Here is a 189235-nt window from a genome sequence, read left to right on the forward strand (position 1 = left end):
TATTGGGAATAATTGACATCCTTCTCCATCAGCTGCCCCCCTGTTTGACCTTCCGTCTGATATAATCCGAAGGTGTTGACAATATAGGCTTCGCCGGTTTTTCCGATTCGGACCGCTTCCACCATGTCGTTAAAGGTTTTTGTGTCGATCGTGGCCCTGAGTATCCATTTCTTCCCGCCGCTCTCCCGCAGCAACGCCATGACAAAATGGGGAACTTGTCGGTATCCCAGGAATACATCGCTGATATACACGCCCTTTTCCATGACACGACGGAACCAGTCGGTTTGTTTGTAATTTTTTTTCTCCAGCGCGAAGGGACCCCGGTATGCGACATGATCCCCCGCTTCATTGACCACGCCAAGGTCGATAAATGCCTTGGATTCTTGTCCCAATCGCTGAAAAATGTCCGCCAACACGCCCGGACGGCAAAGATCTTCATAATGATAGGTTTGAAGAATAAAGAGCAGATCGCTTCTTCTTTCCCGAAGAAAGGTATCAATCATTCGGCCGTGATCCGATACAATGCGGCGCATACTTTGTTTGGTGTTGCTTTCCAGGGAGGCGTTAAAATAAAAGTAGCCGATGACCAGCGTGAGCGCGAAAGGGATCGCCGGACACACGATCATGCATGCGAGGATGAGCCGCTTCATGGCGGCGTAAGGATTTTGCATCGTGGCGGTTTTCAATGGTTTTGACTCCAAATGATTTGGTTATCCGCAATGTTACGATCGCAACCCGGCGGTATCATTGCTCAGACAGGGCTTGCGTCGGTTTACCGGATCGAACCCGGTGAATGACCTCTTTAAGTTGTTCGATGCTATGGCCGCCTTTTTCGACATAGACCACGATATCTTGATGCAGGTTCACCTTTTTCCGCTCTTCGGGAAGGGTATGAATGACAACCGGAATCGGCGGAATGCGGCTGTTGAGCCTCTCCATCAGTGCTTCCGACTCCATGTCCGGCAAATCCGGATCGATCAGCAACAGATCCACCGGGGTCTGCCCGAATGTCCAGCGCAGAAGATCCTGAGCGCTGTCCGCCATGATGACGATGAAGCCTTCCGCGGCCAATTCGCGTTTCAAAAACCCCCGGACATGGGGGTTTCGATCCGCAATCAAAATCGTAAATTCCTTTTTCACTGGTGGTTTAACTTTCCAATGGTAACGGTCTGTAAATCGATGCTTAATAGATATTCGCCGCTGTCGTCCTGTTGTCGTTGCCTTTAGTCATTGGCAAGGAACATGCCAGAAGAATGAGCTTTTCTGGTGTGTTCAAACTAATTGAAAAAACACAAAGTAACGCATACTAAGGTGCCTGATGCGCGCATCGGAAAAGGGCATCGGTGTCGGGTTGTTTTACAGAATGGCAAAATAAAGCGATGATAGGCCTGAAAAAATCAAGCCAAATTGCGATAGGGCACGGCGCGCCGTGCCCCTACAGGGATTCGGCTTTTCCGGAAGTCCTCAAAAATTAAGGTTGACATAAAGCCGCTCTTTGCAATAGGTTGCCTGGGATTATCTTATAAAATAAGGATAATATGAGGTAGGTTGCCCGGTGCTGCGCCCGGAAGGTCGCTTCCGATCATGACACAATGACCGGAGAGCACGCTTGATAAATGGTAAAAGGGGAGGTTATGGATCTTTTCTTTTCATCCGTCCTGCTGATTCTTGCCGGCGGCGTTTTTGCACTCTATTTTTGGCGGCAATTTCACTTGATGAAGACGGTTGGCGTGGCTGCCGTCAGCATCGGATGTGCCCTTGGGGTGATGGATGCCGGCGCCAAACTGTTTGATCAGCAGACATCTTCAGCTTCATTTGTATACTTGCATTCGTTTTCACTTTCTTTTCAAATCGACAAATTGTCGGCCTTTTTTTTGGTCGCCATTTTCGGGGTATGCCTTCTGGCCACGATTTACAGCTTTCATTATCTGAATAATTCACAAAAAACGCTTCGAATCGCCGTCAATTATTTCTTTTTCAGTTTGCTGATCGCTTCGATGGCCCTGGTGGTCTGTGCCGCCAATCTGATCACGTTCATGCTCTCTTGGGAGATCATGTCCCTATCTTCCTATTTTCTGGTTATTTACGATCATCATGCAAGTGAAAACCGGAAGGCGGGCCTTCTCTATTTTGTGTTCTCCCAAGTGGGCGCCATGTTTATTCTTGCGGCTTTCGGCATCATGTACGGCTATAGCGGCGGGTTCGGATTTGATGTGGGCGCCGCCCTGCCGGACACGGTCAAATTGGTAGTGCTCATTCTTGCCTTTATCGGGTTCGGGTCCAAAGCGGGCGTTTTTCCCTTTCATGTCTGGCTGCCCCATGCGCATCCCGCTGCCCCGAGCCATATTTCTGCCGTCATGTCCGGCGTGATGATCAAAACCGGTATTTACGGCATATTGCGGTTGTATGTGTCGATGAATCTGCATACACCGCTTTTCGGCGAAATCGTATTGGTGGCCGGAATGGTGTCCGGCATTCTCGGGGTGGTGTATGCCCTGGGCCAGCACGACATCAAGCGGCTACTGGCGTATCACAGTGTTGAAAACATCGGCATTATTCTGATCGGCATCGGCATTGGCATGATCGGGGTGTCCTTTAACCAACCGTTTATGGCTGTACTGGGATTTTCCGGCGGACTGCTGCATGTCCTGAATCATTCCATTTTTAAATCGCTGTTGTTCATGGGCGCAGGCGTTGTGCTTCAGAAAACCGGCACGCGATCCATTGACGCGCTGGGCGGACTCTTGAAAAAAATGAAAATTACCGGGGCGACCTTTCTGGTCGGTTCCCTCGCGATTTCCGGTTTGCCGCCGTTTAACGGGTTTGTCAGTGAATTTTTAATTTATATCGGGGGGTTCAGAGGGATTGCGCTGAGCAGTACCGCTTTTGTGCTGAGCCTGATGGCCATTATCAGCCTGGCGGTTATCGGCGGGCTTGCGCTGGCCTGTTTTTCAAAGGTGGTGGGCGTTGTGTTTCAAGGTGAGCCGAGAACCGCGGCAGCACAAGACGTGAATGAAAAAGGGCCTGCGATGTTGGGTGCCATGATTGTGCTGGCCGTTGCCTGTGTTGTAATCGGTGTGTTGCCCCGGGGATTTATTCAAATGGCCACACAGGGCGTTTCCGCCCTGAATCTGGGCTATGGTCCCATACCGATTGAACCCTTCTCGCTGATGGCCGGGAATATCACGCTGGGAGCCAGTGTGTTTTTGGCGCTCCTGGTGCTGGTGATGTTTCTGCGACGCCTTCTCTATAACGGAAAGACCATCGGCAGTGCCGGTACCTGGGGGTGCGGGTTTACCCAGCCCACGCCCAGAATGCAGTACACCGGAAGTTCTTATGCCGCCTCTATTCTCGAATTTTTTAAACCCGTGGCACCGTTGCACGAGCATCATTCAGCGATTTCAGGGCTGTTTCCGAAGAAAACGCATTATCACGGCCAAATCGGGGATATCGCCGAGTTGCACATGGACACGCTGGTGGTTCGCCCGGTTCGGTCATTATTTGATAAGCTCAGGTGGATTCAGCATGGGGATATTCACCTGTATATAGGCTACATATTGCTGGCCATGGTGGTGTTGTTGTTTTTTGTATAGAGGGTAAGAAAATTTCAAAAATAGGATATATTATGATCGAATCCATCCTTCTTTGGCTTTTCGCCATGCTGATTGCGCCGTTTTTTCACGCGGTCACTCTCAAGGTCAAGGCATTTTTCGGCGGAAAGAAGGGACCACCGTTGCTGATCAATTATTATACGCTGATCAAGCTGTTCAAAAAGGGCTCGGTGTACAGTACCAGCACGAGCTATATCTTCAAGCTCGGCCCCATGGTGTCTCTTTGTACGGCGGCTGTGGTATTGATGTTTTTGCCCATTGCCGGGCGGCCGCCGATTTTTTCGTTTAACGGCGACATTATTTTCCTTTTATACCTGATGGGATTGGGCCGCTTTTTTACGATCGCAGCGGCCATGGACACCGCCTCACCCTTCGAGGGCATGGGCGCGGCCAGGGAAGCCTATTTTCCCATTATCTGCGAAGCCTCCCTTTTCATGATGCTGATCCTGTTTTATCTGCTGACGGGCGAGTTGCAGTTGTCCGCCTATTTTTCCGGTACGCACCCCTTTGAACTGTGGCAGAAGGCGGGGTCTCCGCTGCTTTTTGTGGTGCCGTCCCTTTTCATTGTGCTGCTCACGGAAAACTCCCGCGTGCCGGTGGATGATCCGGCTACGCATCTGGAATTGACCATGATTCACGAGGTTATGGTGCTGGATCACAGCGGGCCGGATTTTGCGTTTATCGAACTGGGGTCTTTTTTCAAGCTGTTTTTCTACGCATCCCTGGTCGGCCGGCTGGCCTTTCCGTTTGAGCTGGCGCATCCGGCACTGACCATCGTTTTTTTCATCATTGCGTTGTTACCCGTTTACATGGTGGTCGGCGTTACCGAATCGGTCATGGCCCGATACCGGATGGACAAGGTTCCCAGGTTTGTCCTGACCTCGTTTGCTCTGACTTTTTTTGCGACCGCTATTATCCTGGAGTTTATTCAATGATCAATTTGGTGGATACGATTTTATCCCTGGTGCTGCTTTCGGTGCTTTTTTCTTTTGCCTCCAGCCGATTGCCCGTGCTGATCAGAGTCATTGCCTTTCAGGGGGTCGTTGTATCCCTGCTGCCGTTGGTGATGGGGCACGGCATGAGTGGCGGTGAGACGGTGTTTACAGTGTTTACCATGAGCATTCGGGGGATTATCATTCCTCTGTGCATTTATATGGCGATTAAAAAAGTGGCCATTCAGCGGGAGGTCGATCCGGTGATCGGGTATCATGCCTCCATGATTGCGGGGCTTTTGCTGATTGTGTCCGCCACCGTTATCAGCAGGCGCTTTGATGTGCCGTATGCGCATAGCAGTGAATTGCTGTTGCCCACGGCCATTTGCCTTTTGGTGGCGGGAATGTTTCTGCTGATGGCCAGAAGAAACGCCATTGCCATGGTGCTCGGATACATCATGATGGAAAACGGAATTTACCTGGTGGGAACCATGTTTTCAATGCGCACTCGCCATATTGTTGAATTCGGCATTCTTCTGGACGTGCTTGCCGGCGTCATGATCATGGCCGTTATTTTTCAGAATATCAAACAGACCTTTGATGACGTGAATACCGCGTTGCTCAGAACATTAAAGGAATAGGTGATCGGGTCATGGTGGATTTTGTTATCATAGCGCCGTTTCTGACGGGTATTTTGGCTTTTTTTTTGCCAAAGACATTCGGGCGGATACTGCTGGTGATTACCGGGGTGATTCATTTGGTACTTTCCGTTTTGTTATGGATTTACCGGCCCGCGTCGTTTTACCCGGAATATTTTGCGATTACGCCGGAGGGGTTGCTGTCTCTTCTGGTAATCTCGCTGCTATTTTTCCTGATCTCCATTTATACGACGTCTTTTTTAAAGGCCTCCCATATTATTTCCGAGAACATCTTTATCGGCTCAATGCTGCTCTTTTTATCCACGATGACCATGGTAACCCTGTCCGATCACATTATGGTTATGTGGATTGCTATTGAAGCAACGACCCTGGCCAGCGCGCCGCTGATTTACACGCACAGAACCGAGGCTTCCCTGGAAGCGACCTGGAAATATGTCCTGATCTGCTCAGTGGGCATTGCCATGGCGCTTCTGGGCTCCGTGCTCATCACCCTTGCCATGGATGTGGGCAATGTCCATGTGCCGGTGTCCTTTTCCGCGCTGACCGTGGCGGCCAAACAGCTCGACCCCCGGTGGCTGAAAGCCGGCTTTGTGTTTATTCTGGTGGGCTATGGAACCAAAATGGGACTTGCGCCCATGCACACTTGGCTGCCGGATGCGCACAGCGAAGCACCGAGCCCGGCTTCTGCGCTCTTATCCGGCGTGCTGCTGAACTGCGCGTACTTAGGGATTTTCAAGACCAACAAAATCATGGTTGCCGCGGGTCTCGGGGAGTTTTCCGGGATGATACTCATGGTTTTCGGTCTCATGAGCATACTGGCGGCCGCCACCTTCATTTTAAAACAAACCGAATATAAACGTTTGTTGGCCTATTCGAGTATCGAAAATATGGGCATTATCGCCTTTGGCACCGGCGTGGGGGGCCTGGGCGCGCACGGCGCCCTGATTTGCCTGATTCATCACAGTCTGATCAAGTCGTCCCTGTTTTTGACCTCCGGAAATATTCTGCTCGGCTACGGCAGTCGGCTGATCGAGCACACGGGCAACCTCGTTAACCGCATGCCCAAGACATTTGTGGCGTTTTTCGGCGGGTTTGCCGGTATATCCGGGTTTCCGCCGTTCGGCATTTTTATCGGGGAACTGCTCATCATTGTGGCGGCGTTTCGCGCCGACCGTTATGTCGGCGCCGGGATATTCATTGCCAGCCTGTGCGTGGTGTTTGCCGGGTTTGCGAACCAGGCCATGAAAATTTCCTTTGACGATTCAACCGCCAGGATTCATCTGAGGGAAAAAGCGAGCATGGTCTGGCCGCAATACGTCCTGTTGCTAACCTCCTTGGTGCTGTGTTTCTGGATGCCGGAGCCCTTGTACGAGACAATTACCCTTGCCGTGAAGGGGCTGGGGGGAGGATTTTAATGGAAACGCCCTTTTTAGAGATTTCAAACGGCCGTGCGGTTCAAAGAAATGCCATTCCGCATCTTCATTTTGATGCCTTTTATTCGGAAACGTTAAGCATTGTCGAAAACGGCGGCAAAGTCGTTCACTATTTTGCCTATCAGGACGGCGATATCCTGAAGCTTCTCGCGGTGTTGCGGACCGATAAGCTCCTCGTCGCCGGGTGTGATGCGCCTGCCTCCTATCCGTCGTTAAGCATTCAATGTGAGCCCTTTCATCTGTTTGAGCGGGAGATTGCCGAGCAGTACGGCATTGTTCCGGAATTTCATCCCTGGCTCAAAATGGTGCGGTATCATCCCAATTGCCGAAATGTCGCCGATGTGTTCGGAAACAATTACGAAGCGGATATTCCGGGCAATTACGACTATTACGCGGTCGAAGGCGAAGAAATTCACGAGGTGGCCGTGGGACCGGTGCATGCGGGTGTTATCGAACCCGGACATTTTCGATTTAACTGCATCGGCGAGCGAGTGCTGAACCTGGAAATTCAACTGGGGTATCAGCACCGCGGGGTTGAGTCCCTGCTGGTCAATGTGCCCTTCAAACGGCTGCCCATTATCGCTGAAGGCATTGCTGGCGATACGGCCATCGGCCACAGCCTGTGCCTGGCGCAAGCCTTTGAAGCGCTTTCCGGCGCGATACCGGATGCCGGCGCGCGCATCATTCGCACCATCGCTCTGGAGCTTGAGCGCATCGCCAATCATGTGGGGGATCTGGGCGCTTTGAGCGGGGATGTGGCTTTTTTGCCGCCCGCGAATTATTGCGGCAGAATGCGCGGCGATTTTCTCAACTTGACCTTATGGATCTGCGGAAACCGGTTCGGTAAGGGACTGGTTCGGCCGGGCGGCGTCTTGTTTCCCCTGGCTGCCGCGGATCGAAATACGCTCCTGGGGCGGCTCGATGAACTGCAACCTCAGGTGGCCCATGTGATGGAACTTCTTTTTAACACGCCCAGCGCGCGGGGCCGGTTTGAAGGCTGCGGTGTGGTCGGTAAGGAAGATGCGGAGAAACTGGGCCTTGTGGGACCGGCCGGTCGGGCCAGCGGCATCGCCTATGATGTGCGGCGCTGCTTTCCAACGGAGCATTACGGCAAGCTACAGATTCCGGAAAACGCAAAATCCACGGGGGATGTGTGGGCCAGGGCCAGAATTCGGGCGAATGAAGTACTTCAATCCATCCGCATCATTCAGTCCCTGTTGAAAGACCCGATCGACACCACCTGCGCTGCAAATGCGATGCCGTCCCCGTTTTCAGCCTCTTTTGTGGTAACGTTAAACGAGGCCTGGCGGGGAGAGGTTTCCCATTGCGTGCTGACCGACGCGGAAGGGAAACTGCTTCGATACAAGGTCAAGGACCCGTCTTTTCACAACTGGAACGGGCTGTCCATGGCATTACGCAATACGGGAATCTCAGATTTTCCCCTGAACAACAAGAGTTTCAACCTGTCCTATTGCGGGTTTGATCTCTGAATTACCTTTAACTATCAGCTACCAGCTATCAGCTACCAGCTATCAGCTACCAGCTATCAGCTTAAATCTAATAAGAGTGAACGCATCATGCTCAACACGCTGAAAAACCGATTTGAACAAGGATATCGTACTTCCCGCTATCCAAAAGAGAAAATCGAACTGGCGCCGCGCTATCGCGGCATGCCGCAGATTCACCCGGATGCTTCGGCGGAACTGGCGGTTCGGTGCGCTGAAGCCTGTCCGCAAAATGCCATTGACGCCGAACGGAAGATCATCGATATGGGCCGTTGTGTATTCTGCGGTACCTGCGAGCGTATCTCCGAAGGCAAGTTTATCTCTTTTTCACGGAATTTCGAGCTGGCCGTTAGCGAAAAGGCGCATCTGATGACGGATGGCGCTTTGCCGGATCTGGCCTGCCACGCCAGACAGCACTTCAAGAAGTTATTCGGTAGATCGCTTCAACTTCGGCAGGTTTCTGCTGCGGGCTGCAATGCCTGCGAGGCGGACCTGAACGTGTTGGCCACGCCGTTCTTCGATTTGGCGCGGTTCGGCATCAATTTTGTGGCCTCGCCCCGTCACGCCGACGGCATCGTGGTCACCGGCCCCATCTCCAGGAACATGAAAACCGCACTGCTTCAGACCTATGAGGCGGTGCCGAATCCCAAGGTCGTAATTGCCGTTGGAAGCTGTGCGCTGACCGGCGGCCCGTTCCGGGGAAGTCCAGAGGTCACCGAAGGCCTGGACACCCTGCTGCCCGTGGATCTTTTCATTCCCGGCTGCCCGCCGCATCCCATGACGAACCTGCATGCGTTACTGACGTTTTTTAAGTGACACAGATGGGTCTGTTGTCGAATCGTCCGTTCGGCAGAAGACCTTCGGCTTGCGATAATCCGTCCAAGGGCACAAGGATTTTTTGATACATGATTTGTTTCCTTTAAAAATACGTTGCCTCAAACAGGATGTTTGCGTCTTTTAGCCGTGCATAATCCATCTTAAGTCGCTCATTGGCGATATGACGGGTCGTTCTATCATCGACATCGCTCTCGTTTATCGGGCAAACCGCATAAACTTTTGTGACGGTGTCCGATTTCTCTTGTGCGCGTCGCGTCGATGTGAAATCCGCCATGAGCAGACACCTGTCCGTTTCGATGTCGATGTCGTCGGTAGCTTCCGATTGGTTTACTTGTTTGATCAAATTCCGGTAAACTTTAATTTGAAGTTTAACGGTTTGGCCTGATTTGGCGCGGTTGATAAAATTGTCCAGTCTCTCCTTCGAACCGTTGGTCAGGTCTTCACTCAACATGGTTATCCCTCCTTTTTTTTATGGAGAAACGCCCCTTGCCGGGGCCAGCTTCATGGTGCCATGCACTACCACCTTACCATAGTTTGGGTGAGCATAAAACAAGCCAATTTATAAGCACCTTTAATCAAAGGAGGTTTTGTTTTTTCAGAATTTTTTTCGTTTGAATCATCGTCCGTATTATTTTTACTGTGGAAAAGGATAAGTCGGTTGATACGAGTGCCATTGTATCCGCCTCAATTCACCATGCGATTGCGGCCCTGCCATTCCTTTTCACGCAATTTGAATTTTTGAATTTTTCCCGTTGCTGTTTGGGGTAAATCCCCGAACTCCACGGCTTTGGGCGCCTTGAAACGCGCGAGGTTCTGCCGGCAGAAATCGATAATCTCCTTTTCGTCTATCACGCGGCCCTCCTTTGGTTTGACAAAGGCCTTTGGCACTTCCCCCCATTTGTCGTCCGGAATCGGTATGACGGCCACTTCCAGGACATTCGGATGCCGGTAGATAACGTTTTCCAGCTCAACGGTGGAGATGTTTTCGCCGCCGCTGATAATGATATCTTTTTCGCGATCCATGATCTGAACGTATCCATCCGGATGAATAACGGCCAGATCCCCGCTGTGAAACCATCCACCCCGAAAGGCGGTGGCCGTGGCTTGCGGATCCTTGTAATAGCCGAGCATCACATTGTTGCCGCGCATGACGATCTCGCCGAGGGTCTTGCCGTCATAGGGGACGGATTTCCCGGTGGCGCGATCAATGACGTCCATGTGCATGGCGACCACATAGGGAACCCCCTGACGTGCCTTGATGTTGGCCCTTTCAGGGGCGGACAGGGTGTTCCATTTGGTCTGCCAGGCGCAGATGCTATGGGGTCCGAAAACCTCGGTGCTGCCGTAGGTTTGCGTAATATTGACGCCGAGCTTTTCCATTTCTTCAATAACGGTCGGGGAAGGTGGTGCGCCGGCCGTCATGATCTCAAGCTGGCGGCGCATGGTTACATTTTTTGCCTCCGGATAATTGGCCATGCCGATCAGAACGGTTGGGGCAGCACAGAGATGGGAGACCCCCTCTTTTTCAATCAGACGGTAAATCTCTTTCGGTACGACCTTGCGCAGACATACATGGGTGGCCCCCACCGCCGTAACCGCCCAGGTAAAGCACCATCCGTTGCAGTGAAACATGGGAAGGGTCCAGAGATACACCGACTCGGCGTTCATTCCGGTCTCCACCACTTCGCCGATGGCGTTCAGATAGGCGCCGCGGTGGTGGTACATGACCCCTTTGGGGAATCCGGTGGTGCCACTGGTATAGTTGATGGTCGCCACCTGATATTCATCCTCCACCTCACATGCCATGGGGGCATCAGACCCGGTCTTCAAAAACGCCTCATATTCCATTCCCGTGAGGGGCCTTTCTTCGGATACATCGCAGATATTGACAAAGGCCTTGATTTTTTTCAGTTCCGGCACAATCGGTTGAATCAGATCGGCCAACTCGTTGTCAACAAACAGGACCTTGGCATCCGAGTGAGTGAGAATATAAGACAATTCCCGGGAGGACAGGCGGGTATTGAGGCTCACGAGCGCCGCCCCTATCATGGGTACCGCGTAATGGGCTTCAAGCATGGGTGGGGTATTGGGACATAGAAACGCCACCTTATCCCCCTTTGCAACACCGATTTTCTTCAGTGCGCCGGCCAGCCGGTTGACCCTGGCATGCAACTCGCTATAGGAATAGCGCAACTCGTTATAAACCACCGCATCCTTGTCCCCGTATACCTTTGCGGAACGATTCAAAAACTTTACGGGTGAAAGCACATCAAAAAAGACACTGTTGTTATCCATTTTGTTTCTCCTTGTCTTCCCTGATCATGGGTTGCATGAGGGATGCTTTCCCGCAATAGGGGGGTAACGAACCTTTTGTATGGTTCTTGTTGTCCGGCCCGATACAGCAGGTAGAGAATGCCGGTGATAACTTTCCAGACGGTTGCATCTAATATATTCTATCAATTTCTTATCAACATTCGTGCCAAACGCCTTGAAACGGTTTTAACGATTTGTTTTTATTTTATTTATAATAAAAACTGGCGGATAGGGGGGGCGATAAGGTGTCCGGCATTAATAGGGTGTTTCGTTCCCATGATCAGCGGAAAAAGAGGATTACTATTTGAAAATAAATGTAAATTTTTATTTGGGGCTATTCGTTCTCGATTTGGGTATTTTCAATTCCATATTGTTTGGTTTTTTTGAAGAGGGTCCTTCGGTCAATGCCCAGGGCGGAAGCTGCTTTGCCGCGGTGCCATTGATACCGCTCTAAGGCACTAAGAATGTAATTTTTTTCAAAGTCACGGATGACGTTACGAATATTTCCGATTTTCCTTGGCGGGCTTTCAGCAAGGATTTCCGGTTCATCCCCGTCGGCTGCTGAAGGCTGAAGCATGCCGAATTGTTTCAGGGTCACATAGCGATGCAGCGTATTTTGAAGTTCCCGGACATTTCCCGGCCAGTCATATTGTTGAATGGCGTCCAGAATTTTTCCGGTGATGGGCGGCAGTCTTTCGGTTTCTCCATACATCTTCATGAAATGTTCGACCAGCAGCGGCAAATCTTCCTTACGGTCCCTTAGCGGCGGCAGGGTGATGGGAATAATATGGATGCGGTAGAAGAAATCTTCGCGCATCAGGCCGGTTTTTACCTGTTCTTGAAGATTCCTGTTCGTGGCGGCGACAATGCGAATATCGGATTTTTTTTCTTTAGCGCTGCCTACCGGGGTATAGCCTCCGCCTTCAATGGCGCGCAACAATTTTACCTGCATGTTCCGGCCCAGCTCGCCCAATTCATCCAGAAAGAGGGTGCCGCCGTCTGCCAGGTCCAGGTACCCTTGTTTGTCCCGGTCTGCGCCGGTGAAAGCCCCCTTCCTGTGCCCGAAAAATTCGCTTTCGATGAGGTTTTCCGCGATGGCACCGCAATGAACGACCACAAAAGGACCGTGTTTTCGATCGCTTAGATCGTGAATCGCCCGGGCTGCCAGCTCCTTGCCCGTACCGGACTCCCCGTAGAGGATAACACCGGCATCCGTGGCGGCGGCGTTGATGATCTGGTCGTAGACCCCCTGCATCGCCGTGCTTTTTCCGATGATGTTCATGAATTTGTATCGTTCTTTCATGCTCGATTTCAGCAGCAGGTTTTCTTTTTGTAGGTATTCTTTTCGCTTGATCAGGGTTTCTTCCGTCTGTTTTTGCTTCGTAATATCGATAATGGTCGCCTGCATTCTGGTGACGGAACCATCCGTGTCGAACATGGGGGAGCTGAGTATATAAAACCATCGCCCGTCCGCTGGGTTTTTGATCTCCTGCCGAACGGTTTCCCCCTTAAAGACCGCTTCATTGCCGCACCATTGACAGGCCTGGTCCAATCCGAAAATATCCCTGTGGCAGAGACCGCCCGTTTTATCCTGCCCGATGTAATCAATGAGCGCCTTATTCATGAATTCGATTCGAAACTCACGCGTGCAGGTGTAGATATACCCGTCCAGGGCATCGATGATGGCGCTGAGCCTCGTTTCACTATCGCGCAGCGCCTGTTCGGCCCGTTTGCGGGAGGTGATATCGATAAAGGAGGCAATACTTCGATTGGGCCCGGGCAGCATTCCGACACTGATCCACACGTCGATCTTTTCTCCCTTTCGGTTGATCAGTTTGCATTCATATTCATCCGGAACCCTTCCAGGCCCTTTTCTGCGCTCAACGTGATATCCCTTCATTCGCTCAAGGTCTTCCTTGGAAATAAAGGCTGTCCATTTCATACGGCCTTCGATTTCCGCGCGGGTGTAGCCGGTCAACTGCTCATACTTTGGATTGGCCAATGAAATGGTCATATCCTCTTCGATGATAATGGAAGCGGCTCCGGATTTTTCAAAGGCGCTGCGGTAGGTTGCCTCCCGGTTCTGCAATGTCGTTTCCGCTTGTTTTTGTGCAGTTATGTCCATGCTTGTGCCTCAAAGCAGTTTGACGGAACCTCGGGTATTCCGAGGAATTATTCTGACAGTTTTGGATGAGGCGCGTCAACTTGTTTGTTTTCAAGAGCGTTGATAGGGTTACAAAGTTGTTTGCTACGAAGGAAATCCAAGGGTGCATGATGATCTTCATATTTTTCCATGGCGAGATCACCTGAAAAAATTGTGGAACGAAGGCGTCATGCCGCGACGATGAACCAGGCTATTAATTTTAAAATTATAATTAATATAAATGGTTGGATAGCCTAAAGACACTATCCTGATAAGTTCTTAATGCAGATTCGGGACAGGCTATGGTAGGGTTAAAAAAGGGCGAATTACAAACCAAAGCGCAGCAAGTCGCTGCGGTATGAAATAAGCCGCCTTGTGAGCACCTTTCCGATGATCGCCTATAAACAATAACATTGGATGGTGTTTATGCTGTATGGGTAAGTTTTTCATTCGAGGGATCGATCTGTAATTTCACGAATGATGTGACTGCAAAGGAGGAATGCTCATGAAAAAGCTAAATAGTGTTTTTTCTGTGGTTGTATTCGTTATCACGATCTCTGTATTTCCGTTTAATATGACGTCGGCTCAGACTGGATGGTACATGGGTATGTTTGGCGGGGTTACAGTGAGTCCTGAAGTGTCTCAGGGGTATGATTATTACGATTACTATTACAATGACCGTTATGATATAGACGTTGATGAAACATGGGTTATTGGCTTTAAATTTGGTTACACCCCACCTCGACTCAGATTTGCCTCCTTTGAGTTTGAATACAGTTACTTCAATCCTGATGTGGATGGAACTGTATGGCCCTTTGACAGTTGGGATTATGTCCAAATTGAAGGGGATACAACCTTTCATAATGTTATGTTTAATGGAATAGCGAAATTTCCGGAAGGAAAAATTCACCCTTACCTTGGCGTAGGTATCGGTTTTTCGTATATTGATACTTCGGTTTCGACCTCATCAATCGGACGTTTCGATAGTAATGATGATACTGTTTTTGCCTGGCAAATATTGGGCGGAGTCGAAATCGATTTAATCAATAACTTGTCTCTGGATATCGGCTATCGTTTTTTTGCTGCGGAATCTGATTTGGACGATGACTATTATGATTACTACTATGAATATGACAGAAAGGATTTTGATTGGGAGACAAGCATCATAACTTTTGGTTTTAATTATAAATTTTAATTTCAAAACTGTTATTTAAACCCGTTACCAGAAACATGCACGCTTTTGCGTATATATTCGCCGAAGATGAAAGATGGCTGTTATGCATCCCAGCATCCGGCTTTGCGCTCGGGTGCGTTATGTCGCTTGTGATACAAGAAAGCGAATCTGTGTAAAGCACTTTTCCATATGGGCGGCGATGTCCGTGATAGTTTCGGCATAGAGGGGTAGGGCACTCTTTTTCTCACGGAGAGCTGCAGCGATCGCTTTTCCACAACGATACCCGCTGTCGATCGCCGTGCTGATTCCCTCGCCGTTCAGGTAGATGAAATTGGCCGCTTCGCCCGTGAGCAACACCTGCTCCCGGCCCAGGTCAGGCGGTGCGAGCAGCATCTGGCACGACTCATCCCGCCACCAATCTCCCAGGCGAACCTCAAACTGCCGAGAAAGAAAATGCTTGAACGCCACCATGGATTCTCGAAGCTTCCGCCCCTTGAACCCGCCGACGCAGAGCAATAAATAGTCGCCCTTCTGATGCACGCAAGTCAGGGTATCGCCGACTTCCGGAAGAAAAAACACCGTGAAGGCCCCTTTTTTTAAGGACCCAAGCGATTCCAGCTTGAAGTAACTTTGTAATACGCCAACCGATTGGGCGGCCCGTTGCTTGGCGGATTCAGGATTCAGCAGGCGACGGACAGTGGAATTCCAGCCATCGGCGCCCACGAGATACTTGCAATGATAGGTTGCGAGTTCACCTTCTGCGGATTGTGCTACCTGAACCCGAATATGCTGCGAGGTTTTTTCAAAGCCTTTAACGTATGCCTGATCGCGGTACTCGGCCGCGGAAAGATCGAGTAGCCACTTATCGAAAAGGTTACGCCAGATGTTCACATACTTTTGGGGAAAGGACTTGCCGTCCTTGCCGATTTCCCAGAGGTAAGGCCGATACCCTTTCTCGGCATTCCATTCCCTGACGTCACCGGCTTCCATATCGGCTGGCGCGCATGTCACGGAGGCGGGTGCTTCGGCGTTGAAATAGCGCTTGAGGAGTTCCTGGGTCTGCCCGAACAAGATGCCGGAACAACACTTGTAACGGGGCAATGCTTTTTTTTCCAGAACCAGAACATCGACCCCTTCATCTCGTAGTGCTTTGGCGCAGCTTGCCCCTGCCGGGCCGGATCCAACCACAATCACTTCTCGTTCTCTCATGGGTTACTCCTCAATATGGAATGTGTATGACATAAACGCAGCGGTCTTCCGAAATCTTGAAAACATAGTTATATATGTTATTGTGTTTTTTTCTGGCACCATCCTATTTTTATGTCAAGCAGAAAGCAAAGAAACATTGAAATTACTTTGAACGAGTTGCATTCATTTCAGAGTGTATCATAATTAAAAAAATGGGCCAGATGGTCCGAGCGACCCCGCTGTTCAGAATGGGAAAGCCTGATGGCATCGCGGAAGGCGTGTTGTTTTTTTCTTCCAGCGCCTCTGACTTCATTACCGGACAAATACTGAGTGTGAACGGCGGGCATTTGATGTGCACCTATCTTAACGTTATTACGACAATTTCAGAAGAAGTTCCTACCCGCATGGGCGGGCCCCAGGTGCCGGTGCCGGAGCTGACATAGAGCTGAAAATCACCGTCCCGGTGCAGTCCGTAATCATAGCCGTTATAGATGGCTCGGGTCAGAAAATTGAACGGAAACAACTGGCCGTGATGGGCGTGGCCGGAGAGCTGAAGATCGATTCCTGTTTCCTTGGCGAGCGTCATGCGCGTGTCCGGGCGCCAGTAGGTTTTTGTTTGCTGAGAGCCACGGTCAGTATGGAATTCGGCGATATTGGTCGGGGTGTGGTACATGAGAATGCTCGGCTTGTCGGCATCATAGCCTCCGGCCGATGATAAAAGGCGTCGGGTGTGGTTTCTGATACGGTAATCCGGGTAACTGATGCCGAGGATTTGTAGGCCGTCCAGATCCACGACCTCGTTGTTAAGAACTCGAATATGCGTTTGCCGCAGGATGGAAAGCGGTTTTAGCAAGCCCAGGTACCCTTCATGGTTGCCGGTAACGAAATAGACGCCTTTGGATGCGGTTAGGCTGTTAAGCGCGCTGATGTCGTTTTTCAAATCGTTGCCCATGCCGTCAAAAAGATCACCGGTAATGAGAATCAGATCCGGATGAAGGCGGTTCACCTGATCGGCCACGCGCTGCATGAACCGGGCGCTGTTGATGGCGCCGAGGTGGACATCCGAGAGTTGCACAATTTTCTTGTTTTGCCAGGCATCGGGAAGGTTCTTGATGGTGATATCGATGGGTTTGATCTCAGGGTGCTGGGCGCGCCATATGCCGTGAAGGGACACGAGGACCGCGATACTGAACCCGAAAAGGCAGAGGGCGCGCATATTCGGAACCGAGGAGAAAAAAAGCTTGCCGAGGCCGAAGACCAGCCAACACAGGCCTGCTGCCAGGAGAAGATAAATGAAAAGCCCCAGCCAGGTTGCTGACAAAATGTAGAAGATACGGGTGATGCCGCTTGGATAGAACCGCAACAGCATGGCGGCGGGCATAAAGCTGACGGACATAAAAAACATAAGCCGGGTGATGCTTTTTTGGGTGAATGGAGCCGATATCGAGAAAAATTTAATGATCGAAAGGTTCAACAGGTAATGAAAGATACAAACTACGGCTGTGAATTGTAACGCAAAGAAAAAAAATCTCATCATAAACTCTCTTTAACCGCCGATTGCTGACAGTCGGCTTCCGAAAAATCCGGTGTAAAGTTACATCATTCGTTCGATCTCTCCGGCCTTTTTATCCAGGCGTTTGGGAGAAATCGGGATAACGGTTTTCAGTTCCTGGGCAAAGACCGACACCTTGAACTCTTCGAGCATCCAGAAGTATTCTTCAACGGCGGCACGCTTTTTTTCCGATGTGCCCGGCGTGAGGGATTCAAGCATTTGAGTCAGCCGGCTCCGGTAGGGCTGAACCTGATTCATGCGCAGGCGGTCCCGTTCTGGGTTTTCAACGGCACGGATCGCGCGAATGCCCAGTGCGCGAATATACCGCGGCAGATGGCGCAGCCGTTCGTTAGTATAGAGCAGAAGCAGGTTCTCCGGCGCCAGATGGGCCAACTCGGTTCTGATTTCCGTTGCGATCGGCGCCAAATGCCTTGTGGATTCGATGGCGAAAAGGCGCTCCCGAGTGTCGCAAACCGCATCGAGCACCGGCAAAAAGACATCCAGGCGTTCTTGCGCGATGGCGACGATCCGGGCGGAAGCTGCTGCCGCATGGGTTTCAAATGCTTCCCGTGTTCGAATGTCGCGGGAAAATAACTCGAGCGTGATGCTCTCGATGAGCTGGGCCTGAATTTTTTTTTCTCCGCCGAAGCGTGCTGCTTTGGGAATCCATGCCTTGGGCAGTGCGATCATTTTTTTTAATAGTTTCAGATCATTTGACAGGTGCAGCGTGGTGAGCAGGTACACCCCGGACCGGTGGATTTTGGCGGCCTCGGTTTGATTGAGAAAGAGGCGAAGATGGACCTGCCGCCCCCCGGATTCATCGGGCACGAGGGCCGGGTAGGCGACCCACCGCCCGCCTTTTTTGCCCGTGAGGGCAATACGTTCCGGCAGATCATCAAAATCCCACTGCGTGATGCCTGTTTTCTCCCATTCTTTTTTGATGTCTTCAAAACCTTCCAGCGGCTTCTCCGCGAGAAAGTGATGGTTCAAAAGAGAAGGGTTCCGGCCCGCGGCAATTTCCTTTCCGTCGGGGGCTGTAATGGCGATGCGCATTTTCAGATGATCCGGCAGCAGGTCTTCGGCCCAGGCCGTGACGGGAATGTCCACGCCGAAACGCTGGTGAATGAATTCTCCCAAAGAGGAGAGAAGTCCTTCTTTTTTTTTCTCCATTTCTTGCGCGATGATATCGATGGTTTCGGAGACCGGTACCAGTTGCCTGCGGTAAATTTTCGGCAGGCTTTTAATGAGGGCACTCAATTTTTCCTTTAAAAGCCCCGGGACCAGCCACTCCAGCGTATCCTTTGATACTGCGCCGGCGGCGGCGGCCGGAATGCGAATGGTGACCCCGTCGGTTTGACTGCCCGGTTCAAAGCGGTAATCAAAGGGAAAGGCGGTGTTTTGAAGTTGGAGCTTGTCCGGATAGCGGGCCAGCTCTTCGCGGTCGGGCGCATATCGAAGCAGATCTTCTTCTTTCATGTGAAGAAAATCATCGCCTTTTTCCCGAATCCGGCGTTCCAGCGTGCGCATATCATATACGCCGCTGATTCGGGACTTGTAGAAATGAAAGAGATCCGCTTCGCTGATGAGCAGATCGCGCCGCCGGACCTTGTGCTCAATCGTTTGAACGGTGTCGATCAGCGCCTGGTTGTGGCGCATAAAGGGCAGGGGACGGCGCACGTCGCCCGCCACCAGCGCGCTCTGAATAAAGATATCGGAGGCCTCTTCCGGGCGAATGCGGCCGTAAAGAATGTTTCTGGCCGGTTCAATGATGAGGCCGAAGAGACTCACCTGCTCGGAGGCGATCACGTTTCCGCGGCTGCGTTCCCAGTGAGGGTCGAAGTAGGTGTGCTTGCATCGGTCCTTGCCGATGGGTTCGAGCCAGGCAGGATCGATGTGGGCCGCCATGCGGGCAAAAAGGCGGCTGGTTTCTACCATCTCCGCGGCGACGATCCATTGCCGGGACTGGTTGAAGAGACCTGAGCCGGGAAAGAGCATAGCCTGCCGGTCTTTAGCGGCTTGATAGATGTTGCCTTCCTTTTTCGCGGCGATATTGGACAGAAAGCCGCTTAAAATGGCTTTATGTATTCTTTCATAGGTCTCGCTGTATTCGCGGTTGCCAGCTTTGTCCGCGGAAGCGGGCTTTTCGGCCGAGGCAAGGCGCGCCGGCAAATTCGATTCCGCCAAAATGGCTTGAAGCTGGCCGTGAATATCCCGCCATTCGCGCATTCGCTTGAAAGATAAGAAGCATGAGCTACAGAATTTCATGATCTGCCGCATTTTTTTATTTTGATTCCAGGCCGCCTGATAGGCGTTCCAGATATTGAGCAGCGTGACGAAATCCGAGGACGGGTCTTTAAACCGGGCATGGGCCCGGTCCGCTTCGGCCGCTTTTTCAGCGGGCCGTTCCCTGGGGTCCTGAATGCTTAATGCCGCGGCGATGATGCATACTTCTGGCAGGCACCCCTGGCTGACCGCCTCGATCAGCATACAGGAGAGCCTGGGATCGATGGGCATGGCGGCCATGACTTGGCCCTTTTCCGTGAGGATAAAGGGGGATGCCGCCTGTTTTTTGCCTTTTGAGGGGCCGGCCTGGGAGATGGCGCCCAGTTCGAAAAGCAGGTTGAATCCGTCCTGAATGCTCGGGCCCGGCGGCATGTCCAGAAACGGAAACTCGGAAATATTGCCCAGATTTAAGGCGATCATTCTTAAAATGACTTCTGCCAGATTGGCGCGAAGAATCTCCGGCCGGGTGAACCGGGGCCGCTCCAGATAATCTTCTTCCGGAAAAAGGCGAACGCAAATGCCGTTGGCGACGCGTCCGCACCGGCCCATGCGCTGATCCGCGCTGCTTTGTGAGATCGATGTGACGGGCAGGGCGGTGGTGCGCGATCTGGGGTTGTATTGGGAAATGCGGGCCAGCCCCGTGTCCACCACATATTTGATGCCGGGAATGGTGAGCGAAGTCTCTGCGATATTGGTGGCGACGATGATTTTTCGTCCCACCGGCGTTGCAAATACCCGATGCTGGTCCGCAGCGGAGAGGCGCGCAAACAAGGGAAGCACGGTCACGTTCCGGTAATTTCTGCCTTCAATGAGTTCGATGGTTTCCCGAATGTCCCCTTCCGTGGGCATGAAAACGAGAATATCCCCGAATCTGCTTTCCGCAATGAGCCGGTCTACCGCAAAAGCCGCTTTTTCCATATGGCTCAGTTCATCGTCGGTGGCCCCCGGCGCATAGCGGATTTCAACGGGGTACATGCGGCCCGAAACTTCGATGATCGGCGCGTTATCAAACGCGCGCGAGAATTTTTCCGTATCAATGGTGGCCGATGTAATGATCAGCTTCAGGTCCGTGCGCTTATGGAGCAGTGTTTTGAGAATGCCGAGCAGAAAATCGATATTGAGGCTGCGCTCGTGGGCCTCGTCGATAATCAGGGTGTCATAGGTGTGCAGATCGGGATCCCCTTGAGTTTCGGCCAGCAGCATGCCGTCGGTCATGATTTTAATGTAGGCATTCGGCCCGGTTTTGTCGGTGAAGCGAATCTTGTACCCGACCGATCGGCCGGCCGGTTCGCCGAGCTCTTCGGCAATACGCTCGGCCACCGTAATGGCCGCGATGCGCCGGGGCTGGGTGCAGCCGATCAACCCGTCGATGCCGCGGCCGGCGGCAAGACAGAATTTGGGAATCTGGGTTGTTTTTCCGGAACCGGTCTCCCCCGAGATAATCACCACGGCATGCGCGCGAATGGCGGCGATGATCTCTTCTTTTTTGGCAGTGATCGGCAGGTCGGCAAATTCGGAGATGGCGGGCCTGGCCGCGATTCGCTCGCGGCGTTTGGCCGCGGACGCATTGACGCGCCGCATGAGCTGCACCAGCCGTTGCTGAAGCGCCGGGGAGGCATCCCCTTTTCGTGCATCCTGCTTGAGGCGATTGATTTCGCGCTTAAAGCCGAGCCGATCCCGTGCGCAGGCTTTCCGAATGGTTGATTCGATGCGACCGATGGTGCGACTGTATTCAGGAGCGGATGACGCCATTATTCCCCGGTTTTCTTTGCAATGGTTTTGGCGGGAATAAGGCCTGTGGCCGCGGCGGATACGATATTTCCGGCCACGCCCGGACCGTCGCCCGCGACATACAGGCCCTTGACGGCAGTCTCAAGGTTGTGGTCGGTTTCAATTTGAGAGGCGAAAAACTTGATTTCCGGCGCGTAAAGCAGGGTTTCATCGTTGGACACGCCGGGGATGACAAGGTTCAGCATGTCAAGGCCCTCAATGAGGTTGGTTAAAATTCGCTCCGGAAGGGCCATGGCGATATCCCCGCAAATCACGTTTTCAAGGGAGGGCTCGATATAGCCTTTTCGAACCCGCTGCCAGGTGCTCCGGCGGCCGCGCTTTAAATCCCCGAAGCGCTGCAAAATGGGCTTTCCACCGCCGATCAGGGACGATAAGTACCCGATGGCTTCTCCATAAGCCTGGTTGTCCGTGACCGGCTCGGTGAGAATCACCTTGGAGAGAAAGGCGAAATTGGTATTGGCCGATTTTCGGTGCCGATACGCATGGCCGTTGACGCAGACAAAATTCTTGTAGTTTTCAAGCGCGACAAACCCGCCGTAATTGGTGCAAAAGGTGCGGGTCTGATCATCGTATTTTTGTGTCTGAATAAAGAAGGTGGGGTCGTAAATAATATTGCAGATATCGCGCATGATATCATTATGCACCTCCACCCGAACACCCACCTCGATGCCCCGGTGTTTGCGGCCGATGCCGAGTTGATCCGCAAGGCGCCGTACCCACTCGGCGCCCACGCGGCCCGGGGCCAGAATGACTCGGGGGCATTGATAGCTCGCCCGGTTCGTTCGAAGGCCGACCGTGGTATTCTTTTTGACCAGAACTGCCAGTGCCTCCTCGCCACAAGCCAGTTCAACGCCTTTTTCCTGAATATAACGGGCCATGGCCTCGATATGGCCAGGCAGGCAATCGCTGCCCATATGCTTTTGCCTGATAAGCAGCAGATCCAGGCCGTTTCGCTTGGCTGTTTTTCGAATTTCCTTGGCCGCCGCCATATCGGTTGGATACACCGGCCCGTCCATGCCGAACCGGTTGAAGATTTCCTCGGTTTCGTTGATGATGGCGCGGGCTGCGTCGGTGGAAAGAAACTGGGTGAGATCGGTTTTGCCGAGTTTGTGAATAAAATTGAGCTTTCCGTCTGAAAAAAGCCCGGCGCCGCCGATACCGCTCAGGATTTGGCAGGGGGAACAGTTGCGGCAGGGTTGTCCCTCGTTGGACGGGCATTTGCGTTTGTCCGGCATTTGGCCCTTTTCCACCAGTAACACCTTGAGATTCGTATGCTCTCCCAGCCAATAGGCGGACATCAAACCGGCCGGCCCGCCACCGACGATGATGACATCATACGCTTTTTTCCCTGAACTTTTTGGTGGTTTCAGCATCCGTTTTTTCCTCATATTCACAACGATATTTAAGCACATGGCGCCCATGTTATCAATGACCCATGACGATGTCACCCAATATGTTTCAAAGTTTTAAGCGCAGCGAGGTATCATCGATAAACTCGATGTGAAAAGAAAGACTGGTGGCCACCTAACGCGAGCGATGCTCGATACCCGTAAGGGCGAAAAATTTTTTGCCCCCCTACAACTGATCAAGGCCCTGATATTAAAAAATCTTTCTCGTTTTTTTGGGCGCACCCAGCCGCCCAGCGGAATGACATTTCCTCATTCTTTTATTGAAAAATTGACAATAAATTACTTGATTTCCAATAAAAATGAGGATAATAATCGTTTCCGAAATTCCGGTGTGATTAACGCAGGTCGGTTTCGTACTGCGGGCTGAACCATTTGTCAAGGTGTCTGCCCAGGAGTCGGAAACCTATTTTGTTTTGCACTTAAAAGGAGGGGGCACGATGGCCAATGGTGTAGTGAAGTGGTTTAGCGATCAAAAGGGGTTTGGGTTTATTGAACAGGACGGCGGAGGACCGGATGTATTTGTTCATCATTCCGGCATTAACGGCAGCGGGTTTAAAACATTGAATGAGGGCGACCGGGTGACATTTGACATAGAGCAGGGCCAGAAAGGACCTGCCGCCGTAAATGTCACGGTTGTTTAACTAAAAATATTAAGCACCTAAAAAAAGGGGCTTGTTGCGCTTCACTTACAACAAGCCCCTTTTTTTATCACCTTACCCGCGATACCCTACACCCCACACTCTAATCTCTATGCGCTATGCTCTACGCTCTATGCTCTAAGCCCTATGCTCCAAGCTCTATGCTCTTTGCTGTAGGCTAACGATAAATCGAACACTTAGTGGCTACGCCAGCAGCTTCCTGAAGCGTTTCGGCAAGGGTCGGATGCCCGTGAACGGTACGGGCGATGTCTTCGAGGCTGGCGCCGAATTCCATGGCCAACACGCACTCGGCAATCATATCCGAAGCCCTCGGGCCGAGAATGTGGGCGCCGATCAACCGGTCCGTCTTTGAATGGGCGATGAGTTTCACAAACCCGTCGGTTTCACCCATGCACCGGGCCCGGCCGCTGCCGGAAAAGGGGAAGGTGCCGATACAATGAGGAATTTTCCGGGCTTTGACCGCCTCTTCGGTGAGACCGACTGAGGCCACTTCCGGCCACGTGTATATAATGGAGGGGATGGTGTCATAATTCACCTCACCGGGCAGCCCCGTCATGATGTCCGCAACCGCGGTCCCTTCGGCGCTCGCCTTGTGCGCCAGCATGGGGCCGGCGATCACATCCCCGATGGCGTACACGGAGGAAATGTTGGTTTGAAATTTTTCGTTGACCGGAATTCGGCCGGTTTTGGCGTCGAAGGCCACGCCGATGTCCTCAAGCCCCAGGTCCCCGGTTAGGGGCATTCTTCCCACAGCGACCAGAACATGATCCCCGCTCAGGGTGTCTTCTTTCGACCCGTCGCTCACGCTCACCTGAATGGACGATTTCAGAACTTTTGCGCCGCTTACCTTGGTCCCGGTCCGAAAAGTGATACCCTGCCGGGTCAAAATGCGCTGAAGCGTGCGGGCCACCTGGCCGTCCAGTGTGCCCGCGATTTGCGGCATCATTTCCACAATGGTGACCTCGGTGCCGAGGCGACGCCAGACCGCCCCCAGCTCAAGGCCGATATAGCCGCCGCCGACAATGATCAAATGCTTTGGAACCGATGGAAAGGACAGCGCATCCGTTGAGTTGACGATTCTGTTTTTATCAAAGGCGAGCCCGGGGACCGCGGAAGGGGCGCTGCCCGTGGCGATCAGAATCCGGTCGGTTTGCAGGGGGGTTATTTTTCCCTTTCCGCTTTTTCTCTGGTTGTCGCTGACTTCCACCCTGTCCTCGGAAACGACGCGGGCTGTGCCATGAATGATGTCGACCTGGTTGCCGGTAAGCAGATTGCGGATATTGTCGGTCAGGCCTTCGACCACGGTCCGCTTACGGGACATCATGACATTTAAATCAATGCCGAGTTTTCCGGTTTTTATCCCCATGTCCGGGAATTTATGTCGGGCAGCGTAATACTGTTCGCTGGCATCCAGCAGGGCTTTGCTTGGAATGCATCCCACGTTGAGGCAAACCCCGCCGAGTCTGGAGCGCTTTTCAATACAGGCTGTTTTCAGTCCCAGCCGGGCGGCTTTGGCTGCAGCGGTGTAACCGCCCGGGCCACTGCCGATAACCACCAGGTCATATCGTTCAGTTTTCGCCATGGTTATACCTCCAGCAATAGTCTTTCCGGTTCTTCGATATCCGATTTTATCCGCTTTAAAAAGCGGACCGCTCCCTGGCCGTCCACGATGCGGTGATCGTAGCTGAGCGCCACATACATCATGGGTCGAATGACGATTGAATCCTCAATTACCACGGGCCGCTTTTCGATCTTGTGCAGCCCGAGAATCCCGCTTTGCGGCAGGTTCAAAATCGGGGTGCTTAACAGGGAGCCGTATACCCCGCCGTTGGTGATGGTAAAGGTGCCGCCTTCCAGATCGGACAGCGCCAGTTGGTTGTTTTTAATCTTAGTGACCGATTCGATAATCTTTTTTTCGAGCTGGGCAAAGGAGAGTGTCTCGGCGTAAGGGATGACCGGCACCACCAGGCCCCGCTCCGAGCCCACGGCAACGCCCATGTGAACATGGTGGTGATAGACGATATCCTCTCCGTCGATAAAGGCGTTTATTTCCGGAAAGGCCTTTAGGGCGGCCGAGCTCGCTTTGATAAAGAAGGACATGAACCCCAGGCGGACCCCGTGCTTGTCATTAAACTCATCTTTATACAGGGTGCGAAGCGCCATAACCCGGGACATATCGATTTCATTGAACGTGGTGAGCATCGCCGTGTTTTGTTTGGCCGCCACCAGCCGCTCTGCGATCCGCTTTCGTATTCGGCTCATGGGTTTTCGTGAGGTTTCCGCCAAAGGGGTTGCCGCGTGTTCGGGTAAGGTGCGTGAAGCCGCATCTCCTGGTCCGGCTGCCTGCTCTATATATAGGATCACATCCCCCTTGGTGATGCGACCGGCCGGACCGGTCCCCTGCACTTTTGATATGTCGATTCTTTTTTCGGCAACCAGATGCCGCACGGCGGGCGATAATAAGGGCGTATCCGCTGCCCGTGTTGTTTTTTCGGGCACTCCTGGTGCCTGAATCGGCTCGGCGGCTGGCGCAGCAGATGGGATTGCCGGCGTGGGTGATGCGGTTTCGGGTGGCTCTTTAGCCGCTTTTGGGGGAGGTTTTTCCGCCGGGGCGCCTTGTGTATCGATGGTGCAGGCGATGGTGCCGATGGCCACGGTTTCTCCCTCGGCTATTTTAATGGAAAGCACGCCCGCTGCAGTTGCAACCACTTCCAACGTGACCTTGTCGGTTTCGATGGCAAAGAGCGGGTCATCCTTTTCAATCTGTGCCCCGTTTTTTTTAAACCATTGGACCAGGGTCGCCTCCTGAACGGATTCTCCGACATGGGGGACTGGAATCTCAACTATCATGCGTGCTCCTTTAAAAGCGTGAAGAGTGGCGCGTTGAAAAGGGCGATTGACACACAGGGATCCCCCTTTTCGAATGCTCGGGGCGCAACTCTCAACGTCCCAAGTTGGTAACGGCTTTCAGAATTGCCGCCTGTTCCTTCCGGTATACGGGCGGCAGGCCCGTCGCCGGGCTGGGTGACGGCTTGCGGCCTATGTAGCCGACTTTGTCATTCACAATGGCTTGGAGTCTGTGACGAATAAAAAACCACGCGCCCATGTTCTCGGGCTCATCCTGCACCCAATGCCGGGAAACGGCGTTGGGGTATTTGGCCAGAATCTTTTTCAGTTCGGCTTCGGGAAACGGATATAACTGTTCGATTCGAATAATGTCGAGGTTATGGTGTGCTGATTTCTCGCGTTCCGCCAGCAGTTCATAGAAAATTTTGCCGCTGCAAAACAGAAGGTGCGTGGCATCGGCTGAAGGCTTCGGATCATCCAGCACCGCTTGAAACCCGCTGTTGCTCATGTCGGAAAACGAAGAGACCACTTTGGGATGGCGCATCAGGCTTTTGGGGGTCAGCACCACCAGGGGTTTTCTGAAGCTCGCCTTGGCCTGTCTGCGCAGCAGATGAAAGTATTGGGCTGGTGTCGTCGGCTGGCAGACCAGAAGGTTCTCGTCCGCGCAAAGTTGCAAAAACCGCTCTGGTCTGGCGCTGGAATGCTCGGGCCCCATGCCTTCCATTCCGTGGGGAAGCAACAGCACCAGGCCGCACAATCGCTGCCACTTTGATTCGCCGCTGGCGATATAAAGATCAACGATAGATTGGGCGTTATTAATGAAGTCTCCGAACTGCGCTTCCCAGAGGGTGAGGCATTCCGGTCTGGCCAACGCGTATCCGTACTCGAAGCCGAGTACGCCGGCTTCAGAGAGCAGGCTGTTAAAGCATGAAAAAGGGGCCTGCGTGTCGGACAGGTGGTTTAGCGGCACGAACTGATTGCCTGAATGAATATCCGTCAGATAGCTATGCCGCTGACTGAAAGTCCCCCGTCGGCAGTCCTGACCGCTGAGCCGAATGGGAACGCCGTCAGTCAGCAGGGAGGCGAACGCGAGCGTTTCGGCAAAGGCCCAATCCACGCCGTCTTTGGCCGCAAGAATATCCTTGCGGCGATCCATCACCCGTTGCAGCTTCGGGTGAACGGCAAAGTCCGGGGGAACCGCATTGACTTTTTCGGAAAGCAAAACGAGTTGCTTCATCTTTACGCCGGTGGGAATCGGCCCATGTGAAAAACGTCCGTGGTAGGTGTCCCAGTTTTCAAAAAACAGGGCCGGTGGCAGCTGGCAAGTTGCTTTTTTAGCACTTTGGTGACCCAGATCCAGGCATTGCGCGATTCCGGAGGTGACGGCATCGATTTCTTCCCGCCGAATGATCCCGTCCTGAAGCAGTTGCGCTTCGTAAATCCGGGCCAGAGGGGAGCGATCCTTGATGCGATCATACATGCCCGGCTGGGTAAAATAGGGCTCATCTCCTTCATTGTGACCGTATCGTCGAAAGCAAACAATGTCCACCACGACGTCCTTTGCAAAGCGCATGCGGTAATCACAGGCAATTCTGATGACGTGCAGCGCCGCTTCGGGATTTTCGCCGTGGACATGGAAAATGGGCACCATGAGCATTTTGGCCACATCCGTCGAATATCGCGTGGAGCGCGCATCCTCGGGCAATGTGGTATAGCCGATCTGGTTATTGATGACGATGTGAAGGGTGCCGCCGGTCCGATACCCCTCTAGTTGGGACATGTTCAGGACTTCGGCTACAACACCTTGACCGGCAAAGGCGGCATCCCCATGCAGCAACAGGGGAATGACCCGATGCTCGGAGGCATCGTCGGTCCGCATTTCCTGGCGCGCACGGGCGCACCCTTGCACCACCGGGTCGACCGTTTCGAGATGGCTCGGGTTGCTAATGAGCGCCACCCGCAAATTTTTTCCGGCGGATGTGACGATGTCGGCGATATACCCCTTGTGGTACTTTACATCGCCGGTGCCCACCGCGTCTGCGGGGTTATAGGTGCCCTCGAACTCGCAGAAGATATCCTCATAGGACTTATGCAGCACATTGGCTTGCACGTTGAGCCGTCCCCGATGGGCCATGCCCAGAATAACTTCTTTGCAACCGTTTTCTGCTGCAAGGGACAGTAGAAAATCAAGAACCGGTATTACCACATCGGCGCCTTCCAGGGAAAACCGCGTTTGTCCCGGATATTGTTTATTTAAAAAGGCTTCAAATTCATTACAGTGGTGAAGCTTTTCCAGAATACGTCGTTTTTCGGCCGCACTGAAATTAGGCCGATTTCGCATCGGCTCCATTTGCGATTGCAGCCATTGGCGTTCGCCTGGATCCTGCAGGTGCATATATTCCACGCCGATGGACCGGCAATAGGTTTCCTTAAGCGCTTTGATGATATCGCGCAACGCAGCTTGCCTTTTTCCCGGAAACAGGTTTGTATAAAAGGATCGCTCCAGGTCATCCGCTGAAAGCCCAAAGGCATCAGGGGATAGCAATGGATGATCGGTGGGGCAGGCAACCAAAGGGTCCAGGCAGGAGAGCAGATGTCCGAGGTCCCGGTAGCGGTAGGTCAGTGCCTCCACTCGCGTTTGTCGAAGTGATTGGTCTTCGGTACAATCCCCTTCTTCCGAAGCGGGCGGGGCGTCGCATGATAAGTCAAATCCCGTAAAAAAAATTTGCCAATCCCGGGGCAGGGCTTCGGGGGTTTTTTTCCATAGTTGATATTGCTTATCAATGAACTCGAGGTTCCAGGTTTCAAATCCGTGCATTGCGGTGCGCCTTTATGAGACTAAGATCTTATCCGGCTATGCCGGAAGTTAAGCGTGTTGAGTTGAAAAATACCGATTGAGATGCTGTCACATGAGTATTTAGGTTAACGGAACGATAATGAATCTGTCAATAGAGTTGATGGCGCTTTTGCAGGGCAATGATAAATCTCTTCGCAGGTCGCAATACCGTGGAGGGTAACCACTTGCGGCAACGCTAAATCGGATTCTTTCCGCAAAAAAGATCGCGTGCTACGATTTCGCAAATTAGAGAGACGATCTGGGAGCCGCGTCTTTCAGCTTTTATCGCTTTATTTTGTAATGCAAACGATACGTTGGCATCTTTCGATGTAAAAACGACTTGATATCCGCGCCACGATGATTCTAAATTGTAAGTATGCTGGAGGAAATTATTATCCCTTTTCACGTCCGGCTGATGATAACCGATTAAATAAAATGGAGGAATTTCAAAATGACAACCCCGCAACATTGTCCCGGTTTTGAAAATTTCAGGCGATTGGCGTCCTTTTCATGCAAATGCCCGCAGTGCAATGAAGAGATCGAAATATTTTCGGATGAATTCGATAAGGAGCGGTATTGTCCGAAATGTAAGAACAAAATCGATTTTACACAGTGTACGCTTACCGGTTCCGGCGGATGATGGTTCTGATGCCAGAGTTGGATCAAATAGAGCTTTTTTAAATGTCGTGAGAAAGAATCCACAGTCGTCTTTTCAAGATTCCTGCCTTGATGGAATCGGGGAAAAGCCTCAAAAGGAGTAATCTATGGAAATGCAGATTTCTTTTTCCAAGCAAGAAAACGAGGCCCTTCCGCTCTTCAGACAAAGACTCAGCAGTGCCGAGTCGATCGAGGATGTAAAGAAGTTTTTTGTCTATACCAGCAAAGAGATTCTCGAAGATATTTTTTCAAATCAACTGGAGGTTAATTATGAGGATGTGGCACTCATGACGGAAGAAGCGCCTTACTACAAAATCAGCGCGGGCCTGAATGCCTCGGAAACCTTTAAATCGGTCTGGAACAACTCGGACCTGCAACATGTGGTGTCCCGATTTGCCAAAACCGCTATGAAGCGCTGCAAGCATCTGGACAAGCACCCGGAAAAGACCGAATCCAAGATCAGAATGTAACCTGTCCGGCGGGCGATAGGCAACGGTCGGCCGTCGGCGGTGGTTAAACGGTATCGGTTGCGGATGCCGGTTCTTGAGCCTCTTCGATGATAGAGGCATCCCTTAGCGGTCAACGTCGGTTTTAGACCAAATGAATGGAGACAGGGCGCCTTTTATCCTATGGAGATGGGCGCCCTGTTTCATTCTGGCGGCTTGATTGCCCGATCTGTCGCCTTAACACCATTTTCACGGAGGCACCAGAAGATGTCGACAAAATGGGTCTATTTATTTGATGAATTAAGTGAGGCCGAAAAAATAGTGGGGAAAAAGCTGGAGGATCTGCGCGGATTGTTGGGGGGGAAAGGCGCGAATCTGGCGGAGATGACGCGGCTCGGCATTCCGGTGCCACCCGGTTTTATCGTCACCACCCACGCCTGCAATGCGTATCTCGATGGTGGGTATCAATTTCCCTCGGGTATGTGGGAACAGGAAAAAAATGCCTTGAAAATACTGGAAACCCGCACCGGCAAAACCTTCGGCGATGCCACCAATCCGTTACTGGTGTCATGCCGTTCCGGCGCTAAATTTTCAATGCCCGGCATGATGGATACGGTGTTGAACATCGGGTTAAACGATGAAATCGCCGTCGGCATGGCCGCCTTGATCGGGGATGAGCGATTTGTCTTTGATAACTATCGCCGGTTGGTGCAGATGTTTGGCAATGTGGTCATGAACCTGCCGGATGAGTTGTTCGAGGACAAAATCGCCGAAGCCAGATTTGCCGCTGGGGTGGCGACGGATGCCGAATTGAGCGCAGAAGCGTTGAAAGGCCTGACCCTTGAATTTAAACTGATTTACCGGCTTCACACCAATCACGACTTTCCGGAGGACCCCTATGAGCAACTGAGAATGGCGACCGAATCGGTTTTTAAAAGCTGGAACGGAAAACGTGCGGTGGATTACCGGAATGCCACCGGGATTTCCCATAATCTGGGCACTGCGGTCAGTATCGTGGCCATGGTTTTTGGAAATATGGGAGAAAACAGCGCTACGGGCGTGGCCATGACCCGGAACAGTTCCACCGGCGAGAAACGAATCGAGGGGGATTACCTGCTGAATGCGCAGGGAGAGGACGTGGTGGCTGGCATTCGGCTGACTCAGGATATCGGTTCCTTAAAAGACAAGATGCCTGAAGTTTGGGGTCAGTTTGAAACGTTGGCCGGCAAGTTGGAAAATTTTTTCCGTGATATGCAGGATATGGAGTTTACCATTGAAAAAGGGAAACTCTGGATGCTGCAAACCCGCAATGGTAAGCGCAGCGCCAAGGCGGCTGTTCGGATCGCGGTGGCAATGGCGGAAGAAGGCTTGATTTCGAGGGAAGAAGCCGTGTTGCGCATTACGCCCGATCAGGTCGATTTTTTTATGCACCCGCAATTTAAGCCGGAAGCCAAAAAGGAAGCCCGGGTGCACAACCTGTTATTGGCCACCGGGCTGAACGTGAGCCCGGGGGCTGCGGTCGGCATGGTGGCCTTTGATGCGAACCTGGCGGAATCCTGGGCGCTAAAAGACAAAAAACCGGTTATCATGGTGCGCCCCGAAACCAAGCCCGATGATGTTCACGGCATGATTGCCGCGCAAGGCATTTTGACCGCGCGAGGCGGCAGGACGAGCCACGCGGCGCTGGTGGCCCGGCAATTTGGAAAACCGGCGGTTGTCGGCGTTTCAGCCCTTGAGATCGATATGGTCAAGCGTCGAATGCAGGTAAAAGACCGAGTGATTAAGGAAGGGGACTGGATATCCATAGACGGCACGGATGGAGCGGTCTATGAGGGGCAACTGGAAGCAAGTATCACGGATATCGAAGATCCCTGGATGATTAAGCTGCTGTCTTGGGCCGATGAATTCCGGCGGCTTCAGGTGTGGACCAATGCCGATTATCCGGCGGATGCTGAACGCGCAAGGAAATACGGCGCCGAAGGCATCGGGCTTTGCCGGACCGAGCACATGTTTTTTGAAGCCCAGAGACTGCCGTATTTAAACCGTATGATTATGGCGGATTTGCCGACAGAACGTCAGGAGGCACTGGATGCCTTGCTGCCTTTTCAGCGGGAAGATTTTGCCGGCCTGTTCCGCGCCATGAACGGCCGCCCGGTGGTGACCCGGCTGATAGACCCGCCGCTGCATGAGTTTTTGCCCGATCATCTGGAATTACTTCGGGATTTAACGGATTTGAAGATCAAAATCAAGCATGCCGGCACCTTGGCGGAAGTGGACGGCCTGCTCAAGCAGATACGGGAAAAAAATGACATTCTGGCCCGGGTGGAGAGTTTGAGAGAAAATAACCCCATGCTCGGCACACGCGGTGTCCGGTTGGGGATTCAAATTCCGGAGCTGACGACCATGCAGGTCAGGGCCATCTTCGAGGCGGCCTGTGAAGTTACCAAAGAGGGGGGAGAGGTGTATCCGGAGGTAATGATTCCGCTGACCTGCCACGTCAATGAACTCAAGGTTCAACAGGCGCTTCTGGAGGTGGAGGCCCGAAAAGTGATGCAAGAGCAGGGGCTTGAGATTAACTACAAATTCGGCACGATGATCGAGATTCCGCGCGCGGCGCTCACCGCGGATCGAATCGCCGAATACGCATCCTTTTTTTCCTTCGGCACCAATGATTTAACACAGACGACCTTCGGCATTTCCCGGGATGACGCTGAAAGCGGATTTCTTATTAAATACATTTCCGACGGTATCTTGGAAGAAAATCCCTTTGCCGTCATCGACGAAGACGGCGTGGGCCAGTTGATGGACATGGCCGTGAAAAAAGGCAGATCCGTTAATCCGGATCTTGAGTGCGGCATTTGCGGTGAACACGGCGGAGACCCCGATTCGATCGCGTTCTGTCACCGGATCGGGTTGACTTATGTATCCTGCTCGCCCTTCCGTGTTCCCATTGCGCGGCTGGCCGCTGCCCATGCCGCGTTACGCGAGCAAACTCCTGAATGATCAAAAGTAGGGATAATACGGCCAATAATGGTATCGATACGGAAAAGGGTAGAAAAAGGGGGGTGGTGTCTGCGTTTCCCTGCTCCGTTTCTCCCAGAGATGAATCTCTTTAATGATAAGATAGGGGTAATGATAATCGATTTCATCGAGTCGCTGGACCCGACGGCCCGTAATCGTACCGGCCAATGTAACCTCTCTGCCTTTTGTATATAAGGCGGCATCCAGGTATCCGTTGTAAAGCGCTAAAAAGCGGCCGCCGGACTCATCGCCGGTAACGGGCGCCTTGCCATAGGTCAACGGCTTTTGCAATATTTCAAGAAGGGTTCCCTCTTTGAGGTTTTTCGTCGTAATGATGACCCCGCCCCAGAGCACGGATTTGTTTTGATAGGCTTCCGGGTCTTGAAAAACGGAATCAAAGCGGATCGTCGAATCGACCTGTTGAAGAACTCCCTTTGAAATGACCGGTGCGCACCCGGCAATCATGATGATTCCCATGAGCGTCATGAGTAAGTTAACCATTGTTTTCATATTGGGGCTCCGTTTAATCGGGATAGTTGTTTCAGTGCCATTACGTTAGGGACACCGAATTTTTTGATATACCGTTTATGTAATGTGCATTTTAGAATTACCGTCAGCATTGTAGGGGCGAACCTGTGTGTTCGCCCTGATTACGAAGGGCGAACACACAGGTTCGCCCCTACGGGGGTTGCGGGCAATAGTCAGCGTTAGGCCCTTTACCAGAAACATGCACGCTTTTGCGTGTATATTCGCCGAAGGTGAAAGATGGCCTTTATGCATCCCAGCATTCCAGCATTCCAGCATCCGGCTTTGCCGGATTAGGCCGTTAACGTGGAAAAAAACAACACGATAAAAAGCATTCATCAAAAAGGCGGTGGCTTGCGCATTGATAACTTCTGTATCATAATATCAGAAACGGCTGCTATTCAAGTTGAAATCAAAACCAATTTTGATTAAAGGAGGGTTTAAATGCGCACTGTCGAGCATCTTAACAAAGTGTCCCTGTTGATTCAGGCCGGGACTTCGCCGGAACGGATGGATATTGCGCCGATACCCCTTGCCTATGACTTTGTTTTCGGTGTCGGCTCCCAAGGCATGACGCCGTTTGAATGCACGTTGGCGAATAAACCGTTGGAAGAAGAGTTCGTGATTCATTTGGAAAAAAAATCCGTCGCTGATTTTTTTGAGCATATTCGCCTGCCGCTTGGCGATCTATTTGACCAACGGCATGAGGCTTATCTGAAAATCAGGATTGCGGACGCTTCGCCCGCGGATGACCGAACGATTGTCAAACAAATGGCCCAACTTGCAGCGCATGGCGGTGGGGGGTGTGACTGCGGATGCGGATGCGGATAAAAACGGCATTATCGTTATAAGCCGCCGTTTCGCGGATGGAACCTATTGTTATAATCGAAGGTACTGATAATGGGCATGCGGAAAGTAGCAGCTGCGGTGTTGGCCCTTTGGTTTGTTCTAATGGGATGCCTCAACAACCGAATAACGAAGAACTATGGGTTTACCTCCCATGAAACCGCCGTTGATCAAAAAGACATGGCTGTTGGTGCAAAATTGATCGGCGCTTTGACAGTTGGCGAAAAAGAGGGGTGGTATGAGATCGGGCACCGCAACTCGCCTTACACCTTGATCATATATGTGATTGCGAGAACGGGGTATTATAAATCAGCGGGCGTAATGGATATCCGGCTTAAGGATAAGCATGCGCGCGATTTCATTTTGCCGGGTGCCGCGACGCACCTTGCCGTTGCACCGTTCGAGGAAGTTCAAGCCTTATATCAAGCAGAAATGACCTTGCCCGATTTGGACTTGCCGCATGAAAAAATCAGTTTGGAGGCAGTGATCGAAATTACCACAAGGGCAAATTCAACTTTCAGGGAAACGGTCCATTTTCAATTTGAACCGATCTATTCCGAGGAGAAATCAAAAGATTTCTGAGCGCAGACAGTCCCCAGCGGCAGGACGATGCATCGGTGTTTCGCAACCGGTTAGAAAAAAGGAGCCCCATCATGAGTCGAAATAAAAGCGATAAAAAGCGTTCGGTTTTCAGTGGGTTGAGTGTGTTGTTAATGGTCGGACTGGCGTTTGCTGCCACTCATTGCGGAAAAGGAGATGCCAATTCTCCGATTTCCCAAGAGCCGCTCCCGTATGCGGAAAATGCCCTTGAACCGTATATATCCGCGGAGACGATGCGCCTTCACTACGGCAAGCATCACGCGGGCTACGTGGCGCGCGCCAATCACCTGCTTCAGACAAGTCCCTTTGGCGGCAAATCCGTCCTGAATATTCTTCGGGAAACCGCCGGAAAAGCGGAATACGCTTCGATTTTCAATAACGTGGCGCAGGCGTGGAACCATTCCTTTTTCTGGAAGTCCATGAAGCCGGGTGGCGGCGGAGCGCCTGCGGGGATATTGCTGGAAAAGATTAATGCGTCTTTTGGCGGTGTGGATGAATTCAAGAAGGCCTTTATCGCGGCTGCTGGCGAGCAATTCGGCAGCGGCTGGGTTTGGCTGGTGCAGGAGGGAAATGCGCTGAAAATAATGGCGACATCCAATGCCGATACGCCCATTGCCCACGGGCGTACCCCGCTGTTTACCGTTGATGTTTGGGAGCACGCCTATTATGTGGATTACCGGAACCGGCGGACGGATTTTGTGCAAGGGGTGCTCGACAACCTGGTGAATTGGGAGTTTGCTGCAGCCCGGCTCGAATCAAACAAGGAATCGCAGTGAGAAATGAAGTTGAAAGGGCAGGGTTCAAGTTCAGTGGCTTTTTGCGAGCGCATCAATAACAAACAGCCCGGCCGCCCAGCCACCGGCTTCGCTGGTTCAGACAAATTATTATTCGAGCACGGCATGGAGCCCTCTTTGGAGAATCAAACCCAGATCATTTTAGACAGCATCGCCGACGGCGTTTTTACGGTGGACCTGGAGTGGAAGATCACGTCCTTTAACCGGGCAGCCGAGAGAATTACCGGTATTCGCAGACAGGCGGCCATCGGGCAATATTGTTGGGAAGTTTTCAGGGCCAGCATCTGTGCGCAGCATTGCTCCCTTCGAAAGACCATGCAAACCGGGCAATCCATCGCCGGCCAGACGCTTTTTATTGCAAATGCTGGCGGATCGAGAGTGCCTGTGAGTATCACCACGGCGCTGTTAAAGGACCCTTCGGGGGAAATCATCGGCGGCGTGGAAACCTTTCGGGATTTAAGCGAAGTGGAAAATCTTCGCAAAGAGTTGACCGGCAGAAAATCTTTTTTTGATATTATTAGCAAAAATAAGGAAATGAAGCGCCTTTTCGGCATGCTGGAAATGATATCCGGCAGTGATACCACGGTGTTGATTGAAGGTGAGAGTGGTTCGGGAAAGGAGTTGTTCGCCAAGGCGATTCATTCCCTCAGTCACCGCAGCACCGGGCCGTTAACCATTATCAATTGCGCAGCCGTGCCGGATACCCTTCTTGAGTCGGAGCTTTTCGGATACAAGGCCGGCGCCTTTACGGATGCGAAAAAGGATAAACCCGGACGTGTGGCGCTGGCGCGCGGAGGCACCCTGTTTCTGGATGAAATTGGTGATTTGTCACCGTTGTTGCAGGTGAAGATGTTACGCCTGTTACAGGAGAAAGTGTATGAGCCCCTCGGCGGCACGCGCTCGGAGAAGGCCGATATTCGAATCGTTGCGGCAACGAACAGAAACCTGACGCAAATGGTTAAGGACGGTTCCTTTCGCCAGGATCTTTTCTACAGAATCAACGTGGCCAGGCTTTCGCTGCCGCCCCTGCGAAGCCGGAAAGAGGATATTCCGCTACTGACCGATCATTTCATTAAAAAATACAATCATCTTAACGGCAGTGAGATTGAGGCGATTTCACCGGCCGCCCTGTCGGTTCTCATGGCGCATGAATTTCCGGGAAATGTGCGAGAGCTTGAAAACATCGTTGAATACGCGTCACTGATCTGCAGGGAAAAGCAACTTGGAATTGTGCATCTCCCCGATTATCTTCGAGAGGCTTCCGAGAGACCCTCCCTTCTGGCCATGGACGAAGGATTTGAAAACACACCGCGCGATTTTCGTGCATTGGAGCGGCAACTCATCTATGAAACGCTTCGGGAATTCAACGGGAATCGCTCCCGAAGCGCTGCCCGGTTGGGAATTCATCCCACAACGCTCTGGAGAAGAATGAAACGGTTGAACATTCATCCGCCGGCCAACCCCGTCTAGTTTTTCATGCGATGGATATTGCACTATTGCAATGCAGCTTAAGTAATGCATTGCATAAATGCAATAGTTTATGAACGCTCGTTAAGTTTCCGGTCTTTATATTCGTCATCATTATAATGAATTCATAAAAAACAAATTACCACCAAGAATGCAAAGAAAAAACCAGTTATGTTTAGTATATAACGTTGGGCTCGTTGTGTTGTCGCGTGTGTTTCAAATTGGCTACGAGTTCATCACTATCAAGAACGGCACGGAATATGCTTTGGAAGATTAAAAGAGGGAATGGGTGCAGCAAAAGAAAAACAAATTTGCTGCGGGGTGGCAACCGGTGATGCCGAACGGTTCACCACAGCACGGATCAAGCGCAAGGGGGAATGATGTTGCAGGCTACCTCCTTCGCCTCAGAGATTCAACGGTGTCATTTTCTCTTCGCTTGATCCATTTTTAACGAAAAAGGAGGGTTTATGCCATGAAATTAGCCGTCAGCGCAGCCGGCAAGACGCTCTCATCCCAGGTTGATCCGCGCTTCGGGCGATGTCCCTATTTTTTGATTGTCGAAACTGATTCGATGGCAATAGCGGCATATCCCAATGAAAATGCGGGGCTTCAAGGGGGTGCGGGCATTCAGGCCGCAGCTTTTGTGGCGGAAAAGGGTGCTAAGGCGGTGCTTACGGGCCGATGTGGCCCCAACGCGGTGCTGGCCCTGGCCGCAGCGGGGATTGATTTGTACGAGGCCGTGGGGGGAATACCGGCTCGGGAAGCCATCGACAAGTTTTTAAGCAAGGAACTAACCCCTTCGGGGGGAAATGCTGCTGAGTTGTTTGATGTCAAATCGTCCCCATTCGGTATGCATCAGGAATTCGGCCGACGGCCCGGAAGCCGGGGCGGGAATGCGAGCCGAAGCCGATCCGGTCAGAGACCGCGATCCTGAGGATATCGGATAAAGATTGCCTTAACCGGCATGGACATCGAATAGGAACCGGTTGAAACGGTTTTAACATGATAGCGGAACGAAAGGAGAACCCATGAAAAAGATAGCCGTGGTTGGATGCGGTGCATACATGGACAGTGGATACGGGTGCCCCGGTGAATGGCGGTGTTTAAAAGCTGCCGCCATGGGAGAGGGCAAATTTGAAGAAGCGGCCAATATCACGGCATTCGTAAAATGCGAGTGCCCGGGCCGAGCGCTCGTGCCCACGGTCGGAATGGCCATCAAAATGTCCGAAATCAAGCCCGACGCGATTTATTTGAGTTCCTGCCTCGTGAATGCACAACCGGGATGCCCCTACACGAGTGCGCAGGAGATGGCCGACATTATCGAGAAAAAAACCGGGATTCCCGTTAAACTGGGAACACACGAATACCCTTAAGCAAAAGGAGAGGTTGCAATGCCGAATAAAGATGGAACAGGGCCCAAAGGCCAAGGCCAGGGAACGGGGAAAGGACAGGGCGGATGTAATTCCCCGCAAAAAGGAAGCGGAAAAGGCGGCGGCGGTCGTGGTGGTGGCCAGGGCGGCGGTGGTCGTGGTGGTGGCGGACAGACCCCCACGAAATAACATGTGATAAACAAATCAGAAAAACCGGAGAAAAAAGGTGACGGAGGGGTATCAACATGGCAAGCACAAGCAGCGGCATTGGTATTGCGGACAGAATGCCGCAAAAAGAGCCGAGTCCTGATGAACTGGCAAGCAGCGCATTGACCGGCATCAAACAAAAATTCATTGTCATGAGTGGCAAGGGGGGGGTTGGAAAAACCAGCGTATCGGTCAACCTTTCCATTGCGCTTGCCAATAAAGGCTTTAAAGTCGGCTTGATGGATGTCGATGTGCATGGACCGGATATTCCCAGAATGCTCGGGTTAACCGGATCACTGGAAATTGACGGCGAACGGAAATTAATACCGAAAAAATTTTCCGAAAACCTGTGCGCCGTCTCGGTGGAATCCTTGCTGGGGGATAAGGATGGCGCCGTCATTTGGCGGGGGCCGATGAAGCATTCCGCTATTCGGCAGTTCATTAGCGAGGTGACCTGGGGGCCGCTCGATTGTCTGATCATCGATTCGCCGCCCGGCACTGGAGACGAACCGCTTACCATTGCGCAACTGATCAAGGACGCCCGTGCGATCATCGTCACTACTCCCCAGGAGGTAGCGCTCGCGGATGTGCGAAAATCGATTAATTTTTGCAAAACGGTGGGAATGGAGGTCTTCGGTCTGATAGAAAATATGAGTGGTTTTGAGTGCCCGCATTGCGGAGAGCCGATAGCGTTTCTTGGCATCGGTGGCGGCGAAAAAACAGCCGCGCATGCCGGGATTCCTTTTTTAGGCCGGATTCCCTTTGATATGCATCTGGTCAAATGCGAAGACGCCGGCGAATCTTATCAAAATAAATTTAAATTTTCAGCGGTTACCAGAGCGTTTGATAAAGTGGTGGCAAAAATCACACGGGAAATTCAACAATCCAACCAAATGCCAAAGGGAGAAAACGCATGACAGTAAAATATCCTGAGATTGGAAACCAGGTGACGGCAAAGATTATTGAGTCCAAAGGCAATTGCACCATCGGTATGAAACCGGGAGATGAATTTGAACTCAGTGTTCATCAATGTGGCGAATTTTGCGGCCTGTTTTATCACCATATTGCGGGTTGGGTTCACATGTTGCAGTTCGGCGGCACGTTTCCGCTTTTTCCGGACCCCGATGTTCAGGTCTGGGAATGCCCGAACACGAATAATCGTGTCAAGGTTGAGTTAAGGCGCACCAAAGCATAGGGGTTACCTGGATGATGATAGACGACACCGGCCTTGAAAAAGGCCGGTTTTGTTGTCTTTTGAAGGGGTGTTCCCGACCTCCTTCGATGGGTATGTGGTTGACAAACGGGGCGTTATGCGGTGTATGATCAACGAGAAGAAGTTAAGTTGACCGAATATGGCCGTCTCTATCGCGATCGGCGCCATTGTCGAACGCCTGATTATCTACATGAAATCATAGGGGGAAAACCATGACAACCGAAAACACGCTGAGCAAATTCAGTGAAAATCAAATCGATAAATGGAGAAAAATAGGAGACCCCTCGTATTCAAAGCGCTTGGGTGTATACCCGGTGATTACCGTAAACATGGCTCCCGGCAGCGGCGGCTCCATCGTCGCGCAGAAGGTGGCAACCTTGCTGGGGTTTGACTACTTCGATCGGGAGTTGCTGGAAGCAGTGGCGCAAAGTGCCGAGGTAACGCCTCGGGTTCTGGAAAAATTGGAAAAAGAGCGGTTTTCCGGATTTCAGGATTTTATCGCCTCTTTGTTGGATGAACATTATATCTGGCCGGGCGTCTATCTGGATCATTTGAGAAATATGGTCAACGCCATCAGCCGCCGTGGGCATGCGGTGATTGTTGGCCGGGGGGCCGCTTATCTTCTGCCGCAAATGAACCGATTGAGCGTGCGGGTGGTAGCGCCCATGGAAGATCGCATTCAAAATGTCATGCGCGACTTTAAGGTGTCTGAGGAAGAGGCCAATAAGCGCATTTTGTATCGTGAAGCCAGGCGAGCGAACTTTATCAAAAAATCGTTTCATTCCGATATCAATGACCCCACGAATTACGACCTGGTTATCAACACGAGTGTCTTTGAAATGAATGCCGCGGCTGAAATCATTTGCGCCGCATGGGCGAAAAAATTCTATGAATAGCGCTACCTTCATCCGGGCCTCCTTCTTTCAAACGGAGGCACTCGCGTTTTTTTGCATCGTTCGGGGTGACAAAAATGTGCATCGACAAAACATAAGAACAATAGTGTGAGTTTTGTCCTTACGGGAAAGCGCGTGCTTCTTCATTTCGGGAAAGGCGTATTTTTCATCGTTCCGTCATCGAATCAAACGGTATATCAAGCAGATAATTCCCACCTCCTTCCGCTCGGAGACACTGCCGATTCTCTTCTTTAATAGCTGGCATCCATTTTGCTTTAAAATTCTGTTAACAGCCCATAACCGCTGTTTTTGACGGGACTTGCTTTTAACAGGGGAGGTTATATGACCATCGGAAACGCCATCGCCTTTATCAATCGAGCGTTGGTGGACAGCGCGTTGCGCGAGCGCCTGAACAGCACATCGAACGCGGCGGAAATTCAGAACCTTCTGCGAGAAGAGACCCTCGTATTCTCAGTCCGCGATTTTGACGAAGCCGTTCACCACCGGTTGACCCAATGCCGGGAAGAAGAAGAGGCGGAGCAGATCAAAGAATTAAAGATGTGGTGGCACCTGCTCTTTCAGAGCTCGGAACCGGCCGCATGTATAACGCCATGCAGCGGCTGCTGCGGGTAGGAATAGAAAGGCGAAAAAATGATGCGAAAACATAATCTAAACTGGCAAACATGGTTGAAAAATGGGGACCAATACCTGAAAGCGGCAACCCCCAAAGGCGCAACGAGCCGTTTTGGTGCGGATATACGATATAATCTACTTTCCATGTCTCTAGAAGGGTTCATTATGGCCATATTGGATTATCACCATCAATTACCTGACAACCATACCTATATGGATCTCATGGCGGGCCTTGAAACATTGATGCCGATTGATGCGGCACTCAAAAAACGTATTTTGCAGTACGAAAATATTCAGTCCATTTGTTCCATCGAAAAATATCATCGCAGCAGTCCGACAGAAGAAAATATCGCCGACCTGAAAGACGCTATTACGGAGATTAGCGTGTTGGCGCATGGAACATGTGAAAATTAGCCCTGTTGCTGCTAAAGCCCGATGGGTATAATCGCGCACGAAAGGGTGATTCCTTCTGCTTCTGGTTGTATCCGAACAGAGGAACAACGACAGCCGGAAGGTAACAGAACGCAGTTTTAAGCCCCTTTTGGGAAAACAACGTTTTGCCGGAAAAATAACCCCCCAACCAGTCCCTCCTAATAAATGCCTAACTTGACGGCATTACGATGCCGATTTAGAAATTCACTCTTGCCGGATTCGACACACTCTTTTTTGATATAACAATGAGGAAGAAGATGAAGAAAAATGGATTCAAGTTCAAGCTTTATTTGGGGGTTGTTTTGATCGTGAGCCTACCGCTATCGGTGGTTGGTTATTTTTCATGTGAAAAAGCCGTAAAACTGATTCGACAAAATACGGAAATTCAGTCCATGCGGACATCTTCAGCGCTTGCGCAGTCCGTGGACCTGGTGTTGGCCGAACAGGGCCGCATTGTAAGAGGGTTGGCGGAAAATTTCAGAAGCTTTGGCGGCATGGATATACGCTTTTACGGCGGTGCCGGCATCGACGAGGTGACCTCCAAACGTGTCAACACCAAAATTCACAACATGCTTCAGGAACTCGGCGGAAATTACGAAAGCATCTATATCGGCGATAAGAATGGCCTTCTGTTTGCCGGCTCGCTCGAAAACGGTGAAACGCCATTTTATGGAGTTGACATCAGCAGCACACAGTTTTTTCCCGCCGCCAAAGAATCGGGCGCTCCGGTTTCAAGTGCCGTATTTGCTTCAAATATAACCTCAAAACCGGTCATGGTGTTTTGCGCCCCCATACTGGACCAGAAGGAGCGATTTGCGGGTGTGATCGGCATGACATTCAAGTTGGATTCCCTGGCAGCGCTGGTGGCGGGAACCAAAAGCGGAGAAACGGGCTACGCGTTTATGGTGAACGCAGAGGGGACGGTGCTTGCCCATCCGCAAACCGATTATATCCTTCAACTGAATATCAAGGAAATAGAAGGGATGGCTGATATTTCAAAAGCCATACTTTCGGGTCACACCGGTGTTGGGCAATATGAGTTCAAAGGGACTAAAAAGGTGGCGGGATATGCGTCGGTTGCAAATATCGCCTGGTCTATCGCGGTTACCCAGGATTTAGACGAATTGATGATTCTCGCCGGCTCGATCCGGAAATTCAACGCACTGATAGGGTCCGCTTTTGTTGTGTTAGCCCTGATGGGCGCGCTGGTTTTTATAAGAAACCTTTGCATGCCGATTGAAAAAGCCGTGAATCATATTCACGCGGGAACCCATCATGTATCGGATGCTGCCCGGCAAGTTTTTTCAGGCTCCTCCACAGTTGCCTCTGCCGCTGCCCAGCAAACGACCACGCTCGATGAGGCGCTCTCGAAGTTGGATGAAGTCTTTGAAACCGTCAAGGAAAATGATGCCAATGCACGCCGGGCTGAAGCACTCGTAACGTTGAGTAAGAATGTGGTCCACGAGGCGTTTGCGACCATGGAGGCGCTGAAGCTCTCGATGGAGGCGATTGAATACTCAGAGAAAGAAACCGCAAAGATCGTTCATGTTATTGATGGCATTGCCTTTCAGACCAATTTGCTGGCACTTAATGCCTCAGTTGAAGCGGCGCGGGCTGGGGAGAGCGGAAGGGGGTTCGCCGTGGTAGCCAAGCATGTCAGGGATTTGGCCCAACAGGCTGCCGGAGCGGCCAAAACATCGGCGTGTTTGATTCAAGAGACCACCATGAAGGTTCAAAGTGGCGCCGAGTTGGCGAAAAATGCACAAGACGCTTTCAGCAACGTGGCAGATCATACGATTCGTTTTGGCGAGGTTATCATCGAAATTTCAAATGCTTCGTCACGGCAGACCATGGCTATTGCGCAAATCAACCAGTCAATTGCGAATCTTGAAGGAATTACACGTAAATACGCCGGCTTTGCGGAGGAATCCGCCTCGGCGACCGAACAGATGCATCAGGAGGCGGAATTGATGGTGGGGGTTGCAGAAGAACTATCCGGTATCATTGGAAATAGTGATACGGTGGGAATCAAAAGGAAGGTTGCCGGTCGCCGAGGGTTCCGAAACGTCTTTCGTTTTCTTCGAAATCCCGCCCGGCAAAACAAAATTGGTTCCGATGATAGCCCCTCGATTAAAAATTCGGGCACGGTCAGCGCCGTATCGGCTTGACAACCGGTCGGCCAGGAAGAAAAGGACATGACTTTTGTGAATGCGGCATGACTTACGATTACTGTAAGCGAATGAGGGCAATCGCACATCGCGAGTTCCTTGACCAAGAAGCAAGGTGCGATTGCAAAACCTACTGAGCGCTAGAAGGTCGCATTCAATGGTTTTTCTTCGGATTGTAGGACGGGGTTTTTGGGAATTGCAATGGTGAAGGTGGTCCCTTTGCCCAGCTCGCTGTCGACCTGACAATTGCCGCCGTGAACCTGGCAGATGTGCTTGACAATGGCCAATCCCAGGCCGGTTCCTCCCAATTTGCGGCTTCGCGCCTTATCCACGCGGTAAAACCGTTCGAAAATTCGAGGCAGGTGTTGACTGGGAATGCCGGGGCCGGCATCGGTAATGTGGATGCGAATCTCATCTTCGGATTGCGCTGCATGGACCTGAACCCGGCTGGCCACCGGACTGTATTTGACGGCGTTATCCAGAAGATTGACGATGGCCTGTTCTATAAGCGTGCCGTCCAAATTTGCGCGAATATCGGGGTCCGCGACCACCTCGAAGACGATTTTCTTCTCCTCGGCTTTGCCTTTAATGATCTGAATCGCGGTGTCGATAATGTCCTTCAACCGTCTGGATTCAACCGAAACAAGATCGATGCCGTCCTTTTGCTCCAATCTGGCCAGCGAGAGCAGATCTTCAATGATGGCGCCCATTCGATCCGCATGTTTTTTAATGATGCCGAGAAACCGGGACTTTTCTTCTTCGGTCTCGGCGGTTCCCTGTAACAGCGTCTCCACAAACCCCTTGATGGCGGTTAACGGTGTTTTGATTTCATGGGATACATTGGCCACAAATTCACGTCGAACAGTGTCCAAATTGCGCAACCGGGTCACATCGTTTAGTACCACCAGGGTGCCGATACGCTGGTTTCCCGCATTGCACAACGGGGTGCATTGTATATTTAGGACTTGTTCCCCCTGCTGGTGCACCACCACATCGCCCTCCTTGTAAATTCCGGTGGCGAGGGCCTCGGTGATAAACGCATAGACATCCCGGTTGCGAATGGCTTCGAGAATATTTCTTCCTTTTAAATCAGCGGTTCTTAGGTTCAGCATGCGGGTCGCAGCACCGTTCATACTTAAAATCCGCTCCTGCATATCCACCGCGATAACCCCTTCCAACATGCTGGTGAGCACCGCTTCGTATTCATTTCGTTGGTTGATGACCGTTTCAATTCTATTTTCCAACTGCATGGCCATTTGGTTGAGCGCATTGGCCAGACCGGCCAGTTCGATCGTGCCGGGCGGATCCAGGCGCTGCTTTAGATCGCCCTGGGAAAAGCGTTCGGCGGCTTTGGTCATTTTCTCAATCGGCAGGCTGATGCGCCTGGAAACGAAAAGTCCCAGCCCAGATGCGGCTACGGCGATAATAAATCCGCCGAGTAACACCTTGATCTGAAGCGATTGAATTTCATGTTCCACGGCCGTGAGCGGCACGGAAGTTCGAATGACGGCCGCGGTGTTATCACCATTCGACACCGGTTGCGCGACATACATCATGTTTTGTTGAAGGGTTTTGCTGTACCGAATGGCGGAGCCGATTTTCCCGGTCAGAGCTTGTTGAATTTCCCTTCGCCCGCCGTGATTTTCCATGTGAACGGGCATTTCATTGGAATCCCCGGCAACGGTGCCGTCCGGAAGAATAACGGTGATGCGAGTGGCAACATTTTTCCCCACCGCCTTGCACAGCCGGTCCACTGCTTCGGCATTGAACGGGGAGATAAGCCCGGAGAGCTGGTATTTCAGAAATTGGCCCTGGGATTGAAGATCATTTTGAATGCGGTTGATGAAAAAATGGTGAAAAGAGCGGGTTACATACCAACCGACCGCGGACAGGGATAAGAGAATCAGCAGCAGATAGGAAGGATAAAGTTGCCAGATTAATCGTCTTTTTTTTTTCATTCCGCTTCCTTGAATCGGTATCCGACGCCCCGGACCGTCTGAATGAGGTCCCCGTAAGCACCCAGCTTTTTGCGAAGGCCGACGATTTGCACATCCACGCTTCGATCCGTTACCGGATAGTCGTTGCCGCGGACCGCATCCACGATTTGCGTCCGGGTTAATACCCAGCCCGGTCTTTTGGCCAGATAATAAAGGACCTGAAACTCGGTATACGTTAAATCCACGGCTTGTCCGTCCAACAGGACTTCACGTCGTCCGGGATGAATGAGCAGCTCGCGAATATGAATAATGTCGTTGACCTCTTCTTTAATCCGTCCCTTGCGGCGCAGCACGGCTTTGACGCGAGCCAGCAGAATTCTGGGCGAAAAGGGCTTGGTGATGTAATCGTCTGCCCCGAGCTCCAAGCCCGTCACCACGTCCGCTTCCTCTCCCTTGGCGGTCAACATGACGATGGGCGTGTTCTTCGTGGCGGGATTGCCTTTAAGTTGCTGCGATACTTCAAGGCCATCGAGCCCGGGTAACATCAGATCCAGCACAATCAGATCAAAGTTGTCCCGGTTGGCAAGCTTCAGCGCCTTTTCCCCGGTTTCGGCACAGGCGGTTTCATAGCCTTCCTTTTCGAGATTGACCCGCACCAGCTCCTGGATGTCTTCTTCATCATCGACGATCAATATTTTTGCTTTTCCCATTATTTACCTTCAACCGTGAAGTGCTTCAAGATGAAATTGCAACGGGAGCATTACCGGATTGTTAACACCTCGCAATTGTAGGGGCAGACCTGCGTGTCTGCCCCAGTGAATTATGGTGCACGCCCCCCGCCAAAACAGGGCGGACACACAGGTCCGCCCCTACGTCGGCCGCAACCCGCCGTCATATTTTCGTGTGCCGGACGATATCTCCCTCGACCATATAGACCACTTCTTCGGCGATATTGGTGGCATGATCCGCCGCTCTTTCCAAATGGCGTGAAATCAGCAGCAGATTAATATAATAACCGACTCTTCCCTGGCGCGTATTCATGGCCGCTTTGATACGGTCATACGCGGTGACCTTTAATTTATCCACCTCATCGTCAAGGGTCAATACGCGATAGGCCAGATCCAGATCCATGTTGACCAATGCATCCAGGCTGGTTTTCAGCATGTAGATGACTTTGCTCATCATGGAAGCATAATCGAAGCGAAAGGTGTTCTCTTTTTGCTGGGCCAGAATTTCAACCCGTTGCGCGATGTTGACCGCTTCATCGCCGATTCTTTCAAGATCGTTGTTGATTTTGATGACCGCCACCAGAAATCGAAGATCCGCCGCCACCGGTTGGTGCAAGGCCAGGGCCTTGAGGCATTCTTCCTCCAGCTCGACCTCCATCTCGTCGATCTCATAATCCGTGGCAATTATTTTTGCGGCTATTTGCGCATCGTAATCAGCGATCGCCCGGTCCGCCATGTGGACCCTGTCCTCCACCACCGCGCCAAGCGCCAGGACCATTTTTTTAATCTGTTCCAGCTCTCTTTGAAAATGTTTTCTCATGTTGTTTTCCTATTCGATGCAACCCGATTGCATGAAACCCTTCTCTTGCCTCAGCTCTGGATACAGCTATTATGTTAGATCCATGTTAGATTCGCGCTTTTGTTTGATTAGGCCCTTTACCAGAAACATGCACGCTTTTACGTGTATATTCGCCGAAGGTGAAAGATGGCTCTTAAGCATCCCAGCATCCCAGCATCCCAGCTTTGCCGGATTAGGGGGGATAAGCGCTCCCAAGAATTGCGACAAGTCATTCGGAAACCGCCAGCTGACGATGACACCTTACAAAGGTCTAATGGGATGCTAATCGTATGCTAACAATTATTTTTTAACGTAACGGCAATGTCGGCCATTGGAAAATCAGTCTTCCGGTTTGCCGGCATGATGATCTTTGCAGCTATTTTCGAACGATAACACAAAGGGCGCTTTTATGTCACCTTTTACTTTGATGCTCACGATTCTTCTGCTATCGATTTTTGGCTACTTCATCGGCAAAAAACGCGCCTTCGCCGTTGCCGAGGGTGTGTCAAAAACAAAAACGCTTCATTCCCGGCCTACTTATTACGGCATGCTGACGGCCCTTTGGTGTGGACTTCCCGCCCTTGCGGTTCTGTGCGGCTGGATGGCGTTTGAATCCGGCATCATCACGCATCTGGTCATTGCCGATTTGCCTCCGGAGATACGAGAATTGCCTGAAAACAGGCGCAATCTCGTCATTAACGATATTCTCAATCTGGTTGACGGCAATATTCTTTCCAAACAGGTGGATGACACCCTGCGAAGCGCCGCGGACCATTATCGAAATCTCAAAGCAACCAGCAATGCCGCGCTGATCGTATGCGCGGTGTGCGTCGGGATGCTGGGCATCGGAATGATCCGCAATCGAATAAAGCCCGCGATGAGAGCAAGAAACCATGTGGAAAAAGTTATCAAGCTACTGCTGATCGCCTGTTCCTGCATCGCCATCTTAACGACCATCGGCATTATCATGTCCGTCCTCTATGAAGCGATTCGATTTTTTCATGTGGTGCCGCTTTCAGACTTTCTTTTCGGACTTCGCTGGAGTCCGCAGATGGCGATTCGGGTCGATCAGGTGGGGTCATCCGGCGCCTTCGGTGCGGTTCCGGTTCTGGTCGGCACGCTGCTTATCTCGGGTATCGCCATGATCGTGGCGGTGCCCATCGGGTTGATGGCCGCCATCTATCTTTCAGAATACGCGGGTAAAAAGCTTCGAACCATTGCGAAACCCCTTATGGAAATTCTGGCCGGCATTCCGACCGTCGTGTACGGCTTTTTTGCCGCACTGACGGTGGCGCCGTTTATTCGAGAAGTAGGCACGTCCATGGGGCTGGAGGTGGCTTCGGAAAGTGCGTTGGCGGCAGGCGCCGTCATGGGCATCATGATCATTCCGTTTGTTTCATCCATTTCCGATGATGTGATCAACGCGGTGCCGCAATCGTTAAGGGACGGGGCTTACGGGCTGGGCGCCACCCAATCCGAGACGATTAAACAGGTGGTGTTGCCGGCGGCGCTGCCAGGGATTGTCGGCGGGATTTTACTGGCTGTTTCCAGAGCCATCGGGGAAACCATGATTGTGGTGATGGCGGCGGGACTTGCGGCCAATATGACGGTAAACCCGTTGAAAACGGTCACCACCGTGACGGTCCAGATTGTCACGCTGTTGGTGGGGGACCAGGAATTTGACAGCCCCAAAACACTGGCGGCCTTTGCGCTTGGGCTGCTGCTGTTTGCTGTCACCTTGGTGCTCAATATTGTGGCCCTGCATGTGGTTAGAAAGTACCGGGAACAATACGAGTGAAATAGAGGAAGCTGGTAGCTGGTAGCTGATAGCTGATAGCTGAAAGCTGATAGCTGACAGCTTTCGGTAAAACAGACGCGGGAATAAAAGCCATGACTCAGGAAAATAAAAAGCCGGTCAGCACTATCGACATTGTCAACCGGAGGCTCCCCAAGCGGTATCGTGCCGAGCGCCGGTTTCGTCTCTACGGGATGATCGCCATTACCGCCAGTTTGGGCTTTTTGTCCTTACTGTTTATCAGTATTATCGGAAAAGGGTATACGGCTTTTCAACAGACGTTCATTCAATTGAATGTTTTCATGGACCCCTCGATGCTGGACCAGACGGCGCTGGCAAATGCGGATTACAACCGGCTGGTGAAACGATCTTTGGAACAGCTTTTCCCCGAAGTTGAAACACGGCAGGATAAACGCAAGCTGTATCGGTTGGTGAGCTCAGGGGCGGCATTTCAGATTCGCTCGAGCATTTTGAAAGATACGGGCCTTATCGGAACCACCCGGACCCTGTGGGTGCCGGCGGATGACAATGTGGACATGGTGGTAAAGGGGCATTTTCGATCCGCGAATGGCAAAGACCATGGCGGACCCTTGAGCGAAAAGGAATTGGAATGGATATCGCGGCTTCAATCCGAAGGGCGCCTTGAAAAACGATTTAACCGGACCTTTTTTACCGGAGGTGATTCCAGAGAACCCGAGCTGGCCGGTATCTGGGGGGCGGTGGTGGGGTCCTTCCTGACGCTGATCGTCACCCTCATCCTTTCCTTTCCCATCGGTGCGGCCGCAGCCGTATACCTGGAAGAATTTGCGCCCAAAAACCAGTGGACGGATCTGATCGAGGTCAATATCAACAATCTGGCCGCCGTGCCCTCCATCGTGTTCGGATTGCTGGGACTGGCCGTTTTTTTGAATTTTTTCGGTCTTCCCCGCTCGGCGCCCATTGTGGGGGGGCTGGTGTTGACGCTCATGACCTTACCCACGATCATTATTGTCGGTCGAGCGGCGCTTCAGGCGGTGCCGCCGTCTATTCGAGAGGCCGCCCTGGGTGTCGGGGCTTCGGGGATGCAGACGGTCATGCACCATGTGTTGCCTTTGGCGCTTCCCGGCATGTTGACCGGAACGATTATCGGGATGGCGCGGGCGCTGGGGGAAACTGCTCCTTTGTTGATGATCGGCATGGTTGCGTTTATTGTGGATATTCCCGGCAGCATCACGGACCCCGCCACTGTGTTGCCCGTTCAAATTTTTTTATGGGCGGATAGCCCTGAGCGGGCTTTTATTGAAAAAACGTCTGCAGCGACCATGGTGTTGCTGGCCTTCTTGATTGTTATGAATTCAGCGGCCGTCATTTTAAGGCGCCGCTTTGAGCGTCGCTGGTAGAAATACAAGTTGAAGGCGAGCGCCGCTAATAAAACAATCATTCGGCGCTAACATTGTTTGAATATTGAAATACGAATATGAACCGACGTTAGCGAACTCGTCGCGGAATATAAACCAAACGCTTAAGGAGGAAAAAAGAAATGTTGAAAAGGAAAATCGGTACGTTTACGGCGGCTCTCTTTATTGCCGGATCACTGGGTCTGGCGCATGCGGAATCGGCGCGGGACTATATCAGCATTGTCGGCTCATCAACGGTATACCCGTTTGCGACCGTCGTGGCCGAACAGTTCGGAAAAACAACCTCATTTAAAACGCCCAAAATCGAATCCACCGGAACGGGCGGCGGCTTTAAACTTTTTTGCGCCGGTATCGGTGTTGAGCACCCCGATATCACCAACGCTTCCCGGGCGATCAAAAAGTCCGAGTGTGAAAGCTGCGAAAAAAACGGCGTAAAAGAAATCGTTGAGGTTAAAATCGGGTATGACGGCATCGTGGTGGCCAATTCCAAGAAAGCACCCGTGATGAAGCTGACCCGAAAAGAAATTTTTCTCGCATTGGCCAAGGATGTGCCCGACGCCAAAACAGAGGGAAAGCTTGTGGCCAACCCGCATAAAACTTGGAAAAGTGTCAACCCCTCTCTGCCGGATGTAGAAATTGAAGTTCTCGGACCGCCGCCGACCTCCGGTACTCGGGATGCGTTTGTGGAACTGGCCATGGAAGAAGGCGGGCAAGCGTTCGGGTGGATTAAGGCATTGAAAAAGTCGGACGAGAAAAAGTTCAAATCCATTTGCCATACGATTCGTGAAGACGGTGCTTATGTTGAAGCCGGTGAAAACGACAACCTGATCGTGCAAAAACTCGACGCCAATCCCGATGCGTTCGGTATCTTCGGCTACAGTTTTCTGGAACAAAACCAGGATAAAATTCAGGGCTCCGTCATCGAAGGCGTTCAACCGAATTTCGATGCGATTGCCTCCGGCAAGTACGCCGTATCCAGGCCCCTGTTTTTCTATGTCAAAAAAGCCCATGTCGATGTCATCCCGGGTATTCGGGAATATCTCAAAGAGTTTACGAGTGAAAAAGCCTGGGGACCGGAAGGGTATTTGAGTGAAAAGGGTTTGATTCCGATGCCGGACGCGGAACGGAAACAATACAGCGACAACGCGAAACACCTCGTCCCGGTCAGCATGAAATAAGGGTGTCAAAGAACCACGGTGTATTTATTCTATCGATGGTTTAGGCATTATGTTTGCTTTGCTTATCCGTCTATGAGGCCAGGATAAAAACGGCCGTAGCGATGAACAAAAACTGAATGCCCCAAAGGGGCTATGTAACATAGCCCAGGGTTGCGGCGCAGGCCGCTACCCTGGGTAAACCACGAACAAACCAATGAACCATCAACCCCAAAGGGGTTGTGTAAACTTGACGAAGGACCGGTGACATTGTACCGTCAAGGGCACGGCAGTTCCGTCTTAAAATTTTTTTAATCAGCGGGTTAAATGGAATCGATTTTGGAAATGAAAGACCGTACGACCATACCGGGGCGGGCAAGCGTCAAGCCGACAGCGGAAAGAGCGGAAGGCGGCATCGCCGTCGGCCGTGATGTACGGGAAACCGTGGGCGAGTGGCAGGTTGAAAATCCGCGCATGGCGTGTCGGAATGTGAATGTTTATTACGCGGAAAAACAAGCGATTAAAAATGTGTCTTTGGATATCGGACGCAATGAAGTGATCGCCATGATCGGGCCTTCAGGCTGCGGGAAGTCCACGTTTATTCGATGCTTGAACAGAATGAACGATACCATTGACGGGTGCCGCGTCACCGGACAGATCACCCTGGACGGAATGGATATCTACGGGGAAAAAGTCGATGTGGTGCCCCTGCGTGCGCAGGTGGGAATGGTGTTCCAGAAACCGAACCCGTTTCCAAAGTCGATTTTCGATAATGTGGCCTATGGCCCGAGAATTCACGGCCTGGCGAAAAACAAGGCGGAGTTGAACGAACTGGTCGAGATTTCCCTGAAAAAAGCAGGGCTCTGGAATGAAGTCAAAGACCAACTAGATCACCCGGGAACCGGGTTGTCCGGCGGCCAGCAACAGCGGTTGTGCATTGCTAGAACCATTGCCGTGAGCCCGGAAGTCATTCTGATGGACGAACCTTGTTCCGCGCTTGACCCGATCGCCACGGCAAAGATCGAAGATTTGATTGACGAGCTAAGAGAACAATTTACCATTGTCATCGTGACGCACTCCATGCAACAAGCCTCCCGCGTTTCCCAGCGAACCGCCTATTTTCACTTGGGCGATCTGATCGAGGTGGGCACGACCATTCAAATATTCACCAAGCCACGGCATCAGCTTACCGAAGATTACATCACCGGGCGGTTCGGATGATTTGGTCGTACTAAACGCTGGAAGCTGGGCGGCTGGGCTGCTTGGCGGCAAACGGCCTTCTCCGATGATACACACTTTATCCCCCCAACACACGCCGCGTATTTTATCCAAAAACGCCGAAATAAATTGTTTGAAACGAGTTAGCCTTGCTTTTGATGGCAGGCGGTAGACCATCGGTTGTTCCGAATCGAACGTTGTTTTTTTAAAGCTTTCGTGTGGGCGCATTACCGGTTTGTTAACACCTCTGGATCAACACGGTATAGGGGCGAACCTGTGCGCGCGCCTATTGCCTTTGTAGGGGCAGACCTGCGTGTCTGCCCCCGTGAATCATAGTGCACGCTCCCCGCCCAACCCAGGGCGGACACACAGGTCCGCCCCTACGTTGACCGCGACGCCATGGATGTTGTTTTCATAAACAAACCGGTAATGGTCCTTTTCGTATTCGCGTTTGGGCACCACTGCAAAAAGAAGATCAAAATAAACCGGCTCATAGAGGACTAATCCTTCTTTAATCTTGCCAAAACAAAACTCGTCCAAAAGTAAAACCGTCTCTCTGATTTCCCATGGCGGTCATAGCTCATATAACCGGCTCAATCGATGGGGGCAGGGCAAAAAAAACAGGAAGAAGGTCATTATCTGGTTGGAAGTATTTATCTATTTAATTTAAAGGAGGAGATTCATGAAAAAGAGGTTGGCACTATTCTTCGCGTTGGCGGCACTTTTGTTGATAGCACCGTTTGCGGGAGCAGCGGATTATAATCAGGAGCTGATCCTTCGGGAGCTTGAATACCTGAAGCAAAAGGTGAAATTCCAGGAAATGGAAATTCAACAACTCAAAGGCGCGACCGGAGATGCACTGGATAAGAAGATAGAGGAAAAAGTCGATACCAAGATCGCAACCGGGGAAAGCGCAAAGGTTTCCCTTGCCAATGAACTGATCGACCAGCTTGAAATAAAGGGGGATTTAAGGGTCCGTTATGAAAGAATGGATCGGGACAATCCTGCCGATGATTACGATGCTCAGAATCGGTGGCGAACCCGGTTTCGCGTGGGCGGTGTTTGGAAAAACAAAACCGAAAACTGGGAGATAGGCGCGGGCTTGGCCACGGGCGGTATCGATGGCACCAGCACCAACGACACCTGGGGGGAAGAATCTCCGTTCGAGACTGGTGACATTCGGCTCGATTATGCCTATGCCAAGCATAAGATGGAGTCATTTTCTTTTATTCTCGGTCAGCAAAAAAATCCATTTGAGACCTCTTGGTTATATTGGGACGGCGATTTGAGACCGACCGGTTTTACCGCCAAATATAAAAGTGATGTTGGTGTGTTTGCCACCTTGGGCGCCTACGGGGTTCGTTTTTATAAAAACGACAAAGACACGGCCATGCTCCTCGGTGGCCAGGTCGGCTATGAAAATATAATTGGAGAAGTCGAATTGTTGGCCGCTGTGGGATACCAGCATTTCGATAGTGAATTCAGTGATGAACAAGCACCCAACCCCGATTATGATTATCAGCTCGGCGATCTTTATGTTGAGGCAACCATTCCGGCCGGTGCGGTCAAATTAACCCCCTATGGGCATATCTGGTGCAATTTCGGAGCGGATGGTGAGGATGGAGAGGGTCAACTGGGCGGTACGCTGAACCCCGGGGATGAGGATCTGGGATGGCTGATCGGGTTGGACGCAAAAATCATGAAGTTGTTCAAGGTTGGATATGCCTATGCGGTTGTCGGCGCGGATTCCCTTTATGGCGGATTGAAAGATTCCGATTTTGGCGCGGGTTTGAGCTCTACAGACTTAAAGGGGCATAAAATCAGCGCTTCTTACAGCATGACGAAAAATATCAGCACCGGCGTTACGGCCTTCTTTTATGAAGCCGATGCAAGGGAAAACCAGAAAGACGTTGATCTTTATCAATGCGATGTCGTCTATAAGTTCTAAAGAAGAACACCATCGGCTTTCCGGCTTGAAAGCGCCGGCGTGAAATAATTCCTCACCGCCCGGTACGTTGAAACCCGAAGGTCATCGTTGAGTGAACATGAGGCGGCGGATTCCACCGGAATAAAAGGGTGGGGACCGTCGCCTTCTTTTTGTGATACAGCAGCGTGTTGACGGCTAAAAACAACAGCGCCCCAACCGATAGGAGGTTGAGGCGCTGTTGTTCGGTTTCGAATGGGAGTATTGCCGGTTGGTTAATGAAAACAACATCCATGGTAACTGTCGCGGGCAACGTACGGGGAAACGTAGGGGCGGACCTGTGTGTCCGCCCTGGTTTGGCGGGGATGCATCATGATTTACGGGGGCAGACACGCAGGTCTGCTCCCTACAGTGGCGACCAAAACGGCAATAGGCGCACGCACAGGTTCGCTCCCTGCACCGTGTAATCCGTGAAGGATGCCCTTAAACGGCGATACTGTGTGAATGGCAAAGGCCCTCATCGTACATCTCCCACGATTGCATAAAGGCGGCTTCGAAAGATCTTTTTTCCATATAGTCCCGGGCATCGCGTCCCATTTGCGTCAGCCGTTTTAAATCGGTAATGAGGGAATGAATGGCCTCTTCCAACGCCGCTTCATCATCACCGGCCACGATGAGGCCCGTAATATTCGGCAGCAGGTTTTCACAGGGGCCGCCCTGGTCCGTTACAATGACCGGAAGTCCGGAGGCTTGTGCTTCCAGCACCACATTGCCGAAGGTGTCCGTTGTGCTGGGAAAAACGAATAAATCACAAGACGCATAGAGTTCGGCCAAAGCGTCGCCCTCCATGTACCCGGTGAAGAGGCACGGATATCCATTCAGGGACGCTTTCATATCTTCCAGATAGGGACCGTCTCCAACAATGACGAGGGACAGGTTTAAATGCCTTTCAGCCAGTGCTTTAAAGGCATTTGCCAGAAGGTGAAGGTTTTTTTCCCTGGAGATGCGCCCGACATATAACAATTTTAAAATGTTCGGGTACTCGAGATGTTGGTTCAAATGCCCGTTTCGCTTGGACGGATGAAAGAAGTTGATATCGATGCCGCGGGGATACAGCTTTATCTTCTCATCTGAAAGGCCTTTATCGACCAACTCCTTACGAGTGCTTTCCGATGGTGCGTAAACCACATCCATCTGGTCATAATACCATAATATGAGCCGCCACATCAGCTCTTCGATCGCATTGTCGCCGGTCAAGATGCGGGCATATTGCGGAATGGCGGTATGATAGGTGCCGATAAAGGGCAAACGCAGGATTTTGGAGATGGCCAATGCGGCCAATCCCACGGGGCCGGGGGTGGCCGAGTGAATATGGGTGAACTGATTTTCATAGCAATAGTCGAGCATTTCGAGAAAGGGGGGATAATAGATTTTTTGATCCGGATATTCGGGCAGCTCATAAACGCCGATCGGTTCGAAATTGCGCAGGCCCAAGCCGCAGGGATGTTTTTGGGATTCACAGGTGATGACGGTGAGGTTTTTTCCGAACTTGATCGCCATCTTAATCTGCTGCTGAAGCGTTTGGGCAACACCGTTGACATCGTAAAAGGTATCGGTGAAATGAACGACATTGGCGGTTTTCCCGCGGACGGCGGCATGATCCGCCGGGGTTCCAAACCGCTGATAAATGTCATCGCTCAATGCCTTGTCTTTGGAAAAAAGGGTATAGGCAACAAAATAGGGGGCCAGCAGCGTGTAGAGGCCGCCGGCGGAACCGATGGTGTGAAACAGGTTAAAGACATTGGCGCCGGAAAGTTGATCGAGAAGAGAATCGCCGAAATGGACCATGACCCGGTTGGCGGCGTCATTGACGAAGTTGAACCATCGCAGTTCTTCTTTTTGGCCATCCCCCGGCAGTGCATCGGCCGGCGCGAGGAGGTCCGGATTATCCTGAATCATGCGCCGGGTTTCATATTTCAGCAGATCGAGCAGGGATTCGGAGACCGGTGCCGTTTCCTTTTTCTGTTTACGGTAATGCCACAGGTAGTAGAGCTTTGACAAAATACCGGCTGACGCTTCGCCCTCTCCGCGCAGGGAACGATCCAGAAATCGCATCAGGATGTCTTTTTCGGCGTAGCGGTGCTGCAGGTTGAATTTGTTGCGATAATACTGGTAGGCGATGCCGTAGAGGTTATGCGACATGGTTTTGGGGGTTGCCGGCTCCGAATGCACGGTGAAGGCGTGTAACTCAACGGTGCTAAAAAGATCGTCGAGTGTTTCCACCCCCGGAATTTGCGTGTGGGTGCGGGCGATATTTAACCCGCTATGGTCATCGGAACCGCCGAAAAGGCGCTTTTGCCAGGGCCGGTTCAATTTCGGTTCAAGATGATGTTTTTCTGATAATTGATCGATATTCTCGGGTTTCAGATTGCCCAGGATGGCGGATAAGCAATCATTTTCACGTTTATTGCGAGAGCCGTTGATTTCAAAATAATTAAACAGGAGAAGCATTTTTTCAAAATGCGCGATGGAGAGTTTCCCGTTGATCGCATAGAGCGGATGGGCCACGATATTTAAAATCCGCTCTAGGTTCAGATATTCGACCAGTTCAAACACATTTTGACGCAGTCGCTGAATTTCGTTGTGCTGCGCTTCCGTGATATTAAGCGCCAGAACATGCAGTTTACAATTATCTTCCGGGAAATAAGTGGTGATTTCTTCGCTGATGAAGGTGTCGGGGAGATGCGCGATTTCAAGAGCGCCTTCGATGCTGTTATGATCTGTGATGGTGACATGCGTCATTCCGCGCGCTTTGGCCGTGTTATATAGAGATGTCGGCTCGGTAAAGCTTTCGGGGCAATTTATTTTTTGAAGAATCCACTGGGAAGGGCGTTTTGAGCTCTTAGAGTGAACATGAAAATCAATTCGCATGCTGTATGGTCTCCTTTTCGGTCTGAATAGACAAGTCTATGCCCGGTAAACGGACTTCAATATATTGTGTTATCAAAAGCACCTTCGTATTTGGCCGGCATTAGGGGTGAAATAAAAAAGGATTAGGTGCGTTTTCCCTGTTTAAAGACACGCAGGCGTTCCGGGCGGGGCGGCATGCGACCGTTAAAAAAATCGCAGGCGCCGTAATAGAGTAGATCCTGAAGCCAATGGCGGTAAAATCGGGGGGATTTGACCCATTTTTTCAATTCCCGAACCGGCGCGAACAACCCGTTCAGAAAGGGACCGGAAAGTGTTGATGGATCGCGAAAACATTCCCAGTCACAGGCCGTGCAGCTTGCCGAAGTATTGATGGCGGTCTGATTCAGCTGTTGAAATTTGCCGAGATTTTCCATACCCCGGTAACCGCAGGGAAAGGTATCGCCCTGTGATGCATTGACGAAGAAAAAGTCGATCCCGCCGCGGCATGAATACGTGTTGCCGAACAGGTCGCCACACTGATTTTCAAGCATATCGAGTGAGCAAAGGGGTGTGAAAATACGAATATCGGCGCGAAAGGCTTGGACCGTCTCTCCAAGCGCTTTAAATAATAGTGCTTTTTCGTAATTTGTAAATCGCACGATGTCGTCCACCGCGGTGGCGGCGTATACGGGAGATAACCCGCTGTCGGTTTCGCTGTTTCCAAGGCTCATCGGGTAGCATGCACTGACAATGGTAAAACCGAGTGAAAGGATAAAACGATAATACCTATGAAAGGCGTTAAGGTAGCGTGTGTAAAATTCGGCCAGATACGCCGCCTCACAATGAAACTGCGTACGGCTAAGCTCCCGCGTGAGATGCCCGCCCAGGTTGCGATTGATGCCGAGGTTTGCGGAAGGGTACAGGCCGCGCGCGTGAAAAATCGGCAACGCCTTTTCCAATCCCCGAATAATGCCCTTAAACCCCCTCATGCCCTCGTGAACTTCGGGTATGAAGGAATCAATACTGATCCAAAAATTTCGCAAGGGGGTTTCCGCAAGGGCATCGGCGACGCGAGCGATTCTTGAGCTGAACTCGGGGGATTGCGAATATTGAAAGATAAAGCCGTTGGTGCCGGTCCGAATACAGGGAATCCCTTGCGCGCCGGCGTAAGAAATCAGCGTTGTCAGCTCTTTGAGACGCAACAGCGGTTCGCCGCCCGTAAAGGAGACCGCCGCAAAACCCTTTTCAGCGGCAGCCCGAAGCATCGGCTTGATCCTTTCGACGGATAAGCTCGATCGGTCAAAGGGTTCGGTGACGCGCATGCCGCATTGAGGGCAACGGGCATTGCATCGATCGGTCAACTGAATCACCAGTTGGCCGGGAAGCCTTTTGTGCCGCAGCATGGATAAGATTCGGGTTGCTTTAATTTTGCCGTGAGCGGTCATTGGAAGAGAAGACATTCTCCTTTGGCGGTTAATCTAAGGCTTGAGAAGGGGTTGAGTTTGTATTCGATTATTCCGATGGCCGATAGTTCGTTCACGGCGGTTTCAAACAGTTGTTTTTCAATTCGGGACAGTTTTTCCAGGTATTCCCTGCGCAGCCATAACCCGGAGAGAATATGTCGTTCACTGCTCATGGTTTTGAACTTGAATAAAATATCGCGCTTGATTTCTTTAATGCTCTTTGCCATTTTCTACCTCTTTTCTTTTTCCGGTGAACGGGATGCGCATCCAAGCCAAACGATATTATTGCCGAAGCAGCATTAGTTGGCCAGTCGAAGCCCCAATCTCGGGAACTCCGGTGCGATTTCGCTGATGCACAGCTTATCGTCGGATTGTTTGGCGGTCTTTTTCATGGCGGCCAATTTGGTGCCGATGTTTTCGACAGAATAGACACCGCGATCCCCGGGGGGCAATACCAAGATGCTCGTGCTCACGGTCAACAGCGGTATTTTCTTCTCCTGGCCTTCCCGATCCCGAGTCAAAATGAATCCATCCCGGACGGCCTCGGGCTCATAAAAGCTTTCAGCGTCATTTTTAAATTGGGCGGCTAACCGCCGAACGCCGGTGATGACCTTTGGGGATACGAGGTTTTTCAGCCCGAGGAAAAAATCGTCTCCGCCGATATGCCCCACCAGCTTACCCGCGAACTCATCGAAGCTACTGAGAAGCTCGGCAAACCGCAGAATCAACCGATCGCCGTGCCGGAACCCGTATTTGTCGTTAAACGCCTTAAAATTATCAAAGTCAAAATGAATACAATAGTATTGGTTCTCAAGGTCGCTGAGTGCCGTGGAGATATATTCGTAGATAATCGTATTGCCGGGAAGTTTTGTCAGCGGGTTCTGATCTCTGGCGATGGAGAGGTTTTTTTCGTTCAGAATCTTCAATAGGGATTGAGCGCTTAAAAAGCCGATGTACTTTAGATCCTCTAAAATAAGCAACCCTTCCAAGGTTTCGTTCTGTGCAAAAATTTTCAACACTTTTTCAATGGAAGTTGTTAAACTCGCAACGGGAAATTTGCTGATAAAGCGGGAAAGGCTTTTCCCGAACGTCGGATTTTCCAGAAGTTGCCGGCCGTAACGGGAATAGGCATAATCCTTGAATGCCGACTCGCGAATGATGCCAAGCGGCTCCCCGTTGTGATTGATGACGGGGAAAAAAGGCGAGTTTTTGTCTTCCCGAAATTTTTCAAAAACGGTGATGATATCCTGATCCTCTTGAATAGGCGGCAGATGACGCATTTCCGTTTTAATCAGGGTTTGATCAATGGTGGTGTCATATCGCCTGTCCGACTGGCTCATCAGCTCGATGGTGTCATATTTTTTTTGTAATTCGGAAATGTCCGTTTGTGGTTTTTGCACGAGATAGCCTTGCACCAGGTCGCACCCGATGCTTCGGCAGCCGTAAAACTCCTGGCGGGTTTGCACGCCTTCAGCCACTACCACCGCTCCCATCAGATGGGCGATTTCGACGATACTGGAGACAAAAAGCCGCTTTTTGGCATCCGTTTCGATGTCCATGATGAAAAAACGGTCGATCTTAATATAGTCCGGCTCAGCGTAATATAACAGTTTCAACCCCGAAAAGCCGCTGCCGCAATCATCCACCGCGATTCTGAACCCCTGGGTTCGATAGGTGCAAAAGGTTGCCGCAGCCTTTTGCCCGTCAGCCAGTTGGTGCTTTTCTGATATTTCAAAACAAAGGCAGGTATGTGGCAGCCCCAGCTTCTCCATCTGTCGAATGGTTTGACCGTTTTTATAATCCGATGAATCAAAAAGACGGTTATCGAGATTATAAAATAATTTGGTGAACCGGCACCACGCGATATCGGCAAATTTATGGATGGCCTTTTCCCTGAGCCGTAAATCTACCTGATGAAGTATATTTTCGTTGAAAGCCCGGTCAAATAAATTCCCGATCGACGTAAAGCCGGCGGCTTCCCAGTTGCGCAAGAGCGCCTCGTATCCGTAGCAGACACCGGAATGAATATTCACGATGGGCTGAAACGCAAAGTCAATGCGTTCTATTCTATCGAGCCAATCGTTGCTGATCGCGTCGTTATTCATACATCCCTTTCCTGCGCCGAATTGGCGCTATCGTGCAGTTATACTTCCTACATGAACCGTGCGGGAAAATATCGGACCAATATTTGGGTTCAATGATGGTTGTGTTAAAAAGAGATTACGCCGGCTTTCTGATTCTGACCGATGGACTCATTCGTTACGGGAATCCCGGGATGACATCAACAACATAAATATTTTGCATAATCTTAATAAAAACCAAACAGAGCCGACATAATTATGGCGTATCAATGAAGAGAGAAAAGGCGCCATGGTGGAAGAAACAGTTAAATGCCCGTCCTGCGGATCCACGGCATATTACCAATACGGCCGGGTAAAGAATGGTAAAAAGAGGCGCTTGTGTCTGAGTTGTAACCGGCAGTATGTCGTTGAAGGGAGGCCGGCAGATATCTTGAGTCGACCTCGATGCCCGGTATGTAATGCACCGATGCATGTTTATAAACGGGAGGCGGCCTTGACGCGATATCGATGTAAGTATTATCCCGAATGTAAAACGTTTGTAAAGATCCAGAATAAAGAGGAATAAGGAGGTATCAATGAGCTACTATGTTCATCATACACCGGGAAGATTGCGAATACGGATTCCCGCGATACGGAACAATCCCCGAAAGGTGGATGCGGTCAAAACGATTTTGGATATTCGCGGAACGGAAAGGGTCGAGGTGAATCCGTTGACCGGAAGCGTCGTTATTACTTATGATGCAGCCGTTATCAACTCGCAAGAGCTGTTTAACGTGTTGCAACATCATGGGTTCTATAGTGAGGGGCGCGCCATCACGCTTGATGCACAAATTCAGCAGGCCAGTCACAAGGCGGCTCGCAAGGTGGGTCGGGCCTTTTTTGGCTGGGCCGTCGGCAGGGTTCTGGAAGACAGTGGACTGGCGTTCATTGCGGCGTTAATTTAGTTCGCATCATCCGAATGCAGGTCCAGGGGTAACGCCTTTTATCCGGAATCGGAGGTGCGGGCAGTATTTCGTTTTTTTTCAAGTCTACCAATCCTTCCTTCAAAGCCTGTTTTTGTTCCGTTTTTTAATCCATACGACAACGCCTTGTTACAGAGGATAATCGCTTCATCATAACGTTTATCTTCTTCCATTGCGATAGCCGCCAATTTAAATGTTTCAATGCGCCCGGGGCGGTCATTTCCGGATTGGCCGATTGCTGTCAGCACGGTGGGAATCATGTCGATGTGCCGGCCCGAGTAGCGGTAGAAGGCCTCTCTGGCGGCTGGTTCGGATCGCATGCGATAATATATGGCAACAATTCGTGTAAGAAGCGCGTCTTGAAGCAACGGGTCGTTTGTCGCCTCAAGCAGCGCGGTCATCATCGTTATGTCTCCGGAAGCCAAGGCGTTTTCAACATTTTCCCGAATCCTCACAATGGAATTTACGTCACCTGCCGGTCGGGATTTTTTTCGTTTTAAAGTGTTTATACCCTTTAATAGAAGATAAAGGAGCCCCCCTAAGCCGCTTACGGAAATCCAAAAAAAACTCATAATAACCTCCAAAAGGATCGCTTTAGCTTACAACGGGTCGATTGCGCCCGTTTTTTCCCATGGAAGCGCAATATCTTCCCGCCCGAAATGGCCGTAGGACGACAGCCTTTGAAAAAAGCCATCCGGATGCCGGGCAGGCAGATGCCTGAGTTCAAATGCCTTCAGAATGCCGGCCGGTCTGAATTCAAAACGCTCCTGAACCAGATCGGTTAGATGTTGATCTGATTCTCGTCCCGTGCCGAAGGTGTTGACCATAATCGATACCGGTGCGGCCAGACCGTTAGCATAGCTCACCGCGACTTCGCAGGATGTCGCCAAACCGGCCGCCACCAGGTTCTTGGCCGCATACCGGGCCGCGTAGGCGCCGATCCTATCCACCCGCATCGGGTCTTTACCACTGAGGGCCTTACCGCTTTGGCGGGCGTACTCGCCGTAGGTGTCAACGGCGTTCTTCCGGCCGGTTAGCCCGGAATGATTTAAAGGACCACCCAAATAAGGGCCGTCGGGGTTGACATTCACCCATGTTTTCTCATCGGGTGTAATCGCCATGGAATGAAACACCGGGGTGACGACCGCATCGAGCAGATCCTGTTTCAGAATTTCCGTATTCGGGTTGCTCAAGTGTCGCGTGTGAATTTCCATCGTGATGCTGTGAATTCGATACGGTATTCGCTGCTTATATTCTACGCCCACTTGAACCTTGCTGTCCGGCATGAGGTAGGGAAGCACCCTTTCTTTTCTAACTGCGCTCAAGCGCTGCGTTAGCCGATTGGCCAGAAATATGGGCAGCGGCATAAGTACGGGACTTTCGTTTGTGGCATATCCGAATACAGTCACCTGGTTTCTGGCCGGGATGTTGTTTATTTCGGAATCCGAAAGGGTGCGTTCGTCAAAACGGCTGCTTTCATCGATCGCCGCGGCCTGCGGCGACGTGAGAATACTGCAGTTTTTCGGGTTGAATTCCGGCTGATCATACCCGATCCGTTTAATGACCTTTCTGGCCACATGCGTCAAATCTACGGTAACGGTGGAAGCAAATCGCGCAGCGATAAAGACGATGGCGCCCGAAACGGCACACTCGCAGCGAACCTTTGAACAGGGTTCAAGCGCGAGAAAATGATCCACCACGGCATCGCTGACCTGATCGCATAGCTTGTCGGGGTGGCCTTCGGTTACGGATTCGGAGGTGAAAACAAAATTATCAATCATAATAGCTCCCCATGGCGTTAAACAGGTGTCTTTGCACCCTCTACTTCAGGTTTTCGAATATGGGATTTCGTTTTTGCCGCTTCATTGAACAACAGGGGTAAAACGGAGGTGCCGGCGATAACGGCCAGATCCATCAGGGCGGGCGCCTTAAGGCCCAGCAACGAGCGAAGCGGCGGAAAGACCATTGTCAGCGCCTGCAAGGCCAGAGAGCCGCCGACCGCGATGCGCAGATAGGGGTTGGCGGCCGTCTTCCTTCGGCCGAACAAGCTGGCATGCTCCGAGCGGCAACTGATCGCGTGCAGCAGTTGTGCGATGGTGAGGCTCTGAAAGGCCAACGAAGCAGCCCCGCTTCCGAGTCCGTATCGCGCAATCCCATAGCCGTATGCGGCCAGGGCCCCGCCGGTGATGGCCGCGGACTCGCGGGTCATTTGAAGGAAATCACCGGCTGAAAAGAGGGGCGCGGCCGTCTGGCGCGGGGGCCGGCTCATTACATCGTCTTCGGCCTCCTCCATCGCAAGGGCCAGCCCGGGAAAGATATCGGAAATAATGTTGATCCATAACAGTTGCATGACGTTTAACGGGAACCCGATGCCCAAGGCCATGGCGGCCGTCATCAGTATGATTTCGCTGATGTTGGTGGACAGAAAAAAGTGAACCGATTTGCGAATATTGACATGAATGGTCCGGCCGTCTTTTAGCGCCAGCGCCAGTGTTTCCAGGTCATCTTCCTCCAGTACCATATCTGCGACATCCCTGGCCACATCGGTGCCTGTTTTGCCCATTGCAATGCCGATATCCGCGGCTTTGAGCGCGGGGCCATCGTTAATGCCGTCTCCGGTCATGGCCACAGTGACGCCGGCTGACTGCAGCGCTTGGACAATCTGCAACTTGTGCGCGGGACTGACCCTTGAATAAACGTGAGCCTTGGTGGCCAGCGCCTTGAGGGTTTCCGGATTTACAGCGGACAGATTCGATGAGTCGAGAATTTCGATAGGCCCGTCAGCGGCCAGATTCAATTGTTCAGCAATGGCAAAGGCGGTCGAGCTTTGATCGCCGGTGATCATGATGGTGTCGATACCGGCGCGATGGAATACCTGAATCAACGGCTGAACCCCCGGTCGAATCGGGTCCGCCATTCCCACCAATCCCAGCCAGACCAAATCTGAATCGTTCTCCACTCCCGTATCATCTGAAAACCGCTTATAAGCAAACCCAAGCACGCGCAGCGCCGCCGAAGCCATCTTTTCATTTTCGGATTCGATCGAGAGCCGCCTTGCGTCCGTCAACGGCTGTACAGCGCCGTTTACAGCCTCGCTGCTGCACATGGCCAAAACTTCCGGCGGGCTTCCCTTGGTGTAACCTATCCGGTCATTTTCAGGCGTTCTGTGCAACGTGCTCATGAAAAGGCGGTTTTCGGATCGGTGATTGATCTCCAATCGGCGATAATCATGATTCATTCGGTGAATGTTAAAGCCGGCATCGATGGCCAGTTGCACCAGGGCTTTTTCAGTGGCGGAGCCGAACAACTCGATTTGTCCCGATGCATTCGTCCCGTTGAGCTTAACCTCATGACATAGGGCGCAGGCTGTAATGAGTTGTAACAGGCCCTCATCGGTCGATGGATCGGCTGATGAGGCATTGCCGGCGGTCAGACGACCGTTGGCGACGTTGTAGCAATGTTCCCCGGCGCAGATGCGCTGAACGGTCATGAGATTACGGGTAATGGTTCCCGTTTTGTCCATACATATGGCTTGAACGGCGCCCAATGTTTCCACCGCATGTAAATGCCGGATCAACACGCGATGCTTGCGCAGTTTTTTAATACCGAGAGCGAAATTGATGGTGGCGGCAGCCGGCAACCCCTCGGGAACGGCGGCCGCCGCCAGGGATATGGCCATTCGCAACATGGTTAGAAAACCATATCCCTGAAGCAAGCCGATGAGAAACACGACGCTGCAGATACCCCCGCACATGAGCACCAGATGGTCCCCCATTTGCCTCAATTGCCGTTCAATCGGCGTTTCCGGCGTTTCCGTCCGGTTGAGCATCATCTGAATATGACCGATTTGAGTGGCTTCGCCGGTTGCAACCACCACGGCGAGGCCTTGCCCGCCGGTGACCAGTGTTCCCATATAAGCCATGTTGGTACGGTCTGCCAGCGCGATATCGGCCGCTGTTAACCGTCCGGCATGCTTATCCACCGGCAGGCTTTCGCCGGTGAGCATGGATTCGTCGATACTTAAATGAGCCGCCGAAAGAATTCTAGCATCCGCGGCGACATAAGCGCCGGGTTTAAAGACGAGTATATCACCAGCCACGACGGATTGGACGGGAAGCGCCCTTGTTTTGCCATCGCGTATCACCTCGGCATGGGGTCGTACCAGGCTTTTGAGCGAATGGATGGTTTTTTCCGCCGCGCTTTCCGTAAAATAGCCGACGACCGCATTGGCGACCACCACCCCCATGATCACAGCCGCATCAAATAGCCCTCCGGTCAATACCGACACCCCGGCCGCAGCGCCCAAAAGATAAACGGGCAGGCTGTTCATCTGATTCAAAAAGATTTGCCAGCCGGATCTCGGTTCGGCTTCAGGCAGCAGATTCGGGCCGTATTCTTTCAGAAGGGAATCGGCGAATCGATCGGACAATCCGAGTTTGTCGGAAGAGTGAAGCGTTTCAAGAATGGATCGGCTTTCCATTAAATGCCATTTTGGATTGTCACCTGTTTCCGGCGGTATCGGCAATGGGGTTGAATTTGTTTTTGGGCGCGCCTGTCTTTGTTTCCCTTTCGAGTTGTCACCCCTTCGAGGTCGAATCACTCGTTGCGAAACAACGGAATTTTCCGAGTCCTGGATATATGTTTGAACGATCTGTTGAATGATTACCGCAACCGAATGGTGATTGTTATTCGAATTGTAAGACACCAGCAGGTTGCCGGTAATACAGCTTGCAGATGCCTTAATAATAGCGGAATCACGGCTTAGCTGATGCTCCAGGTATTGTTTGACGCCCGGTTCGTGTCGAAGACCCGGAATTTTAAAACGGGCGCGACCGCTCACCTTGGTATGGAGGGGTTGAATCGATGGCATGCTAAACATCCGACGGCATTAAATGAAGTTGGAATGATAGAAAAACCTCGAACTGGCGGCGATTGCGCAGCTCTAAAGGCGGCATCCTGCGGCAGCAACTTTTCGAAAAGAGTCGATGATCACATCGGGGTGGTTAGTCGAAAAAAAAATCGATTCAACAAAACAAATTAAGTTTTGGCGGCGCATGGGCGGAATGGGAACCGCATATGGAAACATGACATGATAAGCACGAGCGCAACTTTAACCAAACACAACCCGCAGGGTTTGTTACCTGTCGATATCGATCGTCCGGTTTAATTCGTCGTAGAGCGACTTTGAAAAAAGTCCGAATGCGTACCAGAACGCGGTGTACCAAGGTGGTCGTCTGAAATTACCAATGGCCAATTCCCACACGCCAAAAATCAGGAGAAGGAGAAACAGTGCACCAGGCAAATCCAGCGCACCGTCCGACAGCACATTAATTCCGCAATTTACTTTTCTGATGGGCGCGGCGATGCGTTCGGCAAGCTTTTTGGGTGCCGGCGTGCCGGGGGTAATCAGAAATAATTGGCGTTGGGATGCGATGGAACGCACCGCTTCAATGTTGACCGAGTCGTTCTCTATTACCAAGCAGCCCGTTAGCGCCGAAACCGTTATGGTGGATGATGAAAGCGCTTCTTTAAGCCAATTTTCAACCTTTTCAAAATAGGCTGAATCCCCTCTTTTCGACATAACTTGAAGACGCAACCGTCTTCTCAGGCTGTGTTTAATCGTCGCTTCCGGTAACATGTCAATCCCAATGCACTCGGTTAAAGCCTGTTGTCATCGAAACGGCGTCATTCCGGTGTGCTTTCGTTTGCCTGCAAAATCTCGGATTTGGCTTCAGCCGCCAAATCTTCGAGGGTTTCCTTGGTTTCGGCAATGGTCACCTTGACCCCTTCATAGGCAAGCAGCCCGCCCTTGATGATGGCCTTGGCCAGAGGTTTCAGTATGCTGCCGACTACGGGAATAATAACGGGTGCAAGGAGCACGACACCCGCGCCGATGGCAATGTTGCCTACACTTAATCCGCCGCTGAAAATCTTCATGCTGCACCTCCCTTTAAAATATATCGTGTGAGACACATGGTTTTACCCTATCATTCGTAATCGAAAAAAGTCGATACAAACTTTCATTACTTTACCTACCGGATGAGGGGTTCCCCCGGGTTGGTCGGAGAGAAGCCGTTGGATCATGCGGCATTGGCGTTTGTATGTGTTCGATGGGTCGTTCCGGCAAGGTAATGGTTAAAATTGAAAAACATCGCTGCGCCATCTTTTCCCATATATCGCGCAAGGGTTTTTTGATCGTTTTTAAATAAATCCACAATAATCAGCCCGTCCAATGCATGATTGAACTGTTTGTCCACATTAAAAGCGAGTATCTGGCCGCCGAGATTCAGGTAATGCTTCAGCAGAATCGGAATGCCCTTGTTGTCGATTTCGATATCGGAGATAACGGCGTTGACCTCATGGATGTCACGGCAGAAACTTTCCATATCATCCGCTTGACAGCCTTTCACCCGAACCGGTTTCAAGGCCGGCGGTGATTTTGGCCTCACCATGGCCGCAATATCGCCTGCGTGATGATGCCAGAGCAGGGTTGTGGTTATTAACTGCCGTGAAAAGTCGCTGTAATCGCGGCTGATACTGACCGGTCCGAACAGCATGCGGTATTTCGGGTTTCTGGCGATGAAATGACCGATTCCTTTCCACAACAACAATAACGGAGAATAGGATTTTTGATATTCGGGCCGGACAAAAGACCGGCCCAGCTCAAGCGCCGGTCCGATCTTTTCATAGAAAGCCGTGTGGCTATGAAATAAAGTCGCGGTATACAGGCCGCTTTTACCGTAACGATCGAGAATAATATCGGTACGGCCGAGACGGTAGGCGCCAACCACTTCACGGGTTTGATTATTCCAGATGAAGATATGAAGGTAATGAGAATCAAAAGCGTCCATGTCGATGGCATTCCCGGAGCCCTCGCCTGCCAACCGGAAACTTTGTTCCCGAAGACGGCTGATTTCAATCATCAGGCGGGGTATCTGCTCAAAGGAAGCCTGCCAAACCGTGAACGGACCGCTGGTGATAAGTTGCTGGCGTACCGGAAGCGTGTTTATCTCCGCCAGGAGAACTACCGGATCCATTGGCCCGGCGACCGGCCGGTTGCGGTGCGATGCCTGAGCGGGGTTTGTGTGAGGGGGAGCGGCGCGCCTTTTCCCGGCGTGACTGAGTAAATAGGTTCGCCATCTGAGGTAACCCATCAACCGGTCTTCCGCGCAGATTGCACGAAGATGCGGATAAGGAATCAACTTTCCGATTTTGATCGTTATTTTCCGGTTACGTTTATTTACTAATTCGCGTGGCAGCAGAGCGGTTCTCAGGGCCGGATGAATGAGGCCGAGAAGTTGAAATAATGTTCCGTTTGCGCCATCTATAAAAATCGGCAGAACCGGAGCTTGTGCTTTGTGAATGATCTTGCCGCTGCCCGTATTCCAGGCGGGGTCGGATATTTCGCGCCGGGAAAGGCTCAAATGGGAAACGGTTCCAGACGGAAATACCAGCAGGGCGCCCCCCTGTTGGACCCATTGAATCGCTTTTCGCATGGGGCCGATATTGGTATGCATTGATTTTTCGGAGGGGTTCGGATCCACCGATAATAATAATTCCCGCATTTGGGGAATCCGATCGAGTATGAAATTCGCCATCACCTTGATATCCGGCCTGATGGAAAGCAACAGCGCCGTCAGCATAATGCCTTCTAATGCGCCGAAAGGGTGATTCGCCACAATCACCAGCGGGCCTTTTTTCGGGATAGCGGCCTTTTCCGTTTCATTCACGGAGAATTGAATATCGAGGGCGATTAAAATGCTCTCGAAGAATTCACGAGGGCCTTGGTTGGCATCCAGCGTTTGATACAGATGCCGGCATTGCTGAATGGCTGTCAGCGATACAAACGGTTTTGCGAGAAGATTCAGGACGCGATGTTCGCGTTTGCCGTTTTCTGGCATAAACGACGTCATTGAATGGGGGGATATCGTTTCCGGGAAGAGAAGCAATTGTTTTTCGGCGGATTCCATTTTATTCTCCTATGATAAGGTTTGACGAACCGGCGGCACACCTTTCCGTTCGGGTTGCTTTTCGGGCAAGGGGCTTTTTTTTCCTTGAAACCGATATCGAATTGAATAGGCCCTGATCGTTATTATTTTACTAGCGTTTGATTAATATACCGCAAGATGGAGAACGGTCATAAAAACAGCCGGCAGCACCGATTCCGTTTTCCGGACAAGCATATATTGATTGAAATGAAGAGATGTTGATGCTACGATTCATCATCAAAACCATTCTTATCAGTGCCTTTATCAGAAATATACGGGCACGAACGCGCTTGTTCGTATCTATTCAATAGTGATTGTTGATGTCTGCGTCTTTTGACCTTCCAGCTTTCAGCTTACGGCGTTGCCGGGATCGGAGATGGGGTATGGCAAATCGAAAGAAAAAAAATTTTGTCCTGGATACCAATGTCATTTTACATGACAGCAGTTGCCTTTACCAATTTGATGAACACAATGTCGTGATTCCGATTTCCGTGATTGAGGAATTAGACGGGTTTAAACGGGGCAAAGAGACCATCCATTGCAACGCACGAGAATTTCTTCGCAATCTGGATATGCTATCCGGCGATAAGCTGTTCAACGGCGGTGTCAGCATCGGCTCGGGAAAAGGCAAAGTCAGCATTCATCTGGGGGGTGAGTTTCATGAAAAACTGAAGATGAACTTTTCAGTCGGAAAATCCGACCATCATATTTTGAACACGGCGTATCGGATTGCCGAAAAAACGTCCTTTGAACAAACGGTTTTGGTGACAAAGGATGTCAACCTGAGAATGAAAGCAAAATCCATCGGTCTTAAGGCGGAAGATTATACTACCGATCACGTTAAAAATATTTCCGAAATATACAAAGGTCGTCATGTCCTGGAAGATTTTCCCCTACCCGCCATCGAGCAACTCTACCAGCTTCCGTTTGAAACGCCATTGCCGGAAGCCCTATCCCGTGAGCCGCTGATGCCGAATGAATATCTGATTATGAAAAACGGCAGCGTGTCGGCCCTGGGCGTATTTGATCCGGCTATCGGGAAAATTCGTCGCATTGAAAGTAAACCCTGCTCGGGTGTCAAAGCGCGAAATGCGGAACAGGTTTTTGCATTGGACGCGCTCATGAACCGCAACATTCCGCTGGTCACGCTTACCGGAAAAGCGGGAACCGGTAAAACGCTCGTGGCGCTGGCTGCCGCACTGGAAAGTAAAAAGTTTTACCGTCAGATTTTTCTGGCCCGGCCGGCGGTGCCCCTGAGCAACAAGGATATCGGCTTTCTGCCCGGTGATATCAAGAGCAAACTGGACCCTTATATGCAGCCGCTTTTTGATAACCTGTCCGTCATCGAAAACCGGCCTTGCGGGGACAGCAATCGGAAGATGCAGGTCAAGGAACTCCTGGATTCCGAAAAAATTATCATCACGCCGCTTTCTTACATTCGCGGCCGGAGCATCGTGAAAGTCTTTTTCATTGTGGATGAGGCGCAGAACCTGACCCCCCATGAGGTCAAAACGATCATTACCCGGGCCGGGGAGGGGACCAAGATTGTTTTGACGGGAGATATTTTCCAGATCGATCACCCGTATCTGGACAGTCAGTCAAACGGGCTGAGCTACCTCATCGAGCGAATGAAAGGACAAAAGCTCTATGCCCACGTCAATTTGGAAAAAGGGGAGCGCTCCGAGCTTTCCGAACTCGCCATTTCGTTGCTGTAGATTCGACAAGTAAAATATTCAAGAAACCGAATGACTTTCAGACCCTTTACCAGAAACATGCACGCTTTTGCGTGTATATTCGCCGAAGGTGAAAAATGGCTTTTATGCATCCGGGCATCCCAGCATCCCAGCATCCGGCTTTGCCGGATTAGGTGCTTATCACCGATAAGGTGCGGCTCGGTAACATTTTATGGGCCGGCTAACAATGACCTAACAATTGAAGGGTAGACTGAAACAGAATCGATCGCATGACGGGAGAATGTGGCGAGTGCCCCATAACGTGATCGTCACCTGTTTTTTATGGAAAGGCGTGTGAGGCCAATATGTTGTCCTTAAATTATGATATCGGTGAGTTTATCAGAGCGCTGGGAAGCAGGGATCGTCATGAAGCGATCTGGCTGGCCCATCAAGAGGCCTTGTCGGTGGAGCGATTGCTTCTAAAACCGATGTTGACGATCAATCTCAAAAAACAACAAATGGAAAAATACTCGATGGATCTTAAAAATCTAATTGCCTCCATCCGATACCTTTCCGTTCCTAAAAAAGTGTATGGCGCCGGATGGTTTGAGCTTTTGAATCGGCAGTTTCAACGTGGTGAGTTGCCTTCTGATCACTGGCGGCGCGAATCTTATACGCAAAAAAAACGGCCTTACCCAATTTTAACCGATTTTTAATCCGCGCCCAATCGCAATCTCCCAATATACATTCGGTCGTATTTAGGCCGATATCGTTGATCCATAACAGGGGAGAATGCGTATGGGGTATAGCCGTGCCGGGATTTTCCAACTTCCCGGGCCGAATCGGTCCGGGCGACTAAGCACCCATGATCCGGAAAGAATTCGGCATCTCTTGTCCGTGCCGGCGCCGGGTCATTCATTGTTTGCAATGCACCTGCCTTTTGCCGGTAACGATACCACCGCCGGGATTGAAAACGAGATTCAAACCGCGGTTATCGGCACGGCCGATTCAGCGGACTTGCCACTGGCCATCAAAGCCTCCAGTTACTATAAGAATCTTCTTCGGCGAACCGCATCGGGCGATTGCTCCAAAAAGTTGATTGAAGGCCTTACCGATTATCTGGAAGACGATCGGGTGAGCGTTTGGGAAAATAGTTGGGTCCGATTCGCGCTGAACCTGCTGAACGATTATGCGCGTCGAGTGTTAAACCGCGATCTGGCGGCGGATAAAACCGTTACCGACGGCCCGCCGCGGGGGGATTGCCACCGATTTTTGATGGATCGGGGTGAGCCGGGAGCGTTGCGAATACCGGTAAGTTATCTACTGAAATTGGCCCTGGCCGATGCCATTGGTGGTGAGAAGACCGACGGGATGGTTCGAGCGTCCGGGGAGCTGGCCATGGAGCATTTCTCCAATGACAACACGAGCCCGGAAACATGCTCGTTTTATCCGGTGCCGACGCGTTATGGGGCCGGATTGGGCATGGGTGTCGTGAAGGAAACGGCCAAGCGCTTTTTGCTCTGCCAGCTTTTGACCGAGTATGCCAATCAAAAATTCCGGTTGACGCAGACCGGACAGCGAACCGTGGTTTATTTTGCGCCCAACCCGCCGTACCGTCAGCGATTATTGAACAATTTGATACCGGACGCTTTTTATCGGGAGCTATTCATGAGTCCCTGCTTGTCCGGGTGGCGTTGCGGCGAGGACAAATACCGTTATATGGTCAAATGCCATCAGGTGCTTTCCCGAAGCCAGCTAAACGCCCTTCATAAGTTAAAAGATGCCAATATCATCGTGAATAACCTTGTGGTGTTGCCCAACACCTCCAATGTGAGTCTGGCCAATAACGGCACGCATATCAGCCTGGGCAGCCGGAAACTGACCCGGCTGCTGAAGGACCCCGGTTCGGGGTTCGGTCCCGCGGACGAAAAGTATCTGGGGGATCTCGTCATTAAGATCATGGAGCATTTTTTGCCGCTTTTTGTCGGCACCTACAGCGCGGCGCCGTATCGGTTCGATTTTCAGGATTTTCACCCCGAAAAGATGCTCGGGTTTTTGCCCCACGAGCTGGATTATACGCATTTGCGAATGCTCTGGCGCCGGTGGAAGAAAAAGGCTTCGCTGAAACTTTTCGGTCATCCGGTCACGCCCTTTGGACCGGAGTGGCTGGATCGGTTGCTGAGTCGTGTTTGCGGGCTCAAAGGCGATACGGTATGCGATTTGAGGTTGCTCGATTATTTCGTGTCCGTCCTGAGCACCGATGAGAATCCGGCCCTGAACGGGGAATTGAACAATGAAGTGGGGCTCAAACAGGATTTGGCGAATATGGGGGTTTTTGACACCGAGATGCCGTTATACCTGCTGTATCGGCTGCGGCAATGCCGGCAAATGGGGTTTTCCGGTTTTGAGGGCCGTTACTACAGTTTGTTTGAAAGCCTGACCGGGGACATGAGTCGCGCAGTGGAGCTTCAGACCTTGTTGACGGCGCTGGCGTATAAATACATACTGGCCGGAACGGTTTCACATGAAGATATTCCCGACAGCCCCACCATTGAAAGCGAACGGCGGCAATTTTTTTTCGGTGCGGCCATCGGTATTCCCACTTTTTATGTCCACAAGAAGACGCAGAACCGGTTTCTGCTCAAAATTCTTCGCCATGCCCGCCATACACGCGCAAGCCGCCGCTATCCGGACTATGTGCGCGTGCATCATTCGGCATACCAAATGGCGTTGATTCACATGCTGAAAGAAGATGCTTCGGATTTGCTCGAGCTATTCCATGCGGCGCCTCTGGTTGAAGACCTTGAAAATCGATTGCTGCACGCAGACGAATGTTCCGCGGCCGGGAAAATGACGAGGCGCATTCTTTCGGACTTCGGGGTATCCGATCCGCTGAAGGTCGATGCCCTGGCGTTTAACACGCGGTCCGAAACCATCTTCCGTGAGCAATTGCTTCGAAAGCATGTGAATGAGGCCTTTGATTTGCTGCTGGATGATGTCCGGGTGCTTGACTCGTTTGATTCATGGCGCCACGGCGCATACAACAAATCATTACTGAGCATACTGGCAGCCGGAAATGCCGGCGATTTTGTTCAAGCCGGCCGCAGGGATTTCCACGCCGGAGAGATTCAACTTGAAACCGTTCAAAAGCTGATTCACTTGTGTTTGCTGACCATCGATCATGACCGCCGGCAAAGTGAGAAAGTGATTAACCTATGAGACACCAGTACATTGCCCGCGATTCCGCGGCCGTAGTGACCGAAAGACTGATTGCCGATCAATGGGTGGGGGTGTTGTATGCTTCGGTCAGGGAACAGAGCCCGTTTCTATTCAAGTTGCTGACATCGGCAAGAATGTCGGCGCTGCTCGGATGCCTCCAATTTGATTCCGTTCATACCTCCGCGCGAAAAATGATTCGCCGGCTTGGCGTCGATCCGCTGGAGTGTCTTGCCCCCATGAATCAGCTGAATTCGCCCCGCAAGGTATTTGAACGCAAAATTTGCTACTGGCGATGCCGCCCCTTGCCGCTGCAGGAATCCGACATTGTCGCGCCGGCGGATTCCAGAATGCTGGTGGGATCATTTCGCAGCGAGTCCCAAGTCTTTGTCAAAGAAAAATTCTTTGATTTTGAACAACTGCTGGGAGCGAACAAAGTATCGTGGCTTTCCGCCTTTCATCACGGCGGCTATGCCGTCTTTCGGTTAACGCCTGAAAAGTATCATTATTCCCATACGCCGGTCTCAGGACGCGTCATTGATTTTTATGACATCAGCGGCGCCTATCATTCATGCAATCCAAGCGCCGTGGTAGAGATGGCGCAGCCCTATTCAAAGAACAAACGGGTCGTGACCATCATCGACACGGATGTGGCCGGCGGTACCGGGGTCGGGCTGGTGGCCATGATTGAAGTGGTGGCGTTGATGATCGGCGATATTCTTCAGTGCTATAGCGAAGCACGGTATGATGAGCCCGTGGGCATCACCCCGGGAATGTTTTTGAAAAAAGGGCAACCCAAGGGGCTCTTTCGGCCGGGCAGCTCGGTGGTTATTTTGATATTTCAGGAACATCGGATTGAGTTTTGTGAAGATATTCTTCTGAACTTGCATCGAACCGATGTCGTCAGCCGGTTTTCGGCCGGTTTCGGCCAAACCCTCGTGGAAACGGAAGTCAATGTCCGGTCCAAAATCGCCTATGGGAGCGCTGCGCCATGTTAAACGAAATCGTCGTCATCACCCTGATCCTTTTACTGTCAGCGTTGTTGTGGTGGAGCTTTACCTTTTTGTCTCGTGAGGGGTGGCAATTTATCGCGTCGGTGCCGGTTAAAAAGCGGGGCGAAGGCCAATGGCAAGGGCTGAATTTCACCTATTATGGCTTTTTCAATGCGATGGCCGTGACGCTGGCTTCGGCAATGGGGATCATTCTGCTGGCCGCCTGCGGGATACCCACCCTTACCGTCATCGGCGTCATCATCAGTATTCTGGCGCTTTGCGTGCCTGCCGCCCGCCTGGTTGCCGGGTGGGTGGAAAAAAAACGGTATACTTTCAGTATCGGCGGGGCTTCATTTGTGGGGTTGCTGGGAGCCCCCTGGATCATTTTGCTTTTTCGAGCGGGTAGTAAAGGACCGGAAGGCTCGGCGCTGCAACCGATCGTGGTGCTTTCCGCCATTGTCGTGGCCTATGCCCTCGGTGAAGGCGTGGGCCGGCTGGCGTGTATCAGTTTCGGCTGTTGCTACGGCAAACCGATCGACACCCTTCATCCGGCCCTACGCCGTCTGTTTTATCGAATCGGGGTTTCTTTTTACTGCCCCACCCGAAAGGCGGTTTACGCCGATCACCTGGCGGGGGTTCGTCTCGTTCCGATTCAGGCGATAACCTCGGTCATCAACTGCCTGGCGGCCGTTGCGGGGATGTATTTGTTTTTGACCGGCAGGTTCGCAGCCGCCTTTCTGGTGTCGATGATGCTGACGCAACTTTGGCGGGTTGCTTCTGAATTTTTGCGTGCGGATTATCGCGGAAATGGCCGGTTGTCCGCCTATCAATGGATGGCCCTGAGCGCCATTCCCTATTCGCTGTTGATCAGCCGCTTATTTACCATGACCGGAAGCCGTGTTCCCGATGTGGCCGCCGGGTTTCAGGCGCTCTGGCATCCCGCAGTGTTGATCAATTTACAGCTCTTATGGATCTTGGTGTTTATTTATTTTGGAAAAAGCCGCGTGACCGAATCTTCACTAAGCTTTCACGTTGTGCGGGATCGTGTTTGAACGCAGCGATCGCAGGCGTTCAAAAGGGTTTTCAGGCGTGAATGTAAGCCGGGAAATATGGCGAGTCGTCGCAGTATTGCAGCGCGAAGGCTGGGGGATTTGCAGCAAAGGATCATGGCGCCCGTCAACATCATCAATAGACCGCCCGGCAAAGGGGTGATAAACAGAATCAGGCCAAAGCCGGTCAGACCCCAGCCGGCAAGAAGTCCGATAAATTTAGGAACAGATTGTAGCCAGCAACGCTGTGTGTCGGTTTGCTTTTTCATTTTCAAATTGTCTTGTCCTTCTCTAAAACCATTTTTTTTCCCACGCGGTTAGGCGTGGGAACGGGGACAAGGTCAGCGCGTCTCTTTTGCTACTTCACTTCTGCTGGTGGATCGGCCGTCATCCGGAAGGTTAATCGTTCGGGTAATTGGCGACGGACGGTTCAGGCATGCGACAGTCCACCTCCGTGCCGAAAAAAAGCCCCACCGATTTGATAAATACGCTCAGAACAAACCGGCCCGGACCGAAACACTCATCAATCGAGGCATCATATTTATGTTCCGGCTCCCATAATGCTTCTGCACGTCAGTTTGACCTGATGCTCGACTTCCAGAACCAGAAATCGAAGATTTCCCCAAATCGTTTCTGAATGGTTCAATCGGTTCATGTTCCTATGGAAAGATTGGCGGTATCGCTCTCTTTGGAGAGGTGCTTCCATGAGATCTTCATTTCAAGCCGGCTCTTGTCTTTTTTTTTCTTGGCGCTGATCTTGAATTTGAGCAGCATTTGAGGACTCAGTTCCAGCGTTTCATTATCCGAGCTAAGAATGATTTGACCGGACTCAAATCCCTGGTTCAACGAGTCCAAAAAACTGCAAATGGTGCGGACATCCTGTATGGATTCATAATCGAAACTGCCGTCTTCCGTCATGGTTGCCTCCCGTCCGTGTGGGGTTTACAATGATTCGGCCAGGCACCCTTCAGCCGTCCAGGCGCTGCCGGTATTCGGTAATGACGCGGGGGCGATCCATTCCCGCGCGGATAAGGCCTTTTCGAATGGTCACCTCTTCCCAAACCGGTTGGCACCCGATTTCCCGGTTGGCTTTCATCGGATCACGCAAGACCGGTTCGCGCACTTTTTCGCCCATGTGCGTGTCGTCCCCCATGAAAATGAGCAGGTTGCGGGTTGATGCCCCGGCCCGGCAATTTTTACGGTGAATGACGTCGGGGTCACTTCCTTTGGAATTTTGCTCGGAATCACGGCGGCCCATTCACGAAGGGGGTTTGTGGTGATCACTTTCATGGGCGTGTCATTCCCCGGACCTTTCGGGAGAATCATGAGGCGGCGCCTTGTCGGGCATTTGGGCATGTTCCGTCTTGATTCTCACGGTGAAATTCTTGCCTTTGGGCTTAATTTTCAATTCGAGCAGTTCCAGCCGCTCAAACGGGTTGGCAATATCAGCGCCGGAAAGGGTGTGGCGGGTGGTGAACTCGTTGCCCAAGCGGCACAGAAAGTCCGCCAATGCCTGCGTATTCAGTTCTCTTTTTAGTTTATTTTTTATTTTTTCCATAATAGTGATGCCGTTTTGAACAGGGTTGAATGAATTTTCTCGTTTTATCTCAGGTGAATGTGAAGATAGCGTTAGCGGTTGATTAGAAATTGAGTGCCGGTTTCAAGCCGTTTTCAGTTTGGTCAAGGTCAATGCGAGTGAAATAAAAGTTGCGTTGCGCCTCAAAAATATCGGATTGAATCAGAATAGGGAGCGCGACGAGCCGAGTTCATGGGGTAACCGGGATGGAAAGGAAGTCACCAACAGCCGATGCCGGGTAACACAAGTGAACATGAAGAGAAAATCGATGACGGAAAAAATCCCGAACGGTTTCAGTAAACGAAATCTGTTGGCCTTAACGGTTGTATTGTCTGTATTTGGCTGTATTGGCGGGGCGATGAGTCTACCCTTTTTGTTCGAGTCGCCGACGATGTACTATAAATTCGGCGTGAATAAACTATTGCTGCGTTCGGCCAAGATGGTCGGTTTGGCGGCCGCTGTTCTGCTGTTGCTGCAATTGCCCCTGGCCGGCCGGCTGAAGTGGCTGGACCGCATTTTTTCCCTTCCCGGCTTGTATCGCCTTCACCGGTTAAACGCGTATGTTATCGGGGTGCTGGTGGTGAGCCATCCCGTGCTGGTGCTGGCGCCTGAAGGCAGGTGGCTTCTTCCCTTTGAGCTTCGCTATTGGCCTGAATGGGTGGGCGCCGCTCTCCTGACAATGATTATCGCGCAGCTCGCATTGGGCCGCTGGCATGGTCGAATTTTTCGCGCTTACCACAACTGGCGCGGGATTCATTTGAACTTGGGCATTCTCATTCTCATCCTGCTAATGGTTCATATTCTGTTTGTCAGTGAAACCTTTGAATCGGTGGGTCCTCCCCGCAACCTGGTATTCGGGGCGGCTATCGGTTCGATCGTGCTTTGGGTATGGATTCGAATGAGTCGGCTGCGGTGGGGGGAAAAGCGGTTTCTGGTTACCCGAGTCGAGATGGCGGGCTTAAATGCCTATTGCATTGATCTTAAGCCGGAAAGACCACCCCATTTCCGCTATGTACCGGGGCAATTTGCCTTTATCTCGTTAATCTCCGCGCATATTTCCAGGGAGTACCATCCGTTTACGATAGCGTCCACGCCATCGCGTCCCGGCACGGTGCAATTGATCATTCGGTGTTGCGGAGATTGGACCCATCGAATCAATACCGTTCAAAAAGGAGACCGTGCTTTTATTCAAGGGCCTTTCGGGCGATTCAGTCACCTAATGATTCCGTCGTGGCGGGAGGTGATTATGATTGCCGGCGGCATCGGCATTACGCCCATGATGAGCATGTTGCAGTTTATGACCGATCAGGGGGATTCGCGGCCGATTACCCTGATATGGAGCAACCGGACACGGGCGCATTTGTTCGGTGTGAATGAACTGACGGCCATGCGGGAAAAATTGACAAGCTTTCATTGGGTTCCTATTTTTACGCGAGAATCGGAAAATGATGGTCGGCCTGGGCGGTTAGACCGAAACGCCCTGGAAACCCTTCTTTCTGCATGCCGTCGGGATGCCGCCATTTTTCTGTGCGGCCCGCCTCTGATGGTGAAGCAGGTTCGAAAGGATTTACGCCGGATCGGGTTTGCGGCAAAATCGATCCACTTTGAGGCATTTAATTTCTGATCCGCCCGTTACGGCGGCCTTTTCATTATTGATACTTTGAATTCAAACAGGAGGCCGAACTATGAAAAGAGCAGCATCTTTAATTTTGGGGATTTTCTTTCTTTTGATACTGGGGAGCAACAGTTTTGCGGCGGCGCCCGAATGGAAGATTGATTCGGATCATTCAGGAATTTATTTTGGTGTCAGTCATATTTATTCAACGGTCAAAGGACACTTCAATGCGTTTGAAGGGGTTGTTGCATTCGACCCCGCGAATCTTAAAGAAAGCCGATTTGATTTTAAAGTAAAGGTCAAAAGTATTGATACGAATAACAGTAAACGGGACGGGCATCTGCAATCCGCAGATTTTTTTGATGCCGGAAAATACCCCGAAATGACCTTCAAGAGCACCGCCATTGCGCATGCCGGAGGCGATCAATATACGGTTGAAGGGACGATGACCGTCAAAGATGTCAGCCAAAAGATCACCCTGCCGTTTACTTTTTTCGGCGCCAAGCAGCACCCGTTCGACCCCAAGTTGGAAGTGGCCGGGTTCGAAGCCCGCATGGACATTGACCGATTGGCCTACCATGTGGGATACGGCAAGTTTTATCAAATGGGCGTGGTGGGCAAGGATGTGAAAGTATTGATCAGCATAGAGGCGACCCGGAATAAGTAGGGTGCCTGCCGTCCGGTTTCAGCGAGGTCCAAGGGCCTTCCATAGTTCGGCGGCCGGCCGCCCCAACCATCAAAATAGAAGAAAAGGAGTTTTTATGAGCGACGTTCGTATGACCGCCGAAGTTCGAACCGATTATGACTGCGAGGCAACCGGACTGCCGGCCCAGCGTTGGGGTGAAGCCGTCTTTAAAATAGGGGATGAGGAGCTGATCTTTGAAGTCAGCGTTGAAAAAGATGTGATCGTTTCCATTATGACCGATGAGGAAACGACGTGGAAGGGTACGTTGGCAGGGCTGAAACGGATGATCAAAAATGCGATAAAACCGGCCTGATGGCGTGGCCTTCCGGTTAAACGGCCGGGAGGCTTTGCGGCAGCGGTCCTTTTGCCGTTCAGCCGCCCGGGCGTCCCGGTTATTGTCCCGAAGCGGAACCGGGTTGGAAAATTTTTACAAAATTCCCATAGCCCTCTTTTTCAAGATCCGCGGTTGGAACAAAGCGAAGCGCGGCCGAGTTGATGCAATAGCGAAGCCCCGTGGGCGCAGGACCATCGTCAAAAACATGCCCGAGGTGAGAATCCGCGAGTTTGCTGCGCACTTCCGTTCTTGCCATAAAAAAGCCTTTGTCTGTTTTTTCTATGATATTCTCCGGAACCAGCGGCCGGGTGAAACTCGGCCACCCGGTTCCGGAATCAAACTTGTCCATCGAGCTGAAAAGCGGCTCGCCGGAAATAATATCGACATAGATACCGGCCCGGTGGTTGTTCCAGTATGGATTCTGAAAAGGCGTTTCGGTTCCGTTTTGCCGGGTTACCTCATATTGAATGGGTGTCAATCGTCGGCGCAGTGACTCATCATCCGGACGATGATACCCTATGTCGGTCCAATTGTTTTCATTCTTGCTCGTTTTTTTCGGATCTTTTATTTCGGAAGACGCGGCTGCCGTCATTTTTCCCCCCTCCTGTTCCTTCTCAGGTTCTTTTTCTGTCCATGTTGTGGTAATAAACTGATCCCGGCCGGAACCGGATCGATACCATTTGTAGCGAATCGGATTTTTCTTATAGTAATCCTGGTGATAATCTTCAGCCGGGTAGAAAGTGTTTAAGGGAAGAATTTCGGTTGCGACGGGTTTGTCAAAACGCCCCGAGGCTTCCAACTGTTGCTTGGACATCTCGGCGATATGCTGTTGCGTTTCATCGGCGTAAAAAATAACGCTGCGGTATTGCGAGCCCCGGTCCACGAATGAACCGCCTGCGTCCGTGGGATCGATATACCGCCAGAAATAATCCAGTAATTGTTCATAAGTGATCTTGGTCGAATCATAGTGGACCTTCACGGCTTCCACATGACCGGTGCCGCCCGCCGAGACCTCTTCATAGGTGGGGGTCATCGTCTTTCCGCCGGCATATCCGGAAATCACTTCAATCACCCCTTCCGCTTTTTCAAAATCAGCCTCCACACACCAGAAGCAGCCCCCGGCAAAAACAGCCGTGTTAACTTGCTCCGGAGATGTCTTCATCTTTTTTTCCATACTTTTTCCCATGCCCCTGACCGGGTAAAACCCGAAAAAGGCAGCCATCGTGACCATTAATGTGATGATAAGGGTTTTCATATCATACCTCCCTGAACCGGTGTTACCGGTGAGTTATGCCGTTTCATTAAATTCGAGCCCAATTAATCTTGAATATAGGCACTCCAGATGAATTTGCCATAGAAAGCGGTCAAAGATTAGACCTTTTATCAGAAACAAGCACGCTTTTGCGTGTATATTCGCCGAAGGTGAAAAATGGCTTTTGTGCATTCCAGCATTCTAGCATCCGGCTTTGCCGGATTAGGTGAAGACGGGAGGGAAGGGATGAAACAATATTTGAAACATCGGACGTGGTTGCATGCAATTTCATGGATGTGATATGTCGAGATTGAAAAGCGCTCCTGCCAAACGGCCGGCGATGAAAACCGATTCGCTTCAATCTATGAATTTTTCTTTCGAGTGATTTATGCTGAATTATTTGCTTGTCGGGACGGTATTGGGGGTTTCGGCCGGTTTTTCACCCGGACCGCTTCTGGCGCTTGTGATTTCCGAAACCCTCAGGCATGATGTAGCGGCCGGCATCAAGGTGGCGATAGCACCCATCGTCACGGATTTGCCGATTATCTTGGTTTCCGTGTTCATATTGGCGAAGCTTTCCGACCATCGCATGATTTTCGGCCTGATTTCCTTTTTCGGAGGCATGTTGCTTGTGTATATGGGGTATGAGTGTTTTTGGGTGAAATCCGTCGATTTGAGGTTGGATACCCGAAAGCCGAATTCGCTAAGGCGGGGAATCATGGTCAACGTGTTAAGTCCATACCCTTATCTTTTTTGGATCAGTGTCGGTGCGCCGACCACTATTAAGGCCCTGAATGAGAGTCCTGCTGCCGCAATGTCTTTTAATATCGGGTTTTATGCGCTCCTGGTTGGATCGAAGGTCGTACTGGCGATATTGGTCGGTAAATCAAGGTCGTTTCTGAAGGGGAAACTTTATTTGGGAATCATGCGGGGGTTGGGCCTCGTATTGATTGTGTTTGCCTTGTTTCTGATTCGGGATGGGATGAAAAGCTTCGGTGTTTTTTAACACCGCGAACGGAGGCCATCCATAATCAGACCCCGTTTGATTATACCCATGGAGGATACAATGGTGAACCCCATCAGACAACGGGCGATAGACGGATTACAACCCGGAGATACCTTTACGATCGAGCGTACCTTTACCCGGGCGGAAACAAATGCTTTCGGTGATATTACCCGGGATTATAATCCGGTTCATTATGATAGCCGATGGGCTGAGGGAAAGGGGTTTAACGACCTTATCTGCCATGGGTTGCTGGTCGGATCCATGATTTGCGAATTCGGCGGTCAGGTGGGATGGCTTGCCACTGGCATGAATTTCAAATTTTTTCGCCCAGTCTACTTTGGCGATACGATTACCTGCAGTATTGTTATTACCAAGATAGCTGCCTCCGGTAGGGCTGAAGCGAAAGCACTTTTCAGCAACAACGCAGGGGACCAGGTAGGCCAAGTGCATATGACCGGCCGCTTGCCACTTGATTCGGATCGTGATCTGCTGAAACAAATGATATTCGAAGGGGACCCGACGAATAAGCTAAATGATGATGCAGCGTAACCATGCTGAGAAAAAAGCTGCCGGCATGGTTTCGAGGGCACATAAATCAACCCTGGATTATGTCATCGGCATCATGCTTGACAAGATATCCTTGCTTAGTTTAAGTGTATTTAAACCAACAGACCGGACAATTTTAAACATGCCCATTATGCAGTTAACCGGGCGGGGATATTCCTGAAATCAGCCGCTGCGCCCCAAACCGGCAAAGCCGGAACCCGGGCGGCTTGGCGGCCAATGACCTTCTCCAGTTATGCGCGCTTTTTGGTGCATGTTTCTGATAATGGGTCTATCGCAATCGGGTTTGACAGAGTGATTTCGTGGTGTGAGAAAGCACGGATAGTGTGCTTTGTGCCGCTTAACTTTAAACCAAAACACGAGGGGAAAAATGAAAAAACAGTTACTTTTTGCTACGCTAATGTGCCTGATGCTATCTGTTGGTTCCGTGAAAGCTGAAACGCTCGATGCCGGGGCGATTATGGAGAAAATGTTAAGCGTGGTCGACGGCCGAAGTGGGGTGTCCCATAAGATCAACATTATTATAAAGGACAAGGATGTCGTCGTCGGCCAAATGATGGCCGGGGCTGCGGCGAAAAAGATTCAAGATGGCAACCGGCTGCTTATCGTTTTGCTGGAGCCAAAGGAGGTTAAGGGCGTCAGTTATCTGCTTCATAAATTCAATGCTTCCGAGATTGAGCAATGGAGTTATTTCCCCTACATAGGAAGGGTGCGCCAAATTTCAGGCGCCTCGGTTTATGACAGCTTTCTGGGCACGGATTTTAATTTTTCGGATTTAGGCTATTCGCATCGAAACGGTGTGCATAAATTGCTGGGCGAAGAAACACTTGACGGGGCGTTGACCTATAAAATCGAGACGATATCCCAGGCAAAACCGGTTTTCTATTCACGGATTGTTTCGTGGGTGGCCAAAGACTCCTTTTTACCCCTTCGCCAGGATTATTATGATGCGGCCGGACGGTTATGGAAGCGGCAGCTTTATGAAAACATAACGAATATCAATAATTTTGCCGTTCCGCTCTTAATCCGGATGCTGGATTTGCAGCGCAACACCAGTACGGAGTTCAATATGAGCGAGATCAATACGGACAGCACACTTGTTAATGACGAAATGTTCACGCCTGAACAGCTTAAATATTCTTTGGTATGCCCGGTGTGGGAAAAAGTTTGCTATCCGGTTGAAACCGACAAATAGAGAGGTCCTTCTTGAAGGCAGGTTCTTTGCGAAGATACGTAAAGAACCTGCCGGCGGCGGGCAAAGAAATTAGGCTCTTTCAACCCTTTACCAGAAACATGCACGCTTTTACGTGTATATTCGCTGAGGGTGAAAGATGGCTTTCATGCATCCCAGCATTCCAGCATCCGGCTTTGCCGGATTAGGATAATACCATTTCGCGATAAAAGATGTTTGCCGTGCTGATCATATCCCAGCAGATGCGGTTATGACGCTTTTCATCCGTAAGAACAACCGTGTGGTAAAAAACCGGCGTGCCGTCGGGTAACCCCAGCAGCTCGGCCATATCGTCGGTACAGAGAAAGGGCAGCAGCGATTCTCTCATTTTGAGCGAATTGGACTCCAGCCATTCGGTAACACCAATAATGATGTCGCGAGGCGGGGTTGCTTCTTCGAGATTGGAAGCGGCCAGCCATTTTTCAGGAAGATAGAAGGTCATCAGCGCTTTGAATTTTAGCTTGCCGGTAAAAATAATCCGGCAGTATAATTTATAAAGGGATTGTTGCGCGGCAGCTTCCGTTAAATTCATCAGGCTTGCGAGCCGGGGATTTGGTTTTATCCAGTCTTTTGAAATAAATTCAAGATCCGCGGTTTTTACTTCCGGGATGGTTCTTTTGGAACTGATGAGCGTTGCAAGATCAAAAAACTGCAAGTCAAGGTTTTTGGGGACAACCGTACCCCATCCTTGTTTTCTGATCAGGAGTCCTTCCATTTCAAGAAGATCGAGGCTCTTTCGAACGCTCGTCTGGGACATGCCATGTTGCCGCGCCAATTCCACTAAGGTGTCAATTTTGGTTCCCTCTTGAATTTCACCCCTGATGATATCTTGCTTAAGCTTGTGATACAGACGAAAAAAGAGCGGAATGTTTTGACCTAAGGCCACTTGAATTGTCTCCTTGACAGCAGTGCGAGTCTGAATACCATTTGTCACCCCATTAAACGCCCCTTTCGGCCAAAAAACAATCAACATAAAAGGGCTTTGTTTTGAGGGCCAAGATTTCATGGCAATAACGAAAAGACGTCAGCAGCACGATTCCATCGCAACTGCTATTAATACATAATTTTTTTTTGACATATCTATAAATGGATGTCAATGTAAATTATGCTTAATTAATTAACCAACAGACCAAGATATTCTTTGCTGAAATAATTCGTTATGGGGTATCTATCCAAATGACACCACTAAAAGTTTGATTGCTTCCGTGCCATTGTTTTGATGGAATTAAATAAATAAAACAAATCGTTGCAATATAAAAAATAGGGGCGCTCATCTTGGCGACACGACCCAACGGAGTGCGCCTTTTAGACCCTTTACCGGAAACATGCACGCTTTTGCGTGTATATTCGCCGAAGGTGAAAGATGGCTTTTATGCATCCCAGCATCCCAGCATTCCAGCATCCGGCTTTGCCGGATTAGATAACATGATAAAACATGTTTATAGGTAATTTTTTCTTGACAGGGCCCGGAATGTTTGTCAATGTGCAGTACGGTTTGCCCAAAAACCAACAGACATCACCTCTTACCAGTTGTAGTAGGCACATCAAAGATCAGATTGAATTCAAAAGGAACGGGCGGTGTGTCTATGCCAAAAATATGCGAGCTCGATAGTTGAGCCTGAAGCGGTAAGGATGACCTCCGAACCGGGTGTCGCGGATATAGTGGAATCCCGGGGCATTTATACGACAAAAACGACAAATGGCCTGAGACGGTGTACGGGCTTTTCCTGCATCGGGCCATGAATACTCGGGAAAACGGCGATGCACCGGCCAGAGCACGAAAACGAACGACTTCATAGGGAACGTGACATTTTAAAACAAGCAGTGGCATGATCTTGACGGCTACGCGTTGATTGCGGATACCCGCAATGTTTCGGTTTGTATTGGCGGCGTGCCGAGTATTTTAAGTTTCTTGCAGATGACGAACCGAAAAACGATTGAAGTTTTAGAAAGAGAGGTGATTGAAGAAGACACCGCGGGTCTCAGGAGCCGTTAAGGGCGATTATGGCTGCTTTTACGATCGAATTGCGATTTACCCGAAGCTCGGGCGGGTAAAGTGGGTTTTCGTGTCAATATTCTTTTTTTGAATTCAATGACGCGGTCCACGCGGGCGCCCCCACATAGCAAGGGATAAATAGAAAAAGGAAACGGATATGCTCGGGAAGAACTATCGAAAAAATCAATGGTGGGTTCCATTTCAAATAATGATTTGTCTGATGATGTTTTTACCCCCGGTCGGTAAAGCGCAGGAATCGTTGCCGCCGGATTTGGAGAACGCCAAACTATTTTTGAACCAAAATATAAATTTCAGAGAGAAATTTTATGACGCTGCAGCGATCAACGGAAGCGCGTGGTTGGTTGGTTATTACGGCACCATTTTGCACGTCACCGAGAATATGACGCAATTTGAAAGGCAGGACAGCGGCACCAAAGAGCCGCTGTTAAGCGTCAGCTTTGCGGATGGGAACAACGGGGTCATCGTAGGGACAAGGGGACTTATTCTTAAAACGGCCGACGGCGGCAAAACCTGGACTAAAATTAAGACTGAATTTGATAAACACCTTTTTGCCGTGGCATTTGGCGATGTCAATAACGGCTGGGCCGTGGGTGAATTCGGCACGATTTTACATACGGCCGATGGCGGCAATTCGTGGCAAGCGCAGTCGCTGGAAGGAATAGATGTCACCCTTTACGGTTGTTATTTTCTTGATGCCATGAAAGGCGTTGTGGTCGGAGAATTTGAAGTCATATTGTCCACCGTTGACGGTGGCGTCACCTGGCAGACGATACAGATGAACGACACGGATGGCGTCGCCCTGTGTGATGTGCTGTTCAAGACACCGGAAGAGGGAATTGCCGTGGGACAAAACGGTGTGTTGTTACAAACGCAGGATGGCGGCGTAAGCTGGGAGCGGACCAAGCTGCCGATTTCGGATAACCTGCTGGGTATCGGCGTGATGGATGATACGATATTTGTGGTCGGGCTTCGAGGGGTCATGCTGGAAAAGGCAGCGAGCGGCGAGTTTGAACTGAATAAGACGCTGGGCATATCGGGTTGGCTTCAATGTGTCGTGGGTTCCAAAAAAGGGCCTGCGCTCATCGCCGGGGATCACGGTCGTATCCTCTGGTCGGGGGGCGGAGAGGCGAAAAGAAAATGGATCATCCTGAACTAACCTGCCGATTGGCGAATGAGGCGGCATCATGTCGCCCGGAAACTAATTTTCTCATTCCGGCTAATTTGCAATGTAACGAAATGGAGTGCGGTTTTCAATGAAAACGTTTTCTGAAATCATTATCAGACATCGCTTGTTTATTTTATTGGTACTGGCGGCTATTACAGGATTTTTCGCCTACCATCTTAAGGAGTTGAAAGTCAGGACCGAGTTTGACGATTTGCTGCCGGCCAACCATCCCTATGTTGCCTTGCATAAGTCCGTTCGGAGCATCTTCGGCGGCGCCAATCAGGTGACGGTTGTGGTGAAAGTCAAAGACGGGGATGTGTTCAACGTTGAAACCTTATCGAAAATTCAACGGTTGACAAGAGCCGCTCAGCTACTGCCGTCCGTCAACAACTACCAGATCATCTCGCTTGCCAGTCGAAAGGTAAAGGATATTCGGGCGATTCCCGGCGGGGTTCAGGTGGGAAGCATTATGTTGTTTCCCGATGTGCCGCAGGATCAAGCCGAATTAGATGCCTTAAGGCGGAATGTCGCGAGCAATGACTTTATTTACGGCTCCATGGTGTCCCTTGATTTCAAGGCGGCGTCCTTATCCATCGATTTTCTGGAAGTGGACCTGGATTACAACGAGATTTTTAATGCGATCAAACAAATGTGCGATGCGGAGCGGGATGAGAAGCACAGCATTCATATGATCGGAACGCCCATTTTGTATGGGTGGGTGTATAAAAGTTTTCCGGATATCTTGCGAATTTTTCTCTTGACCGGCGTGGTCACGGTTCTGTTGCTGTTCTTTTTTGCAAGAGGCAACTACCGGGGCGTGTTGTTGCCGGTGATAACCGCGGCGGTGTGCGGTATATGGGGGGCCGGACTGGCCGGTATGCTCGGTTACGCCATTGATCCGCTTCTTTTTGTCATTCCCTTTCTGATAAGCGCGGATGCCATTCGCCACGGCTTTCAGGTCACCATGCGCTTTATCGAAGAGCAGATGAAGACCGGAAAGCGAAAAGAGGCGGCGGTGGTAACGATACGGTCGCTTCTTATGCCCTGTTCGGTGTCACTCATCACGGATGTGGCCGGTGCGATTTTTTTGGTTTACAGTCCGATGCCCTTATTACAAAAGCTTTCGATCGTCGCTTCCTTTTGGATCGGCAGCATTTTGATCGGGGTCCTCGTGTTGGGGCCCATTTTGCTTTCCTATTTTCCCGTCAGCCAGAAAGCGACGGAAAAGTACAAGAAGAGTCTTGAATCGCCGGGGTTTATCAACGGTGTCTTCGACAAGATCATGCTGATTTTTGCAAAACTGCCCCATTACAAGAAAACCTCGGTCGCTGTTATTGTGGTACTTTTTGCGATTTTGGTGGTGACCACGAATTTGGGATTAAAGGTTCAAATCGGCGACATTCGGCCGGGGAGCCCGATTTTATGGCAGGATTCCGAATATAACAAAGACTTTGCAGAGGTCAATGCGTCTTTCATGGCGTCCGAGCCATTGACCGTCGTTGTCCAAGGGAAAAAGAACGATGCGATTAAAAGCTCGGTCGTGGCGCATCTGATGTACGACTTTCAGCGGCATATGGAAAAAGACCCGTCCGTGGGGTATTCGGTTTCCGCTGTGGATGTGGCGCGCAAGATCAACATGGTCATGTACGGCGACAACCCGAAATATGAATTTATTCCGAGCACCTGGGATGAGATCGGGTATTTGTATTATACCTATATTTCACAGGGCGAGCCGGGCGATTTCCAGCGCTTCGGGGACATTCATTACAAGGATGCCAGTATTCAGGTGTTGTGCCTGGATCATAAGGGCGATACCATCAGCCGAATCCTGGACAGGGCGAAAACGTTTATTGACGCGAATCCCATAGAGGAAGCGGAAATCAAGCTGGCAGCCGGCCTTCTGGGAATTCTGGGTGCGGCAAACCAAGAAATCTACATGGCGCAATTGATTACCGTCATTCTGGCCTTTGTGTTTGTGTTTTTCTTCAGCTGGATCAGTTTTAGAAGCATTTTTGCCGCTTTTTTATTGCTGACCCCGCTCGTTTTTTCAAATTTTCTTACTTTTGCGTTTATGTATCTCAATAAAATCGGGTTGAATGTGAATACGCTTCCGGTAGCCTGCTTGGGCGTCGGGCTTGGCGTCGACTACGGGATTTATATTGTCAGCCGGATTAAGGAAGAATATGCGGTCCTCGGCGATGTGGAGGCTGCGGTTGAAAGTGCGTTGATGACCAGCGGCCGGTCCGTTTTGGCCACCGCGATTACAATCGTGATGAGTGTGGTGCTGTGGGCGTGGGCGCCGCTGCGTTTTTTGGCGGAAATGGGTATTTTACTCGCCTTCTGGATGGGTGTTGTGGCCATCGTCGCCTTGATCACCATACCGATTTTTGTTGTCTGGTTTAAGCCTAAATTTATAACAAAACAAGCGCTTGCTCACTGAATTATAAATAACAACGAATCGGGGGCATGCGCAATGCATGCCCCCGAAAAGAAGTAATAGTGCCCCGATGGAATTGCATTGCCTTCGAAATCGATGCGATTTCAAGGGATGATATAGCGCGACATGCCCAAAGTGATCTATTCATTGAAGAAAAACAACCAAAACTAAAGGGGGAGGAATGAACAGAAAAAATCACATGTTAAGCTTGAGAAGGGTTTTTGTGACCGTTGCCATCCTGTCGGGATTTATTCTGCTCGGGGCGATCAGCGGTGGAGCGTATGAAATCAGTGAGTCGCTGCAGGTAAACGGGTTTCTCGAGAATCAAACCGGGTTCAGGACGCAGGATCATTCCCAGGGGTTTGCCGAAGAGGGCGATCTTTCGATCATGCGAACCACGGCGCAGGTGGAAGGAAAGGGCCGGCTGACTGAAAATTTGACTTACAGCGTCAAAGTCCGCGCCTGGTGGGAGGGAATGTATGAGTTCGACAACAACATCGACCAGCGGCCGGATGAGTATGATGAGGACATCAAAGACATTGATTTCGGAAAGTATGTTCTTTCCGGCGAATACGGCCGATGGAATTTTCAGATCGGCAGCCAGGAACTGGTTTGGGGGGAGACGGATTTATTCCGAATGGCGGACGTGATCAATCCGGTGGATTTCAGTTGGCATTTTCTCTATACGAACCTGGATGCCGACGGCTACAGGCAACCCTTGCGCATGGCGGTATTGGGCTACGATACCGGCTGGAACCAGGTGGCCTTTCAGTTTGTGGTGATTCCGGAAGAATTTCGTCCGATCAAATTGGCGGCGGAAGGGGCGACCTGGTCGCATCCGGTTTTCAACGGGCTTTCTCTGGCCACCTTGGGCACTACCGGGTCTCCGACCTACAATCTGGCCAATATTTTGATGCGCGAGGGGGACGATACTTCCGATTTCGATAACTGCGCGGCCGGCGGTCGAATCAGGGGAATGATCGGGGATGCGGACCTGAGCATGTTCTATTTTTATTCTCGTGTTCAGGAGCCGACCATCGAGTTTGACGAGCATGGCGCCATGGCCGCGGGGGCGCTTGCGCAAGGTGTTTTACTGCCCGGATACAGCGTCGCCAAAATACAGCAGTTGGCATCCAGAGCCTTCATGGAAGTAAAATACCCCAAATATCATACGCTGGGTGTTACCGCGAACTATTTCGAACCGCATCTGAACATGGTGTTCAGGGTTGAAGCGGCGTACGATATTGACCATCCCTATATCGACCAGCAACTGACGTTCCTGGGGGAAGCGGTCGGCCTGGTGCCGACGGTGATCAAAAGAGATGTGTTCGCCTACATGGTCGGCTTTGACAAAGAGTTTGCCTTTAAATGGATGCGTGGCAGAAACCTCAATATGTTCGGTCAGATGTTTCAGAAGTACATTATCGATTCGCCGGATACGCTGCTTTATCCATTTATGGACGATACGGACGATCAGACCATGTTCACCTTGATTTTCAATTGCTTTCTCGGCCAGGGAAACAGATGGCAGCCGCAAGTTGTATTCGGCTATGATGTTACCGGTGCCGGCATGGTATGGCCGTCAATCAAATACGCCCCGTCCGACAATTGGTCTGTCGGCCTGAATTACACTTACATAGACGGGAAATTCGACAACGGCATGGGGGGCGGATACTTCAATCCGTATGAGAGAAACGATGAAGTGTATTTGCAAGTTCGGTTGAAATTATAAGCCTGGTCGGTCAATGGATTGTACGGGCAAGAAATAAACCGCGAACAAACAAAAATAAATTTTAAAATGGGGGGTTTGGAATGAGAAAAGCAATTGCGGCGATAGCAGCCTTATTATTCATCGGAGGGGCCTTGGTCCTCACGCCGGCGGCTTTCTGTGAAGAACCGGCTGTCGGAACCAAAATCGGGCCGGATAACTGGAAGCAATACGAAAAATATATTCCGCAATCCTTGAGTGAGCAAATTACAAGAGGACAAATGACTTTTGAAGTCGGCGGCGATGCAACGAAATTCGTGCAACCTTCTTCAGGATATAAAAGAGCGACCGAGCAGAACAAGGGCAAAGCCAAAATCGACGCCAACGGCGCAATGACCGGTTGGGAGGCTGGCCGGCCGTTTCCAGATATCGATCCCAAGGATCCCATGGCCGGCTTTAAGATCGCTTACAACCTGGAGAGACGATATGAAGGGGATGACCAGTCTCTTCAAGCCTATCAGTTGATTAACGTCGACTCCAAAGGTCAGGAGCGTTATGTGACCGGAACTGAGTACGGCTGGATGTGGCTTTCGATTAAAGGACGTGTGGACTGCGAACCGCTGGGGGAGTGGGCTCCAAATCCAAAACAAATCTGGCGCTATAACACACTTGCCATTGATTTTCCTTATGACATCAAAGGTACTTCGCGACTGTTGATCCGGTATCTCGATTCTGCAAAAGACGACGATATCTGGATGTACATTCCCACGATGCGCCGCATTCGTCGTATGTCCGGCGCCCAGCGACAGAACAATTTCGTTGGGACGGTTTGTACCTACGATGACATTCGAACGTTTCAGGGTAGACCCATGGAATACGACTGGAAGCTCATTGGGGAAGATCGCGTGTTGTGCGCGGCATTGGACGGAAAAACCCCGCATCCGAAGAACGAAAAAGGGTTTTGGATTGAACCAAGAAGCATGCGGGACTGCTGGATAGTGGAAGCTGTTCCACGCGACAAAAACTATGTGTATACCAAAAGATTATTCTGGATCGACAAGGAATGTTTTGTTCCCTGGCACGAGAATGTTTTTGACGTTCAGGGCCGCACATGGAAGGTCTGTGAGAATTATAATGCGCCTATTTTTATGGGCGAAAAAGCAGATGGTGAATTGGTCGTCTATGAGCAGTCCTTTATCTGGCTGGATCTGCTGGACAATACCCATACGCTGCTGGAGTACGTCGGATGGGATAAGGATGGGAAACAGACCGGTAAGATAAGCACCGGACAGACAAGAGAATGGTACACGATTGAAAATATCGCCAAACGCGGCCGTCGGAACTAAAGAGAGAAAAACTCTCCATCTTTACACCGTAAAACCGCGAACAGGTCGGCATTAAGCTTTAAATAGCTGCATTCATCGGCTTCTCCGTTTCATAGCGGGGGAGCCGATTTTGCTTCAGGCCGCGGATAAAAGCTTTCTGCGAATCTTTTTTCAAGCTAATCGTGTTAAGTCAAACCGGTAATGCGCCCAATTGACTCCGGTTCGTTTCTCAGCGGCAGGCGGATATTGTGCATTGACAATATGTTAGCCGCAGTGTATGCTTCAACTATTGTAAAAATCATTTTATTTCAAGGAGGAGTAATGTTTAAGCATATCATGGTAACTTTGGACGGTTCCAAAATCGCAGAGGAGAGTATCCCCGTCGCAATCGGCATGAGCAAAAAAATGGAAGCGAAAGTTGTTTTGTTACAGGTTGTCGAAGTTTTTTCTCTTCTGAAAGCGGATAAGGAAGCAGAAGAGAAAGCCCTTAAAAATACCGCACAAGAGTATTTAAATTCAATCAAAAGCAAAATTGAAAAAGAGGGGATTCAAACGGATATTGCCATTCTAACCGGAAAATCCAGTGTGGAAATTTGCAACTACGCCAAACAAAGCGGTGTGGATCTTATCATTATGACCGCTCATGGACGCAGTGGGCTCACGGGATGGGCTGTTGGTTCTGTTTCGGAAAAGGTCGTTCGGCATGCGTGTAAGCCGGTGCTTCTGTTGCGGTCCACTTTAAAGGAAGAGTAATCTCTGACGAAAGCGTTTTTAAAGAAAGTGGGACCTCTCGTAAAAAGGCGGAAGATAACTTTTTACGAGAGGTCTTATTTTTCCGGTTTAAAAACAAACGCTATGTTTGATGGCACCTGTTCGAAGGACAACAGGGAAAAAAATCACAACAATTCTGACAGCCAATAAGCACCAACGATTATCACGGTAATGGCTACTGTCCAAAGTTCATATACCACGCGCCAGGGCTTGGGTTTCCATTTCAATTCCATAAAATAGATGAAAACGAGACGCACCTTGAACGCGGCGATCAATATCACGGCGGTGGCTGCGATTTTTGCTGGATTTGCCTGATGCTCTGCGAGCCACCAGCTCAGGATGGTCACGGCCATCAGGGTCAACCAGACCCTTGTGGCGGGAAGACGAAACACGTTGTTGCTCATGATGAAGCCCTCAATAGGTAAAGCATGGGAAAAAGAACAATCCAGAGCATATCCACCATATGCCAGTAGCTGCCGCTGGATTCAATCCATACGAGGTATTTATTGTCGATCGGCTCACGCCGCGCTTTGAAAAAACACACCAACATCACACCCATTCCGGCCAAAAAATGGATGAAATGAATGGCGGTAAACGCATAATAATAGGTGAAAAAAGGATTGGTCTGCGGTGTAATGCCGGCCTGAATTTTAATCGTATATTCGGTTATTTTTAAAACCGCGAAGCCGAGGCCGACCAACATGGCGAGCATGAGGTTTCGTTTCACAGAATCGCGATGGCCTTCCCGGGCGGCCTCTACGGCAAGAACCATAAACCAACTGCTTGTTAGTAGAATCAGTGTGTTTGCAAGGCCGAAGTTGGCGTTGAGAAGTTGACGAGACTGTTCATACAGTTCGGGATTGCTCAACCGTTCGACACTGAATACAAGGAAAAAAAGGCAGAACAGAAAGACGTCGGCTGTGATGAACGTCCAGATGCCGGGGTCGCCGGGCAATTTGATGCCCTCTGCCTTCACGGGGGTTTGCGTGGACACGTTGACCGTAGCCTGTTGTCTATAAAGTACGGTATCATGCATTGGCCGGTTGCTCCATTTCTATACTCTGCATAGCCTTAACTTCAGGCGATACGGGAATTTTTCCCAGTGCTTCTTGTTCCAGGCGAGGAATGGCCTTAAGGACATAAACGGACATCCAAAAGCACCAGACATACCAGATCACAAATTCGATCCAGTAGTTAAGAATACCGTCGCGAGCAAAAGCGCCAGTTTTGAAAAAGGGCATCAGGCATTCGGTGGCGAATGAAATGCCGACCCAAATGCCGTACCAGGCGAACCATCTGGGAACGAGCGGTTTTTCACGCTTGTCGCTCAGAAAGGCGACGCCCATCGCTACAAGCTGAACCGTTGTGGTGGAATACGCCAGATCAATCAATATCCACGCCATGTCATAGAACGTCATGACGGCCCAATCCGGCAGCTCGGTCGGACGATATACGCAAGAAAGAAAAAAGGACAGGGAAACGAGGACAGGTACCACGGTCAGGCCGGCGCCCCAGACTTGCAGATCAATCAGAACACTGTCTTTGCCGACTATTTTTCCCATGATTCTGCCGATGACCACGCCAAATATCAGATAGGGGATACAAAAGGTCATGCTGACGACCATGCCGGTGCGTACCATATTGGCATTTTCGCGAAAATATCCGGCAATTTCAGCCGGGGGAAGGCTTGCGGAATGAGGTGGCAGGTTATGGCCCATAATCGCCCAGAACACGACAAACACAAACATGAACAGCGGGCCGTTCCAAGCACAGATGCGCCAATAATTGAATTCTTTCAGATTTGACATGATTTGCTCTCCTCCTTGCGGGTTTGATGTTTCCGGTATGGACGCTCTTTACCGGTAACATAAGTGATGATGGTTGTTTATCTTGTAGCTGCGGAAAAAATCAGCTTTGTGTGGCTTCGCGCCTTGGCCGAAAAGAAACGCTTTAAAATCAGCTTTATTTTACATATTGTGCTGATTGTATGGTCTGCTGGTTTTTAAACACTTTCTTCATCTTTTACATTTATTTTTCTTGTTGTCAAGTTTAAAAAACGGTTTAAAAAACGGTGAAATTGTATTTGGGGTGAATAAGATTTATTAGCCTTTGAAAATTATGTATCTTTCGTTTTTTTTATGCCCATCATCACTTTCATTTTGGCCGTTTTGACGGATACCGCCAAAAGGGCGGCGAAAGGTATCAAAAAGACACTTTCTACGAGAAAATGGCGGTAGTTTTCTTTGACATGGTTATACCCATTGCCTTATGATGTGTTGAATGGGCGCAGAACCTTAATCCTGAAAAGATGAGATTCCGTTAAAGGTTGCTGCGCATATGAAATTTTCAGTGGATGAATTCTATTTATATAAGGAGTAGCCGCTTGTGGCGATAGGACAGAATATTCCTCTTTTCTTTCGATTATATCACAAACTCAAGCAGGATATCATTCGGGGTGAAATCCAAAAAGGATCTAAAATCGAAACCATAGAAGAGTTGTCGCAGCGGCATTCCATGTCGCAGACCAGTGTTCGAAAAAGTTTAGAACTTCTTGAAAAAGAGGGACTTTTATTTCGAAAACAGGGATGGGGCTCACTGGTTCCGGAGAATTTGGATTTGCACTTTTTTGACTTGGCGGATCTTATCAGTTCGCGAAAAGCGATTCAGGAAGTTAAATATGCCGATATCCAACTGATTAGTTCGGAATGGATCAACCCGACCCGTCGGTTGATAACGCTTCTGAATTGTAAGGATACTGCTTTGAAGGATAGAATACTCAGATTATATTGCCGGCTTAGTTTTACAGATAAATTAAAGTTTAAGGCACTGATGGTATTCTATTTCACAGAAAAGTGGCTAAAGGAAGGCGGAGTAACCGCTTCTTCGCCGGCTCGTGAAATCATTATTCGCGCTTCGGAATGGCTGGAGTCGGGCACCATAAAAATGAAAGAATCGCTTGTCCCTTTTCTCTGCACGGATGAAATGGCGGAAAATCTGGGACTACCTGACGGCACACCGGTGTTCTATCAAACTGTGGGGTTCTTGGATACTGTTCACAAGACATGTATGAGCTGGGATATGATCAGCACGGCAAACGTTTTTTACCGTGACATGAATTTGAATTAATGGCCCTTAGACCCTGTATCAGAAGCATTCACGCTTTTGCGTGTGTCTTGACCGAAGGTGGTAGGTGCCTTTTTTTGCATCCCGGCATTTCAGCTTCCCAGCAATCCGGCTTCGCCGGGTTAGGTACTGTCCATCAGAGATCAGCCGGTTTTTTAACATGGTAACATTCGCGCAAGGACGGGCAAGGCTGACGTTTCCCCTCCTTTTTTCTCAATCCGCCGTATCGGCCACCTGTGCCGCCATAATAGCCTCGGCTTTCCTGCTTGGCGGCTGTTCTGCTGTTTTCTCTTCCTATAGCGCATCGGCAACGATTCACATGGCCGACAATCTATCCCGCTCCTTTTTAAACTGCGATGATCCGGCCACTGTGGAAACCGCGGCACCGGCATATCTGTTGATGATCGACAGCCTGCTGATTGACCACCCGAATAATGAGTCCTTGCTGCTTGTGGCGGTCAAGCTGTATACGAGCTACACAACCGCATTTGTGAAAGACACGCAACGTGCCAAAAGCCTGAGTCAAAAAGGATTTGATTATGCGCTTCGTGCGGCGTGCAACCGGGACGTGAAGCTGTGCAAGGCGCGGGAAATGTCGTTTGATGGATACACTCAGGCCCTGTCCCAAATGACAAAGGCTGATTTACCGATACTCTATGCACTCGGCGCGGCCTGGGCGAATTATCTGGAGGCCCGCCAAGGCGATTGGCGGATGATTGCGCAAGTGCCGAGGGTTGAGGCGATCATGAAACGGGTGGTCGCGCTGAATGAGTTCTATGAAGACGGTGGGGCGCATCTGTATCTGGGCGTATTTGCGACCTTGGTGCCGCCGGCCTTGGGAGGGCGTCCAGAAATCGGAAAGGCACATTTCGAGCGCGCATTGGCGATATCCGGTAAAAAAAATTTGATGGCCTACGTTCTGTACGCCAGGCATTACGCAAAAATGCTGTTTAACCGATCGCTGCACGACCGGCTGCTAAACGAGGTGCTGTCTTCGAATCCCCGAATGGATGGCTATATATTGAGCAATATGGTTGCGCAGGCCGAAGCACGGGACTTGCTGGCGGCGGCGGATGGCTATTTTTAGTAACTTTTTTTATAAGGAATAATCAAAAAAGATGGCTGAAAACCAAAAAAGAGCGATTCTCTGCCCGAACTGCCGCAAGTTGGTGAGCGCCGATGAGGTTCGATGTCCCTATTGCGGTCAAGCGGGCCCGGGCGCCGTTTGGCGGAATAACCCTCTGATGCGAGGATTTCAATCTTCGGATCAGTTTGTTAAAGTGATTATTTGGGCGAACGTGGGGATGTTTTTTATTTCGATCCTGTTTAATCTGCGACAATTGCAAATTACGTTGAATCCCTTAAGCTTTCTCTCGCCGCACAGTGATATTTTGATTCTTCTGGGGGCGACCGGCACTATTCCCATAGATCAACTTCACCGATGGTGGACGCTTATTACCGCTAATTATCTTCACGGCGGACTGCTCCATATTCTCTTCAACATGATGGCCGTTCGTCAGCTTGCGCCCTTTATCATTCGGGAGTTCGGCATGCATCGCATGTTTATTATTTACACGCTGGGAGGCGGGATAGGATTTTTGATTTCCTACATGGCGCGGGTGCGGCTGACGATCGGTGCTTCCGCCGCCCTTTGCGCCCTAATCGGCGCCGCTTTGTATTACGGCAAGAGCCGTGGTGGTGCTTATGGGCAGGCGGTATATCGCCAGGTTAGCGGCTGGGTGGTGGGTTTATTCTTCTTTGGCCTGCTGGTTCCCGGAATCAATAATTGGGGCCACGGTGGCGGTATTGTGGGGGGGATCGCGCTGGCCTATTTTTTCGGGTATAATGAAAAGCGAAAGGAAACCATTGGGCACAAATACCTGGCTGTTTTGTTAGGGGTGATGACGGCGGCGACGCTGGCCTGGGCCGTGGTGAGCGGCGTGTATTTCCGGTTCGCTATTTAATTGGGCCATAAGCCTGACCAGTAAACATGGCCGGGAGAAAGGCGAATTACAGTTGTCGGAGAATGCCGGTGATTTCCCGTTCGAATTTGATGCCGATGCCTTTTTTATCCTTTCTTGTGATTCTCCCGTTCACTTTGACGGGTTTGCGGCTTTTCGGATGTTCCAGTGTCATAATGATTTCCCTGCCGACCGAAAAAGGTCCGGCCGGTTCGATGAACATTCCCGTAGCGCTGATATTTCTGGTCACGCCGGAGGCTATGCGCTGATTGTCCGAATAAATTACTTCCGTGCAATAATCGATTCTCGGGTAATCCCGATCATCTTTTATCCATTGCTTGATGGCTGCGAGAAGATATTTCTGCTGCGCTTGGGACAATTGTTTGATCACTTCGTTCAGTTGATCCATCGTGCTCTTTCCGCCTGCGTCCGCCGGCGTTTGAAATTCGATCATGGTACCTCCTTTTAACTCATTGCAGCGCTTGCGATGAGTCATATCACCGCTTAGCCCTCGACAATAGAGATGAAATCCATGTTAATAATAGCGGCTTGAATGGGACGGCCCCTGAAGTCGGCGTCATAAACCAGCAACCATTGCTTGCCCGGAAGATTCAGCAGGTCACTGACCCGATCGGTTTGCTGGGCTTCACCCCACAGGTTGATTTTCCCGGTGATTTGACCGATTGAGGATTTTAATTTGATGGTAACGGGGGTATCCTGCCTCAATTCCGGGTTGAAATGTACAAACTGCTCATGGGGGATGACCATGGCGATGTCTTTGACACTGACCATGACAACTTTTCCGGGGATTCCGATAAACACGGTGTTATATAAGGTGACAAACCGGATTTCACTTTTAATGAAGAAATCACTGACCCGGTCCACCATCACCCGGGCGGAATTAAGATTGATGGTTCCTTTGTATTCCCCGCTTCCGGTAATGATGGAAATATTCTTATCGTTTGTAACCGTTCTTCTGTCCGGCATGCCCCGGCGGTTTTCTATCCCGTTTTCCCGGGTATCGGGCTTTCCGATTCGTCGGTTGATTGGACCGGTGCGCCTTTCATCAGGCGGGTTTTGATTGAAACGGAATTCCTCTTCCATATCGAGGCATCTCCTTAATTGGTCATTCGGAAGCATTAACGGCTGCTGATTATGTTACTATTCCAAATGAAAAATAATTTGTCAAATGGTTTCAGCGCATTGCAAATCAATCAGCCTGAAGCGCGCCAGAACGACGCCAAAGCCATCGCAATATCATTTTTGTTTTTTACTTGAATCGGGTGCCAATGTGCGGGAAGGAGCGAACGGTATTGCGATGTGGCATAGCGTTCATCCATCAGCAGCACGGCGCCACGGTCTGTCTCGGATCGAATGACCCTGCCCGCTGCCTGAAGCACCCGGTTAATGCCCGGATAAAGGCTGGCGTATTCAAATCCGGTGCCGGCCAGGCGATTAAAATAGTCGCGGATCAAAGTGTTTTCCAGGGAGATGCCCGGAAGTCCCACCCCGATGATGACCGCGCCGGAGAGTCGTTCGCCTTCCAGGTCGATGCCTTCACCAAAAATGCCGCCCATGACCGCAAAGCCCGCCAATGGGCGGGTATTGTCTTTGGAAAACCTTTCCAGAAAAGCATTTCGATCCGATTCGCTCATGCCGGGTGCCTGAACAATTAATTCGGTTTCAGGGTAGGCGGCGGAAAATGCCTTGCGGGCCATGGTGAGGTACTCGTAGGAAGGGAAAAAAATCAAATGATTGCCGGGTGTTCCGGATATGATCGCATTGATCATGTGAATCAAGTCAGTTAGGCTTTCCTCCCGGCGCCGGTACCGCGTCGTAACGGTAGGCGCCATGAGAAGACAGAAATTGGCGCTGGGGAAAGGGGACGAAAGTGTTATGAAGCGGGCCTCATTGCCGCACCCGAACAGATGTTTGAAGTAATTAGCCGGACTCAGGGTGGCGGAGAAGAAAACAACGGATTGGCAGCGGGCAAGTGCGGCTTTCATTTGCCGGGCGGGGTCCATGCAAAAGAGTTTCAGGCGAAGATCTTTTCCCATGGCCTCCGCGCAAGTTACATAGCAATCATCATAGCCTTCCAATATGTTCAAAAAAGCGCTCACCTCGAGGTAAACATCGAGCAGCTTTTCCCGAAATTCGGTGGCAATGTTCCGGGCCAGCCAGCGCTGTGTCTGGAAATGAAAGGCGGCCAAAAGCCCGGCAATTGTCATGGGCGCGTTTGGTTCCGCAAAGGCGCTGCCAGACGTCTCGCATTTTTTTCTGATCTTGACCAGCGCCGTGTTGATTTGTCCGAGTGTTTTATAGATGCTCGGCAAGTCGTTTTGAATTCGTTTTCTAAGATCAAGGAGGGATTGTTTCAGAATTTGTGCTGAAAACATTTCTCTTGAGCGGTTAACCAGGTTATGGGCTTCATCCACGAGAAAGGTGTAGGTGCCGCCGTTTTCCGCGAAAAACCGGCGCAAGTAAACTCGGGGATCAAAGGCATAATTATAATCGCAGATAATGACATCCGAAAACTGCGTAAGATCAAGCGAAAATTCAAAGGGGCAGATCCGGTACGCTCGGGCAACGTTCTCGACGGTCTTCCGGGTCAGCTGGTCGTGATCGGTGAATATGGCGACGGTGGCATCGCCGACCCGGTCAAAATGCCCCTTGGCATAGGGACATTCCTCTGCATTGCACGCTGATTCCGGACTGAAACATATTTTATCTTTAGCGGTCAGTGTCAGGGCTTTGATCCTCAGGCCCTGTTGTCCCAGAAAAACGATCGCTTTTTCAGCCACGGTTCTGGCTGTCGTGCGCGCGGTGAGATAGAAGAGCTTTTCAGTCAAATGGCTGCCGAGCGCTTTGATGGCAGGATAAAGAACGGCCATGGTTTTGCCGATACCGGTTGGCGCCTGAACCAGAAGTTGCTGTTTGTGCCGTATGGTCTTGAAAACCGCTACCGCCATCTCCCGCTGCCCTGGGCGAAACCCCGAAAAGGGAAACCCGAGGTTTTCGATGCTGTTATCCCGCAGCCTGCGCCAGGAGACCAATTGCATCGCCCATGCCAGATATTTTTCCACCAGCACGTGAAAGAAGCCGGATAAATCGTCAAGGGTAAACCGGCGCCGAATTTCCGCAACGCGGCCGGTGTCGAGCTGATAATACGTGAGCTGAATGTCGATTTGTTCCAGCTTGTTTGCGGTGGCGTAAATATAGGCATAAACCTTGGCTTGCGCCCAGTGCAGCGGCTGATCGCTGCTTTCATACGCGCCCGGGTCATCGGTAGTGGTCTTGATCTCTTCGATCAGAACGAAGTTTTCGGAACCGCTATCCGTCGAGGTGAACGCATTGCCCTTGTAAACCCCATCGATGCGACCGCTGATTTCAAGAAGCAGCGCATCGGTTTCAAGAAGATGGGCAACCGTGAGTTCCGCTTCATAACCGGGGGGACGGGATTTCTGAACTTTCTGATGCGCGCGAATTGCGTCAAGCGTTCGGCTGGCACCGGTAAAGGTCGAACTCAGGTCTCCGGAACGCAGCGTGTGCGCCACCAAGTCACGCACGGCAATTTGTAGTTTTTCCTTCAAATGGGATCTTTTGCTCTTCGACAAGAAAATCTTTGTCTAGAACACCTTTTGAATCGTTTCCCTGGGCGCGTTCAGGCGTTGCTCTTGTTTTGCCTGCTCCTTTTCGAGAAGAGATTGAATATTTCCGTTGAAATAAAAGCCGAAATGAAACTCGGGGGTGCCGATTCGCGTTTTGGTTTCCGATACGATTAGATAATCATCGCTTTGTTGCCAATAATAGGATTGCCCTTTTCCATTCGCCCATTCAATGGTGTGGGGAACGCCGTATTTTTCTTTCAAGGTGGAAAGGAATTCAAATCCCTCCTGCGTGGTCCGGATATAGAAGAAAAGCGGTTTTCCGGTATCCGATGCGAAAATCAGGCGAACAAAATCCAGGGGGGTGTTTTTTTTACGGGCGTACCGGTAGGTCAGCCTTATCGCGTCATATTCCACTCGTCCCCGGGGCAGATAATTGAGTTGGCGGTTCAGGGTGTTGATTTCTGGAAAGTAAGCCGCCAAGAATCCGGAATCGTGCATTTCCAGATTAATTGTTGTTCGGGTTGCATAGGCTTCGGGGCCGAGTTCGCTTTTCAGAGATTCTCGTCGCTCATTTGTGATTCGGGTTTGGTTGTTCATGTTTAAAAAGCTGAGCCCTGCGGATTCCAAGCCGGGCGCCGGCGCTTCGGTTGGCTGTTTGTTTTTAGCCGGCGAGCGCAGAAAGACGACTGTGAGCGCGACAGCGCAAATTCCTATTGCCACGAAAACAAGGCTCAATTTTTTTTTTGACATATTCATTTGTAATTGTCCGAAACAAGTTCAACGGGTTCAGGAGATGAATAGAATTTTAAGATATGCTAAAGATCAAGATCCTGCAAGTATCCTTTTGACCGCGCCCGCATTTCGATGCTTCAAGGCCTTTGGGGCATGGTTATCCCGGTTATTTGGCAGAACCATACCCAATAGCTTATTATTATTCAGGAAAGCTGATTGAGAGCTTATCGTGACCGTCTTCGGACTTAATTTTGATGCCCAGATCAATGCTGCTATCGCGAATGCCCAGCGCCAACGGCATTTTCCCTTTTTCCGCCTCGATATGGGTTATTTCCCGAACAGCCTCAAATATTTTGGCGCCCACCGCTTTTCCGGGGGACGGCAAGGTGGCAGTCCGATAACTGGCCGTTACTTCCACTTGACCGTCTTTGGTGAGGTGAATGGATATTTTATCCACGCCTGCATTGATGCCGTGAAGGGCGCTTAGGGCCAACCATTTGAGCGCGGCGGTTTCCGAATCCGATTCATCCTTGATACGCGCCATTTCACTCAGCGGATCGGTTGTTGCGTAACAATCACAAAGTTCCTGTATCTTTAAGTGGTGATTTCGTTTTTCTTTCATAGAGGGTTCCTCCTTAACGTTGCGGATGCTCACGTACAATGGGCAAAATGCCCGAATCCTGTCAGCGGGGCGACTGCTACAAACGAATTTGCCGTCAAAATATCGTGTCCTCTCATTGAGCCTACTCTAACCATCGAAGAACCTGTTTTCAAGTTGGCGTGGCAAGGCGCGTTGCCGGGTTGACCGGTTACGCCCGTGCTGCCAAACCGAGATAAAATCCCGAGGCAAATCGTTTCTTTCTTGACATAATTGCCTAATTATTTTTAAAATTCCAGCCAATGCCCGTCCGGTAAGGACGGATCGCTGTGTAACGCACCAATTTATATCAACGGGGAGCTGAAGCTTCGAACGAAACAAGACGGCTGTTTCAGGTGGCACTCGAACGAAAAGACGGAAAAACAAATGAAAACCCATGTGGAAAAAATCGGTCGAAACGACCTCTGCCCCTGCGGCAGTGGACTCAAATATAAAAAGTGTTGCCTTGGCAAAAAGGAAATTCCTTTGGAAGTCCTGAAGGAAACCTACCGTCACAAGTACCAGATTCATTTTAAGAGTGAAAAGGATATCATCGGCATTCGTCGGGCCGGAAAACTTGTGGTGGAAACGTTGGCAGCGGTTGAATCGATAATCAGGCCCGGCATTTCAACCGAGGAGATTAACACGCTGGTGCATGAAATGACCATCAAGAACCATGCGATTCCGGCGCCGCTGAATTACCGGGGATTCCCCAAAAGTGTCTGTGTGTCCGTCAATGAAGTGATCTGTCACGGGATTCCCGGGCCGCGCGTGTTGAAAGATGGGGATATCGTCAACGTGGATGTCACGCCTATTTTAGACGGCTATTATGCCGATGCCAGCCGAATGTTTTTTGTGGGAACCCCGGGGCCGGATGCGCAAAAAATTGTTCGGGTCGCCGGAGAGTCCCTGATTCGCGGCATGGCGATGGTGCGGCCCGGAAACACTATTGGGGACATCGGATGGGCGATTCAGCAGTATGCGGAGGGCGAGGGGTGTTCGGTCGTGAGGGAGTTTGTGGGGCATGGGTTGGGCACCGAGTTTCATGAGCCGCCCCAAATTCCACACTTCGGCCGCAGAGGGCACGGCCTGAAATTGCTTCCCGGGATGGTGTTCACCATCGAGCCGATGATCAACCTGGGGAAAAAGGAACTGTTTATTGAGCCGGACGGCTGGACGGCCGTTACCAAGGACCGATCCTTGTCCGCTCAATACGAGCAGACGATTTTGGTAACGGAAAGCGGCTATGAGAGCCTGACGCCGTTTGAACTGTGATGCCTGTTAGCGGATCGGAAGTGACCCATGATAGAAATCGATATTCCCGGATACAAAAAATTGACATTGACCCACTTGGTTCTCGATTTCAACGGGACCCTGGCGTGTGACGGCATCATGATTCCGGGTGTGGCGGAGCGGCTAAACGCCTTGTCTGAGAAATTAAAGATCGTGGTACTCACCGCGGATACCTTCGGGAAGGCGGCCGCCGAGTTGGCGAGTGTGAATTGCAAGCTCACCATTTTGCCCCTGGCCGATCAGGACAAGGGAAAACTGGCGGTGGTGCAACAGCTTGGCAGTGAACAAACCGCCTGTATCGGCAATGGCCGAAATGACAACCTGATGCTCAGGGCCGCCGGGTTGGGCATTGCCGTTATTCTTGAAGAAGGCGTGGCTCAGGTGACGCTTGCTTCGGCTGACGTGGTATGCACCGGCATTCTATCCGCGCTGGATTTGTTAAGCCATCCGCTCCGGCTGGTTGCCACCTTGCGGTCTTAGGGGCTGCCTACCCGCCAATCGCAGACATCTGTCCAGCCACATGCTCTGAGCAATCATTTCCCAGCGAGTGATGCATGGGCTTCAGGCGAACCGCTTTGAAAAAGAGCCCTCTTAGCGCCTCATCCAAAAGGCCCTGCCGCATGGGAGTCTTAATATCCAATTGCAGGTTGGATAGCAGGCAAACCCGAAGGTGACCGTGAGCGGTTAGCCGAAGCCGATTGCATGTGCTGCAAAAATGATGGCTGATGGGACGTATCAGACCGATTTCGCCCGGGGCGTCTTGAAACCGGTATCGAACGGCCGGGCCTTCGAGGTGGTTACTTTCGATCGGTGCCAAGGGGCCAACGGTCTCAAGCTTCCGTTTCATGTCATCCGCAAGCAGTTGTTGGTCGGCGCGGATGGCGGTGTTGCCGATGGGCATGTATTCGATGAACCGAATGTGAAACGGGTATTTTAGTGATAGTTTCGCAAAGTCAACGAGTTCATCATCGTTGATGCCTTTAATGACCACCATGTTGAGCTTGATAGGGGAAAAGCCCATTGCATGAGCGGCCATGATGCCGTCCCAGACGTTGTTGAAAACATCATATCCTGTGATCCGTTTGACTTTATCCCGTTTGAGGCTGTCGAGGCTGATATTGATGCGATGAATGCCGGCGGCCTTTATTTTTTCGATATTGTCCTTTAATAGCACCCCGTTGGTGGTGAGCGAGACGTCTTTTAATGCGTCGATGGCGCACAATTGGTGCAAAAAATCATAGACTCCTTTTCGCGCCAACGGCTCTCCGCCGGTCACCCGGACCTTGGACAGTCCCAGATTCGCGCCGATTCGAACCAGGCGCAGGATTTCCTCATATCGCAGAATATCCTCATGGTTGAGCTTGGGGGTTCTTGCAAACGGATCACAGTACACGCATTTTAAGTTACACTGATCGGTAATCGAAATGCGAATATAGCTTAAGCACCTGCCATATCGGTCTATCAATTTTGACTGGGCTGGAATTTCTTCGGTGGAATTCATACGGCCCGTCTTCCGCTGTGTGTGGGCAATTCCCATATGGATTATGCCAATTGGGATACAAGGCGTTACCTGTATCTTATACATTAATATCATCTCAACGGCAATATGGAAACAGCCATTATTCGCGTGTGGCGTCTATCCGCAGTTGGCGGGTTGCATTGTCGGTGTTATCTCATTGCATGGGAATGTCCCCGCCATCGCTCCTACCGTTCATTATGCAATATTTTCAAACACCGTTCGAACAATTGCTTGCGATCTTCGATGAATCATTTTAAAAAAGGTCGGTAAAGCCGATGGTTTTTTTGCTCCCGGTATTATTATGAGGCGTGTGGATGCTCAGACTCTTAAAATTTTTTCCTCTGGCCGTGTTTCTGCTTTTGGGCGGCATTGCCGTGTTGTTGTGGCAAGAACAAAATGATCATCGCCGCGAGCTTATTTTCAGGCACACGGCGTCTTCCGCCGAGCAGATTCAAATTCGGATGGAGGGTCTGATGCAAGCACGCATGGCTTCCCTTGAATTGTTGGCTTCCCGATGGGTAGAACGGGTTCCGCCCGACTTTAGCCGGAATCGTTTTCTGGATTTTGCTGAAAATTTTTACACCTATTATCCCGGTTTCATGGGGATCAACTGGGCCGATTCTGCAGGCGTGATTCGATGGGTCTACCCCCTGGAAAGCAACCGGGGGGTTATCCTTAAAAATATTCGTGAGCAAATCGATTCTCAACGGCCCGTCACATTTCAAGGTATCCGGGAAAATTTTAAGTACACCGTTACCCCGTGCGGCGAGCTGTGGCGGGGAGGGATCGGTTTTGATACATTCTGGCCGCTGATTCATAACGGAAAGCTGCAAGGCTATCTGAACGGCGTATTCGAGGTGAAACGTATTGCGGAAATTTGTTTTGCTCAGAACCTATTGGCTGATTTTTGCGCACGGATTTACGAAGCCGATCGATTGATTTTCACCAATGAAGACACTACCGACCGGCATTCGAACAAAAATCCGGTGAATGTATTCCGGGAAATCCGTTTTCCAGGAAAAGTCTGGCGATTGGAGTTGATTCCAACGGCTGCCATTTATGCACCGGGGGTGATTGAAAATCTTCCGCTGCTGGTGTTCGGTTTTGCGGTTTCTTTCGGAATTTCACTGTTGCTGCATTTTTTGTTGCTTCGAATGCAACTGTACCGGCAGGCTAGAAATCTGGCGCTTCGTGTGGTTACCGAACGAGAATTGGCCGAAAAAGCATTGCGGGATAATGAGAAAAAGTTAGAAGCGCTGCTTGCCGAATTGTCCGCCAAGAACGAAGAGCTTGAGACGTTTGTGTTCACGGTTTCACACGATTTAAAAACGCCGGTTGTTACCATTGAGGGCTTTATTGGTGCGTTGCGGGAGGATTTTGGAGAGATGATTCCAGCGGACGGCGGGAAATATCTTCAATACATCAGCGATGCATCCCATAAGATAGGCCTTTTGATCAACGATTTGCTGGAGCTTTCGCGCATCGGGCGGATCTCGGAGGCCAAAACGACGTTCCCTTTCTCGGAGATAGTCGGGGAAGCCCTCAAGTCACTGCAGTACCAGATTGAGCAACGAGGTATTCGGATAACGATTGAAAAAAATCTTCCCTTGGTTCATGGTGAGAAAAAACGGCTGGTGCAGGTCTTGGAGAACCTCTTGTCCAATGCGGTGAAGTACATCGGGAACGATAATCCAGCGCCGTGTATCGAGATCGGGGTGACGGCGTGGCAGGGCGGTCCGGCGTTTTTTGTCCGCGATAACGGCATTGGTATAGATAACATGTTTTTTGATAAAATTTTTGGAATCTTTCAGCGCTTGCCGGAAGCGGTCAATACCGGCGCCGGCACCGGTGTGGGGCTGACCATCATCAAGCGGATTGTTGAACGTCACGGCGGTAGGGTCTGGCTTGAATCCGAGGTTGGCAAGGGCACCACGTTTTATTTCACACTGAATCCTAAGGAGACTTGACCCGATGAAATACGAACCCGCAAGTATTTTGCTTGTCGAAGATGAACCGGCGCATGCGGAGCTGACCCAACGCGCCATCCGAAAGGCAGGAAATGCCAACCGGATCGATGTGGTTTCCCATGGCGAGGAGGCGCTTGATTTTCTATTAAACCGGAATAAATATTCGGATAAAGGCGCTTATCCTCTGCCGGGACTTATTTTGCTGGACATCAAGCTTCCCGGCATCGATGGCATCGAGGTGCTGAAAAGAATCAAGAGCGATGCGAACCTGAAACGAATACCGGTGATCATGCTTACCACTTCGGAGCGAGAGGCGGATGTCGCCCGGTCCTATGACCATTACGCCAACAGCTACCTTACCAAACCGGTGGGATTTGTGGAGTTTGAGGAAAAAATCCGAAAAATTGATTTTTATTGGATGATTCTGAATAGACCGCCCGTATTGGAAGAATAATCCCCATTGTCCGCTTGGCAGGACAAAAGGAGGAATTTTGAAGCTAGAATCGTTCACAATCGCTATCATTGAAGACGAAACGCCTCATTTCAACCTTATGCATCGTGCCATTGTCAGGGAATTCCCACACGCTGTCGTGCATCATTTTCTGGACGGCAACAGTTATCTGAACAGACCCGCCGACTTTATTCCCGATCTGATTATCAGCGATTATCTGACGCCGGGAATGGACGGCATTGAGCTGTTGTCCGTTTTAAATCAAAACGCGGATAATATTCCGGTGATTATCACCACTGGTCAGGGAAACGAGATGATTGCCGTAAAGGCGATGAAATTGGGGGCAAAAGATTACCTGGTCAAGTCTGGGACTTTTTTTAACCTGCTGCCCAGTGTGGTCGCCAAGGTGATACGGGAAAATAAACTGGCCGAATCGCTGCGCGAATCAGAAAGACGCCGGCGGGAGTTGGCCTCCCAACTCCTGGCGGCTCAGGAAAATGAGCGCCGACGGATTTCATTGGAAATTCACGACGAAATTGCCCAGAGCCTTTCCGCGCTCAAGCTTCGTTTCAGCATGCTTGCAAACAGGCTGCGCAAAGATCAGCGGCAACTGCAAGGCGAGTTTAACGCCACTTTGAACCTCATCGACAAGATCATTGAGGACACGCGCCGGCTTTCGCGGGATTTGAGTCCTTCCATTATTCAGGGCCTGAAGCTTTCCGGATCGATTCGATGGATGGTTCATGATTTCAATCAACAAACGCAAATTCCCGTTTCGCTGAATATGGTGGACATCGATGAGCTGTTCGGGAAGGAAGATCAGATTGTCATTTACCGGATTTTTCAGGAGGCGCTGAGCAATATTCGCAAGCATGCTCAGGCGAACCAGGTATCGGTGACCGTCACGCACGATGACGGTCATATCGTTATTCGGATAGTGGATGACGGCAGGGGATTTGATGTGGCTGAAACATTGAACCGTCATGTGACCCAACGGGGCTTGGGCCTGGCCGCCCTGGATGAACGGGCTCGAATGTTGGACGGCTCTCTGACGATAAGCTCACAAAAGGGCAAGGGCACTTGTATTATCGTGACGGTGCCCATTCGGACGGCGGTTCCCGAATTCCCTCCGTTAAAAGTGGCACCGCCCGCCGCTGCGCAAAAATCAAAATGACACACCGTTTCTATTCTTGCGGGATTAGACCCTTTTTTAGGCCCTTTCGACCCGTTACCAGAAACATGCACGCTTGTGCGTGTATATTTGCCAAAGGTGAAAGATGGCTTTTATGCATTCCAGCATCCCAGCATCCCAGCATCCGGCTTTGCCGGATCAGGTTATAACCTAATTTCACCTTGCAAAACGCTGCCCGCGTGAATCACCCCCTGATAAGGAGAGTAATTTCTGATGGTCACCTCTCCCCTGAGTGCCACCATCGGCTCAAACCGAACATCCCCCTCCACCTCCAGGAAGTTGCACGCTTTCAACGAAGGAACAAATGTCAGGCGCTGATCAAAATGATCAATTTTGCCGAAAAATCGTTGTGACAGGCGCACCGACGGCGGGCGGGCCACCGCAGGTTCGATAGCAACCCGTTGATCCGGGCTTAGCTTAAAGCAGTCCGAACGAACAACCATCAGATCGCTGGTTTTTTTGACGGGCACAAAGCGAGACCGGGGTACTTTGACGGCTGTGGCCCCTTCAAAAAGCGAAATGGCCGCGCCCATGGCGGTTTCCACCTGATAGACTTCAGGGCTGGTGTCATCCCGCGGGTCAAGGGTTTTGGCATTTAAAATCAACGGCAAATCCAGCCTATTCCGAGTTTTCATTCGCTCTTTGAGAAGCGCCAGGTTGATCCAGATATTGTTGGTGTTAAAAAAGGAATGCCGTTGAATGTCCTTAAAATACTTTAAATCATCCGTTGGGCACTGCGCGATTTCCCTCAGGACCAGTCGACCATTCAGGTGCCTGGCCAAGTGCCCCCCCCTTCTGATCGCTTGCTGTCCGTTCAGCCACTTCCATCATAAAGGGAAACTGTTGCTCGGCAAAATACCCCAGCAAGGCGTGATCAATGGTGGCGCCCAGATTGTCAACATTGGAAATAAAGGCGTGGGTAATTCCCTTTGCCAGAAGCGTTTCCAATGTACCGGAAGTCACCAGCGCGGTAAACACATCCCCATGGCCGGGAGGGTTCCATTCCATCTCCGGGTTTGACAGGCACGAGGCGGGGGAAAGATCTTGCTTTAGAATTTTCGGAAACCTGTGCTGTAAAAACTGATAGGGAAGGGACGATGGCCTCATTCGTTTAAGCATGGCCAGGGTATCGGCATGGGTGTTGAAACTGTTCATGAGTGTGAGCTGAACGCCTTGAAGGCGCGCCTGATTGACGATGATTTCCAGAAAGGTTAGCCCATTTTTGACTTTGATTAATGATTTGGCTTTTTTCAGCCCCATGCTGGTTCCAAGGCCGCCGTTGAGCTTAATCATCACCGTCTTGGGCAACATCTTTTTTCCTGCGGACTTAAACGATTCAAGCTCGTCCGCATGAAAAAGTGCTTCACGGGCCACTGGCTGAATTTCGCTTTCCGGAATCATGCCGGTTTCACCCGCCAAAATCTTATTGTAAAAGCGGCGGAAATCTTCAATTACCAATTGTGGCAACCCTGCAGACTCCATTTTCGTCACAAAACGGGTTAAATTGTCATGCTGTTTGGAATGCGGCATCGGTTCACTCTCCGTTGTTATTTGCTATAGGAATTGTTTTTCGTCCCCGCCCCTATTCCAAACCGGGGTAGGGCAAGGTGTCATTTTGCAAAACAGGTAAACATTCAAGTTGTGGTTGTTTGGTGAGCATAAGGACAAGTGGGAATGAGCTCAATTTGCCCGCATGACTATTGTATTTATACAAATGCGGGCCGGTGAATACAATTGTCACAAGTAGCCATTTTAGGGTAAAACAGATAGGTAATAATATGTAGAGGGTGTTTGTAGAAAAGCGCGAAGGAATTTTCCCCGCAGCTTTCAGTCAAATCAAGCCGTGCTCGTGGTATAGCCCTTGGTGATGGCGTATCGGACCAGATCGGCGGTGCTTTTAAGACTTAGCTTTGTTCGAATATTGAAACGATGGCGCTGGGCTGTTCGCAGGCTGATGAACAGCTTTTCACTGATCTGGCGATCGGAGTTTCCTTCAGCGATCAGCTTTAGAATCTGACGTTCCCGATGCGTCAGCGGGCTGGGCGCGGCCTTATGGTCGCCGCGGCAGATACCGATTATCTCCGTGGGAAATTCCATGGATAATTTGGGTGACAGATAGGTGCGCCCGTTCCGGATTTCTTCGATGGCGCGCAAGAGCTCTTTGGCGGTATCATCTTTCAGTAAATACCCCTGAGCGCCGGCCTCAAGGGCCATAAAGAGAAATTCGCTGCTTTTATGCATACTTAAAAACAAGATTTGGATATCCGGATAGCGGTCCCGAATTTCTTTGGCAGCCTCAAAACCGCGCAGACCGGGCATGCTGATGTCGAGAACCACCATGTCCGGCGTGGTTTTTTTCAATAGCTTAAGCAGTTCCAGCCCGTCACCGGCTTCTGCGATGACCTTTAACCCCTTGGCGGCGTTGATCAGTGTTTTAATGCCTTCTCGCATCATCACATGATCATCTGCGAGCACAATGGCATATTCTTTCATGGGCCAAGCCCTCTTATTGTCAAGATTCTATAGTCTGTCCGTATGGCCGAATAGTATTAAAGCCGGTAGAATTTTGCAAGGTCATTGTTTTTCAGGTCATTGTTTGTCGAATAAAGGGCGTTCTCACTTAAAGATAAGTGGGACAAGATAAGTGGGACTGGCCACTATCTCGGGTGATAATAAGATAAAATCGCATTACAAAGTCCATCAATGGTGTAGGTATCCGCCACGAGTTGCGCGGGCATGCCCAGGGATGCAGCGGTGTCGGCCGTGATGGGGCCGATGGCGGCAATGGTGACCCCGTCGAGCAGATCGGAAAAACGATCCTCGGGCAAAAGCGCCTTGAAATTTTTCGCCGTCGAAGAACTGGTAAAGGTGATCATGTCGATCGAGCCTTCTTCCAGACGTGCTACCAGATCGACTGCATTGTCCAGGTCTTTAAGGGTACGGTATACAGGAACCTCGTCCACCTGCGCGCCCATGCGGGTCAGCTCCACGGGAAGAATGGGCCGCGCCTCCAGCGCTCGGGGAAGCAATATTTTTTTCCCCTGAATATTCTCTTTGGCAAACGCCTCGATAACGGATTCGGCCCGGTAGCTGGATGGCACGATATCGGCGCGAAGACCGTTATTCAGAAGGCATTGCGCCGTAGCGGGTCCGATGACCGCCGTGCCGATATTACCCAGGGCGCGTGCATCCCGGCCGGTTTCAAATAACGTTTGAAAAAAGAATTTAACGCCATTTACGCTGGTAAAAATAAGCCAGTCATAGTCGGCAAGGTGATCCATGGCCTGCAAGAGCGGCGCATTGTCTTCGAGCGGCACGATTTTTATGGTCGGGCATTCCAGGCACTCGGCGCCCGAGTCCGAGAGGCGTTCCACCAGATCGCTGGCCTGCTCCCTGGCGCGGGTCACCACGATGGTTTTACCGAAAAGGGGTCGGTTTTCAAACCAGTTCAGCGTTTCACGCAATCGGACGACCTCACCGATGACGGTAATGGCCGGCGGTTTCAATTTGGCGTTGGCTACCTTTTCAACAATGGTTTCCAGCGTGCCCACAACCGTGACCTGTCGGGAGGTGGTTCCCCAGCGAATGAGCGCCACCGGCGTATCCGCCGGTTTGCCGTGCGCCACGAGCTGGCGAGTGATTTGCGGCAGGTTTTTAACGCCCATGAAAAAGACAATGGTGCCGACCCCCTTGGCAAGGGCCTCCCAGTCGATGCTCGACCCGTTTTTCCCCGGGTTTTCATGCCCGGTCACAAAGGCCAGTGTGGAGGTGAAGTCCCGATGGGTCAGCGGAATACCCGCATACGCCGCAGCGGCAATGGCCGAGGTGACTCCCGGAACCACTTCAAAGGCAATTCCCCGCTCAACCAGTACCTGGGCTTCCTCACCGCCCCTGCCGAATATATAAGGGTCTCCCCCTTTTAGCCGGGCCACCGTTGCGCCGGTCATGGCTTTTTCAACGATGAGCGCATTGATGCTTTCCTGACTTTGGGTGTGATAGCCGCCTTTTTTGCCGACGTAAATTAATTCGGCCGCGGCCGGTGCGTGTTTTAAGAGGGCAGGGGAGGCGAGATAATCATAAATAATGACATCCGCCGCTTGAATGCATTTTAGGCCTCTAACCGAAATAAGATCCGGATCTCCGGGACCCGCACCCACCAGATAGACTTTACCGCTCATTATATTGACTCGTATCGGTTCTTTTTCATGGGTTATAGATGTTGTAAAAAGGACGCCGAAAAATATGCTATCCTCTTTTGCCAAGCGCCTTAAACTGTTCCGGACTTAAGATATCTTTAAGAATGTCATGGGCGCCTCGTGCCACCAATTGCGTGGCAAGGGCGATGCCAAGCGCCTCCGCTTGGTCAATCGGGCCGGATACCTGGTCCCGAAGGATTTTTTTCCCGTCCAATGCGGCCACAAGCCCGTGCAGCCTCAAGACATCTTTTTCGATGTGGCCATGCGCCGCCAGGGGCACCTGGCAGGTACCGCCCAATTGACCCAGAAAGGCCCGTTCCGCCGTAACAACCGCGTGCGTGGGGGCGTGATTCAGAACAGATACCACTGCGGCGCTTGCCGCATCATTTTGTCTGATTTCAAGGCATAAGGCGCCTTGGCCAACCGCCGGAAGCATCAGAGAGGCGTCCAGGTATTCCGTAATTCGGTGAGTAAAGTTAAGGCGTTTCACGCCGGCGGCCGCTACCACGATCGCATCCAGGTCTTCCGTGTCGAGTTTGCGAATGCGGGTGTCCAGATTGCCGCGAATGGGAAGAAGACAAATGTCCGGCCTGGCATGCAGCAGTTGCGCGCCCCGGCGAAGGCTGCTCGTGCCGATTTTTGCGCCCGGCGGCAGTTTGGAAAAGCGTTTTCCGCCTTTGGCAATAAGGACATCCTCTGCCTGTTCACGCTCCGGAATGGCGCCGATGCATAACCCTTCGGCCAGTTGGGAGGGCATGTCTTTCATGCTGTGGACGGCCACATCCACGCTGCCGTCTGAAAGGGCGGCCTCGATTTCCTTGACGAAAAGCGCGCTGCTGCCGATTTGTGCCAGTGGGACATCCTGAATTTTGTCCCCTTTGGTTTTGATGATGGATAATGCCACGCACAGAGAGGGATGTGTTTGGATTAAGGCATCTTTGACCCAGTTTGCCTGCCACAACGCCAGTTGGCTGCCGCGGGTGCCGATTCGAATAGACGCCCCCATCAGTGGCCACAACTCCCGCAGTTGGTGGCGCTGCACCCGCCGCAGGCAGAAGCGCCGGCGGATCGGCTGACGGTTTCTCCGCTTCCCGATTTGCTCATAAAGCCGCAGGCCGACATGAGGCGGTGAACATCTTCACCCTTGCATTTCGGGCAACAAGGCGTTTCGCCGCTAAACACCAGACATTCAAAATCCCGGTTGCAGGCTTCGCAGTGATATTCGTAAATAGGCATTGTTATTTCCTCCCGTCCTAAATTATTTTCGTTTTCTCATGATAATCATCAGGGAATTTAAAGCAACCGTTTACCGGTGGGGAAGGGCTGTCAGCACGCCTGATCCTGTGTAACATCACGGAGGTTATTAATCTCTTCGATATAGCGGGTTGAATCATATCCACGTTCCATTGCGGCCTGAAAGGCTGCCAGCGCGTCTTCGAGCCGGTTTTGTTTCAAATAAAGTTTTCCCAGCCGATGCCTGAATTTGCCTTCATTGGGGGCGATTTCAATGCTTTTTTCACAAAAAAGAGCGCCGATTTCGGGGTTTTCCCCCTTATCTTCATAGAGCAGGCCCAGGGCCGACAGGGCGGCTGCATCGTTGGGGTTAAGTTTGACCGCCTGCCGATAGGCGTTAAACGCGTCCTCGTTTTGGGACAGGACCGAATAATAATCTCCCATCAGCCGAAAGGCAAGGGCTCCCGGTTGAAGCTGAAGCGCTTTTTGTAAATAGGAAAAAGCCTCCGTCGGGTTGTTGATTTCCAGATAGAGCCGTCCCGTTTGAAGCGCCACCTCGTAAACATCGCCACCGAGCCGGTGGGCTTCCAGGAAGTTGCGTAGCGCCACCTCACGGTTGTCCGTGAGAAGATGAACCAGCCCCAGGTTATAGTGTGCCATGAATTCATCCGGAGCCAGTGCCAATGCGCGCTGAAACATCTCTTGCGCCCGGTCAAAATTTCCCAGCAGGCTATGGCAAACCCCGAGGCTGTTGCAGACATTGACGTTTGCCGGTGCCAGAAGCAGCGCTTTTTCGAATTCCGCCATGGCGCCGGGAATATCCCCTTTTTGGAACAGGTGGTCGCCGCTGATATTCAGGCTCACGTCATCGAATAGGACGAGACTGCCGGGTCCGAAAAATGCGGCGTGATCCAATGCTTTATAAGCGTTATCGAGAATTTGGTTTCGTGAATAATCAGCTGTCGGAAATGCGCCGATGCCGCCGGAAACGGTTGCATTCATCGCTGCGGCAAGGCGGCTGTTTAGCACTTGTCCTGTTTCCAAACACGCTTGATCGTTTTTGTCCGGGAAAAAGCTGACAAAAAGGCTCGAATCGATGATACCCCACCAGCCGGTTTCCGCAGCGCATTCGGTATCGATTGCTTCCGCGAGCGCCAGGAGAGCCGTTCCGGCCTTCTCCTCTGCGATCGGATCAAGACGCAACACCAGAATACTGAAAACCTCCTGAGCCGCGAGTCTTTTCAACGAAGCAGTGACGAGCGCCTGCCCCGTAATCAGTTCCGGGAAAGCCGGCTTAAGAGAATCGGGATCGATTCCGGATGGCGCTGTTTTTTCGGGAGCATCCGTGCTGGATAACAAAAACTGACTTTCGGTGCTGATGGGGTGATACATATCAAGGGGTTTGAAGGTCATGGTCTATTTCCTGCCGGGTGTTTGTCCAGGAGTGCCCTCACAGCCATTTCGATCAGAGGGGCCTCGTCTTCCTGAATGGTCCTGGGGTCCAGGAGGACTGTGTCCGCTTCAATGCGGCCGATGATAGGCGGGGTGAATTGTCGCATAAAGCGTTCGATCGCCCGGGCCGAGAGCGTATGGACCGAAATTCCGATGCAAACGGTCGGTAGATTTAACAGCGGCAGGGCGCCGCCGCCTACTTTTGAAAAGAGGTCTAATAATTGTACGGAAAGCCGATCATCCGCGATGGCGTTCAGCGATTCAGCCAGCGCGTGCGCCCTGGCGGTTATCGTTTCAAGGGATAGGGTCAGCATTCGCAATGTGGGAATACCGGGAACGGCCTTTTTTTCATCGCGATATAGGCGCAAGGTGCTTTCCAGGGCTGCAAGGGTCAGCTTGTCAATTCGAAGGGCGCGTGTCAGAGAGTTTTGCCGAATGGCCGCTATCATCGGTTTTTGACCGAGAATAATGCCGGCCTGCGGGCCGCCCAGCAGTTTGTCTCCGCTGAAGGTGATCACATCGGCGCCGGCGGCGACGGATTCCTGAACGGTCGGCTCTTTATGAGGAAGACCGTATCTGGAAAAATCAATGAGTGTGCCGCTGCCCAGATCTTCCATGACCGGCATATGGTGCTTTTTTCCAAGGGCCACAAGGTCTTTCAATGGTACCGATGCGGTAAAGCCGACTACGCAGAAATTGCTGGCGTGAACTTTGAGTAACAATCCGGTTTCCGGTGTGATGGCCGCCTCATAATCCCGCAGATGGGTCCGGTTGGTTGTGCCGACTTCTTTCAGGATCGCGCCGCTTTTTATCATAACATCCGGAATTCTGAAAGCGCCGCCGATTTCTACCAGCTCGCCCCTGGACACGATGGCGTGCTTTCCCCTGGCAAGGGTGTTGAGGCAGAGCAGCACGGCAGCGGCATTGTTGTTCACCACCATGGCGGCTTCTGCGCCGGTGAGCTCACATAACAGATTCTCCACGGCGCTGTATCGCGAGCCCCGGTTCCCGGTTTCGAGATCAAATTCCAGGTTCGAATACCATTTCGAAATTTGTGTCAGATTTTCAATGGCGGCTTCGGCCAAGAGGGAGCGGCCCAAATTGGTATGCACCACAACCCCGGTGGCGTTGATCACGCGACGCAGATTGGGCGTCATGGCGCGTGCGACCAGCTGTTCAACTTGTTGAAGGATACTCATCTCGAATAATGGCTCGGACCCGTGTGCTTCAGAATTTTCTTTGCCCATCAAAATGGCGGATCTGAGGGTTTCAAGGCTTTCGCGAATGGCGCTGGTGATGATGGATTTGGGCGCTCCGGAAAGGGATATCCTTGCCTGAGCCAGCTCAAGCATGCGATCGACGCCGGGGATGGCTCTTAACGCCTCTTGTTGCGGTTTGCTTAAGTGGGGCATGCGATTATCCGACACGAGCAAATGTTTCCGATGTGTTGAGAAAAACGGATGGTGGGATTAAATCCACAATCTCCGGCAGCCGGCTGGCCGAAAGGCCGATTTTTTGCAGCCGTTGGTCCAGGTTGTTGCCGTCCATACGCTCCATCTCAAGCCCGGGATGAAATTTCGTGATGAGCAAATCCGCCAGATACACCATATGCGCTAAATTCGAATAGGTTTCCTCATTTTCCGGTGAATGATGATGTTCGATCACATGAATCAGGGAATTCGGGAAAGACCACTTTTCAGCCAGCATGCGTCCGACTTTCGTATGGTCAATTCCGAGTATTTCCTGCTCGACTTCGATGCTGTTTTTGTTCAGGTCGACCAAATTGCGATAAAAGAGCGGAAAGGCCGATGAGATATACTGATCGAGAACCACCTTTCCGATATCGTGGAGCAGACCGGCCGTGTAGGCGGAGGCTTTTGTGGCCTTTCCGGCGGTGGCTGCCAGAATGGCCGCGACCTGAGCCGTTCCAATGGCATGATAGAACAGTCCTCCCTTGCACAGGGAGTATCCATGCCCCTTAAGATCAAAAAAACCTTTGACCGCCGCTGATACCACTAACTGCACCAAAAGATCCCGGCCCAAAAGAAGAATGGCATGATCCAGGGTGTCAATGGGTTTGCCTCTGGAAAACAATGCGGAGTTGCACAATTGAAGCGTTTTCGCGCTGATCACCTGATCTTTTTTAACTTCATCGGCAATGGCGCCCAGATCGTAATTGTCTTCCTCCACCAGACGCAAAATTTTCAGCGCTACTTGGGGGATGGGGAAAATATGATCAAGCGCTTTGCTGATTTTTTCAGGAGAGGGAACGATCGGTTTTTGATCCGGTTTGTAACGTTCAAGAGCGATGGGCTCGATTTCGGTTTTGAATGTTTGCAGATTCAGACTGATTCGACAGGTAAAAAACCCGCCGGTTTCGGATTTTATAATGGGGATACCGGCCTGTGAGAGTATGGTCTTGACAATTTCTGCGGTTCTGCCGCCGATATCCAGCGACAGATCCTGCGCCATTAGCGGACCCACCAGCGCGCCGCCGGCAATCACCCCCTGCATGCTTTCCAGAGAGGCGCCTTCTCGAAGCAATGCCTGAATAAAGGCCGGCAACCCGGTCGATGCATATTTTTCCGGAAATCGGGCGCCTTCGGTTGAAATTGGTTCGGGAAGCAATAAATGAATGAGTCCGCCCACTTGATTTTTCACATCGAACAAGGCAACGCTAACGCACGTTCCCAACGATGCACTCAGCACCAACGGCTTTGATCTGGAAACAAGGCTTGTTCCGGCTGAGACATGGTATCGATCCATTCCTGATAAGCTTCCCCTGAAAAATATAAATCATTGAATTGAACCCATAGCACCCTAAACAGGATTGTTTCAATAAGAATTTTTTGCTATGAATTTCAAAAAGTTTCGATGATTCAACGATGGGTGCCGGCCGGAATACGGTTGCGCGGCGAAACCAAGAGACGGGGTTAATATGCAAAATCTGTTAGTTACGGGTGGTTGTGGTTTTATCGGGGCGAATTTTATCCGGTATCTGTTATCCGAATCGGATTTTGACGGCCGTATTATCAATGTGGATGCGCTCACTTACGCCGGCAATGCAGAAAACCTGGCAGGAGTGGAGATGGCTTATCCAAAACGCTATGTTTTCGTCAAAGCCGATATTTGCGATCGGGATGCCATGGCCGGGATTTTTGATGAATACCGGATTGACGGGGTGTGTCATTTTGCGGCTGAATCCCATGTGGATCGCTCCATCGATGCGCCAGCCGCCTTTGTTCAGACCAATATCGTCGGAACGTTTATATTGTTGGAACAGGCCCGAAAGCATTTCCGGCGGCTTTCTCGTTTTCATCATGTCAGCACGGACGAAGTCTACGGTTCGTTGTCGGCAGAGGGCTTTTTTACGGAAAAAACCGCTTATCGGCCAAACAGCCCCTATTCGGCCTCCAAGGCCGCATCCGATCATCTGGTGCGCGCCTATGGCCATACCTATGATCTGCCCGTCACGATTTCGAATTGCTCCAATAATTACGGCCCGTACCAATTTCCCGAAAAACTGATTCCCTTGATGATTTTAAACGCCCTTTCGGGAAAGCCGCTTCCGGTATATGGGGACGGGCTGAACATTCGCGACTGGCTTTTTGTCGAGGATCATTGCCGCGCGGTCTGGCTGATTATGAAAGAAGGGTTGCGGGGAGAAACCTACAATGTGGGGGGCGCGTGTGAAAAGAAAAATATCGACGTGGTGCGGATCATTTGTGATTTGTTGGATGAAATGGCGCCTCGGTTGAGGTCTGGGCCGCGAAGAAATCTGGTGACGTTCGTCAAAGACCGCCCCGGACACGACCGCCGGTATGCCATTGATTTTTCAAAACTTCATAAGTCGTTGGGATGGTCGCCGCTCGCCTCCTTTGAATCGCAGATGCAACGGACCATTCTATGGTATCTGAATCATGCGGACTGGGTCGAACGGGTCCAAAGCGGAGAGTATGCCCGCTGGGTGGAAATGCATTACGGAGGGGGCCCCTTGGAAAGGAGTGCATGAAGCAGGCAAAAGATTATATTATTTTCCCGCTGGATGTGGCGACGGTGGCGGAAGCCCGGCATTATGCGGTTGCGTTGAAGTCCTCAGTGGGCATGTTCAAGGTGGGCCTGGAGCTTTTCATTCGATCCGGACCGGAAATCATCAACATGATTCGATCCGAAAGTGATGCCGGCATATTTCTGGATCTAAAGCTTCACGATATTCCCGAGACGGTTCGGCGGGCCATGGCGGTTGTGGCGGATTTAGGTGTGACGATAGCAACGGTTCACTGCGGGGAATCACCGGCCATGCTTGAAGCGGCCGTTGCGGGAAGCGGCGGAAGGGTCGGGGTATTGGGCGTGACCGTGCTGACCAGCGTGTCGGCAGCCAATATTCAATCGGCCGGGTTCAAGGAGGAATTCTCGCGGGATCTATCCAGACTCGTTCTGAAGCGGGCCCTTGCGGCAAAGGCGGCTGGTATGACCGGTATCGTGTGTTCGGGGCTTGAAGTGAAAACCATCAAAGCCATAATTGGCAGGGAGTTTATCTGCGTCACGCCGGGCATACGCATGGCCAGGGAGCTTTCCGGTGCGGACGACCAGCACCGGGTCGCTACACCCGCTGAGGCGGTTCGGAACGGATCGGATTATCTGGTGATTGGGCGCCCCATTCGGGACGCCAAGGATCCGGTGGCTGCGGCCGATCGGATTGCTGAGGAGATCGCCGGCGTTATCTGATTAGAAAGCCCTCCAGAGAATGATGCCGGCAATGGCGGCCGCCAGCAAGATAAGCGCCACCTGTTGTTCGGAATTGAAGTCTTTGAAGGGCATTTCAACCATTAGTCTTTTTTGTCCAACTCGAATGCGTTGTGAAGCGTTCGGACGGCCAGTTCCGCATATTTGAGATCGATGACGCACGAGATTCGGATTTCAGACGTACTGATCATTCGAATGTTGATGTTTTCATCGGCCAGTGCCGAAAACATTTTGGCGGCCACACCGGAATGACTCTTCATTCCCACGCCGGTAATGGAAACCTTTGCGATGTCGTCCGCTGTCCAGACATCCTCGGCATTTATCTCCGCAGCCACGCTGCGCGCCAGCTTTTCGGCTTGTTTGAAATCAGGTTTGGGCACAGTGAAGGTGACATCGGTCAAGCCGCCGATTCGGGTGTTTTGAAGAATCATGTCCACCACGATACCGGCATCGGCAAGGAGCGTGAAAATTTTGGCGCAAATTCCCGGTTGATCGGGCACCTTCCGAATGGTGATGCGTGCTTCGTTCTTGCTGCAGGTGACGCCGATGACCACCGGGCGTTCCATATTTTGTTCTTCATTAACCAGCATGGTTCCTTCCTCCTCGGAAAAAGATGATCTGACGTGGACCGGGACATGGTACTTTTTGGCAAACTCAACGGAACGGATTTGCAGTACCTTGGCGCCCAGGCTTGCCATTTCAAGAATTTCATCATAGCAAATCGTGTCGAGCTTTCTGGCCTTGTCACAGATATTGGGGTCTGTTGTGTAAATGCCGTCAACGTCCGTGTAGATTTCGCATACATCCGCTTTAAGCGCTGCGGCGATGGCAACAGCGGAGGTGTCTGATCCACCCCGGCCCAGGGTCGTGATGTTTCCGGCGGCATCGCACCCCTGAAAACCGGCTACGACCACGATGCATTTTTCATTGAGCAGCTCTCGAATGCGCGAAGCGCCGATTTCGATGATCCTGGCGCTTCCGAAGGAGCAATCGGTGCTGACCTCGGCCTGATGCCCTAAAAGCGATTGCGATCGGTATCCCATGGACAGAAGCGTCATGGCAAGCAAGGCCACGGTTGTCTGTTCTCCGGTGGCCAGCAACACATCCAGTTCTCGTTTTTCCGGAAAATCGGAAATTTGATTGGCCATGTTGATTAATTTGTCCGTAATGCCGGCCATGGCGGAAAGCACCACCACCACGTCATTGCCTTGATCAAAGGTCTTGGCGACCCGTTGGGCGACATTTTTAATCCGATCCAGATCGGCGACGGATGTCCCGCCGTATTTTTGTACAATCAGTCCCATATCCGCTCTCCTCTATCCTAAGTTCCCCGCCGAAAGATACACGCCCGTTTCGCGACCGACATCAATGCGAAAGGTCATTATTTTTGTTGCGCTGCGCAGCCGTTCTTGGTGGAAATGTCGAGCCTCCTTATCACACTCTTTGCCTGAAGTCCATAAGCGCAAATGGAAATTTTGCGTGTCGTATCGCTTTGAATTTCGAAAAAAAGCGAGAGATGATCTTTCGGAAGTTCCGACGCGATCATTTCGGGCCATTCGATCGCAACGAGGTTTTCCGGTTGAATCAGGTCATAAATGCCGATATCTTCCGCCTCACTGGAATCGTTTATGCGATAAAGATCCATATGAAACAGCGCAAGCCGGCCCGAATATTCATGGATGATCGAATAGGTGGGGCTGGTGACATAATCCGCGTCGGGAACACCGATTCCTTTGGCGAGGCCCTGAACAAAGGCTGTTTTACCGCTGCCTAGATCCCCGGTCAGTGCGATGACAAGGCCGCCTGTGATTGCATTGCCGATGCGCCGGCCCAGCGCCCGGGTTTCCGTGACTGATCGGGTGAGCGTCTCCAGTTTCAGACAATCAGTTTCCATGATTCGGAGCGTTATGGCGGGCAGCTGAGGTTTCGGGTTGAGCCAATGCGGCGATTTGATACGGAAGCTGCGCCATCACCTCGCTCGCCAGAAAACCGAACGGCCCCGAGGTTTGGGACAATCGATCGGCCGCCGCACCATGCAGATAAACGCCTGCCAGGGCCGCAAATTGCGGTGCCATGCCCTGCACGATAAGGCCCGCGATAACACCGGTCAGCACATCCCCCATGCCGCCGGAGGCCATGCCGGCGTTGCCGGTGGGGTTGATAAATACGTGGCCATCGGGAAACGCGATTACGGTGCGTGCCCCTTTTAATACGACGCATGTGTGATAGCGAACAGCGAAATTTCGGGCGCATGCCACACGGTCTTTCTGAATGGCTGCCGTGCTGAGGCCGGTCAGGCGTGCCATTTCACCGGGGTGAGGCGTAATGACGGCGGGGACTTTGGTCTTTTGAAGCAGTTGCGGGGTATCAGACAAGCAATTGAGTCCATCCGCATCGATCACCAGGGGGACGGCTGCTTCCGGTAGAAGGCCGTGAACCAGCCGACGGGTGTCCTCGGCGGCGCCGAGACCAGGGCCGATGGCCAGGCATTTTTTCCCGGTCGATAATTCAAGAATCGGCATTAGGGCGGATTCGCCCAGAACGCCGGTTCCGGTTTCGGGCAGCGTGGATGTCATGACTTCCATCAGGTGGGATGACACAGAAGCACAGAGACTGGACGCGATGCCGAGGGTCACGAGCCCCGCGCCTGCTCTCATGGCCGACGTGGCGCTCATAACCGCCGCCCCGGTTTTTCCGGGGCCGCCGGCAATGACCAGCAGATGGCCCGTTGCGCCCTTATGGGCATCGGGGCGACGCTTCGGAATAAGGCCGCCGATAATCTCCCGGGTCAGCAGCTGTTGTTTCGGCGCCACTCGATCAGTGATGTGGGTCGGAATGCCGATATCGACAATCTCCAGTTCGCCGGTCAATTCAGCGCCGGGATAGAGGAAGTGCCCGATCTTGGGATAGGCAAAGGTGGTGGTGAGTTGTGCCTGAACGGCGGCGCCGCAGGGCAGGGCCGTATCACTGCTCAGCCCGGAGGGTATATCCACCGCCACGACCGGCTTGCCGCTGGCATTGATAAATTCGATGATCGCTTGGTAAAAAGGGCGCACTTCGGCCGTCAGTCCGGTTCCGAGAATGGCATCCACCCATAGATTCGTGTGTCGCATTCGGGGCTGTTGTTCGGCAAATGCGCGCATGTCGGGCACTTCGATGACGGGAACCCCTATCGGATTCAGGAGGTGCAAATTTGCCGCTGCGTCTCCTTTAACCTTCGAGCTTTCAGTCAGAAGAAAAACGGTGACAGGTGCGCCTTTTCGGGCGAGATAACGCGCCATCACAAATCCATCGCCGCCGTTGTTGCCGCAGCCCGCCATGATCCCGATGCGCCGGGACGCTAAATCCGGAAACCGGGTGAGCATCGCCCGGACGGCACCGTATCCGGCGTTTTCCATGAGCAGTCTGCCGGGCAGGCCAAAATCACGGATGGTGAGTGAATCCATTTCCCGCATTTCGGAAGCGGTTACGACATACATGGCGAACCTCACAATCCTTTGACAAGGGCCAGCATCTCCTTAACCGCCTGTTCCATCCCCACGAGCGCGGCCCGGGCGATAATACTGTGGCCGATGCTGAATTCGTCGATTTCCGTTAACCCCTTGAATGCGCCGATGGTGTTATAACACAAGCCGTGGCCTGCATTGACACCGAGTTTCAGTCGATGGGCCAGTTTTGCGGCGTCGAGAATTTGGCTAAAAGCCTCATTTTTTTTCCTGGGATGGATGGCCTCGCAAAAGGCGCCGGTATGAATTTCAATCATGGAGGCGTTGATTTGGTGCGCAATCTTAATCTGTGAAGGGGCCGGATCGATGAAGATGCTGACGGGAATGCCGGCGTCCTGAAGGATGTCGACGGCTTCTGCGATGGCGGTTTTGTTAACGATCAGGTCCAGCCCCCCTTCGGTGGTCAGCTCTTCGCGTTTTTCAGGCACCAGGGTGACCAAATCCGGCTTGATACTCATGGCGATGCCGACCATTTCGCTGGTTGCGGCCATTTCAAGAATCATTTTTGTCTGAATCACTTCCCGCAACAACCGGACATCCCTGTCCTGAATATGACGTCGATCTTCCCTCAGATGAACAACGATGCCTTCGGCGCCAGCCAGTTCCGCCAGCACGGCGGCGGCAACGGGGTCCGGATAGCGGGTGCCGCGAGCCTGCCTCAGGGTGGCAATATGATCCACATTGACTGCTAAGTTGGCCATGTTTCTTCTTCCTTTTCTTATTGGCTTTGTTTGATCAGATGCATCAATTCATCGGCTTTTTCTTCCATGATGGCGGCTTGTGCCGCATCATTTTCATGATCATACCCGAACAGATGTAACACCCCGTGAATTAACAGCGCCAGAAACCGATCTTCCATGGGAATATCCGCCGCTTCCGCTTCTCGTTGGGCCGTGTCGGCTGAGATAACCACATCCCCCAAAAGGGTTGGGGTTACCATGGAAAATTCGCCTTCACGCATGGGAAAAGCGATCACATTGGTGGGGCCTGTCCGATTGAGGTATTGCTGATTTAACGCGGCGATTCCCGAGTCGTCCACAATCAGAAGGGACAGCTCACCGTCAGGACAATCCAAGGCGTTTAAGATGACCGTCGCTGCCTTGTGAATCATTTCCGGAGATAGGTTTATCCGATTTTGTTGGTTGTCGATCAGTACTGCCATTTTTCCCTTTCCCGTTGCTCGTGGCGGGATTATCCGGATATTCAATTCGATGATGATGAATGCCGGTGAGGATTTTATTAAAGCATTTAGCGATTTCATGAAGATCACGCAATGTCAATTCACAATTGCCCAATTGCCCGTCCGAAAAAATTTTATTGACCAGATTTTGAACCAGTTTCTGAATTCTGGCGGGTGTCGGGTTTTCAAGCGTTCTGGAGGCGGCTTCCACGACGTCGGCCAGCATCACAAGTCCGGCTTCCCGGGTTTGGGGCCTGGGGCCGGGATATCTGAAATTTTCGATATTGACGGCATCCTCTCCCTTTTGCTGTTTGGCTTTATCGTAGAAAAAGGTGATGAGGCTGTTGCCGTGATGCTGGCGGATCACATCCGTAATGTCATGGCCGAGCCGGTTGGCCCTGGCAATTTCAACCCCCTCTTTGATGTGGGAAATCAAAATGAGCGCACTCATGGAGGGCGCCAGTTTATCATGCCTGTTTTTCCCGCTTCTTTGGTTTTCCACAAAATACAGAGGCTTGTTTATTTTTCCGATATCATGGTAATAGCCGCAGACCTTGGCCTTGAGCGGATTGGCACCGATTTCCGCGGCTGCTGCCTCCACCATGGAGCCGACTACGACACTATGATGGTAAGTGCCAGGGGCCTCAAGCATCAGCCTGCGCAGTATCGGTTGATCCAGGTTGGCCAGTTCAAGCAGGGTGACATCCGTTTTGTATCCAAAGGTCATCTCTACCAGCGGCGCCATGCCGAGGGAGATAATGCCGGTGTTAACCCCTCCCATAAAAGCAAACCCCCATCCCCATAACAAGTTCAGAACGGAAAGATCCGCCCGGTAGATGTGGATGGCCGTGACCAACACGATATTGATAATTCCCAGTTTCATGCCGGCCTTGATAAACACCTTTCGTTCCCGACACTCCCGAATCCAGTGGGCTGCCAGCGCGCTGCTGAGGAAAAAATAAATAAAAAATTCAAACCGGTTTTGAAAAAGAAGGGTCATGCAGGCTGCGGCCAGCAAGCTGAAAATGAGGGACGTGTCGAGTCCGATAAACAGGCAAACCACCATTGCACCGGAGGCAATCGGAATACCGTAGTAAACACAATGCTCCGATAACGCGAACGCGCCGCTTTGCGTTAAGGTGTTGGCCACAATCAGGGATATTTTGCCGAGTAGAAATAAGCTTAATAAAACGCAGGCCATGAAAACCAGATCTTTGGTGTGTTTCTTGTCGGATTTGTGGCCGCTTGTCATATATAACTGATAAATGATCACCAGTAGGCACATTACGACCATGGCGGCGCCAACGCCGCTGGCAACCATTTCTTCCTTTTTCAGGTTGGACTGCATGGCGTTGAACTTCACAAGATGAATCGGCGCCACCCGTTCTCCTTCCCGAATGATCATCTCGCCTGTCTTGATCTGGTAAAGAATCGGTTTTATCGCCGCCATCGCCTGTTTTCTTCGTTCTTCGGTTTCGCTGCGGTTTAGCGTAATATTGGGACCGATCATTTCCTGAATGACATCAACGAGGAGGTTGCGCAACTGATAGGGGTAATCCTTTAAAAGGGGATCCCCGACAATTCGGATCATGGCCTTGGCCTGGTCAAGACCATATATGCCCCTGAGCGTGGTGACCGTATTTTCGGTTTTGTTTTGGACGCTTCTCAGCACGATTCCCTTATCGATTTCTTTCAGTAGAATCTCTTTATTCGAAACCACGCCGTTGTCCAGGATTTCCTTGATAACCCGATTGATGATGTTGGGCATGTCCTCGGAAAATTGTTTTTGAATAAGAAGGGCATACCCCGCTTGACTGACTTTGATGCCGAGCATTGTTTCAAAATCAGCTTTCATGGCCATGGCCTGGTCTTTCGGGCTGGGCGGCGGCGGAGTCGCCAACGGCTCCGGCAGCTCGGATATCTCTTCATTCTGGGGGGGCGCGGATTCGGCCGGTGGTTTGACTTCAAATACCGCCCTTAGTTTGGAAAATGCTTGATTAACGCGGTTTGCCAACGTGGTAACCATGAGCTTGTCATGGTCGTAGACCGCCAAAACGGCCTCTATCGCCTCGTGCCGTTTGACTTCGGTGGCTTCCTTGTCTTCAATAAAGAAGTCTTCGGTTGCTTTGATGTTTCTTTCCGCCACATCGCCCAGTTGGTAGACATGACGCTTAATGGCCAGGCTAGGATACAGGATGAGCGTGAAAAGGCCGGTGAGCAGCATCAGTATGGCGCAACGTATAAATAACTCGCTATTATCCTTAAAAATATTATGCTTTAATGTTATCGCCATATGTGTTTCGAATCATTTAGCGCACAACGGGGTCAGGAATGCGCATGTTCGACCGGATCATTTGACACCGAAGGCAGGCGGTCCACCTGCTTAGCGCGTTGTTTTTCCTCGTCGAGAAGTTCATACGCCCGAATAATTTCCTGAACCAACTTATGCCGGACCACATCTTTTTTAGAAAAAAAGATGAATTGAATGCCTTGGATTCCCTGTAAAATATTTTTGGTTTCAACGAGACCGGACGGCTTTCCGGTCGGCAGGTCGATTTGGGTGATATCTCCGGTAATGACGGCCTTGGATCTGAAGCCGATCCGTGTGAGAAACATTTTCATTTGCTCAGCGGTTGTATTCTGTGCTTCATCCAAGATGATGAAGGAGTCATTCAGTGTTCTGCCGCGCATAAATGCGATCGGCGCCACTTCGATGACCCCCTGTTGCATCAAGTTGGATACCTTTTCAAACCGCATCATATCGTGAAGCGCATCATAGAGAGGTCTTAAATAGGGATCGACCTTGTCGGCCAGACCCCCCGGTAAAAATCCGAGCGATTCACCGGCTTCCACGGCGGGGCGAGTGAGGATAATGCGGTTGACTGCCCCTTTGCTTAACGCCGCGACCGCCATGGCCATGGCCAGATACGTTTTTCCGGTTCCGGCCGGCCCGATGCCGAACACGATGTCATGGCTTCGAATGGCGTCGATATAATTTTTTTGGGCCAGGCTTTTGGGTGTGATGGCGCTTTTTTTTGAGGTAATAAAAACCGTATCGAGAAAAATGTCCCGAAGCGAAATTCGATCGTTCCCGCTTAAAACAGTAACCGCATAATCTATATCCGTAGGATAAAGGAGGTAGCGCTCTTGAAGCAAGCCATAAAGCTGATTCAGCACATTGGCGGCCAAGCGAGCGGGAATCTCATCCCCCTGAATAAATACCATGGTGCCTCTTGCGGTAATGGAGACTCCCGTTGCCTCCGCTACCCGGCGAAGGTGAGTATTGTGCTCGCCGAAAAGCTGCATCGCCAGTTCAGGCTCCGGAAAAGCCAACTGAAGCGGTGTTTCGATTTTGGTAGTGGGTGCATTGTTCATTCAGACATTCTCATATTCTCACCTTGAATTTCCCTCACCTATCATAAATAACCGTCCATATGCAAACGGCAAATGACATTCCTTGTATGGCAGCGGAACCGCATGGTCTATCTGGCCGATTGCTTGCATCCCTTAAAAATACCTTGACTCGGCAGGCGTGCTCTGATAGCGTTCCAAAGTTTTTAACCAGTTGTAATTTCTATTTTTTTTTGGTTTTAAACCGGTAGCGAGTCAGGTCTTGTTCCGAAGGACGGCACCCGCATATTCCGGGCTGTGGAGGACATAGTGAATCTTTTCGATATCATATGTATCGTGATCCTCGGATTTTGTCTTGTAAGGGGCATTTTTCGTGGATTAATTAAGGAAATAACAGCCATCGTCGGGGTGATCGGCGGATTTTACGGCGCCTATACATTCTATCCGAACGTGGGGATTTATTTGAAGCAGTGGATTCCCAATATTGCTTATCTAAACATATTGAGTTTTCTGATTATTTTTTGTGGTGTGCTGATCCTTGTCAATGTGCTGGGGATTATTATCAAATACCTGCTCAATGTGGTGTTTTCGGGGTGGCTCGATCGCATCGGCGGCGCCGGATTTGGACTTGCAAAAGGGCTGTTGATCGTTTGTGTCCTTTTTATTGCCTTGACGACCTTTTTACCGAGGGGAGACTCTCTGATTCAAGATTCCGTTCTTTCCCCTCATGTATCCGCTGCCTCCGAAGTCATGGCTACCGTGATATCCAAGGAGATGAAGCAGGCCTTTGCGATTAAAATAGAGGCGCTTAACAAGGCTTGGAGCAAGAGAAAATAGGTATGGACAAAAAAACCGGTATCGACCAACTGGTTTCCCTTGTGGCGGCGCTCAGAGGGGAAAATGGTTGTCCATGGGATCGAAAGCAAACCGTCCAAAGCATGACGGTCTACCTTTTGGAAGAGACCTATGAATTGGTGGAAGCGATCAACGCCGGTGATCCCGGGGCGATTTGTGAAGAATTAGGGGATGTTCTGTTTCTGATAGTGTTTGTTGCGCATCTTTTCCGGGAGCAGGGGAGTTTCGATATTTCGGATGTCGTATCCCATATTCATGAAAAGATGGTGCGAAGGCATCCTCATGTGTTCGGCGAGAACACGCTTGAAACCGCCGAAGAGGTTAAAAAGCAGTGGAATGAGATTAAAAATAACGAAAAATCGAATTCTTCAAATATGTCTGTACTGGATTCGGTTCCAATCGGCCTACCGGCGCTTATGCGCGCTTATCGGATTTCCGAGCGGGCGGCGGCCAACGGGTTTGACTGGAACAGCTTGACCGGCGTGATGGAAAAGGTGCAAGAAGAGTGGCAGGAGCTGAAAAACGAATTGGCAAAAGAGCCGTTCGCGAATCAAACCGGGAACGCCGTTTCAATGGAATTCGGGGATTTACTGTTTGCATTGGTGAATGTGGCGCGTTTTGCCCGCATTCACCCGGAAACCGCCCTGGCTGATGCCATCATGAAGTTCAAAAAGCGTTTCATGCATATGGAAATGGCTATTCGGGCGGAAGGCAAAACGCTGTCGAATGTACCTCAGCCGGAAAAGGACGCACTCTGGGATAAGGCCAAGGTTTTGATTTTCTAAATATAATCCCCTCGATGAAACTTGATCGATTCCAACCGGGCGGTCAGGGCGACTTCAGATGCGATTCTTTGTAATGCCTCATTCGGCACCGCCATGTTTTCAGCCTCTTTAAGAAGATTGTTGGCATTATTGTGAATCGTGTTCAGCAATGGTGCAATGTCTTTTAACGATTTCGACTGGTTGTTGAGATCGTCGGCATAATCCCTCAATAGATCCAACAGTTGGTTCGTCTGTGTAACGACTTTTTCAATGGGGGACTCAATGCTTAAAAAAGAAGCGGCTTGAATTTCACCCAGTGCGCGCGCGGCGGGATACGTCTCGGTTGTTGCCTTTTCCCCCAAGGCTTTGTTCAGAGAGTCTTTAAAACAAATATCCGTCGTTTTTTGGACGGTTTTGTGGGGCTGAATGGCCTGGTTTTCAGATATCGGGATGATGTTGCTCATTTGAAATGCCTCCTTAGGTTAATTCATCCCATGATTATGCAAAAAAAAGGCCAGCATTAACGCCGGCCTTGAACAAGTATTTATTATATTGAAATATCAGATAAAATAATATTTAAGGCTTTTTGGAAGTCGGACACACCCGGCAATTTTTTCCGATCCTGTATTCCTAATCCGGCAAAGCCGGATGCTTGAATGCTGGAAAGCTGGGATGCATAAAAGCCATCTTTCACCTTCGGCGAATATACACGCAAAAGCGTGCAAGTTTCTGGTAAAGGGCATATGGTAATCGAAAGGGCCTAAACGATATCACTGATAATGGCGCCGATAATCGAGTCGGCAATTTTATCCGGATCGATAGAATACTGATTCGATGCAATAGCTTGCTTGAGTTCCGCAACCCTTTCCTCACGGACATTCGGGCTTTTGGCTACGGCGGTTTTTGCCAATTGCATCTCTTTTGAAGCTTGGGACAAGCTGACTTTGTCGTCTCGGGATACTCCCGCGTTATTGTCCGTAGCCTGATTTTCGCGGATATCGATCCGGTGTTTGTCCGCAGTCTCACTTAACAGCGTCCGGTGCCCGTATTTTTGCGTAATGTTGCTGATATTATTCATTTTCTTACCTCCCGGAGCGGAGGGCTCCTATAATTCCATATTCTTATCCACGGCTTCTTTGGCCAATTGTTCCAGCCGCTTGATCAGAAAACCCGCATTCTCGACTTCCAGCGTGTTCGTTGTTTTTTTATTGTTGCCGTCGATGACATTAAAAACGAACTTGTCATCCCGTTGACCTTTGAAAGAGACGCTTGTCCCGAGCTCACCTTCCAGCTTGTCCACGATTTCCTTATCGACATCATCCTGCGGGCCGGAGCGGGTGATGCGATCAACGATATCGGCAGCGACTTTATCGATAATCGATTGGCGCTTCGCTTCAGCCGAAATATGGATTCTATCTGACGGCTGTTGTTGGTCCAGCGCTTTTTGGCGCTCGATCAGTCGGGTTTGGCTGATCTGTTTGCTATACACTTTCAGTACATTATGTATTTGATGCGCCGGAATTTGCATACACCGTTTCCTTCAAATCAATGCAACCGTTATGACAAGGCCCGTATCAGCCGATTCGTAACAAAGAAAGACGTACTTTTTGAATAGGTTGGCGGCCCGAATGTACTTATGTCTTAAGGGTGATATCGGTTGGCATGAATAAAACCTTTAGAGAAAAATAGCCATTTCTTTAAAAATCTTTGCATGGGCGGCGCAATAGATTCGAATGAAATGCCGATGCGTTGAAAAAGCGATTTCGGGCAAATTTGAAATCGGGAAAAAACCAACGTCGGAGGCATCATCTCCTGCGACCGGATCCCCCGTATAATTGGTGACGAGATAACCGATGAGCAGCACCATGGGATGATGCTCTCCACGACTTGTTGTCACTCCCAGTAACGTATCGATTCGCCCTGTCAGCGATGTTTCCTCCTTAAGCTCCCTGAGCGCAGCCCCTTCCGATGTTTCGCCCAATTCCATAAACCCGCCGGGCAGGCACCATTTTCCGGCTTGCGGCGCAACGCTGCGTTCCACCAGGAGGATCCTGTTCTGATTGTCCACGACCACGGTGCAAGCGGCGGGAAGCGGGTTTTCATAAATCGCTTTGATACAGGTATCGCAAAAGAGACGCTCTGTGCCTTCCCACCACTTTTTAGTGAGGGGGCCGCCGCAATAAGGACAAAACTTTTTTTGAATCATGAGCTATTGAATGTCTCCAGCCGGCCGGTTAATCATCGAAATTGCCGGAAGCCCCCTTGTTGCTGTTAATCAGACGTGCCTTTTGCTTTATTTTTTCCACTGTCCATTGGCCGGGATCTTCGATCCGTTCGGCTTTGGGGCCCGGGTCAAAAGTGCCTGCCCGGCAGATCGCCTCAATGGCGAGCGGTGCGGTGTCTTGCGCATTCAACACATTTACCAGCATGTTATAGACAAACGACTCGACCCGCCGGGTTATGCGCTCCCTTATTTCTTTGGGCTGCCTCAGCAGTTTGCCTTCGAACGGAAGGTTCAGATTTTTATAATTGCCGCCCTTGATGTTTTTCTCACGGGCATATGCCGTCATTTCTTCCCACACCGCTTCAGTAACTCCTTCGCCCTTAACCTTAATGAAGTTGCCGTCCGCATCCAGTATCGCGTTGCCGTAATCGTTCACTTCAACCCCCCATGAGATCATCTGAAGGGCGGTGGCCACGTTGGCTTTCGTGGTTTTGGTTTTGGCGGCGATTTCCCGAAGTCTGTCCGAGCTGTTGCCGGAGGTGCCGTGTTGAGCACCGGACACATTATACGGCGTCAGCGCCTTATGAATTTGCGCGGTCAGTGCTACCTGTATTCCCTGTGCGCTGGCTTCTATGCCGTGCGTGGTCCCATTGTTCAGGGCGATCCAGTTCGGAAAAATATCATGGGCGTTGAGCCCTTGAATCAGAAAGCAAGCTTCCTCGACGGTCGACAAACCTTCTTTCCCTTTTATTTCACCAACTTCTGTCTCAAGACCGGCCCATTTCGGAATAGAGGGGTTCAGCTCGATGCTGGCCAGCAGGTTTTCATCATCGGGCAGGTGTGAGGCGTCAACAGCTATGGAAGTGATGCCGGCATCGAATATGGACGGGATTTCGGTTTTGGCGATTTCGATATCCTTGGCGCCCTTGATGCCGTAATGATCTGCATGAACGGCAACGGGAATGGTGATGCCCAGTTCATTGCACAAGGCATCCACGGTTCTGGCAATGTTCCAGTAATTGATGGCGCAGTAGGCACTTGCGCCCCCCTCGGATTTGGCGATCTCGATAATCATGGCGGCGTTTGCCCGCTGGGCGGCCATCAGTGCGCCCCGGATGACAAAATAATTCCTTCCGTTGGCCGCCATGGCGAGCGCGTTGCCCTTTTTCAGCATGGCAAGATCGATGAATTTGCCGCTCACAATGAGGGCCTTTGAATTGGGAAACAGGGTTTTGACATTGGGCGGACGGCCGACAGTACAGGCCGTATCAAAATCAACGGAAAGAACCGTGTTTGATGTGCTCATGATTCATATCCTCCTTATCAATAATCGACAATTGAATATTCTGGAAGCTCATAGAGTTTTCGAATATTATAACCTAAGGTGTCCGGTAGATAGCGCCCCCAAATTTTAATCGGTATGTCATCAATCTGTTTGGTCGGGCTCATTCCGACCGCAAGCAGGTATTCAATGATGTATTCGATATTGATGGTGATGTTGCCATAGACATTTTGCTGCCGGCGTTGTTTGAAAATCCTGGTTTCGTGCATGGATCGACCAATTTCGGATTCCACTAGCTCTTCGATCGTCGTGAAAATAAGATCCACTTGAACGGTGTTGCTTCCGCTGTATAGAAACCACTCAAAATCCCGCGACAGGTTGTTTGCCGGAAGGCCTCGATAGCGGTACGCATCGCTGGGCGGCCGCGATTTGAACCTTTTGGACATATAATCGAGATCGACCGTGAGTTCAACCACATAATGAACGGCATTATAACTGCCCGTATGAACTTCTTTCTCAATAATGGTCGCTCCGGGTAGCCCGGATATAACAGATTCAAGCTGTTCTTCGGAAATACCGTTCTTGATGAGTTTAAGTCCCAGAACATCTTTAATGGTCATGTTGGCGGCCGGAAGACTGATCCCGTTTCGTTTAAATTCGAGCAGATGCTCCTTTTCCGCTTGTTCAACCAGCTCTTTGGCGTTTTCATTCCCTTTCCCTATTTGTGTTGCTAATCTGGCGGCGGTAAGGCGGACCTTGTCGGCAATATGCAGGGCGGCATACCGGCTTGCTTTTTCGGCAATCCGTTTAACCCGTTTGAATCGGCACATGCCGGTCATATGGCCTTGGTTATCGTAATAGGCCAATGCGGCAAGAGGGGAGCCGACATAGTAAAACTCCGGCAATTTCATATATTCAGAGATAAGGTGCTGTACGCGTGAATTATCGATGTCCGTTGCGTTGCAGATAAAGTCTTTGAGTTCATTTTTGGTCGCGATTCTTTTGAACTGTGTCAGGTTCGTCAGAAACGGATTGAGTTCTTTAATAAAAAGAAGGAGCCGCTCCCAGGCGACAAAACTGTCATAGGTGATGATTCGAGTGATTTGCAGTGGATCTACCGGATCAAGTTCGTTCGACAACCAACGGTTTGTGATTTCAAACAACTTATCTTTATGTAGAAATGCCGATATATACATTCAGCTTCAGGTTCCGGGGTGCGGGCGTTAATTATAAATTTTTCGGCGGCTCGAAACGCACGAAGAGACTTATGGCCAATACAAATGCCATACCGCTCCCTTGCCATCGGCGTCTGCTCTTGATTGAATCGATAAACGTAAGATCATGATAAAGCGTAAGCGCAAATGGAAATCGTCTATCAGAAAACCGGATGGTTCCCTAAACATATAAATTGATCAGGGTGCCGATCATTTGCATCGCGTTCGGTTCTATTCGTTTTCGGGAATTATATAGTTCTGTTTCCTGTTCGAAATCAAGGACATACCGACCGAAACGACAGCCTTTTGAAAACCGGCTGTTCTGAAAATATGCGTCTTGGTCTTCGCGATAGCCAAGGGCGTAATCCGGAGTTTCGATAACCACTATCGGGTAACCGCTATCTACGTAAGGGATTATATTTAAGTTGGATACCATATTCATGTTCCCAACCCCCCCTTTTTCCATCGAGACGGCAGTGGATAACCCAGCATAAAAACGGCTATTTTCCGCCTGTTGATCCTGACCGAACCGAAACAACTTAAATTCGGCGCTCAAGCTCGAAAATGTGAATGGTCCGCTTTGATCAAACTGCCGCCGGTTTGTTGCTTGTTTCAATCCGGCTTATCGAAACGATGTCCCGGATTTTTCTTTATCTTAATTCGAATATTAGTATAACGCTGTTGTGTGTCAAGGAAAAAGGGAAGAAACGGACCGGCAAAAACCACTTGACAAAAAATAAATCAAATCCTACTGTCACAAAACATGTTTAAGCTGCACAACGGCGTGTGGGTGTGGACATTTGATTGAAGGACAAAGGCGTCACTTCCCGATGAGGGGTTGACGCCTTTTTTGTTTTGCAGAAAAAAATGCCTTTAGGAAGCGCGGACGGCTTTTTGACGGTGTGGGGTTTTGCAGGGCAAAAGCCTGTAGCGTAAAGGAGAAAGACATGTGTCGTTTATTTGCCATTACCAGTGATGAGCCATTGTCGCCCATGGTTGCCATCGAATCGATGGAAGTCATGCGGGAAGGACACGACGGCTCCGGCGTGGGGTTGCTGCTCCGCGATTTGGGCGGTCCCTTTGAGGAGATGAAGGACGCACCGATTCTTTCCGGCATTTTCAGTGATACCGGGATAAAGCGACTTGATGCCTATATGATGGATTTAGGCTTTATGACCAAGTTCAGGCTGTCCATCAAGGTTCCAAAGACGCCTCCCCCGGGTACGCCCAAGCGGGATACCTATCTGGTGCGGGCTTATGAGTATCCGGAAGAATGGGAGGGGCTGACCCGGGAAGTGATATCGGACCGGTTGCTCGGCATTCGACTCAAATTGCGGGAGATGGGAGAGGAAAAGGACGATATGATCGTCTACTCCTTCTGGCCGGATGTGATCATGATCAAGGAGATCGGTGATCCGATGCAGGTGGCGCGCTACCTGAATTTTGACCGAAAAGAGCTCAAGGCACGCGTGATTCTGGCGCAAGGCCGTCAAAACACCAATTACGCCATCAACCTCTATGCCTGTCATCCGTTTTTTATTCAGGGCTTCGGGTCTATGACCAACGGCGAGAACACGGCGTTCATTCCCATTCGGGAGTATTTGAAATCCAGGGGATTTCACGGTTACTCGGGATACCAGTCCGATTCCGAGGTGTTTACCCATATTCTGCATTTCATGCAAACCAAACTAGATCTCGGCATCGAATTTTATAAGCATGTGATCACTCCCTTACAGGATGCGGACATCGCCGTACATGCGAATTCGAGCTTTTTAAGGCATCTCAAATACACCTGTCGGCCGCTGATTATCGACGGGCCCAATTGCGTGATCGGCAGCTTGCCGGACAACACCCTTTTCATGGTTCAGGACCGCAAAAAGCTCAGGCCCGGTGTGGTGGGCGGCCGCCCCGGATTGTATGCATTTTCATCAGAAATTTGCGGCCTGGACGCCGCGATTCCGAACCGGGATAAGAGCAAAGACTTTCAGCCCATGTATCTGGACACAGCGCTTGTGCGTCCGGACCGTAAGGAGGTTACCCTATGTACCCAAAGCGCGCCGTTACCCCTTCCACACTGAGTGTAAAGGATTTGCCCTGGCAGGTTCTCTGGGACAAGGACAAGTGCACCCTGTGCGGGCAGTGTACGGCTGTTTGTCCTGTAAACGCGATCGAGCTGGGCGTGTTTCGCAAACGGGAAGTCCTTACCGGCCTTAATATTTCAACGACGCCGGAAAACACCTTTCAAATCTGGTACGGCATTCGACAGAAGACGGACCCGGCCTATAAATGCGTCGGCTGCGCCATGTGCAACCTGGTTTGCCCCAACAACGCCATTACCCCGCTTCGTTCCGATGAAACGGATAAGCTGCGGTTTCATATCGACCGGGGCGGACAACCCAGGAGACGCGGCGGGCGACGCAACAGTGGTGAGAGTTTGTTGGATCGCATCAAATTCATCCGGATTTCCATGCTGACGGACCCGGCGCTGGATGCGGGCCGGCATGAATTTGAGCTGCGGACCCTGTTGGGCCGCATGCTGCCGCCCGAAGAGAATTTGCAGCACCTGAAGCAAAATGGCTGGATTCCGCCTGTGCGCGAGATCTATCCGCTGATTATCGGCGGAATGTCCTTTGGCGCTTTATCTCCAAATATGTGGGAGGGGCTTCAGATGGGGGTCGCCTACTTGAACGAGGAGATGGGCATGCCGGTCCGCATTTCAACCGGTGAAGGAGGATGCCCGCCCCGATTGCTGCGCTCACGGTTTTTAAAATATGTGATTTTGCAGATCGCCAGCGGGTATTTCGGATGGGATGAGATCATTCACGCCATTCCCCACATGAAGGAAGACCCTTGCGCGGTGGAGATTAAATATGGCCAGGGGGCAAAGCCGGGCGATGGCGGGCTTCTCATGTGGTATAAGGTCAATCAGCTCATCGCCGCCATTCGGGGGGTGCCGGCCGGAGTCAATCTGCCCAGTCCGCCCACGCACCAGACAAAATACTCCATCGAGGAGGCCGTGGCCAAGATGATTCAGTCCATGAGCATGGCTTGGGGGTTCAGGGTGCCTGTTTATCCTAAAATATCAGCCACCTCAACGACGAATGCCGTGCTCAATAATTTAAGCCGGAATCCCTATGCGGCGGGTCTTGCCATTGACGGCGAGGACGGCGGCACAGGGGCTGCCTATAATATCTCCATGAACCATATGGGCCACCCCATTGCCAGCAATATTCGGGATGCCTATTTGAACCTCGTGAAAATCGGTCGTCAGAATGAAATTCCCCTGTTCGCGGGCGGCGGTGTTGGAAAAACCGGCAATCTGGCGGCCAATGCGGCGGCGCTCATCATGCTGGGCGCTAGCGGAATTCAGACCGGAAAATATATCATGCAGGCAGCTGCGGGATGCCTGGGGTCTGAAAGCGACCGGTGCAATATTTGTAATATCGGCTTATGCCCGAAGGGAATTACTTCCCAGGATCCGAGACTTTACCGGCGCCTGGACGCAGAGGATGTGGCCCAGCGCGTGGTGGACGTATTTTTGAGCTTCGATATGGAGTTGCGGAAAATTTTCGCGCCGCTTGGGCGTTCCACCTCGCTTCCCATCGGAATGTCCGATGCGCTGGGGATTGATGACGCGGCGGCCGCTGAAAGGCTTTCAATCAAGTATGTCGTGTAAAACAAGCTGAAAGTTGGACGTCGGGAACTTGCGAGATAGGGAAAAACATGATGAATGACAAATCATATCACATTATATTGGGCAACGTGAGGGGCAACCGCCTCAGCACCCGGGTTCTTGAAGAGCAGATTCAAATGGCGGTGTCCATGGGGTATCGCCAGATTGAGGTGCGGGCCTACGGCCAGCACGGCATCGGCGGACGCCTCTGGAAAGCCGGGGATGAGAAGATTCACATTCGAATCACCGGGCACTCCGGACAACGGGTGGGCTCCTTTGGGTATGCCAACACCCGCATTGAAGTCATGGGACCTGCCTCTGATGATATCGGGTGGCTCAATGCGGGCGCCCAAATTGTGGTGCACGGCCATGCTGCCAACGGCACAGCCAATGCTATGGCCCAGGGCAAGGTCTATGTCGCCGGCAATATTGGTTCAAGAGGCATGACCATGACCAAGCAAAACCCGCGTTTTGATCCGCCCGAGCTTTGGGTGCTCGGATCTGCGGGCGATTATTTCGGGGAATTCATGGCCGGCGGGATAGCCGTTATTTGTGGCTATAACCCGCAGACGCCGAAAAATGTGTTGGGTCATCGTCCCCTGGTGGGTATGGTGGGTGGAAAGGTGTTTTTTCGGGGACCGCATGCCGGTTTCAGCCGGCAGGACGCCAAACTGGTTCCGATCGATGCGGCCGATTGGGCATGGTTGACGGAAAACCTGAAGGTCTATCTGGAACATATTCACCGAACCGAGTTATTGGACACCTTATCGGATGCCAAAGAATGGCAATTGCTGGTTGTTAGATCCCCTCAGGAGAAAATCGGCGGCACGCAGCGGGCCATGCATGACTTCAGAAAAAATGTCTGGGACAAGGAGCTGGGAGAAGGGGGCTTGATCGGAGATTTGACCAAGATTGACCGAAGCCCGGTTCCGCTGATTGTAATGGGTGAGTTACGACGCTTCGTACCCGTTTGGGAAAACCGGAAATACCTGGCGCCGTGTGAGGCATCGTGCCCTACCGGCATGCCGGTGCATGAACGATGGCGGCTGGTCCGTGAAGGCCGGGTGGATGAGGCCGTGGATTTGGCGCTGGCGTATACGCCGTTTCCCGCTACGGTGTGCGGCTATTTATGCCCCAACCCCTGCATGAGCGCCTGCACCCGTTCCAGCAGCTCCATGGCATCGGTAGATGTCACCCAAATCGGAAAGGCCAGCATTCAGGCCAAAACACCGGCATTGCCCGCGCTTAAAGCCGGACGCATTGCGGTGATCGGCGGCGGCCCGGCCGGTATTTCCGTGGCATGGCAGCTTCGTCAACGCGGGTATGAAGCCGTGGTGTACGATATGACCGAAAAACTGGGCGGAAAGATCAGCGCGGTCATTCCCGAGAGCCGGATTCCGAAAGAGGTGGTGGCAGCAGAGCTGACCCGTGCAAGGGAAATCATCCCTCATGTTCACCTCCAGCAGGCGCTTCAAAAAGAGGATGTGGAGCGGCTTCGGAATGATTTTGACTTCATTGTCGTGGCTGTGGGCGCGCAAAAACCGCGCACGATTCCGATCCCGGGCGGTGAAAAAATGATCACGGCGCTGGATTTCCTCGGAAAAGCAAAACAAAATGCGGTAAAACCGGGAAAGCGGGTAATCATTATCGGCGCCGGTAATGTGGGCTGCGATGTGGCGACCGAGGCCGCGCGTCTCGGGGCCGCCGATATCACGCTGATCGATGTGCAGGAGCCGGCCTCTTTCGGAAAAGAACGGGATGAGGCCGAGAAAGTCGGTGCAAAATTCAGATGGCCCTGCTTTACCAAGGAAATAACGGATGCCGGCGTGGTCCTAAGAACCGGCGAAGTGTTGCCGGCCGATACGGTGATTATCTCCATCGGTGATCAGCCCCTGTTGGATTTTCTACCCGAAGCGGTTGCCGTTGAGCGTGGTTTTGTCACGGTAAACGATATCTATCGGACAACCGATGAGAAAATTTTCGCTATTGGCGATGCGGTAAAGCCCGGCCTGATCACGGACGCCATCGGCGCGGGCCGCAAAGCCGCGGGCGCCATCAGTGATCTGCTTTCCGGCAATGAACCCGCTAAAGAAACACGCCGAATGATCGATCGCAAGCGCGTGACACTCGAGTATTTTGATCCAAGGTTTCGGGAATTTGGCGATGTAACGCAGTGCGGCGCGCATTGCGCTTCCTGTGGCGCGTGCCGGGATTGCGGCATCTGCGTGCAGATTTGTCCGGAAACCGCGATTCGCCGAATGGAATTGCTCACGGGCGGGTATGAATATGTGGTTGATGAAACCCGGTGCATCGGATGCGGATTTTGCGCCGGTGCGTGTCCTTGCGGGGTATGGGATTTAGCGGAAGGGGCGCCGCTATCATAAAACAATGTTGCCGGCGCCTGTTTTTTTTGTAGAAAATAAGCGCCGGTTGTTATTTCCGCTTGATCGCGACACGTCCCGCATTCGTCTCGATAAACACGCCTTCGCCCTCATGGAATAACCGCTTGGAAAGCGTTACGAGGCTTTGACTCGTGAATTTGGCAATCTCATCGCCTAATTGCACATAGAGGTTGTCTTTCCGAATAAATAACTCTTTCGGGTTCAGAAGAATTTTTTTTTGGGTGTTTAAAACCGCGGTGATGTCGCCGTCGAGGATGAGATCAAAAACGAATAACGCCGTATCCTCGAAATTGAAATAGACTTTTTCTTCAAATTCGTCCGACTGTTGATAGACGTGGTAGCCGCCCGCATCTTTTCGAATAGCGGCGTGAAAATACCGGATGACTTTCTTGTGTTCGAACGGGCCGTGCTCGTTATGCCAGCAGCCGTTTTTATCCAGCCAGAATACGGCCTTTTCCCTTGGAACCGTTATTTTCTTCATATCGCCTTCTTTGCCGCTGCGGTTAAGGGCTTCACCCCCCACTTATTTTCGGACTGGAGGCTTTCTCAATATCGATAATTCGCACCCCTTCCAGATAATCCCGGCTCTCATATTTTGTGATTTGCATGATTTTTTTGGTGATTGACCCCATTCTCACCGTTTGTCGACGGATTTGTTCCAAGGCGTCGCGAATGCCCTTTTCTTTAATTTGGGCGGAATCGATCGCATCCACATAAAGCTGAATCACCTGAAGGGGTTGGTTCAACTCGTGGCACACCGCGCCGGCCATTTCTAGAACCCCGGCCAGCCGCTCTTTTTCCAGCAGGCTCTGTTTATACTTTTGTCGTGCCAGGACCGATTTAATTCTGGCCAGCAATTCCACCCGGTTGATGGGTTTTTTGATATAATCCGTGCCGCCACATTCAAAGGCGTCGTTAATCGTCTTGTTATCCGTCAACCCGGTGACGAAAATGATCGGAATTTCGCTGGAACGGGAGTCCTGTTTCACAATGCGGCAAACCTCCAGGCCGTTCATATCCGGCATGTCGATATCCAGCAAGATGAGGTTTGGGGTCAATGATTTTAAAATATCAAGGCATTCCAAGCTGTTATCTGTGATAACCGTTCGGTATTCTTCCTTGTCGAGCAGCGCTTGCATAATGCTCAGATTGGTCGCATTGTCATCAACAATTAATAATGTGTCTTTATCCGGGTCCATTCCGTATCCGGGTCCATTCCGTTTTAACGCTGCCAAATGCGGTTTAATCAACAAATTCCGTTCCAAACCATTGCTGAAACCGTGCCTGTTGAAACCGGCTGAAACCAAAAGGTTTCTCTTTGAATCCCTTTATTTGCATACTCCGATAGTCCGCTAAAAGCAAGGGGCATTCCCCGAAGAACGATATGCGAAATTCCCCATAGTTGCTCTTTCTGCTTAAACGATCAGCGCTACCGACGGCAGATAATGTTTTACACCATCGAGTGCCAGGTGAAACATTTTACTGCCGTAAAGAATGACAACGGCATTGTCCTTATTAACGCAAAGCTCGGCGAATAAGGGGCCGATGATGATGGTGGGATCGGTTGTTTCGGGGTGCGCCGTTAGGGCGGCAACCCAGGACCCTTTACCAGAAACATGCACGCCTTTGCGTGTATATTCGCCGAAGGTGAGAGATGGCTTTTATGCATCCCAGCATTCCAGCATTCCAGCATCCGGCTTTGCCGGATTAGGTTTGAAGGCGGTCTTGAAGAATGGAAAAATAATCAAAGGGGGCGTCAAAAGGCGCTTATACCCCTATTACTTTCTAAGCGTATTTTTTGCCAAAGTGCCCAGAAGAATACCGGAATCATTGGGCGTATCGATTTTAACGCGGCGAATGTTGATCACACCGGCGGATGAGAGCATATCGCTTAGCTGCGCCTGTGAATAGGCCCTGCCGGTTTCTGTGGCGCAAAGCATATTCAGAGAAAAAAGCGCTGGAAAAAGCGGGCCGTCCATGCGATTATTCATCATAAATTCGTGAATCATAATCATGCCGCCCGGTCGAAGAACGGAGACGACCTTTTGAATGATATTTTGGCAGTCCGCCGGCCCTTCTCCGTGCAAAATGTGCGAGAGCCATGCAGCATCATAGGTGCCGGGAATAGCCTCTTCAAGGAAGTTTCCTTCTATAAAGTCAATACGATCGGCCAACCCGAAGGATGCGATGGTTTTTTCAGCAAAAGGGCGGGTTGTGGGCAAGTCGACAATCGATGCTTTAAGCCCCTTGTTTTTTTTGCAAAAATGGATGGCATAGGTGCCCGGCCCACCGCCCAGGTCCAGCAAGTGCGCGCGACTGGACAGATCAATGGCTTCCGTGATTCGAGGGGCTATATTCATGGCCAGGTTGAACATGCCCATCAGAAAGCTTTCCCGCTTTTCATCCTGCGCGTGCCTGGACTGTATTTGAACCGGACCGCCCGTCAGGACGGCTTCGTCGAGCCGCTCCCAGATTTCCATCAGGTGATGGTGGTGCAGAATAATATGCCCGACGTACTGCGGGGATTTGCATGAAAGCCATGTGGCGGCAGCTTGCGTATTGGCATACCCGCTCGCGGATTTGTGCAGAAGCCCCATGGCGCAGAGGGCGTCCAACAACGTCGCGATGCCCCGCAGATCGCCGGATATTTCGCGAGCGACATCCTGCGCCGGCAGGGTGGTATTGTCCAGCACGGTAAACACGTTCAGCTTGACGCCGGTATGCAGGGTGCATATCTGCCAATATGTGCCGGCGGTTTCCAGAATGCGTCCGATGGCCCAGATGTTCTGACTCAACTTCCCCTCTTTTCTTACCCTAGAAAAACGGAAATAACATCGTTTCTGGCATTAATGTTTTGAATGGTGATGCGAATAAGATCCTCGGGCTTAAGATTGATGCCGCCGGACTGGGGCATAAAGCATTCAACCATGTACTCCGTCAACAGAATCGAATATCCGTCCTTGCGCTTGTTCAACACGATGGCCTCTTCTTTTTGCCCGGTTCTTTTTTCCAGATGCTTTAACAGCCAGTAGCGATTACGCCGGAATTGTAGCCTGGAGACGGCGCTCATGGGTTGCTCAAGTTTTTGCAACAGCTCTTCGATCTGTTTTTCCGTGTACGGCGCTTCCATGCCGAGGACGGCGCGAATCTGGCGTTGCGTGATCAGATCGAAGTACTTGCGGATGGGGCTGGTGGCCGTGACATAGGCGTCCAGCCCTAGCCCCGAATGGTTACCGGGCGAGCGGCCGAGCATGAACCGGCTTAAATGCTTCCGTTGCATCCAGTTCTGAAACAGCGTGCCCTCGCTTTGCTTGAAAAGCCGCTCCCTGGGCTCGGGCTGCGCCCTGAAAACCGCCGGCACGCCACGGGAGGAAAGGTATTTGGCCATGAGCCAATTGGCCAGAATCATGATTTCCGCCACCAGCATTCGGCCCGGGCTTTCACGGTTCACCTTGCTGACGTTGGGCGCGCCTGTCTCGTCTATCCAGATGTTGATTTCCGGCAGAGAAATTTGGACTGCCCCCTGCGAGAGCCTGAATGCTCTGAATTTCTGAGCGATACCGTAGAGCAGAGCGATCTCGCCGTCCTTTTCCGCCATATTGGCCGTATCATAATAGGTCAACTGCCGCTTGATGTTGATGACGCTGGGCACGATGTCATAGTCGAGCACTTTGCCCGAACGGTCCATTCTCACCAACAGGCTGATGGCGGGGCGTAACATACCCGCCATGAGGCTGCATAAATTCTCGGCCAATTCGGGCGGAACCATGGAAATCTTTTGATCCGGCATATAGATCGAGCTGCCGCGAAGCAGCGCTTCCCGGTCAATCGGGTCATCCTTTTTGACAAAATAACCCACATCGGCAATATGAACACCCAGCAGAAGGTGGTCTCCCTTATCCTGAATACTCAAGGCATCATCGAAATCGAGGGTAGCCTGTCCATCGATGGTCAGAAGCGGCAGATCCGTCAGATCGCGCCGGTTTCCATTCAGAAAAGCTTCGATGGATTGTTGGCCATATTTTCCGTAAAGCGCCACCGCGCTTTCCGCCACCGGCTCGGGGAATTCATCCGGGACTTTCAGTCGCAGCAGATCGATATTCTCGTTCTTTTTCCAGATGCCGAGCTTGACCAGGGCATGAAAAATGATTTCTTCATTTTTGACACCGGCCCGGGCCATCACGGCTTTGGCAAGCACAGGGTCATCGGATTCCTTTTCAAATAAATAATAGGATGTTAACAGCGATATGAGCGCTGTTTTATCCTCGGGCACCGGTCCGGGAATGGACTGCCGCTTATCCTCGATAACGCTTTTTAGCCAGTCGCCTCCCGCTTGAATGAGGGTATTTTTGCGTTCTTCCTCGGCGGCCCTGGCATTCATTTGTTTTACCTGTTCTTCGGTATAGGGGAAAAAACCGTCCTCGTTGAATTTAAAATAGGTTCGGTTCTGGAAAAAGGCACGCACGACGGCCGACTCCTGATCACTGGTCGGTGTATTGGGAAAACAAAAGGCGGTCATGGTAGATACATCTATCCATTCCTGTTCCGAGTTGAGCACCTCCCAGAGTTCCTTGATATCGACTCGATTGGTGAGTGCGTTGCGGCGAAGGGCGGTTTCTTTGAGCAGTTGTACCAATTTGGTCCTGCCCATGGCCGGGTCCAGACGTTGCTCGCACCGGTGCGCCAAACGGCTCGCGGAAAGGTTCACCTCCCGATCGGCCTCGGTGAGTAGCCGAAGCCGCGCGCTTTTCACCTCCAAAACGACGGCGCATATAATTTTCTGATGATCGATGAACTCGACGATGTTTCCTGATTCCATAACGGGCTTTCATAACAACCGCCCGGTTGAAAGTCAACGAAACGACTGCTTTGAAAGGAAAATTGGCGCCGCATAGGTTTGTTTTTCTCACCCCCTTTCCTGACTTCATTCCGTTTTTACAATAGGTTATCAATAAATTGGTTGTTTTCCATGTTGACACCTAAGGGGCATTTTTTTATAATTCACAAATTATTGTTTAAAATAGTGATGTTATCAGCTTGTTTGGTGGTTGTGCGATTGCCGGTCTGAAGTCGGCGGTATTTGATATGGGTAAGGCAAAAGAAATACGAATCCATTTATAGCAGGGGGAAGGATGAATAAAGCGGACTTTACGCGTAAGCTTTCCGTTAACGGGAAGTCGTACACGATATACGATATTAACCGGCTCGGTGAACAGGGAATTGCGGACGTGCGCCGTCTTCCCTATTCCATTAAGATACTGGTGGAAAATTTGCTTCGAAAGCTCGATGACAAAGTGGTGCTGGTGGAAGATCTGAAACAAATCGCGAATTGGCAAAAAACATATGCAGCGCCGGTGGAGATTCCCTACCACCCGGCCCGCGTGCTGATGCAGGATTTCACGGGGGTTCCGGCGGTGGTGGATCTTGCCGCCATGCGCGATGCTGTCAAAGCCCTCGGGGGGGATCCGAAGAAAATTAATCCCCTGGTGCCGGTAGAACTGATTGTGGACCACTCGGTGCAGGTGGATTATTTCGGTACGGCTGACGCGTTGAAAAAAAATGTGGAACTGGAGTATCAGCGAAATACGGAGCGATATCAGCTTCTCAAGTGGGCACAGAAAAGTTTTGATAATTTCAGGGTCGTTCCTCCCAATTCCGGCATTTGTCACCAGGTCAATCTGGAGCATTTGGGGCGGGTTATGATGACCGAAAAAGGGGCGGGCGGTGAGGTTGCTTTTCCCGACACGGTGGTGGGCACCGATTCCCATACTCCCATGATCAACGGTATCGGCGTGATGGGATGGGGGGTAGGCGGCATCGAGGCGGAAGCGGTGATGTTGGGTCAGCCCTATTACATGTCGATTCCCGAAGTGATCGGGGTGCGCCTGGTGGGCGCGCTTCAGGAAGGCGTGACCGCCACCGATCTGGTACTGACGATTACCGAAATGCTTCGCACGCATAACGTGGTGGAAAAGTTCGTGGAGTATTTCGGTCCCGGCATGAAGCATTTGACGGTCACCGATCGGGCTACCATCGCCAATATGACCCCGGAATATGGGGCCACCCTTGGGTTTTTCCCGGTGGATGAAAAAACCATCGCTTATCTGAGAGCCACCAACCGCGCTGAGGCGGCCGCCGTGACGGAGGCCGCCGCAAAGGCGCTGGGGCTTTTTTACACCGATGCGGTTGAGGCCGACTATTCAGTGGTGCTGGAACTTGACATCAGCACGGTCGCGCCTTCTGTGGCCGGCCCGGCCCGGCCCCAGGACCGCGTGCTTTTGAAGGATTTGAAATCGAGCGTGAATGATTTACTCGGCTGTTCTTATGAGCGCAATACGGACGTGACGCAAGCCTCCACCTTTCATGATGAATCCGGAAGCCTGACCACGCGGGCGGCCGAGTGCAGGCCGGCTGTCGGCAAGGCGGTACGCCTTCAGCTTTACGATAAGGAGGTTGAGATCGGAGACGCCAGCATTGTGATTGCCGCCATTACCTCCTGCACCAACACCTCCAATCCTTTTGTGATGCTGGGGGCGGGGCTGGTTGCCAAAAAGGCGGTGGCCAGGGGGCTGCGGGTACCCGCCTACGTGAAAACCTCTCTTGCGCCGGGCTCACGGGTGGTGGAGCGCTATCTGAAGGATGCGGGGTTGATCCCCTATCTGGATGCCCTCGGGTTTCATGTGGCGGGATTCGGGTGCATGACCTGCATCGGCAACAGTGGCCCGTTGCATCCACTCATCGATCAGGCGATTACGGACCATGGGTTGACCGTGGCGGCGGTGCTTTCCGGAAACCGGAACTTTGAGGCAAGGATTCATCAAAAAATCCGCGGGAATTATCTTGCCTCTCCGATGCTGGTGGTGGCCTTTGCCATTGCCGGTCGTATTGATGTGGACCTGACCACAGCACCGGTGGGGATTGATCCCAACGGGGAGCCGGTTTATCTGAAAGATATTTGGCCAAGTTCAACGGAGATCAACGCGCTCATTGCCAGGCATGTAAAGCCTGAGTTTTATGCCGATGAATACGCAGCTGTGTTCGATGGGGACGAGTTCTGGCGGACCCTGCCGGTAGCGAAGGGGGTCACCTATGCTTGGGAAGAATCATCCACCTATATTAAAAACCCGCCGTATTTTGAGGGCTTATCCAAAACCCCGATTCCGCCGACCAATGTGTCCGGCGCACGAGCATTGGCGACACTGGGGGACTCGGTCACCACGGATCATATTTCTCCGGCCGGTGCCATTCCCGAAAATTACCCCGCGGGCCTGTATCTGAAGGAACGCGGTGTGGCGCCGCCGGATTTTAACTCTTACGGCGCGCGCCGGGGTAATCATGAAGTGATGATGCGGGGCACTTTCGGCAACATTCGCATTAAAAACAAAATGGTTGGTGAAAAAGAGGGCAGTTTTACCATTAAATTTCCGGAGGCCGAACAAACCTATATTTACGATGCGGCCATGGCGTATAAGAAGGATCGTGTTCCGTTGGTTGTGTTGGGCGGAAAAGAATACGGCACCGGATCTTCGCGGGACTGGGCCGCCAAAGGGACGGATCTTCTCGGCATTCGGGCGGTGATTGCCGAATCCTATGAACGTATTCACCGCAGCAATCTGGTGGGCATGGGGGTTTTGCCGCTCATGTTTCAGCCGGGCGACAGTTGGCGGTCACTGGGCCTGGATGGTTCGGAAACCATTGATATTCAGGGGATTGACGGCATGATGCCCCGAAAGGTGCTCTCGGTCACGGCGACCAAGGCGGATGGCAAAGCCGTTTCCTTTGATGTAGTGGCCCGCCTGAACACCGATGTGGATGTGGCCTATTTCGAACACGGCGGTATTTTACCCTACGTGCTGAGGAAACTGATGGAAAACTGAAAAGATGAATCGCAACCCGGGGAGAGTGCGTGATCGGACCCAAGGAGGCTATTTTTCTGAGAATATTTTGGCTAGTATCTCAAAAATTCTGAGATATAAATTTCCGTTGCCGTTCCTGCGGGTATGATTTCCATCACGCTGGCGATCAGATAGCCTCTCAGGGCGAGGTAATCACCTGAATTCAGGAATTCTTCGGCTTCCGGTGTTTGAAGCGCCCACACCACGCGGTTGCGGATTTGGCTGTCGAGGTCAGCGACTTTTTGGCGGTAACTTTTTTTGACGCAATTGATATCCAGGGTCATCTTGATGAGATCCCCGGAACGCACCGATGAGATGACCGGGCCGATGCTGATGTAAGTGTCCGGTTTTGAATATTTATCCGATTTAAAGGAAGGAAGCGGTATCTTTATTTTTCCTTCCTGAATCCAAAATATCGCCGTCATCACGACCACGAAAACACATGCCCCGGCGGTGATCCATTGGGTTTTAGAAGAGGCCGTTTTGGTCGCAACGGGTGCATCGGGTTGTGGTGTCGGCCTGGCTTTGTGCGGTTTTTTGGGGGGGGGAGCCGTCGGCGGCTTGATCAAGCGCGAGACATCAACCTTGTCCAGTTCAAATCCGGAATCCGTGCTGTTGAGATTATTATCCTTATCCATAACCATGTTCTTTTGGGGTATTTTCAACACGCATAACATGTTTATGCGCTTGTATCAAAAGCAAATTCATTCTTGGTTACCGGCGCCCATGAAACCAGGCGACTTTGGTGGCTGTTTTAATCAGCGCCATATTCCCACGTTACCCCGATGTTATGATTTTAACATAATGCCATATATGACCCGATCGCCATGAGTAACGCCATTTCCGTGGGCCGCATGTTACAGCTCAGGACAGCCTTTATTACCTATAATATTTCAAGGCTTCGTGAACTTATCCGGTATTTACCGAAGAAAAAATTTGAACTATTTCAAAACATTCCTTTATGGATTCATGTGAATCTCACAAAAGTTCCCGGTTATGTCGATTCTCCGCAAACCCCTTGTGGCATATACCGATTTCACGGTTCAGGGTTTTGGCGACAGGCATCTCAACGACACAAGTTGTTTCCCCTGAAAAAAACATTCACTCGTTGTGCGCAGAATGACGTCATCATCGGTCTGTATCTGATGGGGTCTTCCGGCACCTTGGCGCAGACGGATAAATCGGACTTTGATTATTGGCTGGTGATCGATGACGAAGGTGCAACTGCTGAGCGCATGGCATTGTTTCAGAAAAAGCTGGACCGCATCAAAATCTGGAGCAAAGAACGATATGACCAGGAGGTGGGGTTCTTCGTGCTCAGCCTTTCGGATATTCGGGACAACAGGTTTGCAGCTGTGGATGAGGAAAGCTCGGGTTCGGCGCAGCGGACCTTCCTGAAAGAAGAGTTTTACCGGACTTTTATCATGATCGCCGGCAAGATTCCTTACTGGGCGGTGGTTCCTGCGAATATCAGTGACATCGAATACGATCAATGGATTCAATGCGCGAGGCAATCGCGAAGCCTTAAATTTATGCCGGAAGATTATGCGGATCTGGGTAATCTGGAAACCATCAGCCCCGAGGAGTGCCTGGGCGCTTTGCTTTGGCAGATGTTCAAGGCGCGCAAATATCCGGCCAAATCGCTCATAAAGGCGGCGCTGATTGCGCATAGTTATTTTTTTAGCCGAAAAAACGGACTGCTGTGCGATCGAATCAAAGCCCAGTTTGGCGGCAACGGATGCGGGGATCAAGGGATCGATCCGTATGCGGTGGTATTTGAAACCGCAATCGATCTTTTTCAAGCATTGGATGATGTGGAAGGGCTCGTGTTGATCAGAGAATGTGTTTTTCTTAAGCTCTCGGAGCCTTCCCGGTTCGACGGTCGCGAAAAAAATAGTCCGAAACTGCGTTTTCTGGCACAATATCAAGCCGAGTGGGCATGGGATAAGGATCAGACTGACCGGCTGACTCGCTTTCACGACTGGCCCGAATCAAATCGTCTGGCCTTTGAAGAAAGAGTTTTTAATAAGATCGGGTTTCTGTATAATCTTATTTTGCGAGCGCACGACGGAACGACTTCGACGCTTTCCATGGCTCCGTCCGACCTGATTACCCTCAAGAACAGGATTTCGGCTGCAATTACAAAGAAACCCGGCAAACTGCACCGCTGTTCGGCTTATCTTCAATCTCGTTTGGGAGGCTTAGTGTTCCAGGTGAGCGGGTATCTGAATGATAGGGGGCAAGAGGCCTGGTCGGTGTATCATCATGTGGGTGAACTGCGTCATGCCCGCCATGTGGTGTTTTCCGCTTCGGAATTACTCCGCGTTATAGGGTGGTTGCTGGCCAACGGATTCTATTCCCTTATGGGTTGTCTCCTTGAATATCAGACGTATCAACTGCCGATCAGCCCGCAAAGAATCAAACGCTTGGCTGATGACGTCTATCGGTTTTTTTGCAGCGCACCGGTTTCTCCAGCCGCCATGTTATCCATTCCGCAATGGGAAAAAATCGGCATTTTACTCCATCCATTGGCCGATGGCTCGGAGGGCCGTTTGTCCGGAGCTGATTTTCTCGCCGTAAACTCCTGGGGGGAGTTTTTTTTCGAATCCATTGCATTGGCACATATCGATGAAGCTGGCGCAATCTGTTATAAGATATCAGAATTTTTGTGGAATTTTTATAAAGGGACCGAGGGCGGAAAACCTTTCCATCAGGTTTTTCAGATGCGGGGAAATCTTGACATTCGCTTCCTTCACAGGATTGAATCGGGTTTGGCCGTGTTTAGGGATCGGGATATAGGCTCCTTGCGGCAAGGTACGGCCTTTTCAAAACCGGAAAGCGAAGAGAACGACGCACCATGGCTTGATTTGCTTTAGCCGGCGGCCTCACCTATACTGCAGACCCGGTCGTAAAACTCTGGCATTCGGTGGGGGATTTGTGATAGGAAGGCAGCTTCGATATGAAGCCCTTTACCAGAAACATGCACGCTTTTGCGTGTATATTCGCCGAAGGTGAAAGATGGCTTTTATGCATCCCAGCATCCGGCTTTGCCGGATTAGGGGGGCGTTATAAAAAGAAGCAACGATCGCGAAAGCAATGAAATCCGGATACTGAGGGCATGAAGAAACTCTCTTTTTTACTTGTGGATGATAATTCCTGGGCGCTTAAGGAGCTACAGGATGCCTTGAAATACTTTGGGTACCGCACCATTGAAGAGACGAGTCGCGCCGATGAGGCTTGGCGGATGCTTCGATTCCGGCGATATGACTGTATCATCGCGGAAATGGAAATGCCCGGCATGAGCGGGCTTGAATTGCTGAAAAAAACTCGGGAAGACGATCGGTTTTACAATATTCCCTTTTTCCTCACCAACTCGGCCTTTACCAAGGTGAAAGTCGTCATAGCCGGCCGGGAAGGAGCCACTGGCCTGATCGTCAAACCGTTTGATGTTCAAAATTTCAGACAAAAAATGGAAATGCTCAAGGTTGAACCGGCGGATGCGCCCGATCTGGTTGAGACTCGTCAAGCGCTGGAAGAAGGGCTCAAGTTGATCGAGCGGAATGATCATGCGGGTGCCCTGACGGTTTTTGAAAAGATGGTCGAAGCGGGAGAAAGCGCAGAAGTATATTATAATATCGGTTATATCAAAACCTCTCAGGGACAATACGGGGAGGCCATTGCCGCGTTCCGAAAGGCGACGCAACTGGACCGTCTTTTTGCCAAAGCCTATGAGGCAATGGGGCGAGCCTACCAGAAACTGGGGCGGAAACAGGATGCTGAAAAGGCGTTGCAAAAGGCGGCCGATATTTATATGACCAAAGAGAAAATGCAGGATGCCGAGGAGATTCTGACGGAAATTATGGAAATCAATCCGGATACGGTCAATGTTTATAATAGTCTGGGGGTGCTCTATCGAAAGAAGGGAGATTATTTAACCGCACTCAAACATTACCAGAAAGCATTGAAGATTCACCCCGATACGCCGCACATTTATTATAATATGGGCAGGCTTCATCTTGATTTGAATGATCCCGGAAAAGCAAAACGTTTTTTTGCCGATGCGGTTAAATTGGACCCCGGGTTTAAAGAGGCAAGGGAAGTGTTGGATGCTATCGAGCTGGGTGAATTTTAACCCATTGAGCCAGTTCCAGAACGCCCCATTATCTATTTGAATGGGGTAAGTCGCATTACCCACTCATTGGCGGCATCCGGGTCCGTGGTCCTGACTTCCTGAATCCGTGCATGATGACAGGTTTCTTTCAGGCGAAGCTGGGTGTGCAATCCGGTGATGAGTGTGCCGACATGAATCAGACCACTGGCGCTGACCACTGCGATGGCTTTCGTTGTTTTTGACAGCTCCCGAATGGATTGCTTTTCGGTTGTCAGTTCATCAATTTCTTCCTGTAATGTTGCCATGTCCGTTTCAAGAGCGGCAATTTGTGCTTCCGTTTTTTCCTGCTGATCAAATTGTGCGGTGAGCGTCTCCTCGGCCTCTTTCGCTTTTTGCGCAAGCTCTTGAATTTTTTTCTCCATTTCCACAACCGCCTCGGGCTGTGCCGCCGCTTTAAGTTTTTCCAGATTTGCCTGCATGTCGCGTCGCGCCACCATGGAGCGATCCTGTACCTGGGCCAGTTGGGTGATTTTCTGATGAAGCGTCTGCTCTTCGATATCCAGTGCAGCCATTTTTGATCTTAACTGCGCATGCCTCTCCTGGCGTCTGGCGATGGCGTTTTGAATTCCTTGAATTTCCTGCTCTATATGTGCATCCACGCCGGCTGATAGCCGGCAGGGCGTGGAGACATCCGTGCCGATATCCTGGGCGAAAATGCCTTGTTTGGCTGAAATGGTGGAGGCGAGGATTTTTCCGTTGGCGACACGGCAGGCGCCGCTGGTTTCAATGGTGGAATCCGTGATTTCCTTCAAGACGGAAATATCTCCAAAAGAGGCTATCTGGGCACTTTTAATGTATTTTGCTTCAATATTCCCCTGACTGTTGATGACGGCGCCGATAATGCCGCCGGTGACTTTGATGTTGCCGGTTGCCTTGATTTCGGCGCCCATGATTTCCTTGGCGGTGAGGTGGTGTGCATGAACGCGAAAGCCGGCCTGCACACAGCCCGTTACAACGATATTGCCGTCGAAATCGACATGTCCCGTTTTCAGGTCTACATCTCCGTCTATCCTCAGCTCGGTCAATACGCAGAGACGTCCGCCAAAGGTCATTTTCGGCTGCCCATTCGTCAATGCGATGAGTTTTAGGCCATCCTCGGATAATTTCGTGCCCGACCCCTGACGCAGCTTTACATCCACCGGTTTTGGTGCGGGGATTGACGCCCCATGGACATTTATCCCCGGTGCGCCGGGTGTTATGGGGGTTTTTTCGATCAGAAGATCTCCCTTCTTCACCCGAGGAACTTCCCCATGATCCCGATAATCAATTTTGCCGCCGGCTATCATTTTGCCGGCGGTTTTCCCGGCTTCAAAATGGTATTTCAGCACGGCATTCGTTCCGGGTGTCGGGGGCGTACCTCGAGCGACGATAAGGGAGTGTCCCTTGGGAGCATCGGTTTTTAAATACGTTTCAATATCACTATCCGACAGAATGCCGGTGGTTATGTTTCGGGCTTGAAGCAGACGATGGATGTGTTCAAGCGTGTTGGTCGCCGGTTTTCGACCGAATGGCTGCAAGGTGGCGGTCAGCAAATCCTGCGACACGATCACCTCAAAATCCCCTTTGCCCACCGGCGGTTCCTTAGTTTCAGGTCTGCCCGCCGGCTCATCCACCGTTGCTTTATCCGCTTTTGCAGCCGAGCCGGGTGTTGCCTCTTCGGTTTCAGTTAATGGTGATGCAGCGGCCGGGCCGAGTCGCCCTTGCTCCGCCAGCACGGCATCTCGCTGTTCCGCCGTAATTTTCCCGGATTCGATCAATATATCACTGATTTTTCGAATCGTTCGCATATTGGAAAAGGCGGTGGACTGAGCTTTAAGCGCTTCATCCGCATCTTTCCGCGTGATCAGTTTTCTGGCGACGGCGACAGCGCAATATCCCCTGGCCAGTTGACTGGCGTGCCAATATTTTTCCGCGAAATGAAGCAACGATAGCTGTTGTTCCGAAAGATACCCCTTTTCCAAGAAAACCGTCTCAAGGCGAATCTTGTTTTCATCAGAGGCGTGGGCCGCTTGATAAGCCAGTGCGGCCTCAAGCTGTTCTTGCTGAATAAGGCCGTATTTCAAGGCGAGTTTTCCGATGATCGGGTAGGTTTTCGGGGATTCTCCGGAAACGGCTTTAAAGTTCTGGCCGCATCGTTTGCACAATACCGCTTTGCTGATAAACCTTTCCGGAAGCTTGTAGACAGTACCGCAGTGGGGACATGCGGTCTTGGCCGTTTTGGTATCCGTCATGGTTGCCATTCTTATTTGCTGAAGATCGTACCATGAGAAATGCCGTGGTGGTAAGGATGAATTGCCACGGCATGGCAATTGCCGCTCAATTGAATGCATATCCATGTCTTGCTGTTATTTTAGCTGCTTGTACAGGCTTCGGCACGAAAAGTCAATGTTTTAGGTTTACTATTTCGATGGCAAGCCCACCGGTTTTCCATTAGGGGTTTCATTCATTGCATTCATCAAGTTCTCCTTGATCTGGAATTATGAGTCCTATAGAGTCAAACACGAGAGTCAAACACGGTAATTGAGACACTCGAATTTAAATATGGTTTCTGCCGAGTCGCATAAATGGCATCTTTCATTTTTTTGTTCACGCTGATGGTGACGGCTTATCTTCTTGGCGCCATCCCCTGGGGGCTGATATTGACCCGCCGGGTAACCGGCCGGGACCTTCGCGACAAGGGAAGCGGGAATATCGGCGCGACCAATGTGGCCCGAGTGGTGGGCAACACTTTGGGCGCGCTAACCCTTTTTCTGGATATGCTCAAAGGCGGACTGCCGGTTTATCTGGCAGGGGTATTATCGCCTTATGTCGATTTACTTCAGGGGGAAATCGTTGTGTCCCTGGTAGGTCTATGCGCTATTCTCGGGCATTTGTATCCGGTCTATTTGGGATTTAAAACCGGCGGAAAGGGGGTCGCCACCACTGCTGGTTGTTTCCTGATGATTTCACCGGAGGCTTGTGCCGCTGCTTGTCTTGTTTTTTGCCTTGTTTTTGCGGGATTTCGGCGCGTTTCAGCGGCCTCCCTGGGCGCGACCGCGTCGCTTCCCGTATTTATCGCCATTTGGGGGAATTCGGTTTTTTTCACCGTAACCGCTGTTCTATCGGCCATCCTTATTTTTATTCGTCACACGGGGAATATCAAACGGCTCCTGAACGGCACGGAACCCGTTTTTGAAAAACGGCCCAGAAGGTGACGGATTCATGCGGATAATGCCAATAAGAACGCGATCAATCCGGCCAGAACAAAATGGCTTTCCACCAAAAATTCAAGCCGGACGCCTGGCAGCATGCTCCCATTCTGATGCGCTGTTACCACAATGAAGAGAAACACCGGACAGACCGCCAAGGCAAAACCCAACGGCGCCACCAGGTTGAGAGCGGCTGAAATCTGAAGCATCAGGAATAGCGCGATGAGGAATATTTTCAGCAGACGCCTCGCCCGTTTTTCTCCCATGAGAACGGGAATGGTTTCTTTTCCCACGATGCGATCACTTTGCATGTCCAACATGTCAAAAAACGCGCTTCGCACGAACACCATGCCGGCGGCCCAGATAAAAACGAGAATGGCCTGAAGGCGCAACGCGCCGGTCTCCGCGATGGCGGGGAACAGTGCGACGACTACTCCCCACGCCATTGCGATCAGAACGGTTTTGGAGCCGGGAATATCCCGAATGCTTCGATATTTTTTCAGAAAGGGTTTGGGCACGATTCGGGTGTTGTACAAAAGGCCCGTAATGCTCATAGCCAATAGGATCAGAAATGGAAGCCATCCGACACTCTGCGCCGTTAAGAGCCCCATGGCGCCGGCAGCTGTAGCCAAAATCTCGAGCCGCCGCTTGTGCGTGTTGTAAAATAACGCCCGTTCGGGGTCTTTATACCGGTCTATTTTTCTGCCGGTCAGGTTATTCAGCAAATGCATCGACAATACATACAGCATGGCAATCAGCACATAGGGAGACTGCTTTTCAATGCCCTGAAGCCGATTGCAGGCGTAACAGAGGCAGCCGGCCCCTACGGACACGTAGATCGTCGTCAGCAGCAAGGATCGCTGTAGCATGAACAGCAGATTGCTGAAGACGAGGCGGTGCTTTCCCGTCCGGGGAAGTGTTTCCAGTGCGCGGAAAACCCCTTTCGTGATCCAGTTCGGGGTGGAAGCGCCTGCCGTAATTGCGATGGATTCAGCGGAACAAAGCGCTTTTTTGTCCAAATCCGCCGCTGTTTCCACATGATAGGCCGGCCGGCCGGTTTGTCGGGCCAGTTCCAGCAGGCGTTTGGTGTTACCACTGTCGCGCCCTCCGACGACCACGATCGCATCGGCGGTTTCGGCCAGGGTGCTGATTTCATCCTGACGCTTTTGCGTGGAGTCGCAGATGGTATCAAATACCTTGTAATGAGGGTGCGTTTCCGCGGCCCATTGTTTTACCGACTGAAACAATGCGGTGCTTTGAGTGGTTTGGGCGACAATGATGGCGGTATCGAAAGAGGGTAGGGCGCTAAGTGCCGCCATCGTACCGGCGACATACCCCTGTTTCCCGGCATATCCCAACAAACCAACCACTTCCGGATGATCCTGATCCCCGATGATAATGGTGGCATACCCCAGATTCGCATATTTCTTGATAATTGCCTGGACCTTAATGACGCGCGGGCAAGTGGCGTTGATGATGTGAAATCCGGCATTCCGAAGGGCTCTCTTTGCCTCCGGCGGCACACCGTGAGCGCGGACAATCACGGTGCCGGATCCTTTTTCGGGGATGGTGTTAAGAATGCTCACCCCTTTTTCAGCCAGGAGATCAAGCACCTGCGGGTTATGAATGAGCGGGCCGTACGTGTATATGGGGCCGCTTTGCTTGTTGGCCGCATCCAGGGCGAGATCCACCGCCCGCCGAACGCCCATGCAAAACCCGGCAGTTTTGGCAATGATAATGTTCAACCCGCAACGCTCCGGATCAGTTTTCTTTTTCCAGGAAAATCTTATGATCGATCAGCGACAGGGAATGGATCTTGGCCTTGAGAATTTTCTGGTCTCCGAAAATGCTGGTCAGGCGCAGGCCGTCGGCCTCCGGCATGACCGTATCGACGGCTTCCATAACCAACTCCTGGTTGGATTCGGTGATAAGATACGCATTGGCTTCACACATGAGGTCACCTCTTTTATATTTTTTTTAAACCCAAACCGGCAAAGCCGAAAGCCGGGCGGCTGGGCTGCCTGGCGGCCGACGACCTTCTCCGGTTATCCACGCTTTTTTAAGCATGTTTCTGATAAAGACCCCCAGCCGCTTAGTGACACTGACGACAATACCGGCTCAGGGTAAATGTTTTTGTATTAGCGCATCAATCAGGTGCGGCAAGGGCATGGATTGGACCCCCACAACTTCCACGTTTTCCTGGGTCAGGGGAATCAATATTTTTTTCGCCGGACTTAAGGCCACCGCTTCAGCCATTTTAGGGGTTACCTCTCCCATCATGGCATGGGGGAGTGCGATTCCGATGGTGCCGATCAGATAATCCGCGTGCCGGGTGGTTTGCTTGATCGCGTTTTCTCCGGAAGCGCCTTTATTGGCGCCGGCCTTGAGCATTTGTGCTGTGGCGATGGCATTGGTTCCCAGCGCGAGGATTTCCGTACCCTCGCCATAGCGCTCCCTGAGATGTCGAATAATGGCGCTGCCAATGCCGCCGCCCTGGCCGTCCATGACAATAATACGATTCATTATATCCTATAGTTTCTTTATTTTTTGCAAGTTTTTGCGCTCTTTTTTCGGCAGCCGCCGGCTGGGTCCCTTTTTCTGTGTGGAGGGTACCCAGCCGACGGACTCTACCCCTTCGGTTGATTCCCCATTAAAAAAAACAGCCTCGGCCATGATCATTTCAAATTCCGGTGAGCTGATGGTTGCAGCGCCGCTTGCAGCGGCATGATGCACAATTTCCCGATCCGAGCTGACCACTAGAACCTGTTCTTTTTTCATCGCGGCCAATCTGAGAATGACCGTATCAGCAGTTTCACCTTGATGGGAATAGGTGATGTGAATACCCTGCACCTTGTCCCGGTGATACGCAAATTCCGGTGCGCCGGTGCCGTCGAAGACCACAGTGATCCGGTGCGCCGCTTTTTTTTTATAGGCGGATAACATCTCTACCAGCGCTTCGCGCCCCAGTTGAATATCCTGTCGATCATATTTGCCGAATCGAGAAGATTGCCGAATCAGATTATATCCATCTATGATGATATGCACGGGTATACTGCTATATTATGAATTAAATCCGCTGCAGAATCTCCAACAACCGGGTCAGGTCCTCATCACTGAAAAAATCGATCGCCACCTTCCCCTTTTTCCCTTTTCGCTGAATGGTTACCCGCGTGCCAAATCGGCGGGAAAGTGTTTCGGCGAGGGCTGCCAGATGAATCTCCGTTGAGGTTTCAGGAAACGCGTCCGGTGGCTTGAGCTCTTTTTTCAGCCGTCGAACCAGGGCTTCTGTCTGTCTGACCGAAAGCCCCTTGGTTATAACGGTGCGCCATGCCGCCAGTTGCCGGGCCGGTGATTCCGCGCCAAGCAGCGCCCGGGCATGGCCCATGCTGAGTTTATTCTCGAGAATGCTTTGCTTAATCTGGTCTGGCAATTGGCGAAGCCGCAAGGAATTGGCAACGGCCGGCCGGCTTTTCCCCACCCGCTTGGCCGCTTCTTCCTGCGTCAGTCCGAATTCACTCATCAGCAGGTGATAGGCTTCGGCTTCATCCAGGGGATTGAGATCCTCCCGCTGAATGTTTTCGATGATGGATAATTCCAGAAGCTCTTCATCCGAGATGTCCTTGACGAGAACGGGCACCTGTTTCAGGTTTGCCATTTTAGAGGCCCGCAGTCGGCGCTCGCCGGCGATCAGTTCGTAGCCGATGCCATCCCGTCTCACCAGCAGGGGCTGCAGAACACCCTGCTCGCGGATCGATTCGCAAAGTTGTGCCAGCTCTGCTTCATCAAACCGGCGGCGCGGCTGATAGCGGTTAGGACGAATCAGACTGATATCACTCAGTAGATAGGCACCTTCAGTAGCGTTTTCACCCGAAGATGCCAGGGGTATCAGGGACTCAAGCCCGCGGCCGAGCGCTGGTTTGCGTTTTTTTTTGGCGTCTTCGTCGCGCTGGTTGTCCGTAGTTACGCCCATTTAAAAAAACCTTTTATCAGAGGAACGTTCAATAATTAGAGGACTGTCAGATTCGTTCTAATATTTCCTCGGCCAGGGACTGATAGCTTTTGGCGCCGACAGAAGAGGCGTCATACAGTATAATCGGTTTGCCGAAGCTGGGCGCCTCACCCAGTCGGACATTTCTCGGCACCACCGTTTTAAACACCAGGTCCTTGAAATAAGCCTCTGCGTCCTCCGCCACTTGCTGAGACAGATTGGTGCGCTTATCATACATGGCCAGAAGGATGCCCGAAATCTTCAGGCCCGGATTGAGGCCGCTTTTTAGCCGCTTAACTGTATGGAGCAGTTGGCTGAGTCCCTCCAGGGCATAAAATTCGCATTGCAGCGGAATCAGCAGGTAATCAGCGGCGGTCATGGCATTAATGGTCAACAAGCTTAAGGACGGCGGGCAATCGAGAACAATATAGTCAAAGGTGTCTTGGACCGTTAGCAGAAGCCGTTTCAGCGCTTGTTCCCGATCGGTTTCATCCATCATTTCCACCTCAAAACCGATCAGCTCCACGCGAGAAGGTATCAGTTTGAGGGTGTCAATTTCCGTATCGACGATGAGTTCCTCGGCACTGGCACGTCCGATCATACCGTGATACAAGGATTTTTCGATGTTGCCTTTATTAATTCCCAGCCCGGTGGTGGCGTTGGCCTGAGGGTCGCAATCCACCAATAGCGTTCGTTTGTTGGACAGCGCCAGCGCTGCGGATAGATTGATGGCCGTGGTGGTTTTCCCCACGCCGCCCTTTTGATTTGCGATACAGTATGTTTGCGCCATAGCCCGGAACTTCTACCATAAAAAATGTTGTTTGAAAAGGTTTTAAGATTATGTCAAATATATCAAAAGTGTTGTGGTTGATTGTTTTTTTGTAACGAAACAAGATGCCGGACAACGATTTAACAAAGGGCGACGAGCCCTTTGTTCGGCACCTTGGCGACAAGCAAGGTGCTTTTCCACTCAGTGGGGTGTTTTTATGCTTTTTAATAAAAAAACAATAGGTTGTCATTTTGTATGCCTGGCGGTTTTCTTGATGGCGGTCGTTTCTAGTCCATTGGCCATGACAGTTCAAGAGGAGGAGGAGCTGTCAAAAGAATTCCTGAAGGTAGTGCAAACGCATTTTGAGGTAATTCAAGACCCCCTCATCGTCAACTATGTGAACCGAATCGGAAATCGGGTGATAGCCGGATTTTTACCGCAGCCGTTTCAATATCATTTTAATGTGATAAAACAAGAAGTATATAACGCCTTTGCCGGGCCGGGGGGTTATGTTTACATCAACAGCGGTCTTCTCGCCGCCATGGACGAAGAGGAAGAGCTCGCCGGAATCCTCGCGCATGAAATATCTCATGTGTCCTGCCGTCATATATCGGAGAAAATCGCACGCTCCGGAAAAATACAAATGGCAACCCTGGCCGGTATGGTGGCCGGTATTTTCCTGGGCGCCACGGGCGGCGGCGATGCGGCCAGCGCCTTGACTATCGGGTCGATGGCGGCCGGACAATCGGTTATTCTTGCCTATAGCCGAGAGGATGAGCGGGAGGCCGATAAAGTGGGGTTGCGAAATCTCTATGCGGCCGGCTACACGGGAGACGGCTTGCTGACCGTTATGAAGAAAATTCGCGCCAAACAATGGTACACCTCTGATGACGTCCCCTCCTACATCACCACTCACCCCGGCTCTGAAGAGCGGATCGCGTACATCGGCAATTGGATCGCCTCGAATCCCCCGCCGAATTTCACGGTTTCCCCGGATGATGATTTTGAGTTCAATCGAATCAAGACTCGCCTCATTGCGTTGTACGATGACAAGCGAGCGGTGATAAATCAGTACGAAAAGGAGGTGAGGGACAAGCCGAACAATTTTTTTGCCCATTACGGGTATGGTCTGGCACTAATGCGGACGGGACATTATCAGCAATCGGTTGATGAATTAAAAAAAGCCATGGAGCAGCGTGCTTTTGATCCCTATCTGCCGACGGATATGGCGCAGGCTTATTTTCTGGGTGGCCGGTATGAGGCCGCGCTGAAATTATTGACCGACACCGTGCCCGGAAAGTTAGATACGAGTCGTCTTTTTTATTTGGGTCGGGTTCAGATGGAAACGGGGCGCTTCGAGGCCGCGAAAAATACGTTTTTGCAACTAAGGGCTATGGACCCGAACTATCCGGCCGCGCTGTATTATCTGGGGGAAACCTACGGCAAGATGGAGATTATGGATGAAGCGCATTTTTATCTGGGCATGTATTACAAGGAAAAAGCGGATGTGATGAAGGCCGTGTTTCATTTGGAGCGGGCACTGACAAAGGCGACTAGTGAGGACCATAAGTCGAAAATCGAAGCCGAGCTCAAATTGCTGTCAAAACGGTATAAAAAGGAAATAGAAGAAAAAGAGAGAGAAAAAATAGAAAAGGTGGAACGGGAAAGACAGGAGCAGGAAAGAGAGCAACGGGAGCGGGACTGGTATCTGGAACGAGAAAGAAGGCGCCGTGAGTAGGGCGAGTACGGCGCCTATATTCGGTCAAAATGTGAAAACTGCATCGTAAAAGTGCCCCGGCCCTGTGTGGCGGATCGCAGAATGGTGGAATAGCCGAACATTTTGGCAAGCGGCACCACGGCCTTGATGATCTGTACACCCGATTTTGCCGAGATTGATTCGATTTTCCCGCTTCTGGAATTCAGATCGCCGATGACCTCTCCCATAAACGTCTCCGGAACAAAAACTTCCACCGACATGATCGGATCCAACAGAAACGGCTCGCCGTCGGTTAGTGCCTGCCGGCAGGCCATCGAGGCGCTGACCCGGTAGGCAAGCTCGGTTGAGATGCCGTCTTTAAAGCTTGCCCCGCTTAAAACCGCTTCGACATCCACGACCGGATAGCCCATGAGCGTGCCGCTTTCCAGGGATTCCATGACGCCTTTTTCAATCGCCGGCATAAAGATTTCCGGAATAACGCCCGGCGCGATTGTTGATCGAAAACTGTTTCCGGCGCCCCGTTTTAAGGGGCGAAGCGTAATCGTAACCTCGGCAAAATGTGCCTGCCCCGCGACTTCCTTATTGAAAACGGCCGTGCCGGTGCCTTCCCGCGAAAGGGCTTCCCGGTAAACCACCTGGGGTTTTCCCACATTGACATGGGTGCTAAATTCCCGCTCCATTCGGCTGACGATGATTTCCAGATGCAGCTCACCCATTCCCGAGAGAATGGTCTGCCCGGTATCGTCATCGGTTCGCACCCTCAATGTCGGGTCTTCCACCAGAAATTTTTCCAGCACCTCCGCCATTTTTTCCTGATCCGAATGGGTTTTGGGCTCAATGGCGACCGAGATCACCGGTTCGTAAAAATCCATTCTTTCCAGAACCACGGGATGTGTTGCCTGGCAGAGCGTGTCGCCGGTAGCGGAGGCCTTAAGCCCCATGACGCCGACAATACTGCCGGGTCCCACTTCCTCAACCCGCTCGCGCTTATTGGCGTGCATCAAGAGTATACGGGAGAGTTTTTCCTTTTTCTGAAGCAGCGGGTTATAAACATCCTCGCCGGTTTTCAGGGTGCCGCTGTAGATCCGCACAAAGGATAACCTGCGGCCCTCAATCATGGAAACTTTAAAAATGAGCGCAGCCAGTGGGGCTTTTTCTTTTGGCGGGCATTCCACGCTTTCGCCGGATACCGGATGGGTGCCGACCATCGGCGGCAGGTCTGCCGGACTGGGTAAATATTGAAGGACGGCATCGAGAAGAGGTTGAATCCCTTTGTTTTTCAATGCACTGCCGCAAAGCACCGGTACCAGCTTCAATTCAATCGTGGCTTTTCGAATGGCTGCTTTCAGTGCATCGATGGACAGCGGGGTTTCCGATAGATAGGCTTCCATAATCCCGTCATCGGCCTCTGCCAGTGTTTCAATCAGTTTTTCCCGGTATTCGGTTGCAATTTCGAGCAGTTCCGGTTCGATATCCACCGACGAATAGGCCGCGCCCAGTGAGTCGTCATCCCAGACGATCTGTTTCATCTCCAGCAGATCGATGACTCCCTTGAATTTTTCTTCAGCACCGACCGGCAATTGAAGCATCAGGGGCGTGGCATGCAGGCGCTCCACCATCATTGCAACGGTACCAAAAAAATCGGCGCCCACACGGTCCAGCTTGTTGATAAACGCCATTTTCGGAACCAGGTATCGATCCGCCTGACGCCAGACGGTTTCGGACTGGGGCTCCACGCCCCCCACGGCACAAAAAACACCCACGGCGCCGTCAAGTACCCGCAAAGAGCGCTCCACTTCGATGGTAAAATCCACATGGCCCGGCGTGTCGATGATTTGAATGTTTTTGTTGCGCCACAGGCAGGTGGTGACAGCAGAGGTAATGGTAATGCCGCGTTCCTGCTCATCCACCATCCAGTCCATCACGGCTTCACCGTCATGCACTTCTCCGAGTTTGTGAGAGCGACCCGTATAATAAAGGATTCTCTCGGTAACGGTGGTCTTGCCGGCATCGATATGAGCGATGATGCCTATATTTCGAATGTCGAAAATTTTAGATTTGGTTTTCATCGTATAATCAGCATATCCGCGTTAAATGGAAACCGCCGGTCCACATGACCTGCCAGGGTAAGGGCGTCCCGACCGTCAATGAGTATTTTGACCGCCTGAATCTTCATTCAACTATATTAATCCGGCTGCTTTCAGTTGTTTTTATTCTGAATTCTGGATTCTGTCTCCTGGCTACTGAGCAGTTACAAAGATTCTTACTTAAGCCAAACCTTACGGCATGTCAAGGAAGCGATCACGGGATTTCAAGGCAATTACGGCCGCACCGACTCAGTTGTGGGCTCGGTTTTGGGCTTGTGTTTTATGCTTTTTTGGCCTTAGAATTAAAAAATGATCCTATACGGTAGCCGCTTCTTGCGCCAGAAGACGCTCAACGCATGAATGAACCCTGACACGCAGAATAACTAAAAATGGAAATAAGGCTTGATCTATACAAACATTGCATTCAAACATCGCTCAAGCGGCTTCAGGAGCAGACGCTTTCCAATTATTTTGCCAACCGGATAGATGAAATCACCCTTGAGCAGACCTTGTCCTTTGTGCAGTGTGCCCTGAACAATCTCGATTTTCCGAGATTACGCAGTCAATATCCGGATCTTGCCGGGGGTACCCACGCCAAGGTCGTGCTTTCAATGGACGAGGCGGGCCAACTGACTCTGACAATTAACGGAAACCCCATTGCGCCATAATGCCTCAGGCTGAAGCGTAATCAATCTGCAGCGAAAAACCCCTTGATCCTTAGGCCCTTTCCAGAAACATGCACGAAAAAAAAAGAACAGCCAGGGTTGTCATACGGAAAATCCGCATTATTGTATCTGCACACCCTGATGAATTGCGGCGGGGTGTTTTTTTTTGTATTATCGAAGCACGTTTTAAAACTACTCAGGAGACAACAAAATGACAGAGGTTTCAAAAATCACACTATACAGTGGCGGTCACAAAGGGGCGGAAGCGGAATTCGGCAAACTTGCCGAGGCTTGGCATATGAATGAAGTGAATATCTCATTTGAAGGGCACAGTCCTGAACGCACCCGGGGCATTCGAGTTCTGAGCCGGGAGGAGCTGCAAAAGGGCGATGTCAGCATGGAAATTGTATCCACACGGATGAAACGCACCTATTCTCAGACGGATAAGATTCGCAAGGTCATTCAGTCCATTTTTCATATGGTCAATAGCGGCTACCATGTGCTGGCGGTAGGCTGGATACAGGCGGATAACACCGTTAAGGGGGGGACCGGCTGGGGCGTTGAGCTGGCCAAATTATTTAACCGGCCGCTGAACGTTTATGATCAGGAGCGTAAGGGGTGGTTTTCCTGGGAGGGCAGCCGCTGGATTGAGAGTGAACCGGTGATCACCTCGGATACGTTTGTCGGCACCGGCACCCGTAATCTCACCGATGATGGCCGGCAGGCGCTTTACGATCTTTTCACGCGTTCCTTTGGTTCTGTGGAACAACAATAGGACCGACTTCACCGCGTTTCGCCTCTGCATTGTCGGTGGCGGGCCGCGGGTGAAAAACGCATCTGATCACCTTACAGGTTTTTGATTCGCCTGTTTTGGATGCTGCCAAGCCTTTGTTTTAAAATCAAATCCTTTTTTGGTCAGCAGGAGAATGCAGGTGTCCACTACCCGGGCATCGTACAGGATGCCCTTTTGCTTACGCAACTCGCGTATGGCTGCCTTCATTCCCAGGGCTAACTCGCGGTAGGGGCGGAAAAAGGTTATGGATTCAACCACATCGGCTACTGCCAGAATGCGCGCCTCCAAAAGAATTTGATCACCCTTGAGCCCTCGCGGATAGCCGCTGCCGTCGAGGCGCTCATGATGCTGATAAATGGTCTCGGCCAGTGGCCATGGGAACTCAATGCCTTCTAAGATATCAAAGGCCGTTTGCGGGTGCATGCGGATAAGGCCTATCTCGTGTTCGGACATCGGGCCGGGCTTGTTCAGAATGGAGGCCGGTACATTGATCTTGCCCAGATCATGAATAGCCGCCGCCATGCGTAACCCCTGAATGCGCTCCCAGGAAAACCCCATTTCAGTGGCGATTGCCCGGCAGAGTTTGGCTACCCGACGTTGGTGACCGGCCGTGTATGGGTCGCGTTTTTCAATGGTCATGCTCATGGCCTGAATGATGGCGCCCATGATCTTGCGCATCCGATCCTGGCTATTGCGCAATTCGGACTGAATTTTATGAAGGACTCGGGCATCCATGATTCTTTCAAGCATACCGGTAAATTTTCCCCGGGTATCGAATATGGCGGTGGCGGTAATTATTCGGGAAGCGTCATCGGTCGGTTTGCAGTGGGTCTGCCCGTCGAAAAGCAGCGGCTTGTCTTGTGCTTGCACGCAAATCAAAGGGCAAGCGGGTGTGCCGCAAAACGCGCTGCTAAAAATCTCGTGACACTTCCGACCGACCGGCTCTTGAGCCGCTTTGCCGATCAATTGTTTGAAAGCTGGGTTAACGAATTGAACGGTGAAATTTTGATCAGTGATCATTAACCCGTCTGAAAAATTCGTAAAAACCTGTTCCCAATCTATTTGAAAGGTCATTTTCAGTCCGATGGTTGAAAGTTGGAATTCGATAAGGGCCGACTTGATAACCCAACCGGTGCTGCGTCCTGTTCGATGCCGTTCCGGCCACGAATGTAAAAGGGCGAGGGGGTCAGCGCGCATATTATTTACTAAAATATTTTTTCTTTTTGGATACTATATTTCATCGTAACCGGAACTTGGCCGGTCAGCGGGATGTGTTACAACGCCCCCTCTCACCATATTGAAATCAATGGATACAGCACACTGCAATAAACGATTACCATCCTCAACTGATGGCTATTTTTAGCCAACCCGAGCCAAAATTCCCTCTTGTGGCAATGGTGGAGGATATGCCATATCTGCCCTGGTATATCGTGTTGTTTTACTTTTACCATGATTGTGATGCCGTTTGCGAGCTTCAAAAGCGCAATAACGCACCTATATGATGGGTTGTTTTATGCTTATCCCCTATAATTATATTCAGTTAGCTTGGTCAGACCCGATGCCGCGATATGATGCTATTCTGGTGTGACACTGTTTTAGCTGACAAATATAACCTATTTAGGACGCCGGCTGCATGAAGCGGCCAAGACTGATACAGGAATAACGAATGGACCTCATAACCAAGAAAATAACGCACTGGATAGACGAAGGAAAAGATCCGAGAATCGCTCACTGGCAGGGTGGGCTGGAGCGCTTGCAGGAGGTTGTTTCGCCCTACATGAAACCCGGCAACCTGGTGCCGGTTCAGCCTCTGAATGCGGAGGATGTGACCGTCTTTAATGCCGCCCTGGCGGCGGTGGATTTGAGCCCCACCCTCACCGCGGCCTTTATTCCCCCCGCTATTGCCGGGCAAATTGTGCCCCCTGAAACCATTGCTGAGTTGCAGCGAATTGAACGGGGGAAACCCGCCTATAAAATTCTGATTGTTCGGCCCGGTGCGGAAGAGAGAATGGTATGCATTGAACTGTCCGAGCATGCCGAAAAACCCGGCCTGGATATTTTCGAGGCGGGCGTTTTATTGGGATCCTATGATTTTACCACGCAACAGGACTGCTTGGACAATTTAACGAAAACGCTGCGGGTGCATATCTGGAAAAAGGGTAAATGGAGTTTGAGCGAGCACAAGGCCTATACGGTCAACTGGTTCGGAAAAATCCTATATTTTGGCGAGAGCGCCGGGGTTTGTGTTGATAAAAACGTTTCCTTCCTGCACAGCCCCACTCTGATTAAAGGGACCCGCGTCGAGGCGATTTTTACGCTGATTACCGAGACCTTCCTGAATCGCTGCAGCGACCCGGATGAGCCGTTTAAACAAGCGCTCCTCTTTATTCAATCCACCCCGGACATGGATCTTCAGACAAAAAAAGCAACAGAATTTATAGAAGAAAATCTCATTGAATATCTTAACCTGCTGCGGACGGAAGCGCTGGTAAAATTTGACGAATTTTCAGAGAAGGAAAGTGAACAGTTTAAAACCGAATTTTCCAGGGCGACTCGCCGGTTGGTCCAGAAGGTGATGGATACGGATCTAACACATTGATTATTAAACAAAGCCTTTGTGGCCCGGGGGAAAACAGAAAAACGATTGAACAGAGTCTTGCTTTTGCTGATTCTCTGGACTTGAAGACAATAAAAATTACCATGGGCATACGACGTTATCCGAATACAGATCTTGCATGCACCACGATTAAAGAGGGCGATATCACGCCGAATGATTCCCTTCTTATTCCAAAAGGCTCTATGGCGCCGGGCCAGGACGAATGGCTGCGAAGTACTGTGAGCGCCTGGCAGGATGAACGACCGAACTGGATTTTATAGTAGCATATTGAAAAACCTGTAAAAGTTGCGCTGAGATCTGAAAAGACAGGATTTGACAGGGAATGAACCGGTTGGATGGGGGCTGATCGGAAAAAAGATGCGCGTGGGAAGACCAAGGGGAGGAATGTTGAATGATGAAAGATGTGTTGGGCCTGATCATGGGGGGAGGACAGGGGGCACGGCTTTATCCCCTGACGAAACTGCGGGCAAAACCGGCGGTTCCGTTGGCTGGGAAATATCGCCTGATCGATATTCCCATCAGCAATTGTCTTCATGCCGGAATTGACAAGATCGCCATTTTGACCCAGTTCAATTCGGTGTCCCTTCACCGGCACATTCAGCGGGTCTACGCCAGGGACATGTTCTCGGACGGCTGGGTTCAGATTCTGGCCGCCGAGCAGACCCCCGACAGCACCAACTGGTACCAGGGAACCGCCGATGCGGTGAGACAACAACTGTTCCAGATAAAGCAGGTTCAGGCCCGATATGTTTTGATACTGGCCGGAGATCATCTTTACGATATGGATTACCGTGATTTTATCCGGTACCATATCGATACCCGGGCCGATATTACCATGGCGGTGCAACCGGTGGGAGCCGACATGGCGCCGGCCTTAGGGATTCTTAAACGAAGTGCGGAGGGGCGGATTCTGGATTTCGTTGAAAAACCGGCGACGGAAAAACTGCCGAATCTTGAGAGCCTTCCGGGGACCGACGCGCCCTATCTGGCTTCCATGGGGATTTACGTCTTTCCAACGGATCTCTTGCTTGAGGTCCTGAAAAGAGAAGGGGATGATTTCGGAAAGCATATCATTCCCGGTGCGATTTCCGACTACCGGGTGATGGGGTATGTATATGACGGCTACTGGGCGGATATCGGAACCATCCGCCGATTTTATGAAGTGAATCTGGAAATGGCATCGCCGGAGCGGCCCTTTGATTTATACAGCCCGGGACGACCGATTTACACCCGCGCACGGTTTCTTCCGCCATCCAGAGTGCACGGCACCGTGCTGAAGCATGTGCTTCTGGCAGACGGATGCCGGATTTCCGCGGCGGAAATTACCCATTCGGTGGTGGGGCTGCGTTCTATTATCGACGAAAAGGCCGTTATCCGTTCTTCCGTGATCATGGGGGCGGATTTTTATGAAACCGTAACGGATATTGAAGAGAACAAGCGGCTTGGACGACCCCGCATCGGCATCGGGCGCGGTACGCATATCGAAGCCGCCATCATCGACAAAAACGCCCGCATCGGGCGCAATGTGCGCATTCGGTATCTGAATGATCGACCCGATGCGGAAACGGACAACTGGGTCGTCCGGGACGGACTCGTGATTATTCCCAAAAATGCGGTGATTGCGGACGATACGGTCATATGAAAATTCTATTTGTTTCTCCTGAGATTGCGCCCTTTGCCAAAACCGGCGGACTTGCGGATGTGGCCCGGGCGCTTCCAAAGGCCATCCGGACCCTCGGGCATGACATTCGCAGCGTGATGCCCAAGTACCCGTCGGTTTCACGTTCCGGAGCCATTCTGCGCCCTGTTGCCTCGTTTTTCGTGCCGATGCACAACGGGCGCCAAAAGGCCGTCGTGCATCGGGCCGAAAACGATGGTGTGCCTATTTATTTTGTGGAGAACGAGGCGTATTTCAATCGGGATGGCCATTACGGAATCGGCAACTGGGACTATCCGGACAATCTGGAGCGTTTTGTCTTTTTCTGCAAGGCCGCTTTGGCGTATTGTCAGGCCGATGGCTTTTCTCCCGACATCATTCATTGCAACGATTGGCAAACCGCATCGCTGCCCGCTATTCTAAAATTGCGCTACCGGAAGAATGCCGGGACGCCGGTTTTTTCGAACGCGCCCGCCACGATATTTTCGATACACAACAGCGCCTATCAGGGACTTTTCCCCGCGTCCCAGTGGCCCGTACTGACCCTTCCGGATTCGTATTATACCTACGATTTTGAGTACTACGGCCAGATCAACCTGATGAAAAGCGCTGTCATTCATGCGGATATTCTCCATACGGTCAGTGAAACCTATGCCCGGGAGATTCAGACAACGGAGTTCGGCTTTGGTCTGCAGGGGGTTTTTCAGCAACGAAGCGACGATTTTTACGGCATTTTGAACGGCGTGGATTACGATGAATGGAACCCCGCCATCGATCCCCATACTTACGGCATACAGTATTCACCCGATGACCTGTCGGGCAAGCAGGCAATCCGGTCCCGGCTGCGGGCCGAGTTTCATCTGCCGGATCGGGACGACTTTCCCCTGATCGGTATGACTTCAAGGCTGGTGGCCCAGAAGGGAATCGATCTGATAACGGCATGCGCGGAAGGGATTCTGCATCTGGGCGCCCAACTGATAATGCTGGGAGACGGGGAGCACCGGTACCGTGATTTTTTTGAGTGGCTTCTACGCAAATACCCTGACCAGGTAGGCGTGTATATCGGCTACAACAATGACTTGGCACATAAGATTATTGCCGGCGCCGACCTGTTTCTGATGCCGTCGCATTTTGAACCTTGCGGGCTGACCCAGATTTACAGCCTCAAGTACGGCACCCTGCCCGTTGTCCGCCTGACTGGTGGGCTTGCGGATACGATTCGGGACGGTGTCAACGGGTTTACTTTTTTTGATTATTCTCCTCATTTTTTCTACGAGGCAGTGAAGCGTGCCTGCACCGTTTTTCGCCACGGGAAGAATCAGTGGCGACGAATGATGGCCACTGCAATGAACGAGGATTTTTCTTGGCAGCGTTCGGCCGAAAAAATACTTGATATGTATCGGAAGGCGCTTCACCGTTAAAAAAGGGGCGGCAAACAAGCCTTCGGGTTTGCCGGGGGGCGTGACTTGCTTATGCGAGCCCTCAGGGCGCATACAGTTTTAGTTTGAAGTAGAAACCCCCGCCCTAAGGGTGGGGTGATGTGGACTGGCTGCGCCGGTCCCGCATGGGTATGGCCCAAAAGGCCGCTCACCGCTATCCTTACGTCGAGTTGTTGCCGCAACATCGAAACGCAAGGAGGAAGCAGTGAGCAGATTTCGTAAGTTATCACATACGATATGGCATTGTCAGTACCATGTTGTGTGGGTGCCAAAGTATCGGTTTCGGATCTTTACAGGTTCGGGGTTCTTAGCGCGCCGAGGGCCATAAAGCCCCAAGGCGCTCGTATTGATAGGCGATCTCTGTACTTTTTTCTTCGAGACATTTCATATTCAGGTATCGCCTGGTCCCCCATTTCGTAACGATAAGATGCCTCAGCCTTGCGGTCATGGATTGCCACCGGGAAATGCAATGGGGTAAGCCGTAATGACCGGCTCTTCGGAGCCGGTTTTTTGTTTGCCCAGCGAGTCGGGCAAACCCGGTCCGCTGAAAGAAGCGGACGCAGCTCCGGCCAAGGGGAAGGCAATCCGAATCGCAAGGGCGTTGCCGGCAACGGCAGGGTCTGAACGAAGCGATAGGAAGCTAGTGGTACACAGCGCAAGTGAACCTGATTTGGCGGTGCAGTGTCGGGCTGAATCACCGCCCGTGCTGTTTGTCCAATATTGGTTTCCAAGAATAACGGCTCTGAACTTGAATCCGATGCCGGCGAGCAGGTTGAATGCCGCCCGGCCGTCGGTGCCGGTGACCCGGTATAAGCCGAGGTATTCGTCCGTTTCCGAGAAAAGGTATACGTTGGCGTCTTCCAACGGACTGTTTCTGGTGGTGACAGTTACTTCTGTAGCGGCATGCCCGATGGTTATATCGGCGGTCATGACATCCGGCACGCTGACCGGATCACTCCAGAATTGATGCCCGAGATAATCGATTCGGAAGGTGTAGGTACCGTCGGCCAGGTCAAAAGCGGCCGTTCCATGAGCATCCGTGGTTTTGAAAAGACCGAGGTAGGTTCCGGCGGTCGAAAAGAGATAGACATTGATGCCCGGTTGCGGCAGACCGCCGCTGGTGACCGTGACGAGTGCGTCCGCCATGAAAATATGAACCGATGTATTCTTGCCGGTGAAGTCCCTCGACCAGTATGGGCGGTCAAGGTAGTCAATGCGAACCTTGAAGGCGACCTCAGGCAGGGAAAAGTTTGCCTGGCCGTTATCGTCCGTGACCGCGTATTTTCCGGTATAGGCACCTGCGGCCGTAAATACATATACTTTGATTCCGGAGAGTAGCGCGCCTCTGTCTGTGGCAACGTGAACCGTGATATCGGTGGTGCCGATAAGGCAGGTGTGCGTCGTGCCGGGGCTTTTATTTCCGGCGGCATCCACAGCCGTTGTTCTGAGGGTTGTTCCGGCATTGATGGGGATCGGTTCCGTATAAAGGGTCGAATCCACCGTGGGGTCGGTGTCGTCGGTTGTATAGTAGATGTTTGCGGTTTCATCCGTAGTGAGTGTTACCAGTTGCGCCTCGGCGTAGCTGCCTGCGGGCGGAGCCGCCGTCACCGTGGGCGATGTGCGGTATAGGGTGACTTGGCCTGCAGCGTAAACACTCGTCGTGCTTTTCAGGCTGGTGGGGGGGCGCATCGCGTGTTGCGGCATAAACAGCATCGTTCATCCGCGCACTTCTGGCAGGAAAAGCAATCTTTGCAGGGGTGTTTTTTTTGCTTTTCACTTTGCTCATCAGGGACATAAACCTGCCCCTTTAATCCCGGAATGGTTTTCCATGCCATGGGTCACCCCCTTATTTGTTTTTTGACGCCGAATGATCGATCTGTTCCAGAAGGTGACTGATTCTCGGGAACGCCTTCATGTCGGAAAGCCAGTGGCCGGCAATGGCATCAATGCCGGTGTGCGCGCCTAAAATCATGCCCACCACCAAGCCCCTGGCTGCTGAATCGCCGCCGGCCATCACATTTTCGATGAGTGCGTTTTTTAAGTCGTTCTCGTATTTATAGATCAGATGGATCACCCCTGGAAACGCCGCCTCTGTTTCGCATTGCTGCCCAAAGGCCGCGATGGCTTCGCGCGTGTCCCTATCAATGCTTTCTTTTCCCTGCCGGACCCATCGAATCATGTTTTTCTGGCCCGAGCACGAATCGATTGCCTCATCAATTGCCGCGGTTGGGGTCTGGCCGTTTAACACCCGAAAAGCGATGTCCGAAAAAAAGACGGCACTCTTAACCACATCTGGATGATTATGGGTCATGGCGGTTTGTGCGCGAACCGCCGGGAGAAAATTGCCTTTGGTGGTATGGCAATAATAGATGATCGGACTAATTCGGGCAGCCGCAGAGAGATCCGTGGAGTCTGATCCGCTGTCCCTGAAATTGCGACCGTTGCGGAAATTTTCCAGAGTGGTTTTGGTTGCACGGTCAAAATAGCCGTCATAGGTGCTGAAAAATTGTTGCCAGGTGTTGGCGAAATGTTCGGGATCAAAACCGTCGGCGGCCACGATATCCTCAAGCAGCAGCAGCATCTGATCACCATAATGGGTGAACTGCCCCTTATTTTTTGTGGGATGATAGGAACGTCCCAACGGTTTTTCATACCGGTCCAGCCTGCCGTATTTTTTTTCTATGACGTCGGCATTGTAGACCCAGTGGCCGCCAAGCGCCAGCGCATCAGCAGCAAAAGACGCGAACACCATTGCTCTTGCATTCATATCAGTCTCCTTGCATTTACCACTTACAGCGTATCATCTATCAGGAGCTATGCCCGCAACCCGCAGGGGCGAAAAATTTTTCGCCCCTGCTCAATGTCTGAATGATAATGCTTGTCCGGGTATTTTGCAATGCGGGGAGGCTGGCCGGATAAACCTTGCTCATGTCGTCATGCCCTGACAATGTGCGAATACGACATCGGCCGATTTTTTTATTTCAACGCAACCTCAATGCAAGCGCTTTGGGAAAACCGGCGGCTTTCATTTTATCGACCACCGCGTCGATGTCATAGGCGACCTGCCTGAGCACCACCCACTGGTTGTCGATATCATAAATGACGTATTTGGCGTCATGATTGCCGTCTCTGGGCTGGCCGACGCTGCCGACATTGATAACATACTGTTGATCGGCGGAAAGCCGGGTGATGCCTTCGGGTAACCGTTTTCGGGAAAGACTCGAGCCGTTATAAGCGATTAATTCGAGCAAATGCGTGTGACCGACAAAACAGACGCGCTGGGGCATTATTTCAAACGCACGGCAAATCGCATCATCGGAAACGGCAAACAGATAGGTTTTAACGGAATCCGGCGGAAAAGCGTGAACGAAGCGGAACCCGAAATCGAGCATCACCGGTTTGAGCCCGGAAATAAAAGAAAGGCTTTCCGCCGAAAGCATTTTAATGGCTTGTTTAAGCGATTCCCTGGCTGCTGGGTTAAACCATTTTAATTGTGAAGCATCGATTGCGCCCAACTCGTGGTTTCCCATGATGGTGGAAATACCCAGCGCCTGAATGGTCCGGACCACCTTGTCGGAATCCGGCCCATAACCGATCATATCGCCCAGACAGATAATGGCGTTCACTTCAGAGCGCGCGATATCCGCGAGCACGGCATGAAGCGCTTCGAGATTTCCGTGAACATCTGATATAACACCGATTCGCATGATGTGGGCCAAGTTGTCTGTTTTGACATTGGCTTTGCGTTTTGGATGGTTATGCGATAGATAAAGCGCTGCCAATTTCTTTGCTCTTATAAGCATTCGGCAGCAAAATCAATATTAGACTCCGAAGTGGCGTGGGGTCGGCTTTCTGCGTTCGGGTGGACGGAGGCGCTCATTTATGGTTAAAGGCGTTATTATTCTGTTTAGTGCAGCAGTCGTGACGGCATTGACCGTCAATCATTTTTCTCCCTGGGGAATCGCCTTGATTGGGAACTGGAATACGGAAAAGGGCGTGATCAGCGCAAAGCCCAAAAACGATGTCGTGGCCCATGAGCGGGAAATCGGGGACATTCATATCGTAAAAGAGATTTATGACCGGGGGGGCGCGCTTTTTGTCGATGCCCGGCCGGTTGAGGTGTTTAACGAAGGACATATCGCAGGCGCCGTACCCTTTCCCGCAGGGGAGATGGAAGAACGGATAGAAGCGTTCATCAACACCCATGCCCCCGAAACCCGCATCATTACCTACTGCTCCGGCAGAGAATGCGAAGACAGCCATATCCTGGCGGAATATCTGACGGATTTCGGTTTTAAAACGGTTCAGGTGTTTGTGGACGGTTTTCCGGCATGGGAAAAGGAGGGGTATCCGGTTGAATGATTCTTTCACGCATTTTTTTTCAAGTCCCCGGGCGGAACTGATCGGGCGCTGGTTACTGGGCATTGTTTTTTTGACGGCCTGTTTTCATAAAATCCTTAACCCAGCGCAGTTTGCAAAAATACTATATGGATATCAATTGGTTCCGAACGACGTGATCAACCTGACGGCCATCGTTCTGCCGTTCCTGGAAGGTTATGCCGGTCTGGCCCTGATGCTGGGTATATATCCAAAATCGGCCGCGTTATTAATCAACACGATGCTGATCGCCTTTATTGTTGCGATTTCCATCAATCTGCTAAGAGGCCATGAGTTTGACTGCGGCTGTTTTTCCATTCGGAATACACAGGGGCCATCGGCCGCAGTGACGCTGCTGGTGCGCGATGTCATTTGCCTGATGGGGGGAATCTATATCATGGCGTTTCGGGGAACTCGCAAGGGGTGTTTGGTTACATGAAAATTTGAAACACTCGTTATCTCAGCAGATTGAAATACCAATGGATCAGATGTGGGCCCCAAAAAACATAGAGCAAAGCGCCCAGGGAAAGAAAGGGGCCGAAGGGAACTCTCAATTTCATCTTTTGTTGGGAGGATCTCATGAGCAGCAATCCAACCAGGCACCCGGCGGTTGAGCCCGTAAAAATGGTAAACAACACACCCTGCCAACCCAATAGGGCGCCGATCATGGCCAGCAGCTTGATGTCCCCGCCGCCCATTCCCTCTTTCCCAGTTAACGCATGATAGGCCCATGCCACCAGAAAAAGGCTTCCGCCGCCGGATAAAATGCCCAAAAGGGACCGGATCAGCGGGGTCTTGAGATCAGAGTGCGGTAAAAGGAACGAGGCGGCAAAAAAAATGAAAATTCCCGGCAGCGTAATCACATCGGGAATAATCTGGTGGTCGATATCGATAAAGGTCACGACGATGAGCGCGGCGGAAAAGACGAAAAAGATTAGGGCTGCAGGCGTTAGTGAAAACCGGAAAACGATTGCCAAGGCCAGCAAGCCGGTGATCAGCTCGACCAGGGGATAGCGAAGGGGAATGGGCGTTCGACATTGCCTGCATTTGCCACCGAGAAACAGATAAGAGAGAATCGGAATATTATCCCGTGCCTGAAGGGTGGTATGGCAGACCGGGCACATGGAACGGGGTCGAACGATCGAATTGCCCTTCGGAAGGCGGTAAATGCAGACGTTGAGAAAGCTGCCGACGCAAAGGCCGAAAAGGAACACGATGAGGGTCGGGAAAAACAGGTCCATGGCGGGGGCATCCTTTCAAAGGGCCGGGATTTTATGGCGTTTTATTAAAGCCGAACACTAAAGAAGTTCCGTAAAAAAATCAAGTTGGTATTGTAAAAGAGAAAATATGCCTTATACTATACCGTTTGGATAGCGTGAATGGCGCCCATCTGCCATGCGTGCCAACGCAGCGGAACTATTCAAAGCTGAATCAAGAATTTTTTTAAAAGGCTTGATCCGCGACCTCATGCCCAACTTTTTTCCGGTAAGGCCGGACGGGTTAGGCAAGCGCTCTGGGGTTTAGGTGGATTTGAAGATAAACAGGAGAAAAAATGGCTGAGACCGACAGGGACGATCTGATAAGCATTATTGATGAAGACGACAAGGAAGCGAATGTTCCCAATCCGTTACCCTTGTTGCCCGTGCGGGATGTGGTCATTTTTACTGACATGCTGCTTCCCTTGTTTATCGGGCGCGAGAAATCCGTTCGCGCCGCGGAAGAGGCCGTTACGCAAGATCGCTTTTTATTTCTGGCGACCCAGAAAGACCCGCATGTTGAAAATCCGGGGCCTGATGACATTTACACGGTGGGAACGGTCGGGCGCATATTACGAATGCTCAAATTGCCGGATGGCAGGGTAAAAGCACTGGTTCAGGGCGTTGCAAAGGGACGGGTGATTAAATACGTTCGCAAAAAGCCGCATTACCGGGTCCAGGTGGAATTCGTCGAGGAAAAACCGATGACCGAGATTACGCTGGAGGTCGAGGCCCTGATGCGTAATGTGCGGGAGCATTCTGAGAAAATCCTTGCATTGCGCGGCGAGATGACTGGAGATGTCGGGGTGATTTTGGAGAGCATGGAGGATCCGGGCAAGCTTGCGGACCTGGTGGCATCCAACCTTCGGCTTAAAATCGAGGAGTCCCAGCAAGTGCTGGAGCTTTTCGACCCGGTCGAACGGCTTCGAAAGGTAAACGATCTTCTTTCCAGAGAAGTGGACCTTTCGGCGATGCAGGCCAAAATCCAGTCTGATGTGCGTGATGAGATTTCAAAAAGCCAGCGGGATTATTTTCTTCGGGAACAGGTGCGTGCCATTCATCGGGAATTGGGTGAGAACGATGAAAGAGCGATAGAGGTGGAAGAATACCGCAAGCGGGTAAAAAAGGCCAAAATGCCGGCGGATGCGGAAACCGAGGCCATGAAGCAGATTAAACGGCTGGAGCAGATGCACCCGGACTCAGCGGAATCTTCCGTGGTCCGGACTTACCTGGACTGGCTGACGGAACTGCCGTGGAGTAAATCGACCAAGGACTTTCTCGATATCACGCATGCCAAATCGGTGCTGGATACTCATCATTACGGCTTGGAAAAAGTGAAGGACCGGATTCTGGAATACTTAAGTGTTCGAAAATTAAATCCCACCATGAAGGGGCCGATTCTTTGCTTTGTGGGCCCTCCCGGTGTCGGAAAAACATCGTTGGGCCAGGCCATTGCCAAAGCCATGAAACGAAAATTCCACCGCATTTCGCTCGGCGGAATTCATGATGAAGCCGAGATTCGAGGACACCGCCGGACCTATATCGGCGCTTTGCCGGGAAGAATCCTTCAGGGGCTTAAGCAATGCGGCACGAATAACCCGGTATTCATGATGGATGAGATTGACAAGCTTGGCTCGGATTTTCGCGGAGATCCTTCTTCGGCGCTTTTGGAAGCACTTGATCCGGAACAAAATCGGGAGTTCAGCGATCACTATCTCAACCTCGCCTTTGATCTTTCCCGCGTGATGTTTATTTTGACCGCCAACCAGACGGACACGATTCCTTCCGCGTTGCTGGATCGCATGGAAGTGATTAATTTGTCCGGCTACACGCATGAGGAGAAGCTTCAGATTGCAAAGGATTTTCTGATTCCCAGGCAATTGAAGGAGAACGGGTTAAAGGCAAAAAAAATTGAAATCAGCGAGGGCGCCTTATCGCAAATGATCGAGGAATATACCTCGGAAGCGGGGTTAAGAAATCTTGAAAGGGAAATCGGCACCATCTGCCGAAAGATCGCTCGCAAGATTGCCGAAGGGGAGAAAGGGATCGGGAAATTTACCCGAAGCCATCTTCAGACCTATCTGGGGGTTCCGAAATTCATCAAGGAAATGGACCAGGAGGAGAGTCAGATCGGACTTGCCACCGGTTTGGCCTGGACCCAGGTGGGTGGCGAAGTGCTTTATGTGGAGGCCACGCTGATGGGGGGTAAGGGCGAATTGATTATTACCGGGCAATTGGGAGAGGTCATGCAGGAATCCGCACGGGCCGCCATGAGTTACGTTCGCACCAACATGGAAGCCTTCGGCGCCAAAAGCAACGTGTTCGACAATCAGGATGTTCATATCCATGTACCGGCAGGTGCCATTCCAAAGGACGGGCCTTCCGCCGGGATTGCGATGGCCACGGCATTATTATCGGTTGTTTCCAATCAGCCGATCAACAAGGATGTGGCCATGACGGGTGAAATTACGCTGAGAGGCCGTGTTCTGCCGATTGGTGGACTGAAGGAAAAAGCCATGGGCGCGCTACGCGCCGGGATTCGAACCATTATTGTACCGGAAAAAAATAGACGGGATATTTCCGAGATTCCCGCCAACATTAAGCGGAAACTAACCTTTGTTCCGGTCAGCGACATGGACCAGGTGCTGCCCATCGCGATGCCGGGAATGCCCGCGCGGAAACCCATTGTCAAAAAAAAGACGGGTGCCAAACGAAAGTCTGAACAAAAGGCGAATTGATCCATGCGGATTCTGGCGATGGACACGGCTTCCGGATGCGGGAGTGTCGCCGTGGCGGATGGGAATGAGCTGCTGTCTGAAATGGTCACTTCGCGCAGGGAAACCCATTCCAGGCACCTGATGACAATGGTGGACCAGGTATTGCAAATGGCCGGGCTTACCTTGCATGAGATGGACGGCTTTGCCGTTACGGTTGGTCCTGGCAGTTTTACGGGGCTTCGAATCGGCATCAGCACGATGAAGGGGTTGGCATTGGTTACCCAAAAGCCGGTAGCCGGCATTTCGAGCCTTGAAGCGCTTGCGGCGCAGGCATCACCAGCTTCTCAGCTCATCTGCCCGATGCTTGATGCCCGAAACCGGGAAGTTTATTTCGCCCGGTTTCAAATGGCGTCGGGCCGGCTTGAAAGACGGGCCGATGACCAGTCCGCAACGCCCGATTCGGCGTGTAAGGGAATTGAAGCGCCTTGCCTCTTTGTCGGCGACGGCGCGCTAAAATACAGGGAATTGATCACCACAACACTGGGGGAAAAGGCCGCCTTTGCCTTATCGTTTCAACATACCATTCGGGCCTCGACCATATGGCATCTGGGCCGGATAGCATTTCAAAATAATCAGTGCACCGATGCCGCCGCGCTTGCGCCCCGATACCTGCGCCGCTCCTATGCGGAATCAAACAAAAAAATACGAGAAGAATTGACAGGTTTGCCATGTTTCGATATGTAGGATTAATTTTAGCCCCCTTTCAATTGAACGGGGCATGAACTTGTCACCAGCGATACACAACAGGATCCAATCATGACCAACTTCTCATGGCCCGACCCGCCGAGCCAGACGGCTTATCCGGTGGCAAGGGCCGGTTTTCCTTTTATTCTCGCAGCTTCTTTCACCACGGCCGTGCTCGCCTTGCTTGGCCTCACCGTCCCGGCCCTTCTGGGATTGGTGGTGTCCTTGTTTATTTGCTTTTTCTTCAGGGATCCGGACCGGGTGGTGCCGTGTATTGAAAACGGTTTGGTGGCGCCGGCGGATGGCAAAGTCGTTGCTGTGGAAGAACTGGCTTCCAGCCGGTTTTCTGATGGACCCTGCCGTAAAATCAGTATCTTTATGTCCGTGTTTAATGTTCACGTAAACCGGATACCCTGTGACGCGACGGTTCAGCAGGTTCGCTATTTTCCGGGTAAGTTTGTATCCGCGAATCTGGATAAGGCCTCGACGGACAATGAGCACAATGCGGTTTACCTGATAACTGCGTCCGGGAAATCCGTGTGCATGGTTCAGATTGCCGGTCTGATTGCCAGGCGTATTATTTGCGGGGTACAACCGGGCCAGTCGGTGCAAAGAGGACAGCGGATGGGGTTGATCTGCTTTGGCTCCCGAGTGGATGTTTACCTGCCCGTGGAGGCGAAAATTTCAATCCAGGTCGGGCAAAAGGTAACAGCAGGGGCCTCGATTATAGGGGAATGGACTTAACGCAAAACAAGTCATCGGCGCCGGAAGGATACCAGTTGATGGAATGTCGATGAGGAAGGGCATTTTTCCTTTGCCGGCATTACCTAAAAAAATTCGCTTTTATGCACAAGGAGTCTGATATTGGAAAGGGTACCGATTACCAGAGGGGGGTATGAAACCCTCAAAAAAGAGCTGGAGCTTCTCAAAACAGTGGAGCGACCTCAAAACATTCGGGCGATTGAGGAAGCCAGAAGCCACGGCGATCTGTCTGAAAATGCGGAATTTGAAGCCGCCAAGGAACGTCAGGGGTTTATTGAAGGCAGAATTGCCGAGTTGAGCTTCAAAATCAACAATGCCGATATCATTGATCCTTCCAATCTGCCGAAAGACAAGGCTGTTTTTGCCTCTACGGTGTTGCTTGCCAATGTGGACACGGAAGAAAACGTGGAATATCAACTTGTCGGACCGGATGAATCGGATATTAAAAAAGGTCGAATCAGCGTATCCTCCCCGTTGGGGCGGGCGCTTTTAGGGAAAAAACCGGGCGATGAGATCACACTGGCGGCACCGGGCGGCAAGCGTTGCTACGAGTTGATCGAAATCTTGTAACTGCGCATCAATCGCTTAATTAATTGAATTTAGGGAGGTTTTTAGTGGCGAGAATTACCGTTGAGGATTGTCTCAAACGTGTTGCAAATCGTTTTGTGTTAGTCAATATGGCGTCCAAACGAGTGCGTCAGATACGGGAAGGTTCTGAATATCTAGTTAATTCTCCTAAAAATGAAGATATTGTCGTCGCGCTTCGTGAAATCGCCGCAGGCAAAATTATTCGTAAGGAACAGGAGGCAAAGGGTGAGTAACGCAGCAGGTATTCTTTTTCGTGCCGAAGCAAACGGATTATACCTATAAAAAACTGAACCACGCCGTTGGCCGAGCGATTCATCAATATGACATGATTGCCGACGGCGATCGGATCGCTTTAGGGCTTTCCGGGGGGGCTGACAGCCTAACCCTGATCTATATTCTCAAGGAAAGACTGCCGCGAATACCGGTAAATTACGAGATCTTTGCCTTTCATATCGATCCCGGATTTGAGAATGGCTTCAGTGTACCACTTCAAGACTATTGCCGCCGTAACGGCTACCGGCTTGAAGTGGTGAACACGAATATCGGCTCGATTGCCCATGGCGAAGAGAACCGCGAGAATCCTTGCTTTTTGTGCGCTCGTCTCAGGCGAAAGCGCTTATTTGAACTGGCTGCCGCGAATGGTTGCGGCAAATTGGCATTGGGGCATAATAAAGACGATCTGATCGAAACCTTATTTTTGAATATCTGTTATGCCGGAGAAATCAGCACGATGTTGCCGGCACAACCCTTTTTCGACGGGGAAATTACGGTTATTCGACCGTTGGCGTTTGCCGACGAAAAGGACATTCGGCGGTTTGCAAAGGACAACGGTTTTCCTGAATTCATAAACCCTTGCCCTTCAGCCGGGCAGAGTAGCCGGCGAGAGATGAGATTGCTTTTAAATCAATTGTATCAACAAAACCGGAAAATTAAGGGCAATATATTTCGGGCTATGAGCCATGTAAAACCGGATTACCTGCTAAGGTAACAACCGTTTGGAATGATCGCCCCCTGACAGGTCGAAAAAAGAGTTCTAACATGAAAGATATTCAGAGTCTTCCCGACTACCGAAATATACCCATCGATGAAGTCGGCATCAAAAATCTGCGTTACCCCGTAACGGTTAAAGATCGCGCCAATATCATTCAACACACCGTTGCATCCATTAATATGTATGTCGATTTGCCGCACAGCACCAAGGGAACGCACATGAGCCGGTTTGTTGAAATTCTGCAGATGATCCGGCCCGAATTTTCGATCAAAAACATTTCCGCGGTTTTGGCGCAGATGAAGGCGCACCTGAACGCCGCTTCGGCGCATATCGAGATATCCTTTCCGTATTTTATTGAGAAAAAATCACCGGTAAGCGGTGCCCCCGGGCTGATGGACTACACCTGTTCCATTATCGGTTCCAGCGATCGAGACGGTCGGGTGGATCTTATGTCCGAGGTACTCGTCCCCATCACCTCCGTGTGCCCCTGTTCAAAAGAAATCAGTGACGCGGGGGCACATAATCAGCGGGGGGAGGTGAGTTTATCCACACGGTTCAAGAAATTTATTTGGCTGGAGGATATGATCGAGCTGGTGGAATCGAGCGCTTCCTGTGAGGTCTACTCCGTATTAAAGCGCGTGGATGAAAAATCCGTGACTGAAAAAGGGTTTGAGAATCCGAAATTTGTCGAGGACATTGTCCGGGATATCGCGCTGCATCTATACGGGGATGATAATATCACCTGGTTTTCGGTCAGTGCGGAAAACTTCGAGTCGATACACAATCATAGCGCATTTGCCCATATCACCGGCGACAAAAGAGGCTACGGCGCTGATGATTAAATCACAGCTCGTTACGGCTCTGACGGATGAAACGCTCCCTTATTTTGTTTTAATTGCATAAACGCCATCCCTGGTTTTATTCGGTGGTTGAATTTTGGAATTCAGGCAACGAGCGAGCATGGTTTGACTCGAACCATCTTTCGGTTTGACCGCCAATGCCCGGCGAAAATATTTGGTGGCGCTCTCCCAATTCTGATGCCGGTAGACACTCAACCCATTTTCATAGAGGCTTGCCGTTTGTATTACCCCCTGGGGTAGCATTCCGGTAAAACCGAGAATTTCATAAACGCGCAGGGCTTCTTTTTTGCCGATCACGCAAATGGTGTCGAGTTCACAGGCCGCAATTGTTTTTCCAGCCAGCATCCAAGTGAGTCGATTTACTGATCAGGATGTAAGTGCCGTATTCTTTATAGACCCCTTAAAGGCGACTGGCCGCATTGGCCGTATCTCCCATCATAGCGTAGTTTATTCGGCTTTTGGAGCCCATATTCCCGACGACTGCGGGGCCCGTGTTCATGTCGATACGCATTTTTAATGCTGGCATTCCTCTGGATTGTCAGTTTTCCCGAAGCATTTTAAGCCTATCTTGCATATGAATACATGCCCGGCAAGCTACCGCAGCATGATCCGGCAATAGGTTGGGTGCGCCGAATTTGGCAATAATGGCATCCCCCTCAAATTTATCCACAGTTCCTTTTTGGGTCGAGTATGATGTTCGTCAGGCGTTAACCTTTCCGAAATTTCTGAAAACCCCGCGACATCAGGAAAAAAGGTGGTGATTTCCCTTTCTTCGCGGCCGATTAAGATAATATTTCAGAAAGTTAATTTAAACGACTTTTTGCAAGGCCCTCACAGTTGGCAGTGGAAATGTTGGGGGAAATACGGCGACAGTAAACAATCCCATACCGTTACTCAGTGGGCTACAGTATTTATGGCCAGAGCCCTGAACTCATGTGGGCCGTGGAAGACATGCAAGGCTTGAATCGGTGAAAACGGCGTTTTGTCACTCTGCCAGAGCGAAGAGGCTTTCATGGTGGGGCTCAAAGGGCGCCATCGGCACCATTGCGGGTTGCAGGCCCCGTTATATCCTGTGACTGAAAGAACGCTATTATTGCAAAAGTATCCACGCGGCGATGCCGCATGCGTTGAAGTATTACGTCTTTGACGCCAAGGCAGTATAACGGATTTTAAAAGCCCGCCATACCCCGTGCTAATTGGAACACATGAACGCCGGGTCGGCCTCGCGGCGCGCCGGACCGCTGCCGCCTGAAATCAAACAACGGCCGCACCACATCTTTAAAACCAGCAATTTCGGCATGGGTCCAAAAAATGTTTAAGGTTGTTACGTTTTAAAGTGGAGGCAGCACATTGTTAAATCCTTTCAATGCGCGAATTTTAAACATAGTGGATCCCATCCTTTTCTGAACCGGCTTTCGTGATTGTGTGGCCGACATATGCACTTACCCATGCTTTAATAAAACCCGATTAATTATCTAAAGGTATAGGTAATTGGTTTTTTTATTTTTTTCTTGACAGACCTAAAAAAAGGTGAAATGAAAACCTATAAAGTTAGATAAGCGATATAATGTAATCACAATATTACGTAGTTAAAATATTTGGAATTAATCGGTTACATCCAGCAACGTGATAATCTTTAAATTTACGTATCCTCAGCGAGGGAAACCCATGAAAAGCAATGAATATGTTAGAAGTAGGTTTTCAAGGAGGGACTTCATTAAAACCGCTACGGCGGGTGTCAGTGTTGCGAGCCTTTCGGGTTTAGGAGTCAGCTTTGCAAATGCGCATGCCCTAACCGAAGACAATGAAGTTCGAAATGACAACCCAAAATTGACCCCCTGCGATAACCCAATTTTGACCCCCCTATCGTTAAATAAAAAGCCCTCATTACTGTCTCTATTTCAGGAAGGGGCTGTTTTTGCGTGATGGGAGGGGCTG

169 protein-coding genes and 1 pseudogene (1 of these 170 running past the window's edge) are annotated in these 189235 nt (G+C 51.1%); 85 read left to right on the forward strand and 85 right to left on the reverse strand.

What is annotated here, in order from left to right; genetic code table 11:
* Together RBT11_06800 and RBT11_06805 are read right to left on the reverse strand one after the other, a co-directional pair.
* Positions 1-686 carry the start of an ATP-binding protein gene (locus RBT11_06800; protein MDX9786464.1) on the reverse strand. Its footprint begins 1036 nt before the window's first position, so 686 of the gene's 1722 nt are visible here — the first part of the coding sequence; it begins with the start codon at positions 684-686; its stop codon lies off the left edge, out of view.
* A gap of 58 nt (positions 687-744) precedes the next feature.
* Positions 745-1140, reverse strand: a complete 396-nt coding sequence (locus RBT11_06805) for a response regulator (protein MDX9786465.1) — start codon at positions 1138-1140, stop codon at positions 745-747.
* Between the two features lie 494 nt (positions 1141-1634).
* Here RBT11_06805 and RBT11_06810 point away from each other — a divergent pair, with 494 nt between their 5' ends.
* From RBT11_06810 to nuoB, 6 genes are all read left to right on the forward strand, one after another.
* Entirely contained in the window at positions 1635-3593 is a 1959-nt protein-coding gene (locus RBT11_06810; GenBank protein ID MDX9786466.1) for a proton-conducting transporter membrane subunit, read from the forward strand.
* A 32-nt stretch (positions 3594-3625) separates the two neighbouring features.
* Positions 3626-4546, forward strand: a complete 921-nt coding sequence (locus RBT11_06815) for an NADH-quinone oxidoreductase subunit H (GenBank protein ID MDX9786467.1) — start codon at positions 3626-3628, stop codon at positions 4544-4546.
* Positions 4543-5184: a hydrogenase gene (locus tag RBT11_06820; protein MDX9786468.1), complete on the forward strand. Its 642-nt coding sequence runs from the start codon at positions 4543-4545 to the stop codon at positions 5182-5184. Before RBT11_06815 ends, RBT11_06820 begins: the two co-directional genes overlap by 4 nt.
* Positions 5185-5195: 11 nt before the next feature.
* On the forward strand, positions 5196-6617 hold the full coding sequence (locus RBT11_06825; GenBank protein ID MDX9786469.1) for a proton-conducting transporter membrane subunit: 1422 nt from the start codon (positions 5196-5198) through the stop codon (positions 6615-6617).
* Positions 6617-8125: a hydrogenase gene (locus tag RBT11_06830; protein MDX9786470.1), complete on the forward strand. Its 1509-nt coding sequence runs from the start codon at positions 6617-6619 to the stop codon at positions 8123-8125. Before RBT11_06825 ends, RBT11_06830 begins: the two co-directional genes overlap by 1 nt.
* 87 nt (positions 8126-8212) lie before the next feature.
* The gene (gene nuoB, locus RBT11_06835) at positions 8213-8956 is read left to right on the forward strand and encodes an NADH-quinone oxidoreductase subunit NuoB (GenBank protein ID MDX9786471.1); all 744 of its coding nucleotides are present in this window, start codon (positions 8213-8215) and stop codon (positions 8954-8956) included.
* Positions 8957-9059: 103 nt separating this feature from the next.
* Here nuoB and RBT11_06840 read toward each other — a convergent pair whose 3' ends face one another.
* From RBT11_06840 to RBT11_06855, 4 genes are all read right to left on the reverse strand, one after another.
* Positions 9060-9428, reverse strand: coding sequence for a hypothetical protein (locus RBT11_06840; GenBank protein MDX9786472.1), 369 nt, complete (start codon positions 9426-9428; stop codon positions 9060-9062).
* 233 nt (positions 9429-9661) lie between these two features.
* Positions 9662-11272: an acyl--CoA ligase family protein gene (locus RBT11_06845; protein ID MDX9786473.1), complete on the reverse strand. Its 1611-nt coding sequence runs from the start codon at positions 11270-11272 to the stop codon at positions 9662-9664.
* Between the two features lie 352 nt (positions 11273-11624).
* Positions 11625-13415, reverse strand: coding sequence for a sigma 54-interacting transcriptional regulator (locus tag RBT11_06850; GenBank protein MDX9786474.1), 1791 nt, complete (start codon positions 13413-13415; stop codon positions 11625-11627).
* Between the two features lie 47 nt (positions 13416-13462).
* A complete protein-coding gene (locus RBT11_06855; GenBank protein MDX9786475.1) occupies positions 13463-13585 on the reverse strand; it encodes a hypothetical protein in 123 nt (40 codons plus the stop codon).
* A 353-nt stretch (positions 13586-13938) separates the two neighbouring features.
* Here RBT11_06855 and RBT11_06860 point away from each other — a divergent pair, with 353 nt between their 5' ends.
* Positions 13939-14628: an outer membrane beta-barrel protein gene (locus RBT11_06860; GenBank protein MDX9786476.1), complete on the forward strand. Its 690-nt coding sequence runs from the start codon at positions 13939-13941 to the stop codon at positions 14626-14628.
* A 117-nt stretch (positions 14629-14745) separates the two neighbouring features.
* Here the strand turns inward: RBT11_06860 and RBT11_06865 are convergent, their stop codons facing one another.
* From RBT11_06865 to RBT11_06880, 4 genes are all read right to left on the reverse strand, one after another.
* Positions 14746-15816, reverse strand: coding sequence for an NAD(P)/FAD-dependent oxidoreductase (locus tag RBT11_06865; protein ID MDX9786477.1), 1071 nt, complete (start codon positions 15814-15816; stop codon positions 14746-14748).
* A 337-nt stretch (positions 15817-16153) separates the two neighbouring features.
* On the reverse strand, positions 16154-17332 hold the full coding sequence (locus RBT11_06870; protein ID MDX9786478.1) for a metallophosphoesterase: 1179 nt from the start codon (positions 17330-17332) through the stop codon (positions 16154-16156).
* A gap of 57 nt (positions 17333-17389) precedes the next feature.
* Positions 17390-21382 (reverse strand): ATP-dependent RNA helicase HrpA, encoded by a 3993-nt coding sequence (gene hrpA / locus RBT11_06875; GenBank protein ID MDX9786479.1) that lies wholly within the window; start codon positions 21380-21382, stop codon positions 17390-17392.
* A complete protein-coding gene (locus tag RBT11_06880) occupies positions 21382-22794 on the reverse strand; it encodes an NAD(P)/FAD-dependent oxidoreductase (protein ID MDX9786480.1) in 1413 nt (470 codons plus the stop codon). Before RBT11_06880 ends, hrpA begins: the two co-directional genes overlap by 1 nt.
* 127 nt (positions 22795-22921) lie before the next feature.
* Between RBT11_06880 and RBT11_06885 the strand changes: the two genes are divergently transcribed.
* Together RBT11_06885 and RBT11_06890 are read left to right on the forward strand one after the other, a co-directional pair.
* A complete protein-coding gene (locus RBT11_06885; protein MDX9786481.1) occupies positions 22922-23197 on the forward strand; it encodes a hypothetical protein in 276 nt (91 codons plus the stop codon).
* A gap of 70 nt (positions 23198-23267) precedes the next feature.
* Positions 23268-23471: a cold-shock protein gene (locus tag RBT11_06890; GenBank protein MDX9786482.1), complete on the forward strand. Its 204-nt coding sequence runs from the start codon at positions 23268-23270 to the stop codon at positions 23469-23471.
* A 175-nt stretch (positions 23472-23646) separates the two neighbouring features.
* Here the strand turns inward: RBT11_06890 and lpdA are convergent, their stop codons facing one another.
* From lpdA to RBT11_06905, 3 genes are all read right to left on the reverse strand, one after another.
* Positions 23647-25071, reverse strand: coding sequence for a dihydrolipoyl dehydrogenase (gene lpdA / locus RBT11_06895; protein MDX9786483.1), 1425 nt, complete (start codon positions 25069-25071; stop codon positions 23647-23649).
* 2 nt (positions 25072-25073) lie between these two features.
* Positions 25074-26339 carry a 2-oxoglutarate dehydrogenase complex dihydrolipoyllysine-residue succinyltransferase gene (gene odhB, locus RBT11_06900; GenBank protein MDX9786484.1) on the reverse strand — a complete coding sequence of 422 codons (1266 nt, stop codon included), beginning with the start codon at positions 26337-26339 and terminating at the stop codon, positions 25074-25076.
* A 91-nt stretch (positions 26340-26430) separates the two neighbouring features.
* Positions 26431-29154: a 2-oxoglutarate dehydrogenase E1 component gene (locus RBT11_06905; protein MDX9786485.1), complete on the reverse strand. Its 2724-nt coding sequence runs from the start codon at positions 29152-29154 to the stop codon at positions 26431-26433.
* Positions 29155-29623: 469 nt separating this feature from the next.
* Between RBT11_06905 and RBT11_06910 the strand changes: the two genes are divergently transcribed.
* The 3 genes from RBT11_06910 (at position 29624) to ppdK (ending at position 33278) form a co-directional block, all read left to right on the forward strand.
* Positions 29624-29812 (forward strand): hypothetical protein, encoded by a 189-nt coding sequence (locus RBT11_06910; GenBank protein ID MDX9786486.1) that lies wholly within the window; start codon positions 29624-29626, stop codon positions 29810-29812.
* Positions 29813-29936: 124 nt separating this feature from the next.
* Positions 29937-30299, forward strand: a complete 363-nt coding sequence (locus RBT11_06915; GenBank protein MDX9786487.1) for a hypothetical protein — start codon at positions 29937-29939, stop codon at positions 30297-30299.
* Positions 30300-30542: 243 nt separating this feature from the next.
* A complete protein-coding gene (gene ppdK / locus RBT11_06920; protein ID MDX9786488.1) occupies positions 30543-33278 on the forward strand; it encodes a pyruvate, phosphate dikinase in 2736 nt (911 codons plus the stop codon).
* Here ppdK and RBT11_06925 read toward each other — a convergent pair whose 3' ends face one another.
* Entirely contained in the window at positions 33279-33806 is a 528-nt protein-coding gene (locus tag RBT11_06925; GenBank protein ID MDX9786489.1) for a Slp family lipoprotein, read from the reverse strand.
* Between the two features lie 459 nt (positions 33807-34265).
* Between RBT11_06925 and RBT11_06930 the strand changes: the two genes are divergently transcribed.
* The 13 genes from RBT11_06930 to RBT11_06990 all read left to right on the forward strand — a co-directional run bounded on the left by RBT11_06930 (position 34266) and on the right by RBT11_06990 (position 44444).
* Positions 34266-34652, forward strand: a complete 387-nt coding sequence (locus RBT11_06930) for a hypothetical protein (protein ID MDX9786490.1) — start codon at positions 34266-34268, stop codon at positions 34650-34652.
* 75 nt (positions 34653-34727) lie between these two features.
* A complete protein-coding gene (locus RBT11_06935) occupies positions 34728-35249 on the forward strand; it encodes a hypothetical protein (GenBank protein MDX9786491.1) in 522 nt (173 codons plus the stop codon).
* A 71-nt stretch (positions 35250-35320) separates the two neighbouring features.
* Positions 35321-36043 (forward strand): superoxide dismutase, encoded by a 723-nt coding sequence (locus RBT11_06940; GenBank protein ID MDX9786492.1) that lies wholly within the window; start codon positions 35321-35323, stop codon positions 36041-36043.
* A gap of 135 nt (positions 36044-36178) precedes the next feature.
* Positions 36179-37531, forward strand: a complete 1353-nt coding sequence (locus RBT11_06945; protein ID MDX9786493.1) for a sigma 54-interacting transcriptional regulator — start codon at positions 36179-36181, stop codon at positions 37529-37531.
* A 469-nt stretch (positions 37532-38000) separates the two neighbouring features.
* Positions 38001-38462, forward strand: a complete 462-nt coding sequence (locus RBT11_06950; GenBank protein MDX9786494.1) for a NifB/NifX family molybdenum-iron cluster-binding protein — start codon at positions 38001-38003, stop codon at positions 38460-38462.
* Between the two features lie 94 nt (positions 38463-38556).
* Positions 38557-38901: a CGGC domain-containing protein gene (locus tag RBT11_06955; GenBank protein MDX9786495.1), complete on the forward strand. Its 345-nt coding sequence runs from the start codon at positions 38557-38559 to the stop codon at positions 38899-38901.
* Positions 38902-38932: 31 nt separating this feature from the next.
* Positions 38933-39094, forward strand: coding sequence for a hypothetical protein (locus RBT11_06960; GenBank protein MDX9786496.1), 162 nt, complete (start codon positions 38933-38935; stop codon positions 39092-39094).
* A gap of 49 nt (positions 39095-39143) precedes the next feature.
* Positions 39144-40022 (forward strand): Mrp/NBP35 family ATP-binding protein, encoded by an 879-nt coding sequence (locus RBT11_06965; GenBank protein MDX9786497.1) that lies wholly within the window; start codon positions 39144-39146, stop codon positions 40020-40022.
* Positions 40019-40300: a TIGR04076 family protein gene (locus RBT11_06970; protein ID MDX9786498.1), complete on the forward strand. Its 282-nt coding sequence runs from the start codon at positions 40019-40021 to the stop codon at positions 40298-40300. The genes RBT11_06965 and RBT11_06970 overlap by 4 nt, the downstream gene beginning before the upstream one ends.
* Positions 40301-40530: 230 nt before the next feature.
* Positions 40531-41214: a cytidylate kinase-like family protein gene (locus RBT11_06975; protein ID MDX9786499.1), complete on the forward strand. Its 684-nt coding sequence runs from the start codon at positions 40531-40533 to the stop codon at positions 41212-41214.
* A 339-nt stretch (positions 41215-41553) separates the two neighbouring features.
* Positions 41554-41844: a Nif11-like leader peptide family natural product precursor gene (locus tag RBT11_06980; protein MDX9786500.1), complete on the forward strand. Its 291-nt coding sequence runs from the start codon at positions 41554-41556 to the stop codon at positions 41842-41844.
* A gap of 18 nt (positions 41845-41862) precedes the next feature.
* Positions 41863-42258, forward strand: coding sequence for a hypothetical protein (locus tag RBT11_06985; protein MDX9786501.1), 396 nt, complete (start codon positions 41863-41865; stop codon positions 42256-42258).
* A gap of 275 nt (positions 42259-42533) precedes the next feature.
* Positions 42534-44444: a methyl-accepting chemotaxis protein gene (locus RBT11_06990; GenBank protein MDX9786502.1), complete on the forward strand. Its 1911-nt coding sequence runs from the start codon at positions 42534-42536 to the stop codon at positions 44442-44444.
* 140 nt (positions 44445-44584) lie between these two features.
* On the opposite strand, the gene RBT11_06995 is transcribed toward RBT11_06990, so the two are convergent.
* The 3 genes from RBT11_06995 to phoU form a co-directional block, all read right to left on the reverse strand.
* Positions 44585-46402 (reverse strand): ATP-binding protein, encoded by a 1818-nt coding sequence (locus RBT11_06995; GenBank protein MDX9786503.1) that lies wholly within the window; start codon positions 46400-46402, stop codon positions 44585-44587.
* Positions 46399-47091, reverse strand: coding sequence for a response regulator transcription factor (locus RBT11_07000; protein ID MDX9786504.1), 693 nt, complete (start codon positions 47089-47091; stop codon positions 46399-46401). Before RBT11_07000 ends, RBT11_06995 begins: the two co-directional genes overlap by 4 nt.
* A 181-nt stretch (positions 47092-47272) precedes the next feature.
* On the reverse strand, positions 47273-47929 hold the full coding sequence (phoU, locus tag RBT11_07005) for a phosphate signaling complex protein PhoU (GenBank protein ID MDX9786505.1): 657 nt from the start codon (positions 47927-47929) through the stop codon (positions 47273-47275).
* Between the two features lie 427 nt (positions 47930-48356).
* Between phoU and pstC the strand changes: the two genes are divergently transcribed.
* From pstC to pstB, 4 genes are all read left to right on the forward strand, one after another.
* Positions 48357-49745, forward strand: a complete 1389-nt coding sequence (gene pstC, locus RBT11_07010) for a phosphate ABC transporter permease subunit PstC (protein ID MDX9786506.1) — start codon at positions 48357-48359, stop codon at positions 49743-49745.
* Positions 49746-49837: 92 nt separating this feature from the next.
* Positions 49838-51121, forward strand: a complete 1284-nt coding sequence (gene pstA / locus RBT11_07015; GenBank protein MDX9786507.1) for a phosphate ABC transporter permease PstA — start codon at positions 49838-49840, stop codon at positions 51119-51121.
* 140 nt (positions 51122-51261) lie between these two features.
* On the forward strand, positions 51262-52317 hold the full coding sequence (locus RBT11_07020) for a PstS family phosphate ABC transporter substrate-binding protein (protein ID MDX9786508.1): 1056 nt from the start codon (positions 51262-51264) through the stop codon (positions 52315-52317).
* Positions 52318-52767: 450 nt separating this feature from the next.
* A complete protein-coding gene (pstB, locus tag RBT11_07025) occupies positions 52768-53514 on the forward strand; it encodes a phosphate ABC transporter ATP-binding protein PstB (protein ID MDX9786509.1) in 747 nt (248 codons plus the stop codon).
* Between the two features lie 327 nt (positions 53515-53841).
* On the opposite strand, the gene RBT11_07030 is transcribed toward pstB, so the two are convergent.
* Positions 53842-54051: a hypothetical protein gene (locus RBT11_07030; protein MDX9786510.1), complete on the reverse strand. Its 210-nt coding sequence runs from the start codon at positions 54049-54051 to the stop codon at positions 53842-53844.
* A gap of 142 nt (positions 54052-54193) precedes the next feature.
* Here RBT11_07030 and RBT11_07035 point away from each other — a divergent pair, with 142 nt between their 5' ends.
* Positions 54194-55459, forward strand: a complete 1266-nt coding sequence (locus RBT11_07035; GenBank protein ID MDX9786511.1) for a putative porin — start codon at positions 54194-54196, stop codon at positions 55457-55459.
* 459 nt (positions 55460-55918) lie between these two features.
* On the opposite strand, the gene RBT11_07040 is transcribed toward RBT11_07035, so the two are convergent.
* From RBT11_07040 to RBT11_07055, 4 genes are all read right to left on the reverse strand, one after another.
* A complete protein-coding gene (locus RBT11_07040) occupies positions 55919-58366 on the reverse strand; it encodes a glycosyltransferase (GenBank protein ID MDX9786512.1) in 2448 nt (815 codons plus the stop codon).
* 122 nt (positions 58367-58488) lie between these two features.
* A complete protein-coding gene (locus RBT11_07045) occupies positions 58489-59805 on the reverse strand; it encodes a radical SAM protein (GenBank protein MDX9786513.1) in 1317 nt (438 codons plus the stop codon).
* A complete protein-coding gene (locus tag RBT11_07050) occupies positions 59787-60035 on the reverse strand; it encodes a hypothetical protein (GenBank protein MDX9786514.1) in 249 nt (82 codons plus the stop codon). Before RBT11_07050 ends, RBT11_07045 begins: the two co-directional genes overlap by 19 nt.
* A 72-nt stretch (positions 60036-60107) precedes the next feature.
* Positions 60108-61913 (reverse strand): GGDEF domain-containing protein, encoded by a 1806-nt coding sequence (locus tag RBT11_07055; GenBank protein MDX9786515.1) that lies wholly within the window; start codon positions 61911-61913, stop codon positions 60108-60110.
* A gap of 551 nt (positions 61914-62464) precedes the next feature.
* On the opposite strand from RBT11_07055, the gene RBT11_07060 reads away from it, so the two are divergent.
* Positions 62465-62833, forward strand: a complete 369-nt coding sequence (locus tag RBT11_07060; protein MDX9786516.1) for a hypothetical protein — start codon at positions 62465-62467, stop codon at positions 62831-62833.
* A 38-nt stretch (positions 62834-62871) separates the two neighbouring features.
* Here the strand turns inward: RBT11_07060 and RBT11_07065 are convergent, their stop codons facing one another.
* The 6 genes from RBT11_07065 to RBT11_07090 form a co-directional block, all read right to left on the reverse strand.
* The gene (locus RBT11_07065; protein ID MDX9786517.1) at positions 62872-63255 is read right to left on the reverse strand and encodes a hypothetical protein; all 384 of its coding nucleotides are present in this window, start codon (positions 63253-63255) and stop codon (positions 62872-62874) included.
* 195 nt (positions 63256-63450) lie between these two features.
* Positions 63451-64632 carry a methionine adenosyltransferase gene (metK, locus tag RBT11_07070; GenBank protein ID MDX9786518.1) on the reverse strand — a complete coding sequence of 394 codons (1182 nt, stop codon included), beginning with the start codon at positions 64630-64632 and terminating at the stop codon, positions 63451-63453.
* A gap of 17 nt (positions 64633-64649) precedes the next feature.
* Positions 64650-67721 (reverse strand): HAD-IC family P-type ATPase, encoded by a 3072-nt coding sequence (locus RBT11_07075; protein ID MDX9786519.1) that lies wholly within the window; start codon positions 67719-67721, stop codon positions 64650-64652.
* 267 nt (positions 67722-67988) lie between these two features.
* Complete coding sequence (locus tag RBT11_07080; GenBank protein ID MDX9786520.1) at positions 67989-68489, reverse strand: hypothetical protein; 501 nt, start codon at positions 68487-68489, stop codon at positions 67989-67991.
* A gap of 47 nt (positions 68490-68536) precedes the next feature.
* Positions 68537-68788 (reverse strand): DUF5132 domain-containing protein, encoded by a 252-nt coding sequence (locus tag RBT11_07085; GenBank protein MDX9786521.1) that lies wholly within the window; start codon positions 68786-68788, stop codon positions 68537-68539.
* A gap of 143 nt (positions 68789-68931) precedes the next feature.
* Positions 68932-70821: a GNAT family N-acyltransferase gene (locus RBT11_07090; protein MDX9786522.1), complete on the reverse strand. Its 1890-nt coding sequence runs from the start codon at positions 70819-70821 to the stop codon at positions 68932-68934.
* A 401-nt stretch (positions 70822-71222) separates the two neighbouring features.
* Here RBT11_07090 and RBT11_07095 point away from each other — a divergent pair, with 401 nt between their 5' ends.
* From RBT11_07095 to RBT11_07115, 5 genes are all read left to right on the forward strand, one after another.
* The gene (locus RBT11_07095) at positions 71223-72554 is read left to right on the forward strand and encodes a PhoH family protein (protein ID MDX9786523.1); all 1332 of its coding nucleotides are present in this window, start codon (positions 71223-71225) and stop codon (positions 72552-72554) included.
* Between the two features lie 323 nt (positions 72555-72877).
* On the forward strand, positions 72878-73228 hold the full coding sequence (locus tag RBT11_07100) for a hypothetical protein (GenBank protein ID MDX9786524.1): 351 nt from the start codon (positions 72878-72880) through the stop codon (positions 73226-73228).
* Positions 73229-73310: 82 nt separating this feature from the next.
* Positions 73311-75731 (forward strand): hypothetical protein, encoded by a 2421-nt coding sequence (locus tag RBT11_07105; protein MDX9786525.1) that lies wholly within the window; start codon positions 73311-73313, stop codon positions 75729-75731.
* Positions 75728-76726: a phosphatidylserine decarboxylase gene (locus tag RBT11_07110; GenBank protein MDX9786526.1), complete on the forward strand. Its 999-nt coding sequence runs from the start codon at positions 75728-75730 to the stop codon at positions 76724-76726. The genes RBT11_07105 and RBT11_07110 overlap by 4 nt, the downstream gene beginning before the upstream one ends.
* On the forward strand, positions 76720-77772 hold the full coding sequence (locus tag RBT11_07115; protein MDX9786527.1) for a prolipoprotein diacylglyceryl transferase: 1053 nt from the start codon (positions 76720-76722) through the stop codon (positions 77770-77772). The genes RBT11_07110 and RBT11_07115 overlap by 7 nt, the downstream gene beginning before the upstream one ends.
* A 648-nt stretch (positions 77773-78420) precedes the next feature.
* Here the strand turns inward: RBT11_07115 and RBT11_07120 are convergent.
* From RBT11_07120 to RBT11_07130, 3 genes are all read right to left on the reverse strand, one after another.
* Entirely contained in the window at positions 78421-78687 is a 267-nt protein-coding gene (locus RBT11_07120; protein MDX9786528.1) for an amphi-Trp domain-containing protein, read from the reverse strand.
* Positions 78688-78736: 49 nt separating this feature from the next.
* Positions 78737-78904 carry a hypothetical protein gene (locus tag RBT11_07125; GenBank protein MDX9786529.1) on the reverse strand — a complete coding sequence of 56 codons (168 nt, stop codon included), beginning with the start codon at positions 78902-78904 and terminating at the stop codon, positions 78737-78739.
* Between the two features lie 162 nt (positions 78905-79066).
* The gene (locus tag RBT11_07130) at positions 79067-79327 is read right to left on the reverse strand and encodes a hypothetical protein (GenBank protein MDX9786530.1); all 261 of its coding nucleotides are present in this window, start codon (positions 79325-79327) and stop codon (positions 79067-79069) included.
* A gap of 286 nt (positions 79328-79613) precedes the next feature.
* Here RBT11_07130 and RBT11_07135 point away from each other — a divergent pair, with 286 nt between their 5' ends.
* The 3 genes from RBT11_07135 to RBT11_07145 all read left to right on the forward strand — a co-directional run bounded on the left by RBT11_07135 (position 79614) and on the right by RBT11_07145 (position 81958).
* Complete coding sequence (locus RBT11_07135; GenBank protein ID MDX9786531.1) at positions 79614-80969, forward strand: FAD-binding oxidoreductase; 1356 nt, start codon at positions 79614-79616, stop codon at positions 80967-80969.
* Between the two features lie 61 nt (positions 80970-81030).
* A complete protein-coding gene (locus RBT11_07140; GenBank protein MDX9786532.1) occupies positions 81031-81627 on the forward strand; it encodes a YceI family protein in 597 nt (198 codons plus the stop codon).
* A 94-nt stretch (positions 81628-81721) separates the two neighbouring features.
* Positions 81722-81958, forward strand: a complete 237-nt coding sequence (locus RBT11_07145; GenBank protein ID MDX9786533.1) for a hypothetical protein — start codon at positions 81722-81724, stop codon at positions 81956-81958.
* 79 nt (positions 81959-82037) lie between these two features.
* Here RBT11_07145 and msrB read toward each other — a convergent pair whose 3' ends face one another.
* The gene (gene msrB, locus RBT11_07150) at positions 82038-83234 is read right to left on the reverse strand and encodes a peptide-methionine (R)-S-oxide reductase MsrB (protein MDX9786534.1); all 1197 of its coding nucleotides are present in this window, start codon (positions 83232-83234) and stop codon (positions 82038-82040) included.
* A gap of 385 nt (positions 83235-83619) precedes the next feature.
* Between msrB and RBT11_07155 the strand changes: the two genes are divergently transcribed.
* From RBT11_07155 to RBT11_07170, 4 genes are all read left to right on the forward strand, one after another.
* The gene (locus RBT11_07155; GenBank protein MDX9786535.1) at positions 83620-84237 is read left to right on the forward strand and encodes a LysE family transporter; all 618 of its coding nucleotides are present in this window, start codon (positions 83620-83622) and stop codon (positions 84235-84237) included.
* A gap of 60 nt (positions 84238-84297) precedes the next feature.
* Entirely contained in the window at positions 84298-84786 is a 489-nt protein-coding gene (locus tag RBT11_07160; protein ID MDX9786536.1) for a MaoC/PaaZ C-terminal domain-containing protein, read from the forward strand.
* Complete coding sequence (locus tag RBT11_07165) at positions 84770-84964, forward strand: hypothetical protein (GenBank protein ID MDX9786537.1); 195 nt, start codon at positions 84770-84772, stop codon at positions 84962-84964. The genes RBT11_07160 and RBT11_07165 overlap by 17 nt, the downstream gene beginning before the upstream one ends.
* Before the next feature lie 207 nt (positions 84965-85171).
* Positions 85172-85996 carry an outer membrane lipoprotein-sorting protein gene (locus RBT11_07170; GenBank protein ID MDX9786538.1) on the forward strand — a complete coding sequence of 275 codons (825 nt, stop codon included), beginning with the start codon at positions 85172-85174 and terminating at the stop codon, positions 85994-85996.
* Between the two features lie 181 nt (positions 85997-86177).
* Here RBT11_07170 and RBT11_07175 read toward each other — a convergent pair whose 3' ends face one another.
* Positions 86178-86918 carry a GntR family transcriptional regulator gene (locus RBT11_07175; protein MDX9786539.1) on the reverse strand — a complete coding sequence of 247 codons (741 nt, stop codon included), beginning with the start codon at positions 86916-86918 and terminating at the stop codon, positions 86178-86180.
* A gap of 1330 nt (positions 86919-88248) precedes the next feature.
* Here RBT11_07175 and RBT11_07180 point away from each other — a divergent pair.
* The 5 genes from RBT11_07180 (at position 88249) to RBT11_07200 (ending at position 95437) form a co-directional block, all read left to right on the forward strand.
* Positions 88249-89205, forward strand: coding sequence for a YCF48-related protein (locus RBT11_07180; GenBank protein MDX9786540.1), 957 nt, complete (start codon positions 88249-88251; stop codon positions 89203-89205).
* A gap of 97 nt (positions 89206-89302) precedes the next feature.
* Positions 89303-91654, forward strand: coding sequence for an MMPL family transporter (locus tag RBT11_07185; GenBank protein ID MDX9786541.1), 2352 nt, complete (start codon positions 89303-89305; stop codon positions 91652-91654).
* A 178-nt stretch (positions 91655-91832) separates the two neighbouring features.
* Positions 91833-93383 (forward strand): hypothetical protein, encoded by a 1551-nt coding sequence (locus RBT11_07190; protein ID MDX9786542.1) that lies wholly within the window; start codon positions 91833-91835, stop codon positions 93381-93383.
* An 80-nt stretch (positions 93384-93463) separates the two neighbouring features.
* The gene (locus RBT11_07195) at positions 93464-94705 is read left to right on the forward strand and encodes a DUF1329 domain-containing protein (GenBank protein MDX9786543.1); all 1242 of its coding nucleotides are present in this window, start codon (positions 93464-93466) and stop codon (positions 94703-94705) included.
* Positions 94706-94930: 225 nt separating this feature from the next.
* Entirely contained in the window at positions 94931-95437 is a 507-nt protein-coding gene (locus RBT11_07200) for a universal stress protein (protein ID MDX9786544.1), read from the forward strand.
* A 143-nt stretch (positions 95438-95580) separates the two neighbouring features.
* On the opposite strand, the gene RBT11_07205 is transcribed toward RBT11_07200, so the two are convergent.
* The 3 genes from RBT11_07205 to RBT11_07215 are packed head-to-tail and all read right to left on the reverse strand — an operon-like array spanning position 95581 to position 97263.
* On the reverse strand, positions 95581-95859 hold the full coding sequence (locus RBT11_07205; GenBank protein MDX9786545.1) for a cytochrome C oxidase subunit IV family protein: 279 nt from the start codon (positions 95857-95859) through the stop codon (positions 95581-95583).
* A complete protein-coding gene (locus RBT11_07210; protein ID MDX9786546.1) occupies positions 95856-96491 on the reverse strand; it encodes a cytochrome c oxidase subunit 3 in 636 nt (211 codons plus the stop codon). Before RBT11_07210 ends, RBT11_07205 begins: the two co-directional genes overlap by 4 nt.
* Positions 96484-97263 (reverse strand): hypothetical protein, encoded by a 780-nt coding sequence (locus RBT11_07215; GenBank protein MDX9786547.1) that lies wholly within the window; start codon positions 97261-97263, stop codon positions 96484-96486. Before RBT11_07215 ends, RBT11_07210 begins: the two co-directional genes overlap by 8 nt.
* A gap of 66 nt (positions 97264-97329) precedes the next feature.
* On the opposite strand from RBT11_07215, the gene RBT11_07220 reads away from it, so the two are divergent.
* The 4 genes from RBT11_07220 (at position 97330) to RBT11_07235 (ending at position 100542) form a co-directional block, all read left to right on the forward strand.
* Complete coding sequence (locus RBT11_07220) at positions 97330-97461, forward strand: hypothetical protein (protein ID MDX9786548.1); 132 nt, start codon at positions 97330-97332, stop codon at positions 97459-97461.
* Between the two features lie 379 nt (positions 97462-97840).
* On the forward strand, positions 97841-98581 hold the full coding sequence (locus tag RBT11_07225) for a GntR family transcriptional regulator (protein ID MDX9786549.1): 741 nt from the start codon (positions 97841-97843) through the stop codon (positions 98579-98581).
* 157 nt (positions 98582-98738) lie between these two features.
* Entirely contained in the window at positions 98739-99665 is a 927-nt protein-coding gene (locus RBT11_07230) for a TRAP transporter TatT component family protein (protein ID MDX9786550.1), read from the forward strand.
* A gap of 31 nt (positions 99666-99696) precedes the next feature.
* The gene (locus RBT11_07235; protein MDX9786551.1) at positions 99697-100542 is read left to right on the forward strand and encodes a rhomboid family intramembrane serine protease; all 846 of its coding nucleotides are present in this window, start codon (positions 99697-99699) and stop codon (positions 100540-100542) included.
* Between the two features lie 46 nt (positions 100543-100588).
* Here the strand turns inward: RBT11_07235 and RBT11_07240 are convergent, their stop codons facing one another.
* The 5 genes from RBT11_07240 to RBT11_07260 form a co-directional block, all read right to left on the reverse strand.
* Positions 100589-100993, reverse strand: coding sequence for a PilZ domain-containing protein (locus tag RBT11_07240; protein MDX9786552.1), 405 nt, complete (start codon positions 100991-100993; stop codon positions 100589-100591).
* Positions 100994-101043: 50 nt separating this feature from the next.
* Entirely contained in the window at positions 101044-101643 is a 600-nt protein-coding gene (locus RBT11_07245; GenBank protein ID MDX9786553.1) for a hypothetical protein, read from the reverse strand.
* Positions 101644-101753: 110 nt separating this feature from the next.
* Positions 101754-104129, reverse strand: coding sequence for an ATP-dependent DNA helicase (locus tag RBT11_07250; protein MDX9786554.1), 2376 nt, complete (start codon positions 104127-104129; stop codon positions 101754-101756).
* 36 nt (positions 104130-104165) lie between these two features.
* Positions 104166-104903, reverse strand: coding sequence for a hypothetical protein (locus RBT11_07255; protein MDX9786555.1), 738 nt, complete (start codon positions 104901-104903; stop codon positions 104166-104168).
* A 175-nt stretch (positions 104904-105078) separates the two neighbouring features.
* Entirely contained in the window at positions 105079-105501 is a 423-nt protein-coding gene (locus RBT11_07260; GenBank protein MDX9786556.1) for a hypothetical protein, read from the reverse strand.
* Positions 105502-105903: 402 nt separating this feature from the next.
* On the opposite strand from RBT11_07260, the gene map reads away from it, so the two are divergent.
* Both map and RBT11_07270 read left to right on the forward strand, forming a co-directional pair.
* The gene (gene map, locus RBT11_07265) at positions 105904-106791 is read left to right on the forward strand and encodes a type I methionyl aminopeptidase (protein MDX9786557.1); all 888 of its coding nucleotides are present in this window, start codon (positions 105904-105906) and stop codon (positions 106789-106791) included.
* A 27-nt stretch (positions 106792-106818) separates the two neighbouring features.
* The gene (locus tag RBT11_07270) at positions 106819-107289 is read left to right on the forward strand and encodes an ATPase P (protein MDX9786558.1); all 471 of its coding nucleotides are present in this window, start codon (positions 106819-106821) and stop codon (positions 107287-107289) included.
* Between the two features lie 7 nt (positions 107290-107296).
* Here the strand turns inward: RBT11_07270 and moaA are convergent, their stop codons facing one another.
* On the reverse strand, positions 107297-108310 hold the full coding sequence (gene moaA, locus RBT11_07275; GenBank protein ID MDX9786559.1) for a GTP 3',8-cyclase MoaA: 1014 nt from the start codon (positions 108308-108310) through the stop codon (positions 107297-107299).
* 332 nt (positions 108311-108642) lie between these two features.
* Here moaA and RBT11_07280 point away from each other — a divergent pair, with 332 nt between their 5' ends.
* Genes RBT11_07280 through RBT11_07290 form a run of 3 tightly spaced genes read left to right on the forward strand, consistent with a single transcriptional unit; the run spans position 108643 to position 111920 of the window.
* Complete coding sequence (locus tag RBT11_07280; protein ID MDX9786560.1) at positions 108643-110295, forward strand: ATP-binding protein; 1653 nt, start codon at positions 108643-108645, stop codon at positions 110293-110295.
* 4 nt (positions 110296-110299) lie between these two features.
* Positions 110300-110749: a response regulator gene (locus RBT11_07285; protein ID MDX9786561.1), complete on the forward strand. Its 450-nt coding sequence runs from the start codon at positions 110300-110302 to the stop codon at positions 110747-110749.
* 37 nt (positions 110750-110786) lie between these two features.
* The gene (locus tag RBT11_07290; protein ID MDX9786562.1) at positions 110787-111920 is read left to right on the forward strand and encodes a response regulator; all 1134 of its coding nucleotides are present in this window, start codon (positions 110787-110789) and stop codon (positions 111918-111920) included.
* 161 nt (positions 111921-112081) lie between these two features.
* Here RBT11_07290 and RBT11_07295 read toward each other — a convergent pair whose 3' ends face one another.
* The 9 genes from RBT11_07295 to RBT11_07335 all read right to left on the reverse strand — a co-directional run bounded on the left by RBT11_07295 (position 112082) and on the right by RBT11_07335 (position 121585).
* On the reverse strand, positions 112082-112720 hold the full coding sequence (locus RBT11_07295) for a UTP--glucose-1-phosphate uridylyltransferase (protein ID MDX9786563.1): 639 nt from the start codon (positions 112718-112720) through the stop codon (positions 112082-112084).
* Positions 112659-113468, reverse strand: a complete 810-nt coding sequence (locus RBT11_07300) for a UTP--glucose-1-phosphate uridylyltransferase (protein MDX9786564.1) — start codon at positions 113466-113468, stop codon at positions 112659-112661. Before RBT11_07300 ends, RBT11_07295 begins: the two co-directional genes overlap by 62 nt.
* A 306-nt stretch (positions 113469-113774) precedes the next feature.
* Entirely contained in the window at positions 113775-114431 is a 657-nt protein-coding gene (locus RBT11_07305; protein ID MDX9786565.1) for a response regulator transcription factor, read from the reverse strand.
* A gap of 164 nt (positions 114432-114595) precedes the next feature.
* Complete coding sequence (gene cobA / locus RBT11_07310; protein ID MDX9786566.1) at positions 114596-116116, reverse strand: uroporphyrinogen-III C-methyltransferase; 1521 nt, start codon at positions 116114-116116, stop codon at positions 114596-114598.
* A 67-nt stretch (positions 116117-116183) separates the two neighbouring features.
* Positions 116184-117140 carry a hydroxymethylbilane synthase gene (gene hemC / locus RBT11_07315; protein ID MDX9786567.1) on the reverse strand — a complete coding sequence of 319 codons (957 nt, stop codon included), beginning with the start codon at positions 117138-117140 and terminating at the stop codon, positions 116184-116186.
* Positions 117140-117370 (reverse strand): zinc ribbon domain-containing protein, encoded by a 231-nt coding sequence (locus RBT11_07320; GenBank protein MDX9786568.1) that lies wholly within the window; start codon positions 117368-117370, stop codon positions 117140-117142. The genes hemC and RBT11_07320 overlap by 1 nt, the downstream gene beginning before the upstream one ends.
* 90 nt (positions 117371-117460) lie before the next feature.
* Complete coding sequence (locus RBT11_07325; GenBank protein MDX9786569.1) at positions 117461-118780, reverse strand: tetratricopeptide repeat protein; 1320 nt, start codon at positions 118778-118780, stop codon at positions 117461-117463.
* Positions 118777-120231: an L-seryl-tRNA(Sec) selenium transferase gene (gene selA, locus RBT11_07330; GenBank protein MDX9786570.1), complete on the reverse strand. Its 1455-nt coding sequence runs from the start codon at positions 120229-120231 to the stop codon at positions 118777-118779. The genes RBT11_07325 and selA overlap by 4 nt, the downstream gene beginning before the upstream one ends.
* A 4-nt stretch (positions 120232-120235) precedes the next feature.
* Positions 120236-121585 (reverse strand): HDOD domain-containing protein, encoded by a 1350-nt coding sequence (locus RBT11_07335; GenBank protein ID MDX9786571.1) that lies wholly within the window; start codon positions 121583-121585, stop codon positions 120236-120238.
* Between the two features lie 172 nt (positions 121586-121757).
* On the opposite strand from RBT11_07335, the gene rfbB reads away from it, so the two are divergent.
* Together rfbB and pyrF are read left to right on the forward strand one after the other, a co-directional pair.
* The gene (rfbB, locus tag RBT11_07340) at positions 121758-122831 is read left to right on the forward strand and encodes a dTDP-glucose 4,6-dehydratase (protein ID MDX9786572.1); all 1074 of its coding nucleotides are present in this window, start codon (positions 121758-121760) and stop codon (positions 122829-122831) included.
* Entirely contained in the window at positions 122828-123547 is a 720-nt protein-coding gene (pyrF, locus tag RBT11_07345; protein ID MDX9786573.1) for an orotidine-5'-phosphate decarboxylase, read from the forward strand. The genes rfbB and pyrF overlap by 4 nt, the downstream gene beginning before the upstream one ends.
* A gap of 101 nt (positions 123548-123648) precedes the next feature.
* Here pyrF and RBT11_07350 read toward each other — a convergent pair whose 3' ends face one another.
* The 7 genes from RBT11_07350 to RBT11_07380 form a co-directional block, all read right to left on the reverse strand.
* Positions 123649-124869 carry an aspartate kinase gene (locus tag RBT11_07350; protein MDX9786574.1) on the reverse strand — a complete coding sequence of 407 codons (1221 nt, stop codon included), beginning with the start codon at positions 124867-124869 and terminating at the stop codon, positions 123649-123651.
* Positions 124870-124946: 77 nt separating this feature from the next.
* Positions 124947-125459 carry a tRNA (adenosine(37)-N6)-threonylcarbamoyltransferase complex ATPase subunit type 1 TsaE gene (gene tsaE, locus RBT11_07355; protein ID MDX9786575.1) on the reverse strand — a complete coding sequence of 171 codons (513 nt, stop codon included), beginning with the start codon at positions 125457-125459 and terminating at the stop codon, positions 124947-124949.
* Positions 125449-127044, reverse strand: coding sequence for an NAD(P)H-hydrate dehydratase (locus RBT11_07360; GenBank protein ID MDX9786576.1), 1596 nt, complete (start codon positions 127042-127044; stop codon positions 125449-125451). Before RBT11_07360 ends, tsaE begins: the two co-directional genes overlap by 11 nt.
* A gap of 8 nt (positions 127045-127052) precedes the next feature.
* Complete coding sequence (locus tag RBT11_07365) at positions 127053-127772, reverse strand: pyridoxine 5'-phosphate synthase (GenBank protein ID MDX9786577.1); 720 nt, start codon at positions 127770-127772, stop codon at positions 127053-127055.
* Between the two features lie 17 nt (positions 127773-127789).
* Positions 127790-128182: an rRNA maturation RNase YbeY gene (gene ybeY, locus RBT11_07370; GenBank protein MDX9786578.1), complete on the reverse strand. Its 393-nt coding sequence runs from the start codon at positions 128180-128182 to the stop codon at positions 127790-127792.
* Complete coding sequence (locus RBT11_07375; protein ID MDX9786579.1) at positions 128133-130544, reverse strand: HDIG domain-containing protein; 2412 nt, start codon at positions 130542-130544, stop codon at positions 128133-128135. Before RBT11_07375 ends, ybeY begins: the two co-directional genes overlap by 50 nt.
* A 32-nt stretch (positions 130545-130576) precedes the next feature.
* Positions 130577-131626, reverse strand: coding sequence for a PhoH family protein (locus RBT11_07380; GenBank protein ID MDX9786580.1), 1050 nt, complete (start codon positions 131624-131626; stop codon positions 130577-130579).
* A gap of 285 nt (positions 131627-131911) precedes the next feature.
* Here RBT11_07380 and RBT11_07385 point away from each other — a divergent pair, with 285 nt between their 5' ends.
* On the forward strand, positions 131912-132439 hold the full coding sequence (locus RBT11_07385) for a CvpA family protein (protein ID MDX9786581.1): 528 nt from the start codon (positions 131912-131914) through the stop codon (positions 132437-132439).
* A gap of 2 nt (positions 132440-132441) precedes the next feature.
* Complete coding sequence (gene mazG, locus RBT11_07390; protein ID MDX9786582.1) at positions 132442-133242, forward strand: nucleoside triphosphate pyrophosphohydrolase; 801 nt, start codon at positions 132442-132444, stop codon at positions 133240-133242.
* Here the strand turns inward: mazG and RBT11_07395 are convergent.
* From RBT11_07395 to RBT11_07425, 7 genes are all read right to left on the reverse strand, one after another.
* Complete coding sequence (locus RBT11_07395; GenBank protein MDX9786583.1) at positions 133239-133685, reverse strand: hypothetical protein; 447 nt, start codon at positions 133683-133685, stop codon at positions 133239-133241. The genes mazG and RBT11_07395 overlap by 4 nt on opposite strands.
* A 296-nt stretch (positions 133686-133981) precedes the next feature.
* The gene (flgM, locus tag RBT11_07400; protein ID MDX9786584.1) at positions 133982-134299 is read right to left on the reverse strand and encodes a flagellar biosynthesis anti-sigma factor FlgM; all 318 of its coding nucleotides are present in this window, start codon (positions 134297-134299) and stop codon (positions 133982-133984) included.
* A gap of 27 nt (positions 134300-134326) precedes the next feature.
* A complete protein-coding gene (locus RBT11_07405) occupies positions 134327-134749 on the reverse strand; it encodes a DVU0524 family FlgM-associated protein (protein MDX9786585.1) in 423 nt (140 codons plus the stop codon).
* Between the two features lie 147 nt (positions 134750-134896).
* Complete coding sequence (locus tag RBT11_07410) at positions 134897-135427, reverse strand: NUDIX hydrolase (GenBank protein ID MDX9786586.1); 531 nt, start codon at positions 135425-135427, stop codon at positions 134897-134899.
* 28 nt (positions 135428-135455) lie between these two features.
* Positions 135456-136751: a class II fructose-bisphosphate aldolase gene (locus RBT11_07415; protein ID MDX9786587.1), complete on the reverse strand. Its 1296-nt coding sequence runs from the start codon at positions 136749-136751 to the stop codon at positions 135456-135458.
* Between the two features lie 17 nt (positions 136752-136768).
* The gene (locus RBT11_07420) at positions 136769-137890 is read right to left on the reverse strand and encodes a hypothetical protein (GenBank protein ID MDX9786588.1); all 1122 of its coding nucleotides are present in this window, start codon (positions 137888-137890) and stop codon (positions 136769-136771) included.
* A 232-nt stretch (positions 137891-138122) separates the two neighbouring features.
* Positions 138123-138383, reverse strand: a complete 261-nt coding sequence (locus tag RBT11_07425; GenBank protein MDX9786589.1) for a hypothetical protein — start codon at positions 138381-138383, stop codon at positions 138123-138125.
* A 505-nt stretch (positions 138384-138888) separates the two neighbouring features.
* Between RBT11_07425 and RBT11_07430 the strand changes: the two genes are divergently transcribed.
* The 3 genes from RBT11_07430 to RBT11_07440 are packed head-to-tail and all read left to right on the forward strand — an operon-like array spanning position 138889 to position 143998.
* A complete protein-coding gene (locus RBT11_07430; GenBank protein ID MDX9786590.1) occupies positions 138889-140019 on the forward strand; it encodes a glutamate synthase in 1131 nt (376 codons plus the stop codon).
* On the forward strand, positions 139983-141617 hold the full coding sequence (locus RBT11_07435; GenBank protein MDX9786591.1) for a glutamate synthase-related protein: 1635 nt from the start codon (positions 139983-139985) through the stop codon (positions 141615-141617). The genes RBT11_07430 and RBT11_07435 overlap by 37 nt, the downstream gene beginning before the upstream one ends.
* Before the next feature lie 47 nt (positions 141618-141664).
* Entirely contained in the window at positions 141665-143998 is a 2334-nt protein-coding gene (locus tag RBT11_07440; protein MDX9786592.1) for an FAD-dependent oxidoreductase, read from the forward strand.
* A 49-nt stretch (positions 143999-144047) separates the two neighbouring features.
* Here RBT11_07440 and RBT11_07445 read toward each other — a convergent pair whose 3' ends face one another.
* From RBT11_07445 to RBT11_07465, 5 genes are all read right to left on the reverse strand, one after another.
* Entirely contained in the window at positions 144048-144497 is a 450-nt protein-coding gene (locus tag RBT11_07445; protein ID MDX9786593.1) for an MFS transporter permease, read from the reverse strand.
* A 31-nt stretch (positions 144498-144528) separates the two neighbouring features.
* Positions 144529-145215, reverse strand: coding sequence for a response regulator (locus RBT11_07450; GenBank protein MDX9786594.1), 687 nt, complete (start codon positions 145213-145215; stop codon positions 144529-144531).
* 216 nt (positions 145216-145431) lie between these two features.
* Entirely contained in the window at positions 145432-145638 is a 207-nt protein-coding gene (locus RBT11_07455; protein ID MDX9786595.1) for a hypothetical protein, read from the reverse strand.
* A gap of 156 nt (positions 145639-145794) precedes the next feature.
* Positions 145795-146811, reverse strand: coding sequence for a methyltransferase (locus RBT11_07460; protein ID MDX9786596.1), 1017 nt, complete (start codon positions 146809-146811; stop codon positions 145795-145797).
* Between the two features lie 14 nt (positions 146812-146825).
* Positions 146826-148835 (reverse strand): RNB domain-containing ribonuclease, encoded by a 2010-nt coding sequence (locus RBT11_07465; GenBank protein ID MDX9786597.1) that lies wholly within the window; start codon positions 148833-148835, stop codon positions 146826-146828.
* A gap of 313 nt (positions 148836-149148) precedes the next feature.
* Between RBT11_07465 and acnA the strand changes: the two genes are divergently transcribed.
* Positions 149149-151893 (forward strand): aconitate hydratase AcnA, encoded by a 2745-nt coding sequence (gene acnA, locus RBT11_07470; protein MDX9786598.1) that lies wholly within the window; start codon positions 149149-149151, stop codon positions 151891-151893.
* Positions 151894-151964: 71 nt separating this feature from the next.
* Here the strand turns inward: acnA and RBT11_07475 are convergent, their stop codons facing one another.
* Positions 151965-152549, reverse strand: a complete 585-nt coding sequence (locus tag RBT11_07475) for a hypothetical protein (protein ID MDX9786599.1) — start codon at positions 152547-152549, stop codon at positions 151965-151967.
* 189 nt (positions 152550-152738) lie between these two features.
* Between RBT11_07475 and RBT11_07480 the strand changes: the two genes are divergently transcribed.
* Both RBT11_07480 and RBT11_07485 read left to right on the forward strand, forming a co-directional pair.
* The gene (locus tag RBT11_07480) at positions 152739-154787 is read left to right on the forward strand and encodes a class I adenylate cyclase (GenBank protein MDX9786600.1); all 2049 of its coding nucleotides are present in this window, start codon (positions 152739-152741) and stop codon (positions 154785-154787) included.
* A 242-nt stretch (positions 154788-155029) separates the two neighbouring features.
* Positions 155030-156043 (forward strand): tetratricopeptide repeat protein, encoded by a 1014-nt coding sequence (locus RBT11_07485; protein ID MDX9786601.1) that lies wholly within the window; start codon positions 155030-155032, stop codon positions 156041-156043.
* 32 nt (positions 156044-156075) lie between these two features.
* Here the strand turns inward: RBT11_07485 and RBT11_07490 are convergent, their stop codons facing one another.
* Positions 156076-158313: a FapA family protein gene (locus RBT11_07490; protein ID MDX9786602.1), complete on the reverse strand. Its 2238-nt coding sequence runs from the start codon at positions 158311-158313 to the stop codon at positions 156076-156078.
* Between the two features lie 333 nt (positions 158314-158646).
* Here RBT11_07490 and plsY point away from each other — a divergent pair, with 333 nt between their 5' ends.
* The gene (gene plsY / locus RBT11_07495; protein MDX9786603.1) at positions 158647-159276 is read left to right on the forward strand and encodes a glycerol-3-phosphate 1-O-acyltransferase PlsY; all 630 of its coding nucleotides are present in this window, start codon (positions 158647-158649) and stop codon (positions 159274-159276) included.
* A 5-nt stretch (positions 159277-159281) separates the two neighbouring features.
* Here plsY and ispH read toward each other — a convergent pair whose 3' ends face one another.
* The 6 genes from ispH to RBT11_07525 form a co-directional block, all read right to left on the reverse strand.
* Complete coding sequence (gene ispH / locus RBT11_07500; protein ID MDX9786604.1) at positions 159282-161015, reverse strand: 4-hydroxy-3-methylbut-2-enyl diphosphate reductase; 1734 nt, start codon at positions 161013-161015, stop codon at positions 159282-159284.
* 16 nt (positions 161016-161031) lie between these two features.
* Complete coding sequence (locus RBT11_07505; protein ID MDX9786605.1) at positions 161032-161223, reverse strand: CooT family nickel-binding protein; 192 nt, start codon at positions 161221-161223, stop codon at positions 161032-161034.
* A gap of 165 nt (positions 161224-161388) precedes the next feature.
* Positions 161389-161793, reverse strand: coding sequence for a DUF3842 family protein (locus RBT11_07510; protein ID MDX9786606.1), 405 nt, complete (start codon positions 161791-161793; stop codon positions 161389-161391).
* Between the two features lie 6 nt (positions 161794-161799).
* Complete coding sequence (locus RBT11_07515) at positions 161800-162315, reverse strand: NYN domain-containing protein (protein ID MDX9786607.1); 516 nt, start codon at positions 162313-162315, stop codon at positions 161800-161802.
* Between the two features lie 22 nt (positions 162316-162337).
* The gene (locus tag RBT11_07520; protein ID MDX9786608.1) at positions 162338-163240 is read right to left on the reverse strand and encodes a ParB/RepB/Spo0J family partition protein; all 903 of its coding nucleotides are present in this window, start codon (positions 163238-163240) and stop codon (positions 162338-162340) included.
* 46 nt (positions 163241-163286) lie between these two features.
* Positions 163287-164048, reverse strand: coding sequence for an AAA family ATPase (locus RBT11_07525; protein ID MDX9786609.1), 762 nt, complete (start codon positions 164046-164048; stop codon positions 163287-163289).
* Positions 164049-164301: 253 nt separating this feature from the next.
* Between RBT11_07525 and RBT11_07530 the strand changes: the two genes are divergently transcribed.
* A complete protein-coding gene (locus tag RBT11_07530; protein ID MDX9786610.1) occupies positions 164302-165765 on the forward strand; it encodes a M48 family metalloprotease in 1464 nt (487 codons plus the stop codon).
* Between the two features lie 14 nt (positions 165766-165779).
* Here RBT11_07530 and fusA read toward each other — a convergent pair whose 3' ends face one another.
* Positions 165780-167813, reverse strand: a complete 2034-nt coding sequence (gene fusA / locus RBT11_07535) for an elongation factor G (protein MDX9786611.1) — start codon at positions 167811-167813, stop codon at positions 165780-165782.
* Between the two features lie 407 nt (positions 167814-168220).
* Here fusA and RBT11_07540 point away from each other — a divergent pair, with 407 nt between their 5' ends.
* Both RBT11_07540 and RBT11_07545 read left to right on the forward strand, forming a co-directional pair.
* Positions 168221-168499, forward strand: coding sequence for a hypothetical protein (locus tag RBT11_07540; GenBank protein ID MDX9786612.1), 279 nt, complete (start codon positions 168221-168223; stop codon positions 168497-168499).
* A 208-nt stretch (positions 168500-168707) separates the two neighbouring features.
* On the forward strand, positions 168708-169271 hold the full coding sequence (locus tag RBT11_07545; GenBank protein ID MDX9786613.1) for a hypothetical protein: 564 nt from the start codon (positions 168708-168710) through the stop codon (positions 169269-169271).
* A gap of 66 nt (positions 169272-169337) precedes the next feature.
* Here the strand turns inward: RBT11_07545 and RBT11_07550 are convergent, their stop codons facing one another.
* The gene (locus RBT11_07550; protein MDX9786614.1) at positions 169338-170363 is read right to left on the reverse strand and encodes an HD domain-containing phosphohydrolase; all 1026 of its coding nucleotides are present in this window, start codon (positions 170361-170363) and stop codon (positions 169338-169340) included.
* 592 nt (positions 170364-170955) lie between these two features.
* Here RBT11_07550 and RBT11_07555 point away from each other — a divergent pair.
* The 5 genes and pseudogenes from RBT11_07555 (at position 170956) to RBT11_07575 (ending at position 175291) form a co-directional block, all read left to right on the forward strand.
* Positions 170956-171888: a hypothetical protein gene (locus RBT11_07555; protein MDX9786615.1), complete on the forward strand. Its 933-nt coding sequence runs from the start codon at positions 170956-170958 to the stop codon at positions 171886-171888.
* Positions 171885-172166 carry a hypothetical protein gene (locus RBT11_07560; GenBank protein ID MDX9786616.1) on the forward strand — a complete coding sequence of 94 codons (282 nt, stop codon included), beginning with the start codon at positions 171885-171887 and terminating at the stop codon, positions 172164-172166. Before RBT11_07555 ends, RBT11_07560 begins: the two co-directional genes overlap by 4 nt.
* A 131-nt stretch (positions 172167-172297) precedes the next feature.
* On the forward strand, positions 172298-173548 hold the full coding sequence (locus RBT11_07565; protein MDX9786617.1) for a glucose-1-phosphate adenylyltransferase: 1251 nt from the start codon (positions 172298-172300) through the stop codon (positions 173546-173548).
* The gene (gene glgA / locus RBT11_07570; protein MDX9786618.1) at positions 173545-174984 is read left to right on the forward strand and encodes a glycogen synthase GlgA; all 1440 of its coding nucleotides are present in this window, start codon (positions 173545-173547) and stop codon (positions 174982-174984) included. The genes RBT11_07565 and glgA overlap by 4 nt, the downstream gene beginning before the upstream one ends.
* A 223-nt stretch (positions 174985-175207) precedes the next feature.
* Positions 175208-175291, forward strand: a pseudogene (locus RBT11_07575) (IS200/IS605 family transposase).
* Between the two features lie 155 nt (positions 175292-175446).
* Here RBT11_07575 and RBT11_07580 read toward each other — a convergent pair.
* From RBT11_07580 to RBT11_07590, 3 genes are all read right to left on the reverse strand, one after another.
* A complete protein-coding gene (locus RBT11_07580) occupies positions 175447-176715 on the reverse strand; it encodes a chitobiase/beta-hexosaminidase C-terminal domain-containing protein (protein MDX9786619.1) in 1269 nt (422 codons plus the stop codon).
* Positions 176716-176848: 133 nt separating this feature from the next.
* Positions 176849-177769, reverse strand: a complete 921-nt coding sequence (locus RBT11_07585; GenBank protein MDX9786620.1) for an ADP-ribosylglycohydrolase family protein — start codon at positions 177767-177769, stop codon at positions 176849-176851.
* Between the two features lie 214 nt (positions 177770-177983).
* Entirely contained in the window at positions 177984-178784 is an 801-nt protein-coding gene (locus RBT11_07590; protein ID MDX9786621.1) for a metallophosphoesterase family protein, read from the reverse strand.
* Between the two features lie 100 nt (positions 178785-178884).
* Between RBT11_07590 and RBT11_07595 the strand changes: the two genes are divergently transcribed.
* Both RBT11_07595 and RBT11_07600 read left to right on the forward strand, forming a co-directional pair.
* Complete coding sequence (locus tag RBT11_07595; GenBank protein MDX9786622.1) at positions 178885-179364, forward strand: rhodanese-like domain-containing protein; 480 nt, start codon at positions 178885-178887, stop codon at positions 179362-179364.
* Positions 179357-179818 (forward strand): MauE/DoxX family redox-associated membrane protein, encoded by a 462-nt coding sequence (locus RBT11_07600; protein ID MDX9786623.1) that lies wholly within the window; start codon positions 179357-179359, stop codon positions 179816-179818. The genes RBT11_07595 and RBT11_07600 overlap by 8 nt, the downstream gene beginning before the upstream one ends.
* A gap of 16 nt (positions 179819-179834) precedes the next feature.
* Here RBT11_07600 and RBT11_07605 read toward each other — a convergent pair whose 3' ends face one another.
* Positions 179835-180620: a prepilin peptidase gene (locus RBT11_07605; protein ID MDX9786624.1), complete on the reverse strand. Its 786-nt coding sequence runs from the start codon at positions 180618-180620 to the stop codon at positions 179835-179837.
* A gap of 311 nt (positions 180621-180931) precedes the next feature.
* Here RBT11_07605 and lon point away from each other — a divergent pair, with 311 nt between their 5' ends.
* From lon to folE2, 7 genes are all read left to right on the forward strand, one after another.
* The gene (gene lon / locus RBT11_07610; protein MDX9786625.1) at positions 180932-183373 is read left to right on the forward strand and encodes an endopeptidase La; all 2442 of its coding nucleotides are present in this window, start codon (positions 180932-180934) and stop codon (positions 183371-183373) included.
* A gap of 3 nt (positions 183374-183376) precedes the next feature.
* Positions 183377-184096 carry a tRNA (adenosine(37)-N6)-threonylcarbamoyltransferase complex dimerization subunit type 1 TsaB gene (tsaB, locus tag RBT11_07615; GenBank protein ID MDX9786626.1) on the forward strand — a complete coding sequence of 240 codons (720 nt, stop codon included), beginning with the start codon at positions 183377-183379 and terminating at the stop codon, positions 184094-184096.
* Between the two features lie 72 nt (positions 184097-184168).
* Positions 184169-184840, forward strand: a complete 672-nt coding sequence (locus RBT11_07620; protein MDX9786627.1) for a phosphatidylserine decarboxylase family protein — start codon at positions 184169-184171, stop codon at positions 184838-184840.
* A 120-nt stretch (positions 184841-184960) separates the two neighbouring features.
* Positions 184961-185428: a transcription elongation factor GreA gene (greA, locus tag RBT11_07625; GenBank protein ID MDX9786628.1), complete on the forward strand. Its 468-nt coding sequence runs from the start codon at positions 184961-184963 to the stop codon at positions 185426-185428.
* Between the two features lie 44 nt (positions 185429-185472).
* Positions 185473-185679 (forward strand): DNA-directed RNA polymerase subunit omega, encoded by a 207-nt coding sequence (gene rpoZ / locus RBT11_07630; protein MDX9786629.1) that lies wholly within the window; start codon positions 185473-185475, stop codon positions 185677-185679.
* A gap of 20 nt (positions 185680-185699) precedes the next feature.
* Positions 185700-186434 (forward strand): ATP-binding protein, encoded by a 735-nt coding sequence (locus tag RBT11_07635; GenBank protein MDX9786630.1) that lies wholly within the window; start codon positions 185700-185702, stop codon positions 186432-186434.
* Positions 186435-186484: 50 nt separating this feature from the next.
* Positions 186485-187279 (forward strand): GTP cyclohydrolase FolE2, encoded by a 795-nt coding sequence (gene folE2 / locus RBT11_07640; protein MDX9786631.1) that lies wholly within the window; start codon positions 186485-186487, stop codon positions 187277-187279.
* A gap of 39 nt (positions 187280-187318) precedes the next feature.
* Here the strand turns inward: folE2 and RBT11_07645 are convergent, their stop codons facing one another.
* The gene (locus RBT11_07645; GenBank protein MDX9786632.1) at positions 187319-187642 is read right to left on the reverse strand and encodes a hypothetical protein; all 324 of its coding nucleotides are present in this window, start codon (positions 187640-187642) and stop codon (positions 187319-187321) included.
* Between the last annotated feature and the right edge of the window lie 1593 nt (positions 187643-189235).

The sequence above is a fragment of the Desulfobacterales bacterium genome (genome assembly GCA_034003325.1).
Lineage (GTDB): Bacteria > Desulfobacterota > Desulfobacteria > Desulfobacterales > JAFDDL01 > JAVEYW01.

Excerpts from the sequence above, each read along its gene's own strand:
- RBT11_07170 (MDX9786538.1), top strand. The coding sequence starts at position 85,172 with ATGAAAAAACAGTTACTTTTTGCTACGCTAATGTGCCTGATGCTATCT.
- pyrF (MDX9786573.1), top strand. The coding sequence starts at position 122,828 with ATGAAGCAGGCAAAAGATTATATTATTTTCCCGCTGGATGTGGCGACG.
- RBT11_07545 (MDX9786613.1), top strand. The coding sequence starts at position 168,708 with ATGACAGAGGTTTCAAAAATCACACTATACAGTGGCGGTCACAAAGGG.
- msrB (MDX9786534.1), bottom strand. The coding sequence starts at position 83,234 with ATGAAAACCCTTATCATCACATTAATGGTCACGATGGCTGCCTTTTTC.
- RBT11_07540 (MDX9786612.1), top strand. The coding sequence starts at position 168,221 with ATGGAAATAAGGCTTGATCTATACAAACATTGCATTCAAACATCGCTC.
- RBT11_07190 (MDX9786542.1), top strand. The coding sequence starts at position 91,833 with ATGAACAGAAAAAATCACATGTTAAGCTTGAGAAGGGTTTTTGTGACC.
- RBT11_06830 (MDX9786470.1), top strand. The coding sequence starts at position 6,617 with ATGGAAACGCCCTTTTTAGAGATTTCAAACGGCCGTGCGGTTCAAAGA.
- lon (MDX9786625.1), top strand. The coding sequence starts at position 180,932 with ATGGCTGAGACCGACAGGGACGATCTGATAAGCATTATTGATGAAGAC.
- RBT11_07195 (MDX9786543.1), top strand. The coding sequence starts at position 93,464 with ATGAGAAAAGCAATTGCGGCGATAGCAGCCTTATTATTCATCGGAGGG.
- odhB (MDX9786484.1), bottom strand. The coding sequence starts at position 26,339 with ATGATAGTTGAGATTCCAGTCCCCCATGTCGGAGAATCCGTTCAGGAG.
- RBT11_07240 (MDX9786552.1), bottom strand. The coding sequence starts at position 100,993 with ATGATCGAATTTCAAACGCCGGCGGACGCAGGCGGAAAGAGCACGATG.
- RBT11_07305 (MDX9786565.1), bottom strand. The coding sequence starts at position 114,431 with ATGAAAGAATATGCCATTGTGCTCGCAGATGATCATGTGATGATGCGA.
- RBT11_06815 (MDX9786467.1), top strand. The coding sequence starts at position 3,626 with ATGATCGAATCCATCCTTCTTTGGCTTTTCGCCATGCTGATTGCGCCG.
- acnA (MDX9786598.1), top strand. The coding sequence starts at position 149,149 with ATGAATAAAGCGGACTTTACGCGTAAGCTTTCCGTTAACGGGAAGTCG.
- RBT11_07260 (MDX9786556.1), bottom strand. The coding sequence starts at position 105,501 with ATGAAAGAAAAACGAAATCACCACTTAAAGATACAGGAACTTTGTGAT.
- RBT11_07120 (MDX9786528.1), bottom strand. The coding sequence starts at position 78,687 with ATGACGGAAGACGGCAGTTTCGATTATGAATCCATACAGGATGTCCGC.
- ppdK (MDX9786488.1), top strand. The coding sequence starts at position 30,543 with ATGTCGACAAAATGGGTCTATTTATTTGATGAATTAAGTGAGGCCGAA.
- RBT11_07090 (MDX9786522.1), bottom strand. The coding sequence starts at position 70,821 with ATGGAATCCGCCGAAAAACAATTGCTTCTCTTCCCGGAAACGATATCC.
- RBT11_07425 (MDX9786589.1), bottom strand. The coding sequence starts at position 138,383 with ATGAATATGGTATCCAACTTAAATATAATCCCTTACGTAGATAGCGGT.
- RBT11_07000 (MDX9786504.1), bottom strand. The coding sequence starts at position 47,091 with ATGGGAAAAGCAAAAATATTGATCGTCGATGATGAAGAAGACATCCAG.
- RBT11_07490 (MDX9786602.1), bottom strand. The coding sequence starts at position 158,313 with ATGACGGATACCAAAACGGCCAAGACCGCATGTCCCCACTGCGGTACT.
- RBT11_07565 (MDX9786617.1), top strand. The coding sequence starts at position 172,298 with ATGATGAAAGATGTGTTGGGCCTGATCATGGGGGGAGGACAGGGGGCA.
- RBT11_07430 (MDX9786590.1), top strand. The coding sequence starts at position 138,889 with ATGTGTCGTTTATTTGCCATTACCAGTGATGAGCCATTGTCGCCCATG.
- RBT11_07160 (MDX9786536.1), top strand. The coding sequence starts at position 84,298 with ATGGTGAACCCCATCAGACAACGGGCGATAGACGGATTACAACCCGGA.
- RBT11_06995 (MDX9786503.1), bottom strand. The coding sequence starts at position 46,402 with ATGAAAAAAAAAAGACGATTAATCTGGCAACTTTATCCTTCCTATCTG.
- cobA (MDX9786566.1), bottom strand. The coding sequence starts at position 116,116 with ATGAGCGGTAAAGTCTATCTGGTGGGTGCGGGTCCCGGAGATCCGGAT.
- plsY (MDX9786603.1), top strand. The coding sequence starts at position 158,647 with ATGGCATCTTTCATTTTTTTGTTCACGCTGATGGTGACGGCTTATCTT.
- RBT11_07130 (MDX9786530.1), bottom strand. The coding sequence starts at position 79,327 with ATGGAAAAAATAAAAAATAAACTAAAAAGAGAACTGAATACGCAGGCA.
- RBT11_07210 (MDX9786546.1), bottom strand. The coding sequence starts at position 96,491 with ATGCATGATACCGTACTTTATAGACAACAGGCTACGGTCAACGTGTCC.
- RBT11_06880 (MDX9786480.1), bottom strand. The coding sequence starts at position 22,794 with ATGCTGAAACCACCAAAAAGTTCAGGGAAAAAAGCGTATGATGTCATC.
- RBT11_07620 (MDX9786627.1), top strand. The coding sequence starts at position 184,169 with ATGACCAACTTCTCATGGCCCGACCCGCCGAGCCAGACGGCTTATCCG.
- RBT11_07045 (MDX9786513.1), bottom strand. The coding sequence starts at position 59,805 with ATGTCTTCTCTTCCAATGACCGCTCACGGCAAAATTAAAGCAACCCGA.
- RBT11_07325 (MDX9786569.1), bottom strand. The coding sequence starts at position 118,780 with ATGACCTTCAAACCCCTTGATATGTATCACCCCATCAGCACCGAAAGT.
- RBT11_07125 (MDX9786529.1), bottom strand. The coding sequence starts at position 78,904 with ATGGGCGAAAAAGTGCGCGAACCGGTCTTGCGTGATCCGATGAAAGCC.
- hrpA (MDX9786479.1), bottom strand. The coding sequence starts at position 21,382 with ATGGCGTCATCCGCTCCTGAATACAGTCGCACCATCGGTCGCATCGAA.
- mazG (MDX9786582.1), top strand. The coding sequence starts at position 132,442 with ATGGACAAAAAAACCGGTATCGACCAACTGGTTTCCCTTGTGGCGGCG.
- RBT11_07220 (MDX9786548.1), top strand. The coding sequence starts at position 97,330 with ATGATGGTTGTTTATCTTGTAGCTGCGGAAAAAATCAGCTTTGTGTGG.
- RBT11_07450 (MDX9786594.1), bottom strand. The coding sequence starts at position 145,215 with ATGGACCCGGATAAAGACACATTATTAATTGTTGATGACAATGCGACC.
- RBT11_06890 (MDX9786482.1), top strand. The coding sequence starts at position 23,268 with ATGGCCAATGGTGTAGTGAAGTGGTTTAGCGATCAAAAGGGGTTTGGG.
- RBT11_07605 (MDX9786624.1), bottom strand. The coding sequence starts at position 180,620 with ATGGACCTGTTTTTCCCGACCCTCATCGTGTTCCTTTTCGGCCTTTGC.
- tsaB (MDX9786626.1), top strand. The coding sequence starts at position 183,377 with ATGCGGATTCTGGCGATGGACACGGCTTCCGGATGCGGGAGTGTCGCC.
- RBT11_06870 (MDX9786478.1), bottom strand. The coding sequence starts at position 17,332 with ATGATGAGATTTTTTTTCTTTGCGTTACAATTCACAGCCGTAGTTTGT.
- RBT11_07320 (MDX9786568.1), bottom strand. The coding sequence starts at position 117,370 with ATGCCTATTTACGAATATCACTGCGAAGCCTGCAACCGGGATTTTGAA.
- RBT11_07440 (MDX9786592.1), top strand. The coding sequence starts at position 141,665 with ATGATGAATGACAAATCATATCACATTATATTGGGCAACGTGAGGGGC.
- RBT11_07245 (MDX9786553.1), bottom strand. The coding sequence starts at position 101,643 with ATGGAAGAGGAATTCCGTTTCAATCAAAACCCGCCTGATGAAAGGCGC.
- RBT11_07050 (MDX9786514.1), bottom strand. The coding sequence starts at position 60,035 with ATGGCAAAGAGCATTAAAGAAATCAAGCGCGATATTTTATTCAAGTTC.
- phoU (MDX9786505.1), bottom strand. The coding sequence starts at position 47,929 with ATGAGAAAACATTTTCAAAGAGAGCTGGAACAGATTAAAAAAATGGTC.
- RBT11_06915 (MDX9786487.1), top strand. The coding sequence starts at position 29,937 with ATGGAAATGCAGATTTCTTTTTCCAAGCAAGAAAACGAGGCCCTTCCG.
- RBT11_06845 (MDX9786473.1), bottom strand. The coding sequence starts at position 11,272 with ATGGATAACAACAGTGTCTTTTTTGATGTGCTTTCACCCGTAAAGTTT.
- RBT11_07135 (MDX9786531.1), top strand. The coding sequence starts at position 79,614 with ATGACGGAAAAAATCCCGAACGGTTTCAGTAAACGAAATCTGTTGGCC.
- folE2 (MDX9786631.1), top strand. The coding sequence starts at position 186,485 with ATGAAAGATATTCAGAGTCTTCCCGACTACCGAAATATACCCATCGAT.
- RBT11_07085 (MDX9786521.1), bottom strand. The coding sequence starts at position 68,788 with ATGAAGATTTTCAGCGGCGGATTAAGTGTAGGCAACATTGCCATCGGC.
- moaA (MDX9786559.1), bottom strand. The coding sequence starts at position 108,310 with ATGAATTCCACCGAAGAAATTCCAGCCCAGTCAAAATTGATAGACCGA.
- RBT11_06825 (MDX9786469.1), top strand. The coding sequence starts at position 5,196 with ATGGTGGATTTTGTTATCATAGCGCCGTTTCTGACGGGTATTTTGGCT.
- RBT11_07485 (MDX9786601.1), top strand. The coding sequence starts at position 155,030 with ATGAAGAAACTCTCTTTTTTACTTGTGGATGATAATTCCTGGGCGCTT.
- RBT11_07555 (MDX9786615.1), top strand. The coding sequence starts at position 170,956 with ATGGACCTCATAACCAAGAAAATAACGCACTGGATAGACGAAGGAAAA.
- RBT11_07445 (MDX9786593.1), bottom strand. The coding sequence starts at position 144,497 with ATGAAGAAAATAACGGTTCCAAGGGAAAAGGCCGTATTCTGGCTGGAT.
- RBT11_07510 (MDX9786606.1), bottom strand. The coding sequence starts at position 161,793 with ATGAATCGTATTATTGTCATGGACGGCCAGGGCGGCGGCATTGGCAGC.
- RBT11_06965 (MDX9786497.1), top strand. The coding sequence starts at position 39,144 with ATGGCAAGCACAAGCAGCGGCATTGGTATTGCGGACAGAATGCCGCAA.
- RBT11_06865 (MDX9786477.1), bottom strand. The coding sequence starts at position 15,816 with ATGAGAGAACGAGAAGTGATTGTGGTTGGATCCGGCCCGGCAGGGGCA.
- RBT11_06810 (MDX9786466.1), top strand. The coding sequence starts at position 1,635 with ATGGATCTTTTCTTTTCATCCGTCCTGCTGATTCTTGCCGGCGGCGTT.
- RBT11_07280 (MDX9786560.1), top strand. The coding sequence starts at position 108,643 with ATGCTCAGACTCTTAAAATTTTTTCCTCTGGCCGTGTTTCTGCTTTTG.
- nuoB (MDX9786471.1), top strand. The coding sequence starts at position 8,213 with ATGCTCAACACGCTGAAAAACCGATTTGAACAAGGATATCGTACTTCC.
- pstA (MDX9786507.1), top strand. The coding sequence starts at position 49,838 with ATGACTCAGGAAAATAAAAAGCCGGTCAGCACTATCGACATTGTCAAC.
- pstB (MDX9786509.1), top strand. The coding sequence starts at position 52,768 with ATGGCGTGTCGGAATGTGAATGTTTATTACGCGGAAAAACAAGCGATT.
- RBT11_06950 (MDX9786494.1), top strand. The coding sequence starts at position 38,001 with ATGAAATTAGCCGTCAGCGCAGCCGGCAAGACGCTCTCATCCCAGGTT.
- RBT11_07185 (MDX9786541.1), top strand. The coding sequence starts at position 89,303 with ATGAAAACGTTTTCTGAAATCATTATCAGACATCGCTTGTTTATTTTA.
- RBT11_07395 (MDX9786583.1), bottom strand. The coding sequence starts at position 133,685 with ATGAGCAACATCATCCCGATATCTGAAAACCAGGCCATTCAGCCCCAC.
- RBT11_07375 (MDX9786579.1), bottom strand. The coding sequence starts at position 130,544 with ATGGCGATAACATTAAAGCATAATATTTTTAAGGATAATAGCGAGTTA.
- RBT11_07550 (MDX9786614.1), bottom strand. The coding sequence starts at position 170,363 with ATGACCTTTCAAATAGATTGGGAACAGGTTTTTACGAATTTTTCAGAC.
- RBT11_07300 (MDX9786564.1), bottom strand. The coding sequence starts at position 113,468 with ATGCCGCATTCCAAACAGCATGACAATTTAACCCGTTTTGTGACGAAA.
- RBT11_07285 (MDX9786561.1), top strand. The coding sequence starts at position 110,300 with ATGAAATACGAACCCGCAAGTATTTTGCTTGTCGAAGATGAACCGGCG.
- RBT11_07080 (MDX9786520.1), bottom strand. The coding sequence starts at position 68,489 with ATGTTACCGGAAGCGACGATTAAACACAGCCTGAGAAGACGGTTGCGT.
- RBT11_07145 (MDX9786533.1), top strand. The coding sequence starts at position 81,722 with ATGAGCGACGTTCGTATGACCGCCGAAGTTCGAACCGATTATGACTGC.
- tsaE (MDX9786575.1), bottom strand. The coding sequence starts at position 125,459 with ATGGAAACTGATTGTCTGAAACTGGAGACGCTCACCCGATCAGTCACG.
- RBT11_07180 (MDX9786540.1), top strand. The coding sequence starts at position 88,249 with ATGATGTTTTTACCCCCGGTCGGTAAAGCGCAGGAATCGTTGCCGCCG.
- RBT11_07075 (MDX9786519.1), bottom strand. The coding sequence starts at position 67,721 with ATGCCATCGATTCAACCCCTCCATACCAAGGTGAGCGGTCGCGCCCGT.
- fusA (MDX9786611.1), bottom strand. The coding sequence starts at position 167,813 with ATGAAAACCAAATCTAAAATTTTCGACATTCGAAATATAGGCATCATC.
- RBT11_07205 (MDX9786545.1), bottom strand. The coding sequence starts at position 95,859 with ATGAGCAACAACGTGTTTCGTCTTCCCGCCACAAGGGTCTGGTTGACC.
- RBT11_07100 (MDX9786524.1), top strand. The coding sequence starts at position 72,878 with ATGTTGTCCTTAAATTATGATATCGGTGAGTTTATCAGAGCGCTGGGA.
- RBT11_06955 (MDX9786495.1), top strand. The coding sequence starts at position 38,557 with ATGAAAAAGATAGCCGTGGTTGGATGCGGTGCATACATGGACAGTGGA.
- RBT11_06925 (MDX9786489.1), bottom strand. The coding sequence starts at position 33,806 with ATGAAAACAATGGTTAACTTACTCATGACGCTCATGGGAATCATCATG.
- RBT11_07335 (MDX9786571.1), bottom strand. The coding sequence starts at position 121,585 with ATGGATCGATACCATGTCTCAGCCGGAACAAGCCTTGTTTCCAGATCA.
- RBT11_07360 (MDX9786576.1), bottom strand. The coding sequence starts at position 127,044 with ATGTATGTCGTAACCGCTTCCGAAATGCGGGAAATGGATTCACTCACC.
- RBT11_07530 (MDX9786610.1), top strand. The coding sequence starts at position 164,302 with ATGGCGGTCGTTTCTAGTCCATTGGCCATGACAGTTCAAGAGGAGGAG.
- RBT11_07110 (MDX9786526.1), top strand. The coding sequence starts at position 75,728 with ATGAGACACCAGTACATTGCCCGCGATTCCGCGGCCGTAGTGACCGAA.
- RBT11_07595 (MDX9786622.1), top strand. The coding sequence starts at position 178,885 with ATGGTTAAAGGCGTTATTATTCTGTTTAGTGCAGCAGTCGTGACGGCA.
- lpdA (MDX9786483.1), bottom strand. The coding sequence starts at position 25,071 with ATGGCGAAAACTGAACGATATGACCTGGTGGTTATCGGCAGTGGCCCG.
- RBT11_06960 (MDX9786496.1), top strand. The coding sequence starts at position 38,933 with ATGGAACAGGGCCCAAAGGCCAAGGCCAGGGAACGGGGAAAGGACAGG.
- RBT11_06980 (MDX9786500.1), top strand. The coding sequence starts at position 41,554 with ATGACCATCGGAAACGCCATCGCCTTTATCAATCGAGCGTTGGTGGAC.
- RBT11_07155 (MDX9786535.1), top strand. The coding sequence starts at position 83,620 with ATGCTGAATTATTTGCTTGTCGGGACGGTATTGGGGGTTTCGGCCGGT.
- RBT11_07525 (MDX9786609.1), bottom strand. The coding sequence starts at position 164,048 with ATGGCGCAAACATACTGTATCGCAAATCAAAAGGGCGGCGTGGGGAAA.
- RBT11_07405 (MDX9786585.1), bottom strand. The coding sequence starts at position 134,749 with ATGCAAATTCCGGCGCATCAAATACATAATGTACTGAAAGTGTATAGC.
- RBT11_06905 (MDX9786485.1), bottom strand. The coding sequence starts at position 29,154 with ATGCACGGATTTGAAACCTGGAACCTCGAGTTCATTGATAAGCAATAT.
- RBT11_07270 (MDX9786558.1), top strand. The coding sequence starts at position 106,819 with ATGATAGAAATCGATATTCCCGGATACAAAAAATTGACATTGACCCAC.
- rfbB (MDX9786572.1), top strand. The coding sequence starts at position 121,758 with ATGCAAAATCTGTTAGTTACGGGTGGTTGTGGTTTTATCGGGGCGAAT.
- RBT11_07255 (MDX9786555.1), bottom strand. The coding sequence starts at position 104,903 with ATGAATATGTCAAAAAAAAAATTGAGCCTTGTTTTCGTGGCAATAGGA.
- flgM (MDX9786584.1), bottom strand. The coding sequence starts at position 134,299 with ATGAATAATATCAGCAACATTACGCAAAAATACGGGCACCGGACGCTG.
- RBT11_07095 (MDX9786523.1), top strand. The coding sequence starts at position 71,223 with ATGGCAAATCGAAAGAAAAAAAATTTTGTCCTGGATACCAATGTCATT.
- RBT11_07480 (MDX9786600.1), top strand. The coding sequence starts at position 152,739 with ATGAGTAACGCCATTTCCGTGGGCCGCATGTTACAGCTCAGGACAGCC.
- RBT11_07365 (MDX9786577.1), bottom strand. The coding sequence starts at position 127,772 with ATGGCCAACTTAGCAGTCAATGTGGATCATATTGCCACCCTGAGGCAG.
- RBT11_06935 (MDX9786491.1), top strand. The coding sequence starts at position 34,728 with ATGCGGAAAGTAGCAGCTGCGGTGTTGGCCCTTTGGTTTGTTCTAATG.
- RBT11_06975 (MDX9786499.1), top strand. The coding sequence starts at position 40,531 with ATGACAACCGAAAACACGCTGAGCAAATTCAGTGAAAATCAAATCGAT.
- RBT11_06970 (MDX9786498.1), top strand. The coding sequence starts at position 40,019 with ATGACAGTAAAATATCCTGAGATTGGAAACCAGGTGACGGCAAAGATT.
- RBT11_07105 (MDX9786525.1), top strand. The coding sequence starts at position 73,311 with ATGGGGTATAGCCGTGCCGGGATTTTCCAACTTCCCGGGCCGAATCGG.
- RBT11_07020 (MDX9786508.1), top strand. The coding sequence starts at position 51,262 with ATGTTGAAAAGGAAAATCGGTACGTTTACGGCGGCTCTCTTTATTGCC.
- RBT11_06840 (MDX9786472.1), bottom strand. The coding sequence starts at position 9,428 with ATGTTGAGTGAAGACCTGACCAACGGTTCGAAGGAGAGACTGGACAAT.
- RBT11_07410 (MDX9786586.1), bottom strand. The coding sequence starts at position 135,427 with ATGATTCAAAAAAAGTTTTGTCCTTATTGCGGCGGCCCCCTCACTAAA.
- pstC (MDX9786506.1), top strand. The coding sequence starts at position 48,357 with ATGTCACCTTTTACTTTGATGCTCACGATTCTTCTGCTATCGATTTTT.
- RBT11_06990 (MDX9786502.1), top strand. The coding sequence starts at position 42,534 with ATGAAGAAAAATGGATTCAAGTTCAAGCTTTATTTGGGGGTTGTTTTG.
- RBT11_07585 (MDX9786620.1), bottom strand. The coding sequence starts at position 177,769 with ATGAATGCAAGAGCAATGGTGTTCGCGTCTTTTGCTGCTGATGCGCTG.
- RBT11_06910 (MDX9786486.1), top strand. The coding sequence starts at position 29,624 with ATGACAACCCCGCAACATTGTCCCGGTTTTGAAAATTTCAGGCGATTG.
- RBT11_06940 (MDX9786492.1), top strand. The coding sequence starts at position 35,321 with ATGAGTCGAAATAAAAGCGATAAAAAGCGTTCGGTTTTCAGTGGGTTG.
- RBT11_07215 (MDX9786547.1), bottom strand. The coding sequence starts at position 97,263 with ATGTCAAATCTGAAAGAATTCAATTATTGGCGCATCTGTGCTTGGAAC.
- RBT11_07415 (MDX9786587.1), bottom strand. The coding sequence starts at position 136,751 with ATGAGCACATCAAACACGGTTCTTTCCGTTGATTTTGATACGGCCTGT.
- RBT11_07060 (MDX9786516.1), top strand. The coding sequence starts at position 62,465 with ATGAGCTACTATGTTCATCATACACCGGGAAGATTGCGAATACGGATT.
- RBT11_06850 (MDX9786474.1), bottom strand. The coding sequence starts at position 13,415 with ATGGACATAACTGCACAAAAACAAGCGGAAACGACATTGCAGAACCGG.
- RBT11_07035 (MDX9786511.1), top strand. The coding sequence starts at position 54,194 with ATGAAAAAGAGGTTGGCACTATTCTTCGCGTTGGCGGCACTTTTGTTG.
- RBT11_06985 (MDX9786501.1), top strand. The coding sequence starts at position 41,863 with ATGATGCGAAAACATAATCTAAACTGGCAAACATGGTTGAAAAATGGG.
- RBT11_07165 (MDX9786537.1), top strand. The coding sequence starts at position 84,770 with ATGATGATGCAGCGTAACCATGCTGAGAAAAAAGCTGCCGGCATGGTT.
- RBT11_07380 (MDX9786580.1), bottom strand. The coding sequence starts at position 131,626 with ATGAACAATGCACCCACTACCAAAATCGAAACACCGCTTCAGTTGGCT.
- RBT11_07115 (MDX9786527.1), top strand. The coding sequence starts at position 76,720 with ATGTTAAACGAAATCGTCGTCATCACCCTGATCCTTTTACTGTCAGCG.
- RBT11_07465 (MDX9786597.1), bottom strand. The coding sequence starts at position 148,835 with ATGGAATCAGGAAACATCGTCGAGTTCATCGATCATCAGAAAATTATA.
- RBT11_06820 (MDX9786468.1), top strand. The coding sequence starts at position 4,543 with ATGATCAATTTGGTGGATACGATTTTATCCCTGGTGCTGCTTTCGGTG.
- RBT11_07140 (MDX9786532.1), top strand. The coding sequence starts at position 81,031 with ATGAAAAGAGCAGCATCTTTAATTTTGGGGATTTTCTTTCTTTTGATA.
- hemC (MDX9786567.1), bottom strand. The coding sequence starts at position 117,140 with ATGGGGGCGTCTATTCGAATCGGCACCCGCGGCAGCCAACTGGCGTTG.
- RBT11_06855 (MDX9786475.1), bottom strand. The coding sequence starts at position 13,585 with ATGGAAAAATATGAAGATCATCATGCACCCTTGGATTTCCTTCGTAGC.
- map (MDX9786557.1), top strand. The coding sequence starts at position 105,904 with ATGAAAACCCATGTGGAAAAAATCGGTCGAAACGACCTCTGCCCCTGC.
- RBT11_07475 (MDX9786599.1), bottom strand. The coding sequence starts at position 152,549 with ATGGATAAGGATAATAATCTCAACAGCACGGATTCCGGATTTGAACTG.
- RBT11_06860 (MDX9786476.1), top strand. The coding sequence starts at position 13,939 with ATGAAAAAGCTAAATAGTGTTTTTTCTGTGGTTGTATTCGTTATCACG.
- metK (MDX9786518.1), bottom strand. The coding sequence starts at position 64,632 with ATGATTGATAATTTTGTTTTCACCTCCGAATCCGTAACCGAAGGCCAC.
- RBT11_07580 (MDX9786619.1), bottom strand. The coding sequence starts at position 176,715 with ATGCTGTTTATGCCGCAACACGCGATGCGCCCCCCCACCAGCCTGAAA.
- RBT11_07040 (MDX9786512.1), bottom strand. The coding sequence starts at position 58,366 with ATGCGAATTGATTTTCATGTTCACTCTAAGAGCTCAAAACGCCCTTCC.
- RBT11_07435 (MDX9786591.1), top strand. The coding sequence starts at position 139,983 with ATGTACCCAAAGCGCGCCGTTACCCCTTCCACACTGAGTGTAAAGGAT.
- RBT11_06930 (MDX9786490.1), top strand. The coding sequence starts at position 34,266 with ATGCGCACTGTCGAGCATCTTAACAAAGTGTCCCTGTTGATTCAGGCC.
- RBT11_07230 (MDX9786550.1), top strand. The coding sequence starts at position 98,739 with ATGGTAACATTCGCGCAAGGACGGGCAAGGCTGACGTTTCCCCTCCTT.
- RBT11_07645 (MDX9786632.1), bottom strand. The coding sequence starts at position 187,642 with ATGCTGGCTGGAAAAACAATTGCGGCCTGTGAACTCGACACCATTTGC.
- selA (MDX9786570.1), bottom strand. The coding sequence starts at position 120,231 with ATGCCCCACTTAAGCAAACCGCAACAAGAGGCGTTAAGAGCCATCCCC.
- RBT11_07505 (MDX9786605.1), bottom strand. The coding sequence starts at position 161,223 with ATGTGTGAAGCCAATGCGTATCTTATCACCGAATCCAACCAGGAGTTG.
- RBT11_07350 (MDX9786574.1), bottom strand. The coding sequence starts at position 124,869 with ATGGGACTGATTGTACAAAAATACGGCGGGACATCCGTCGCCGATCTG.
- RBT11_07065 (MDX9786517.1), bottom strand. The coding sequence starts at position 63,255 with ATGATGACCGCGCTGCTTGAGGCGACAAACGACCCGTTGCTTCAAGAC.
- RBT11_07235 (MDX9786551.1), top strand. The coding sequence starts at position 99,697 with ATGGCTGAAAACCAAAAAAGAGCGATTCTCTGCCCGAACTGCCGCAAG.
- ybeY (MDX9786578.1), bottom strand. The coding sequence starts at position 128,182 with ATGATTCACAAGGCAGCGACGGTCATCTTAAACGCCTTGGATTGTCCT.
- RBT11_07055 (MDX9786515.1), bottom strand. The coding sequence starts at position 61,913 with ATGAATAACGACGCGATCAGCAACGATTGGCTCGATAGAATAGAACGC.
- RBT11_07520 (MDX9786608.1), bottom strand. The coding sequence starts at position 163,240 with ATGGGCGTAACTACGGACAACCAGCGCGACGAAGACGCCAAAAAAAAA.
- glgA (MDX9786618.1), top strand. The coding sequence starts at position 173,545 with ATGAAAATTCTATTTGTTTCTCCTGAGATTGCGCCCTTTGCCAAAACC.